At 40.7% G+C, this 230,686-nt stretch carries 207 protein-coding genes and 1 pseudogene (1 of these 208 cut by a window edge); 109 read left to right on the top strand and 99 right to left on the bottom strand.

Annotation, left to right across the window (positions count from 1 at the left end; all coding sequences use genetic code 11):
* Nucleotides 1–194, top strand: partial view of an endo-1,4-beta-xylanase gene (locus BM161_RS01035; RefSeq protein WP_074929824.1) — the end only. It extends 967 nt beyond the left edge of the window; only the last 194 of its 1,161 coding nucleotides appear in the window; the start codon falls outside the window, past its left edge; the stop codon is at nt 192–194.
* A gap of 30 nt (nt 195–224) precedes the next feature.
* On the opposite strand, the gene BM161_RS01030 is transcribed toward BM161_RS01035, so the two are convergent.
* Entirely contained in the window at nt 225–1,130 is a 906-nt protein-coding gene (locus tag BM161_RS01030) for an ORF6N domain-containing protein (protein WP_083425620.1), read from the bottom strand.
* Nucleotides 1,131–1,404: 274 nt separating this feature from the next.
* Here BM161_RS01030 and mscL point away from each other — a divergent pair, with 274 nt between their 5' ends.
* The gene (gene mscL / locus BM161_RS01025; RefSeq protein WP_074929822.1) at nt 1,405–1,824 is read left to right on the top strand and encodes a large-conductance mechanosensitive channel protein MscL; all 420 of its coding nucleotides are present in this window, start codon (nt 1,405–1,407) and stop codon (nt 1,822–1,824) included.
* Between the two features lie 57 nt (nt 1,825–1,881).
* On the opposite strand, the gene BM161_RS01020 is transcribed toward mscL, so the two are convergent.
* Nucleotides 1,882–2,682, bottom strand: coding sequence for an SDR family NAD(P)-dependent oxidoreductase (locus BM161_RS01020; protein WP_074929821.1), 801 nt, complete (start codon nt 2,680–2,682; stop codon nt 1,882–1,884).
* 305 nt (nt 2,683–2,987) lie between these two features.
* Here BM161_RS01020 and BM161_RS01015 point away from each other — a divergent pair, with 305 nt between their 5' ends.
* Nucleotides 2,988–3,707, top strand: coding sequence for an acyl-[acyl-carrier-protein] thioesterase (locus tag BM161_RS01015; protein WP_074929819.1), 720 nt, complete (start codon nt 2,988–2,990; stop codon nt 3,705–3,707).
* A gap of 118 nt (nt 3,708–3,825) precedes the next feature.
* Here the strand turns inward: BM161_RS01015 and BM161_RS01010 are convergent, their stop codons facing one another.
* Entirely contained in the window at nt 3,826–5,181 is a 1,356-nt protein-coding gene (locus tag BM161_RS01010) for an MATE family efflux transporter (protein WP_074929818.1), read from the bottom strand.
* A 72-nt stretch (nt 5,182–5,253) separates the two neighbouring features.
* Here BM161_RS01010 and BM161_RS01005 point away from each other — a divergent pair, with 72 nt between their 5' ends.
* Together BM161_RS01005 and BM161_RS01000 are read left to right on the top strand one after the other, a co-directional pair.
* Complete coding sequence (locus BM161_RS01005) at nt 5,254–5,952, top strand: histidine phosphatase family protein (RefSeq protein WP_074929816.1); 699 nt, start codon at nt 5,254–5,256, stop codon at nt 5,950–5,952.
* 42 nt (nt 5,953–5,994) lie between these two features.
* Nucleotides 5,995–7,884: a M3 family oligoendopeptidase gene (locus BM161_RS01000; protein ID WP_074929814.1), complete on the top strand. Its 1,890-nt coding sequence runs from the start codon at nt 5,995–5,997 to the stop codon at nt 7,882–7,884.
* A gap of 296 nt (nt 7,885–8,180) precedes the next feature.
* Here the strand turns inward: BM161_RS01000 and xylB are convergent, their stop codons facing one another.
* Nucleotides 8,181–9,665 carry a xylulokinase gene (gene xylB, locus BM161_RS00995; protein ID WP_074929813.1) on the bottom strand — a complete coding sequence of 495 codons (1,485 nt, stop codon included), beginning with the start codon at nt 9,663–9,665 and terminating at the stop codon, nt 8,181–8,183.
* 248 nt (nt 9,666–9,913) lie between these two features.
* On the opposite strand from xylB, the gene BM161_RS00990 reads away from it, so the two are divergent.
* A complete protein-coding gene (locus tag BM161_RS00990) occupies nt 9,914–10,507 on the top strand; it encodes a nucleoside/nucleotide kinase family protein (protein WP_074929811.1) in 594 nt (197 codons plus the stop codon).
* Here the strand turns inward: BM161_RS00990 and BM161_RS00985 are convergent.
* Nucleotides 10,434–11,810 carry an MATE family efflux transporter gene (locus BM161_RS00985; RefSeq protein ID WP_218150233.1) on the bottom strand — a complete coding sequence of 459 codons (1,377 nt, stop codon included), beginning with the start codon at nt 11,808–11,810 and terminating at the stop codon, nt 10,434–10,436. The two genes, BM161_RS00990 and BM161_RS00985, sit on opposite strands and share 74 nt — an antisense overlap.
* A gap of 134 nt (nt 11,811–11,944) precedes the next feature.
* Here BM161_RS00985 and BM161_RS00980 point away from each other — a divergent pair, with 134 nt between their 5' ends.
* The 4 genes from BM161_RS00980 (at nt 11,945) to proC (ending at nt 15,581) form a co-directional block, all read left to right on the top strand.
* Nucleotides 11,945–12,466, top strand: coding sequence for a hypothetical protein (locus BM161_RS00980; protein WP_074929810.1), 522 nt, complete (start codon nt 11,945–11,947; stop codon nt 12,464–12,466).
* 134 nt (nt 12,467–12,600) lie between these two features.
* The gene (locus BM161_RS00975) at nt 12,601–13,890 is read left to right on the top strand and encodes a glutamate-5-semialdehyde dehydrogenase (RefSeq protein WP_074929808.1); all 1,290 of its coding nucleotides are present in this window, start codon (nt 12,601–12,603) and stop codon (nt 13,888–13,890) included.
* Between the two features lie 91 nt (nt 13,891–13,981).
* Entirely contained in the window at nt 13,982–14,779 is a 798-nt protein-coding gene (gene proB / locus BM161_RS00970; protein WP_074929805.1) for a glutamate 5-kinase, read from the top strand.
* Nucleotides 14,780–14,792: 13 nt separating this feature from the next.
* Nucleotides 14,793–15,581 (top strand): pyrroline-5-carboxylate reductase, encoded by a 789-nt coding sequence (gene proC, locus BM161_RS00965; protein ID WP_074929804.1) that lies wholly within the window; start codon nt 14,793–14,795, stop codon nt 15,579–15,581.
* A 42-nt stretch (nt 15,582–15,623) separates the two neighbouring features.
* Here proC and BM161_RS00960 read toward each other — a convergent pair whose 3' ends face one another.
* The 4 genes from BM161_RS00960 to BM161_RS00945 all read right to left on the bottom strand — a co-directional run bounded on the left by BM161_RS00960 (nt 15,624) and on the right by BM161_RS00945 (nt 21,617).
* On the bottom strand, nt 15,624–16,445 hold the full coding sequence (locus BM161_RS00960) for a YdcF family protein (protein ID WP_074929802.1): 822 nt from the start codon (nt 16,443–16,445) through the stop codon (nt 15,624–15,626).
* 80 nt (nt 16,446–16,525) lie between these two features.
* A complete protein-coding gene (locus BM161_RS00955; RefSeq protein WP_074929801.1) occupies nt 16,526–18,910 on the bottom strand; it encodes an ATP-dependent RNA helicase in 2,385 nt (794 codons plus the stop codon).
* A 3-nt stretch (nt 18,911–18,913) separates the two neighbouring features.
* Complete coding sequence (locus tag BM161_RS00950) at nt 18,914–20,083, bottom strand: PP2C family protein-serine/threonine phosphatase (protein ID WP_074929799.1); 1,170 nt, start codon at nt 20,081–20,083, stop codon at nt 18,914–18,916.
* A 211-nt stretch (nt 20,084–20,294) separates the two neighbouring features.
* Nucleotides 20,295–21,617 (bottom strand): DUF763 domain-containing protein, encoded by a 1,323-nt coding sequence (locus BM161_RS00945; protein ID WP_074929798.1) that lies wholly within the window; start codon nt 21,615–21,617, stop codon nt 20,295–20,297.
* A 66-nt stretch (nt 21,618–21,683) separates the two neighbouring features.
* On the opposite strand from BM161_RS00945, the gene BM161_RS00940 reads away from it, so the two are divergent.
* Entirely contained in the window at nt 21,684–22,595 is a 912-nt protein-coding gene (locus BM161_RS00940; protein ID WP_074929797.1) for an SMP-30/gluconolactonase/LRE family protein, read from the top strand.
* On the opposite strand, the gene BM161_RS00935 is transcribed toward BM161_RS00940, so the two are convergent.
* Genes BM161_RS00935 through BM161_RS00920 form a run of 4 tightly spaced genes read right to left on the bottom strand, consistent with a single transcriptional unit; the run spans nt 22,592 to nt 24,776 of the window.
* Nucleotides 22,592–22,936 carry an MGMT family protein gene (locus BM161_RS00935; protein WP_074929796.1) on the bottom strand — a complete coding sequence of 115 codons (345 nt, stop codon included), beginning with the start codon at nt 22,934–22,936 and terminating at the stop codon, nt 22,592–22,594. The genes BM161_RS00940 and BM161_RS00935 overlap by 4 nt on opposite strands.
* Before the next feature lie 14 nt (nt 22,937–22,950).
* Nucleotides 22,951–23,313: an arsenate reductase family protein gene (locus BM161_RS00930; RefSeq protein WP_074929794.1), complete on the bottom strand. Its 363-nt coding sequence runs from the start codon at nt 23,311–23,313 to the stop codon at nt 22,951–22,953.
* Nucleotides 23,288–23,866, bottom strand: coding sequence for a DNA-deoxyinosine glycosylase (locus BM161_RS00925; RefSeq protein WP_074929792.1), 579 nt, complete (start codon nt 23,864–23,866; stop codon nt 23,288–23,290). Before BM161_RS00925 ends, BM161_RS00930 begins: the two co-directional genes overlap by 26 nt.
* Nucleotides 23,856–24,776 (bottom strand): fructosamine kinase family protein, encoded by a 921-nt coding sequence (locus BM161_RS00920; protein ID WP_074929790.1) that lies wholly within the window; start codon nt 24,774–24,776, stop codon nt 23,856–23,858. Before BM161_RS00920 ends, BM161_RS00925 begins: the two co-directional genes overlap by 11 nt.
* An 88-nt stretch (nt 24,777–24,864) precedes the next feature.
* Between BM161_RS00920 and BM161_RS00915 the strand changes: the two genes are divergently transcribed.
* The 7 genes from BM161_RS00915 to metF all read left to right on the top strand — a co-directional run bounded on the left by BM161_RS00915 (nt 24,865) and on the right by metF (nt 32,552).
* Entirely contained in the window at nt 24,865–25,803 is a 939-nt protein-coding gene (locus BM161_RS00915) for a helix-turn-helix transcriptional regulator (RefSeq protein WP_074930247.1), read from the top strand.
* A gap of 75 nt (nt 25,804–25,878) precedes the next feature.
* Entirely contained in the window at nt 25,879–26,811 is a 933-nt protein-coding gene (locus BM161_RS00905) for a DUF3781 domain-containing protein (RefSeq protein WP_083425616.1), read from the top strand.
* A 1-nt stretch (nt 26,812) separates the two neighbouring features.
* Nucleotides 26,813–27,361 carry a ClbS/DfsB family four-helix bundle protein gene (locus tag BM161_RS00900; RefSeq protein ID WP_074929788.1) on the top strand — a complete coding sequence of 183 codons (549 nt, stop codon included), beginning with the start codon at nt 26,813–26,815 and terminating at the stop codon, nt 27,359–27,361.
* 1 nt (nt 27,362) lies between these two features.
* Nucleotides 27,363–28,247, top strand: coding sequence for an SPL family radical SAM protein (locus BM161_RS00895; protein WP_074929787.1), 885 nt, complete (start codon nt 27,363–27,365; stop codon nt 28,245–28,247).
* 53 nt (nt 28,248–28,300) lie between these two features.
* Entirely contained in the window at nt 28,301–29,947 is a 1,647-nt protein-coding gene (gene cls / locus BM161_RS00890) for a cardiolipin synthase (protein ID WP_074929785.1), read from the top strand.
* A 91-nt stretch (nt 29,948–30,038) separates the two neighbouring features.
* Nucleotides 30,039–31,436: a sodium-dependent transporter gene (locus BM161_RS00885; RefSeq protein WP_074929784.1), complete on the top strand. Its 1,398-nt coding sequence runs from the start codon at nt 30,039–30,041 to the stop codon at nt 31,434–31,436.
* 216 nt (nt 31,437–31,652) lie between these two features.
* Nucleotides 31,653–32,552, top strand: a complete 900-nt coding sequence (gene metF / locus BM161_RS00880) for a methylenetetrahydrofolate reductase [NAD(P)H] (protein WP_074929782.1) — start codon at nt 31,653–31,655, stop codon at nt 32,550–32,552.
* 104 nt (nt 32,553–32,656) lie between these two features.
* Here metF and BM161_RS00875 read toward each other — a convergent pair whose 3' ends face one another.
* The 11 genes from BM161_RS00875 to dnaA all read right to left on the bottom strand — a co-directional run bounded on the left by BM161_RS00875 (nt 32,657) and on the right by dnaA (nt 42,382).
* Nucleotides 32,657–33,697: a peptidylprolyl isomerase gene (locus BM161_RS00875; protein ID WP_074929781.1), complete on the bottom strand. Its 1,041-nt coding sequence runs from the start codon at nt 33,695–33,697 to the stop codon at nt 32,657–32,659.
* A 10-nt stretch (nt 33,698–33,707) separates the two neighbouring features.
* Nucleotides 33,708–34,520, bottom strand: a complete 813-nt coding sequence (locus BM161_RS00870) for a DUF6675 family protein (RefSeq protein ID WP_074929779.1) — start codon at nt 34,518–34,520, stop codon at nt 33,708–33,710.
* Nucleotides 34,520–35,221: an RNA-binding cell elongation regulator Jag/EloR gene (jag, locus tag BM161_RS00865; protein ID WP_074929777.1), complete on the bottom strand. Its 702-nt coding sequence runs from the start codon at nt 35,219–35,221 to the stop codon at nt 34,520–34,522. Before jag ends, BM161_RS00870 begins: the two co-directional genes overlap by 1 nt.
* Before the next feature lie 44 nt (nt 35,222–35,265).
* Nucleotides 35,266–37,080: a membrane protein insertase YidC gene (gene yidC / locus BM161_RS00860; protein WP_074929776.1), complete on the bottom strand. Its 1,815-nt coding sequence runs from the start codon at nt 37,078–37,080 to the stop codon at nt 35,266–35,268.
* A 12-nt stretch (nt 37,081–37,092) separates the two neighbouring features.
* A complete protein-coding gene (gene yidD, locus BM161_RS00855) occupies nt 37,093–37,350 on the bottom strand; it encodes a membrane protein insertion efficiency factor YidD (RefSeq protein WP_083425615.1) in 258 nt (85 codons plus the stop codon).
* 4 nt (nt 37,351–37,354) lie between these two features.
* Nucleotides 37,355–37,717 (bottom strand): ribonuclease P protein component, encoded by a 363-nt coding sequence (rnpA, locus tag BM161_RS00850; protein ID WP_074929775.1) that lies wholly within the window; start codon nt 37,715–37,717, stop codon nt 37,355–37,357.
* A 10-nt stretch (nt 37,718–37,727) separates the two neighbouring features.
* Nucleotides 37,728–37,883, bottom strand: a complete 156-nt coding sequence (gene rpmH, locus BM161_RS00845) for a 50S ribosomal protein L34 (RefSeq protein WP_022932870.1) — start codon at nt 37,881–37,883, stop codon at nt 37,728–37,730.
* 90 nt (nt 37,884–37,973) lie between these two features.
* Nucleotides 37,974–38,510: a DciA family protein gene (locus BM161_RS00840; protein ID WP_074929774.1), complete on the bottom strand. Its 537-nt coding sequence runs from the start codon at nt 38,508–38,510 to the stop codon at nt 37,974–37,976.
* Entirely contained in the window at nt 38,503–39,603 is a 1,101-nt protein-coding gene (gene recF, locus BM161_RS00835) for a DNA replication/repair protein RecF (protein WP_074929773.1), read from the bottom strand. The genes BM161_RS00840 and recF overlap by 8 nt, the downstream gene beginning before the upstream one ends.
* A gap of 1 nt (nt 39,604) precedes the next feature.
* Entirely contained in the window at nt 39,605–40,726 is a 1,122-nt protein-coding gene (gene dnaN / locus BM161_RS00830) for a DNA polymerase III subunit beta (protein WP_074929771.1), read from the bottom strand.
* A 231-nt stretch (nt 40,727–40,957) separates the two neighbouring features.
* Nucleotides 40,958–42,382 carry a chromosomal replication initiator protein DnaA gene (gene dnaA, locus BM161_RS00825; protein ID WP_074929770.1) on the bottom strand — a complete coding sequence of 475 codons (1,425 nt, stop codon included), beginning with the start codon at nt 42,380–42,382 and terminating at the stop codon, nt 40,958–40,960.
* A 183-nt stretch (nt 42,383–42,565) separates the two neighbouring features.
* Between dnaA and gyrB the strand changes: the two genes are divergently transcribed.
* Together gyrB and gyrA are read left to right on the top strand one after the other, a co-directional pair.
* The gene (gene gyrB / locus BM161_RS00820; protein ID WP_074929768.1) at nt 42,566–44,491 is read left to right on the top strand and encodes a DNA topoisomerase (ATP-hydrolyzing) subunit B; all 1,926 of its coding nucleotides are present in this window, start codon (nt 42,566–42,568) and stop codon (nt 44,489–44,491) included.
* 43 nt (nt 44,492–44,534) lie between these two features.
* The gene (gyrA, locus tag BM161_RS00815) at nt 44,535–47,051 is read left to right on the top strand and encodes a DNA topoisomerase (ATP-hydrolyzing) subunit A (protein WP_074929767.1); all 2,517 of its coding nucleotides are present in this window, start codon (nt 44,535–44,537) and stop codon (nt 47,049–47,051) included.
* A gap of 1,227 nt (nt 47,052–48,278) precedes the next feature.
* Here the strand turns inward: gyrA and BM161_RS00810 are convergent.
* Both BM161_RS00810 and BM161_RS00805 read right to left on the bottom strand, forming a co-directional pair.
* Complete coding sequence (locus BM161_RS00810; RefSeq protein WP_074929765.1) at nt 48,279–48,773, bottom strand: GNAT family N-acetyltransferase; 495 nt, start codon at nt 48,771–48,773, stop codon at nt 48,279–48,281.
* The gene (locus tag BM161_RS00805; protein WP_218150232.1) at nt 48,760–50,316 is read right to left on the bottom strand and encodes a glycoside hydrolase family 43 protein; all 1,557 of its coding nucleotides are present in this window, start codon (nt 50,314–50,316) and stop codon (nt 48,760–48,762) included. The genes BM161_RS00810 and BM161_RS00805 overlap by 14 nt, the downstream gene beginning before the upstream one ends.
* A 184-nt stretch (nt 50,317–50,500) precedes the next feature.
* Here BM161_RS00805 and BM161_RS00800 point away from each other — a divergent pair, with 184 nt between their 5' ends.
* Nucleotides 50,501–51,628: a S41 family peptidase gene (locus BM161_RS00800; protein ID WP_074929763.1), complete on the top strand. Its 1,128-nt coding sequence runs from the start codon at nt 50,501–50,503 to the stop codon at nt 51,626–51,628.
* Nucleotide 51,629: 1 nt separating this feature from the next.
* On the opposite strand, the gene BM161_RS00795 is transcribed toward BM161_RS00800, so the two are convergent.
* From BM161_RS00795 to BM161_RS00775, 5 genes are all read right to left on the bottom strand, one after another.
* Nucleotides 51,630–52,277 (bottom strand): HAD family hydrolase, encoded by a 648-nt coding sequence (locus BM161_RS00795; RefSeq protein ID WP_074930240.1) that lies wholly within the window; start codon nt 52,275–52,277, stop codon nt 51,630–51,632.
* A gap of 47 nt (nt 52,278–52,324) precedes the next feature.
* Nucleotides 52,325–53,233 (bottom strand): carbohydrate kinase family protein, encoded by a 909-nt coding sequence (locus tag BM161_RS00790; RefSeq protein ID WP_074929761.1) that lies wholly within the window; start codon nt 53,231–53,233, stop codon nt 52,325–52,327.
* 17 nt (nt 53,234–53,250) lie between these two features.
* The gene (locus tag BM161_RS00785; RefSeq protein WP_074929759.1) at nt 53,251–53,559 is read right to left on the bottom strand and encodes an AzlD domain-containing protein; all 309 of its coding nucleotides are present in this window, start codon (nt 53,557–53,559) and stop codon (nt 53,251–53,253) included.
* Nucleotides 53,559–54,260, bottom strand: coding sequence for an AzlC family ABC transporter permease (locus BM161_RS00780; protein ID WP_074929758.1), 702 nt, complete (start codon nt 54,258–54,260; stop codon nt 53,559–53,561). The genes BM161_RS00785 and BM161_RS00780 overlap by 1 nt, the downstream gene beginning before the upstream one ends.
* An 86-nt stretch (nt 54,261–54,346) precedes the next feature.
* On the bottom strand, nt 54,347–55,267 hold the full coding sequence (locus BM161_RS00775) for a DHH family phosphoesterase (protein ID WP_074930238.1): 921 nt from the start codon (nt 55,265–55,267) through the stop codon (nt 54,347–54,349).
* A gap of 121 nt (nt 55,268–55,388) precedes the next feature.
* On the opposite strand from BM161_RS00775, the gene mnmA reads away from it, so the two are divergent.
* Nucleotides 55,389–56,567 carry a tRNA 2-thiouridine(34) synthase MnmA gene (mnmA, locus tag BM161_RS00770; RefSeq protein WP_074929757.1) on the top strand — a complete coding sequence of 393 codons (1,179 nt, stop codon included), beginning with the start codon at nt 55,389–55,391 and terminating at the stop codon, nt 56,565–56,567.
* Here the strand turns inward: mnmA and BM161_RS00765 are convergent.
* Genes BM161_RS00765 through BM161_RS00755 form a run of 3 tightly spaced genes read right to left on the bottom strand, consistent with a single transcriptional unit; the run spans nt 56,557 to nt 58,772 of the window.
* Complete coding sequence (locus BM161_RS00765; RefSeq protein ID WP_083425614.1) at nt 56,557–57,339, bottom strand: amidohydrolase family protein; 783 nt, start codon at nt 57,337–57,339, stop codon at nt 56,557–56,559. The two genes, mnmA and BM161_RS00765, sit on opposite strands and share 11 nt — an antisense overlap.
* A gap of 40 nt (nt 57,340–57,379) precedes the next feature.
* Nucleotides 57,380–58,285 carry a hypothetical protein gene (locus tag BM161_RS00760; RefSeq protein ID WP_074929753.1) on the bottom strand — a complete coding sequence of 302 codons (906 nt, stop codon included), beginning with the start codon at nt 58,283–58,285 and terminating at the stop codon, nt 57,380–57,382.
* Nucleotides 58,278–58,772: a deoxycytidylate deaminase gene (locus BM161_RS00755; protein ID WP_074929752.1), complete on the bottom strand. Its 495-nt coding sequence runs from the start codon at nt 58,770–58,772 to the stop codon at nt 58,278–58,280. Before BM161_RS00755 ends, BM161_RS00760 begins: the two co-directional genes overlap by 8 nt.
* Nucleotides 58,773–58,898: 126 nt before the next feature.
* Between BM161_RS00755 and BM161_RS00750 the strand changes: the two genes are divergently transcribed.
* On the top strand, nt 58,899–59,273 hold the full coding sequence (locus tag BM161_RS00750; RefSeq protein WP_074929750.1) for a desulfoferrodoxin family protein: 375 nt from the start codon (nt 58,899–58,901) through the stop codon (nt 59,271–59,273).
* A gap of 1 nt (nt 59,274) precedes the next feature.
* On the opposite strand, the gene BM161_RS00745 is transcribed toward BM161_RS00750, so the two are convergent.
* The 5 genes from BM161_RS00745 to BM161_RS00725 are packed head-to-tail and all read right to left on the bottom strand — an operon-like array spanning nt 59,275 to nt 70,691.
* Nucleotides 59,275–61,530, bottom strand: coding sequence for a transglycosylase domain-containing protein (locus BM161_RS00745; RefSeq protein WP_083425613.1), 2,256 nt, complete (start codon nt 61,528–61,530; stop codon nt 59,275–59,277).
* Nucleotides 61,531–61,534: 4 nt separating this feature from the next.
* On the bottom strand, nt 61,535–67,720 hold the full coding sequence (locus BM161_RS00740) for an alpha-2-macroglobulin family protein (protein WP_074929749.1): 6,186 nt from the start codon (nt 67,718–67,720) through the stop codon (nt 61,535–61,537).
* Nucleotides 67,721–67,753: 33 nt separating this feature from the next.
* Complete coding sequence (locus BM161_RS00735) at nt 67,754–69,178, bottom strand: diguanylate cyclase (RefSeq protein WP_074929748.1); 1,425 nt, start codon at nt 69,176–69,178, stop codon at nt 67,754–67,756.
* 45 nt (nt 69,179–69,223) lie between these two features.
* The gene (locus BM161_RS00730) at nt 69,224–69,745 is read right to left on the bottom strand and encodes a hypothetical protein (protein WP_074929746.1); all 522 of its coding nucleotides are present in this window, start codon (nt 69,743–69,745) and stop codon (nt 69,224–69,226) included.
* Between the two features lie 13 nt (nt 69,746–69,758).
* Nucleotides 69,759–70,691, bottom strand: coding sequence for a DUF2156 domain-containing protein (locus BM161_RS00725; RefSeq protein WP_074929744.1), 933 nt, complete (start codon nt 70,689–70,691; stop codon nt 69,759–69,761).
* Nucleotides 70,692–70,968: 277 nt separating this feature from the next.
* Here BM161_RS00725 and BM161_RS00720 point away from each other — a divergent pair, with 277 nt between their 5' ends.
* Nucleotides 70,969–72,141, top strand: coding sequence for a type III PLP-dependent enzyme (locus BM161_RS00720; RefSeq protein ID WP_074929742.1), 1,173 nt, complete (start codon nt 70,969–70,971; stop codon nt 72,139–72,141).
* A 6-nt stretch (nt 72,142–72,147) separates the two neighbouring features.
* On the top strand, nt 72,148–72,834 hold the full coding sequence (locus tag BM161_RS00715) for an epoxyqueuosine reductase QueH (RefSeq protein WP_074929740.1): 687 nt from the start codon (nt 72,148–72,150) through the stop codon (nt 72,832–72,834).
* A 1-nt stretch (nt 72,835) separates the two neighbouring features.
* Here the strand turns inward: BM161_RS00715 and BM161_RS00710 are convergent, their stop codons facing one another.
* The 4 genes from BM161_RS00710 to BM161_RS00695 all read right to left on the bottom strand — a co-directional run bounded on the left by BM161_RS00710 (nt 72,836) and on the right by BM161_RS00695 (nt 78,807).
* On the bottom strand, nt 72,836–73,675 hold the full coding sequence (locus BM161_RS00710) for a PDDEXK nuclease domain-containing protein (RefSeq protein ID WP_218150231.1): 840 nt from the start codon (nt 73,673–73,675) through the stop codon (nt 72,836–72,838).
* 303 nt (nt 73,676–73,978) lie between these two features.
* Nucleotides 73,979–74,281, bottom strand: coding sequence for a hypothetical protein (locus BM161_RS00705; RefSeq protein WP_074929738.1), 303 nt, complete (start codon nt 74,279–74,281; stop codon nt 73,979–73,981).
* A complete protein-coding gene (locus tag BM161_RS00700) occupies nt 74,278–77,559 on the bottom strand; it encodes an FtsK/SpoIIIE family DNA translocase (RefSeq protein WP_074929736.1) in 3,282 nt (1,093 codons plus the stop codon). The genes BM161_RS00705 and BM161_RS00700 overlap by 4 nt, the downstream gene beginning before the upstream one ends.
* Before the next feature lie 69 nt (nt 77,560–77,628).
* Nucleotides 77,629–78,807, bottom strand: a complete 1,179-nt coding sequence (locus tag BM161_RS00695; protein ID WP_074929734.1) for an endo-1,4-beta-xylanase — start codon at nt 78,805–78,807, stop codon at nt 77,629–77,631.
* A gap of 195 nt (nt 78,808–79,002) precedes the next feature.
* On the opposite strand from BM161_RS00695, the gene BM161_RS00690 reads away from it, so the two are divergent.
* From BM161_RS00690 to BM161_RS00640, 11 genes are all read left to right on the top strand, one after another.
* Nucleotides 79,003–79,197 carry a hypothetical protein gene (locus BM161_RS00690; protein WP_074929732.1) on the top strand — a complete coding sequence of 65 codons (195 nt, stop codon included), beginning with the start codon at nt 79,003–79,005 and terminating at the stop codon, nt 79,195–79,197.
* A 2-nt stretch (nt 79,198–79,199) separates the two neighbouring features.
* Complete coding sequence (locus BM161_RS00685; protein ID WP_074929731.1) at nt 79,200–79,412, top strand: hypothetical protein; 213 nt, start codon at nt 79,200–79,202, stop codon at nt 79,410–79,412.
* A 110-nt stretch (nt 79,413–79,522) separates the two neighbouring features.
* A complete protein-coding gene (locus tag BM161_RS00680; protein ID WP_177206181.1) occupies nt 79,523–80,482 on the top strand; it encodes a GGDEF domain-containing protein in 960 nt (319 codons plus the stop codon).
* A gap of 154 nt (nt 80,483–80,636) precedes the next feature.
* A complete protein-coding gene (locus BM161_RS00675) occupies nt 80,637–82,685 on the top strand; it encodes a beta-1,3-glucanase family protein (RefSeq protein WP_074929727.1) in 2,049 nt (682 codons plus the stop codon).
* Nucleotides 82,686–82,801: 116 nt separating this feature from the next.
* Nucleotides 82,802–84,877: a glycosyl hydrolase family 18 protein gene (locus BM161_RS00670; protein WP_074929726.1), complete on the top strand. Its 2,076-nt coding sequence runs from the start codon at nt 82,802–82,804 to the stop codon at nt 84,875–84,877.
* Between the two features lie 15 nt (nt 84,878–84,892).
* Nucleotides 84,893–87,733 carry a glycosyl hydrolase family 18 protein gene (locus BM161_RS00665; RefSeq protein WP_074929724.1) on the top strand — a complete coding sequence of 947 codons (2,841 nt, stop codon included), beginning with the start codon at nt 84,893–84,895 and terminating at the stop codon, nt 87,731–87,733.
* A 128-nt stretch (nt 87,734–87,861) separates the two neighbouring features.
* Complete coding sequence (locus BM161_RS00660) at nt 87,862–88,860, top strand: 2-hydroxyacid dehydrogenase (protein ID WP_074929722.1); 999 nt, start codon at nt 87,862–87,864, stop codon at nt 88,858–88,860.
* Nucleotides 88,861–88,935: 75 nt separating this feature from the next.
* A complete protein-coding gene (locus BM161_RS00655) occupies nt 88,936–89,154 on the top strand; it encodes a hypothetical protein (RefSeq protein ID WP_074929721.1) in 219 nt (72 codons plus the stop codon).
* Between the two features lie 116 nt (nt 89,155–89,270).
* On the top strand, nt 89,271–89,540 hold the full coding sequence (locus tag BM161_RS00650) for a DUF7724 family protein (RefSeq protein WP_244882598.1): 270 nt from the start codon (nt 89,271–89,273) through the stop codon (nt 89,538–89,540).
* Nucleotides 89,533–89,772 (top strand): DUF7723 family protein, encoded by a 240-nt coding sequence (locus BM161_RS00645; protein ID WP_074929718.1) that lies wholly within the window; start codon nt 89,533–89,535, stop codon nt 89,770–89,772. The genes BM161_RS00650 and BM161_RS00645 overlap by 8 nt, the downstream gene beginning before the upstream one ends.
* Nucleotides 89,765–90,043: a DUF4160 domain-containing protein gene (locus tag BM161_RS00640; protein WP_074929716.1), complete on the top strand. Its 279-nt coding sequence runs from the start codon at nt 89,765–89,767 to the stop codon at nt 90,041–90,043. The genes BM161_RS00645 and BM161_RS00640 overlap by 8 nt, the downstream gene beginning before the upstream one ends.
* A gap of 121 nt (nt 90,044–90,164) precedes the next feature.
* Here the strand turns inward: BM161_RS00640 and BM161_RS00635 are convergent, their stop codons facing one another.
* Nucleotides 90,165–90,512 (bottom strand): helix-turn-helix domain-containing protein, encoded by a 348-nt coding sequence (locus tag BM161_RS00635; protein ID WP_074929714.1) that lies wholly within the window; start codon nt 90,510–90,512, stop codon nt 90,165–90,167.
* A 157-nt stretch (nt 90,513–90,669) separates the two neighbouring features.
* On the opposite strand from BM161_RS00635, the gene BM161_RS00630 reads away from it, so the two are divergent.
* The 4 genes from BM161_RS00630 (at nt 90,670) to BM161_RS00615 (ending at nt 93,231) form a co-directional block, all read left to right on the top strand.
* On the top strand, nt 90,670–91,572 hold the full coding sequence (locus tag BM161_RS00630; protein WP_074929713.1) for an FRG domain-containing protein: 903 nt from the start codon (nt 90,670–90,672) through the stop codon (nt 91,570–91,572).
* A 110-nt stretch (nt 91,573–91,682) separates the two neighbouring features.
* Nucleotides 91,683–92,042, top strand: a complete 360-nt coding sequence (locus tag BM161_RS14305; RefSeq protein WP_177206180.1) for a hypothetical protein — start codon at nt 91,683–91,685, stop codon at nt 92,040–92,042.
* The gene (locus BM161_RS00620; RefSeq protein ID WP_074929709.1) at nt 92,017–92,763 is read left to right on the top strand and encodes a lipocalin family protein; all 747 of its coding nucleotides are present in this window, start codon (nt 92,017–92,019) and stop codon (nt 92,761–92,763) included. Before BM161_RS14305 ends, BM161_RS00620 begins: the two co-directional genes overlap by 26 nt.
* A gap of 24 nt (nt 92,764–92,787) precedes the next feature.
* Entirely contained in the window at nt 92,788–93,231 is a 444-nt protein-coding gene (locus BM161_RS00615) for a hypothetical protein (protein WP_074929707.1), read from the top strand.
* A gap of 93 nt (nt 93,232–93,324) precedes the next feature.
* Here the strand turns inward: BM161_RS00615 and pheT are convergent, their stop codons facing one another.
* Nucleotides 93,325–95,646 carry a phenylalanine--tRNA ligase subunit beta gene (gene pheT, locus BM161_RS00610; RefSeq protein ID WP_074929705.1) on the bottom strand — a complete coding sequence of 774 codons (2,322 nt, stop codon included), beginning with the start codon at nt 95,644–95,646 and terminating at the stop codon, nt 93,325–93,327.
* 838 nt (nt 95,647–96,484) lie between these two features.
* Between pheT and BM161_RS00605 the strand changes: the two genes are divergently transcribed.
* The 3 genes from BM161_RS00605 to BM161_RS00595 are packed head-to-tail and all read left to right on the top strand — an operon-like array spanning nt 96,485 to nt 98,890.
* Nucleotides 96,485–97,321 (top strand): PDDEXK family nuclease, encoded by an 837-nt coding sequence (locus tag BM161_RS00605; RefSeq protein WP_074929703.1) that lies wholly within the window; start codon nt 96,485–96,487, stop codon nt 97,319–97,321.
* Nucleotides 97,318–97,707: a NusG domain II-containing protein gene (locus BM161_RS00600; RefSeq protein WP_083425612.1), complete on the top strand. Its 390-nt coding sequence runs from the start codon at nt 97,318–97,320 to the stop codon at nt 97,705–97,707. Before BM161_RS00605 ends, BM161_RS00600 begins: the two co-directional genes overlap by 4 nt.
* Complete coding sequence (locus BM161_RS00595; RefSeq protein ID WP_074929701.1) at nt 97,691–98,890, top strand: Gx transporter family protein; 1,200 nt, start codon at nt 97,691–97,693, stop codon at nt 98,888–98,890. Before BM161_RS00600 ends, BM161_RS00595 begins: the two co-directional genes overlap by 17 nt.
* Here the strand turns inward: BM161_RS00595 and BM161_RS00590 are convergent.
* The 6 genes from BM161_RS00590 to amrA all read right to left on the bottom strand — a co-directional run bounded on the left by BM161_RS00590 (nt 98,844) and on the right by amrA (nt 106,601).
* Nucleotides 98,844–99,944: an FAD:protein FMN transferase gene (locus BM161_RS00590; protein WP_177206179.1), complete on the bottom strand. Its 1,101-nt coding sequence runs from the start codon at nt 99,942–99,944 to the stop codon at nt 98,844–98,846. The genes BM161_RS00595 and BM161_RS00590 overlap by 47 nt on opposite strands.
* A gap of 1 nt (nt 99,945) precedes the next feature.
* A complete protein-coding gene (locus tag BM161_RS00585) occupies nt 99,946–101,676 on the bottom strand; it encodes an ABC transporter ATP-binding protein (RefSeq protein ID WP_074930230.1) in 1,731 nt (576 codons plus the stop codon).
* A 19-nt stretch (nt 101,677–101,695) separates the two neighbouring features.
* Complete coding sequence (locus tag BM161_RS00580) at nt 101,696–102,292, bottom strand: 5' nucleotidase, NT5C type (protein WP_074929700.1); 597 nt, start codon at nt 102,290–102,292, stop codon at nt 101,696–101,698.
* Between the two features lie 22 nt (nt 102,293–102,314).
* On the bottom strand, nt 102,315–103,898 hold the full coding sequence (locus tag BM161_RS00575; RefSeq protein WP_074929698.1) for an ATP-binding cassette domain-containing protein: 1,584 nt from the start codon (nt 103,896–103,898) through the stop codon (nt 102,315–102,317).
* Between the two features lie 448 nt (nt 103,899–104,346).
* Complete coding sequence (gene amrS, locus BM161_RS00570; RefSeq protein ID WP_074929696.1) at nt 104,347–105,195, bottom strand: AmmeMemoRadiSam system radical SAM enzyme; 849 nt, start codon at nt 105,193–105,195, stop codon at nt 104,347–104,349.
* 20 nt (nt 105,196–105,215) lie between these two features.
* Nucleotides 105,216–106,601, bottom strand: coding sequence for an AmmeMemoRadiSam system protein A (gene amrA, locus BM161_RS00565; protein WP_074929694.1), 1,386 nt, complete (start codon nt 106,599–106,601; stop codon nt 105,216–105,218).
* Nucleotides 106,602–106,700: 99 nt separating this feature from the next.
* On the opposite strand from amrA, the gene BM161_RS00560 reads away from it, so the two are divergent.
* A complete protein-coding gene (locus BM161_RS00560; protein WP_218150230.1) occupies nt 106,701–108,149 on the top strand; it encodes an MBL fold metallo-hydrolase in 1,449 nt (482 codons plus the stop codon).
* Nucleotides 108,150–108,174: 25 nt separating this feature from the next.
* Here BM161_RS00560 and BM161_RS00555 read toward each other — a convergent pair whose 3' ends face one another.
* Nucleotides 108,175–109,005, bottom strand: a complete 831-nt coding sequence (locus tag BM161_RS00555; RefSeq protein ID WP_074929691.1) for an exodeoxyribonuclease III — start codon at nt 109,003–109,005, stop codon at nt 108,175–108,177.
* A 302-nt stretch (nt 109,006–109,307) separates the two neighbouring features.
* Between BM161_RS00555 and BM161_RS00550 the strand changes: the two genes are divergently transcribed.
* Nucleotides 109,308–110,213, top strand: a complete 906-nt coding sequence (locus tag BM161_RS00550) for an ORF6N domain-containing protein (protein WP_074929689.1) — start codon at nt 109,308–109,310, stop codon at nt 110,211–110,213.
* Between the two features lie 241 nt (nt 110,214–110,454).
* Here the strand turns inward: BM161_RS00550 and carB are convergent, their stop codons facing one another.
* The 3 genes from carB to BM161_RS00535 all read right to left on the bottom strand — a co-directional run bounded on the left by carB (nt 110,455) and on the right by BM161_RS00535 (nt 115,838).
* Complete coding sequence (carB, locus tag BM161_RS00545) at nt 110,455–113,706, bottom strand: carbamoyl-phosphate synthase large subunit (protein WP_244882596.1); 3,252 nt, start codon at nt 113,704–113,706, stop codon at nt 110,455–110,457.
* A gap of 398 nt (nt 113,707–114,104) precedes the next feature.
* Nucleotides 114,105–114,569: a GAF domain-containing protein gene (locus tag BM161_RS00540; RefSeq protein WP_074929686.1), complete on the bottom strand. Its 465-nt coding sequence runs from the start codon at nt 114,567–114,569 to the stop codon at nt 114,105–114,107.
* 24 nt (nt 114,570–114,593) lie between these two features.
* The gene (locus BM161_RS00535; protein ID WP_074929684.1) at nt 114,594–115,838 is read right to left on the bottom strand and encodes a lipase family protein; all 1,245 of its coding nucleotides are present in this window, start codon (nt 115,836–115,838) and stop codon (nt 114,594–114,596) included.
* A gap of 138 nt (nt 115,839–115,976) precedes the next feature.
* On the opposite strand from BM161_RS00535, the gene BM161_RS14300 reads away from it, so the two are divergent.
* Both BM161_RS14300 and BM161_RS00530 read left to right on the top strand, forming a co-directional pair.
* Complete coding sequence (locus tag BM161_RS14300; protein ID WP_177206178.1) at nt 115,977–116,129, top strand: hypothetical protein; 153 nt, start codon at nt 115,977–115,979, stop codon at nt 116,127–116,129.
* A 200-nt stretch (nt 116,130–116,329) separates the two neighbouring features.
* Complete coding sequence (locus BM161_RS00530) at nt 116,330–117,220, top strand: AfsR/SARP family transcriptional regulator (RefSeq protein ID WP_143090471.1); 891 nt, start codon at nt 116,330–116,332, stop codon at nt 117,218–117,220.
* 3 nt (nt 117,221–117,223) lie between these two features.
* Here BM161_RS00530 and BM161_RS00525 read toward each other — a convergent pair whose 3' ends face one another.
* Nucleotides 117,224–117,811, bottom strand: coding sequence for a hypothetical protein (locus tag BM161_RS00525; protein WP_074929680.1), 588 nt, complete (start codon nt 117,809–117,811; stop codon nt 117,224–117,226).
* 398 nt (nt 117,812–118,209) lie between these two features.
* Here BM161_RS00525 and BM161_RS00520 point away from each other — a divergent pair, with 398 nt between their 5' ends.
* The 3 genes from BM161_RS00520 to BM161_RS00510 all read left to right on the top strand — a co-directional run bounded on the left by BM161_RS00520 (nt 118,210) and on the right by BM161_RS00510 (nt 121,081).
* On the top strand, nt 118,210–118,692 hold the full coding sequence (locus tag BM161_RS00520; RefSeq protein ID WP_218150229.1) for a MarR family winged helix-turn-helix transcriptional regulator: 483 nt from the start codon (nt 118,210–118,212) through the stop codon (nt 118,690–118,692).
* Between the two features lie 69 nt (nt 118,693–118,761).
* Nucleotides 118,762–120,168: a GGDEF domain-containing protein gene (locus tag BM161_RS00515; RefSeq protein ID WP_074929679.1), complete on the top strand. Its 1,407-nt coding sequence runs from the start codon at nt 118,762–118,764 to the stop codon at nt 120,166–120,168.
* Nucleotides 120,169–120,175: 7 nt separating this feature from the next.
* Nucleotides 120,176–121,081 (top strand): M15 family metallopeptidase, encoded by a 906-nt coding sequence (locus BM161_RS00510; RefSeq protein WP_074929678.1) that lies wholly within the window; start codon nt 120,176–120,178, stop codon nt 121,079–121,081.
* A gap of 104 nt (nt 121,082–121,185) precedes the next feature.
* Here the strand turns inward: BM161_RS00510 and BM161_RS00505 are convergent, their stop codons facing one another.
* On the bottom strand, nt 121,186–122,466 hold the full coding sequence (locus BM161_RS00505) for a DUF2130 domain-containing protein (protein ID WP_074929676.1): 1,281 nt from the start codon (nt 122,464–122,466) through the stop codon (nt 121,186–121,188).
* Between the two features lie 32 nt (nt 122,467–122,498).
* On the opposite strand from BM161_RS00505, the gene BM161_RS00500 reads away from it, so the two are divergent.
* The 3 genes from BM161_RS00500 (at nt 122,499) to BM161_RS00490 (ending at nt 125,917) form a co-directional block, all read left to right on the top strand.
* A complete protein-coding gene (locus tag BM161_RS00500; RefSeq protein ID WP_143090470.1) occupies nt 122,499–122,906 on the top strand; it encodes a hypothetical protein in 408 nt (135 codons plus the stop codon).
* A gap of 83 nt (nt 122,907–122,989) precedes the next feature.
* On the top strand, nt 122,990–124,228 hold the full coding sequence (locus BM161_RS00495) for an SGNH/GDSL hydrolase family protein (protein ID WP_074929673.1): 1,239 nt from the start codon (nt 122,990–122,992) through the stop codon (nt 124,226–124,228).
* Nucleotides 124,229–124,342: 114 nt separating this feature from the next.
* Complete coding sequence (locus BM161_RS00490) at nt 124,343–125,917, top strand: HAL/PAL/TAL family ammonia-lyase (protein WP_074929671.1); 1,575 nt, start codon at nt 124,343–124,345, stop codon at nt 125,915–125,917.
* Here BM161_RS00490 and BM161_RS00485 read toward each other — a convergent pair whose 3' ends face one another.
* The 4 genes from BM161_RS00485 to BM161_RS00470 all read right to left on the bottom strand — a co-directional run bounded on the left by BM161_RS00485 (nt 125,918) and on the right by BM161_RS00470 (nt 134,471).
* Complete coding sequence (locus tag BM161_RS00485) at nt 125,918–127,813, bottom strand: EAL domain-containing protein (RefSeq protein ID WP_074929670.1); 1,896 nt, start codon at nt 127,811–127,813, stop codon at nt 125,918–125,920.
* A 93-nt stretch (nt 127,814–127,906) separates the two neighbouring features.
* On the bottom strand, nt 127,907–129,391 hold the full coding sequence (locus BM161_RS00480; RefSeq protein WP_074929668.1) for a family 16 glycosylhydrolase: 1,485 nt from the start codon (nt 129,389–129,391) through the stop codon (nt 127,907–127,909).
* Nucleotides 129,392–129,429: 38 nt separating this feature from the next.
* Nucleotides 129,430–130,902: a glycoside hydrolase family 30 protein gene (locus BM161_RS00475; protein WP_074929667.1), complete on the bottom strand. Its 1,473-nt coding sequence runs from the start codon at nt 130,900–130,902 to the stop codon at nt 129,430–129,432.
* 191 nt (nt 130,903–131,093) lie between these two features.
* Entirely contained in the window at nt 131,094–134,471 is a 3,378-nt protein-coding gene (locus BM161_RS00470) for a hypothetical protein (RefSeq protein ID WP_074929665.1), read from the bottom strand.
* Nucleotides 134,472–134,744: 273 nt separating this feature from the next.
* Here BM161_RS00470 and BM161_RS00465 point away from each other — a divergent pair, with 273 nt between their 5' ends.
* From BM161_RS00465 to fabG, 24 genes are all read left to right on the top strand, one after another.
* Entirely contained in the window at nt 134,745–135,716 is a 972-nt protein-coding gene (locus tag BM161_RS00465) for an ABC transporter permease (protein ID WP_074929663.1), read from the top strand.
* Between the two features lie 12 nt (nt 135,717–135,728).
* Nucleotides 135,729–136,613 carry a carbohydrate ABC transporter permease gene (locus BM161_RS00460; RefSeq protein ID WP_074929662.1) on the top strand — a complete coding sequence of 295 codons (885 nt, stop codon included), beginning with the start codon at nt 135,729–135,731 and terminating at the stop codon, nt 136,611–136,613.
* A gap of 30 nt (nt 136,614–136,643) precedes the next feature.
* Nucleotides 136,644–138,278, top strand: a complete 1,635-nt coding sequence (locus BM161_RS00455) for an extracellular solute-binding protein (RefSeq protein WP_074929660.1) — start codon at nt 136,644–136,646, stop codon at nt 138,276–138,278.
* 82 nt (nt 138,279–138,360) lie between these two features.
* Nucleotides 138,361–140,166: a sensor histidine kinase gene (locus BM161_RS00450; RefSeq protein ID WP_074929659.1), complete on the top strand. Its 1,806-nt coding sequence runs from the start codon at nt 138,361–138,363 to the stop codon at nt 140,164–140,166.
* Complete coding sequence (locus BM161_RS00445; protein ID WP_074929658.1) at nt 140,163–141,629, top strand: response regulator; 1,467 nt, start codon at nt 140,163–140,165, stop codon at nt 141,627–141,629. The genes BM161_RS00450 and BM161_RS00445 overlap by 4 nt, the downstream gene beginning before the upstream one ends.
* Before the next feature lie 18 nt (nt 141,630–141,647).
* Nucleotides 141,648–142,379, top strand: a complete 732-nt coding sequence (locus BM161_RS00440; RefSeq protein ID WP_074929656.1) for a DUF2400 domain-containing protein — start codon at nt 141,648–141,650, stop codon at nt 142,377–142,379.
* A gap of 7 nt (nt 142,380–142,386) precedes the next feature.
* A complete protein-coding gene (locus BM161_RS00435) occupies nt 142,387–143,175 on the top strand; it encodes an alpha/beta hydrolase (protein WP_074930226.1) in 789 nt (262 codons plus the stop codon).
* Between the two features lie 116 nt (nt 143,176–143,291).
* A complete protein-coding gene (locus BM161_RS00430; protein ID WP_074929655.1) occupies nt 143,292–144,734 on the top strand; it encodes a class I SAM-dependent DNA methyltransferase in 1,443 nt (480 codons plus the stop codon).
* A 147-nt stretch (nt 144,735–144,881) separates the two neighbouring features.
* Entirely contained in the window at nt 144,882–146,066 is a 1,185-nt protein-coding gene (locus BM161_RS00425; RefSeq protein WP_074929653.1) for a restriction endonuclease subunit S, read from the top strand.
* A complete protein-coding gene (locus tag BM161_RS00420) occupies nt 146,066–146,494 on the top strand; it encodes a hypothetical protein (protein ID WP_074929651.1) in 429 nt (142 codons plus the stop codon). The genes BM161_RS00425 and BM161_RS00420 overlap by 1 nt, the downstream gene beginning before the upstream one ends.
* Before the next feature lie 80 nt (nt 146,495–146,574).
* Nucleotides 146,575–147,060 (top strand): hypothetical protein, encoded by a 486-nt coding sequence (locus tag BM161_RS00415; RefSeq protein WP_074929650.1) that lies wholly within the window; start codon nt 146,575–146,577, stop codon nt 147,058–147,060.
* Nucleotides 147,053–147,571: a hypothetical protein gene (locus tag BM161_RS00410; protein WP_074929648.1), complete on the top strand. Its 519-nt coding sequence runs from the start codon at nt 147,053–147,055 to the stop codon at nt 147,569–147,571. The genes BM161_RS00415 and BM161_RS00410 overlap by 8 nt, the downstream gene beginning before the upstream one ends.
* Nucleotides 147,572–147,707: 136 nt before the next feature.
* A complete protein-coding gene (locus BM161_RS00405; protein ID WP_074929647.1) occupies nt 147,708–148,961 on the top strand; it encodes an ATP-binding protein in 1,254 nt (417 codons plus the stop codon).
* Nucleotides 148,958–151,408 (top strand): EcoAI/FtnUII family type I restriction enzme subunit R, encoded by a 2,451-nt coding sequence (hsdR, locus tag BM161_RS00400; protein WP_074929646.1) that lies wholly within the window; start codon nt 148,958–148,960, stop codon nt 151,406–151,408. The genes BM161_RS00405 and hsdR overlap by 4 nt, the downstream gene beginning before the upstream one ends.
* Nucleotides 151,409–151,617: 209 nt before the next feature.
* A complete protein-coding gene (locus tag BM161_RS00395) occupies nt 151,618–152,385 on the top strand; it encodes a type III pantothenate kinase (protein ID WP_074929645.1) in 768 nt (255 codons plus the stop codon).
* A gap of 118 nt (nt 152,386–152,503) precedes the next feature.
* Nucleotides 152,504–153,115: an ECF transporter S component gene (locus BM161_RS00390; protein ID WP_074929644.1), complete on the top strand. Its 612-nt coding sequence runs from the start codon at nt 152,504–152,506 to the stop codon at nt 153,113–153,115.
* Between the two features lie 23 nt (nt 153,116–153,138).
* A complete protein-coding gene (locus BM161_RS00385; protein ID WP_074929643.1) occupies nt 153,139–154,584 on the top strand; it encodes an NAD-binding protein in 1,446 nt (481 codons plus the stop codon).
* A gap of 45 nt (nt 154,585–154,629) precedes the next feature.
* Complete coding sequence (locus BM161_RS00380; protein WP_074929642.1) at nt 154,630–156,075, top strand: TrkH family potassium uptake protein; 1,446 nt, start codon at nt 154,630–154,632, stop codon at nt 156,073–156,075.
* Between the two features lie 3 nt (nt 156,076–156,078).
* Nucleotides 156,079–156,744: a DUF3261 domain-containing protein gene (locus BM161_RS00375; protein ID WP_074929641.1), complete on the top strand. Its 666-nt coding sequence runs from the start codon at nt 156,079–156,081 to the stop codon at nt 156,742–156,744.
* Nucleotides 156,745–156,746: 2 nt separating this feature from the next.
* Nucleotides 156,747–157,985 (top strand): beta-ketoacyl synthase N-terminal-like domain-containing protein, encoded by a 1,239-nt coding sequence (locus BM161_RS00370; RefSeq protein ID WP_074929640.1) that lies wholly within the window; start codon nt 156,747–156,749, stop codon nt 157,983–157,985.
* A 10-nt stretch (nt 157,986–157,995) separates the two neighbouring features.
* Nucleotides 157,996–158,490, top strand: a complete 495-nt coding sequence (locus BM161_RS00365) for a hotdog family protein (RefSeq protein WP_083425609.1) — start codon at nt 157,996–157,998, stop codon at nt 158,488–158,490.
* 25 nt (nt 158,491–158,515) lie between these two features.
* Complete coding sequence (locus BM161_RS00360; RefSeq protein ID WP_074929638.1) at nt 158,516–160,834, top strand: glycoside hydrolase family 3 C-terminal domain-containing protein; 2,319 nt, start codon at nt 158,516–158,518, stop codon at nt 160,832–160,834.
* A gap of 23 nt (nt 160,835–160,857) precedes the next feature.
* Nucleotides 160,858–162,291 (top strand): glycoside-pentoside-hexuronide (GPH):cation symporter, encoded by a 1,434-nt coding sequence (locus BM161_RS00355; RefSeq protein WP_074929637.1) that lies wholly within the window; start codon nt 160,858–160,860, stop codon nt 162,289–162,291.
* Between the two features lie 114 nt (nt 162,292–162,405).
* The gene (gene fabG / locus BM161_RS00350) at nt 162,406–163,158 is read left to right on the top strand and encodes a 3-oxoacyl-ACP reductase FabG (protein WP_074929636.1); all 753 of its coding nucleotides are present in this window, start codon (nt 162,406–162,408) and stop codon (nt 163,156–163,158) included.
* A gap of 116 nt (nt 163,159–163,274) precedes the next feature.
* On the opposite strand, the gene BM161_RS00345 is transcribed toward fabG, so the two are convergent.
* Complete coding sequence (locus BM161_RS00345; protein ID WP_074929635.1) at nt 163,275–164,234, bottom strand: D-2-hydroxyacid dehydrogenase; 960 nt, start codon at nt 164,232–164,234, stop codon at nt 163,275–163,277.
* 127 nt (nt 164,235–164,361) lie between these two features.
* On the opposite strand from BM161_RS00345, the gene BM161_RS00340 reads away from it, so the two are divergent.
* Together BM161_RS00340 and BM161_RS00335 are read left to right on the top strand one after the other, a co-directional pair.
* Nucleotides 164,362–166,011 carry a sigma-70 family RNA polymerase sigma factor gene (locus tag BM161_RS00340; RefSeq protein WP_074929634.1) on the top strand — a complete coding sequence of 550 codons (1,650 nt, stop codon included), beginning with the start codon at nt 164,362–164,364 and terminating at the stop codon, nt 166,009–166,011.
* An 83-nt stretch (nt 166,012–166,094) separates the two neighbouring features.
* Nucleotides 166,095–167,270: a hypothetical protein gene (locus BM161_RS00335; RefSeq protein WP_074929633.1), complete on the top strand. Its 1,176-nt coding sequence runs from the start codon at nt 166,095–166,097 to the stop codon at nt 167,268–167,270.
* A gap of 21 nt (nt 167,271–167,291) precedes the next feature.
* Here BM161_RS00335 and BM161_RS00330 read toward each other — a convergent pair whose 3' ends face one another.
* Entirely contained in the window at nt 167,292–167,819 is a 528-nt protein-coding gene (locus tag BM161_RS00330; RefSeq protein WP_074929632.1) for a DUF3267 domain-containing protein, read from the bottom strand.
* Nucleotides 167,820–167,886: 67 nt separating this feature from the next.
* Here BM161_RS00330 and BM161_RS00325 point away from each other — a divergent pair, with 67 nt between their 5' ends.
* Genes BM161_RS00325 through BM161_RS00310 form a run of 4 tightly spaced genes read left to right on the top strand, consistent with a single transcriptional unit; the run spans nt 167,887 to nt 171,100 of the window.
* On the top strand, nt 167,887–168,591 hold the full coding sequence (locus BM161_RS00325; RefSeq protein WP_074929631.1) for a DNA alkylation repair protein: 705 nt from the start codon (nt 167,887–167,889) through the stop codon (nt 168,589–168,591).
* 44 nt (nt 168,592–168,635) lie between these two features.
* A complete protein-coding gene (locus tag BM161_RS00320) occupies nt 168,636–169,427 on the top strand; it encodes a class I SAM-dependent methyltransferase (protein WP_074929630.1) in 792 nt (263 codons plus the stop codon).
* Between the two features lie 8 nt (nt 169,428–169,435).
* Nucleotides 169,436–170,044: a GNAT family N-acetyltransferase gene (locus tag BM161_RS00315; protein ID WP_074929629.1), complete on the top strand. Its 609-nt coding sequence runs from the start codon at nt 169,436–169,438 to the stop codon at nt 170,042–170,044.
* A gap of 18 nt (nt 170,045–170,062) precedes the next feature.
* Nucleotides 170,063–171,100, top strand: coding sequence for a histidine phosphatase family protein (locus BM161_RS00310; RefSeq protein WP_074929628.1), 1,038 nt, complete (start codon nt 170,063–170,065; stop codon nt 171,098–171,100).
* A gap of 11 nt (nt 171,101–171,111) precedes the next feature.
* Here the strand turns inward: BM161_RS00310 and BM161_RS00305 are convergent, their stop codons facing one another.
* Entirely contained in the window at nt 171,112–171,615 is a 504-nt protein-coding gene (locus tag BM161_RS00305) for a hypothetical protein (protein WP_074929627.1), read from the bottom strand.
* A 138-nt stretch (nt 171,616–171,753) separates the two neighbouring features.
* On the opposite strand from BM161_RS00305, the gene BM161_RS00300 reads away from it, so the two are divergent.
* The 7 genes from BM161_RS00300 to BM161_RS00270 all read left to right on the top strand — a co-directional run bounded on the left by BM161_RS00300 (nt 171,754) and on the right by BM161_RS00270 (nt 176,911).
* Nucleotides 171,754–172,119 (top strand): CD3324 family protein, encoded by a 366-nt coding sequence (locus BM161_RS00300; RefSeq protein WP_074929626.1) that lies wholly within the window; start codon nt 171,754–171,756, stop codon nt 172,117–172,119.
* 34 nt (nt 172,120–172,153) lie between these two features.
* A complete protein-coding gene (locus BM161_RS00295) occupies nt 172,154–172,357 on the top strand; it encodes a ParB/Srx family N-terminal domain-containing protein (protein WP_074929625.1) in 204 nt (67 codons plus the stop codon).
* Between the two features lie 155 nt (nt 172,358–172,512).
* Nucleotides 172,513–173,016, top strand: a complete 504-nt coding sequence (locus tag BM161_RS00290; protein ID WP_074929624.1) for an AAA family ATPase — start codon at nt 172,513–172,515, stop codon at nt 173,014–173,016.
* 98 nt (nt 173,017–173,114) lie between these two features.
* Complete coding sequence (locus BM161_RS00285) at nt 173,115–173,873, top strand: helix-turn-helix domain-containing protein (RefSeq protein WP_083425608.1); 759 nt, start codon at nt 173,115–173,117, stop codon at nt 173,871–173,873.
* On the top strand, nt 173,873–174,667 hold the full coding sequence (locus tag BM161_RS00280; RefSeq protein ID WP_074929623.1) for a class I SAM-dependent methyltransferase: 795 nt from the start codon (nt 173,873–173,875) through the stop codon (nt 174,665–174,667). Before BM161_RS00285 ends, BM161_RS00280 begins: the two co-directional genes overlap by 1 nt.
* Before the next feature lie 352 nt (nt 174,668–175,019).
* Complete coding sequence (locus BM161_RS00275; RefSeq protein WP_074929622.1) at nt 175,020–175,889, top strand: hypothetical protein; 870 nt, start codon at nt 175,020–175,022, stop codon at nt 175,887–175,889.
* Between the two features lie 44 nt (nt 175,890–175,933).
* Nucleotides 175,934–176,911: a phosphotransferase enzyme family protein gene (locus BM161_RS00270; RefSeq protein WP_074929621.1), complete on the top strand. Its 978-nt coding sequence runs from the start codon at nt 175,934–175,936 to the stop codon at nt 176,909–176,911.
* A 4-nt stretch (nt 176,912–176,915) separates the two neighbouring features.
* Here the strand turns inward: BM161_RS00270 and BM161_RS00265 are convergent, their stop codons facing one another.
* Nucleotides 176,916–177,893, bottom strand: coding sequence for a serine hydrolase domain-containing protein (locus BM161_RS00265; protein WP_074929620.1), 978 nt, complete (start codon nt 177,891–177,893; stop codon nt 176,916–176,918).
* 118 nt (nt 177,894–178,011) lie between these two features.
* On the opposite strand from BM161_RS00265, the gene BM161_RS00260 reads away from it, so the two are divergent.
* A complete protein-coding gene (locus BM161_RS00260) occupies nt 178,012–180,132 on the top strand; it encodes an adenylate/guanylate cyclase domain-containing protein (RefSeq protein ID WP_177206177.1) in 2,121 nt (706 codons plus the stop codon).
* 18 nt (nt 180,133–180,150) lie between these two features.
* Here BM161_RS00260 and BM161_RS00255 read toward each other — a convergent pair whose 3' ends face one another.
* On the bottom strand, nt 180,151–180,567 hold the full coding sequence (locus BM161_RS00255) for a hypothetical protein (protein ID WP_074929618.1): 417 nt from the start codon (nt 180,565–180,567) through the stop codon (nt 180,151–180,153).
* A gap of 55 nt (nt 180,568–180,622) precedes the next feature.
* The gene (locus BM161_RS00250) at nt 180,623–181,096 is read right to left on the bottom strand and encodes a MerR family transcriptional regulator (protein ID WP_074929617.1); all 474 of its coding nucleotides are present in this window, start codon (nt 181,094–181,096) and stop codon (nt 180,623–180,625) included.
* 83 nt (nt 181,097–181,179) lie between these two features.
* Between BM161_RS00250 and BM161_RS00245 the strand changes: the two genes are divergently transcribed.
* From BM161_RS00245 to BM161_RS00235, 3 genes are read left to right on the top strand one after another with little or no spacing between them, the layout of a single operon-like run.
* Nucleotides 181,180–182,112: an ABC transporter transmembrane domain-containing protein gene (locus BM161_RS00245; RefSeq protein WP_074929616.1), complete on the top strand. Its 933-nt coding sequence runs from the start codon at nt 181,180–181,182 to the stop codon at nt 182,110–182,112.
* The gene (locus BM161_RS00240; protein ID WP_074929615.1) at nt 182,109–182,711 is read left to right on the top strand and encodes an ATP-binding cassette domain-containing protein; all 603 of its coding nucleotides are present in this window, start codon (nt 182,109–182,111) and stop codon (nt 182,709–182,711) included. Before BM161_RS00245 ends, BM161_RS00240 begins: the two co-directional genes overlap by 4 nt.
* Entirely contained in the window at nt 182,705–183,631 is a 927-nt protein-coding gene (locus BM161_RS00235; RefSeq protein WP_074929614.1) for an ABC transporter transmembrane domain-containing protein, read from the top strand. Before BM161_RS00240 ends, BM161_RS00235 begins: the two co-directional genes overlap by 7 nt.
* A gap of 85 nt (nt 183,632–183,716) precedes the next feature.
* Here BM161_RS00235 and BM161_RS00230 read toward each other — a convergent pair whose 3' ends face one another.
* From BM161_RS00230 to BM161_RS00175, 12 genes are all read right to left on the bottom strand, one after another.
* Nucleotides 183,717–184,502: a class I SAM-dependent methyltransferase gene (locus BM161_RS00230; protein WP_074929613.1), complete on the bottom strand. Its 786-nt coding sequence runs from the start codon at nt 184,500–184,502 to the stop codon at nt 183,717–183,719.
* Nucleotides 184,499–185,197, bottom strand: coding sequence for an amidohydrolase family protein (locus tag BM161_RS00225; RefSeq protein WP_074929612.1), 699 nt, complete (start codon nt 185,195–185,197; stop codon nt 184,499–184,501). The genes BM161_RS00230 and BM161_RS00225 overlap by 4 nt, the downstream gene beginning before the upstream one ends.
* Nucleotides 185,187–185,999 carry a GNAT family N-acetyltransferase gene (locus BM161_RS00220; protein WP_074929611.1) on the bottom strand — a complete coding sequence of 271 codons (813 nt, stop codon included), beginning with the start codon at nt 185,997–185,999 and terminating at the stop codon, nt 185,187–185,189. The genes BM161_RS00225 and BM161_RS00220 overlap by 11 nt, the downstream gene beginning before the upstream one ends.
* 8 nt (nt 186,000–186,007) lie before the next feature.
* Nucleotides 186,008–186,724, bottom strand: coding sequence for an SAM-dependent methyltransferase (locus tag BM161_RS00215; RefSeq protein WP_074929610.1), 717 nt, complete (start codon nt 186,722–186,724; stop codon nt 186,008–186,010).
* Nucleotides 186,721–187,560, bottom strand: coding sequence for a class I SAM-dependent methyltransferase (locus BM161_RS00210; protein ID WP_074929609.1), 840 nt, complete (start codon nt 187,558–187,560; stop codon nt 186,721–186,723). Before BM161_RS00210 ends, BM161_RS00215 begins: the two co-directional genes overlap by 4 nt.
* Before the next feature lie 4 nt (nt 187,561–187,564).
* Nucleotides 187,565–187,996, bottom strand: a complete 432-nt coding sequence (locus tag BM161_RS00205) for a hypothetical protein (protein WP_074929608.1) — start codon at nt 187,994–187,996, stop codon at nt 187,565–187,567.
* Between the two features lie 89 nt (nt 187,997–188,085).
* Nucleotides 188,086–188,634 carry a GNAT family N-acetyltransferase gene (locus BM161_RS00200; protein WP_074929607.1) on the bottom strand — a complete coding sequence of 183 codons (549 nt, stop codon included), beginning with the start codon at nt 188,632–188,634 and terminating at the stop codon, nt 188,086–188,088.
* Nucleotides 188,619–189,137, bottom strand: a complete 519-nt coding sequence (locus BM161_RS00195; RefSeq protein WP_074929606.1) for a hypothetical protein — start codon at nt 189,135–189,137, stop codon at nt 188,619–188,621. Before BM161_RS00195 ends, BM161_RS00200 begins: the two co-directional genes overlap by 16 nt.
* Nucleotides 189,134–189,811: an MBL fold metallo-hydrolase gene (locus BM161_RS00190; RefSeq protein WP_074929605.1), complete on the bottom strand. Its 678-nt coding sequence runs from the start codon at nt 189,809–189,811 to the stop codon at nt 189,134–189,136. The genes BM161_RS00195 and BM161_RS00190 overlap by 4 nt, the downstream gene beginning before the upstream one ends.
* A gap of 36 nt (nt 189,812–189,847) precedes the next feature.
* Nucleotides 189,848–190,288: a GNAT family N-acetyltransferase gene (locus BM161_RS00185; RefSeq protein ID WP_074929604.1), complete on the bottom strand. Its 441-nt coding sequence runs from the start codon at nt 190,286–190,288 to the stop codon at nt 189,848–189,850.
* A gap of 13 nt (nt 190,289–190,301) precedes the next feature.
* A complete protein-coding gene (gene rsgA, locus BM161_RS00180) occupies nt 190,302–191,339 on the bottom strand; it encodes a ribosome small subunit-dependent GTPase A (protein ID WP_177206176.1) in 1,038 nt (345 codons plus the stop codon).
* 309 nt (nt 191,340–191,648) lie between these two features.
* Nucleotides 191,649–193,076, bottom strand: coding sequence for a GGDEF domain-containing protein (locus tag BM161_RS00175; RefSeq protein WP_074929602.1), 1,428 nt, complete (start codon nt 193,074–193,076; stop codon nt 191,649–191,651).
* A 133-nt stretch (nt 193,077–193,209) separates the two neighbouring features.
* Here BM161_RS00175 and BM161_RS00170 point away from each other — a divergent pair, with 133 nt between their 5' ends.
* On the top strand, nt 193,210–195,078 hold the full coding sequence (locus BM161_RS00170; RefSeq protein WP_074929601.1) for a methyl-accepting chemotaxis protein: 1,869 nt from the start codon (nt 193,210–193,212) through the stop codon (nt 195,076–195,078).
* Nucleotides 195,079–195,403: 325 nt separating this feature from the next.
* Nucleotides 195,404–196,672 carry a beta-ketoacyl-ACP synthase gene (locus BM161_RS00165; RefSeq protein WP_074929600.1) on the top strand — a complete coding sequence of 423 codons (1,269 nt, stop codon included), beginning with the start codon at nt 195,404–195,406 and terminating at the stop codon, nt 196,670–196,672.
* A 106-nt stretch (nt 196,673–196,778) separates the two neighbouring features.
* Here BM161_RS00165 and BM161_RS00160 read toward each other — a convergent pair whose 3' ends face one another.
* Complete coding sequence (locus BM161_RS00160) at nt 196,779–197,882, bottom strand: GGDEF domain-containing protein (RefSeq protein ID WP_074929599.1); 1,104 nt, start codon at nt 197,880–197,882, stop codon at nt 196,779–196,781.
* Between the two features lie 98 nt (nt 197,883–197,980).
* Here BM161_RS00160 and BM161_RS00155 point away from each other — a divergent pair, with 98 nt between their 5' ends.
* On the top strand, nt 197,981–199,462 hold the full coding sequence (locus BM161_RS00155) for a DUF1846 domain-containing protein (RefSeq protein WP_074929598.1): 1,482 nt from the start codon (nt 197,981–197,983) through the stop codon (nt 199,460–199,462).
* Nucleotides 199,463–199,549: 87 nt separating this feature from the next.
* On the opposite strand, the gene BM161_RS00150 is transcribed toward BM161_RS00155, so the two are convergent.
* From BM161_RS00150 to BM161_RS00135, 4 genes are all read right to left on the bottom strand, one after another.
* Nucleotides 199,550–199,891, bottom strand: coding sequence for a PqqD family protein (locus tag BM161_RS00150; protein WP_074929597.1), 342 nt, complete (start codon nt 199,889–199,891; stop codon nt 199,550–199,552).
* Between the two features lie 13 nt (nt 199,892–199,904).
* Nucleotides 199,905–201,785, bottom strand: coding sequence for an OPT family oligopeptide transporter (locus BM161_RS00145; protein WP_074929596.1), 1,881 nt, complete (start codon nt 201,783–201,785; stop codon nt 199,905–199,907).
* 160 nt (nt 201,786–201,945) lie between these two features.
* Nucleotides 201,946–202,608, bottom strand: a complete 663-nt coding sequence (locus BM161_RS00140) for a YczE/YyaS/YitT family protein (protein WP_143090468.1) — start codon at nt 202,606–202,608, stop codon at nt 201,946–201,948.
* Nucleotides 202,609–202,714: 106 nt separating this feature from the next.
* Entirely contained in the window at nt 202,715–205,759 is a 3,045-nt protein-coding gene (locus BM161_RS00135; RefSeq protein ID WP_074929594.1) for an adenylate/guanylate cyclase domain-containing protein, read from the bottom strand.
* A gap of 125 nt (nt 205,760–205,884) precedes the next feature.
* Here BM161_RS00135 and BM161_RS00130 point away from each other — a divergent pair, with 125 nt between their 5' ends.
* Nucleotides 205,885–206,970: a 6-phosphofructokinase gene (locus BM161_RS00130; RefSeq protein WP_074929593.1), complete on the top strand. Its 1,086-nt coding sequence runs from the start codon at nt 205,885–205,887 to the stop codon at nt 206,968–206,970.
* Between the two features lie 13 nt (nt 206,971–206,983).
* On the top strand, nt 206,984–207,889 hold the full coding sequence (locus BM161_RS00125) for an alpha-hydroxy-acid oxidizing protein (protein WP_244882590.1): 906 nt from the start codon (nt 206,984–206,986) through the stop codon (nt 207,887–207,889).
* A 15-nt stretch (nt 207,890–207,904) separates the two neighbouring features.
* Here the strand turns inward: BM161_RS00125 and BM161_RS00120 are convergent, their stop codons facing one another.
* Entirely contained in the window at nt 207,905–208,681 is a 777-nt protein-coding gene (locus BM161_RS00120; protein ID WP_074929592.1) for a helix-turn-helix transcriptional regulator, read from the bottom strand.
* 176 nt (nt 208,682–208,857) lie between these two features.
* Here BM161_RS00120 and BM161_RS00115 point away from each other — a divergent pair, with 176 nt between their 5' ends.
* From BM161_RS00115 to BM161_RS00105, 3 genes are read left to right on the top strand one after another with little or no spacing between them, the layout of a single operon-like run.
* Nucleotides 208,858–209,211, top strand: coding sequence for a GntR family transcriptional regulator (locus BM161_RS00115; RefSeq protein WP_074929591.1), 354 nt, complete (start codon nt 208,858–208,860; stop codon nt 209,209–209,211).
* Between the two features lie 9 nt (nt 209,212–209,220).
* Nucleotides 209,221–209,919, top strand: coding sequence for an ABC transporter ATP-binding protein (locus BM161_RS00110; RefSeq protein WP_074929590.1), 699 nt, complete (start codon nt 209,221–209,223; stop codon nt 209,917–209,919).
* Between the two features lie 2 nt (nt 209,920–209,921).
* Nucleotides 209,922–210,749, top strand: coding sequence for a hypothetical protein (locus BM161_RS00105; protein WP_074929589.1), 828 nt, complete (start codon nt 209,922–209,924; stop codon nt 210,747–210,749).
* A gap of 78 nt (nt 210,750–210,827) precedes the next feature.
* On the opposite strand, the gene BM161_RS00100 is transcribed toward BM161_RS00105, so the two are convergent.
* The 7 genes from BM161_RS00100 to BM161_RS00075 all read right to left on the bottom strand — a co-directional run bounded on the left by BM161_RS00100 (nt 210,828) and on the right by BM161_RS00075 (nt 218,332).
* Complete coding sequence (locus BM161_RS00100; RefSeq protein ID WP_074929588.1) at nt 210,828–211,763, bottom strand: GNAT family N-acetyltransferase; 936 nt, start codon at nt 211,761–211,763, stop codon at nt 210,828–210,830.
* Entirely contained in the window at nt 211,760–211,891 is a 132-nt protein-coding gene (locus BM161_RS14495; RefSeq protein ID WP_244882587.1) for a T-complex 10 C-terminal domain-containing protein, read from the bottom strand. Before BM161_RS14495 ends, BM161_RS00100 begins: the two co-directional genes overlap by 4 nt.
* An 88-nt stretch (nt 211,892–211,979) precedes the next feature.
* The gene (locus tag BM161_RS00095) at nt 211,980–213,341 is read right to left on the bottom strand and encodes a PFL family protein (RefSeq protein WP_074929587.1); all 1,362 of its coding nucleotides are present in this window, start codon (nt 213,339–213,341) and stop codon (nt 211,980–211,982) included.
* A gap of 244 nt (nt 213,342–213,585) precedes the next feature.
* The gene (locus BM161_RS00090; protein WP_074929586.1) at nt 213,586–214,173 is read right to left on the bottom strand and encodes a hypothetical protein; all 588 of its coding nucleotides are present in this window, start codon (nt 214,171–214,173) and stop codon (nt 213,586–213,588) included.
* A 145-nt stretch (nt 214,174–214,318) separates the two neighbouring features.
* Nucleotides 214,319–215,401, bottom strand: coding sequence for a glycosyl hydrolase family 18 protein (locus BM161_RS00085; protein WP_074929585.1), 1,083 nt, complete (start codon nt 215,399–215,401; stop codon nt 214,319–214,321).
* A 46-nt stretch (nt 215,402–215,447) separates the two neighbouring features.
* Nucleotides 215,448–217,097, bottom strand: coding sequence for an ATP-binding cassette domain-containing protein (locus BM161_RS00080; RefSeq protein WP_074929584.1), 1,650 nt, complete (start codon nt 217,095–217,097; stop codon nt 215,448–215,450).
* A 23-nt stretch (nt 217,098–217,120) separates the two neighbouring features.
* A complete protein-coding gene (locus BM161_RS00075) occupies nt 217,121–218,332 on the bottom strand; it encodes a GNAT family N-acetyltransferase (RefSeq protein ID WP_074929583.1) in 1,212 nt (403 codons plus the stop codon).
* Nucleotides 218,333–218,373: 41 nt separating this feature from the next.
* Between BM161_RS00075 and BM161_RS00070 the strand changes: the two genes are divergently transcribed.
* From BM161_RS00070 to BM161_RS00050, 5 genes are all read left to right on the top strand, one after another.
* Entirely contained in the window at nt 218,374–218,724 is a 351-nt protein-coding gene (locus tag BM161_RS00070; protein WP_342351351.1) for a type IIL restriction-modification enzyme MmeI, read from the top strand.
* A gap of 439 nt (nt 218,725–219,163) precedes the next feature.
* Nucleotides 219,164–219,661 carry a YchJ family protein gene (locus BM161_RS00065; RefSeq protein ID WP_074929581.1) on the top strand — a complete coding sequence of 166 codons (498 nt, stop codon included), beginning with the start codon at nt 219,164–219,166 and terminating at the stop codon, nt 219,659–219,661.
* Nucleotides 219,662–219,665: 4 nt separating this feature from the next.
* Nucleotides 219,666–220,475, top strand: coding sequence for a 23S rRNA (guanosine(2251)-2'-O)-methyltransferase RlmB (gene rlmB, locus BM161_RS00060; RefSeq protein ID WP_074929580.1), 810 nt, complete (start codon nt 219,666–219,668; stop codon nt 220,473–220,475).
* A 43-nt stretch (nt 220,476–220,518) separates the two neighbouring features.
* Nucleotides 220,519–221,421, top strand: coding sequence for a PAQR family membrane homeostasis protein TrhA (gene trhA, locus BM161_RS00055; RefSeq protein WP_074929579.1), 903 nt, complete (start codon nt 220,519–220,521; stop codon nt 221,419–221,421).
* A gap of 38 nt (nt 221,422–221,459) precedes the next feature.
* On the top strand, nt 221,460–222,305 hold the full coding sequence (locus tag BM161_RS00050; protein ID WP_074929578.1) for a CPBP family intramembrane glutamic endopeptidase: 846 nt from the start codon (nt 221,460–221,462) through the stop codon (nt 222,303–222,305).
* On the opposite strand, the gene BM161_RS00045 is transcribed toward BM161_RS00050, so the two are convergent.
* A complete protein-coding gene (locus BM161_RS00045) occupies nt 222,302–223,327 on the bottom strand; it encodes a threonine aldolase family protein (RefSeq protein ID WP_074929577.1) in 1,026 nt (341 codons plus the stop codon). The genes BM161_RS00050 and BM161_RS00045 overlap by 4 nt on opposite strands.
* Nucleotides 223,328–223,559: 232 nt before the next feature.
* On the opposite strand from BM161_RS00045, the gene BM161_RS00040 reads away from it, so the two are divergent.
* Nucleotides 223,560–224,753, top strand: a complete 1,194-nt coding sequence (locus BM161_RS00040) for an MFS transporter (protein ID WP_074929576.1) — start codon at nt 223,560–223,562, stop codon at nt 224,751–224,753.
* Here the strand turns inward: BM161_RS00040 and BM161_RS00035 are convergent.
* The 6 genes from BM161_RS00035 to BM161_RS00010 form a co-directional block, all read right to left on the bottom strand.
* A complete protein-coding gene (locus BM161_RS00035; RefSeq protein WP_074929575.1) occupies nt 224,750–227,314 on the bottom strand; it encodes a heavy metal translocating P-type ATPase in 2,565 nt (854 codons plus the stop codon). The two genes, BM161_RS00040 and BM161_RS00035, sit on opposite strands and share 4 nt — an antisense overlap.
* Nucleotides 227,315–227,324: 10 nt before the next feature.
* Nucleotides 227,325–227,639: a metal-sensing transcriptional repressor gene (locus BM161_RS00030; protein WP_074929574.1), complete on the bottom strand. Its 315-nt coding sequence runs from the start codon at nt 227,637–227,639 to the stop codon at nt 227,325–227,327.
* Between the two features lie 100 nt (nt 227,640–227,739).
* The gene (locus BM161_RS00025) at nt 227,740–228,645 is read right to left on the bottom strand and encodes a hypothetical protein (protein ID WP_074929573.1); all 906 of its coding nucleotides are present in this window, start codon (nt 228,643–228,645) and stop codon (nt 227,740–227,742) included.
* 21 nt (nt 228,646–228,666) lie between these two features.
* Complete coding sequence (locus BM161_RS00020) at nt 228,667–229,572, bottom strand: tetratricopeptide repeat protein (RefSeq protein WP_074929572.1); 906 nt, start codon at nt 229,570–229,572, stop codon at nt 228,667–228,669.
* A gap of 110 nt (nt 229,573–229,682) precedes the next feature.
* Entirely contained in the window at nt 229,683–230,018 is a 336-nt protein-coding gene (locus BM161_RS00015) for a type II toxin-antitoxin system RelE/ParE family toxin (RefSeq protein WP_074929571.1), read from the bottom strand.
* Nucleotides 230,008–230,292, bottom strand: a complete 285-nt coding sequence (locus tag BM161_RS00010) for a type II toxin-antitoxin system Phd/YefM family antitoxin (RefSeq protein WP_074929570.1) — start codon at nt 230,290–230,292, stop codon at nt 230,008–230,010. The genes BM161_RS00015 and BM161_RS00010 overlap by 11 nt, the downstream gene beginning before the upstream one ends.
* A gap of 184 nt (nt 230,293–230,476) precedes the next feature.
* Between BM161_RS00010 and BM161_RS00005 the strand changes: the two are divergent.
* Nucleotides 230,477–230,686: pseudogene (locus BM161_RS00005) on the top strand (IS110 family transposase); the annotation flags it as partial.

Here is a 230,686-nt window from a genome sequence, read left to right as displayed (position 1 = left end):
GCTACGAAGAAATCTTCGAGTGCTTCAAAAAAGAGGCCAAAGCCGGCATCCTCAAAGACGTTGTCCTCTGGGGCATCACCGACCGCATGAGCTGGAAAAACGGCTTCCCAGTCCCAGGCCGCACCGACGCTCCTCTCCTCTTCGACGGCGAAGGAAAACCAAAGGTTGCCTTTGACAGATTGTGTAAAGACTAAATATATGAGGAGGCCTCGCCTCCTCTTTTTTTATAGGTTCTGCAAAATCGCCGGGATAATCGAAGCATCCAAAATCTCAAAAGCAAAACATTTCTTTCCTAAATCCTTCAGGCTTGCACCAATATGATAAAGAATCTTGTTATCAATAATCATAAAGCGGTCATGCATTTTTGTTGTATAGTTCAAAGTTAGTTTCGGATATTGGACATTAAAGTTCTGAATATCCTGTGCTGTAAGCTTTGTCTTCGGATCAGTATAAATCGTAACGTTTACTCCCTTCTGCCTTTTTGCAAGCCGTTGAAGAACCGACAAATCAACATAACCGTCAATTAAAACTATTTCCTTCTTAGCAGCCTGAATAAATGATTCAAACTTTGCATAAGCATCAAAAATCTGTCCCTGAAAGAAAATACCCTGAGTGTCCTTTACATTGTACTTATCCATTAGTGTAAAGAGCTGGTCAATTTTCTTGTCAGATTCATTAAGGTGTATATCGGTTTCAATCTGATGATGTCGTATAGATTTTAGTTCAGCAAAGATTTCTGAATTACTCTGAACAAAATGCCGCATGGAAACGAAAGCCTTCATTATTTGTATACTAACCTGAACCGCAGTATCACTTTTAAGAACAGCCGAAAGCATTGCACAACCTTGTTCTGTGAATACATATGGAAGTTTTCTTGTACCACCTTCTTGTCCTGAAAAAATATTATTCCGTGATGTCACAAATTGTGACTTCACGGAATCTATTTCTTCTCGTGAAAGTTGAAACATAAACTCTTGTGGAAACCGTTGAATATTACGTTTTACAGCTTGATTCAAGACTTTTGTTTCCACACCATAGAGTTCCGCAATATCGCGGTCAATCATGACCTGCACGCCGCGAATAACAAAGATTTTCTTTTCGATTTGTAAATTTGAAATTTCGTTTTCCATACCATCCATCCGTGAGAAAATGATTTTCAGCGCCAGTCCAACTTCAGACCTGAATTGTGGTAAAATAAAACGAAGATAAAATAGATATACAATAATAACCGCACATACTAATAAATGCTAATTAATTGTTGGAAGTTGTCTTCTGTGCAGCAGATTTTACATTTATAATTTAATGAATATTTATTCAGATGGCAAATAGTTTATATGCGTTTTTCTATTATATCTTTAAAAACCTATCCTTTAGTCATATAATTAAAACAAGAGGTAAAATTATATGGCAAACATAAAAGACGGCCTTAGTGCTGCAACAAAAGAATTAAGTGCATTCAAAAAGTTTATTTCACGCGGAAACGTAATTGATATGGCAGTCGGTGTAATCATCGGCGGCGCCTTCGGTAAAATCGTAACCAGTCTTGTAAACGACATTATCATGCCGCTCATCGGCCTTGCTTTGGGCAAAATCGACTTTGCAAGCCTTATGTTCAAAATCGGCGAAACCGAAATAAAATACGGTGCCTTCATTCAGACAGTCGTAGACTTCCTGATTGTCGCTTTCTGTATTTTCGTTGTAATCCAGATTTTCGAAAAATTTAAAAAGAAGGAAGCCGAAAAACCAGAAGAACCACCTGCAATCGTTAAATCTGATGAAGCCATTCTCCTTGAAGAAATCCGAGATTTGTTAAAGAATAAATAAATTGATTTTCCTGCAATACTGCAATTTGATGTCGCAAATTGCGACTTCAAGTTACAGTTATTTCAAATATTTTCTTACAGAATTAGCCCAGACGCGCACTGAAAAGCCTGTTGGGTAGTGACGCTGAAGCCAGGAAACGTAGCGTACAGCAAAACGGTAAATTGAAAGAGGTTTTCCGCGGCGAGCATCGCGAATGGCTTTAGCGGCTACTTTATCTGCAGTTACAAGGAATGGAAACTTTACCATGTGGCCATTCAGAGTATCCGGTAAAAGTGCGGTTTTTATCCAGCCAGGACAAATTGTTGTTACGATAATGCCTGTATCACGAAGTTCTTCCCTGAGTGCGCGGCTATAACTGTAAACAAAGGCTTTGGTAGCCGCATAAAGATTAATATAAGGAAGCGGAGAGAAGGCAGACTGAGACGCCACATTTACAAGATGATCTCCTGCCTTCATATATGGAATACAAATGTTGCAGATTGCAGCCATTGCCGTACAATGAGTAGTAATGCTTGTAGCGAGCTCTGACGTAGAAAAATCTTTTGAAGGCCCAAAGCGACCAGCCCCTGCATTATTTATGAGCCAGCTGATTTCCACAGCGGAATCCCCACCCTCAGACACAAGTCGTCCAGAAAGAATATCAAAAGCCTTGGAATCAGACAAATCCATCTGAAGGGGAATGATTTTTGAACCGGCCGCACCGTTACCGTCAGCCTGGCCAAACTCAGTCTTCAAACCTTCCAGCTTTGCGACATTGCGACCAATTGCCCAGACCTCATCAACTTCATTAATAATCTGTCGAACAAACTCTTTTCCAAGCCCGCCCGACGCACCTGTAATTACTGCAATTCTCTTCATATTTTTATTGTTTCCTTATTTTATTGATTTGTAAAGTTTTTTCCTTTTTTGAATATCAATATCAGCAACAGTGAAATCACTATCATTACAGCTGTTGTGATTGAGCTTGCGAAGTAACTGCCAGAATTTTTTCATAAACTTCTCTCCTTTCAAGGTGTCAATATTTTAACACCTGAGCAGCTGATTTTTATTACAGTAGTTATTCTGACATTTTCCGCTTGAAATGTCATTTTCAATTAGTTATAGTGATACATAGGTGGTTGAGCTTGTCGAAACCACTATACTGCATTTTAGGAGACAAAAAAGTGATTATCGACTTTGAATATCAGCCTTTGCTGGAAGATTACAAAAAGAACGGCGACATGCTGCTCGGTTCTATTCTTAAGATTCTTGAAAACTCAGGAAACAAACATTCAGACGCAGCCGGAGATGCAATTCTCGAAGGCTCAAGCAACGGAAAGGCCTGGGTCCTTACAGACTGGCTGATTGATATAATCACCTATCCTAAATATGGCGACAAGATTGTTGCCCGTACCTGGTCTGAGCCTGTAAATCATCCTTTAATCTGTACACGTGACTTTGAAATGTACTGCAATGGGGAACTGGCAGTAAAAGGAACCACAAAATGGATTCTGCTCGACCTTACAACTAACCGCCCTGTAAAAATCACTCAGGAAATAATAGACAAATATCAGCCGGAAGATAAGCACACTTACGAGGACACAAAACTCCCTAAGCTTGTTGCGCTGGAGGCTTTCTCTCGCGAAACTCCGATTGCTATCCGCCGTCTGGACATTGACTTTAACGACCACGTTCATAATCTGACATATCTTGATTACGCTCTTGAAGCACTGCCGGAAGAAGTTTTTGCAAACCGCAATTTTAAGAAACTGCGTATCAGTTATAAGATGGCAGTAAAGGCGGGGGAAGAAATTGTCTGCAAGTATGCAGAAGTTGATTCACGCCATATCTGTTGTATTTACGGAAAGTCTGGGGATTTGCGTACACAGATTGAATTTGACTGATAGAACGCCGGGGGCGTTGCGGGGGTGTCCCCCGCAGAAGGGGTAGCGGACAAGACGGTGGTTGAGCCTGTCGAAACTACCGTCTTGGGAGCGAGGGGGAGACTTCCCCCTCTTTTTTTTACAAATTCTTAATTTCTTTATTATACGCGATTCTATAACCAATCACACTGGCAATGAGCGACGCACCTTCGGCGATGATGAACGACCACCAGATGTTGTTTACGTCGCCAGTAAGAGAAAGAAGGTATGCGGCTGGAAGAAGCACGATAATCTGACGAACAAACGAAACTATCATACTCATGAGACCTTTACCGAGGGCCTGGAACACCGAAATGAAGGTGATACAAAGTCCTGCTACCGGGAAGTGAATTGCGATGCGGCGGAGGGCTGGAATACCAATTGCGTACATCTCTTCTGAAGCGTTGAACATTGCGAGGAGCTGGCGTGGGAAGAACTCAAAAATCAGAAGGCCGACAATCATGATTGCTACTGCGGCGATGGCACATAGTCTGATTGCTTTTGTAATTCTGTCCTTATGTTTTGCGCCGTAGTTGTAGGCTACGATTGGAACGATACCGTTGTTGAGTCCGAATACCGGCATGAAGATAAAACTCTGAAGCTTAAAGTAAACTCCGTAAACGGCAACGGCTGTCATTGTGAAGGCACCGAGAATCAGGTTGATGAGGTATGTCAAAATTGAACCGATTGAGCCGAGGAGGATTGATGGAACGCCTACTTTGTAGATGTCGGCGATGATGCGGCCATCTGGACGGAAGCCCTTTGCCTTAAATGTAATTTCCTTATTTTTTGTAAGATTCAAAGTGAGGGAAATTCCAAAGCCTACAATCTGACCAAGTACTGTTGCCCAGGCTGCTCCGGCAATTCCGAGTTTTGGGAAACCGCAGAGTCCGAAAATCAAAAGAGGGTCAAAAATGATGTTTGTGATTGCTCCGGAAAGCTGTGAAATCATTGAAAGTACTGTGCGGCCTGTTGACTGAAGAAGGCGTTCAAAAAGGATTGCGCCATAAAGTCCAACTGAAACTATCATACAGATTGACAGATACTGTACGCCGTACTCAATTATTTCCGGGTCTGTTGTCTGGCTTTCGAAATAAAAGCGTGGAACAAAAACTCCGAGCACGATAAATACTACGCAGGTAATTGCATAAAGGAAGATTCCGTTGAGCGCTGTGTTGCTTACGGCTTTGGAATCCTGCTGGCCGAGACGCATTGAAAGAAGTGCATTTACACCAACGCCTGTACCAACTGCAGTTGAAATCATAAGGTTCTGGATAGGGAATGCAAGAGATACTGCTGTGAGAGCATTCTCCGAAATCTGCGCTACGAAAATACTGTCTACAATGTTGTAGAGCGCCTGAACCAGCATTGAAATCATCATCGGAAGCGAAATCTGAATCAAAAGCTTACCGAGGGGCATTGTGCCCATTTTGTTTTCTGTATTATTCTCAATCATAGTGTGACTATTTAACAGAATATGTCAAAAAATATCAAGATATGGTATAATATAGATAAAAGGATTAAAAAAATGAAAATTGTACTTGTACGTCACGGGGACCCGGATTACGAAAAAGACTGCCTTACCGAGCTTGGCCACAAACAGGCCGCTGTTGCTGCTCAACGTTTATTAAAAGAAGATATTGATGAGATTTACACTTCTCCGCACGGCCGTGCCCGCCAGACTGCCGCCTATTTTTCTGAGGCTTCCGGCATAAAGCAGGTTACTGTTCTGGATTTTATCCGTGAGATTCGTTTTGGTACTGAAGAAGCCTTGTACGATAACAGATGGAATCCCTGGCTTGGTGTTGATGCTCTTATAAAAGAAGGAAAAGATTTACAGTCTCCGGCTTGGCGCGAGTATCCTGTTTTTAAGGATAATCTTGCTACTGTTGATGCTGATGATATTGGTGAAAAAACTGATGAGTGGCTTAAAGGGCTGGGATATGTTCGTGAGGGGTTGTACTATAGAAACGTACGTGAAGCTGCTGGGAGTGCCACGGGGGCCGACGCCAAAGAAAAGACGATTGCAATTTTCTGTCACGGCGGTGCAAGTGCGGCTTTTATGGCCCGCGTTTTGAACCAGCAGTTCCCTTATCTGTGCGGCGCTCTTATGCAATTTCCTCACACTACAATTACAGTTTTGAAGTTTAATGATAAGCCGGGCTCTCTTTCCCTGCCAATTATCGAACTTTTGAATGACAGCCGCCATTTGAAGGATGTGAAGTAATTACCCTTTCCTAACTTTTCCAAAAGAATTATAATTCGCCACATGAGTGAAACAAAAATACCTAGATGGAATCTGGATAGCATTTTCCCTTCCATCAAAACAGATGAATACAAAAAGGCGCTTGCTGATTATTCTGCAAGCATGGATGATTTTGAAAAGTTACTGACCGAAGCTGCCGCATGCAAAGACGGCAGCGCTCCGGCAAATTTTGATTTCGGCAAGTGGCTCGCAGCCTGCCTCGAACAGCGCAATAAAATCGCAGCTTCTTCACAGACTCTCGGTGCTTATGCCTACATCATTTATTCTGTTGATACAACCAATACCGAATATCTGAATAATCTTTCTAAAATAGAAGAAATGGGCCTTCGCGTAGATCAGCTTGAACTTAAGTTTAAGGCCGCCCTCGTTTCTCACAAAGAAGAACTCCCGGACTTTTACAAAGCTCATCCTGAGTACGAAGAATACAAATTCCTGATTCAGGAAGCAATTGATGAAACTTCGCACCAGATGTCTGCCGAAGAAGAAAACCTGGCCGGTGAACTTCAGAGAACTGGTGGCGATGCATGGGCACGTCTTCAGGAACAGATTATCAGTACTGCAAAAGATGCAGAAACCGGCAAAACCTTTAATGAACTTCGTAATGCTGCCTGGTGCGATGACCCTCAGCTTCGTAAAGAATCTCATCTTAAGGAAGTTGCACTTCTTAAACAGAATGAAGTTGCAATTGCCGCAGCCCTTAATAATCTCAAGGGTGAAACTGTTGCCCTCAACAAACGCCGCAACTGGAACGAAGGAATTGACCGCGCTCTTGCTTCAAGCCGCATGAGCCGCGCAACTCTGGATGCCCTTATCGGCGCAATTGAGGAAAGCCTTCCTATGTGGCGTCGCTATTTTATCGCAAAGGCAAAATATCTTCGCGCACACAATCTCACTGCAAGCGAAACAGCCGGAACCAGCGGTAAAGATGAAGGTCTTGCATTTTATGATTTGTTTGCACCAATGGCGGCGAAGGGACAGGAAGCTCCGAATTCTTCGGCATCCTCGGCCCCAGCCGCTTCAGATTCCCTCTTGAGCAAAAAGTGGTCTTTCGATGAAGCCCGCGATTATATAGTAGAGCGTTACAATTCTTTCAGTCCTGATATGGGAGCTTTTGCTAAACAGGCTTTTGATTCAGGCTGGATTGATGCAGAAGTTCGCGAAGGAAAAGTTGGTGGTGCTTATGATGAAGACTTCCCTAAGGGACATCAGAGCCGTATTCTCTCAAACTTTTCTGGTGAATTTGGCGACCTCATAACTCTCGCACACGAGCTTGGTCACGCTTATCACTTCTCATGCCTCAAAGGAAAGCCTGCAGTTTTCTTCCGCTATCCAATGACTCTGGCAGAAACCGCTTCTACTTTTGCAGAAACAATTGTAAAGAAGGATATCATTTCTAAATGCAGCGACGCAGATCTTCTTCAGATTCTGGATATTGATTTGCAGGATGCAAGTCAGGTTCTCGTTGATATTCTGAGCCGCTTCTATTTTGAACGCAGCGTATTCGAAAAGCGCAGCCAGGGCGAACTTTCCGCTTCTGATTTCTGCGACCTCATGCGCGACGCTCAGGAAAAATCATACGGCTGCGGACTTTCAAGCGAGCGCCACGAATACATGTGGGCTGTAAAATCCCACTACTATTCAACCGACCTCGACTTCTACAACTTCCCGTACGCTTTCGGCCAGTTGTTTGCCGCAGGCCTGTATTCGCGCTACAAAAAAGAAGGCCCGGCCTTCGTAAAAATCTACGCAGATTTACTGTCACACACCGGCAGCATGTCATGCGAAGACCTCTGCAAGCAGGCCGGTTTCGACATCACAACCCGCGACTTCTGGCGCGACGGCATTCATATGTACGCCGCCGAAGTTGAAAAGTTCGTGAAACTGGCGGAATAAACGGAGTTCCCAATGTCGGCCGGTCCGTCGCAAAACAACCGGCCGACATTCAATAAAAAAGCCTGTGCACGGCGGAATCCCGCCATACACAGGCCGATATATGTAATCACCCCGGAGCTTTGCTTACGACAGGTCAAGGCACGCTCACGCTCAAGGCCTTGACTCTGTCGTTTGTCGGGTTTCCCAAAATGGTAAACCCGACATCGACGGGATGTAAGTTCAAGCCGACTGGCAAAATACCAGACAGCATGAAATCTTAATAATTGTGGTTTCGACAAGCTCAACCACCGTTGGAGTTACACGTAAAGTGGTGCAACCTGATCCAAAACCTTGTTGTACTCAGCGTATGCCTTATCATAAGCTGCAACATTTTCTGGAATAGGATCTGCACTCTTTGAAGTATCAAGAGTGATGTGCTCAGCACAAAGCTCAGCGATATCACACTTACCATTCTGATTCTTAAGACACCACAAAGCCTGAACAGCACCACCAAGAGCAGCTGCTTCGTCCAAAGCTGGAACGCGGATTGGAAGATTCATAATATCAGCAGCAATCTGGCGCCAGAGTGGAGATTTAGAACCACCACCAATCAGGCGGATTTCCTTAGGCTGGAAACCAAGCTTGCGGAATGCATCCAAACCACCACGCATAGCAAATACAGCAGATTCAAGCGAAGCACGGGCAATATTTGCGCGGTTAGTATTAGCCGAAGTGAGGCCTGTAATACTTGCACGTCCATTTGGCAAGTTAGGTGTACGCTCACCATTGAAGAATGGCATTACAAGAACACCCTCAGATCCGCAAGGAGCCTTAGCAGCTTCAGCATCAAGATCCTTAACATCAAGCTGGAAAAGACCGCGAACAAACTCAGTTGCAACAGTACAGTTCATTGTACAAAGAAGTGGGAGCCATCCGCCTGTGCTTGAACAGAATCCCGAAAGACCATTTGCAGGGTCGTTAATTGGCTTATCAGAATATCCGTAAAGAGTACCAGAAGTACCCATAGACATTGTAAGGAATCCGTCAGCAACAGTACCAGTTCCAACAGCACCCATCATGTTGTCTCCACCACCAGCAGAAACAGGAATACCAGCAGGAATACCATAAGCGGCAGCTGCTTCAGCGCTAACCTTTCCGGCAGGAGCACTTGGCTCAATCAGCTTAGGAAGAAGACCAAGAAGTTTTGGATCGATAATATCACAAATCTTCTTAGACCAGCAGCGGTTTGCAGAATCAAACAAAGCAGTACCAGAAGCATCACCGTACTCCATAACGTACTCGCCTGTGAGCTTCCAGTTCAAATAGTCGTGTGGAAGCATAATATATTTGAGAGCGGCAAAAGCCTCAGGCTTGTTGTCTTTGAGCCAGAGAATCTTTGGAGCAGTAAAACCTGGCAACATCAGGTTACCAAGAAGCTTTACAACCTTTTTGTCGCCGCCTGCTTTCTTAGTGATGTAAGCACACTGTTCAGTAGTTGCAGTATCGCACCAGAGCTTAATGTTATACAAAGCCTTTCCGTCCTTGTCGAGCGGAACAAAACCATGCTGCTGACCAGAAACACCAATAGCTTCGATAGTCTTCTTGTTCTCAGCAGAAAGCTTTCCAAAACAAACCTCAAGTCCCTTGTCGAACCATTCAGCCTTCTGCTCACGAGTTCCGTCTGCCTCCGAAATCAACTCCATCGGACAGCTAGCCTTTTCGATAATCTCTTTCTTCTCGTAGTCGTAAATTACAACCTTCATACTCTGTGTACCAAGGTCAATTCCTGCAACAGTTTTCATTTATATACTCCTATTCTTTTGGTGGTTCCCCTCGCTTCGCTCGGGTCGGCTGTTCCACCCTTCGCTAGCGCTCACCGTCCTCGCTCTGGTGGTTTCGACAAGCTCAACCACCGCCGCTGCGGTCGGCTGCTTCGCAGGGGTTCCATAGCCTAACCTATTGTACATTATAACACGATAAATCCACTCTTTCTACGGCAACCGGTTGCTTTTTAAACATTTCAATATTATGCTAAATCTCGAGGTGAAAAATGATTATTCTGATTGGCGGCTCAAGCCACGTTGGTAAAACTTTAATTGCGCAGAAACTTTTGGAACGAATACACTTTCCGTACGTGAGTCTGGATCATCTGAAAATGGGATTTATTCGCAGTGGTCGCACAGAACTAACCGTGGAAGACGATTACAAGATGCGCTATTTCCTCTGGCCGTTCGTTGCAGAGATGATTAAGACTGCAATTGAAAATGATCAGAATATGATTTTGGAAGGCTGCTATATTCCTGGCGAATGGAAAGAGTCTTTTACACCGGAATATCTTTCAAAAATCTACTGTACCTTTATTACGATGGACGAGGCTTATCTTCGCGCTAATTTTGATAAAGTGGCAGGAAAAGCAAGCGTAATTGAAAAACGTCTCGACGACAATCCTGACCTCGAGCGCCTCATTATCTGCAGCCAGGAGTTTAAGAAAGACTGTGAAAAATTCGATATCCCTAATCTGGAAATAACTGCCGGCACCACTTACGATGCTGACGCATTTGCCGACAGAATTATGACTGAGGCTGGTCTTTCGCAAGACGATCAAGCTTGCGGAACATGTGAATCAGATATGGAATGGCTGTAACTGCACTAAAAATGTCTGCAACCAGCTGGGTTATTTCTACACCAAAAAGGCCGAGCACATTCGGTAAAATCAAAACGGCAGGAATAAAATAAATACCGTTACGGTTCATAGAAAGGAAGGTTGCAGCCTTAATGTGTCGTGTAGACTGCATCAGCATATTTGTTCCGACAATCACCGGCAGGAACGGAATGAACGCAATCTGCCAGCGCAAAGCCACAACACCAATCGCAACCGCAGCCTCATCCTTTATAAAGCTCTGCATAATCTGATTTGCAAAAATGAAAATCACAATACCAAAAGAAGTCATAATTGCAACACCGGCTTTCACCATAAAAAAGTACGCCGCCTTCACGCGGTCGTAACGCTTTGCACCATAGTTATAACCGCTAACCGGACTAAATCCCTGACCAATACCAATCATAAGAGAGCCGACAAACCAGACAATTTTTCCGCAAATTGCCATAGCCGCAACAGCAGCATCACCATATTTTATGGCTGCCGTATTCAAAAGAATTGTCGCAACACTCGAAAGTCCCTGACGTGCAAGTGAAGGCAAACCTGTAGTAATTGTCTTTCCAAGAATCTGACCAGTAGGCTTGTAGAATTTTATGTTCATGCGGCAAACTGCTTTACCACGCAAAAACCAGCTCAGCAAAATCAAAAAGGAAATAGACTGACTCACTAAAGTCGCAATTGCAGCTCCGCTGATTCCAAGACCAAGCCCGTAAATAAACAGAGGGTCCAGCGCAATATTTATAAGACCACCGCTGGTCAAAGCAATCATAGAAAAGAAGGCTTTACCCTCGGAACGCAGAACATTGTTCAAAACAAACGAAGCACACATGATTGGAGCGCCCCAGAAAATATAGCGGGCATAGGCATGTGCATAAGGCAGAATAGTTTCCGATGCACCAACAAGACTCAAAAACTGATTCGAAAAAATATTTCCAAAAATTGTAATCAGAGCACCAATTCCAAGCGCCGTGAAAAATGCTGTAGATGCAATATAGTTTGCCTCATCATTACGTTTCTGGCCGAGCCTTACCGAAACAAGACTTCCGCCGCCCATACCAAGCGTAAAACCGCACGCCTGAATAATCGACATAACAGGAAAAACAATTCCAACTGCCGCACTTGCCTGTGTATTTATATGCGAAACAAAGAAGGTATCTGCCATGTTATACACGGAAGTTACCAGCATAGAAATGACAGTCGGTATTGCAAGCCCGGTAATCAGCTTAGACACCGGTGTATTAACCATCTTGTTGTACTGCTCTTCTGCCGTTAAATTCTGGGGTCTCAAGAATATCTCCTTAAATCAATTTCTATATTCTACTATGATTTATTTGATTTGACGAATTCTTTTCGAACTGACAAAACGTTTCACCACCAACCGCAAACTTGACCAACACTGAATAAATCTTTAATATCTACAGTATGACTAAACAGGCCGACATACTTACAGAATTTTTAGACTCAAAGACTATTGATTCGCTTTCTAACTTCCTTAATAAAGAAAAAGGATACGAATCGTCTGCCGATACAATTGCCGCTGCGTTTGGTTCAGGAAAGGGTTTTTCAAAAATGAAAGAAGATGCTGCTGAAAAGTTAGTATCAAGCTTCAAAAATAATCTTACCCTTCTTGTACAGAAAACATGGGTGGAAAAATCGGACATTGCCTTAAAGGATCAGCTGCTTTATCAGCTTGATGTTTTTATGAGCAATAATTCCTGGAAAGACAATTACGTTCTCTTCTTACAGTTGATTAATCAGGCAGTATTCCTGATGTTCGGACAGAAACCGGACACTCCTGATTTTGCAGAATACACTCTCCGCATTGACCCAGAATTTGGTATTTTCTGGTGGTACATTTCAAACCTTCCTCCCAAAACTGAATGGTCAGAAGAAAAGTGCCGGTTAGCTATTCTGCTCGGAATGTATTTCCTTGCGAATTACTAATTTTTGAATTTAGCAGACCGGAGCTTAGGTAAGTTCCGGTCTTTTTTTTTACAAAACCGCGGTGATTGAGCCTGTCGAAATCACCAGAACAAGATCCCCGGATCAAGCCCGAGGATGACACAACGAGGAACCCTATGGACCTGAAAAAAACAACCAATTCCCTGCGTGCTGCCAGTCAGAAGCTTGCCCTTCAGAATGCCAGCGAAAAAAATGCCGCACTTGTTGCAGTAGCCGAAGCCCTGGACAAAAACCGTGCTTCGATTATTGCTGCTAACGACGCAGATGTAAAAGCTGCCCGTGCTGCCGGCATTTCCGAATCTATCATTGACCGTCTTATGCTCAACGATAAGAGAATTGACGGCATTATCGACAGTCTTCGCATTGTGATTAGTCAGACAGACCCCGTTGGCGAAGAGGTTGCAGGCTGGAAAACTCCCAATGGAATGACAATCCGTCAGGTTCGTGTACCGCTCGGGGTTGTGGCAATTATTTACGAAAGCCGTCCTAACGTTACTGTAGACGCCTTCAGTCTCGCTTATAAGAGCGGAAATGCTATTTTGCTTCGTGGTTCATCTTCTGCCTATAATTCAAATAAAGAGATTGTAAGAGTGATTAAGGCAGCGCTGGATGGAGTTGCCGGCGGTGTTTCTGATGCAATTGAACTGGTTGAAGTACGCGAACACGACCATAGTGATGTTGATGAGATTTTGAATGCCGTTGGTATGATTGATGTATGTCTTCCACGCGGCGGTAAAAAGCTGATAGAGAACGTTGTTCGTAATGCCAAGGTTCCGGTTATTGAAACTGGAAGTGGTGTTTGTCATCTTTATGTTGATGAATTTGGTGATTTGGATATGGCTTGTAAAATTGCTGAGAATGCAAAGATTCAGCGTCCAAGCGTTTGCAACGCTATTGAGTGCATTGTTGTACACAGTAAAGTTGCTGCCGAATTTCTTCCAAAACTGGAAGAAACTTTTGCCGGCCGCGTAAAACTTCACGCAGATGAACGTTCTTTTGAAATCTTAAAACCAGCGGTGGTTGAGTGCTCGCGAAGCGAGTGTATCGAAACCACCCTCGTTCCAGCTACCGATGCCGACTTTGGCAACGAATACCTGGACTACGAATGCTGTATCAAGGTTGTTGATTCAATTGAAGAAGCAATCAGCTACATCAATTCGCACAATACAAAGCACAGTGAAAGCATTATTTCTGAGAGCCGCGCAAACACAAGACTCTTCCAGTCTATGATTGACGCCAGCTGCGTTTACGTAAATGCCAGCACCCGCTTTACAGACGGCGGCGAGTTCGGCTTCGGCGCAGAACTCGGAATCAGCACCCAGAAGCTGCACGCCCGCGGACCTATGGGAATTAAAGTATTAACAACCACCAAGTATCTGATAGATGGTGAAGGACAAATAAGATAGACCGTCATTGCGAGCAAAGCGAAGCAATCCATTTATTAGATTGCCACGTCGCTAACGCTCCTCGCAATGACGACGGAAAGGAAAAACGAAAATGAGTAAAATAAACGAAAGCCTAAAAAAAGCTAGAAAAATAGTTATAAAAATCGGCTCGAACACTCTGGCAAAAGAAGACGGAACTCAGAACACTCTGTTCATGGAAGAATTTGCCGCTCAGTGTGCCGAGCTTATCAAACAGGGAAAACAGATTATCCTGGTTTCTTCGGGAGCTCAGGTTGCCGGTGTTTCTACAACAAAAGAATGGGCCCGCAAAAAGGACGTTCACTACCGCCAGGCCCTGTGCGCAATTGGTCAGGTAGAGCTTATGCATCAGTGGCGCAAGGCCTTCCAGAAGCAAGACCTTCATATCGGTCAGCTCTTACTCACAAAGGATGATTTTAAGAACGAACACCGCTCTTTGAATATCCGCAATACATTGTTTACTCTGGTTGACGAAGGCGTTGTACCCATCATCAACGAAAACGACAGTGTAAGCTTTGATGAAATTAAGATTGGTGATAACGATAACCTGAGTGCACTCACAGCAATTTTGTGGTCAGCAGACCTCTTGATTCTCTTCAGTGACATCGACGGCGTTTACTCAGATAATCCAAAGACAAATCCAGAGGCTAAGTTGATTGAGAGTGTTGAGTCGATTCCAGAACTCAGAAAATCAATTAAGATTGGAGATACAAACGCTTTTGGTACCGGCGGTATGGAAACAAAGATTCAGGCTGCAGAGAAGGTAACCGAGTATGGAATTGAGATGCTGCTTGCTAATGGCGGCAAAGAAAAGGCACTCACCGGACTTTTAGAAGAAAACGCAAAGGGAACTTTGTTCTCGGCTGAATAGGAGGATAGAAAAAATGAAAATCGGATGTATTGGAACTGGTGCTATGGGCGGTGCAATTATGCGCGCTGTTTGCAAAAAATATGATGTGAACCAGATTAAGGTTACTGATAAAAATGTTGAGATGGGCAAGGCTTTTGCAGCTGAGACTGGAGCTACCTTTGTTGAGAACAACACTGATGTGCTCGACTGCGACTATGTTTTCCTTGCTGTAAAGCCGCAGTTCCTTGGTGATGTTTTTGCTGAAATTGCCGGAAAGATTTCTAACAAGACTGTTGTGATTTCTATGGCTGCCGGTGTAAAAATTGAAAAACTCGAAAACTGGGCTCCTAAGGCTCGCTTTATCCGCATGATGCCAAACGTTTGTGCACAGATTGGCGAAGCTATGACAGCTGTTACTTACAAAGACAATATTACTGAAGCAGAAGCTAATACTGCAATTGAGATTTTGAGCAGTGCCGGTAAGGTTGAAGTTGTTCCTGAAAAACTGATGGACTGCGTAACTGCAGTTAGTGGTTCAGGTCCTGCTTTTGTATTTATGTTTATTGAAGCTTTGGCTGATGCGGCTGTTCGCTGTGGAATGCCACGTGCTCAGGCATATACTTATGCTGCACAGACTGTTTACGGTTCTGCCGGAATGGTTTTGGAAAGCGGAAAGCACCCTGCAATTCTTAAGGACATGGTTTGTTCACCAGCCGGAACTACAATCGAAGGCGTAGCAGCCCTCGAAAAAAATAACTTCCGCAACGCAGTAATCGAAGCAGTTACTGCGGCTTGCAACAGATCTATCGCACTTGGTAAATAGTTATAGACAACCGGTGGTTGAGCCTGTCGAAACTACCGGTTGTTAGTTATTAATCCTTCTCGGTTCCCCAGTCAATAAAATTCTAAGATTCAACTTTACGTATGCACAGATTTCGCGTACGTAACTGTGTGGAACGTAAATTGCCGGGCAGGCAGAGCCAATCCCTTTAATATTTTTAAAGCCCATGCGGCGGGCAAGACGTTCGCTGCGGCGCAGATGATAACGGCTAGTAACAACTGCCGTCGGCATATCTAAAACTTCCTGAATACTTACCCCTCTATATTCTGCAAGCATTTTACAACTAAACTGGAAATTCTGAATTGTATCTTTTGCCTGATCTTCAACTAAGATTCGTTCAGGCGCTACACCTTTGTTCACAAGCTGATTCTTAAGTTCAGGAGCTTCTGCAAACGGCAGCCATTTTAATGTTCCGCCAGTCACAACACAAATGGTTTCCGGATGCTGATTTAGATATTCGGCAGCCTTTTCAACACGATCCATAACAGGCTTAGGAAGATTTCCGTCCTTATCAATTCCGCCGCCAAGAAGAATCACATTCTCTGCAGTTTCTTTTACCGAAACCATCACAGGATTCAAAATAAAAATCAGATTGATAATAGCTATTGCAAATCCAACAGTAAACAAACTGACGAACGTTATTTTAATCCACTTCTTCCAGATGCTCCAGAAAGAATGTCCTGTTTTAATTCTATAGATTCCAAGGAAAATCAGATAAGCACCCAGAGCCGTCCAGATGTGAGTGAAAGAAACCACAATGTCCCAGAAGGTTCCGGGATTCATAAAGGTAATGATGAAATCATAAGATATGCTGATAAGCCCTAGAAAGATTAAAAAAATATTCATAAATAAAATCCTTTATCAGATCCCGAAACAAGTTCGGGATGACGTCATGCTGACCCTGAAACGAATTCAGGGTTCAGCATCTATTCCTTCTCCACTACGCGGAAATCCCAGTTGTGCTTCGGATATCTTCCCTTCATCTCCTTGCAGATTTCAACCCAGGCACCGGTCCAGAAATGCTCAAGATCTTCGGTAACCTGAAGCGGGCGGCTGGCCGGTGAAAGCAGACGCAGCAAAACTTTCTTTCCGCAGATTTGTGGAGTAGTAAAACAACCAAAAATACGCTGAATTATGATTTCTATAATCGGACGGATTTCTGCCTGTTTTTCGTATTTTACTTTAACGCGGCGGCCGTTTTCAAGCACAAGCTGTTCTGGCACCAGGCGGTCAATTTCTGAACCATTCAGATACCAGTAAAGGGCATCATAAACAATTTGAGAAGTTAATGATGCAGCTCCGCTCAAGAACGGAACAAGCCATTCACGGGCATTTTCTGCATTTAACTCAGGAACTTCTCCTGCATTCTGCTGTTTAATAAACTCAGCCCTGAGCAAAAGGCTTTCTATGCGGGCATCCTTTGGAAGACAATCCAGCCCTTTTTCTGAGATTTCTGTAACCCAGGCTTCTGCAAAATCCTCTGGTCTGGTTGGAACTTTTTTAGAAGAGAGCACAATTTCGCCATAACATTTCTGTTCAAACTTCTGCAAAGAGCCATGAGCAAATGAACAGATTTCACGAATTTCGCAATGTTTTTCCAGAAACTCACCGATTTCGGCCTCCGGCAATTCAGCAAATTCAAAAATCACTGCATCCGAGTTCTTTGCCAAAACTTCAGGCGCAACAATCCACAGCGGCGCATTAGAAGCATACAGTCGCGCCTGCCGTCCCCCGGCAAATTTATATTCCGCCGGCTCAATCCCCGGCGCACTAGTCCTCATCGCGAGCCGGTCCGGGTACCCGCACAATATTAAGAATTCCGCCCCACCCTCACTACAATATTTACACGCACCGAGGCGGCGTTCCAAATCCCCAATGAACCGGTTCTGCAAATCCCGCGACGAACCTGAATATGTACTGAACTTCAATAATAGTTCGCGCCCCTCATCACTCAGCCGACCCTTCCCATTATCAAAAACCTCGAGCGCAATACTGCCCAGTCGCGGATGCACACCCAGAGTCAGCGCAGCCTTTCCCTTAGCTGTAAGGTGTCCATCATCACGAATCAAACCCAACTGACGCAAAAGCGCACTGCTGGTCTTCCACGCCGCCTTAGAAGGACTGTCCAGCCAGTCAATTCCTTCCACGCTGTAAACGCCACGTTCACTGCACTCAAGCACAACCGGAACAAGGTCTGTTCTCAAAATTTCCGGAGCCAGTTCCTTTACACGAGGGTCATGTTCATCCCAAAGGCGGATACAGGTTCCTTCACAAATACGACCCGCACGTCCCTTTCGCTGCTCAGCAGAAAATTCACTTTCAACTTCTGTAGAAAGTTTTTCCATGCCGATATTCAAATCCATGCGGTTTATGCGGGCAAGCCCCGAATCAATAACAGTTGTAACACCGGGAACAGTAAGCGAAGTTTCCGCAATCGCAGAAGACAAAATTACACGACGCTTGGCACTCTCTCCTTCCCGCGGTGGTTTAATAACCCGCTTCTGCTCTTCAAGAGAAACGCTCGAATGAAGCACACAAAGCTCGGTGTCGCTGTCTGCATCAAAATCACCAGTCTCAAGCAGAGCTTCCTGCGCCTTACGAATATCAGCAATTCCCGGAAGAAAAACTAGGATATTTCCTTCACGTGATGCCCTCAGCGCCTCCCTAACAGCCACCACCACAGACTTTTCCGGCTCATACATCACCCTCACGGGAAACTGCCGCCCAGGCACAGAAAATACCGGAACCTCAGCCAGTGTCTTCACCTCGCCACCCTCGGCCGATCCGCCAAGATATCTCTGCAGCCTCCCCGTATCAATCGTAGCCGACATAATCACAACAAAAAGGTCATCGCGAAGCTGCATCGCCTCTTTCAAAAACGCCAGCGCTAAATCTGTATTTACCGACCTCTCATGAAACTCATCCAGCACAACAACATTGTAATCTTCCAGCGCCGGATCACTTTGAAGCTGACGAACCAGAATTGCTTCAGTCACAACCTCAAGTCTTGTATCACGAGTAATCTTACTTTCAAGATGGATTTTATAACCAACAGGATTTCCGCCTTCACCACAACTTGCCAGTTCGCCCAATCGGTTTGCAACACCAAGCACCGCAATTCGTCGAGGTTCAGTCATCAGAATTTTTCCAGAGAAATTCTGCAGCAATGCCAGCGGCAGCACCGTAGATTTTCCGGCAGCCGTCTCTGCAGTTAAAATCAAAAAGCGGGAAGAAGAATTTTTGAGTGCATCACAAATCTGTTCAAGATATGGTGTAATTGGAAATTGAGACAGTTCTTTAGAATTTAACATTTTTTACTTTTTCAAAACAATGATAGTAAGGTCATCATTCTGCTCACGATTACCACAGAAAGAATAAATACTGTTTGCAATAAAACTTACCTGTTCAGCCGCAGTTTTTTCAATATTTAATTTTGCAGCTTCCAGCAGACGTTCTTTACCAAAATATTCATCCTGTTCGTTTTTAATATCAATAACACCATCAGAAAAAAGAATCAGTTCATCACCATCTTCAAAATCATAAAACAGCGATTCATAATAAACAGGGAAATCTGCAATTCCAATAACACCCACAGAGCGCTCTGCAAGTTTTACATAACTACACTCACCGGTCTTTTTCTTGTAAAGAATCGGTGCCGGGTGACCTGCATCAACAAGTTCAATTTTATTTTCATAAAGACGAACAAGAATACCTGTCAGATAATTCTGAATATCTCCCTTCTCTTCAATTACGCGGTCATTAATTCTATTGAGGATTTCCCAAAGCTCTTCATCATTCTGTTTATAAAATTCCTGATGAATAATATTCTTAACGAGCATTGTAACAAGACCAGAAGAAATACCGTGGCCCGAAACATCAAATACTCCAAGACCATCCAGTTTTTCGCCAGACTTATAAAAGTCAAAGAGGTCACCAGAAACTCCAACCATTGCACGGCTGAAATATGCAACCTCATATTTTTTAATATCATCAATTTCCTGTCTGAAAAAATTCTGCTGAATGACTGCCGCCATCTTAATTTCATTTTCCAGAGAGTCACTATGATTTTTCAGATAGTATTCAATTCTGTAAACAACACGTGTATAAATCAAAACCACAAAAAGGATGATGAAAACTGTAATCGTAATATTCATACAGCGAATACCAAACAAAGTTCTGGCAGCTACCTGAGCATGTGCCTCAATAGTTCTGCAAGAAAAATAAATATAAAGCACAGAACTTACTACGGTAATCGGCAATGCATATCGCTTTTTGTTTTCAAAAATAAGGAAGGGCAAAAGTCCCATTAACAAAATAAACGAGTGGAAACTGCTGTAAGAGCCCAGAAAATAATCCGCCAAAATCTGATGAACTATAACTTCCAGCAATGCAATATTGTAAACAAAAACATAGGACTTAAGCTTTGGAACTCGAATTAAAATGATTGTAAAAACGGTAATACTGATGAAGTTGTAATAGAACATCGGCTTTATGTTTATTACATAGAAAAAAAGGCAAATGGAAATATGATACAAAAGCGAACAAAAAGCTACAAAAATAGAAACCAGTCGTGCCCGTTGATAGGACGATGTGAGACCATTTAAACTATTTTTTACTCTCTTCTTAAAATCCATTTCAATCATTATATAATGTTTTTTTATTTTTTTAAAACGTTTTATTTTCTATAGTATAAATCTATACAGTTTTGCCATCCCACTCTTTTGAGTGTTCCCGTTCAAATTGAATTGCCGCATCAAAATCTACATCGGGAGCACAGTTCTGTTCCACATTCATCGCAACAGTATGCAGCCTTCGAATACAGTCAGATTTATCTTTATAACCAAGCTTTGATTTTTCAATACTGTCCCTAAGAATACGAATAGACTCATCGTAAATCTTCAGCGGTACCGGGAACGGGTGTCCGTCTTTTCCGCCATGTGCAAAACTGAATCTGGCCGGGTCTGTAAAGCGACTCGGAGTTCCATAAATAACTTCGCTCACCAGCGCCAGTGACTGCAGAGTTCTCGGTCCAAGCCCCGGAGTAAGTAGAAGTTCCTCAAAGTCCTTTGGCTGCGAGTTATAAGCCGTAGCCAGAACTCCACCAAGCCTTTTAAGATCAACATCCTGCTCCCTTACTTCGTGATGAGTAGGCATAACTATCGAACGTTCGTTAGTCATCTCTGGAAATAATTCCAGTTGGATGGGGGAAGTCTCCCCCTCGCTCGCACTTCGTTGCTCGCTACCCCTTCTAACGGGGGACACCCCCGTAACGCCCCCGCCCTGTAAAAGGATTATTTCACTTGCCGGCTTTTCAATCTGCAGAATTTCATTAATCATTCTTTCCGGCTCTTCACGACTCATCTCAAGAATAGAGCTGCGGGCCTTGTCTGCTTTTGAATCTGTGAGGTTTAAAATTTTACCTTTATTATCCCCAACTACTCCACTATGTGGTTCTTCAACAAACGAACGTAAGTTAGTTGAACACCAGTGATATCTTCGGGCTTTCTTTTCTGCAGTATTCATGCCCTGCTGAACAACAGCCCAGCTTCCATTTCGTGTTAAAACGAAATTATGCTGATAAAGCTGAAATCCATCCTGCACCGCATTATTGTCCACTTTTGCTACAAGCTTACTGTTGCGGACCAGTGCGTCTCCATCAAGCCCTTCTGCATCTGCAATACCTAAAAGTTCATCAGGTGTCATCCGTGAATATTTACCACGGCCACCACAAACATAAATTCCAAGCTCTTTTGCTCTCGGGTTCAAGCCACGTTTAAGCGCATACATTACACTCGTTGTAATTCCCGAGCTGTGCCAGTCCATTCCCATCACAGCGCCAAACGACTGAAACCATAAAGGATCACTAAGGCGAACAAGTACCTCTTCAGGCCCAAAGTTTTCAACAAGGGATTCTGTTATAAGAGTTCCTAAAACCATCATGCGGTCGGCAAGCCAACGAGGCACCGTACCCGTATGAAGAGGCAAATCTGCATGTCCGCTATTTCTTATTCCAGCCATTTTCCCAAACCCGGTTTTATTATATCATGAACAATAAAGGACCGCCAACGGCCGCCAGGAGGTAATATGAAAACTTATAACGCTCAAGTTTTTTCTAAGGAAAAATATCTTTTAGGAGAATCTCCATTTTATGATCCACGTACAAAAACAATTTCCTGGGTCGACATTATGGACAAAAAATTTTTCACTCAGGGACCAGACGGAATTCGAAAAACCTTCTGTTTTAATCAGGCAATTGGTTCAGCCGTTCCAACTGTAAAAGAAAACTGTTATCTTATTGCAGGAACTGACGGTCTTTATCTTCAAGACACCGGAATTGAAGGCTCAGAAAATCCAGCGCCAAAACTTATCAAAAATCTAAAAGACTATTACGAATCATATCAGCGTTCAAACGATGCCAAGGCTGATCCTGCAGGCCGACTCTTCTTCGGCTCATCTGTAGACGATGATATTCACGAAGCAAGTGGAAATCTTTTCTGCCTTGATAGTCTTAAAGACAACGAAATCACCTGTCTCCAGCCAAATACAAAAATCTCAAATGGAATGGCCTGGAGTGCTGATAGAAAAAAATTTTATTTTTCCGACACCTTACAATACGCAGTCTTTTCGTATGATTACGATTTGAAAACCGGCGAAATCTCCAACCGCCAGATCCTCTTCAAACCCGAAGAAAACAATGGCCTCACCGACGGCATGTGCATTGACTCCCAGGATAATCTCTGGGTAGCCTTCTGGGGTGGCAGCCGTATAGAACAACGCAGCACAAAAGACGGCTCTCTTTTAGCTGTAATAAATGTAGATGCAAAGAACGTTACATCCTGCTGTTTTATCGGTGACAATCTCGATACTCTCTTCATCACCACTTCAGGAAATGAACAGACAGGTGAACATGACGGCTGTTTATTTACCTGCAAGGTTGATGTTAAAGGTTGCAGCTGTGATTACTTTAAATTGGTCCTTCGGAGAACAATTCATTAATTATTATCAAGTTCAGCTTTTATTACTTCAAAATCTTCTTCAGTAATATTGTGTTTTTCCATATCGACGTGGCCATCTACAAAGGTGATACCTTCTGCTTCGAGTTTTTCGCGTTGTGCATCTGGCCCACCAAATGAAAAGCTTCCAGAACAGAAGCCCTTAGCATTTACCACACGATGACACGGAGTTATCTGATTACTTGGATTTTCGTGAAGGGCATTTCCAACATAGCGGCGAAGATTACAGTTTCCTGCAAGGGCGGCAATTTGAGAATAGGATGCAACTTTTCCTCGTGGAATCAAACGCACTGCCGCGTAGATGGTTTCTTTAAGGTCAGACATATCTTATTCAGGAACTAAACGTTCCTGCTTTCCCAAATCTTCTGCTGCATACCAACTGTAGCCGCAGTTTTACCATTACGACATACAGGCTGCTTCATCAGCTTTGCCTGATTTTCAAAAAGTTTTGATTCTTTTTCGCTCTCGTCCAGATAAGCGATGCTGGCATAATCTTTAGCTTTATTATCAATCAATAAATCAATTGCATCAGCACGCGTACCCGCTTCTCTTGCGAGTGCAGAAACTACAGAGTCGAACTCGCCTGGAGACATTTCCTTTTCTTTAAGATCTACAAACTGAAAGTCGATGCGGCGTTCCTTAAAAAATCGCTGAGCCGCCTTTGTATCAAAAGATTTATTTGTTCCGAATATCTGAATCATATCTGGAATGATAACATATTTTCTGATACTTCGCCACAAGCCTTTCCATGCTCCACGCGGCATTAGCAGGACTTGTACTCGGAAGACATTCGCAGGTCAGACCAAAACTCTCTTCATATTGTGCTGCGCAAAATTTTTTCCACAAATTAAAAGAAGTTTTTCCTGTACAAAAGACATGTCGGATTTTTGATTTTTCAAACAGTTCAGTAAAATCATTTGGCTTTGCATTTTTTATGCTGGAATCTGCAGCACCTTGAATATCACAGGAAGCAAGCACATCCCAAAGAGCAAGATTGTGGCGAAGTAAAAAGTCTCGTCGTTCTGCGATTGCCGCAAGTCGGTCGGACGCATTATTCGGGATTTTCAGTGCTTCGCCAAAAATTTCTGGAACCACCTTCCAGAATCTGTTCTGCGGATGCATGTAGAAAAATCCGGCATTACGGCTTGCAGGAGACGGCATTGTCCCAAGTATAAGAACTCGGCTTTCTTCATTCCATACCGGTTCTATTTCATGCAAAATTGTTTCTCTGATGTTTTCTTTTTTATCCGACATATTCTGCAACAATGCTCAAAACAGGTCCAAGATAAGTCGGACCAAAAAGATTCAGATGATTCAAAAGCTGATATAGATTGTAAAGGTCACGGCGGTTTTCATACTCTGGCTGCAGAGGATTTGCTTCACGATATGCTTCGTAGAACTCTGGCGGAAAACCACCGAAAAGCTCTGTCATTGCTAAATCTGCTTCCGCGTGTCCTACGTAAGTGGCAGGGTCAATCAGCATTGCTTTTCCCTCTGGACCACACATTACATTACCGCTCCAGAGATCTCCATGAAGCAGACTTGGCTTTTCCGGTTCAACTAAAAACTCTTCCAGATGATCCAACAGTTTAGTAACTAACTTACGGTCGTTAGTCTCAAAATAAGAATCCGCTGCCTTAAACTGTGGAGCAAGTCTGTTATCACGGAAGAAAGAAATCCAGCTGTCACAAGGTGTATTACACTGTGGCCGTGCGCCTATAAAATTATCCTGGAAAAATCCGAACTTACCGTTACCCTCAAAATAAATGGAAGTATCTGCTTTATGCATTTTCGCAAGATTCCGTGCCAGCTCCTGCCAGTAATTCTTCTGTTGCTTTCCGCCTTTTATAAACTTGAGTAAAAGAAAGCTATAACCTACATCCTCTCCATCATCAGTTCCCGTACATAAAATTTCTGGTGTACCTATTGCTCCAGTTTTTTCGATCGCAGTAAGACCTGCCGCCTCTGCTGTAAAAAAGGCCGCATTCTGTTTTGCGTTTGCCTTCATAAAAATATGCTTTCCGTTTGTAAGTGTTAGACCATAGGCCTTATTTATGTCGCCTCCGGAAAGTCTGTCTGTTTCTGCAATAGCAACTGAATTACCAAAAAGTGCAACAAGTGCACCAGCAAGAGAATTATAATTTGGTGGAAGTGTAATATTCATAAACCCATGATAGACATAAAATCGTGTGATGTCGAGTAGTATTAAATATGACATTGCGATGTCATATTTTCAGATGTATAATTTCTTTATGCAGATAGATCAGCTTTTCGAATTTGTTTATATCCTCATTGATAAAAAACAGTCCACCGCCAGTGAAATGGCTAAACGATTTGGAGTTTCTACCCGAACCATTTATCGCTGGATAGACGCACTTTCGGTTTCCGGAGTTCCTGTTTATTCCCTTAAAGGCCGTGGCGGCGGAATTGCCATCTCAGAAAAATACGCTCTTGATAAACGAATCCTTTCTGAAGAAGAACGTCTTGCTATTGTTTCAAGTGTAAAAGCCTTTAACAGTCTGACGGGAAACCCGTCTTCTGCAGTTAATGCAAATTTAAAAGCAGCCGAAAAAATTTCAGGTCTGGTTACCACTGATACAGACTGGCTCGAAGTTGATTTCTCTCCCTGGAGTCCTGAAGGCAGCGAAGTTCGAAAACTCTTTGGAACTCTTCGCGAATGTATTCTTAAAAAACGTCAGGTCTCTTTTGAATATTTTCGTGGAGATGGAAAAACTGAACATCGTCTTGTTCATCCATGGAAACTGGTTTACAAAGGTCAAGCCTGGTATTTACAGGGCTGGTGTACGACACGACAAGCCGAAAGATTTTTCAAACTTTCCAGAATGAGAAATATTTCAATGACTGGACGTACTGCTACAGTAACCCGCTTTTCTGTTCCAGCTGTTAATCCATACTTTGAAAATCAAAGACCTAAGCCTAAAATGATTAACATAAAAGCAAAGGTTTCCAATAATAAAATCTCATATCTGCTTGATACCTTTATTTGTTCTGAAGTAGTACCAAACAAAGACGGAAGTATTACAGCCAGCTTCACTGTTCCAGATGAAGACTGGCTTCAGGATCTGCTTCTAGGCTTTGGACCAGATCTCAAAATTCTTTCACCAAAATCAGTTCGTGAAAGAATTATTAAACTTGCCAATGACGTGCTTAATAATTACATAACTCGATAGCATATCATAAATGAAAAAAATAATATTTTTAAATATGACACGCCATTGTCATATTTAAAGTCTTATAATAAAACCATGATGAATGCTGCAAACTGTCCATTATTAGATAATCTCAGCAAGGTTCACACTACTCCTATGGGAGCAGACCGTATCAGAAAAAATCTTTCTCTCGATGATAATGTTTCAGATGTAGTCGATTTTTGTAAGCAAAAGATTTCTTACCCTGACTGTAAAATTACCCGCCAAGGCAAAAACTGGTACTGCGAAATTGATGGTATCTGCATCACCGTGAATGCTTACAGTTATACTATAATCACAGCGCACCCACACCCAGTGGTTGGGTGCCCGCGAAGCGGGTGTATCGAAACCACAAGCACGAAACGCCCACCTTTCGACGAAATCAAATCCTTCGCAGAATTTTCCAGATACTACTGGTACCGCGAAGAACTCCAGGCCATCTGTAAATCTCTCAAGATCGATGCCTCAGGCATGAAGGCTGAGCTCAATCACAACATAGAACAGTACTTCAAGGGAACTATCATTGCTCCAAAGAAAGCTGTGCCCACCATACCACGTTCTTCTACAAACCAAAACTATCAGTCGTTAGTTCTCACTCCACAAACAAACCTTATTGAATGTGGTTTTTGTTTTAATCAACGTTTCCGCGATTTTTTCTCTCAACAGACTGGAATCGATAATTTCAAATTCAACGTCGATATGGTAGCCACCGTTCGTAAAGTAAAGGAAACCAACGATATCTCTTTCACCCTAGGTGACCTCCTCGACATTTTTTACGGCACTAAAACTTACGCAAAATACGACAAAGTCTCTCTACAATGGAACAAGTTCGTTCACGACTTCTGTACTGACCCTGCCACCACTCACTTTAAAAATAAACTCAAAACCGCTTCAATCCTCTGGAAAGAAGTTCGTACTTCTACCAGAGAAAAAATATACAAAACTGAACTTCTAAAAGAATTCAGTGATATAATTAATCAGGAGATGTAATATGCCAAGACCAAAAACTAAAGACGACCTGCTCACCGCAGCAAAAGAAAATTACGACAAACTTATCAAGCTCATTGAAGGAATGTCTGAAAAAGAACTTAATACACCATTTGATTTTTCAGGCGAACCAAGCAAAAAAGAAGCTCACTGGAGCCGCGACAAAAATGTCCGCGATGTTTTGATCCATCTTTATGAATGGCATCAGCTTATGCTCAAATTTCCGAAAAACAATAAAGACATCACTGACAAAAAATCAGCAATTGCCTTCCTCCCATCAGAATATTCGTGGAAAACTTATGGCGCAATGAATGTAATGTTCTGGAATAATCATCAGAAAACAAGTCTGGAAGAAGCTAGAAAGTTGCTCGATAAAAGCCATGACGATGTAATAAATCTGATAGAGAGTTATTCAAATGAAGAACTTTTTATCCCAAAGTATTTTGCATGGACAGGAAACGCAGCGCTGGGAGATTATTGTGTCAGCACAACCTCAAGCCACTACGACTGGGCTATAAAAAAAATCAAAGCTCATATTAAGAATTGTAAATAACATGCACTTCGTGAACGCAAAAACAATTCTTACTCCTCACAGTATGAACATCTATCGTGGATGCTCCCACGGTTGCATCTATTGTGATTCACGAAGTAAATGTTATCAGTTTACTCATGACTTTGAAGACATAGAAGTAAAACAAAACGCACCCGAGCTTCTCGAAGCCGCTCTCAAAAAAAAGCGAAAGCGCTGCATGATAGGTACCGGCTCTATGTGCGATCCTTACATCCCTTTAGAAAAAGAACTCCAGCTTACACGCCGCTGCCTCGAAATCATAGACCATTATAATTTTGGTGCAACACTTATTACTAAGTCAGATCTTGTACTTCGCGACTTCGACATTCTTACTCACATAAATCAAAAAACAAAGGCTGTAGTTCAAATGACACTCACCACCGCAGACGACACTCTCTGTAAAAAAATTGAACCCAATGTCTGTCCAACAAGCCGACGCTTCGAAGTTCTTCAGGCCTGTCACGAAGCCGGCATTCCAACTGTTGTCTGGTTCAGCCCGCTTCTCCCATTCATAAACGACACAAAAGAAAATATCGAAGGCATTGTAGACCTTTGTGCCCGAGCCGGAGTTCACGCCATCATCTGCTTTGGAATTGGGCTCACTTTGCGAGAAGGTAACCGCGAATATTTTTATGCCGCCTTGGACCGTAATTTTCCATCACTTTCTGCTGATCAGATTTCTCTCAAGCAACGCTACATAAAAACTTTCGGTTACAATTACATGGTAAACAGTCCGAACAGTCACGCCCTTATGTCTTATCTCTCACAACTCTGTAAACGCAACAACATCATGCTAGGTACTGATTCTGTTTTCAAATGGATAGAAGAGTTTCCAGACAAAGACCCTCTTCAACCAGAATTATTTTAATAACAAAGGTATGAATGACAAAATTGACTAATCAGTTTATTATTTAATTGATTATGAAAAAGCATTCTAAAAAAACAAATTATGAAATCATCAAAGACAAAAAGCGTTTCAAAATCTTTCATAAGAACGTTTACAGCCGTCTCATAATCAACTTCCTGTTCATCGCCATTCAAATCTTCCTTCTGGCCTTTTTCATTTTCCGACTCGAAAAATACCTCGAAGTCTATTTTGGAATTTCCCTCGCCCTCACAGCAGGCTTTATGATTTTCATAGTGAACAAAAAAGGACGCAACGAGTTCAAGCTCGCTTGGATCGTTCCAATGATTTTCGTTCCTTTGTTCAGTATTGCTGCCTATCTTATGTATCATACAAACCGCGGTTCTCGCCGCCACTCAAAACGCCTGAACCTTCTCCGCGAGCAAACCGAAATACTTCTGCCAGCAAGCATTCCCACTTCACTCAGTGAACAGAAAAAATTAATACGCGAGTTCTCTAAAAATCCATCTGCAGATTTAATCTACTACCTCACAAATAATTTTTTCTTTCCGTACAAAAACTGTAATACAACTTATTATCCCAATGGCGAAACTTTTTTCCCAGACCTGCTGGAAGAAATAAAAAACGCTCAGAAATTTATTTTTCTTGAGTTTTTTATAATCAATGTAGACAGCTCGTGGAACGAGATTTTGAAAGCACTACAGGAGCGTCATAAAAATGGTGTTGAGATCCGCATACTATGTGACGGTCTCGGCTCCCCTGTAGCTTCCACTTCGTTCTATCAGAAATATCTTAAATCTAAAGGGGTTGAATCCCGCGTTTTTCTCCCTATCATTCCAATTGTTTCAACACACCTCAATAACCGTGACCACCGTAAAATCGTAATCATCGACGGCAAGATAGCTTTCACCGGCGGACTCAATCTTGCAAACGAATATTTCAATCGTGGTAAAAACCGATTTGCATATTGGAAAGACAATGCCGTAAAAATTCAGGGCACCGCAGTCCACACCTTTATGCAGCTCTTCCTTCAAAACTGGAATCTCTATTCAAAAACCCCGGAAGATTTTTCACCATATCTTCCGGACCTCACCGCACTGCAGGACTTCGGCCAACACCAGGATGTCGAAACTCAGCCAGCCCATACCCAAAATTCAGGCATCACAATCCCTTACGGCGACGACTTTTTCAACAACAAAGACATCGCAGAAAATATTTATCTATACATCATAAATAATGCAAAAAAATATCTGAACATCACAACTCCTTATATCCTCATAGATAACCAGTTACAGGAAGCCCTCTTCTTTGCCGCAGCCCGTGGAGTTGAAGTTTCTATTATTGTTCCATCAATTCCTGATCATCTTCTGACCTTCTGTATTGGAAAAACCTATCTCGAATCTTTTGTTGATAACGGAATAAAAGTTTATCTCTACAACAAAGGTTTTATCCATTCTAAAATGTTCATCGCTGACAACCATATCGCAACCATTGGTTCAGTGAATCTCGACTACAGAAGCCTCTATCATCATTTTGAAAACGGAGTTGTCTTTATAGACTCCCCAGTGGTACACGATGCAAAAGCAGATTTTGATGAAACCCTCAAAGACTGTACTCACATGCAGAAAGGCGATTACAAAAAGATTCCTTTTTATCAGAGAGCACTCGGCCGCCTTTTCCGCATCTTCGCACCACTGTTTTAAGACTTCCTTCAATAACAATCTCTTCTAATGACGCACACCCCTTTTTTATGTTAAAATATTTTCCGTAAAAAAATTTTTTAGAGGTTTATTTATGGAAACTCAAACAAAACAGCGCAACTCGTTTACCAGTTCAATCGGGTTCGTTCTTGCCGCAGCTGGTAGTGCCGTAGGTCTCGGAAACATCTGGCGCTTCCCATATCTCGCTGCAAAAGATGGCGGTGGACTCTTCCTCGTAGTCTATCTCGCTCTCGCTCTTACATTCGGTTTTGCACTTCTCATTACAGAAGTTGCAATTGGTAGAAAGACACAGGAAAGTCCTCTTACTGCTTATTCAAAAATCAGTAAGAAATGGGGCTTCCTCGGAATCTTCTCTTTCGTAGTACCATTCATCATTTATCCTTACTACTGTGTAATCGGTGGCTGGGTAATGAAGTATATGTTCAGCTATCTTGCTTTCCAGGGCCAGGTTGCAGTTGAAGACGGATTCTTTACAGGCTTTATCACTTCTCAGTGGCAGCCGATTTTCTACTGTGCTCTTTTTGCAATTCTCTGTTTTATTATCGTTTATAAGGGAGTTGAGCATGGTATCGAGCGTTACTCAAAAATCCTCATGCCTATTCTTTTTGTAATCGTTGTATTCATTGCCTTCTATGCTTTGTTCATCAAACATACAGATGCAAACGGTGTAACACGCACAGGTCTTCAGGGTGCAGCAATTTACTTCATTCCAAATTTTGAAGGACTCACATTCAAAGGTTTCCTTACAGTTTGTCTTGATGCTATGGGACAGCTCTTCTACTCACTCTCAATTGCTATGGGTATTATGATTGCTTACGGCTCTTACATGAAGAAGGATGAAAACCTCAACAAGTCTGTAAACCAGATTGAAATCTTCGATACCGGTGTTGCAATTCTCGCTGGTATGATGATTATTCCAGCCGTATTTGTTTTCAGCGGAAAAGAAGGTATGTCTGCTGGTCCAGGACTTATGTTCATCACTCTTCCAAAGGTATTCAACTCTCTCGGTAAGTTTGGTGATTTCATTGGTTTGATTTTCTTTGTAATGGTAATGTTCGCAGCTCTTACTTCTGCAGTTTCTATTCTCGAAGCAATCACTTCTTCTATGATGGATAAGTTCAAGTGGAGCCGCCGCCGTTCAGCATTCATTATGGCCGTAAGCACATTTGTTGTTTCAATCATCGTTTGTCTTGGATACAACGTATTCTACTTCGACCTCAAACTTCCAAACGGCAGTGTTGGTCAGATTCTCGACATCCTCGACTACGCAAGTAACAACGTTCTCATGCCAATCATTGGTCTTCTTACTTGTATCCTTATCGGTTGGGTTGCTAAGCCACAGACAACAATTGATGAAATTACCCTCAATGGTGAAAAGTTCGGTCGCAAGACTCTCTACATTGTAATGATTAAGTTCGTTGCACCAATCCTTCTTTTCATCATCCTCCTCAAGGGTATCGGTATTCTTTAATTTATCCAGGAGGTTCCCACAACAACGGCTTCGCCGCTGTTGTGGTCGCGCTTTCCGCCATTCCGCGCTAAGCGCTCCAGCCTCCTCGCACCGGTGGTTTCGACAAACTCAACCACCGGTACTGCGGTGGCCGCCTTCGGCGTGGCTCCAATCGCTAACCCATTCTAAAATCACTTCTATCTTTACCACATCCCCGTTTCTGTTTATAATAACAACATGATTTTTGAATCTGATCTCACAAAGAAAACAATCTTCTCATTCGAAGTATTCCCACCAAAAAAGACAATGCCCATCGATACAATTTATTCTACCCTTGATGAGCTTAAAGGTCTTTCACCAGATTTTATCTCAGTAACCTTTGGCGCCGGCGGAAGTGAAAACTGCAACAACTCTGTAGAAATTGCAAGGCATATAAAAGATGTCTGTCAGGTACAGTCAGTTATACATATGCCTTGTCTTAATATGACAAAGCAGGATGCCCAGTATGTTCTTGAACAATTCCAGCAGGCAGGAATCGAAAATATTCTTGCCCTTCGCGGAGATCGAGTTGAAGGCAAAGAACCTTCTGGAGATTTCCATCACGCCAGTGACTTAATTCAGTTTATTAAGGATTTTGATGAAAAACGCACAGACGGAAAATACTTTAAGATTTTTGGTGCCTGCTATCCTGAGCTTCACCCTCAGTCAAAAAATGTTTATGAAGACATTGATTATCTTAAACAGAAGGTTGATGCTGGAGCAAGCCATTTGCTCTCACAGCTTTTCTTCGATAACGACCAGTTCTACCGCTTCCTCGAACGCTGCCAGATAAAAGGAATTAATGTTCCGATTGAAGCTGGTATCATGCCGGCAACAAATAAGAAATCTATTGAACGAATGGTAAGCATGACAAACGCCGTGCTTCCTAAAAAGTTTACAGATATGATGGACCGCTACGGAGATCATCCGGAAGCTATCCGCGACGCCGGAATCGCTTACGCCATTGATCAGATTATAGACCTCGTTACTCACGGCGTACAGGGTATTCACCTTTACACAATGAATAACCCTCTTGTGGCTCGCAAGATTTACGAAGCAACAAAAAGCCTTTTCGACGTCCCACCAATTTTAAAATAGATTGCTTCGCTACGCTCGCAATGACAAAAAAAATCGCTCCCCACAAGACCTTTACGTGTCATTGCGAGGAGCGAACGTAGTGAGCGACGCGGCAATCTATTGCCTTACTTAACTAATTTCACATCAAAACAGATATAAGAATCACCAGGAATACCAGCCTGTGGAACACCGTAGCTTCCATAAGCGAGCTCAGGTGGAATTACCATCTTTCTTGTTTCACCGTATTTCATTTCCTGAACCATTTCATCAAAACCAGGAATCATCTGACCACCAGCTGTAGTAAATTCAATTGGTTCATGTCCCTGTGGGTGGAATTCTTTTGAAGCATCAAAAAGCTGACCATCTGGAAGGTATCCTTTGTACTCAACAGTAACTTTCTTTCCCTTTCCACAAACCGGGCCGCTTCCCTGCTTAATAATCTGATAGTAAATACCACTCTTAGATTTTTCACAGCCTTCAATTACCTTTGCAATTGTTTTCTTAGCCATTTCTTCTTTGAAAGAAGCAGCCTTCTTAGCACCCTCAGCCTTAAGAGCGTCAAAGCTTGCCTGAGTTACCTTGAAAGCTTCTGCATCTTTACCCTGGCGAACAATTGTCAAAGACTTAATGGAATCGCCCTGAGCCACAGCATTTACAACATCCTGTCCTGCAAGAACCTCACCAAAAATTGTGTGTTTGTAGTTGAGCCAGTCTGTTGGAACGTGTGTAATGAAGAACTGGCTTCCGTTTGTATTAGTACCAGAGTTAGCCATAGCAAGCTTACCAGGCTTATCAAAAATATAACCTTCAACAAATTCATCAGCAAACTTATATCCAGGACCGCCAGTACCATTACCCTTTGGATCACCACCCTGAATCATAAAGTTTTCAATTACACGGTGGAATTTCAAACCATCATAAAATGGCTTTCCTTTTGCTGCATCAAGAGTTCCCTCTGCAAGACCAACAAAGTTTGCAACTGTCATTGGTGTTTCTTTGTAAAAAAGATTAAGAACAATTGTTCCCTTTTCTGTTTCAAGAACGGCAAAAACGCCTTCCTTTCCTTTCAATGCTTCCATGTTTTTCCCCTTAGAACCTGCGGCTGTGCAAGATGCTAATGTAAAGATTGCCATAAGTCCTGCAATAATAGTTTTTTTGATTTTCATTTTTTCCCTCTTAGAATTGAGTTGTAAACCATTTATAAACTGCGTCCATTCTCGAAGACATTGAATCAGTAATCTGACCCTTAATGCCTGGGAACTTTACGCTGTCCAAATCTGTGTTCAGATAAAGCAAAAGATCATCACCACAATCAATTACAAGAATGTTGATAATCATCTTTCCAGGATAAATTGCCTTGAATGGGCCAATTCCCATCTTATCCAGAATGCTGAAATTGCAAAGCAATGTATCATCTTTCTGGAAGTATGAAAGCTTATAAGTATTCACACCAAAGCTGTTATCATCCTGAAGACAGTAAGAAACCTGTCCGTCTGCATTTCCTGTATTCTGATCTGCAATCTTTGTTTTATCGTATGGTCCGGCAATCATATATGTCTTTTCATACAGAACACATTCCTTATTCTTTGTAGAAGAGAAATAAGTCATACCCTGCATTTTAGAGATTGAGCGGACAACCTTTGAAACATCATCAATTGTGATTGAGCTTTTTCCAGAGCTTCCTTTTGCAAGAAGCTCTTTTTTACTCAGAAGATAAAGTCCTTCGTAAGTGTAAGGATAGTTCTTTGGATCCTTAGAAATCATACTGCCATTGATTTTGCTGCTATAAACAGATTCTGGCAGAAGACGGAAACCAGTAGAACCATCATCACGGTATTCTGATACAATCCCGTTTTTTACGAGTGCATCATAATACTTAGCACCTACAAGTTCTTTTGCCTTTGCGTTTTCACCTGCAAAACAAGTTCCTGCAAATGCAGCACCGGCAAAAAGAACAAGACTTACCTTCTTAATAAGATTTAATGCCATTAGCGAATTCCTTTGTAAAGAACGCGAACCTGCTTGAATACGCCCTCACCTTCACTCTTTGTTTCAACATCTGGGATATCGTTCAAAGTTGTGTGAATGAGACGTCTCTCAAACGGATTCATTGGTTCAAGCAGAATAGAGTTGTGCGAAAGGCGAACCTTATCTGCTGTTGTATATGCGAGGCGAACAAGAGTTTCCTCACGGCGAATTCTGTAGTTTTCTGTATCAAGAATTACGCGAACTTCTTCGTGACCAAGGCGGCCAGCGTAGATGTTTGCAAGAAGCTGAAGAGCATCAAGGTTCTTACCCTTACGACCAATAAGGATTGAAGAATAAGAAGAATCAAGGCGAATTCCAAGCTTCTTTTCTTCGCGGTAAGAAACTTCAACCTTTACATCATAACCCATCTTTTCAACCATAGTTTTGATGAATTCAATAAGTTTCTGTTCAAATTCACCCTGTGGAAGAGGATCTGCAACAAGGCGTGAGTGCTTTTCTTCTGAAGCGTCTCCACTCCAGCCTGCACTACCATCATTATCATCAAGTGTATGAACTCTGATTTTTACGTAACCCTTTTTGAAAATTGAGTTTTTCTGTGTTTCAAGAATCTCAACATCAAACTGATCACGTTCAAGTCCAAGCTCATTTACTGCAACTTCAATAGCTTCTTTTTCAGTTTTTCCTTCAAACTCGTAAGTCATTTTATTTATCTCCTGTATGTGTCATCCCGAACTTGATTCGGGATCTATTTTCTTTTAGCCTTAGGTGGCAATGTCTTCTGTACTTTTGCGGCAGGTTTTCCTGCTTCTTTTTCAGCACGCTTTTCTTTCATCATCTTATTGATGATAAGCTGCTGGAAAATCTGAAGTACGTTACTTGTAAGCCAGTAAAGAAGAAGTCCAGACGGTGCATTGTAGAACATAAAGAAGAACATCAATGGCATACCGTACATCATAAACTTCATTGTAGCCTGACTCTGACCTGGAGCTGTTGTCTGACCATACTGTGTGATCTTACCAGATAACAACTGAGTACCCACATAGATTACAGGTAAAAGACGAAGCTGGTTACCAAGTAAAGGAATATTGAAATTGAAAGTCTTTACAACATCACCTGTAGAAAGGTCTGGAATCCAGTGTGGAATAAACATAGCACCACGGAATTCGAAGTAGTTGTTAAAGAGGTTATACATAGCAAAAAGAATAAGGAACTGGAACAGCATTGGGAGACATCCGCTTGCAGGGTTATATCCAGCCTGCTGATAAAGCTTAGAAGTTTCCTGCTGAAGCTTCTGCTGATCACCCTTATATTTTTCCTGAAGAGCCTGCATCTTTGGCTGAAGTTCCTGCATCTTAAGAGAACCAAGAGACTGTTTCTTAGAAAGTGGGAACATAATTACCTTAAGAATAAGAGTCATTATGATGATTGAAACACCCCAGTTATGGAAAAGCTTATTCAGCATCTCAAGAACTACCTTAAGAATCTTTTCCAGCCAGTTGAGCCAGCCACTTGTCTGTAATGCCTGAGTTACTTTCTTACCACCAAGGTTCCAGCCATTGTTTTCTGCAATATTATAGCGCTTAAGATCCTTATCATTACGAGGACCAAAGTACATATAGTAAGTATCAGAAATATCTGAACCTGAGAAAGCAGCACGCTCAATAAATGCCTGAGCATTTGCATAATTATTTACTTCAACCTGTGAAGAATATTTACTTGTGTTGATTTTTTCTGGTGCAGAAGGAATCATAAGTTCAACAAAGTATTTTCCGGCAATTCCGGCCCAGATAAGATCTTTGTCATATTCCTTGAACTGACCATTGCTAAGCATAATCTTCTTATATTTGTTGCCGTTGAAAGTAATAAACTCACGGCGTTCATAACGATTCTGCTTTGGATTAAAGTGTGGTCCAATCTGTGGAGAAGTTCTGATTGTGTAAGAAGTTCCGCCAAGATCAAGTCCGTTTGAATCTGCAGTATGAATAAGAACATCCAGCTTGAAAACATACTCGCCGTCCATAAAAGAATAAACTTTGCGCATTGTTGTTTTCTTACCGTTTACATTCATTGTTTTTGTAAAGGTGATTGTCTTACCATCTGTTTCTGTATTGAAGATTTCGTCGATGATTTTTTCTTCTGCTTTTCCAAAAGAAATGGCACAGGTTCTGTTTTTGCTGTTTACGTTATCTGACAGCTGAACAAAGTCGTTTGTATCCATATCTTTATGGTCAAGAAGCTTATAGCTGATGATGTCTCCACCCTTATTTGTGAAAACAGCTTCTACTTTATCTGTTGTAATAGTATATTTCTGTTCAACAAGAGCAGGCTGATCTTCTGATTCTTCATCATAATCAGCAGCGATTGAAAGTTCGCTAACTTCTGCTGAATCATCAAGAGAGAACTCCTGTGGTTCTGCAGTTTCTTCTGTTGTTGTCTGTGCATTTGCCTGCTTTCCAAAGCCCATCATATTAAGACCAGGGAAGAATTTAGGCAAAATCAGATAAGAACCAATAATAACAAGTGTTGAGAGGACAATTGCCCATATAGTATTTTTATCCATATTTTAAAAACCTCACGGTACAGGGTCATAGCCGCCTTCGTGAAATGGATTGCATTTGAGAACTCGTTTAATCGAAAGTAAAAGGCCCTTACCAGGACCGTATTTTTTTATTGCTTCAAGGGCATATGCAGAACAAGTGGGAGTAAATCTGCAGTTTTTCCCCAGCAATGGTGAAATACAAATTTGATAAGCACGAATTAGAAAACAGAAAAGTTTTGTGAAAAATTTACTTATGGCTCCGCCTGCAATGACGGCCAGTTTTTTCAACATAGCCTTATTCCTGAATTAATCCTGCCTTTTGACACAATAAACGAATTTGATCACATCGCGAGTGGAACGAATCATTTCCGGGATATATTAAGAATAACATGTCATACCCGGTGTTCAGATGTGATTTTAGTAATCGATAGACTTCACGGCTGTACCTTTTTGATAAGTTCCTTTCGACCGCGTTACCGTAGCCGCGCATCAAAGGAAAACCGACTCGATTCATTCCAAGGCCGTTCTCTAAATAGAAAAGCTTTGCTCCCGGAATACTTATCTTTTTTCCGTTTTTAAACAGCTTTTTAAAATCAGCGGGATTCTTTATCCGCTCGTCACGTTTAAAAAATCCCGTTTTTATCAAGTCTGTTTCCATCCCTAAAAAATTAGTACTTCTTCTTTTCGTCAGAAACTGAGAGCTTTGCGCGACCCTTAGCACGTCTTCTAGCAAGTACCTTGCGTCCGCCTTTAGTTGCCATACGAGCTCTGAATCCAAATTTTCTGTTGCGCTTTACTTTGCTTGGTTGATATGTTCTTTTCATGGAACGTACTCCTTATATATATTATTTTAAAGATTTCCTATTAAAGTTATCTTAATATCGAAATACAAAAATAGTAATAAAATATATCATTTATTCTTGCGATAGGTCAAGCATGCTGTTTCTTATACTGTCAAATTTGGCAAGAAGCTCTGGAGGCAGCTCAGAAGTAGTTTTTTTCTCTTTATCATACTTTTTAAGCTCCTTTTCCTGCTTTGCAAGACGAGCCTCCATTTCATTGCGTTCTTTCTTCACCTGACTTTCATAGCTTTCACTCAGGCTAACCTTTTCGCCGGCCACTCTAAAAGCAAGTGTGCTTATCTTCAAATTCGGCAGATTCATCTTAAGACCATTAATAATAAATTTCTGATACATCTTAAGATACTGTATCCAGCCGGGATGATCTGTCTCTACAAGAAGAACTCCATTCTTTAAATCAATGACTCTCGTATTTCCGGCAAGGCGCTCTCCAATTGGAATTCTCTTTTCACTATCTTCGGATTCAAATCTATTTGAGCGCACACCGGAAACAACTTTTTTCCAGACGCTGCAAATTTCATTTGCATCTGAGGTTCCAATATTTGCGGCCTGAAGCATCATGTCGGCGGCGGAAATTATCTGATTATTCATACCATTCACCCTGCTTTATTTTATACACTTTTGTTGTGTCATGCATATAGCGTTCATATGGTTCGCCCGGTAAAAAAGTACAGAAGAGCTGGTCATACTCGGGAAGCATTGCTGTTAGTTTTGCTCTCTTGTCAGGATCAAGTTCCAGAAGAACATCGTCCATCAAAAGTACCGGCCGAAGGCCGGTCGCGCGGGTATAATAAATTGACTGCGCAACTCTTAACAAAAGTGAAATTAAACGACACTGCCCTGTCGACGCAGTCGGAATAAAAAGATGATGATCTTTAACAAAATCAATTCTATCACGGTGCGGGCCGGAAAGTGTTGTTTCTAAGTTCTTATCTCTATCTCTTTGTGTGAGAAGCAAATTTAAAATATCCTGCGAAGCAGGAAAAATTTTTTCGCCATCAAGATCCTGTTCTTTCCAGGATGGATGATAGTTAATTGACACTCCTTCAATTCCACTTATCTCTTCAAAAACTTTTCCAAAAATCTGATTAAAAAGAAAAATTGCTTTCTTACGTTTTTCCTGAATTATCAGACCATAATATGCAAGCTGGTTATCAAAAGCATCCAGCATATCATACTGTTTATTTTTTAAAATCTGATTACGACTCTTTAAAACTTTTTTGTAATTTCTTAAATCGTCAATATAAGTTGAATCATATAAAGTGAGCGACTGATCAATAAAAAATCTTCGAGCTTCAGGTTCGCCTGTTGCAAAGCGCAGATCATCATGACAAAAAAGAATGCACGGAATTGTATTGATAAGTTCTTTTCTGTCCTGAATTTTTTTTCCGTTTTTTTCAATTCGTTTTTTATTATTTTCAAAAATTACAGAGACGCGCTGAATATCGTCTTCGCCTTTTTTGAACATTGAATTTACACTGAAATCTTTTTCACCTTTTTTTACAATCTGTCCATCAACATGAGTTCTGAAAGAAATTCCATAAGAGGCATAATAAAGCGATTCAAGAATATTACTTTTACCCTGCCCGTTTTCACCAACAAAATAGACCTCTCTGTTCGAAAGGTCTATCTTGTCATTTTTCAGATTGCGAAAATTATAAAAAGTCTGATAAAGAAATGGCATCCTAGTAATTCATTGGCATAATTACGTGGATGTAATCTCCGCCAGTTTCACTGCGCATAATTACAGCCTTAGTAATATTTGCATCACCATCAACATCATTGATATTAAAATCAAAAACAACATTTTCTGAATCAATAACCTTGAGTGGTTCTGTTACATAAGTGAAGTTCAATGCCATAGAAATTTCCTGACCATCGTAGCGGCAAGGAATCTCTTCATCTGCAGAACCGATATCAGAATCTGGAGAAATCAATTTAAGAACACCAGAAGAAATCTTGAAAATAATTCTGCTTACTTTTTTATCAACCATGATTGTTGTACGTTTAAGAGCTGCATCAAGATCAGCCTTATTTACCATGAATGACATTGTAAGATTTTCTGGAATTACCTTTTGGTAGTTAGGGAACTGTCCTTCAATAAGAACAGAAGAGAATTCAAGATTTCCAAATTTAACAAAGATAGATTTGTCTACAACTGCAATCTGAATGTTTCCTTCATCAGGAGCATTCTTCAAAATACAAGAAAGAATTTTAGTAGGAATAATTGCAGGCTGGAAATCAGGAACACTGAAACCAGTTTTGTTATCGCAAGAAAGACGACGTCCATCAGTTGCAACCATTGTAAGTGTCTCACCATTTTTGATGAAGTAAACACCAGTCATGAAGTAACGGTTACGGTCATCAGAAACAGCAAAGATTGTTTCCTTAATCATCTCTTTGAAATCTTTAGAAGGAATCTCAAAGAATGGAACATTATCACTTGTGCCAGACTCAGGGAACTTATCGCTTGCCTGACTCTTAAGCTGGAATTTAACACGTTTAGTAATTGGTTTAATTGTTACACCAATATCTTCCTGAATAAACTCAATTTCTCCAGATGGTAAAGAAGAAAGAATGCTCATGAACTTGTCGCAGAAAATTGTTGTACGACCCTGTTCCTGAATATCAACAGGAATTACAGTTGTAAACTTAACTGTTGAATCTGTAGCCTTAATAGTAAGTGAATTATTTTCGGCTATTATAAGAATATTTGAAAGAATAGAAACAGGACTTTTATTGGTAATAATTTCCTGCGCAATTGAAATTTCTTTAATCATTGCGTCTCTGTCAAATGTAAATTTCATTTTTATTCTCCTTACACACTTTGTATATTAATTATTATATTTTTTAAATTTAGTAATAATAATAATAAGGTATGTGTATACTGTGGGAAACTCATTTAATTCTTTGTATTTACTTGAATTAAATTGTTAATAAGCATTGTGGGTTTATTAACTATTTATCCACATATCCACATTCTAATTAATATTTTTCAAATTATCCACTTTAAAGAGGCAATTTATCAACATTTTTTACTATTTCTTGTATTCCTTAATTTCCCTCATATAAAGCTGGATCTTAGATTCCAGTGTTGAATCAATCTTAACCTGTTCAGCAACCTTTCTATAAGCTGTCATAATTGTTGAATGATCTTTACCACCGAATTCATTACCAAGTTCTGTATAAGCCATTTCAGTAAGTTCACGTGCAATATAAATTGCAATCTGACGTGGAACTACAAATTTTTTATCACGCTTTTTACTCTTCAAATCAGCAACAGAAATCTGGAAATTTTCTGCGATTACTTTTTGAATGATATCAAGCGAAATATTTTCAGTTGAATTAGAATTGATAATATCTCTCAACTGATTTTTTACAATATCAAGATTTAATTTTTTACCAATAAGCTCTTCGTATCCAAGAACTTTATCCAGAGCAGATTCAAGCTCACGAACGTTAGTTTCTACATTCTTAGCAATATAATCTATGATTTCTGGTTCAAGAGTTCTGTGCTGAAGTTCAATTTTTTTCTGAAGAATTGCATAACGGGTTTCATAGTTTGGTGGCTGAAGATCGATACACATTCCGCTTGAAATACGGCTTACAAGTCTTTCGGCCATAGTTTTAATTTCACGGATAGGTCGGTCACAGGTAAATACCATCTGAGCTTTTTTCTGTGAAAGAGCATCAAAGGTAAGATACAATTCTTCCTGAGTAGATTCTTTTCCCTGAAGGAAGTGAATATCATCAAGTAAAAGAACATCAAGATTTCTGTATTTATTTTTGAAAGCCTTTTCTGTTTTTTCTTTAAGAGAAAGAATAAACTCATTTGTAAAGCTTTCTGCAGATACGTAACATATCTTTAATTTTTCAGTGTTGTTATTATTGATATAATTTCCAATAGCCTGCATAAGGTGAGTTTTTCCAAGACCGGAACCACCATAAAAAAGAATCGGATTGAATTTTTTACCTGGTTCGTTTGCAACTGCTATAGCTGCGTTATATGCAAATCTACTGTTATCACCTGGAATAAAAGTATCAAAAGTATATTCTTCATCAAGTAACTGATGTTTTTTAAAACTTGCTTTTTTAGGCTCACTTGCTTCTGGAGCTTTAGTTTCTTTTACAGGTTTTTCTTCTGTAACTTCGTTTGATTCTGTTTTATCTGATTTTTCTGATTCTATATTTTCTTCTTTTACAACAATAACATTTAATTTAATGTCATTCTGATCTGTGATTTCTTTAAGCTTTTTAAGAACAATGTCAAAATGTCCTCTTTTCTGCATTGACTGGAGGAGAAAATTATTAGCAACGGACACAGTAATAGTATCAATAGTATCCTCAACGTACTTCATGTTAAACCAAAGCTTAAATTCGTCTCCTTTGTTTTCTGATTTATATTTATCATGGAGTACTTTCATTGTGTACTCCCAAGCTTCTTTATAATTATTTTCTGACATTCTTTTATTATCCTAGAGTTACTGATTTTCTTCAAGTATTTTGTAATTTTTCTCAAACTAACCTTGGTTAGTTACAAGCTTTATTGAATTTAAAGGAAAAATTTTGTAAAATTAACTACTTTAATATATTTACTTATATATTAGACATTTATTTCGAAAAAAATCATAAAAAAGGATATAAATATGTCAGCTGATTACGGTGCAAGTAACATCCAGGTTCTTAAAGGACTCGAAGCAGTTCGTAAAAGACCTGGTATGTATATTGGTTCAACGGGTCCGAGGGGACTTCATCACCTTGTTTATGAAACAGTAGATAACTCAATCGATGAAGCAATGGCAGGCTTTTGTGATACTGTTGTTGTAGCACTCGAAAGAGACGATATTTGCCGCGTTGAAGATAATGGACGTGGTATTCCTGTTGATATTCACCCTACAGAAAAAATCTCTGCTCTTGAACTTGTACTTACACGTCTTCATGCCGGTGGTAAGTTTGATAAAGGTTCATATAAGGTTTCCGGCGGTTTGCATGGTGTAGGTGTATCCTGCGTTAATGCTCTTTCAGACTGGATGGAAGCAACTGTTAAACGTGATGGTCATGTTTATCAGCAGAAATATGAACGTGGTGTTCCAAAAACCAAAGTAGAAGTTATTGGTGATATTCCAGAAAATGAACACGGAACAACAATCCGCTGGAAGGCTGATAAAACAATCTTTACAGAAACAACAACTTATGATTATGACGTACTTCGTGATCGTCTTCGCGAACTTGCATTTCTTAACAGTGGTGTTGTAATTATTTTCCGCGATGAAAGACTTGAAAATCCTAAAGAAGAGGTTTTGAAGTTTGAAGGCGGTATTAATGAATTCGTAAAAGAAATAGATGAAGGTAAGGCTGTAGTTCCAGCTGAACCAATTTATATCAAAGAGGAAAAGGATGATGTAATCACAGAAATCTCTATGCATTATAATTCCTCATACTCTGAAAACGTACGAACGTTCGTTAACGACATTAATACTCGTGATGGTGGAACACACCTTGAAGGTTTCCGCAGCGCCGTTCGTTTTACATTAAACAAATTCTTTGAAGCAAATGAAAAGCTTAAGAAAAATCTTGATAAAGATGAAAAGCTTACATACGAAGATTTGAGCAGCGGTCTTACTGCAGTAATTTCCATGAAAGTTCCAGAGCCTGAGTTTGAAGGTCAGACAAAGGAAAAACTTGGTAATACAGAAGTCCGCACAATTGTAGATCAAATTGTAAAAGAAAAACTCACTATATATTTTGAACAGAATCCTCAGGTTCTAGAAGCTATTCTTAAAAAGGCTATCGATGAAGCTAAGGCACGTATTGCTGCCCGCAAGGCAAAAGACAATATGCGTAAAAAGACAATGAGTGACGGCTTTGGTCTTCCAGAAAAATTGTCTGACTGTTCAATGAAAAATCCTGAACTCTGCGAAGTATACATAGTCGAGGGAGACTCTGCGGGTGGTTCTGCCAAGAAGGGTAGAGACCCTAAGACACAGGCTATTCTTCCTCTCTGGGGAAAGATGCTTAACGTTGAAAAAGTTCGTCCTGAAAAAGTAATGAACAACGATAAGCTTGAACCTGTAATTGCTTCTCTTGGTGCAGGCTTTGGAAAAGATTTTAATATCGACAAACTCCGCTATCATAAAATCATCATCATGGCCGATGCCGATGTCGACGGTTCACATATCCGCACATTGCTTTTGACTTTCTTCTTCCGCTACATGCCGAAGCTGATTGAAAACGGTTATGTATATCTTGCTATGCCTCCGCTGTTCAAAGTTCAGCTTGGTAAGAAAGATCCAGTTTATTGTTACAGTGATGCAGAACGCGATGCTGCTCTGGATGCTCTTGGCGACCAGCGTGATAAAGCCGATGTTCAGCGTTACAAGGGTCTTGGTGAAATGGATGGTAAACAGCTCTGGGAAACAACAATGGATCCTGCACACCGTAAGATGCGAGTTGTAACAATTCCAGATGCAATGGCAGCCGATAGAATTTTCAGCGTATGTATGGGTGAAGAAGTAGAGCCACGCCGCCGCTTCATTGAAGAGAACTCAAGCTATGCTAATTTGGATATCTAATCTAAAAACTAACTAACGATAATTAGTAAAAAGGAAATAAACAATGGAAGAGATCAAAACAGCCGAAGGTGGCTCTCTCATTAAAATCCCAATTGAGGACGAAGTTAAGCAGGCATACATTGACTACTCAATGTCTGTAATTGTACAGCGTGCTTTGCCAGATGTTCGTGATGGTCTTAAGCCTGTTCATAGACGTATCATGTATGCTATGGATACACTTCATCTTGCGAGCGGTGGAAAGACAAAAAAATGTGCTACCATCGTTGGTGAAGTTTTGGGACACTACCATCCACATGGAGATGCTTCTGTATATGATGCACTCGTTCGTCTTGGACAGGATTTTGCTCAGCGTTATACAACAGTAACTCCACAGGGAAACTTCGGTACAATCGCCGGTGACCCTCCAGCTGCTTACCGATATACTGAGGCTAAGATGTCAAAGATCACCGAAGAGATGACAAGCGACATCAACAAGAACACTGTAGATATGGTTCGCAACTTTGATGATACCTGCGATGAACCTGCAGTTCTTCCTTCTAAATTTCCATTCCTGCTTTGTAACGGTACAACAGGTATTGCCGTTGGTATGGCTACAAACATGCCGACACATAACCTTCGTGAAGTAGCAGACGCAATCTGTGCCTACATTGATAACAATGAGATTTCTGTTGAAGAGCTCATGCATCATATAAAGGGTCCGGACTTCCCAACCGGAGGTATTATTTACGGTACAGCCGGAATCAAAAAAGCATATACAACAGGACGCGGTAAAATTGTTATCCGTTCTAAGTTCACAATTGAAACTGATAAGCGTGGTAAGGAATCAATCGTATTTACAGAAGTTCCTTACGGCGTAAATACAACAAACATTATCCGTCGTATCAAAGAGCTTGTTCGCGATAAGCAGATTGATGGTGTTGTAAATGCAAATGATGAATCTTCAGATCGTTCAGGTATGCGTCTTGTAGTTGATCTTAAAAAAGGCGCAATTACAAAGATCGTTCTGAACCAGCTTTTTGCTAAAACAGATTTACAGTCTAACTTTGGTGTAATCAATCTTGCACTTGTTCCACAGGTAAAAGAAGGAGCTCCACGTTATGATGAGCCTGGCATGCTTACATTGCCACCAACTTATCTTAAGCCGGAAGTTCTTACACTCAAGCAGCTTATCCAGCACTTTGTAAATCACCGCGACGAAGTTATTACACGCCGTACAATTTATGATTTAAAAGTTGCTAAGCACCGAATGCATATTTTGGAAGCTCTGATTACTGCTATCAATAACATTGATGAAGTTATTCAGATTATCAAGAGCTCTGAAAATACAGAAGATGCAAAACTTAAACTCGAAAAGAGATTCAACTTTGATGATGAGCAGGCACAGGCAATTGTTGATATGCAACTCAAGCGCCTCACACACTTGCTCATCGAAGATCTCCAGAAAGAGATTAAAGAACTTCAGGCACTCATTGATTACCTCGAAGGACTTCTTGCAGACCACAACAAGATTCTTGGTCTTATCAAAGATGAGACTCGCAGCCTTGCAGAAAAGTATGGTGATGACCGCCGTACAGAAATCGTAGCAAGCGAAGTTGAACAGATCAACGTTGAAGACATGATTAAAGATGAGGACATGGTTGTAATGATTTCCCGTATGGGTTACATCAAACGTGTTCCAGCTGATAAATACAAAAAGCAGGGTAGGGGAGGAACCGGAAGTAACGGTACCAACCTTCTTGATGACGACTACGTTAATCAGTTGTTCATCGGTTCTACAAAGGAACACCTGTTATTCATAACTAACCTTGGCCGTGCTTACTGGATGAAGATTCATGAGATTCCGGAAAGTGAAAAGGCTGCCCGTGGTGCTCATATCAAGGGACTTCTCCAGGTTGGACCAGATGAGGAAATTACAACAGTAGTTTCACTCAAAGAATTTTCAGACGACCTCTACCTCTTTATGACAACTGCTCAGGGTGTTGTAAAGAAGGTTCGCTCTACAGAGTTCCAGAACGCAAAGACACGCGGTATCATCGGAATTAAGCTTAATGATAACGACAAGCTGATTAGTGCAATTCCTACAACTGGTGATTGTGAAGTTATGTTGATTTCCCGCCGTGGTAAAGCTCTTCGTATTACAGAAGATTCAGTTCGTCTTATGGGACGTGCAAGCTGTGGTATTAAGGGAATGAAGCTTTCTGAAGGCGATGAAATTGCTGCAGCCGTAAAAGTTGAAAAAGATGCAAACATGATTTTACTGACAGAGAAGGGTGTAGGAAAGAGAATTTCTTTCGACCTGTATTCAGTTCATGGACGTGGAACAGGCGGACAGAGAATCTTTGGAAACACAGAATCTAAAGGTGAAATCATCGGCGCTATCAACGTTAAAGATAAAGATGAAGTTGTCTGCATGACAAGCCAGGGTAAGACACTGCGCTTTAAGGCTACAGACATTAAGGAACAGGGAACAGGAGCTTCTGGTGTAAACGTAGTTCGTGTTACTGAACCAGACTTTATCGTTGGACTTGATAAAGTTCAGGACAAAGACGACAACGAGTAATATTTCTCCTAACTAACGAAAGGAAGTTTTAACAACTAACAATCGTTAGTTAGAAAAACAAATTTAATTATTGACAAAATAATTTTTTTGTTTAATAATATTTGTAAAGGGTATGAGCTATTAATAAAAGTTTTTAGTTCTAGGGTGATAATATATATGCATCAGGCAGAAGGCTGACCGGTTATATACGGTCAGCCTTTTTGTTTCACGTGAAAAAATCCAGTTACAAAGTTATCCACATTATCAACAAGTTATCCACATTTTGAATTATTGTGGATAACTCTGTGGATTTGGTGGAAAAGTTTCATGTGAAACAATTTGCATATTAATGATTACTTCGATTCCGCTCAGTAATCATTAAACTGAAATCCTCGATCCCTGAGTGGAGTCAAAGGGATATTGTTTGTGCTTAAGAAATGTTTCATGTGAAACAAAGACAATCCAAATATAGAAAATCCATACAATCAAAAATCAGAGTAGGGTAGGGGAGTGGTGTTTAGTGTTTCACGTGGAACATGAAAAAGCAGATCTGAGTATTGTTTAATTAATAATAATTCTGGATGTTTCATGTGAAACATTAATACAAATTATGGTTGCTGAGCGAAGTCGAAGCAATCTTTAGATGATCTTAAGAAGATCCCTTCGAATCTGCTTAAGTATCCCGAGATCATAATGTTTCATGTGAAACAGTAGTATTCTAAATCAAACTCAATTATGAAAATCTAAAGTTGAAATATATTAGTGTAGAGGAATAGTGTGTTTCACGTGGAACATTCTTCTTACATAAATATGAATCGTTTATGTTCCACGTGAAACATAAACGATTACTACGGATGCTGAGCGTTGTCTAAGCAACAGTTTATTTATAAATACTAGATCCCTTCGACTCTGTTCATGGATCCGTGGGTCATAAATGTTTCATGTGAAACATTGTATGTGAAAATCAATTAACGGTCGTTCGGTAGGTTTAAAAACTAATAAACGTTCGTTTTCATTTAAAATTAATGAATGTTCGGTTGTTTAAAATTAAAATCAATATTAATTAGAGCTTTTTAGCATATATATAGATTTAGGTTGGAAAAGATAATATATCCTCAGATATTCTTCTAGATATTCGCTGTTTTTTAATATTTCAAGGGTTTTATAAGGTTTCTATGAAATTATGCATATCTACAGATATTTCATTGGAAGATACGCATATATTGCTCAATTCTATTAATATACTGCTTACAGCTTCTTTTCCCGGAGTTCAAACCGGCCTTTTCGCCAGTCTGCGTATCCTGTAATGGAATATCCGGCTTTATCATATAATTTTATGGAATATGGGTTTTGAGTAAAGCAATCCAGGCGTATAGAATCATATCCTTCAGATTTACTGAGATTTTCAATATATTCCAGGGTTTTTGCTGCAATTCCCTGGTTCTGGAACAAAGGGTTTACACATAATCTGTGAATTACATTAAATCGGCTATCAGGATACTTCCAGCAGCCGTTTTTGTATTCTTCATCACATTCTTCGCTTAAAACAAAGCAAACTGCAATTTTATTATCTGTTTTGCCAATATACATCTTATTTTTTGTAATATCTTCTTTCAGAATGTCTTTATCCGGATATATTTCATCCCACTGGTGAATATTATCCTTTTCCATGGCAATTATGGCATTTTGATATAAAGAATATATTTCTTCGAGATTATTGATATTTGCTTTAGAGTAATTCAAGTTTAAACTCCTTAAATGTTGCTTTTCCTCCTGCTTTTTCTGTTGAATAACAGAATAATGCAAATCTTACACCAACAAATTGATCCAGAGTATAGCGAAGCTTTACAGGTTCTCCAAAATTAACATATTCACCACTTTCATTATCAAAATAGCTGAATTGCACATTCTCTTTTGTATGTTCCAGATTAAATGTTGCTTTTAGAGTTATTTCAGAAGTACTTATTTCTTTTTCTGAGATTATTACAGGTTTTTCTGTATCATATACTCCCATACTCCATGGAGTGTATGGAATCTTGTGTTCTGCTGTAATAAGCAGGAGTTTTCCATCTTTTTTAGTAATTCCGATAAATCCATATTCACCTTCAAGAGCACATAAGCCTGTAATATCTCCTTCGTTGATTTCTGAGGCGTTTACAGTTACTTTTCCGCTGCAGTGTTCTGTAAAAGTTCTTTGAGTGAGAGTATTTGAAGCTTGAACTACATTTATACAGGTTTTATCAGTTTTTACTGTGAATGTAGATGAATTTACGCTTGTGAGATTTTTATCTGGAATATGATTCCACTGCCATGCGGGATTTGTAAAGTCATTGCTATAAAGTGGTTTATATTCGTAATCCGGGCGATTATCTGGAACTGATATCTGTTTTGGTGCAAATCCGGCAGCTCCAAAGATTGGGAAATCATCTACAAACTTTACAGGAACTAATACTGGAATTCTTCCTAATGCTCCGTGATCCTGGAAGACTATTGAATACCAGTTTCCATTATTTGCCTGAACAATTCCACCCTGAGCTGTTCCGCTGTTCCATCCTGCAAGGTCTGAGCATAAAACATCTTTTCCGGTATATGGCCCGTCAATTTTGTCTGAAACAAAGCAGGCTTGTGTACGCATCTTCCCTTTTGGCATGTGGATAAAGAAGATGTAGTATTTTCCGTTTATTTTATAAATATGGCTTCCTTCATAGCCTAATATTACATTTTCGGGATTATCCTGAATAATAACCTTATTTATTCCTCCATCCTTTGGTCCAGAGAGATCTGGCTCCATTTCTGTAAGATGAATGTTCATATTACCGCTTACACAGTAAACTCTTCCATCATCATCAAAAAGAAGAGACATATCATGGAAAAAGCCTTTTATCTCAGATTTAATCCATGGTCCTTCGATTTCGTCTGCTGTGTATAAATATGTTTTATGAGTATCGTTTGCGACAAAAGTGATATAGAATTTACCGTTATGATGACGAAGACAGGCAGCCCACATACCCTTTCCATAAACACCTTTATTGTCTTTGAGAGTCTGTCCTGGAGTTGGTTCAAGTTCGTCAAATACGTATGCTGCATGTTCCCAGTTTACAAGATTATATGAACGCAGAATTACGCAGCCTGGCATAAAGTGCATTGTTGTGCTTACCATGTAATAGGTGTCGTCTACAAGGATGATATCTGGATCCGGGAAATCGGCTGGGATTATATAAGAGGAAGCAGTTTTCATAACCTGACTTTCGTTAGTTTGGCTGGTTGTATTTTTTTCCATATTCATTTTTCTATTCCTTACGAATGGTAGTATTGCTAACAGAATAATTCCGACTGTTGTAATTAACAATCGGTAGTTTCGGCTAAAAAGTTTCATGTTTCTATATTTAGAATACAGTTAAATAAAATGCTTGTAAACTTACTAACGGTAGTTTATTATTAAGATACATAATTTATCTTAGGAGGATATTATGATAAGAAAAAGTTTGGTAGCAATTTTGCTGATGTTGGGCTCATTTGTTTTTGCAAATGACTGGAATGTTCAGGAAGTACCTTATGAAAATTATGTTTATTATCTGGTAACAGATGCGCCGGAAAAATATAACAATCTGATTGGTACTATGGTTTTTGCATGGCAATCTCGTTCGAGTTATAGAAATTTATATGAATCATCTTGTAAAGATGGAATTATAAAATTTCTTAATAAAGAAGATTTTAGTATTGAAATTGATCCAAATAATGGGATAGATTCAGCATTTCTATCTGTATCATTTATGGAAAAATATTTTCCTGAATTATTTAATATAAATATTCCAGTCACAAAAACTGATCTTGAATTTATTTGGGACAGTCTAAGTTCAAAATATGCAGGTTTTTCTGAAATGAAGAAAAAAGGATTTAATAAAAAACAATTTTATAAGATTAATAACACAAAGGATTTAAAAACATTATTAGATAAATATATAGAAGACTGCCATTTTCAGCTTAATGTAAGGGAGTTTTCATATAATCAGAATACTGCTTATGATGAAGGTAGTAAAAAAAGTAAAGATCCTGCAAATATATATTTTGAAAAAGAGACTTCAAATTCTTATTACGTAAGATTTACAGGTTGTGGAGTAGAAAATGATTTGTACAATAAAAATCTGCAGAAGGTTGCTCTAAAGGCTGTAAATAAAGATTTTATTATTCTTGATTCAAGATCCAATCAAGGTGGTTCAGATTTTCCACAGATTCTCTTGAGAAAAGATTTGAATAACCTTAAATATAAGGGAACTGTAATTGTACTGCAGGATAACTGGAGTTTTAGTTCTGGTGAGGTATGGCATATTTTTGGTGTGAATGGTCTAAAATTTAAGCGCCTGCTTGTAGGAACACATTCTGGTGGAATGCAGAATTATGGAAACTGTCAGGTTTATTCTAATGTAAATAAGGATGTGGTACTTTATTTTGGTTATTCAAATTTCAGAAAAAATCTTCCGTCTAACTATCTTGGTGATGGTAAAGGTTATGAACCTGATGTCTGGGCAACTACAGAAACAATGGCTTCTGTGCTCACAGATCTTGGAGTAGATGTAACTGGTATTGAGTTTAAATAATTTACTGAAGACAGATTTTGTCTAATCGTGAAACATTTTCTGCTATAAAGTCGGCTCCGGCTGTTTCGAGTTCTTCGCGGCTTCCATAACCAAAAAGAACTCCACAGGATTTGAGGCCGACTTTTTTTGCACCCAGAATATCGTGCTTGCGGTCACCAATCATCAAGATTTTTGATTTATCAGATATTTGATTTCTTTCAATTGCAAATTCAATTACTTCATCTTTTTTTGTACGTGTTTGATCTTTGAGGCTACCACAGACATTTTCAAAGTATTGTGAAAGTCCAAAGTGTTCAATAATGCGGATGGAAAAATCTTCCGGTTTAGAAGTTGCAACAACCAGTTTTTTATCATTTTGCTTGAGTGTGGAAAGCAGCTCGGGAATTCCAGGATAAACTGAATTCTCAAACAAGCCTTTTTCTGCAAAGTATTCTCTGTACTTTTTTATTGCATCTGGTATTTTATCATCTTCAAAATGAAGCAGATTCTTAAACGAGTCTTGTAGTGGCGGACCTATAAAAGTGCATAAAGTTTCATACGAGGGTATTTCGCGTCCAAAGTATTTAAGAGCATATTTAAATGAGTTTGTAATTCCAGGGGCAGGATCAGTAAGAGTTCCGTCGAGATCGAAGAAGAGATAGTCGAACATAGAAATATTATAGCCGGTGGTTTCGACAAGCTCAACCACCGCAGCAATTAGTATTGCTCCAGGAAGCTTTTAGAAAGTTTGCTGCTTACTGTATCGCGTGTTAGAAGTGTTTCTTTGGCACAGGTAAGGCCATAGTGAATACAGCGTTTTACAGGATCTCCTTCAAGGAAGCCCATTAAAAAGCCTGAGGCAAATGCGTCACCTGCACCAATTGTATCTACAATCTGTGAAGGGGTGTATGGTGGTTCATTCCAGGTTTCGTTGCCGATTCTTACCATTACGCCCTGTTCTCCAAAGGTAATGATAAAGTTTTTATATCCTAAGGCCTGAAATTTATCTGCAGTGGTGAGGTCTGGAAGTACTGAAGATTCTCCAAGAATTGCAGCTGCCTCATACTCATTACAGCCAAAAAGGTCAATTAATGGTGCATATTGCATTGTTTTTCGCGCAATATCTGGAGCTGTTGCGTTCTGGAATACAAAGATTTCTGGATGTGTTTTTTTGTAGTTGTAAAAGCCAGCAAGAGTTTCATCAGAAAGATTTGAATCCATAACAAAGGCAGAAATATCATTATCTTTAATTACCTTTTCTACCTGTTCATCAAATGTAATTTCTTTAAGAATTTGTGTTGAGTAAACACAGGTTGCGCTCTTTCCACGGCTTGCCATTACAGAAAAAAGGGCAGTTTTGCGTTCTTTACTTTCACCAAGCAGAGTTGTATTTACGCCTTCTTCCTCAAGGCCACCACGCAAATATTCACCAAAAATGTCTTTTCCAACTACAGAATGAATGAAAGTATTTAAGCCAAGATGTTTAAGATTGATTGCCATTCCACGGCCAACTCCACCAGGAACTAGCTCGATAGAACCTTCGCGGTAAGCTTCTGTATCATCAACTTCTGCAGAATAAGCTTTAATATCAACGGAAACATTTCCTGAACACAAAATATTCTTCATAAAAACCTCAGTAAAGATTATACAAGAAAAAACTCAGAAACGAAAACTACAGCACAACATGCACAGGCAACAGGGAATAATCCGGCTCCAAAGTATGAAAGCAGGATTCCGACAACAAGTGCAATGATTCCAGCAATTGGAGATTGTGTTGCTTCTACAATAGCAGGGAAAGTCATTACTGCAAGTGTGATGTATGGAACGTAGTATAAGAATGATTTTATAAATCTGTTTTTTATCGGTTTACGGATAAGGGTAAGAGGCAGTACACGAATGAGGTATGAGACAAAGAATGCTGTGAAGATTGATAAGTATATATAGAGATTCATTATTGTTCCTCTGAAATTGGTTTAACCAAAGCAACTATAGTTGCAATTACAACTGTAAGAATGATAGTTCTTGTACCGCTGGATAGTTGACTAACGTACGGTAGTTTTGTGCATGCATAGCTTGCAGCAAAACTCACTAATACAGAAATCATAATTACAAGATTCTTTTTTGCTGGTGGAACAATGATGGCAAGGAACATACCATAGAGTGCTACAGAGAGTGCACTTACAACACGGGCAGGTAAAAAGTTTCCGGCAATAATACCGAGAGAAGTTCCAATGCTCCACAGAGGTATTGCTACAAAAATTGCGCCGTAATTATAAACAGGATTTATATAGCTTGGTCTTGCGATAGTAATTCCAAAGATTTCATCTGTAACTCCAAATCCAACTAGGAATCTGTGAATGAGGGGAGTTTTAGGATCAAAGCGCTGGGTAAGGGCAGTGCTCATAAGAAGGTAGCGGGCATTTACAACAAGTGTAATTATTGCAATTTCAAGAAAAGAAGCAGCTTGCTGAATAGAAGTGAAAAGTGCATATTCACCAGCAGAGGCAACACAGAAGAAGCTTGCAATGAATCCCTGAATTGGAGTTAGACCGGCATTACGAGCAACGATTCCAAGTGAAAAGGCTACGGCAAAATAACCAAGACCAATAGGCACACCGTCGCGCATTCCTTCGAGAAAAACTTTATTTTTCATATTCCCACCCAAAAAAGAAAAACGGTGGTTTCGACCTTTGACTTAGTTCAGGTTCCGATACCACCGTTTATTATTTTATCAGATTGTTAGGCGTTTGCCAAACCCTTAAGCTCAGCTAACATCTTAGGAAGATCTGATTCCATGTTCTCATTTGAGAACTGGCAGGTTCCTACCTTTTCGTGTCCGCCGCCGCCGTATTTCAGCATAAGGCTTCCAACGTTTACTTTGCTTGTTTTATTTAAGATGCTGTAGCCAACTGCTGCAGAACAGCCCTGACCACCGCGTCCGCTTACAATCCAGGCAGAAATATTCTGATCAGGATACATACTGTAAATCATAAAGCGGTTTCCAGTATAGATTGGATCAACACCACGGAGGTCTGAAATAATCAGATTACCTTCTACAGTTGTATGAGCTTTTACCATTTCTTTGAACTTTTCTGTCTGTTCATTATAAACTTCAATACGCTCTTTTACATCTGGCATTGCAAGAATTTCTTCCGTTGATTTGTCGCGGCAGGCAACCATCAGTTTTTCCATCAGCTGGTAATTTGAAACTGTGAATTCACGCCAGCGTCCAAGACCTGTACGTGGGTCCATTAAAAATCCTACAAGAATCCAGCCCTGTGGGTTCTGAATTTCGTCTATTGTAAGATTTCCTGAATCAACCTTATCAACGGCTACCATGAGATCATCAAAGTTAGGGAATTTTTCTTTTCCGCCATAATATTCATAAATAATACGAGCACAAGAAGGAGTAATGCGACTTTCTCCCTTATATTTTCCTTCGAGCTGATTTCGTTCAAATTCACTAGAGTGATGGTCAAACCAAAGACCACAACCTTCTACAAATGGAACATTAGCAAGACAGTCGTTGCTGTCGATTGGAACGAGCCCGTCCTGTAAATCTTTTGGATGCGCAAACTTCCAGTGATCAATTATACCTGCCTCAAGCAGCAAGGCGCCACAGGCAAGTCCGTCAAAATCTGAACGAGTTACAAGTCTCATACCCATATAATCTATCCCCTTAATTTTTTGTTAATAGTTAATATATTTTAACATTGAATTCTCAAAAAAGATATTTTTAAATTTACTTTTATATTATTTAACCTTGTGATATAGTAGGTATATGATTTACGAAATGCAGGAAATGCCTAAAGCAGGCGATACAGTTGTTGTTGGAATGTCTGGTGGTGTAGATTCTACACTTACCGCTCTTTTACTTTTACAGAAAGGTTGTAAAGTTATTGGTGCAACTATGTCGCTTTGGGATGGTAGTCTTCCTGAAATTCACACAGGCACAAAAACCCGTGAAGCCTGCTTTGGCCCGGGTGAAGAAGAAAATATTGAGGAATGTAAGCGTTTCTGCGAGGTTCATGGAATTGAGTATCATGTTATTGATGTAAAGGAAACTTATAAACAGGAAATCCTTGAATATTTTAAGAGTGAATACAGAAGTGGTCGTACACCAAATCCGTGTATCCGCTGTAATATGCTGATTAAATTTGGAGCTCTTCTTACTGGAATTGAAAAGCTTGGAATTAAATATGATTATTTCTGTACCGGTCATTATGCAAAAATTGTTAGACCAGAAACAGGGCTTTTTGGATCTGATAAGCGTCCTTGCATGATTGCTGGTGCGGAAGATGTTTCTAAAGATCAGACATACTTTTTGTACAGAATTCCTTCAGAAACCCTTGAAAAAGTGCGTTTTCCTCTTGCTGTAATGAAAAAAACTGATGTTTTTGCTCTGGCGAAAGAGGCTAATCTTGAAGCAGCAAATCGCGAAGAAAGCCAGGATTTTATTGGTGAAGAGTATTTTGATGTACTGTTTGCCGATAAACCTTCTGTTCCAGGCGATATTATTGATCTGGACGGCCACGTTCTTGGTAAGCACCGTGGAATTGAGCATTACACTGTAGGACAACGCCGCGGACTTGGAGTTGCGGTAAATTATCCGGTTTATGTTCACTCAATTGATGCAAAGAATAATGTTGTAGTGCTTGCTCCAAACGAAGCTCTTAATTCTAATGCTCTTATAGCTGATGATTTTGTATGGCCTGCAGGGGTAGAACCATCAGAAGGTTTTGACGCTATGGTAAAAATCAGACTGGCTAGTAAGCCGGCTGCGGCCCATATTGAGAAATATATTTGTGATGATGAGGAAGCGGTTAAATATCGCGGACAGCCATGGAAGATTACTTTTGCTGAGCCTCAGAGAGCGGTTGCGCCGGGACAGTCTGCCGTGCTGTATAAAGACGGTGTGATTGTTGGCGGCGGCGTGATTTTTAAAGCCTTTACAGTTTAAGTAATTTTTCTGCGTTTTTGTGGAAAATCATTTCGCGTTCTTCTTCCGTCAAATCAAGACGGTTGAAGCGCTCAAGTTCTCCTTCGTGATCCCACATTGGGAAATCAGAAGCAAACAAGAACTTTTCTACACCGTGTTTGCGAATCATTTCATTTGCTTTTTCAACTGGCAGCCATTCAAGTGTACTTGAGGTGTCAAAATAAACATCTTCACCAGCAAGATATTCCATTGATTTATCCCATTCAGTATAACCACCAAAATGCGCTGCAATCAAAGTGAGCTTAGGGTGTTTTTTATGAAGATTTAAGATGCGCTGCGGACCAGAAAAATCATAACGCTTATCACCTGCATGCATAATCAGCGGCAATTCAAGATCTGTCATAATATCATATACAGAATCCATGCGTGCAGCATCAATCTGGAACTTTTGAAAATCGGAATGAAGTTTTATACCACGAAGGCCTGCGGCTTTAATTCTATGAAGTTCTGCTTCATAATTATCATAATCCGGGTGCATGGTTCCAAAGCCAATAAACTCCGGATGCTCTTCACATTGTTCAATAATAAAATTATTTGAAGGTTCTACCTGCATTGGTTTTGTGGCTACCGGTAAAACAACATATTTTGAAACACCGATTTTTGAACCACTTTCAAGAAGTTCTTCAGGGCTTCCATGATACTGCATAGGGTAGTTATAAAAATCGCCGACACTTTTAGATGCTTTTTCAGCAATTTTGGCAGGATAAATGTGACAGTGGAAATCGATAATCATAATGCCAAAAGAATACAGTTTTAGTAAAATTTAGTCAAATTTAATTATTTAAGTATTCCTTAAATTCCGGATACTTTTCAACAAAGGCACGAGCGGCTTCCGGATAGTTGTCCCAGTTTGAATAAAAGAGTGGAACAATGCCCGGGATTAAAGAGATGTCTGTAACGTTTAAATATTCATATTTAATATCATTTTCATCGAAAAACTCTGTAACGCTATCAACATTATTATAAAGAACGTAGCCCACAAAAGTTGAACACACAAAATTATTTAAGATTTCATCATCATTGTCTAAATCAACTTTCTTATTGTTTGCATCTGAAGGATAGACAACTGAACCAAACTGTTTATGATCTTTTGGTGTAAAGAATTTTCTTTTAATACTGAAAAGAGCTATTTTAAAGTTTAAACTTGAAGCGTAATTAATATCAGTACTTTGAACATATTTTGTTACGAAGTCTTTTGTTTTTTGATATTCTTCTTCAGAAACTTTGAGTGCATAAGTAATCTGCTCAGATTTTGTAGGATCGCAGTTTTTCATGTACTTATTGTTCTGAGGTAAGGCACATTCTTCTTCTGCAAGCTGATATTCGCCACCAAGTGTAAGTCCGTAGTAATTATCATCCAGAGTGAAATTCATTGAAGCATGACTTAAATCTGGAACATCTTCAGTTTTAGTGAGTGAAATTCCGTTTTTAAGAATGTTTGCAATATAAAGTGGATTTTTATAAGCAGGATTATAAAGACGGAAAAAAATGTATTTGTAAGTTCCTTCAATTTCAGGAAAAACAATATCATGAGCCAGAATAAAATGAGTATCTTCGGGAGCACCCGGCTCAAAAGAATCTTTTACAAGAGAGCGGGTTGTTTTACAGCTCTGAAAAGAAAATGCTAGGAGGAAAATAAAAATGAGAAAGAGTTTATTAGTGGAAACAGTCTTAGACATTGATTTCCAGCTTTTTTCCTGTCGGCTGGTACTGATAGTAGCGTACACCAGCGGCATTCATTAATTTTTTAGATGCTTCTACAGATGGAGTTCCATCATATTTATTTTCTGCATAAACTACAGTTTTAATTCCGCTCTGAATAATAGCTTTTGCACATTCATTGCAAGGGAAAAGTGTAACATAGATTTTGCAGCCTTCAAGTGAACCGCCGCGATAGTTTAAGATTGCGTTGAGTTCACTGTGAGTTACGTATGCATATTTTGTTTCGAGAGTATCGCCTTCACGCGCCCAAGGGAATTCGTCATCTGAACAGCCACGAGGAAAACCATTGTATCCCATAGAAAGAATTTTATTGTCCTGACCTACAATGCAGGCACCAACCTGTGAGTTTGGATCCTTAGAACGGAAGCTTGCAAGTTTTGCAACTCCCATAAAGTATTCGTCCCAGGAAATATAATCTGCGCGTTTTGGAATTTTATTATTCATGGCGTGTTCCTCGTTTTTTTTCTATTATGTCAAAAATTTACAAAACGTACAATAATATTCAATTAATTTGACAAAACGGAATTCTGAAGGTAACCTTAAATTTAAGTATTTTTCAGGAGGAAAAAAATGGAAGTTAAATTTTTTTATTGCAAACATTGCGGTAAGATCATTGTAGTAGTTAAGGATTCAGGTGTACCAACAGTTTGTTGTGGTGAAGATATGATTGAAATGATTCCAGGTACAACTGATGCTGCTGTTGAAAAACATGTTCCAGTAGTAAATGTTGAAGGAAATAAAGTTTCTGTAAGTGTGGGTTCTGTAACACACCCTATGCTGCCTGAACATTTTATTGAATGGATTCTTCTTGTAACTGATAAGGGAATTCAGAAAAAGCAGTTTAAGCCAGGTGATGAACCAAAGGCAGAGTTTGCATTGCTTGATGGCGAGAAAGTTGTTACAGCTTACGAGTTCTGTAATCTTCATAAGCTGTGGAAATGCTAGGTTATTTTACAGTAAAACTGATTTCATTTGATTCTGTTCCGCAGATGATACGACAGGTATGATTGCCGCGTTCAACAGGAAGAGAAAAGATAAAAGGGCGTTCCAGATTCTGGAACGCTTTTTTTTCGTCATAATAAACATCCAGCGTTGGTTCAGAACCGCCGATTACTTCAAAAGGAATAGCCTGCGTTTGTTCGTTGAGACTGCTGTAGAAAAACAGAGCGTTATCTTTTGGTGTGATAAATGAAAGCTTGGACTGTGAATATTCTACAAGACCAGAAACTTTCCTCATTCTAAACCACTGCTGATATTCCGGTGGATAAATAACCTGAACTTCATTATCGATTAAAGTATGCCAGTTACAGGTTGATAATTGAGTGTCATCTTTGATATATTCGGTAACTACCGAACGGCAGTTTTCTCCAGCCTTCATTCCAGAAACTGAACAGATTCTTTCTTTGTGCCAATGCTCTGGTTCAGGGAAAGAAAGCTCTGCGGGGTCACGGCCACCTTCGAGTTTATCCAAAACATTTTTTGCTACCCAGGCAGGAAGCGAAGAACCGGTTTTTCCCATTACTGTGTTTCCAGAAAAGTTTCCCATCCATACTCCGATTGTAAAATTCTTTGTAGCTCCAAGAGCAACAATATCCTGATACTGATTTGAAGTTCCGGTTTTAAAAATTGAAGGATAGTCTGTCTGGAAGGTTTGTGTGTATCCAAAACCAAGAGAGCGTGCTGTCTTGTCTGAAAGTATTGAACAGAGGAGACGGGCAGTGTCTGAGGAGTAAATTTGTTTTGATTCTTTTGGAGAGTTTGTTTTTGTGTATTGAAGTGGGAGAAAAACGCCGTCTCGTACGAATACACTGAAGGCGGGAACTAATTCATAAAGTGAAACTTCACCGGCTCCAAGTGCCAGACCTAAATCTGCTTTTATTCCGGAATCATTTTTTTTAAGTGAGTCGAAACCAAGCTGATAAAGTTTTTCAAGATATGCTGGAACACCGATTTTATTAAGTGTATCAACGGCAGGAACATTTAAGCTTGAAGCGAGAGCAATTCGCATTCGAACCGGACCATTGAATCTGTTATTAAAATTTTCTGGAATGTAAAGTTTGTCATTGCCGAATTGTGAAGGTACATCGGCAAGGACGGTAGAAGGTTCGAGAATATTGTTTTCAATTCCGAGGGCGTAGAGAAACGGCTTCATAGAACTTCCTGGCTGGTTTGTAACGAGAACGCCGTCAATCTGTCCGCTGTTTTCATTGTCAAAAAAATCTCCATTACCAAGCCAGGTAATTACAGAGCCGTCTGAGTTATTCAGAAGTAGGAGAGAGCCGTTTGTAATTCTTGAGCCCTGGGCCTGTTCAAGGGCTTCGCGCAAAAAGCTTTCAGCGAGTTCGGAGATTTCTAAATCTATAGTTGTGTAAAGTTCGTAAGGAAGTGGCTTATTATTTTTTTGATATTCAGAAGTTATGTAATTAACAAAGTGAGGAAGGTTATACGGATATTTATAATAACGTGCGTTTGCGGCTGCACGGCCCGCCTGCTCACTTATATCCTGAAAACGTTTCTTATGCTCTACAGGATTATAATAAGTTGGATTTCTTGGAATGTAGGAAAGAATCTCAATCTGACCAGAGGAAAGATTCTTCAGGTCGCTGCCAAAATAGGTACGTGCAGCAGAAGTTATTCCGTAAGAGTTTGACCCGAAATAAATTGAATTAAGATAGAGTTCAAGAATTTTCTGTTTACTTAATTTTGCTTCAATGCGGTAAGAATAAAAAACATCTTTAAGCTTTCGTTTAATAGTATGAGATTTATCTGGATTGATAGACTTTGCTATCTGCATGGTGATAGTTGAGCCACCTCGTACAATTTTATCTGCGCGGCGGTTCTGAGTTATAGCTCTAAGAATTGCAAGCCAGTCTACACCGTGGTGAAAATAAAAGCGTTTGTCTTCCTGATTAATAAAAGCCTTTTGTAATTTTTTTGGAATTTGTTTTATTGGAGTAAATTCACGACGGCCGCCTCCGCTCAACGCAGTGACCTGCACCAGCTTGCCGCGGCGGTCGTAAATCCTGCAGCTGTATTCCTGCGCCATAAATTCACTGAGCTCAGGAAATGGCAGCAGGCGAAAGACCACCGGAAATAAAAAGAGAAAGGCAAGAATGAGTAGTGTAACTCTGGCAGCAGGTCCCGGCTTACGCCAGTGAACCTGCAACCAGTTACGAAGTTTTTTAATTGTCTGTTTATTCACGTTGTTACTTAATTATAAAGAGATATCCGTCGCTGCGTCCGAAAACTTCCGGCTCATACATACATTCACTCTGTACTGGAGGTGTCGGGTAAACACCGCGACGTGCAGCACGGAATGTAAAGTCAAAGAAGTATCTGCCGGAGTGCATTTCGTCCCAGAAGAACTGAACCTCGTTGTCGGTAATATTCTTGTGACTCATTGAACTGCGCCAGCTGCGGGTGTAATTACTCTGAGCAGCCGAACCGTTTGTTACAAGAGTAGAGTCGAGAATTTCAGCGCCAGAAGGAATTGGCGCACGAACGGCAACGTATTCTCTTGTACGGTTTGTTTCAATAAAGACCTTAGCCTTATAAATCTTTCCGCTTTCAAGGGTGAGATCACAGGTATCTTTTGCAACGTTTATAACTTCACCAGTATCAAAGTCTGTGATTTCATAAGTAATCTTAATACCTTCATCACGGGCAGCCTGAGCTTCATCTGGAAGGGCGTATTTCATTTCAACAGTGTAGAACAGATAACCTTCTCCATTCTTTTCGAATACGAGAGGAATTGCCTTGTCTTTTGAAAGTGAAGAAACAAACTCATCTTCAAACGGAAGTGAGAGAGTCTTTGGCTTTGCCGCTACTCCATTGAAGTTTTCATTCATAAGTTGTTTGCCGTTGAGCGAAGCACTTGCAGTATAATTTGTAGCATCAAGATTTCGCTTCTGAATGTAGATGTAGAATGAGTCGAGAACAGCGGCAGTGGTAATAGTATTCTGCCAGCGTCCCTTAGACTGTTTTGCAAGCAGAGTATAAATGAGTCTGTCTACCATTTCATCTTTTGGATTCACAGAAACAAAGGCAGAAAGAATTGCTGCATACTGTACAGTTTCATTCTGATACCAGAACCAGTATCCGCTTCTAGCTTTCTTAGAAAGAGTAACGCTTCTCTGGGCAGGCTGCAGGTAAGAACGAATCTTTCCATTGATTACAGTTGCCTTTTCAAGGTCTGCCTGTGAACCAGAAGTTGAGTAAGCTAACGAAAGGTAGGCAGCAGCATCAAGAGTGAGTTCATCAACTTTAGAGTAAAGCTCGCTTTGAATCTTAGAAAGAGAATTATCTTTGAGCATACTGAATACGTAGCAGGCAAAGGCTCTGTCGTAATCATAGTAATTTGAATTAGACTCACTATTATATTTTTTAACTCTGGATGCAACATAATTCTTAAGAGTATTGATATTAATAGGAATATCTTCCGGCTGGTATCCGCGGCTCATAGCAAGCGCATAGATATAAAGAATTCTCAGGCTCACATAATCCGAAGAGTGAATAGACTCCGGCCAGTAACCAAAGCCTCCGTCTGAGTGCTGATAGTCCTTCCACTTCTTTGTGTATGAAGTAACGCAGTCTTTGATATTTACAACCTTTGAGTCGAGCCCAAAAATATCAATGTACTTATCAAAACTAACTAACGGTAGTATGCGAGAACTCTGCTGTTCAAGACAGCCGTAAGGATATTCAAAGAGGTAATTTACTGAACCACCAAGAACGCCAAGACGTGTTGCATCAAGAGTAAAGGTAAGATCTCCGCGTCCTTCTTTAGCAAAGCCTGGAATTATCAAAGATTCTTTTGAAGTTCCCTTCTTTTCATCTGAAATGGTTCCGGTCATAGTAACTGTTTCATAAACAAAAGTCTTTTCGATTCTTATTGGTGAAATCAGTCTTTCATTCAAAACATCAGACTTAATTGTGTAAACAAGATTTACCGTTCCTTCTGTCTGCGCTGCAACATCAAAGTAAACAACGCTGGACTGTCCCGAAGCAACATAAACTGTGTGAGAGCTTTCTCCGTCAACAAAGCCTTTTCCAGGAATTGTCTTACGGCCTTCAAGTTTGTCCTGTTCTGTGTCCTGTGTTGGAGAAAGAACTTCAAGGCTTACAGTAACTTTCTGTCCGTCTTTTCCAAGGTTAGAAATGAGAACACCACATTCTGCAGTATCGCGTTCACGCAGACGTCGAGGCTGTACCTGCTGAATGTTTATAGGATTCTGAACTTTTATTTCTTCTTCCTGAAGAGCAAACAAATCATCTTTTACACCAAAGGCAGTAATGCGGTAAGTTGTAAGACTGTCTGGCATTTTAAAGGTAACTGTTGCTTCTCCATTTTTATCTGTAATGAGTACAGGCTCAAAGAAGGCAGTAGGTCTAAAGTCTTTTCGCTCATCTTCCTTTTCTTCATCAGAGTCGCCACCTTTAAGATTTTTTACACTGTAGGTTACAGGATCCATCAGGTAAGCACGTGAATCTCCACCAAAGGCACGAAGAGGGAAGTTACTTCTGTTGTAGAAGAAATCAATTGGATTTGGAACATGATAGTTGATAAGGTCAAGAACTCCGCGGTCTACAGCCATTGCAGTAAGCTCTGCACCTGCATAAGGTTTGCCGCCCTTTGTAGCTGTGAACTTAATTGTAGCTGTATCACCAGGTTTGTAACTTGGCTTATCACATTCAACCTTAACTGAGAAAGAACGTACATAAGGATTTACAAGAATTGGAGTAACTCCGTAATATCCCTTTGGCTTATCAAGATCAGGCTCACCATAATTATGAGTTGGGGCACCATGACGTTCTGAATAAGAAGATACAGAAACATAAACTACAGGCACATAATTTCCTGCAACTGGAATTTCAATTACTTCTGCACCGTTTTCAAAGTGACGAACTTCTTCTGTGAAAATACCTTCACGTTCAACTGTAATCAGATAGTCTCCGGAAGGAAGAGGGCTTTCCAGAAGAACTCTTGCAACTTCACCTGGATTGTACTGAGATTTATCTGGAGTAAGATTGAGAGAATTTGAATTGTACTGATCGAACCAGCTTGAGCCGCTTCCTGTTACGTAGAACTCGCTCTTGCTGAGAACTTTATTTCCACGGCTGTCTTTACCGGTAATTGTGAGAGTGTACCAGCCGGAAACTTTTGGAGTAATTGGCAGAATTCCGTTTACGAGAGCTTTAAGATCTCCCGTTGCGTCTTCTACGTCTGAACGTTCATAGCGTGTATAAATTGTGTCATCTACACTCTGTTCATGAACCATTGTCCAGACTTCGTGAGAAAGAGAATATTCAAGTGAAGAAATCTTAAGAGGAACTTCACTTTCTGCCATGAGCTTTCCATCTGGATTTACAAGAATATATGGAATTTCAATTTTTTCGTTTGCCTTTGCAAAGCCTTTGAGATTGCGGCCTTTTGCAATTCCAACGTAGAACTGAGCCGGGTGAACAAAAATATCATTCTGCGCTGCAATACGCTGATTAGAAATATCTGTTACTGCGGACTCAACATGATAAACGTAAGGCGCACCGTCTGTGATTTTTTCTGATTCACAAGAGATAGATGCAGTTCCGTCTACGCCAAGCACGCCAGTATCGTTTGTGTAAATATTTCTGTCTGGGTAGATTCCTGTGTAGAAGGTGTATCCCTTTGCAGCAGGCTCAGAAGTTTTGAAAGTTGTTGGAGACTTATACCATGAAACTTCATAGCTTGCTCCGCTGAGAGTTCCGCCTGCAAGATAGTCTGCAGAAAGTTCTGCGGTAAGTTTGTCGCCGCCAAAGTAAGAGATTTCTGGTACTGTAATTGAAGATTCAAATTTTACGCGTTCAAAATCTGCAACGGTAAAACGAATAGAAGCGCTTTCATTTGAATTGCCATTGCGTTTGTAAATGAGATTATAATATCCGCGGTCGAGATTGTCCGGGAGTTTGAAGGAACCATAGAAGCCGCCTGAATCAGAAACTTTTCCTTCAATTGGTGTTATGATTTCTTGAGAATCCCACCAGGCACCTTTTGCTGTAATTGTGTAATCACACTTATGAGGAGTAAAGGTTCCAAGGAGCTGGTCGCGGTCAATTCCTCGGAAAGTAACTGTTTCGCCCGGCTTATAAATTCCACGGTCTACGAACATAAAGGTTCGCTGTTCTGCCTTTCGTGCTCTTTTGTAAGAAGCGGTAGTTACACCTTCTCGCCAGGAGTTATGAGAAGCTGGTGAAAAAGCACATTTGTCTTTTCCGTTTACAACATAAACACAAAGATTATTTTCATTCTGAATTCTGTTAATTGTGTTTTCATCAAAATTAATTACCGCAAGACCATTATTATCTGTGTGGCCTTTAGCAAGCATTTTGTCATAAGTTGACTCATTGCCATATACGAAAATTTCTTTTGGATGATAACTTCCGTCTCTCCATTCCTGATGATCATTAAGATTATGAACAATATAAACTTCTGCATTTTCAACAGGCTTACCGGTAGAAAGACTACGTACCATTACAACAGCTTTATTAATTGCAAGGCGTGCTGTGATACCTAAGTCTGTAACCTGAACAACACCGTTCATTGTAGACTTGTCTGTTTCGTAGCGTTCACGCCAGTAATTATAGCTTTTGTAATTTGCTGTACTTTCATAACGTACAAAACCAAAGCCATCATCAAGATAAGGTTCAAGATCAAGTTCCTGGAAGTTTCTTTGATTTTTTGTTCCAAGATCCAGCTCATAAAAATTTGAATCATTTTTATTAAATGCATATTGTCCGTCTCCAACAGGCCTGTCAGTTTTCTGTAAAGCATAAGAGCCGGAAAGTAGATTCTGATGTCCGAAAAGCATTTTATGAGGGAACTGTGCTTCAAGAATTGTTGTTCCGTAATTCTGATATCTTACATAAGCTTTTTCGCTAGGTGTTTTAAAATTATAAGTGAGCTTTGATGATGCTAAGATTTGGCCATATTTATCTTTAAGATTTTTTCCAAAAACAATTTTATGCGACTGACTATAATCAAAAGGAAGATTGCAAAGTTTTACAGTTCTACCATTTATAATAAGATTTTCTTTTGTGATTTTTTTGCCGTCATCATAAGTGATATTTTCTACAAGAGAATCTGCATCCGGTACCTGCGTAAATTCAATGCGCAATGGCCATGAAGCTTTTGCAGATGAATACTCTGTCATTTCACCAACATCATCAATACTGAAAGGATGCAGAGTTCTATAGTTGTCACCCTTTGCATTTTTATTTACAACGTCGATATTGGCATTATGAGGAACTGTACTTTTGATTGTTCCCAGATAAGTATTTGTGCGGCCAGTATCTTCATCATATTCTGCATGATTTGACCACATGTGGAAGATATCTTTATAAACCGCTTCAAAGTCACATTCAGCTTGAGTTCCATCTACAAGTACAAAAAGGTTATTTTTGATTGTATCAACTGTAGTAGTGTAATTTGTTCGAATTATAAAACGGTTTTCGTAAGGAGGGAGTGCACCTGTGTTCCAGTTGTAGGCACAGTCACTGTCTTTAATATAACCACCCCAGATATTTATTACTTCTAAATCTTCTGCTTTAGTTTTAAAAATTGTCTCGCCTGTGAGTTTTTTTCCGTCTGAAGATTTAAGGTTAGGTGTAACTTTAATTGTGTACTGAACGGTTGGGTCTGCCGGAATATCAGATTCAAAGCTCAGGTGTTTTGTTCCGTACCAGCGGAAAGCTCCCGGTAATGGAGGTTCAATTGTCATTACATCAGAAGTAGTCTGTGGTTTATCTAGAGCTTTTAGAGAGCGGGCAGGGCGAGAGAAAATTACATAGAAGGTTGGATGATTTTCTCCAGCAACAATTTTCTGCTGAGGGCCCCAGTCTTCAACAAAAAAATCTACTGAGTCGTTTGAGTCGTCAGAATCTTCAAGTTTATCTTCTGGTTTATATTCCTGGAGTGCGGCTTTTTTGGTTACGTATTTTGTAACGTAATCTGAAAGTTTTCTGATTCCCGGAATATGAGATTCACTACTGTCATCTTTCGCAGCTTCTTTTTTCTTAGAGCCTTTTGAATTATTTGCTGAATCTGCAAAAACTGAATCAGGATATTCAGGTGTGTAATCCAGAGCAAAGAACTGATTTACCGAATCAAAGCTGACATAATCATTTCCATCTGTTTCGAGATGAAGGGGATTACGTTCCTTGTACTCTGGTGCTTCTTCAGAATAGGAATCTGCATTGAAGGGAGTTCCTTTATAGCCTTCACCAGAACTGGCAACCTTTGAAATGGAAACCTTTTTGGTTTCTGTATTACCTGGAAGTTCTGCATTAGACTTTTTACAACTACCGAACGTTAGTATACAGCTAACTGCAGCCAGAAAAATGAGACGTGATTTCTTCATATAGAACCTCTGAGTGTTATATATTTGTGTGATTTATTCTGTTTCAAGATCTTCGAATTCAGAAATATTAAAACTCTTAATCTGTGCCTTATCTTCATACATTGCTTTATCTGCATAGGCAATAAGCTCTTCAACACCCTTTCCATTTGTTGGATAAACGGCAAGGCCTACAGCTGCAGAAATATCAGCAAGTACATGGGCAGAAAGTTTTGCCGGAACATTGAGAACAGCTTTTAAACGTTCTACAGTATTTGCATAATCTGTTCCAGTATTTTTTCCACGGAAGATGATAATAAATTCATCGCCACCAAAGCGGGCAACAATATCTTCCGGACGCACTGATTCAAGAAGACGCTTTGCAACTTTAGCAAGAGCGGTGTCTCCAACAGTGTGTCCGTACTGATCGTTAATCTGTTTAAAATTATTCATATCAATGAAACACACAGCAACCTGACTTCCATTACGGTTTGCATAATCAATTTCTTTTTTGAGTGTAAAGATTGCTGTCTGTTTTGTGTAAAGCCCTGTAAGCTGATCTAAAGTTGCAAGCTGTGCAAGGCGGATATTGCTCTGTTTAAGTTTTAAGAAAAGCAAAGTAAGAATTGTAAAGGCACAAATCAAAAGAAGTGACAAGGTTCCTAAAACAATTACAAGATGAAGATTTACCCAAAAACCTTTAGGTGCTACAGCAAGCTCCCAGTGAGCATTTGGCATATCAATTTTGCTTGTGACAGGATGACGCATTTTATCGAGGTCGACACCATAAATATGAGTGCGGTTTCCTGTAACATCACTTATCTTATAAATTGAATATTCATAATTACGGCCGTCGATTGCAGAAAGATTTACAGTTTCAATAATTTTCTGAATGCGGACAACTACATTTACAAAGCCCCAGAATTCTGTGCGCTGGTCATCCTTAAAAACTGGAAGGCGGCCAATAAAACCTTCACCGCCCTGTAAAAGCGGATACGGTCCGCCAATTGTAAGAACGCCGCTGGCCTTTGTGCGGAAGGCTTCATCAGCACGTTTTTCATCTTCAAAAAGATTGTGGCCAAGAACGTTTTCATTTCCTTCGAGAGGATAAACAGAAGAAACAATTCCATTTGGAGCAAGCTGAACACAATCAGCGGCAGGGAAGTCTGGAAGAACTTTTGCAGCAACAGAATCAAAATTTTGCTGATTTGCTTCTCCAAGCATTACAAGTGAAGCAATAACTCCGTTCAGCTGGAAAGTGTGATTACAGTTTCTTTCAATTTCGGAGGTACATAAAACAGCGATATTTTTTGCTTCAAGTTTTCGTGAGCGGACAGAGCCAAACGATTCATAAATACTTATATCTGTGAAAATGATGAGCAGAACAATAAAAACCACAACAACAAAAAACAGATCTTTTTTCATAAGGCGGCTTAAGGTTGAAGTGTCATACGTTTTTGATTCTGAAGAATTAGCTTCCATAAACAAATATTATAGTCCAGAATTCAGAATTTTCCTAATTCTTTCTTAAAACACGATATTTGAGAGAAATGGAGTTTCTTCTTTGATTATGTCGGGATTTTTTTCAGCGTAGTCGAGAATCTGCTGGCCAAGGCCTGAGGCGGCAAGTTGTTTTACCTGTTCAAGCGGCACTTTGTTGATGGCGGGGCAGGTTGGGGTGAGGGCTACTTTTAACTGGCTGTGTGGGTTACTGCCGGTGTGGTCGCTTAGGCGTATAGCGCGGAGCGGCCAGATTTTGCAGTCAAAAGGTTTGAGGTCTGGTGGGAGGGCGCAGCCACGGTTTGGGTCGAGGAAAGGGCAAAGAGCTTCTTCCTCTGGGTCTTGTGTTTTATAGGCATCTGAAATATCAAAGGTGTAGGATTTACCGCTTGGGCCGGCTGTACGGAACTTTGCGTTTGGGAAAAGTTCGCTCAGGCGTTCCATTGTGGCTTTGTCGAAAATCGGAGTTTCCCAGAGGCTTTGGCGGCGGAAGCTGCAGCAGAATTTACAGGTGGCGCAGGTTGATTTTGCGAGGATAGGTGTAAGCATGTGAGGCCTCCAGTTATTTTACTTTACCATAGAATTTTTCTAAAATCATCTCGGGCTTATATGAAAGCTTTGCTTTACGAAGGCCTTCTACGCCCATATCTTCTTCGCGGTTGAGGTAAAGAAAGCCTTCACAGCGCTTTGAAAACTGCTGGTTGATCACTGCGTAAGCCCCGTTCTTTTCGTATTCACCGAAGGTTTTTTCATAAATGACGTCGAGAACATCCGGAGAAATTGGGCTGGCAAGCGTCATGGCGGCAGGTTCGCTGTTAATGTAGAGAACGCCGCCGCGGAGATTTAGGAGTTCGCGGTTCTGGAGAGCCTGTTCAATGCTTTCGTGTTCAAGGCGAAGTACTTCTTTTGATTCGCCCTGGTTTTCTTCGTACCAGCTTTGAGAGACTTTCAGAATGTCTTGTGCGATGTCGTTTTCCGGAAAGCTTTTGAATTCCCAGTTTGTACCATAGGTACGGTTGAATCGGGAAATATGATTGCGCTTTTTCTGATATTGAGAGCCCGGAAGGTCGGCCAATTTTTCGCGAAGGTAAATATAATCACAGTCGTCGCGGTTGGTTTTCCAGTTTATTGTGCGGTTAGGAAAATGACGAGCCAATGTTTCGTTTATAAGGGTTTTCTGATCGCTTGTAAGCAGACAGAAGGCTGCCGGACGGTTCTGCTGACGGGCATCATCAAAAATGTGTTCCAGAGCAGTTTTAAGCCAGTTGTCAGGGGAATTTTCCGCATTTGTAAGATTTTTCATGGGGATTGGAAAGCCATAGCCTGTACGGTTTTCATCACCATAATAATAGCGGAAAAGGATATCTTTATGGATTTTGAGCTCGGTATTGTACTTTTCCTGCAGCAAAAAGAGATTTGCCACTGAGGTGTCGCTGCCGAACAATTTTGATGTATCGAGGTTGCTGTTTAGGTATTCAAAATCCTGAAAATTCATATTTAAAAGTTAACGATATTGTATCACAAAAACAAGTTATAAAAAAATATTATAATTGTACAAAATCATATTTTTTACGATTAAAAAGGAGGATTTTGGGAGATTTTTTCCTTGAAAACATTTTTTTAGAAATTTTTAAAAAAATGATGACTCTCTTAATGTTTTTTGCTATTATTCACCGAACGTTGAAATAAACTAAGTTCCTTAGACATAGGCAGCGTGACGGCGTTGACCGTGTATTTTTCATTTATTACAATTTTAGAAAAGGTGGTAATGGATGTTTAATCGTAAAGACTATGTCAGCGATAAGGACTGGCAGCGTTTTCTCGACTTTTCAAAAGATTTGGAAACCCCAAACATCGTAATCAATCTCAACACAATCAAGCAGAACTACATCAGGCTTAGAGATTCATTCCCTTATGCGCGTATTTATTACGCTATGAAATCAAACCCAGGCGAGCCGGTTCTTGAAATGCTTGCAGAAATGGGCTCAAATTTTGATATTGCTTCACGCTACGAGCTGGACATGATTTCAAAATTTAATGTTTCGCCAGACAGACTTTCTTATGGAAACACAATCAAAAAGGCAAAGGACATTAAATACTTCTACGATAAGGGCGTTCGCATGTTTGCGACCGACAGTAAGGATGACCTTAAGGCTATTGCCGAGAATGCTCCTGGTTCACGCATTTACGTACGTATTCTTGTAGAAAATTCTGTCAGTGCAGACTGGCCTCTTTCCCGCAAATTCGGCTGCCATCCGGATATGGCTTATGATTTGCTCGTTCTCGCCCGTGACCTCGGACTCACTCCTTATGGAATCAGCTTCCACGTAGGTAGTCAGCAGCGCGATATTGGTCAGTGGAACGATGCTATTGCAAAGGTAAAGTATCTCTTTACTTCCCTCGAAGAAGAAGAAGGTATCCGCCTTTCTATGATTAACATGGGTGGCGGTTTCCCTGCAAGTTACATCGAACCTACTAACACTCTTGCTGAATATGCTTCTGAAATTACTCGTTATATTCAGGAAGACTTTGGTGATGATATTCCAGAAATCATTCTTGAACCTGGCCGTTCCCTTGTTGGAGACAGCGGTATTTTAACATCGGAAGTTATTTTAACTTCGCGCAAAAATAATACTGCTCTTGCACGCTGGGTTTATGTTGATGCAGGTAAGTTCAACGGTCTCATTGAAACTCTGGATGAATCTATCAAATATCCTGTTGTTACAGACCACGACAAGCCGGGTGAAAAGGAAGGCATTGTAATTATTGCCGGCCCAACCTGTGATAGTATGGATATTATGTACGAAGATGCAAAATATAAGCTTCCAATTTCTTTGAAGGCCGGCGACAAGCTCTACTGGCTTTCAACTGGTGCTTATACTTCTACATATGCGTCTGTAGCGTTTAACGGGTTCCCACCGATTAAAACGTATTTTATGAAATAAGGCAAAATGCAGCAGAAGGCAAATTATCAGAAACAATTGGATGAACTTCTGAAAGAGCTGGAGGGTTCGGCCGCAAAGCCGAGCCTTCTGCTTCATGCCTGCTGCGGGCCGTGTTCTTCTTACGTTCTTGAATACCTTTCTAAATATTTTCAGATTACAGTTTTGTATTATAACCCGAATATCTATCCCCAGGCGGAGTACGAAAGGAGGCTTGCGGAGTTGAAAAAGCTCTATGAAGTTTTTCCGCCTGCACTGAATACTGGAGTGAAGGTCGTTGAGTGCGAATATGAGCCTGAGCAGTTTTATTCAGCTGTGGGAGTGCACGACCAGCCGGAGCTTGCAAGCGAACCCGAAAAAGGCGAGCGCTGCCGACGTTGTTATAAATTCCGCCTGCAGAGAGCTTACGAATACGCTACTTCAAATCATTTTGATTATTTCTGCACTTCACTTTCTATTAGTCCTTTTAAGGATGCAGTGAAAATTAATGAGCTTGGTCTTGAGATTGAAAGTCAACATCTGGCCAACATTGGTGCCGTGACTACCGAGACCTCAGAAAAATCTCCAAAATGGCTCATCTCAGATTTCAAAAAAAAGGGAGGCTTCAAGCGAAGCCTCGAACTCAGCGAAGAATACGGCATGTACCGCCAGACCTACTGCGGCTGTGTTTATTCGATGAAGAATAAAAAAGACTAAATCAAGTTTTTACTATTTTTTTTACATCTTCTATTTCTTTTATAAGATCTTCTTTTGAAGGTAAGCAGAATTGATATTTGCTTGCAAGAATTGTTTTATTATCTTCTGGTAAAGTCATTTTTACTACTGTATCGTTTTTGTTTGTACAAAGAAGAATTCCAATAGTTTTATTTTCATCTGGCAACTTAACTATTCGATCATAATAGTTTACATACATCTGAAGTTGTCCTAAATCTTGATGTGTTAATTTTTCAGTTTTTATTTCTATCAGAACAAAACATTTTAATAGTCGATTGTAGAAAACCAGATCTATAAAAAATTCATCATCTTCTATCAAAATACGTTTTTGTCTTGAATCAAAGAAAAAGCCTTTTCCTATTTCAAGCATAAAATCTTTAATATGAGAAATAATTGTTCCCTCCAAATCTTTTTCGTAATATGAAGGATTTTTCTCAAGTCCCAGAAATTCTAAAACCATAGGATCTTTTATTATTTCTTTAGGACTTTGAGGAATGCGTTCTTTTCTAGCTACAGCAAGAACAGACTCTTTGTCATTACTAAGTAGAAGTCGTTCATAAAGTTGACTATTTATTTGGCGTTCTGTTTCACGAGCTGTCCAGCCATTATTAACAGATTCAAGTTCGTAGTATTCTCTTTTATCAGGATCTGAAATTGAAATAAGTAGTTTATATTGTTGCCAATTTAATTGCGTCCGCACTGCAGACGCAATTGGATAAATACGAAAAAATTGTCTTGCCAAGATTCCAGTACATTTGAACACGGCAAAAATCAACACTTCGAACTGCATTTGATTGAGCAGTTTCAATAATTTTTCTGGCATCTTCTAGAAGTTTTTTTGAGTTAAAAGAATTTAATCTGTTAAAAGATTTTTCCATACCATACCTCAAGAGTCGTTTGATTTTTCAGCGCCAGTCCAACATCAGGCCTGAATTATGGTAAAGAAAAATAAAAGAAACTAAGTGTAGATATAACCGTACATACTAAAAAATATTGATTAGTTGTTGGATATGATCTTCTGTACAGCAGGCTTTACGTTTTAAATATAATTAAAGAAATAAGGAAAATCAACATAAAATAGGAAAACTAATGCGTCCTTATTTCCAGATAACTAGATTTTGTATCTTTACTTATACATCACCAGAAGCACAGAAACTGCAGCCAGTACAAAGATCATATAAACGAGAACAAGTGGTGATGCAATTTGAGGGAAACTGATGAGCATGAAAGCAAGGACGAGAGTTAATGCTCCCAATCCTAATGCTACGTAACCGCTGCTCTTTGCGCGAAGCTGGTTTTTGCGCTGGGTCTCTGGAGATTTGTCTGCTGTAGCTTCGTTGAGCTTATCTAAATATCGTGGTAAGAGAAAATATACGCCGGCGGCGCAGAAAGCGATACCGGCGATAAAAGAAAGAATCACTAAAATCATGGAATATGAATTACCTCGCGAGGTTTAGAACCGTTTGCAGGGCCTACGATTCCGCGCTCTTCCATTTCTTCTACGAGGCGGGCTGCACGGTTGTAGCCGATCTTGAGACGGCGCTGAATATAGCTTGCGCTGGCTTTTCCACTCTGAACAACAATTTCGAGAGCCTGATCGTACAATGGATCATCGTCGCTCATTGGTTCGCCAAACAGGTCGCGTGCTCCTTCTTCATCATCATCTTCAACAAAAATCTCTTCGTCGATGTAGTCTGGCTCACCGTAATCTTTTACAGCTGTAACTACATTTTCTACTTCCTGGTCACTTACGAAAGTTCCCTGGATTCGGATTGGAGCAGGATCAACGGCAGAAGCATAAAGCATATCACCACGGCCAAGAAGCTTTTCTGCACCAACTGTATCAATGATGATGTTAGAGTCTGTACGAGAAGCAACCATGAAGGCAATACGTGTTGGAATGTTAGCCTTGATAAGACCTGTGATTACGTTTACAGAAGGACGCTGTGTTGCAAGAACAAGGTGAATACCTACGGCACGGCTCATTGCTGTAAGGCGTGCTACGATGTTTTCAAGCTCTTTACCGCTTGTTGCCATAAGGTCTGCAAACTCATCAATGATGACAACAATATAAGGCAGTTTTTCTGTACAGATTTTCTGCTCTTTGATTTTTGTATTGTAATTAGAAATATCGCGTACACCCATGCTGTCGAGGAGGGCATAACGGCGTTCCATTTCGCACAGACACCACTGAAGTGCCTGGAGTGCCTTCTTTGGCTCTGTAATAACTGGAGTAAGAAGATGTGGAATATTGTTGTAAAGCTTGAGCTCGACAACTTTAGGGTCTACGAGAATCATCTTTACATCTTCAAAGCTTCTCTTATACAAAATAGAAAGAATCAGCGAGTTTACACAAACAGACTTACCAGAACCTGTAGCACCGGCAATCAGCATATGTGGTGTTTTAACAAGGTCAATGAGCTGAGCTTTTCCAAGAATGTCTTTTCCAAGTACAACTGGTACGGCCATCTTCTTCCATTCAGGAAGATCCATTTCTATGATTTCACGGAAGCCTACAACTGAGCGGTTGCGGTTTGGAACTTCAATACCAACAGCCTGCTTTCCAGGAATTGGGGCAACAATACGTACTGACTGAGCCGCAAGGCTGAGTGCAATGTTATCCTGCAAAGCAACAATCTTACTGAGCTTTACGCCGGGAGCCGGCAGAATTTCGAACATTGTAACTACAGGGCCTTTTTTGATTCCTGTGATGTCAGCTTCAATATTAAATTCAGCGAGTGTCTGCTTGAGGTTCAAAGAAGCCTGTTTTGTTGCATCATCAATAATCCAGTACTGATCATCTTTATATGCTGTAAGCAAATCTGAAGGAATTACATAAGCACCTTTCTTTGTGGCACGATGTGTCTTTGGAGGATTTGCGGGAATCTCTTTTGTATGAGGTGTGTTTTCTTTCTGCTGAGCATTGAAGAAATCTGAAAGTTCATCTTTTGTGAGGTTATTTGCAGAAGCCGGATTTTTAGCAGGCATTGTTTTTCTGATGTCTGCATCCATGTCGGCAAATACACTTGCGGCTGCGGTTGAGATATTTACTTCTTCTTGAGCTTCTTCCTGCTGGGCAAGCTGAGAGAAGATTTGAGAGTTAGCGCCATCTGTTTCTGTTGTGGTTTCGACAGGCTCAACCACCGTATTCACTTTTTTTTCGGCCTGATATGGGTCTTCGATGTTTGGAGAGGTTTTCTTTGCATCTACATTTTCAAAATAATTGTAGAGATTTTCTTTTGTTGCAATTTTAGGACCATCTTCATCATCTGCAAAATATTCTCCTACCGACTGATAGTTTTTCTTTTCTACAGTCTCTGCTTCCTGTTTAGTAAGAATTGCAGGTTTCTGATTTATAGCTGGTTCTTCAATATCAAAATTTGGGAAAGGAAGAGTTTCGTCTTCTACGTAATCATCTTCTTCAACTTCAGGCTCTTCTTTTGATTCATAAACAGCTTCATCCTGAAGTTGAATTCTTGTAGGATACTTTGGTTTTTCAGTTATCGGCTGAACTGGAGTTTTTTTTTCAGCCTCCTGAACAGGTTCCGGGTCATCGTTGATTACGATTTTATGAGGATAAAGAGGATTTTCTACAACTGAATCAATGTAGCGTGTTGCAGCGTATGGATCATTATTGTCACCAGTTTTTGCGGTGGTTTCGACAGGCTCAACCACCGGAGTTTTAGATTCAGCCACAGGAGCATCATCCTTTGGAGGGAACTCTAAAGCCGGGTCGTTTTCATCAAAATCTGCATCATACTCTGGAGGAAGATTTTTTGGCTGAGGTGGAAGTCCTGGCCATTCAAGTTCATCAGCTGGAGTTGTAAGTGCGTTAAATTCTTCCTGTGTGAGCATTGAACCCTGTGCAGCTGGTTCTTTATTAGCCTCAGTTGTTGCTTCAACAGTTGGCTCTTCTACAGAAGTTTCTTCTTCAACTTCCTCTTCATATGGTTCAACATCATCAAGAATTTCATCAAAAATTGTAGGCTTTTTAGCTACAGGTTCTTCTTCTTCGTCATCATCATCTTTCTTAAACTTCTTCTTGAGCTTATCAAACAATGATTCCTTAGGCATTTTGATTTTTGAAAGCTTTGTGAATTCTGGAAGATCTGTTTCGCTTTCAATTGTTTCATCTGAATCTGCAGATTCTGTATCACTGATTTCTGCAATTTCTTCTGTTTCTGAAATATCTTCAACATCAGAAAGAATTTCATCTGCCATTGAAGAAGCTTTTTTAGCTGGCTTTCTCTTAAGATTTTTAAAGCCACCGTTATTAAGGCGGTCTGCAATAATTCCTGTTCCAAGGAATTCAATTACAACGAGCATAGCGCCGGTAACAAGGGCAATAAGAATTTTTACGATAGCAAATGGAGAGTGATCTACTTTAACAATTGAGCGGATAATGCTTTCTGTTACAACACATGTAAAAAATGGAATAAGTGCTGTAAGAAGGCGGAGAGTTTTGCGGGCTGTCCACTTAGAAGCAAAACAAGAAAGTCCTGAAACAAGCAGGAAAGCAGGTATGAGAATGCTGCAGAAACCGTATACTGAATACAGCATGTCTCCGAGTAAGTAAATAATATTGTTATGTCCTGGACCTGTAACGCCATAATCCAGTGGCAGAAGAATCAAACTGATTGTAAAAAGGGCCGCCAGCGCAAGCAAAACGACTCCGGTTATGATACTAGACTTATTAGATGCTCTCATAGTTCCATTATCGGAAAAATAAAAAAAGATTTTAGAGAATTTATTCCCAATAAATGGAATATGAAATTTCTAAGTCAGCTGTACATCTCCGCCTTTTTTGAGCTCGAAAACAGCTTTATGGCTGCCATCAGCAGTAATTTCGTATTTTCCTTTGTAGCCTTCAACTGTGATAAAGCCGTTTGCATCGGTTGTTGCGTCCAGTTCAGTGTGCCATTCTTCTTTGATAAGATGATGAAGGGCATTGTATGATGGTTTTAGGCTGCCGTCTTTACGGATTACGCCGCTTGGTGCATTGAGCCAGGCTCCGTCGCCAAAATCCCAGTTTGTAATTGCTGTAACAAGAGGATGATTTTCAAACAGGTTTCGGTACATTTTTGAAAGGTCTTCGGCCTGTTTCTGCTCGAGTTCTGGGGTTGCATCATCATCATTATAATGGGCATCTTGAAGGTCTGTGATTTCCGGCGCAACAAGCGGACCGGCAACAATTGTATTTTCTGTAAAATGAATTGGAAGTCCAAAGTGTTCAAAGCGGGCAAGTATTTCTTCTGTTTTTTCAAGAGACCATACTCCCTGATGCTGATGTGACTGAAGTCCAATAGTTTTGATTGGTGCTCCGGCATCAAGACAATCTGTAATGAGCTGCTCATATTTTTCTGACATATTAAAATCATTAATAAGGAAAATACCATCAGGATTTGTTTCCTGAGCTGCATCAAAAACCTTCTTTACAAGTCCAACACGGCCATATTCCTTACAGATTCTGGTGATGGCGTTATCATACTTATCATAAACCGGCATGATTACAACTTCATTGATGACATCCCACATATCGATTACGCCCTTGAAGTTGCCTACATCGCGGTGAATGCGTTCGAGCTGCTTTTTAAGGATTGTCTCATTATCGTAATTCATAAGCCATGGAACACAGCCTGTATGCCAGCAGAGCGGATGTCCTTTTACAGTTACGTCCTTGCTCTTAAGGAATTTTGCTGCGGCCATAAGCTGTTCTGTGTGAGGTTTTCCTTCTTCGGGTTCATAACCGCCCCAGTAGAAAGGAAGAGTTCCATAGTTGAAAAGTCCAAGCCATTTGTTCATGCGGTCGTCGGTACAAGACTTAAGTGATTCAAAAGCACCGCATCCGAATAGAAATTCATGATTTATCTGATTGATATGAACCTTTGTGTTAGCTGCAGGTTTTCCGTCTGCTCCAAGAATTCTGATTTTTGCAGAAGCTTTTCTATGAGACATAGTGAATTTGTCCTCCTGATAAGGCCGCCGGCCTGTTCTAACTTATATATGGTATAAGTTTACTACAGAAATCTTGAATTTATATAATTTGTGTGTAAAAAAATTGTAAAAAAAAATCTACTAAAATTATAGAGAAGATTTCAATCTTTTACGAAGGTCCATGTTATAATTCGAAGTAAGGAGTATAAAACTGCAATGTTCTATAAAAACTTCAAAACAGTAACTTATTGTGTAGCTGGATGGCAAACGCTCAAGTCTCTGTATGTAAAAGAGAACCCACGCGCAGCTTCGGCCGGCTCGGAGACCTCCGCAAATACAGAGAATTGCGAATCTGTTTTCTACGGCCGCGTAACTCCGGGAGAGTTTGACTTTTTCGAAATTAAGGAATAATTATGGATAAGAAGAATCTTGTTAAACGCATTTTAATGTCTCTGTTCGGCGTAATCATTTGCGCCATCAGTGTTGGTATTTTCAAAATAGCTGCGCTCTTCCTTCTTTCAGGAGGTGCTGCCCGAGCCATCATCACAATTGCAGGAGTTGGTACAATCATAACAGCATTCACATTGCTTTCGCGGGTTTCTTCTATTAGTACAAAAAAATTTTGATAATTCTATAGAAACTGTGTTAAAATATTATTTAGGGAGTTTCTATGTGCGAAAAATTTATTGAAATTCTGTCAAAAAAGAAAACGTGGATTTTTTTAATAATGTGCCTTATGGTACATATACTTAATTCTGTCATTTTTTTCTTTGTGGGATTAATTCCACTTTCAATGTTAAATATTTTAAGCACAATTTTTTATTCAGTTGTAATAGTAAGCTATAAAGAAGATAAAGATTTTTACATTATTTTCACTTATTTCGAAATCAGCACTTTTTCATTAATCAGCGAATTATTTTCCGGCGGTTCATTCTTCTACATTTTTTATGTTATAGGAATGATTTCTTCGGTTTATTATCTTCTTCCTCCAAAAAAACGCATGAAGCAGATTTTTCAGGGAGTTGGAATAGTTTATGCAATTGCCATTTATTTTGTTCACATCAAAGAAATTTGTTTTTTCCCGGAATTCCTTCCAGCTGTAAATCTTTGTAAGCATGAAATTGGACTCTTAAATCTTTGTATTACACTTTTCACTCTATTCTACATTTCAAATCTTTATTTCTTTGAGATGAATGCAGCTAATGAAAAGCTTTCTTATTGCAGTGATCATGACTTAATGACAGGTCTTTTTAACCGCCGCTTCTTTGAGCATATCATGGAGCGCAATAAGACTGAGAACGAAAACAAATATACAATTGCAATTTTTGATATTGATGATTTTAAAAAAGTAAATGACACCTATGGCCATCAGGCTGGTGATGAAGTTTTAAAAATTGTAAGTAAAACAATAGAAGAATGTTCAAATGATGAGTTTGTAACTGTAAGATGGGGTGGAGAAGAGTTTGTACTCTACATGCCTCGAACAGATGAAATTACAGCTTACGAACATCTTGAGTATCTTCGTAAAAGAATTGCCAATACAGAAATAGAATTTGATGATAAAAAAATCAAAGTAACTGTAACTGTTGGTATGTGTACAGGAACAAATCTTACTGATTATGAGCTTGTGATTCGTACTGCAGATGACAGACTCTATTACGGAAAACGTAACGGCAAAAACTGCGTAATCAAATAAATTTTCTCCCTCAAACAGAAATAAATAGGTAGTTACCGAAATTTTTGCGAATTGACGGCACAAAAATTCAATGAGAGCATAATAGTAATTTAAAGCTAAATGTTTTCGGAGGAACATAGTTTAAATTAAAAACTATATAAAAACAGAGGTTTTTATGAAAAAAGCAAGAATTGCTATTTGTGCGGGAGTGGCTGCCTTAGCCTTGAGCTTAGGTGGATGTTCAAACTTGTTGGGCGATGTTTCAACTGAAAGTGCTGTTTTATCTTCAAGAAGCGTAACTGTAAATGAATCACTTTCAATTGATTCTTCAATCGCTACTCCTTTTGGTCTTGTGGCAGATGTCAGCGAGAACAATCTTATTCGACTTGCATGGGGTTGCCCATCGGTTAAGCCGGACAAATGGTTTATTTATCTTGATGGTCAAAAAGTGGATGAAACTTCAATCTTAAAGCAGGTTGAAATCGAAAGTTATTCTGGAAATCATGTTGTTGCAGTAGCAGCTGTTAAGAACGGAAGACGTTCAGAAGCAGAAGGAATCGAAGTTACTGTAAAGGGAACACCAGCACCTGTAGGAAACAACTCTGGTCTTGTTTCTGGTTCAACTTATAAAATTATTGCAAAGTGTTCAGGAAAAGCCTTGGACAACGATAACTGGCAGACAGCACCAGGAACCAACATTCATCAGTGGGGCTATGGTGACAATCAGGCAAACCAGCAGTGGATCTTGCGCCAGAATTCTGACGGTACATGGAAAATCTTAAATGCATATTCAAAGCTTGCTCTTGATGCTGCAAACTGGGGAACAACTGATGGTACAAACGTTATTCAGTGGACAGACCTCAATAACAGAAATCAGGACTGGTTTATCACTAAAGAAGGTTCTTACTACAAAATCATAAATGCTTATTCTAATCTTGCTCTTGATGTTAGCGCTGCTTCTGCAGAAGATGGTGCTAACGTTCAGACATGGACTTGGAATGGTACAGATGCTCAGCTTTGGGAACTTACTAATCTTTCTAATAGTAGCGGAGATCCTGTAAATCCAGAACCACAGCCTCAGCCACAGCCAGGTGACAGAGGTATTCCAGTTGATACAAACGATGTTCTTGTACCACTTAAGCAGGGAATGAAGATTACTTATCAGTTCCAGAACCATACACGCGGAAAATTTTCTGATAATCAGATTTACATCTACATCATCTGTATGAATCAGAACAATGTATGGTGTTATGCACGTCCAGACGGAGCTCTTATTCCAATCGGTTCTTCAGACTCTTCTGCATGGCAGTACACTCTTGCTGATGTAAAGAATACTGGTTTCCAGATTCCTCTCTCATATTCAGGACGTATTTACTACTCTTACGGTAAGCCTCTTGTAATGTGGGGAAATGGTAACGGTGTAGTTCTTCCTTCTTTGAGCAATCCTTCAGATGCTAACTACGAAACATATTTTGACTGGCTTGAGTATACAGTAAATGATAACGGTTTCTGGGTTAACACCACTCAGGTAGATCAGCTTGGTTTCCCTGTTCTTATGAATGTTTATGACAAAGATGGTCGTGTTCAGCAGACTGGTATTTCAACAAAACGTGAAGTTATCTGGGAATACTTCAAGAAAGAAATGCCTGCTGAGTTCAAGACTCTTGCAAGTGAATACAGAATATTTGCTCCATGTAAGGGTGCATTTGATAACAGAACTGGCGGTGCTTACGGTAATTACTTTAATGATTACGTTACACAGACCTGGAACACAATTGCTTCTAAGAGCCAGACTGTAACTCATCCACAGGGTAAGTTTATTCTTACTGGTGACGGAACAAATCTTTACTTCCGTTGTATAGAAGCTTATGGTGCAATTGCAGCTGCAGGACAGACTTATGTAATCCGCGGTAAGCCAACAACAAGCGAAGTATTCGAAGGCTACGGAGTTCTTGCTTCTGGAAATCCTATGGAACTTGCTCTTGAAGCTTGGATCTGTGCAGCTCTTAACCGCCATGTAGCTCACATGGAACCAGATGCATACTGGAACAATGCTGCAGCATATTACAATGCCGGCCCATGTAACTACTATTCAAAGTTCTGGCATGATCACAGCGAACGCGGCGGACTCGCATACGGTTTCTGCTACGACGATGTAAATGACCAGAGTGCTACTACATTCACAACAAATGCTCGTGGTGTAGTTGTAAGATTGGGATTCTAAAATATCAATTTATAAAATCTGATAACCGTCTGATGAAAATCAGGCGGTTTTTTCTATGCCAAAAACCCGGTTAGTACAAAGAAAGAACAAACATTAAAAAAATATAAGGAGGTCTTATGAAAAAGACAAAAACTATTCTGGCTGCAATGGCCATGGCGTTGGCCTTTACAAGTTGTAAAGGGATTGTGAGCTCGGACCTTTCAGAAGGTTCAAGATCTGCAAGAGCTGCGGCATCAGCATCCAGTTCTAAGAGGGTTGTTGGTTACTTCTGTGAATGGGGAATCTATGGTGCGCATGATAACTATTATGCGACATCTATTCCTGCAAACAAATTAACCCACATTAATTATGCATTCGTTGGTCTGGATCCTTCTTCGCAGGCGGTTCAGATTTTTGATCCATGGGCAACTACAGATATTGTATACCCTGGAGACAAATGGGATACACAGTACAAAGGTAACTTAGGACAGTTACGTAAACTTAAAGAAGAGTATCCTCATCTTAAGGTTTTGATTTCCGTTGGAGGATGGACAAAATCTAATGGCTTCCATGCCGCTGCTGCTAATGCAACTACACGTGCACGTGCTGCAGAAAATCTTAAAAACTTTGTTGTTCAGTATGGTCTTGATGGTGTTGATATTGACTGGGAATATCCTGGTGTAAATCGTCCGAAAGATCCAAATGATGAATACGACCTTGGAGCTCCTGGTGGAATTGAAGATAAAGAAAATTTCACTTTATTCTTAAAGGCTATCCGCGAAGCTCTGGATGCTCAGGGACGCAAAGATGGTAAAAAATATGAACTTACAGCCGCTATTGGTGTAGGTTATGACAAAATCGCTGTAACAAATCCTGGTGACTATTGTAAATATCTGGATGCATTGAATCTTATGACTTACGATATGCACGGTGCATTTGAAAGCAATACAGGACATCAGGCTCCGCTTTATGCAAACATGAACTGCGGCATTTATTCAGATGATGTTAGAGAAAAGTATAACATTGACTGGGCTGTTAAAAAGTTCATTTCGGAAGGTGTTCCTGCAAGTAAAATTGTTGTAGGTCTTCCTTTCTATAGCCGTGGCTGGAACAATGTTTCTGGCGGTCTTGATTTTGATGGTGATGGCATTGGAGACGGTATGTTTGGTACTGGTGGTTCAACTTTGTCTGGAAAATGGGGCGTTGGTGGACAGAGCCCATATTTTGCAGTTAAGGCATTGGAAAATACACCGGGCTGGGTAAAGTATCGTGATGAAGTAAGTAAGGCTTGCTGGTTGTACAACCGTGGAGCAAGAGAGCTTTATACTTATGATGATCAGCTTACAATCAAAACAAAGTGTGACTATATCAATGAGCTTGGTCTTGGCGGAGCTATGTACTGGGAGCTCGATGGTGATGACTGGAAAAACGGTTATGACCTTGTAAATATTGTTCATGAATCAATTTTGAACGGAGTTGATTTTGGAACAGATATTAATCCTGGTGACAACGGCGGAAATAATCCTGGAAATGATAATCCTGGAACTAATCCGGGAAATGACAATCCGGGAACTAACCCTGGTACAAATCCTGGAAATGATAACCCAGGAACTAACCCTGGTACAAATCCGGGTACAGAAGTTCCTCCAAGTTCTAAGGCAACTGGCCTTCCTGGAACTCCTTCTCTGGAGCAGACTTCTTGGAATGGAGAAGCTTCTTTCGGATTAAGAATGAATATGTGGTGGGGAAACAATGGTACTGTAGCAGAGCTTTATGAAAACGGCGAAAAAATTGCTTCGGTAACTTTTGATGATAATTCACCTAGTGCACAGTCTTATACTTTCAATGTTTCAGGCAAGGCAAATGGAACTTATGCATATCAGGTAAAGCTTATTAACAGCTTTGGAACAAGTGTTTCTGGAACTGTAAATTATACAGTAACAAAGGGAAGCGCTTCTTCTGAACCTGTAAATCCACAGCCTGAACCAGAACCTGAGCCAGAGCCAGAACCTCAGCCGGGAGATCAGGGTGGTGATCAGCCAGGAAACAATCAGCCTCCAGCTGGTGGTAACACATGGGCAGTAATGGGAACTTATACTGCAGGACAGGTTGTTTCTTACAATGGCGCAAACTATTCATGTCTTGTAACACACGTTGCATATTCAGAAACATGGAATCCAGCAGATACTCCAGCTTTGTGGAGCAGAATCTAAAAAAGAAGGGATATAATGAAAAAATTTCAAAAAATAATTGGTGCCGGACTTTTGGCTTTTGGCATGGTTTTTGCAGGCTGTTCCAATGCTGTAACTGATATACAGAATTCACGAACACTCAGCTCACGTGCGGCATATTCTTCAATTGCACCATGGGCGGCAGGCACATACTACAACATTGGAGATAAGGTATCTTACAAGGGCCTGGTTTATCAGTGCCGCCTGGCTCATACAGCTTTAGACGGCTGGCAGCCTGACGGCGTTCCTGCTCTCTGGTTGGAAATTGGGGTTGCAGAGGACGAACCTGTTTTGCCTCCAGATAATCCTCCGGCAGAAGATGAAAATCCTGGAAATGATAATGAAGATGAAACTGTAATCACTGTTCCGGGTCTTCCAAAGCATATTCTTACAGGGTACTGGCAGAATTTTAATAATGGTGCAAAAGTACTTCGTATCAGTGAAGTTCCAGAAACTTATAATCTGATTGTAGTTTCTTTTGCTGATGCAACAAGAAATCCTGGTGAAGTAACATTTAATCTTGATACTTCTTTGGGTTTTTCTGAAGCACAGTTCATTCAGGATATTAAAACTGTTCAGGCACGCGGCCAGCATGTTATTATTTCGGTTGGTGGTGAAACTGGTAATGTTACAATTGCAAGTGATGCAGATGCAAATCGTTTTGCAACTTCTGTAACAAACCTTATGCGCAAATATGGCTTTGAAGGTGTAGATATCGACCTGGAGCATGGTATTCAGGCTCGATATATCGAAAAAGCTCTTCGCGCTATTCCAAAGGGTTCTATCATCACCTTTGCTCCTCAGACTCTGGATATGCAGGGTACTGGTCAGGAATATTTTAAGCTTGCTCTGGCAATCAAAGATATTTTGACTGTTAATAACACACAGTATTACAATTCGGGTACTATGTGCGGTTATGATGGAAAAGTTTATGCTCAGGGTGGAGAAGACTTTTTGACAGCTCTTGCAACAATTCAGCTTGAAAACGGCCTGCGCGCGGATCAGGTAGGCCTTGGACTTCCTGCAAGTACAAGAGGTGCCGGCAGCGGATATGTTGACCCTCAGATTGTTGTAAACGCACTGGATACTCTGGCTTATGGAACAAAGCATGGTTCTTATGTGCCTCCTCATAAGTATCCAAATATTCGTGGTGCCATGACCTGGTCTATTAACTGGGATGCTTCAAACGGCTGGAACTTCTCTAAGGTTGTTGGTGCAAAACTCAAGGCTATGAACGAGGCTGACGGCGGCTATGATAATGGAAACGGCACAATCGTAATTCCTGGAGATGATGATTCAGGAGATGACGATACAGGCGACACTCCTGGTGATGATTCTGGAAACGAGCCTCCACATGAGGAAGAGCCTTCAACTGACAATCCTGGAAATCAGAATCCTGGCAGTGAAACTCCTTCAACAGAGGTTCCTGCAAGTCCAAAGGCAACAGGACTTCCTGGAACACCTTTCATTGAGCAGTCTACATGGAACGGTGAGGCAAGTTTTGGAATTAAAATGAATATGTGGTGGGGCAATAATGGAACTCTTGCTCAGTTGTATGAAAACGGAAACTTAATTGCTTCTCAAACTTTCACTGATAATTCACCAAATGCTCAAAGCTATGTATTCAATATTTTAAATAAGGCTAATGGTACTTACGCTTATCAGGTAAAGCTTTCTAACAGCTTTGGTACAGCAGCATCGAATACTGTTAATTACACAGTAACAAAAGGTTCTGCTTCTACAACTCCAGTAGTTACACCTCAGCCACAGCCTGAACCAGAGCCAGAGCCTCAGCCGGGACAGGACGAGGAACCTCCGGTTATTAATCCTGGTACTGGAAGCGGAGACCCTGTAATCAACAAGAGCCTTCCTAAACGCATTATGAGCGGCTACTGGCATACCTGGGACGGTGGCTGTCCTTACATCCGCCTTGCTGACGTAGATTCTTCATGGGATGTAATTAATGTTTCTTTTGCGGAACCGGTTACTCCAGGAAGCGGAAATGGCCGCATGAAGTTTGGGGTTGCAGGGGACGTAAATCAGTTCAAGGCAGACATTAAAACTCTTCAGGCAAAGGGTAAGAAAATCGTTCTTTCAATCGGCGGTTATGAAGGATATTTCTATCTTGAAAATTCTTCAGCTGTAAACACTTTCGTTAATGATATCAAAGGCTTTATTAACGAATATGGATTTGATGGAATTGATATTGACCTTGAGCAGTCTTCGGTTGCAATGAACAGTGGTGCAGATCCTGATTTTGCAAACCCTAAAACTCCAAGAATCGTAAATATGATTAATGCAATCCGTCAGATTTGTGATTCTTATGGAGATGACTTCATTCTTTCATGGGCTCCGGAAACCTTCTATATGCAGCTTGGTCATACATATTACGGTGGAATAAACGGATATGTTGATTCACGTGCCGGTGGATATATTCCTATGATTCACGCTTTGAGAGACAGAACTACTTATGTTCAGGTGCAGCTCTATAATTCGGCAGCAGTTCAGGGAAATGATGGCAAATGGTATTCAATGGGAGATGAACCTTCTCTGGTAGAGATGTGCGAAATGTTGATAGACGGTTTCTATCTTAATGGTGGAAATCAGTACTTCTTCCCGGGACTTAGAGCAGATCAGGTTGTAATTGCTGTACCATGTTCACAGGGTGCTGCAGGTTCAGGACAGGTTTCTAATACACAGCTTCAGGGGGCCTTCAGAACTCTTGAAGCAAAGTATCCTGGAATGAGAGGATTCATGACATGGTCTATTAACTGGGATGCGCTCCAGAACAATAACAGTTTTGGACGCCAGAATAGAGCATTCTTGAATAACTATTAATCTGATTAAAAGAGATTAGATAGTAAGGCCAGTCCGGGATTTACGGGCTGGCCTTTTTTAGTATTCTGAATTTGACGATTTACGCTTTCCCGTGTTAACTTATTTATAGAGCAGAGGAGGCTGACAATATGAAAGTAGCATTTTTTGATACACGTTCTTATGACAAGGCATCGTTTACAAAGGCCAATACAGACGGTGGCTTTAATTATGAAATAGATTTCCGTGATTTTAAGCTTAATGAAAATACTGCTTTGACCGCGCAGGGTTATGACGTAGTCTGTGTTTTTGTAAATGACGTGGTGAATGCAGACGTAATTGCTGAACTGAAAAAGTGCGGTGTAAAACTGATTGCTCTGCGTTGTGCAGGTTTTAATAATGTTGATTTAAAGGCGGCCAGTGCGGCAGGAATAAAAGTTGTAAGAGTTCCGGCTTATTCACCGTACGCGGTTGCTGAGCATGGGGCGGCCTTGCTTTTGTCGCTTACCCGTCATATTCCTCAGGCTTATCTTAGAACAAAAACTGCAAATTTCAATATTGATGGACTTACAGGCCGTGATTTGCACGGGCTTACCGGTGGTATCCTGGGGACGGGAAAAATCGGTCAGATAATGGCTGGAATCCTGAAAGGTTTTGGAATGAAGATTATTGCTTATGATCCGTATCCAAATGAAAAGTGGGCAAACGAGACTGGAGCAACCTACGTGAGCAAGGATGAAATCTTCCAGCAGAGTGATGTTTTGAGCCTTCACTGTCCTCTCACCGAAGAAACAAAGCATATCGTAAATCACGACACAATGAAGATGATGAAGCATGATGCCGTGATTATAAATACGGGCCGTGGTGCCTTGATAGACTCGAAGGCGCTTGTTCACGCGTTGAAGCACGGTCACATCGGCGGAATCGGTATGGACGTTTATGAAGAGGAAAGCAAATACTTCTTCAGCGACTGGTCTACAGATATCATGACAGACGATGTTCTGGCCCGACTTTTGACATTCCCGAACGTAATTATTACAGGCCACCAGGCTTTCCTTACAACTAATGCGCTGAAAAATCTGGCAGATACAACGCTCGAAAATATCCGGGCTTTTGCGGCAGGCGAAGAACTGGTGAATGAAGTGAAATAACTAATCACCGGTGGTTGAGCTTGTCGAAACCACCTTGTCATCCTGAACTTGTTTCAGGATTTTCAGGAGGAATCTATGAAGCTGGAAATCAAATTCAAAAACGGCCAGACCGAAATCAAAGAGGTCTCAAAAATTGATTTACAGAATAAGAACCCCTGCGTAAACTGCCGTAAAGACGGCGGCTGCTATGACCACGGCTGTTTCATGCCCGAAGACTGGGGAGACTTCCTGGTGTCTACGGATCATTCAATTCGGGTACAGGATATTGAAATGATTAGGGTGATTCAGTTGTAGAATTCTTTGAATTGTGGCAATAAAATAATCAAAGGGGGCGAATTCGATTCCTTTATTATTTCGTTAATGCATTTTATTAGTGGTAAATACGTAACAATTGAATTATAATGCTTATAATGAACACTGCGGTTTTAAGTAGTTTTGATAAATATACAACCTTCTCATTTGGCGGAAAAACGCTGACTTTCCGAACTTGTAATGGTTTGGAAAGATATACAAAAGTTTTACAGTGGGATGATGGTTACATTGAAGTCATGGCTAAGTATAAACACAAAGATGAAGAAATCGAAGAATATATAGACCTTATTCCTGTACTTGAAGGTCTATATATGGATAAAGAAAAATTCCTTGCACCTATCAAAGAGGTAAAAATCGAATATGCCTGAAAAAGAACTTCAGAAAATTGCAGAAAATGCAAAAATCATCGTAAATGGATACGCTTTTTCAAAACGAGATGATGGATTTATAAGCATCTTAAATCTTGATCATCCTGATTGTGCAATGGTAATTAGTAAAGAATTGGAAATTATCGAAACTAACATGGATGAAATTGAACAGGGAATTGTTCTTTCTTTGGCAAAACGAAACTTAGCTTTCCTAGAGGATGACAATGCCTAAATATCTACGTGATAAAATTGCAAATCATTATTTATATTTTACGTCGCAATGTATTGTTGAAGCCATGCATGTTCATGCCAGTGATAAAAAACTGACTGAAAAAGATTCAGCTAAATTTTTTGTAAGAGCAGATGGTTCTTCTGTAATGCAAAAACGTGGAGATCTTACAGATAAAGAAATAACTACAATCCAAAAGTTTATTCAAGCAAATTACATTGATATGTATAAAACATGGAAGGACTTTGGCGGTGGAGATTATTTTAATAAGTAATTATAAGGTGGTCAAATTTGACTACTTTAAATGTACCGAAATCAGTACATTAAAAAACGAACCGCTGATTTGAGGATTGAGCAAGTCCAATAGCTTTATCAGGTTCTGGAAATTTGAATTTTTATTTTTCCGGAGGAAGATTTCTTATCATTTCTAAAACTGCATTTCTTGTTGTTTCATCTAATAAATCTAATTTTTTTACAAATGAACGATACTTGAGAAACTGTTGGATTTCTTTATCTAAAATATCATTTTGAGTAGATTTTGAACGAGGTTTTCCTGTTATTAGATATTCTAAATCTAAATTTAATACCTTTGAGATTTTTAAGGCAGTATCAGCAGATGGTACATTTCCGTTTTTTATTCCTTTACTGATATTTGAAACATCAAAGTTAGCTTCTGAAGCTAGTTTTTTTCGGTCGATATTCCTGTATTCCAGTTCGTAATCAATACGTTCCCAAAAGTTCATATTTATATGATTATGGAATATTCCAATTTGAAAAACTGTTTTATGGACATATTCAAAACATGTTGTTATAATTGAAAATATCCAAAAGTGTTGATTTTGTATGAAAATTATCATTTACGACAATATTTGATAGTAATTATATAACGGAAGAGAGTTAATGGAAGAACCAATTAAAGAAATCTGCAATGTTGCAGATGCTTTAGATATTGAAAAGTACTATATTTCTCAAATAAAAAACGAAACTGATTATTCAACTTTTTTCCGTGGTGAAAATAACATATTAACAAATAACAAGGAAAGAACAGAGTCAACAGCAAGCTTATTCAGAGAGGATGTGACTAACTATAAGAATGAATCAAATTATATAGAAAATATAATTTCAGGAAAAGATTCTAGAAGCTTTGAAACTTTGCCGGATTATATGTCCAAGATTGCTAAGATACAACACTATGGTGGTAGAACCAGGCTTCTGGATTTTTCAGAATGTTTTTGGATAGCTTTATTCTTTGCTTGCTATTCCTCTGATGATAATACAAAAAATTCTGATGGTTTGATTTACCATTTTAAAACTGATTGTTTAGACTTTACAACTTCAGATAAAGATAATTATAGAAAGAAAATACTTGAAGATTATATTCGTTATAGTGGTAATACATTTACTGAATTTAATGAATGGATAAAAGTAGAAGAAAATCAATATCAAAAAACAGCTGAAGAAATACAGCAATTAATCTCAAAACATCATTTTATAAAAATAATTCCTTCTTCAGTTCGGATGAAAAATCAAAAAGGACTTTTCTTGTGGATGGGAGAAACAAAGTTTTCAGATAATCCAATTTTATTAGATGGAATAAAATCAAAGCCAAGTGGAATAACAATACATTACGGCCGCGGTCAGAATTATCAGGGAAAAGTTGGTTATGTAAAAGTTAAATCTTCGGTAAAAAAAGACATATTGAATTATCTGCAAAAAGAACATGGTATTGATGAGGAATTTATTTTTGCGGAAGAAGGCTTTGATAAAAATCTAGAAGATTATATCAGGAGTTTTAAAATCTAAAGATGTACAATCTGCAACGCAGAAATGAAATTTTTTGTCTTTTTCTCAGTATTATAAGTCTTTTTATAGGTGGCAGTATCTATCTTTTTTATCGTAGTCATACTTTAATTATGTTTTCATGGCTTAGGTTTTTAAATTTAGAAAAATATTTTACTCAAAATACATTCAATTCAAACTCCACATTTTTATCTTTTTGTGTTTATTCATTACCGAACGGCTTATGGTCTTTTTCTGCAATACTTCTTTTTGGAATTGTATGGAAAAATTCTATAAGGCATTTTTTGTTTTTTTCTATTGTATTTACTCTAGTAAATCTATTATTCGAGTTTCTTCAATTATTCAATGTTATTCCTGGTACATTTGATTTTATTGATATTCTGGTGTTATTGATTTCTCTTTTAGCAGGAATCTTTGCATATAAACAATTATTAAAGGGGGATTCTTATGAATCTAAAAAAACATTGTGGTAAGCATGTGCTTACAATCGTTATTTTTGGAGTTTTTGCTTTCTTAGCTGGCGGATCTACATATGATGCACAGGGAAAAACAATAAAAGCTTTTAAAGAAGGTGATTATAACAAAGTTAAAAAAATAGGAGAAGGTTCGTCGGATATAAAAAAACCTACAACAATGAGTGATGCCGAAGCTTGTTGGTATTTAGGGGAAGTCTGGTTTATGGAGGGAGATGAAGAAAAAGCTTTAGATTATAAAATTAAAGCATATAATACAATTATAGGTGACTATTTCAAAAATGAATCTGTTCAAAAGAATAATCCTGATTTCTATAATAGAATGATAAACGATTCTCAAATTAAAAAGATTTTGGCTAAACAAGAAAAAGAAAAGCAAGAAAAAGCAGCTGCAGAAGCAAAAAAAGGAATAGTTGGTACCTGGTCATTCTATACAATAAATAAAGATGGAAAGAGTTATAGTAAGAGCAATCTAAAAAGATATCCGCAACAAGTTGTTTTCAAAGAAAACGGAACCGGATACGTTAATACTCCAACTTATCCAGATGGAGCTGATGATCATAGTAATTTTACATGGAGTTATCAAAATGGAGAATTAACAACTTCACTAACTGCTATGAGAGTAGGAATGAATGAAGAAGGATATGTATGGTGTAACTGTAGTGCAATAACAAAGAACATGGGACTTGAAAGAGTCTTCGTTTTCTTTAAGAAGAATTAATGTGATTTGTAAAAATAGAAGCATATGAATATCAAAACTAGAATAATTGCTGTTTTTATAATCATTATAGGGATATTTGTATCCTCATGTGATAAAAAATCTGTAAAATCTACTGAGGATACAAAAATTCAAAATAATGAGATTGAAAGATTAATTAATCAGTATAAAGGTCGCTGGCATTGTATTAGTTCAGATGCTTTTCAGGAAATAATAGATATGGGACTTGTTCTGGAATTAGGAATCTACGTAGATGGTCGGATGAAGATTTCTGCTGTTGTGGGAACTGAAGAAGAATTACTTAATACTGGAACTTGGACTTTATCTCCTGAAATGGATAAATTGAATTTTGTAATACCCGATCAAGAATATGGTGGTTCAATTTATGGTTCATTAACTATAAAAGATGATTCTCTTTATTATGTTCTTGATGATTCACCTGATGAAAAGAGTATTTTCAAAAGATATTAAACTAATTAAAACGAACAGACCGCTCGAAGATTTCGGGCGGTCTGTTCGTTTATAGATCCCGAAACAAGTTCGGGATGACGTTGATTTTGAAGTTTAGCAAACTTCGCAGTTATCAGCTTTGTTTGTTGTAACTGGCTTTCCAGCAGCAGTTGCTTTCTGGCCTGCGATTGTGAAGCACTTGCCACTTACGCGGTATTCGATTTTGCAGAAGTGGTCGATGTCGATTTTGGCTGGCTTTTCACCATTGTATTCGGCACCTTCAATCTGGATGATGGTTCCTGGAGCTGCCCATGGAGCAGTGAGGAGTTCAACCTTTTCTTTTCCGTCTTCTGTGTAGTCGCATGCGAGAAGCATACCGCGGCTTTCTACGCCCTTCATCTTACGTGGAGCGAGGTTAGCAGCGATGATTACGTGCTGGCCGAGAAGTTCATCTTCTGTGAGGTATGGGCGGAGGCCGCTCTGAATAATGCGTTCTGTGCCTGTACCGTCATCCAAAGTTTCGATATAGAGCTTGTCGCCCTGTGGGTTTGTTTCAACCTTTGTGATTTTTGCTACGCGGAGCTCAATGTGCTCGTTGAAGTATTTTACAGGGTTTGTTTCAGCTTCTGATTTCTGATTGTTGTTTGCTGGAGCTTCGGTGGTTGAGCCTGTCGAAACCACCTTCTTGTCCTTTGCCTTTTCAGCTTCAGTTTTAGTATCAGCTGTAGCCATCAAAGTTTCGAGGTCGAGTTCTCCGGCTGCACAAGGAACTGTGATTCCCCAGTTCTCAAGAACCTGTGGGTGAACTTCACCAAATACACCAGCTGGCTGACCATCAACAATCAGCTGAGCCTGGCGGCCAGGAATAAAGCGTGGATCTTCGCTTTCAACTACCTTGTACTCGTGGTCAAGGAAGTAAACGAGGCTTGATACCTCAGATGCTAAAGTATTGAAGTTAGCATTGCTAGCAGCTGTAAGGAAGCCGAGGTGCTGGCGTGTAATTGTTCCAGTGTTTTCATCTTCCTTAAGATATGCAACCTTACCGATTTCGAAAATCTTGTGAGGGTACATAGCGTTTGCAGAACCAGCTTCGGCACGGCAAAGAGAAGAAAGGATTTCTGGACGAATGAACTGATAGTTTTCACTCATAGGGTTAGCAATTTCGATAACTTTAGAACCATCAATCAGCATATTATCAATATAGTCTTTCTTAGAACCAACATAGTTGAAAATCATTTCCTGATAGCCAAGACCAACCATCAAAGTCTTTGCTTTGCGGCTGAACTCAGTAAGTGGAAGAAGACGACCAACTGTGAAGTCCTGTGGAGTACGTGGCTCAAATGCGGCAACGTTGCAGCCAATCATAACATCTTCAATAATATCAACTTCGTGGAGGAAGTCGTTGCGGTAAGGAGCTGGGCTCAAAGTGATTTCTTCACCTTTAACTTCAACTGTGCTTCCCATGCGTGTAAGAGCATCAACAACCTTGTTCATATCAAAGTCGCTTCCAAGAAGCTTGTTGATTGCACCAAGAGTTGTCTTTGTAGTTGGCTGGAAGTAGTAAGGAACCATGATGTCCTTTCCAAGACCAGTGTCATAAGGATGCTTTACCAGGATAGGTTTGATTTCATATCCCTGATCAGCAAAATCACATGCAACGATATTTGCCGAAAGGATGAGGTTTTCAATATTATCACCAGTGAGCTCAACCATAAGATCCTTATCGCCAACCTGAACAGCACCAAGAGTTGCAGAGTTGATGATTGGAGCCATAGAAAGAACTTCGTCCTTAGCATCGCTCAAGAGTGGGAACTTTTTCATATCAGCCAAAATCCAGCCGAAGTCTTTTCCCTTTGGATGGTCAGTAAGAATCTGGCTGCAAGTCATAGGAGCGTCGCAAGCAAGTGGAACAAACGAAGTCTTGTCTGGATCAACAGCGTGATACTTAACAGGGAACTTAATCTGGTCAACGCGGTAAACGCCCATAGAAATAGACTTGCGCTTGCGTCCAAAGTTCCATGCCAGTTTTTCCTGAGTCTGGATGATGTCCTTAAGCATAGGATCATCAATTGCCTTACCGGTAATCATAAATGCAACCATGTAAGGACGGATATCTTTAAGCTCAGGATCAACTTCAACAATACGACCTTCGTAGTCGCTGTTTCCGTGGTTTGACATGAGCTTCATATAGTCAACAGTTTTTCCGCCTTCGTGAAGTTTAATCTGGCGGGCAACACCGTTTGTAGACCAGAGGTCCGGACGGTTAGTATCATTCAATTCGATTTTTACAACGCGCTCGTTTTCAGGCTGGCTCATATCCGGCTTTTCGTCCAGTTCAGCCTTAGCGCAAGGAAGTACGTCTTCCAAAGCATCATAAGTGTATTTTTTTCCGATAGCATCAAAAAACAGTTTTTCGTTACATTCGATTTTAGGCATTTTTTTCCTCTGATTCGGGCACAGTAAGCCCATAATTTTAATGCTCTATTATAGAAAATTTTGGCGATATATTCAATTAATAGGGGGTTCGCGCTGCTGGCTCCGAGTTCAAGGCTTCCGCATTATAAAGATTTACGAATATTTTGGCGCGAAGGAGCGGAGTTGCGTGGCAAAATGACTTTGTGTGTGGCTGCCGCGTGAGCGGCAGGTAATATAGTTACTTTACCACACACAACGTCAAGCGCATTATTGCGCGTTTTTGACCTGCAAATACGCGACTGGGAGCCAAAGGGCACGTTTCAGTTCTTTATAATGCGGAAGCCCTGGCTCGGTGTTGCTTTGACGGCATTGTCCCATCGCTAACCCGGCGTGAAATTAGTAAAATTGTGTGAAAATACATATAAAAACGCATTTTCATTAAAATTATATGTATTTTTATGTCTAAATAAGACGATTTTCGCAGAATTCTTAGGATTTTGGGCTTGTTTTAACGAAAAATCTACTCAAAACAGAGAAAATTTTCAGTTTTACAACCTGAATTCCGGTTTTAATACATATAAAACAGAGTTTTTCGTTGAATTATATGTATTTTCATGAGAAAATGAGTTGTTTGGGGTTCTTAAGGGGTGAATCCACGGGGAAATATTATTGGAATTTCGGGAACTTGAATAAATACACAGAAGTGCACCCCTTAGGCGGGTGGGACAGTCAGGCATAGCCTGCCTGTGCGCATTTTTATTGGAGAATCCTAAAACGGCCCGCTGTCGCAGCCCGTTTTTTAATGGATTTTCAATAAGAGCGGGGATGGGATCCTCCCTCTTTTACTAAAAAGGAAAAAATGGGAAAGAAAATTGAAGAAATGACGCCGCTTCATCAGCTTATGGAGCTTCTTGGTGAGCGGACAAACGATTTGCTGGATTTTATAAAAAATAAAGAGCATGCGCTGAAGAAAGCTCCCGAGGGATCCGTGCGAATTGTTCGATGTGGAAAGTCGCTGCAATTTTATAAGAAGTCGGGGCCAGGCGATTATCAGGGAAAATATATGCCGCGCGAGGAAGATGCACTGGCACGACGGCTTGTGCAAAAAGATTACGATGAGCGTGCGCTGGAAAAAGCAAGACGGGAGTTGCGGCTCATACAGAGCTTCCAGACCTCTCTGCAGAAAAACTCTGTGGATACAGTTTACGAGGCGCTGGACGAAAACCGAAAATCGCTGGTGACGCCGGCGACACTGACCAACGCGCAATACGCCGAACTCTGGCAAAATGTAAGTTACCGTAAAAAGAAAATCGATGAGGCGGGGCAGAAGCTGATCACCGAAAATGGCGAGACTGTGCGCTCCAAGTCCGAGGTGATAATTGCGAATGCGCTGAAATCTCACGACGTGCCGTACCGTTACGAGTACCCTTTGGTTCTCGAAGTTGCGGACGAAGACCTCCGCGAGTTCCATCCGGATTTTTATTGCCTCAATTTGCGCACGCGGCAGGAATATGCGTGGGAGCATTTTGGAATGATGGATGATGCAGAGTATGCGGAGCGCGCTGTTCAAAAGATGTCGCTATATTCGGCCAACGGATATTTCCCGGGAAAGAATCTGATTATTACGATGGAAAGCAAAAGCGCGCCTTTGAGTTCTCAGGAAATCAATAGAATTATAAACGAGTATTTGAAATGAAAAAAAATATAATGCCACGATTTAAGCCATTAGATATTCTCATAATTTTTCTCGTAGTTGCTGGTGGCGTTTTTTTTACTGTGCGCGGTGCCGTGCGTAAAGGCTCGCGGGTGAGCGTGAATGCGAACGGCGTGCACTACGAATATTCGGCAACCGCAAACGGTGTGTACAAGGTAGCCGGTGAACTTGGCGAAACAACTTTCGAAATTAAAGATGGCCGTGTACGGATAATTGATTCACCGTGTCCCAATAAAACCTGCGTGGCACAGGGCTGGCATAATCCGCTGGTGTGCCTTCCTAACAAAGTGATGATTACAGTTGAAGGTGATGGCGGAGCAGGCGCCGGCGTAGAACAGGGAGGCGAGTTTGATGCAATCAGTGAATAATCTTCAGTCCGGGGTCTACTCAGATTTCGGCGCAGACACCCGCCATCAGATTGCGCGCCTGACAGCTCTCACTTTAGTGTTATCGTATGCGGAGCTGCTGGTGCCGCGCGTTATTCCGTTTTTCCGACTTGGGCTTGGAAATGCCGCCCTGCTTATGGGGCTTGGGCTTATGTTTCCAGTCTTTATGCTTTTGAGTGTGATTAAGTCTGTGGCTGCAAATCTGATGGCCGGAACTCTTTTCTCGCCGTTTTTTCTTGTGTCGCTTGCGCAGAGTTTGGCGAGTGCGCTGGTGATGTTTGTGCTGGGAAGAGTGGCGCGAGTTCCGCGCGAGTCTCCGGGGCATACAGTGTCTCTCGAAAACTCAGAGGTCCGCCACAATCTTTTTTCCCTCTACGGTATTTCCGTGGCAGGTTCCGCCGTGAGCGCCCTCGTTCAGATTTCTTTGAGCTCTCTCTACCTGGGCCAGGGTACCTGGAGCCTTCTCGGTCCCATGCTGCTGTTCAATGCGGTTAGCGGTGTGATTACGGCGTGGCTGGCGGAGATGTTAGGAGGGGGAAGTCTCCCCCTCGCTTCAAAGACGGTAGTTTCGACCCCTTCGACAGGCTCAGGGACCGCAACCACCGTCTTTTCCGCTACCCCCTCTGCGGGGACACCCCGCAACGCCCCGGACTCTTCCGGCTCACACACTGCTCACCGTCCACGCAATATCCTCCGCCTGGCAATAATCCTAGCCGCGGCCGCCTCGGTGTTCTTCATAAAAAACACCGCCATTCTTTGCGGACTTCTCCTCCTTTCTTTCCTCGCCCAAAAATTCGCTGGTCGGAAAATCCTGCTCCTGCCGCATCTCTCACTCTGGCTGTTCGTACTGGTAACTTCCGTGCTCGTCCCAAACGGCCGCGTCCTTTTCTCAATCGCAGGATTTTCAATCACCGGGGGTGCCCTCCTCACCGGCTTACAAAAAGCACTCCGCCTTTCTACAGTGAGTGCACTCAGCCAGTGCGCTGTTACAATTCAGCCGAAGGAAAATACAATCCTCGCTCTTTCATTGAATTATTACAAACTAATGCTCGATAGTTTACAAAATACACAAGGTTCAATAATTACAAAATTGAAGGCGGCCTTCGGTATGTGTATGTTTACTCAACAACCTGAATCGAGTCAAAATCAAAACGAAGAGAAATAGAATTTTTAAGCGGCGCAGAATAAACTACGCCCTTATCTTTAGTAAGAATTATAAAATCAAAATCGCCGTCACGACTGCGCCAGAACTCAATAGCCTTATCCAGCCCCATAACAAAAAGCGAAGTACTCAGAGCGTCGCCGTAAATTCCCTGGCGGCAAATTATCGTTACACTCTCGAGTTCATTCTCAACCGGCCGGCCCGTAGTTCCATCAAAGATATGAATATACTTTTTACCATCTTCACCAGTGAAGAATCTTTCATAACCGCCGCTGGTAATCATACAGGCATCGCGAAGCTTCACAGCAGCAACCGGATCACCGCCCCACGGGTTTTTAATTCCCACAGTCCAGTCACTTCCATCAGGCTTTGAGCCAAACACCTGAATGTTGCCGCCAAAATCAAGAAGGGCAGACTTTACGCCATTTTCTTTCAGAAGTCTGATTGCACAGTCTCCGGCGTAGCCTTTGCCGATGGCGCCAAAATCCAGCTGCATGCCGGCAGGGCAGGTAAGAATAGAGGCGGTGGACTGGTCTGCTTTATCGTGATCAGCTTGCAAAATGGAATCCAGAGGAGTTGCAGATTGTAGTTTTTCAGAAATCTCTATTTTCGAAAAATCAGTATATTTTAAAAGACTGAGGATTTTTTCTTCAGACGGAACTTTATAATCTCCTGTCGTAAATCCCCATTCTCTAATTATTGGATAGAGGGCGGGATTAAACGAGCCTTCTGTCATTTCATAAAATCTCAGACTTTTCTGAATCAAATATGTTGTCTCAGGCATAACAGGAATCTTTGAGAATCCATCGGTTTCTGCCTTTGAAGTATTTATTCTATAAACATCGCTTCCCTCAATCGTCGTAGAAAGAATTCCTTCCAACCGTTCAACTTCTTTCTGTACCTGAAGGTTTGCCGCCTTCGCAGAACGGCCATACGACCTCACCGTCATATAAGTGTTCATTGCAGTAAAAGAAGTAGTTTCCATTTTCTGCGAACATGAAGTTGCAATGAGACAGCTAAAAATCAGACAAGAAGCAAGCACCGGAGTTTTTTTCATTCTATTCTTCCTGAACAGTTCGCAGTTTGTAATACTCACCCTGCTTTGCCATAAGCTCGTCGTGAGTTCCCTGTTCGGCAATTCCGTGGTCAGTAACGACAGCAATCTTGTCGGCATTTTTGATTGTGGAAAGGCGGTGCGCAATTACGAGGGTTGTGCGGCCTTTTGCAAGTTCATCAAAAGAATGCTGAATCTTAATTTCAGTTGCGGTGTCGAGAGCGGAGGTGGCCTCGTCGAGAATCAGAATCGGCGGGTTCTTAAGGAAGCATCTTGCAATTGAAACACGCTGCTTCTGGCCGCCGCTCAGCTTAATGCCGCGCTCACCGACAACAGAGTCGTAACCGTTCGGCATCTTCATAATGTCGTCGTGGATTTCTGCGCGGCGGGCTGCCTGCTCAATTTCGGCGTCAGTGGCGTTCGGTTTTCCGTAAGCAATATTTTCGCGGATGGTGCCGGCGAACAAAAATACATCCTGCTGCACAATTCCAATCTGGGCGCGGAGAGATGATTTTTTGATTCGCTTGATGTCGATTCCATCGAGACTGATTTCGCCGCCGGTAATTTCGTAAAAGCGTGGAATCAGATTACAGATCGTAGACTTACCGCCGCCGCTGGCTCCAACGAGGGCAAACTTTTCACCTGCGCGGATGTCGAGATTTACGCCCGAGAGAATCGGAAAATCAGAAGTATATGAAAATGAAACATTCTTAAAACTGATGTTTCCACGAGCCGAGAGAATTTCAACTGCATCCGGTGCGTCTTCCGGCTCAGGTTCAGTACGCATAATTTCTAGGAAGCGGTTGAAGCCTGCCATTCCGGTTACAAACTGTTCAACAAAATTGTTCAGTTTTTTTACAGGAGCAACAAAGCCAGCAACAAAAAGATTTGCGGCTACGAGGTCTGGCAGAGTCATTTTTCCTTTCATGATAAAGTATCCGCCCACAGCAAGTACAGTAAGAGAAAGCAGATTATTGCAGAACTCAATATTTGTAAAAAAGTTTGCCATGTACTTAAAACGCATCTGCTTTGCATCGCTGTACTGCTTGTTGTAAACCGCAAAACGTCCGCGTTCAAACTCTTCATTATTAAAGCCCTTAGTTACGCGGATTCCAGAAATACTGGATTCAAGTCCGGCGTTTACTTCAGCAGTTGTCTCCTTAACTTTTACAGAAGCCTTAGAAAGATTTCTTCGTGAAACAATTCCAATGGCAATCATAATCGGAAGCACAACAATAACTACCAGCGCAAGTTCCCAGCGGATATGAAGCATCATGATGAAGGCACCAATCAGATTCAAAATTGCAACGGTAAAATCTTCAGGGCCGTGATGTGCGAGCTCGGTAATTTCAAAAAGATCAGTTGTTGCACGCGACATAATTTTTCCGGTGCGGTGTGTATCATAAAAACTGAACGGAAGTTTTTCGAGGTGATCAAAAACATCCCGTCTCATATCTTGTTCAACGCGGTTTCCAAAAACGTGGCCCCAATAAGCAACAAACCAGTTACAGCCTTTATGAATACAGAAGCCCGCAAGCAGCACAGCAACCAGCGTCAGAAAAAGCCTGAGCTCGTGATTCGGAATCAGAGTGTTCAACGCATAGCGTGAGAACATCGGGAAGGCAACATCAATGGCCGCCATAAAAACTGCACACGCCATATCTGCGGCGAACAGATGCCAGTGAGGTTTGTAGTAAGCAAAAAAAATCTTAAGCGGGTGTTTTGAGAAATCCATAAAATAAAAAGTAGCTCCGTTAGTTAATACAATTATCAATCATCTTCCAGTCAAAACAGCGTTTAAAGTTTTGGCCGGGAAAATCACAATCCTGGTTCCACGGGCGGTCAACGACCATAACCTTCAGGTCAGGAAGATGATTAAAAAATTTAAAGGCCGCAGGTGAATCTTCTACGGCATAATCAAAATGCATTTTATAGTAGTCTTCAAGTTCAAGACTGAAAGTGCTTCCCTTAATAAAATTGTCGCGTCCATATTTATTCAGACAGTATAAATTAACGCGTTCCAGTCCATGTTCGTTCAGCCATTGACGAGAAGCTTCATAAGTACTGAAAGGGCGGCCGGTAATTATTTTTACATCGTGGCCTTTATCAAGCCAGCTGTTAATTGTTTTGATTGCGCCGGGTGTTTCCTCATAAGACAGGAGAACTTCGTTTGTGTGGCCTTGAATCATCATTTCTTCGTACTGCTCATCGGTTAATGAAAAAGACTTCTGAAGATCAAAATATTTAATCTTCTCGTAAGGAACATCTATTCCAAAAAGCTCAGCGGCAAGTTTCGAAAAATAGCGCGCCGTTTCGCAGAGGCAATCATCAAAATCAACATAAATATTCATACTTGTATTATATCAGATAAAACTAGTTTGATAAGACCGATAATCTTCCTGAAGTTGGCGAAGTGCGTTCGGCGGTTAGCGAGGCATTTGTGATTTTTGCGAGAAAGGCTTTGTCGTGGCTTACAACAATCATTGCACAGTCCAGAGAGGCGAGGGCAGATTCAAGAGCGAGGACGCTGGTGATGTCCATGTGGTTTGTCGGTTCATCTAGGATTAATAGGGAGAGAGGTCTCTGCACGGCCAGCGCAATCATAAGTTTGCGGAGTTCTCCGGGACTCACCTGTTGCTCGCCGCTACCGCCGCCTGCCGAGTTCTCTGCACTCAGCCGAGTCGGCTCGCTCCCGAGTCTATAAAGCGTTGAGAGCACTTCACCACGTTCGTTTTCTTCCAGCTCGGCGAATTCTTCAAAAATCTGCTCACGTACCTCATAACTGATTTCCTGCGGCAGGTACAGCAGCTCGCCTTGACGACCAGCCGCCTCCAGAAGTCCAATCACGTGATTTACAAAAAGCGTTTTACCGGCTCCGTTTTGTCCTGTTAACGCAAACTTTGTACCGCGTTTAATTTCCAGATGTGGAATCTGCAGTGTATAACTTCCCGCCTGAATCTGAGTGTCTTCAATGATAATTGGTTTTGAATAATCTGTGTTTTCAACAGAAAAACCTTCCTTGCGGCGCAGAGCTTTTTTGATGCTGTCGCGTTCGGCTTCTGTCTGACGGATTTGAGTTTCAAGCCGGGCCTTGGCATCGCCGGTGGTGCGGTCTTTTCCACTTATACGGGCAATGTCTTGTTTTAGTTTTGCATCGTGGTCTTTTGCAGAAATTGTCTTTTTGGAGAGTCGTGCTTTTGATTTTTGATTTTCGGCTTCGAGACGGGCACTGCGCTGTTTTTCTGAAGAGGCCTTTGAGTTTAGCCTTTCCCAGTTTCCGCGGGATTGTTCCTGTCCGCTTTGTCGAAGTTCCAGAGCTTTTGTGAGTCCGCAAGGATAGGTGTCGCAGGCAATACAGTCACGGCCGCCAGCAAAGGATTGAGCTTCGTTATAAAGATAAATCGTCCGGTTGCAAAGGGAATCAGCAAAACCTCGGTCATGGCTTACCATAATGCCGATGCCATGAAAATCACCGAGAGCGTCTGAAATCATTTTTGTAGTTTCTGAATCAAGATGATTTGTTGGTTCATCGAGCAGAAGAACGGACGGCTGTTCAGCAAGCGCACAGGCAATCTGAATGCGTTTTTTCTCACCGCCCGAAAGTGTGTCGTAACGTTCGAGCATTTCTTCGGTCACACAAAGCCGCGAGAAAAATCTTCGAACCTCGTTATCATCAGACCAGAAAGCGGTGTAAAGATTTTCCGGAATCTCGGCGGTTTCCTGAGGACAGTAAAATACACCGCTGGTGCTCGCGTTGCCACCCACACCGTTGCATAAAATCTTCCCGCCGTCCGGCTCAATTATCCCTGCAATCAGCTTGAGCAGCGTACTTTTACCACAGCCATTGCTTCCCGCAACGCAAGTCCAGCCATCAAAAAATTGAAGGGAGAAATCTTCAAAAAGAGTTGAATTAGAAGAAGAATAAGAAAAATTAAGATTAGAAATTTGAATTGACATTAAAGGCCTCCTGAATCAGAAGCCGTTGCAGCAAAACACGACCCGAGCGACAGCACCGTCAGAATAAAATACAAATGTAAAACCGCAATCGACTTCCATAATGAAATTTCTTTTGAGAAAAAAACTGGAAATCAGTTACGTATTTACATTGGGCCTTGTCTCCTGAAAGTGAATGTAATTTTATTGTATAGGATGAGCGAAAGATTTGTCAAATGATTTGAAAAGAGGAAAAAAGTTTAAAAATACATATAAAACGAAAAAAGAACTGAAATTATATGTAATTTAGGGGGATTAAAACGCGTAAAAAATGAATTTTTGGGGATTAAAGGTGGAATTTGAGTGAAAAATGATTAACAAAGATGAAAAATCTGGTATTTTCAAACAAAAATCTGGATTTTTTACATATAATTTGCGATTTTATGTGAAATTATATGTATTTTTGTAAAATTCACACATTTCCAGGGAAAACAAATTCCAGATTTTCTTTAGCAACATCCACAAGGCGCATTATTGTATTGACTGGGGTTGGGTCGCGGTCTGTGAGTTTGAAGGTCGGGAAAAATCTTGTGATGTGAAGCGGTATTTTTTTATTCAGCTGATTTTCGAGGCCGGCTACCCAGGCGGTGAGTTCTCGCATTTCTTCTTCGCTGTCGTTCTCGTTCGGGATAATTAGGGTTGTGAGTTCTACGTGGCAGGAAGCGGCAGCGGTCTGGATAAAGTCTTTTACCATCTGGAAATCTCCGTCGAGGAAGTCTTTGTAAAAACGATTGGTGAAGGCCTTGAGGTCTATATTCATTGCGTTGATGTATGGGGATATTTCGTTGAGAACTTTGAGAGTCGCAGTTCCATTTGTTACAAGAACATTTTGCATGCCGGCTTCTTTGGAAAGCTTTGCTGTGTCGCGGACAAACTCATAACCAATGAGAGGTTCGTTGTATGTGAAGGCTAGACCGATGTTGCCGCGTGGGCGAAGGTCCAGTGCGGCTTTTACGATTTCTTCGGGTTCATAGTATTCTGCCTTGTCCTTATATTCAAACACTTTTTGCGACCACGAAATACTAAAGTTTTGACAGAAGGGGCAGCGTAGATTGCAGCCGTATGAGCCGAGGGACAAAATTTGTGAGCCCGGATGAAACATGCTAAGCGGTTTTTTTTCTATGGGGTCAAGGGCGATGGATGTGAGACGGCCGTAATTTCCAGCAACAATTTTTCCCTCTCTGCAAGTACGAGCGCCGCAAAAGCCTGTTGAGCCTTCTTCAATTTTACAATGTCTGAAGCATACATCACAAACTGCCATACAAAACTCTCCGTGCACGGCTAATAATGTCGCACAACCTCAAAGCGGAACAAATCAACTTTTTCATCAGGAGCAATTCCGCCTTTTCTTCTTGCAATTGAAATCTGCTGTTCAACTGTATCTACGCCGTCGAGGTCTGGAAGCAGGAGCCCACGCTTGTAACCGCTCTGCACGATGACTCCGTATTTTTTGACGTCAAGCTCCGCCGGGGAACTGATTTTTTCAGCCTCGCCCAGAACATCAACATTTATATCAAGATATTTTAGTTCATCTTCTGTCACCGGCTGGAAGCGCGGATCTTTTGAAACTGCGCTCACAGCATTTTCAATTATTTCCAGTGCGAGATTTTTCTGTGTAGATGCGATGGTGCCGATGCAGCCACGAAGCGCACCAAACTTGTGGATAGATACAAAAGCGCCAGCACGGACATTCAAAAGTTCTGGAGCAACATCCTCCGGCAGAGGCAACACTTCCCCATTCTTAACATAATATTCCGCAGAGGCGCGGGCCAGCTTCACATAAGCATCTGACTTTTTACTTTTTTCTATCAACTCATTTTCAACCAGCTTTAATCTCGCATCAAGAAAATGCCTGCCGTCATCATCACCCTTTGGAATAAACGAACAGATTCCATAACCAACGCCAGTCACATCTTCGTGAGAATATTGAGTCGCTTCAACAGCCTTACCATCCAGCGTACCCGCCATAATCACAAAGGACTTATGTCCGCACTCTGCCGCCTTCTCGCAGAAGTTTTCATCAAAATCAAAAAGCTCTCCAAAGCGGCCGCCCGAACAAACGTCCATAATGCGCTTATCATAAACAGGTCCTTCTTCAGCAAAACCGTATGGTCCGTAATCCTGCAGCTTATGAGACAAATCTCCGCTTGCAACATAAACAATCCGGCGGCCCAGCGACTCAACCGCATTCTTAATCATCATGCCATATTCATAATGCTTTAAAAGGTCGTAGCCCGAAAGCCCCATGCGAACAAGCTTGAAGTCCTTATATTTTTTCGTAATAAACCAGAGAGGAACCATAGTGCCGTGATCAAGCTCTGGCCTTTTTTCACCAAGCGTTCCGGCAGGAAAGTGCGACGTTTCGGCCAGTGTACAAATCTTCTTCACAAGCTCTTCATCATAATCAACATCAAACCTAACCTGCGGTGCACCAAAATCAGCAAAGGAACCAGTTGCCCCCGCCCCCGGCGAAATATGAAAATAATCAGAATACATCACGCTGTGAGGGCTCGAAATAATTATGGTCTCCGGCTTGAGTGCCGCAATTTCATCAGCCACCTTCTCATAAGCCTTAATCGTTTTCTCAACTTGATTTTCGCTTCCCCGTCCAACCTCCGGCACAATCATCGGCGGATGCGGCACCATAAAAGCAGCAACAATCGACATGCGGAACCTCCTGACTTTTAAATCATTCTGTTTCTATTCTATCATAACCTTTCAAAAAACGAATATACTTTTATTTTGCCAGATGATAAAATGCTCGCAATGAAAACGAAGAAAACCTACATCACAACAATGCCGCATCACATCGGTGCTTTTTTGAAGGCCAGCGAATGTCTCGCAAAACTGAATATCAACATCACTCGCGTCAGCTACAATAAAGCAATTGATTCACACACGCTTTTTATTGATGCCGAGGGTGAGGAAGAAAATCTTCGCAAGGCTGACGAGCAGCTTACGGCCATCGGTTACCTTCAGACTCCTAAAACCGAAAAGAGCATTGTTCTGCTGGAGTTTATGCTTCAGGATAAGCCTGGCAGTGTTACAGATGTTCTTCGCGTAATTAATGATTATCAGCTTAATATTTCATATATCAGTTCGCAGGAAAACGGTACGGATTTTCAGGCTTTCAAAATGGGCCTTTATGTTGAAGATGAAAAACACTTCGAGGCTTTTATTGCTGAAGTGAAAAAACTTTGCCCGGTCCGCGTGCTCGATTATAATCATTCAGAAAAATTTTACGACAACAGCATTTTCTACCAGTCGTTCGTTTCGGAGCTTGTGTCGTGTATCGGGCTTTCGGAAGATAAGCGTGACAGCCTTCTCGTAAACACAAATCTTGTTATGCAGATGCTGGATGAAAAGGGATTGTCACCATATAAGACTTTTGAAAGTATCAGCAGATTTGCGCACCTTCTGGCAGCCTGCCGCGGCGACGCTTTTTCTCCGCGCATTTCCCATCACAAAATCACAGATAATTCCGAAATAATTTTGATTGAGCCGCCGTGCGGAAGTAACACTGCAATTCTGAAAAGCCAGGGCGAGGTTTTGTTTATCGATACAGGCTATGCCCTCTACCGCGAAGAAATGGAAAAACTTTTCCGCTCACTTCTGCCGGATTATGACACAATGAAAAAACGCGTCTATATCACTCATGCAGATGTGGACCACTGTGGCCTTCTTCCTCTTTTTGATGAAATATATGCAAGTGAAGATTCAAAGGAATGTCTTGCGCTTGAAGCAAAAGGTGCGGACGCCTATCGTGAGCAGAATCCACTTCACAAGCCGTACATCAATATTTGCAAGGCACTCACGCTGTATAATCCGCCGACTCCAGAAAAGGTAAAAGCGCTCTGGCCGTCCCCAGCAGAAATCAAAGAGCCGCTTGAGCAGACCGGTTTCTTTGATGTGGGCGAAATGCATTTTGAAGTTTATCAGGCAAAGGGCGGTCATCTGAAAGGTGAGACCGTGCTTATAGATTATGTGCACCACATTGTCTTCTCCGGCGACATCTACATTAACATGCACGGGCTCACAAAAGAGCAGGCGACTTACAACCAGTACGCGCCGGTTCTCATGACCTCTGTAGACACAGACCCTGCATTGTGCGCCCAGGAACGTGTCGCAATTCTACAGCGTCTTGGTCAGGGCAACTGGCAAATCTTCGGCGCCCACGGAATGAAAAAAGATTACAGCCTGCAGCAGGCGGAGTAGTTTGCCTGCCAACTGCTGCCAGAAATTAGCCGATATCAATTTCCAGAAGAATAGGGGTGTGATCCTGACGCGGACCTGAATCTATCATCTCTGATTTTTTGATCCGGTCTTTGATGCGGTCGCTCACGAGGAAGTAATCAATACGCCAGCCCGAGTTGTTTATCTTGCTGGTTTTGATTCTCTGACCCCACCAGGAATAGATGTCTTTTACATCTCCGTGTAGGTGGCGGAAGCTGTCTGTAAAGCCACGTGCAAGGAGCTTGGTGAAGCCCTCGCGTTCTTCGTCAGTAAAGCCTGCTGAAAAATGATTGGAGGCCGGGTTTGCAAGGTCAATTTCTTTATGGGCAACGTTGAAGTCGCCGCAGGCAATAACCGGCTTTTTAGCATCGAGGCTAGCGAGATAATCAGCATAAAGAGCGTCCCACTGCTGGCGTTCAGCAAGACGCTTAAGGCCGTCGCCGGAGTTTGGAGTATAAACGTTGACAAAATAAAAGGCGCCGAAGTCGAGAGAGAGAAGGCGACCCTCATCATCCATTGTATCTGGAGCGTCAAGGCGTGTCACTTCACGGCTGGCAGCAAGTCCTTCCTTATACAAAATCATAGTGCCTGCATAACCTTTTTTTGCAGGAGGCACAGAAGAAAGCCATTCAATTTTATATCCCGGAAAATAGCCGGCCAGCAACTCCAGGTGCTTCTCCGAAGGCCCTTCCGCCGGCAGCTTAGTCTCCTGAATTGCAATTACATCAGCATTGTAGCTGCCAAGCTTTTTCAATACAGCCTGCGAGAGTAGTGCCCTATCGGAAGTAGAAGTCAGCGCCGCATTAATTGAATCTATGTTCCATGAAATAAAAGTCATTTTTTGCTCCTGTTTTCAATATATACGATTTCGTAGAAAAATTCAGCAGGTGGTGGGAAGAGAGAGCTCCCCGAAAAATTATTGTCAATTAAATCAAATTTTATTATATTTAAATTGTAAAGCCTGCTGCACAGAAGAATGTATCCAGTAACTAAATTAGAATTATGAGTATGTGCAGTTATATGATTGCCGTGTTTACGCGGTAATGACACATTTATTTTATCTTCGTTTTTTCTTTACCACAATTCAGGCCTGGAGCTGGACTGGCGCTGAACAATCAATTTTCTCATGAGGTATGTGGTATGGAAAATGAAATTTCAATTTTAGAAGAAAACTCTATTCGTTCAAAGATTCATGTTATTCGCGGGCAGCAGGTGATGCTGGATTTTGATCTTGCTCAGATTTATGGGTATGAAACGAAACGATTTAACGAGCAAGTAAAAAATAATATTGAACGGTTTGATGATGATTTTATGTTCAGATTAACCGAAGAAGAAGTTCACGAACTTTCAAGGTCGAAAATTTCGACCTTGAACAACGGTCGGGGTAGTAACATAAAATATGCCCCTAAAGCCTTCACCGAGCAGGGAATCTACATGCTTATGACCGTCCTCAAAGGTGACCTTGCAGTTACTCAAAGCAAAATGCTTATTCGAACATTCAAAGAGATGAAGCATTTTATTCAGAATAATTCACATATTTTTGCAGAACTAGATAACATAAAGAATCATCTTCTTGAATCAGATATACACCACAAGGAAACGGATAAAAAGATTAAAGAACTCTTTTCCCTTATGGATAAATACAACATCAAAGAATTCCAAGGAATTTTCTTTCAAGGGCAGATTTTTGATGCATATGCAAAGTTCGAAAGCTTTTTGGCAGCCTCAAAGAAAGAAATTATCCTGATTGATAATTATGTAGATTTGTCGATTCTTCAGCGTCTTGCAAAAAAGAAGAAAGGCGTCAACGTAACAATATACACCGATCCAAAAACAAAACTCACTAGTCAAGATGTACAGACTTTCAACGCTCAATATCCAACACTTACTTTGAACTTCACAACAAAGACACACGACAGATTTTTGATTATTGATAACACAACAATTTATCACATTGGAGCATCATTAAAAGATTTAGGTAAAAAGTGTTTTTGTTTTGATGTGCTGGATTCTGGTTATATTCCGTTGATTTTGAAGAACATATAAGGAGTAATTGGAAGTCACAATTTGTGACTTCCAATTTAACAAGTAATCAAAACTTGAAGTGCAAAATTTTCACCTCAAGATAGAAAGTATTAAGATAGTTCAAGGTCAAAAATTTTGACCTTGAACATTTGTTAAAATGTGAAAATAGGAATTACTATAAAAAAACGCCAGCCCCAACCGAAGTCAGAACTGGCGTTCGAAAGATTCCCGGGTCAAGCCCGAGGATGACAATTATTGATGTTTATTTAATCAAGCTGTGGTATTCCTGAAGGCTCTTTACTCCACCTTCACCACCATTACCGTTCTTTACACTCTCAATACCCTTAACAGCAGCGAGTGCACCGGCAATTGTTGTGATGTAGCTTACCTTGTACTTGAGACAAGCCTTGCGGATTGTCTTGCGGTCTTCGGCGTAGTTGCGCTTTGCTTTTGGTGTGTTGATTACAAGACAAACTTCCTTGTTCATAATCATATCTACTACGTCTGGGCGACCGGCGCCAATCTTGTTTACAACGTCGCACTTAATTCCGTTTGCGTTGTAGAAGTCTGCGGTTCCCTGTGTTCCAACCAGTGTGAAGCCGAGGTTTTTCAAAGTCTTTCCGATTTCGAGAACCTGATCTTTCTGTCCTTCCTTGTTGCTGAGGGAAATAAGAACCTTCTTGTTTTCCCAGGCAGCTGGTGCGTGTGGAAGTTCTGAACCTGCAGCTTCCTGTGACTTGTAGAATGCCAGAGGGAAGTTCTCAGCAAGGCCAAGAACTTCACCAGTAGAACGCATTTCAGGTCCGAGAATTGGGTCAACTCCAGGGAAGCGTGCCCATGGAAGAACAGCTTCTTTTGCTCCGTAGTAAGGGATCTTCTTGTCTTTGAGGCCGAGGCTTTCCAAAGATTCACCAAGCATCATTCTTGTTGCAAGGCGGGCCATCTGAGTGTCACAAACCTTTGATACAAGAGGAACTGTACGAGAAGCACGTGGGTTTGCTTCGATTACATAAACCTTTCCATTTTCAATTGCGTACTGCATGTTCATCAAACCGCAAACGTGAAGGCTTTCTGCAATCTTCTTTGTATATTCTTTGATTGTTGCAAGGTTATCAGCTGGAATCGAAACTGGTGGAATTACACAAGCTGAGTCACCCGAGTGAATACCGGCAAGCTCAACGTGCTCCATAACAGCAGGGATGTAAACATGTGTTGAATCAGCCAAAGCATCAGCTTCGCATTCAAGAGCATTCTTCAAGAAACGGTCAATCAAAAGTGGGCGGTCAGGAGTTACACCAACAGCCTTTTCAACGTATTCCTTCAAAGTAGCTTCGTCATAAATTACTTCCATACCGCGTCCACCCAAAACAAAGCTTGGACGAATCATGATAGGGTAACCGATCTTATCTGCGCAAGCCTTAGCCTCGTTGAAGTCAATTGCCATTCCGCTTTCTGGCATTGGGATTTCCAATTTTTCCATCATGTGGCGGAAGAGGTCGCGGTCTTCGGCGATGTCAATTGAGTCGATGCTTGTACCAAGAATATTTACGCCGTTTTCCTGAAGCTCGCGGGCAATGTTAAGTGGAGTCTGTCCACCAAACTGTACGATAACTCCGAAAGGCTTTTCTTTTTCGTAAATCTGAAGAACATCTTCAGTTGTAACTGGCTCGAAGTAAAGCTTATCAGAAGTATCATAGTCAGTAGAAACAGTTTCTGGGTTACAGTTTACGATGATTGTCTCGTAGCCGAGTTCTTTCAACTGCATAGCCGCATGACAGCAGCAGTAGTCAAACTCAATACCCTGACCAATTCTGTTTGGACCACCGCCCAAAATCATAATCTTCTTCTTGTTGTCTGTTGCAACAGAAGTGTCTTTTTCTGCATTGTAAGTTGAGTAGTAGTAGCAGGCATTTTCAACACCGCTTACCGGAACGCGGAGCCATGCTTCTTTAATACCAAGCTCGTTGCGTCTCTTGCGGATATCTTTTTCAGCAACCTTCAAAATCTTTGACAAATACTTGTCGCTGAAGCCGTCTTTCTTAGCCTGAATAAGAAGCTTATCTTCCGGAACACGGTCAGGATTCTTAAGCATTTCCTCTTCCAAATCAACCAGCTCTTTCATCTGCTGCAGGAAGAACTCTTTAACGTATGTAATTTCAGAAAGCTTAGCCAAAGGAACACCCTTACGAATTGCCTCATAAAGCTGGAAGTAGCGCTCGCTCGAAGCAGTCTTAAGCATTTCGCAAAGTTCGTCAGCACTCTTCTTATTAAAGTCCTTAGCAAAACCAAGACCTGAGCGGCCGTTTTCAAGACCACGAATAGCCTTCTGGAAAGTTTCCTTAAAGTTCTTACCGATGGCCATAACTTCACCAACGGCCTTCATAGAAGTTCCAAGTTCATCCTTTGTACCGCGGAACTTTTCAAATGCCCAGCGAGCAAACTTAAGAACAACGTAGTCTCCATCAGGAGCGCCGCCCAAAGTATACTTTTCAAGAGTACCATCACGCCAGTAAGGAATCTCGTCGAGAGTCAAACCACTGGCAAGTTTTGCAGAAATCAGCGCGATAGGGAAGCCGGTAGCCTTAGAAGCCAAAGCAGAAGAACGAGAAGTACGTGGGTTAATCTCAATAATAACAACACGGCCAGTCTTAGGATTGTGAGCAAACTGAACGTTAGTACCACCGATAACACCGATGTTTTCAACAATCTTGAATGCCATTTCCTGAAGCTTCTTTTCCAGATCCTTGTCAATCGTCATGAAAGGAGCGGCACAGAAAGAGTCACCGGTATGAACGCCAACCGCATCAATATTTTCAATAGTACAGATTGCAACCATCTGATTCTTAGAGTCGCGGACAACTTCAACTTCAAGCTCTTCCCAACCAAGAATAGACTCTTCAATCAAACACTGGTGAGTCATAGAAAGATCAAGACCGTTAGCAACAATAGTGCGCAGCTCTTCAACATTGTAGCAGAAACCGCCGCCCTGACCGCCCATAGTATAAGCAGGGCGAACAACCAGAGGGAAGCCGATTTCTTCAGCAATCTTTTCAGCACCTTCAACAGTGTGACAGATTCCCGAGCGAGGAGTGTCGATTCCAAGCGACTTCATAGTCTCCTTGAAAATCTCACGGTCCTCACCGCGCTCAATAGCATCAAGGTTTACACCAATTACTTTTACACCGTATTTATCAAGAACGCCGGCCTTGTTCAGCTCCATAGCCATATTCAAACCTGTCTGACCACCAAGGTTTGGCAAAAGTGCATCAGGACGTTCCTTTTCAATAATCTGAGAAAGACGCTCAACGTTCAGCGGCTCAATGTAAGTAGCGTCCGCCATAACCGGGTCAGTCATAATAGTAGCCGGGTTAGAGTTTACAAGTACAATCTTGTAGCCAAGTTCGCGCAAAGCCTTACAAGCCTGAGTTCCCGAATAGTCAAACTCACAAGCCTGACCAATAACAATCGGGCCCGAACCAATAATCAAAACCTTTTTGATGTCTGTTCTCTTCATAATCTATATAACTCCTATAAAAAACTGTTTTAGCGGTGGTTGAGCCTGTCGAAACCACCATTAGGAGGGGGAAGTCTCCCCCTGCGCTCCAGCCTCCTCGGTCGCTCGCCTTCGGCTCGCTCCCTGCGGTGGCTTCCGCTACCCTCTCTGCGGGGGACACCCCCGTAACGCCCCCGTATTACACCGTAAGCGAAAAAAAAGGCGGAATTCAAAAGAATTCCGCCTTAGAAATCACCAAATAAAAATAGTATGAACAGTGGTTTTAGTTTTGAGAATTATCATGTCAAAACACGCTTCAGTTTTCATACTGAGAGTAAATAATATCAAAAAACCGCAACTTATTCTAGTAGTATTTAAAAACTTTAAGCAGATTAAAGTAAATCCACATAGTCCTTAAATTAATTCCATTCACATGCCGCTTCAAGAATTCGTGCAAATTCTTCCAGGCCAGTGCGATCTTCTTCGGTAAATCTGCCAACACTCGGGCTGTCAATGTCGAGCACACCAACAATTCTGCCATCCGCATCATGCAGCGGAACAACAATTTCCGAATTCGAGGCGGCGTCACACGCAATATGCCCCGCAAACTGGTGAACATCCTTTATCAGCTGAGTTTTATTTTCCGCAACAGCCGTGCCGCAAACACCTTTGCCTACCGGAATGCGAATACATGCCGGCTTTCCCTGGAACGGGCCGAGCAGCAGATATCCCTCAGCTTCCATAGTATAAAAACCCGCCCAGTTAATATCTTCAAGCGCGTGCCAGAGAAGGGCCGCCGCATTTGCCATATTCGGAACAGCGTGACTCTCTCCCTCTGTAATTCCTTTAAGATTCAGACACAGTTCGTCGTATTTTGTTTTCATCTCTTTATTCCATTAATACAATTTTTATTGCAACAAACTTGTTGCCTGAGATTGTACTGCTAATAAAAATGGCGTAATACCAGCTACATGATAACTGTAGTTTGAGGCAGGAGTTGTTTCATCAATATCAACTTTGAAGGTAGAATCACCAAGCCCCTTTTCCTTCAGAAAAGCCTCAAGCGCTTCTGTTGTTTCAACAGGAACAGTTTCATCTTTTTTATGATGATAGAGATAAATACTTTCATCGGTAGCAGGAGTCCAGTCGTATAAGATTGAATCCTTCTTAAAAGCTGCCATCAGTTTTTTTGTGATCTCAGAATCCTTGTCGAGTACTGCATCAGTAAAAATATCATCCTTATTTAAGTTGCCTAAATATGAATTAATTTGACCACTGTCATATTTTTTACTATCAAACCATTTATCAAAATCATTAATAATTTTATCTGTAAACAGTTGATTTAGTTGAAAACCAAGTTCTTCATAATATTTATTGTATGAATAAAGCACATCAATTATCGCACTAGGCATAATTACATTAGATTGTGTAAGGAACGTTTCATAAAACACTCCAAGATCATAAGGGCCCGCACCTGCAAAGGTTTTTGTAATTTTTATTTCCGGATACTTTTGTGTAACAAGCTTAAGAACAGCCATTGTTGTTTGACCGCCCTGAGAATAACCCATATTAAAAAGCTTAGTGCCATAATCAGAATAACCTAATTCAGGAAGAAGTTTTTTTGCCGCTATAAGTGCATCCACGCTAGCCTGAGCATTTGCGGCACCAATACAGTATGCCTGATGTTCTTTCTCTGTACAGCCAAAGCCATAATAATCTGGAGAAATTGTAATAACCGGGAAAAAGGCAGCAATCATTTTCTGTTCCCCTAAATCGCTTCTCGAAGGGCACTCTGTTGCCTTGTTGATTGTCGCATGATTATAAAGAACCAGTCCCTTCGCAGGATTATCAGCTGTAATCGCAGGACTTACAGAAATAACTGCTGAAAGCATTATATCATTGCCATATGGATCTTTCGAAGGATAAATTATCGTGTAAGCGTTCATTGTAGAAGTTTTTTTAGTTCTTACAACTCTGGCTTCAGACAGTTCATAGCCTTCAATAAATTCTGCAATAAACTCTTCATCGCTTATTTCAGGAACTTCAGGTGAAGGACTTTCATCAGGTGCAGAATTATTCTTGCAGGCTAAAACAAACAAACACAAAAATGTATTGAGAAATAATACAGAAAAAAGAAATCTGGTTTTCTTCATGGGGACTCCTTAGTTTAATAACTGATTTAATTCTATCACGAATACTGTTTTTCAAAAATAAAAAAAGTGCCCGAAACCGTGAGGGGCTTCGGGCAGGAACTTAAAACTATAAACGAATGATAAAGGAGGTTTTCGTTTATGCAAACTTTTATAAATAACTCTCTCTCCGACTTCCGCAAGTCTATGTATTACCAGGGTCATTCTGGTGGAAACACTCTCAACAAGTTTAGTCGTTATGCTAATTTTATAAGCGAAAAAGCACAGAATCAGCACACAAAAAACAAAATTTGAGCACCAAATCAGCACAAATTTGTGGAATTTTGAATAACCCATGTTATAATTTAGGCATGATTTTCAAAAATGTAATAGAAAAATATAAAAGCCGATATTTCATTTCCAACATTGATTTGGCCGACATGGGTGAATCAAATCGAATTATAGTCCATATTGCAAGTATTATTCTGTTTTGTTTTTCGCTATTCTTTTTATCCTTGTATACAATTCTATTTTATAAAGAATTACCTAAGCACAGTCATTCTTTAATCTATTATGCAGTTTATGCGATTCTCTGTATTTACACGTTCTTTGCAACTAAACAGAAGAAAGATATAGATCGTGCAAAAGTTTACATAAGAAGTGCTGTTCCATTGTATGTGATGATGTATGTGATTTTCGGTCAGGCAGTTTATACATTTTTAGATGGATTATACTTCAATGGATTTATCACAGCCTGTATTACGGCCATCATCGTTCTTGCGGTTTGTTCTTTTTCACCAATACTTTTTCTGCTGGGTTTGACAATTACAATCGGATGTATGGCACCTGGCCTGTACACAGCTTTTGGAGTTTCCGGATTAGCCAACTCAGTGATAATGGCAGTGCTGATGTTCTGGCTTGCCCTTTACAAACGCCGCATCGAAAAAAATCATATTCAGTTTCTTAAAAAACAGAAGCAGAGTCTTGAGGTTAAAACCTTTGGTAATTTCACATTGATTTACGAAAACAAGGTTGTAAAGTTTTCACGTTCTAAGAGTGATGAGCTTTTAGGTTATCTGATTTATAAAAAGGGTAGTTCGGTAAAAACAAAGGAGCTGCTTACAGTTCTTTATGGTGATCATGCAGATTCAGCGCGCTACGGAAGCAGCCTGCGAAATCTTATTGTTGATATAAAGCATACTCTGGGTGATCTGGAAATTCAGAACTTTTTCATTGCTGAATATAATAACTTCCGAATTAATCCGGAAGTTATTAAGTGCGATTATTATGATTTTCTTGCCGGCGATTCACCAGCCATAAAAAGCTTTGCCGGCGAGTTTATGAGCCAGTTCAGCTGGGCCGAAGAAACCGCCGCCTTCCTCGAACAGAAGGCGCTCAAAAAATAACGGTTATTCCGAAACTTCAGAAACCTCATCATCATCTGAATCAGAAACAGACTCAGGTTCAGTCTCTTCTACGGCCGGAGCTTCAACTTCTTCAACAGGAGTCTTAATTGAATAGCCGCTGTCTGCCTTTACTTTTACAGCAAGACCAGAAACATAAGTTTTTACAATTGTAGTTTTGTAGCTGTTTTCAACCTTAGTTTCAGACTTAAAACAGATGATAGCATCGGCACCATTAAACTTAGCTGTCTGAATCATCTTATATTCAGCAAGAGCAGCAGAACGCTCAAACACGTTCATCTTGATAGTTGCGCGTTTTCCAATAAATCCGTACTCGCCGCTATCATTACCAAATTTTACATTAATATTCTGTGGTTCATAAGCAAATTCATTGCTGATAAGCTTTGAATATTCCTCGTTTGTCATAGAAAGATTGCTTGCTCCAGAAACCTCACCCAAAACAATATAGCGTCCAGAATCTAAATCTCCCGACTCAATAACCGGAAACTCGCTAAAACTGTTAAACTGATTTGAAGCACAAGAAGCAAAAAGCAGACAAACTGCCCCCGCCAATGCCAAAACGATTTTTTTCATTTAAAACCCCCAATAAAAAATCACTTAATTAATAATATTACAATTTGTTAGTGAAAACAAGATAATAATCCTCTTCCAGAGATTTAAGCCTGCAAAACTAAAATATTTTGATTTTTGCAGGCTAGAATTTTGATTAAAAAGAGTTTTTTTTGTTCTTCTAGCCTGCAAAAATGAAATATTGAAGTTTTTACAGGCCGCAAACTCGATAAAAACCTCGTTTGCCATGATTTTTGGCCTACAAAAAACCTGAATTTCCGAATTTTGCAGGCTTAACTAATTAAAAGTACACTTTCTATTCTGCATTCCGCACTACGCGGAAGCCGAGATCTTCTTCACGATATGACAAATTCACATGAATCACACTTGCAAAAATTAATTTAATTGTATACAATTAAATTATGGACGAAATGGAATTAGAAAAAATGGGTTTTAATCCGCTGGCTTTGGATAACCAGCTCTGCTTTGCGCTTTATGTTTGCTCAAAGGAAATTATCAGAAAATATACTCCTCTGCTTGAGCCACTGGGACTCACTTATACTGCATATATCACTTTGCTTTGTCTCTGGGAAAAAGATAATGTTCCGGTAAAAGAGCTTGGTTCACGCCTCTTCCTGGATTCAGGAACTCTTACTCCTCTTCTTAAGAAAATGGAAGCTCAGGGCCTTGTAACACGTACTCGTGGTGGTAAGGACGAAAGAACTGTATTCATTCAGCTTACAAAAGAGGGCGCAGAAATGAAGAAAAAATGTGCTCACGTTCCTCAGGAAATGATGTGTCAGAATATCCTTGATATGGAAAAAGCAGGTCCTTTACTTGCTACTTTACATCAGATTATGGAAACAATGTCTGATAAAGAGAAGGCTGAAAAAGAAGACAAATAAAAGGAAGAAATTTGAAAATAACCGTCTATCATGTTAAAATCTATTGATATTCAATTCGGGGATTAATTAATGGATTTTCAAAAATTCGTAGATGGTTTTCATACAATGACATGTGTAATGTCAGTTGAAAAACTTCCTAACGGTAAATGGGGCAAAATCAGAATAGTAGCTGGTAATAAGGCATATGTTGATTCTATTGAAAATATGCCTGACATGCCTGCTGCCCTGTCTAAAAAATTCATTCCTAATAGCGAATATCAAAATTATTTCCCGCAAGATCAGAACTTTGAATTGTTCTGTTATAATAGTGCGGTCTTAAAAAAGCCAACACATTCCTACGTTCATCCAGACCGCTTTGATTTCTGGTTCAATCTTTTTTCCCTCCCGCTCGATGCTGATGATGGCAACCTCTGCTATTGTACTTACACTCAGGAAGTTACTCATGAAGCAGACAGTTCTAAAATGTCCAACGTTTCTCAGAATACAGCCGCCGAGGTTTTGAATACCTGTATTAAACTTCGGGGTGCTTCAGACTTGCGTACTGCAATGAATGAAGTTATTAAAGATATCCGCGAGATTTGTGGCGCAGCCTATTGTGGAATTCTTACAGTTGAAGATTTAGCTCAGAGTTGCAGCCTTCTTGCAGAATCGGTTTCTTCAGATTTTGTTGAATATGATCCAAACTGGTACACTCCCGATTTTTATCTGATTGCAAAAACCTGGGATTCTGTTATCGACGGAAGCAACTGTATTATTCTTGAAGATGAACAGGATCTTCTTATTTTGAAAGAAAAAAATCAGATATGGTATAATTCACTGGTTGATGCTCATGTGCACAGTATTGTTTTATTCCCATTGAAGTCTGGCTTTGACAGACTCGGTTATATCTGGGCAACAAATTTTGATACAGCAAAAACAATGCACATTAAAGAAACTCTTGAACTTACAACCTTCTTTATTGCTTCAGAAATTTCCAGCTATCAGATGTTTGATAAATTCAGAATCCTCAGTACGGTAGACCTGCTCACCGGGGTTCTGAACCGAAACGAAATGAACAACCGTGTAATGCAGCTTAGTTCAGATTCCCGCGAGGGACGAAAAAATATTGGTATTGTGTTTGCAGATTTGAATGGTCTTAAGCGAATGAATGATAATCACGGACATTCTGCCGGAGACCAGATGATTAAGCAGGCTGCATTGATTTTGAAAGAAGTTTTTCCGAACCAGGAAATTTACCGTGCCGGCGGCGACGAGTTTATGGTGCTTCTTCGTGACACAACAATTGAGCAGCTTCACGACTATGCAAAACAGATAAAGGAAAAATCAAGTCAGAAAGAATCTATTAGTTTTGCTGTGGGTGTTTGTCTTGAAGAAGACAGCCGGCAGATATATACTGCCATGAAACTTGCTGACGTCAATATGTACGAAGACAAGAAAAAATACTACGAGCAGTTTCCAGAGCAAAAAAGAAATTAGACAATAGATGAAAAAGCTTCTACTTACTTTTGTTTTTACATTACTACTTTTTCCACTTACCGCACAGGACCGCCCGAATCAGGGAATTGGAAATCTTAAATATTTTGAACGCGCTTATCCGGATATCACTTTTACAAGACACTATGATGTTGTGTCTGCAGAGTGGATGGTTGAGGTAAAAGTTCCGGATACTCCTGGCAACAAAGACGGCCAAGGTAAGACTTATGAATTTTACTGGGCAAACGGCAGCATGCTTCCGGCCTCAGAACTTGCGAATAAAGAAAATTACTGGTCGCTCCTTTACAATTATGATAAGGAACTTTTTGATCCTGCAAATTATACAGAATCTGAGCGTGAGCGTATTAAGGAATTTGGTTCTGCAGAAAGCCGTAAAAATGGCGCGGGCACTCCTATGTTTTTCTTTGATGCAATTTATGATTCAGGCAGCCGCCGTTCACTTGAGCAGCATATTGTAAGATTAAGCTTTCTTGGAAACCGTACTAATGTTCACGAAAGAATGAAGGAGCCTTTGCGCAAGGTTGAAGAAAAAATTTTGGAGCTTGCAAAAACTTCTCCAGAGGTAAAGACTTTTCTTGATAACATAAAATCTAACGATGCCTACCAGTGGCGCATTATTGCCGGCACAAACAGAAAATCTTTTCATAGTCTTGGAATTGCAATTGATGTGCTGCCAAAGTTTCAGGGTGGAAAACAGATTTTCTGGAGCTGGGCAAAAGACAAATATCCTGATACCTGGATGCTCGTGCCGCTGAAAAACCGCTGGATGCCGCCAGAATCAGTTATTAAGATTTTTGAAGAAGAAGGTTTTATCTGGGGCGGTAAGTGGATTATCTACGACAATATGCACTTTGAGTACCACCCCGAACTGATAGAATTTAATTTCCGGAGATGAGAAAGGTGGTTTCGATACACTCGCTTCGCGAGCACTCAACCACCGTGCTTGCGAGTACCTAACCACCGGTGGTTGAGTAGCCCGAAGGGCGTATCGAAACCACATTATTGTAATTCGTCGAACTTCTTTTTCATCGTCGGATTATTTCTGGTCAGCTTTTTGATTGTCAGATCTTCAAGCTTGTTGTTTGCAAGACGCAGATTGTTGTCCGACTTCTCAAACAAATCCTTAATCTTCTGAAGCGTTTTGATTGCCTTATCAATTTCATCGATGGCAGAAGAATGCTGTCTCATTGCAAGATCAACATTGTTCAGGAATTTATCTTTGAACAGATTAAGGTCGCTTTCAAAGTTTGTGATATCAATATTCTGATTTCGAATCTGAGCAATTTCTCTTTTGTACTCAAGGCTGTTAAGAGCAGCATTGCGCAGGATTGTAATTATCTGAATAAAGAACTGCGGGCGAATTACATACATCTTAGGGTACTTGTAAGAAACATCTACAATGCCGGTGTTATAATAATCATTATCTTCTTCGAGCATGGAAACAAGAACCGCGTACTCGCATTTTTTTTCGTTACGGTCTTTGTCGAGCTCCTTAAAAAAGTCTTCATTTTTTTTCTTTGTTGCAGTTGTATCTGCCTGGTTTTTCATTTCAAACATGATGGAAATGAATTCAATTTTATCTTCGTCGTCGCCACTAAAGTCGCGGAAAATAAAGTCGCCTTTACTGCCGCTTGAAGAAGAAACTTCGTTGTCCTTTTCAAAGTAGGCATTCTGAAAACCAATGGCGCGGTTCTTGTTGAACTCTGCAAGGCAGAACTGTTCCAGGTCTTCACCAATCTGCTTGGTAGATTCCTTGGCCTTAAAATCTTTGTAGAAGGCAATAGTTTCATCCTTTGCTTTGAGCTGTACATCATACTGCTGTTTAAGATTTGTTTCGCGGAGCTGTGCTTCTGATTTTTCAATTTGAAGTTTGCTCTGGAGGTCTTTAATCTGACTGTCTTTATCCTGCAAAGCAGTTTTGATTTCCAGTTCAGTTTTAGATTTATTTGCTTCAATTGCACTGCGAAGCTGAGTAATTTCCTGTTCTTTTTGAGAGAGGGCAATTTTGAGTTCGGCAGCAGATTTGTCCTTCATATTGTTGAGCTCGTTGCTCTGAGCTGCAAGTTGATTTTTGAGTTTTGCAATTTCATCGTCTTTTGCAGAATTAGCTTTGGTAACGGCAAGATCTACTGCCATCTTTTTTTCATTATCCATTGCAGATTTCTGACGCTGCAGTTCATCATTAAACTCGCGTGTACGAACCTGCTTTACAATTTCTGCATAACCTGCTTCATCAATCTGAAAAACTTCACCACATTTAGGACATTTTATTTCTTGCATTTTTTGACCTCTGAATTTATTATAGCATAATTATGAATAACGATAAACGAAGAAGATTCGACTGGTCTACTGTTTTAATGCTGATTGCCCTCATTGTTCTTATGACGAGCGGTTATTATGTTTCAAGAAAAAAGATTCGTATTAAAGAAGCAGCTTCTCTGCCATTTTATGAAATAGATATGAGCCAGATTGCAGACGGTGAATACGAAGGAAAAACCTACACAAGTTTTTTACATCTTCAGTTAAAAGTTATCGTAGAAAATCATAAGCTTAAAGATATTAAGGTTATAGAAAACAAAGGTTATGATGCAGATACTGCTCTTCCAATTCTAAAAAAAATGATAGAAGAAAATTCAGTTATTGTTCCGGCAATAAAGGGCTCGGAGATTGGAAGTCTTGTTTATATCAGTTGTGTGAGCTCGGCACTTAATGGTGAATAATAAAAATAGAATATAAAGATTAAGAAATTCAACTTATTCTAAATATGCAGACCTCGTGGTAATTTTCTACCACGAGGTTTTTTATGAAAATCAAAAAAGCATTTTTAGGAGTGATGTTGGGTATTATGAGCGTTGCAAGTGTACAGGCAAATCCATTTAATCTGAGTGATTCTGTTTATCATTCAATGATAGAAAATACAATTGTAAGTACAGGCACTAATGCACGAATGAAAAAGGTTCTTGCAAAGATGAGAGCCGGAGAAAATGTAAAGATTGCCATTATTGGTGGTTCTGTAACAGAGGGCGCAGGTCCTGCAAATTTTACAGACGGTTATGCGTATCAGTTTTACAGAGCGCTTAAAGCAAAGTATGCACCGGGCAACGGAAACAATGTTTCATTCAATAACGCCGGTCTTAGCGGAACAGGCTCTCTTGTTGGAATTGTTCGCTATGAGCAGGATGTAGTTGAGGTTTGCGGAGGAAATCCAGACCTTCTTATTGTTGAGTTTGCCGTTAATGATAATGGTGATGTTTTGTGCCAGAGAAGCTTTGAAGCAATAATCAGAAAGGCAATGCTTGCAAATCCTGATTGTGCGGTTATTGCTCTTTATGCAGTTGCAACTTACGGAAATACTTCTGTTCAGAAAAAGCCTGTTGCAGATCATTATTCGCTTCCACAAATCAATATGATGGAAGTTGTAAACAAAGCAATCGCAGATAAGGTATTTACACAACAGCAGTATTATACAGATTACGCGCATCCAACTTTTGAAGGACATCAGTTTATGTGCGACTGTCTTATGACTCTTGTTGATAAGATGGATAAGGCTGCAAAAGATTCTGAACAGCATGTTCCGGCTTCTTGTTTTAAAGAGCCTTCGCTTTACGGCTTAAAAAGAATTTTACCAAACGGCACAGATGCAAATGTAAAAATTGAGTGTGGAGATTTTAAAGAAACAGACCGTAAAACTCAGACACTCAAAAAAACAAATGCTTCTGATTTCCCAGAGAACTGGAAAAAGAATCTTCATATGAAATCAGAAAACCTTCCGTTCAAAATGGAGCTCACCTGTAAGAGCCTGATTTTTATTTACAAGGTTCAGGCAAGCGGCGATGCAGAAAAATTTGGTAAGGCAGAAGTTTATGTTGATGATAAACTTGTTGCAACTTATGATGGCGGAAAAGCTGGCGGCTGGAACAACTGCGAACCAAATATCATTATTGATGAGCGCACTGCTGCAAAGCATACCGTAATTGTGAAAATGGCACCGGGTTCAGAAAAGCTTGGATTCACAATTGTTGCAATGGGATATTCTATATAAAAAAACGTTTTAACTTATGAAAGGCCGGAATTAATTCCGGCTTTTTTATTGTTACTTATTATAGAAATGATTATAATACTTCCTATTATAATCATTATTTTAAGGGTTTAAAAAATGAAAACTGTTTGTGGAAATGAATTAACAATTGAAGACGTTTGTGACGTTGCACTTCGCGGCGAAGAAGTAAAGTTGCCGGAAGACAAAGCATTCTGGGAGAGAATTGAAAAGAGCAGAAAGTTTCTTGAAGACTATATTGCTACTGGTGTTCCAACTTATGGTGTAACAACTGATTTTGGTGACAGCTGTCACAATCAGATTTCTGTTGAAAAAGCAGGAGAACTCCAGAGAGTAATTTGTACATATCATGGAATTGGACTTGGTCCAAAGTTTGATCATGAAACAGGTCGTGCAGTTGTTCTTGCCCGCCTTAACGGAAATGTAAAGGGTGGTCACTCAGCTATCCGCCCACAGCTTGCCCGCATGATGGTAACTCTTCTTAATAAGGATATCATTCCAGTAATTCCTCAGCTTGGTTCTGTGGGAGCTTCTGGTGACCTTACACCGCTCAGTTACCTTGGCGCAGTTATTATGGGACAGCGTGAAGTTTACTATAAGGGTAAGGTTGTTCCAACAATGGAAGCTTTCAAGGCAGAAGGAATTGAGCCTCTTCCAATTGAAGCAAAGGAAGGTCTTGCAATTATGAACGGTACATCAGTTATGACAGCCGTTGCTTCTCTTGCATGGAAAAAGGCAGAACGCCTTGCAAAAATCTCAGACTTCCTTACAGCAGTAACTTCAGAAATCACACGCGGAAAAGATACTCCGTTTGTTGCAAAAGTAAGCGAAATCAAAAATCATAAGGGACAGTGTGAATCTGCTGCTTATGTTTATAACATCATTAAAGATTCAAAACGTGTTTGGCGCTACGAGGACTTCCTTCAGAATCAGATTGAAAAGATGGAAGGAAAAGGTTTTGTTGCTCAGACAAATAAAATCCAGGACCGCTACTCAATCCGCTGCGCTCCTCAGATTACAGGTGTTTACCGCGATACACTCCGTTTTGCACGTGATCTCATTACAGAAGAGTTGAACTCTGCTAACGATAACCCACTTGTTGATATTGATGCAGAGCGTCTTTACAACACAGGTAACTTCTATGGTGGACATATCTGTGCAGCCTGCGACTACATGAGAACTGCTCTTGCAAACATTGCTGACCTTTCAGACAAGCAGGCAGAAGTTATCATCGATGGAAAGTTCAACGGACTTACAGAAAACCTTATTCCATATACACCAGCTGATCATCCACGTGCTGGTCTTCGCCTTGGCTTTAAGGCAGCTCAGATTACAATCTCAGCTATTCGTGGTGAAGTAGCAACTTACTGTTTCCCAGTATCACTTACAAGTGCTCCAACAGAAGCTTTGAATCAGGATAAGGTTTCTATGGGTACAATTTCTGCACGCAAATGGGCAGAACAGATTGAACTCGTATTCCTTCAGTTTGCAACACATCTTCTTGCTGCAATGCAGGCAGTTGACCTTGCCGGTAAAGAGGATTTTGCTCCATTCACAAAGAAGGTTCACGACGAAGTTCGTAAGATGAGCGCCTTTGTTGAAGATGACCGCGAGCTTGATAAGGAAGCAACAGCTGTTGCTGAATGGCTCAAGACAACAGAACTGTTTGCTTAATTAATTCTTGCCGTAGATTCCTGCAAATTCATCTGCAGGAATTGGCTTAGAGAATACAAAGCCCTGGAGGTAATCACAGCCGATGTCGCTCATGGCATCGGCGATCTCCTGGGTTTCAATTCCTTCTGCTGTTACAGTAAAGCCCATCTGCTTAATAGTCTGTACCAGCGTTGGAAGAATCTTATCTTTTTCCTTAAAGAAATCCCACACAAATTCCATGTCGAGTTTTACATTGATGAACGGACACTTTTTCATTCGTGCAATATTTGAATAACCGCGGCCGTAATCATCAAGAACAAATACAAAACCAGAAGCCTTCATTTTGCACATCTGAGACTCAAGCAAATCAAAATCAATCATAGACTCTTCTGTAATTTCCAGATGAATAAACTCTGGAGGAATGTCGTATTTCTTAAGAATTGCTGTAAAGCGTTTGTCTAAGTCGCGGCGCAAAAACTGAATAGGCGAAAGGTTTACGTTGATCCACGAAAGGCCCATGGCTTTAAGGTCGTGAGATTTTATAAACTGGCAGGTCTTTTCAAACATTTGTTCACCAAGCTCGTTTATGCGGCCGTTCTTTTCTGCAATCGGAATGAACTGAGGAGGCGGTATATAGTCTCCGTTCTGGTCACGCAGACGGGCAAGTGATTCTGCTCCTGTAAGCTTGCGGGTTTTTGCATCAATAACCGGCTGTAGAAAAAGCTCAACAGAATTCTGTTCAACAGCAATTTCTACGGCACGCTTAATGTGCATGTTCATTTCATTTTTAGCAATGTCATCAAAATCAATATATTGATGTGCCGGCCTAGCTGGATCAAGTTCTGCAAGAGTTGTAAGCAGAGTATTAAAAAGAACGCTTCTGTCGCAGGCAAGAAGTTCCGGTTTTACCTGAGTAAAGGCTATTTCAAGAAGCATATCAATATCATCATCAGTTTTCCATGGAGCTTCAAAACGCTGCATAATATAGGCGCGGATAAGGTCTGCCTCTTCAAGATTTTTTCCGAGCAAAACAAAGCGTCCGTCATGAAGATAAAATGGCAAAAGCTTAGGGAAGGTTTTCTTAAGATAGTCCCCGATAAGAGAAAGACCTTTGTCAGTCTGTGTATAACTGTAGATTTCGCGGAGTTCACTGTAGTTGTGAATTGTAAAACCAAGAATCAGGGGGTGACGGTCTGGTTTAATTTCCCTTAAAAGAATTAAAAGTGCTTTTTTGTTGAAGGCACCACTTTTTTCTTCAATAAACAAAGTAGGATTTTCAAATGAAAGATAAATTACAATAATTGTGATGAGCGTAAAGAAGTTCATCAGCAGATGTGTTGGAAAAAGAATTCGCATACTATAGCCTGCAAGCAAAACTATATTATGCGCAAGGATAGGAACAAATTCTCCACGGGTAAGCCTTTTACGATTAACAACTGTATAGAAAAGACAGAGGGCAATGTAGTAATAGGCGAACACATAAATAAGATTATACAAAGGACCCTGGCTGTATTCTCCTGTCTCAGAAATGCAGAAAATAGAATCAACAAAAAGATTTGATAGAACAACAAGATTCATTGCAATGAACGGAAGCAGATAAAAAATTATACGTCGTTTTGTAAAACGAAGATCTTTTGCAAGAATTATATTTGTGAACATTGTAAAGCACATAACGCGCTGAACAAAAAGAATAAAGTAAATTGTATTGGTAAGTCTGTAAATAAATGGAGAAACATTATCAAGATATTCAAGAGAAGCGGCGCAGACTACATCAAAGAAAAGAGTTGCAACATCAATAATTAAAATAAAGAGGAATGATTTGTGAAGTCTAATTGGCAGGCGTGGCTGTGTAAAATAAAAAACGAGAAAAGTGGTGATGATAACAAGTTCAGGAATTACTAAGTCGTAGTTCCACATGATAAACCTCCCTCATAAAGGTATTACTACTATTATGAAGGAGGCTTCTGAATTTAGCAATAAATATTTGTTAGATTGCTTTTTATAATCTGATTATAATTCTTCCTGAGTTACACTTACATTTCCAATCCAGACATCATTTGTGTCTAAACCAAGATTGAATTCAAGGCGTGCTGTAAGGTCAGTGTCATTTTCCATTGTAAAGAAATATGAGTAGTGCTGAACTTCTGTTGTGAGTTCAGGGTAGTACTCTGGAGAATAAACTGCCCAGCCGTTGTCTGCATCACCACCAAGCTTAATTGCAATCTTGCGTGCAGCGCTTGCTTTTGCATCAAACTGAATCTTGTAAGAATAGCCCTTAGCAACTGGAAGGTGCTGAATCAGCTGAACTGAATAATTCTGATTTCCAGGATTTGTGATTTTTACACGACGTCCTTCACCTTCTGCAGAAGAAACTGCTTTTCCACCGAAATCTGAAAGTGCGAGGAAATACCATGCGCGCTCTTTTACATCCATATTTTCGTTAGAAGACATTCCTTCATTCTTTCCTTCTACAATTGCCTTCTGCATCTGAGAATCAAAGATGAAGTTGCGGCCATCTGAAGTTTCAAAGCTCTTGAACTTGTCTTCGTCGCGCTGTGGTGTAGGGCGTTTTACGTTTGTAGCATAAGGCTCATCCTTATCATAAACACGGACCCAGTCTACGAGCATCTGTGCTGGAAGCTGATAATCTTCTGGAGCAACTCCACCGTCGTAGTTTCCGCCAATAGCAAAGTTCAAAAGAATATAGAAAGGTTTATCAAATGGAGCAGGGTAGGCATATGGTTCAGATTGGCCGGCACCAAGTGACCACCACTGTGAAGTTTCATAATAAACATTGTCATCTACAAGCCAGCGAAGAACGCCTGGTTCCCATTCGAGAGAATAAACATGATAGTCTGCAATTGTCTGGCTGTCTGGGAATTTGTACATAGAACCTGTGTATTTGTTTCCTGGCCAAGGCTGACCAAAGTGTACAGTTCCGTAAACACGGTTTGGAAGACGTCCTTTTGCTTCAAGAATATCAATTTCTCCGGAAGAAGCCCAAACACCATAATCTGTTGTAGAAGGTAAAAGCCAGAATGCAGGCCAGAAACCGTTACCCTTTGGCATTTTGATTCTTGCTTCAATGCGGCCGTATGTCTTTGTAAAGAGTTCTGTTCCATCATCTTTTACAGTACGAAGACGTGCAGAAGTGTAAGCCATTCCTTCGAAGTTTTCTTTGCGTGCTTCGAGAACAAGGTTACCATCTTTTACAGATGCGTTTTCTTTGCGGTAATACTGGAGCTCGTTGTTTCCCCAACCTTCAAGACCATACTGGCTTCCAGTACCAATCTGGAAATCCCATTTTGTAGTGTCTACCTCTTTACCACTGAACTCATCATTCCATACAAGGTGCCAGCCCTTTGGAGCCTGTACCTTAGACGACTTTGATTTTGTGCTGCCGTTTTTAATTTCGTTGCAGCCCATGAAAATGATACTTGCAACCAGCGCACCAGCCACAGTTCCCAGAATAATGTTTCTCGAATAGTGTTTCATTATACTTTATACTCCTTTATTAAAGTTGATATACAAGTCTAATTGTCTTTAAGTACCCAGGTTTGAATTGCACGAGGAGGGCACTTAAGGTAAAGAGGCGCTGCAGAATTGTTGTCTGTTTCAGCTGCGGCAGTGCGAGCCTTTTCCCAGTTACGGATGTCGGCAGACTGAACTTTGCCGGCTGCTTCAATTTTGAATTCAAAAACAAGGTCGGCTTCGGTTCTGTTTGTAACAACCAGAATAATTGTTCCGTCTGGATTTCTGAAAGCAACAGTTTCTGCTTCATCTCTAAGATGTCCGCTTACAGTTGCAGGAGTCATCCATGAGAAGAAGTCTGAACTGATTCGTTCTGCACCAGGTTTTATAAAACGGCTAAAGTGGCCAATGTAGTAGAAAGAGCTCTGGAAGTGAATTGTGCCTTCTTTTTCATCTGCAAGAATTGGAGCATCACAATAATTTCCAACATGATTTGGACCACCCTTCATATCAAGAACAATGTTCCAGTCAATCCACTTTGTACAGCCGCTTCTAAGGTCGTTGATGATGTTGTGGGCATAACGCTCACCGGTAAACCATGCACCATTGCGTGGACCGCCTTCAATACAACCTTCTGTAAAAATCAAATCAATGTCAGGATACTTTTCTGAAATTGTTTTGATGTTGTCGTACTGGTCGCCTGAGTACCAGTGGAAGGCAAGACCTGCAACATATTTTGAAGCACCAGGAACCTTGAGAGATTCTTCAAGACGTTCAAGGGCAAGGTCGCGGTTATGATCCCAGATGTAAATTTTTACTTCGCCAAGGCCTGCTTTTTCGAGGGCAGGGCCAAGATAGTTAGCGGCAAACTCGCCTTCTTCAGTTGCAGAGTATTCACACGAATCCCAAGACTGAACTGCAGCCGGCTCATTCTGTATTGTGACAAAGCTGATTTTAATATCGCGCTCTGCCATCTTCTTAATAAAAGTCACAAAATACTGAGCCCATAATTCCCGATAGCTTTCGAGGAGGTGTCCGCCATGGTTCATGTCACCGTTATCTTTCATCCATAATGGAGGAGACCATGGACTCATCAGAAATTGAACGTTACTACCAGCGTTCTTTGCAGCATTCTGAACTTCCACAGCCAATGGAGAAATATATTTGTCGGTGCGTTCCATTGAAAAAGACTTGAGTGTTTCATCTTTCTCTGGAACACAGGCCCAGTTATCAAGAGAAAAGTCACAGGAATTCATATGGATGCGGGCAAAACGGTAAGCATTACCTGTAGTTGGATTGTAGTAGGCTTCTATAGCCTGTTTGCGAATAAGAGACGGGAGACGCGAAAGAACATATCCTGAAGACTCTGTAAGAGCACCACCAAAGCCATAAAACTTCTGATGTGTTTCTTCAGGTTTGAGAGTAAGCGTAGTTGGAATCCATCCGCCACCAGCATAGACTCTGTCATCCGGAGAGAGTTCCCAAATGCGTTCTGCCGTATCTTTGGCAGTTTCATAAAGTTTTTCGATCTTCATGCCTTGAGTATAAACTTGGAATGTTAAATGTGTAAGTTTGATAATTTTCTAAAAGGTGTAATATTTTCGGGTGTATCAGATTTTGTTTGACAAAAAGTGTAAAATTTGTCAATGAACGTTGGATTTTGCTTAAAAAAGGCATCCAAAATTGTTTCGGGATGCCTTTTTCTTTTTATTGATTATGGATCTAATTAGAGTGCAACTTCTACTTCAATACTCTTAATCTTGCCGTTGCGGGCAAAGAGATCTGCAGTTTCTGCTGCAGTGAGAATTGTTCCGTTGCGGCGCTCACCATTAATTGTAATTGCTGAACTATCGTTAGTTAGTTTGTATGTTACAGGTGTGCCACACCAAGTGAAGCAGAGAGTTCCATCCTTGAAGAATTCTGACTTTTTCAGAATCTTTGGAGCAAAACAAGCACTACCGTTTACAATATCTACACCGAGCTCGCCCCAGCGGGTAAGCACTTCTTCTTTTACCTGACCAGTCATACCAGGCTGCTTTGCGCCCTGAAGGAACGGAGTGTGAGAGTAAGGATCCGCTGGGAATGCACCGTACACTTCGGCCTCCTTGTTGAACCCAATACCAGCGCGCACTTCGTAGTAAGCGTCGCAGAGCTCTCTAACCACGTCGGCCGAAGCTCCCTTATTGATTGCAGCTATAGTGTTCTCCTGAGCGGCCAGAAGCAGCTTAGAAACCATGTGCCAGTAAATACTTCCCAGTCCTTCGTAAGCATAGAAAGTTCCACTACGTCCCGTAAAGCTCTGGTGATTGAAAGTCTTTTCGTAAAGGGCTTCAAGAGCAGCAAGCTCTTTTGCCTTAGGCTTTTTATCAGCAGGGAGATTTGCGCAGAACTCACGCAGGAAGCGTACATTGCGGAACTCCCCGTTAAAGTGATACTTGCCGTTGCAATCTGCGTAAAGGATAGAACCTTCATTCTTCGCAATTACGCCGCGAAGCTCTTCAACATCTACACTCTTAACAATGTTTTTTGCTTCGAATGCAGCGAGTTCCTTGTTAGGGTAGAGCATATAAGAATTCTGGCGTGGCTCATACATACGGCTCTTGCGGAGTGCCTTGAGAACTCCAAGAGCAGCCTTTGGTTCAAGTACGCCGCTTGAAAGAACAGCAACCTGTCCTTCGAGCATTTCCTGAAGATATTCAATTTCCATTTTTGTGTTTGAAATCTTCATTGTGTTATATGCGTGGTAAAGACCATCTGAGCGGTGGTTCAATTCAATTGTTACCTTAATGTGTTCAAGAATTGAATTGAGAGTAGCAATAATTTCTGCTTTCTTTACAGTTTTTTCTGTAGTGCCGTAGCCCTTCTTATAAAGAGAGTTTCTTTCCTTTTCGAAAATCTTTCCTTCTGCATCTGTAAAGTTCTTGCGGAGGCTTGCTGTTGTAGCAGCTTTTTTAGCAGAAGTTTCAGCATAAAGTTTTCCGAGTTCTTTAAAGCAGTCTGCAACTGCAGCAGGAAGTGTAAACTTATCTGCATCAGAATCTTCAAAAATTGTAACAAGGAATTTTACAAAGCGGTGCAGGTAATAAAGAGTTACCATTGAAAGTCCGTAACCTGCAAGAGCGTTGTTTGCATCGTTCCATTCTGGGCGCTGAGTGTTTAACCAGATTCCGCCGCCAGGAACAAAGTTTGCCATCTTGGCAATTACAACCTGAAGAAGTTTTGTAGCAAGAGTTACCATTGCAACATCACCTTCACCAGCAACTCCTGATGCAGTTACAAGCTTTGCATCTGAGCCGGCTTTTGCAGCGCAGGCTTTGAGTGTTGAGCTAAGGTTATAGTCGAAGGCAATTGTATTTCTTGGATCTTCAACAATGTCTTTGTAAGATTTAATTCTGTAAGGAACATTTGAGCTTGCGTAAATCTTTTCGCCAAGTTCGCTTACAAGCTGTGCCTTATTGAGCTTTGCATAAACTTCAAGAAGCTTTTGAAGATAGATTACCTGGTGATCTCCCCAGTAACCAATCTGTGCCCAAGGATTATCAGGCTCTGGAACTTCCCAGTCAATTCCTTCGCGGGAAATGCGGTAAGGGTTAAAGCCTTCAATTGTCATTGCGTTAAGGAACTTAGCTGTCATGTTCTTAATGTACTGTGGATAAGACCATGCAAGAGCTTCCCAGTTCTGGAAGATGTCGCGCCAGTTTCCTTCGTAATTCAAAATAGGATTTCCGTCATTGTCGCGCAGGTGAATATTAAAGCGGTTCCATGGACGGCTTGGGTCACCGTGGCGGCGGCTGAAGGTGAGCGGCATGTATTCATAGAAGAGGCGTGAGAGCTGTGGGTTCATTGTTTTCTGAACAGCAGCTTCGAGTTCGCCGTAATTTACAAAGCCGTCTTTATCTGCACAGGCTGCGGCTGCGTTAGTTGTTTTTTCTGCAAGCTTAACAAGTGCCTTATTTCTCTGACCAACAAATTTAACAAAATCTGCAAGGCTGATTTTTCCGTTGTTTGCAAAGAAACCACCACGCATAATATTGAACATAACGTTCTCTGAGTGATGTACGCAGGTCATTGTTTCTGCTGTTTCCTGGAAACCATCTGCTTCTGCAATGTAAGTTTCCATAAGTTTCTTTCCGGCATCAATATCTGCAATGAGTGCAGCTGTAAGTACCTTGCGGTCTTTAAGGTCTTTTTTGAGGAGGGCGATCTTTGATGCATCAAGACGTGTATCAAATACCTGGTACCATGATGAGCGGTCTTTGAGTGAAGAAGAAGGATCTGTTGGCTGGAGAGTAACTGAATGGCAGATATATGCTGCAGGTCTCTTACCCTTTACAACATCAACAATTTCAACTTTTCCTTTTTCTGCAAACTGTTCCGGAGCATCTGGAGCAAGCAGCAAATCATCGTCTGTATTGAACCAGCTTACATTTGCAAAAAGTCCTTCGCTTGGTTCAGCCTTATCTGTAACAATAGAAGATACTGCAAAGAGTGCAAGCTTTGAATCAGCATCTAAATCTGTTTTTTTGTAAGCATCCAGAAGTACGCTGTTGTTGTTCTGGAAATCTGCTGTAACACAAGCTGGAAGAATATTGCGGCAGCCGTCAAGAACTTTTACAGAAATAGCCTTATCAGAAAGATTTGAAATTACGCTTTTCTTTACAAGTCCGAATTTTGGAGAGGAGGTCCATCCGTAGCGGAAAGAAAGGTTAAGTTCATCATTAATCTCTTCAAACCATACTTCTGTTCCTGCCGCATTTTTATAGATGTTACGGCGGATATTCTTTTCAGCAGCACGGCGGATAGCAGGACTTGCTCCGAGTGTTGCAAATGGTTCCCAAACTGTATCACCGGCAATTACTGCTGTGTATGAACCTGTGTAAGATTTTGCATCACTAACTTTGTCTGCTGTGTAATATGGAAAAACTGCATGATCACAATCAATTCTTCCGGCTGTAACTCCGCCCTGTGACCAGCAGAAGTTCCAGATATCAGAAGCACTTGTGATTGTCATAAAGAAATCATCCATGCAGTCATAATTCTCAATTTTGTAAAACTGACCGTTTTCACCAGGCAGAGTTGTAAAGCTGCCTTTTACCTTTTTCATTAAAAACCTCCTGAGGTGGTTTCGACAGGCTCAACCACCGCTACAAATAAAATCCGCAGACTGAACTCACTAAGCGGGCCACAAGGTTCAGTCTGCAGGTTTATAAAAAAAACTTCTTACTACCCCTAAACTAAAGCAAGAAATCAGGGAAATCAACACTAAAATTCGTTAAAACACCCTTAAAACCGAAATATTTCCACCTTTCTGAAATTTCTCAAACTTTTCATATAGAATAAGTGAGTCTATACTCCAAAATGTAAGCGAGGTACTGTCATGAAACAGAAAAACAATGATTTGCCACTGATTCCAAAGAAAAGCTTCTGGGTCAGATTGCGCGAAGAAAAATATCTTCAGGTAATGGCACTTCTTGGAATTGTGTGGATGTTGATTTTTAACTACATCCCAATGTACGGAATTTTAATTGCTTTCAAGAAAAACTTTTTTATTACAACTCCTTTGTTCAGCAAGAAATTTTTTACAACACCATGGGCAACTAACGGTGGTTTCCAGCATTTTATTAACTTCTTCAAAGATGAAGAGTTCTTCAATGTTATGGCAAACACACTTGGAATCAGTATTCTTAAACTGGTTTTCAACTTTACCCTTCCAATCATTTTTGCGCTTCTTCTTAATGAAGTTCGCAACATGAGATTTAAGAAAGCCGTTCAGACTATTACTTACATGCCACACTTCCTTTCTTGGGTTGTGCTCGGTGGTATTCTTACTACATGGCTTGGTGATGGTGGTCTTTTCAATGAGATCCTTATTAATATGGGTGTTCTTAAAGAAAGTGTAGCTTTCCTTGCATACCCTAAATACTTCTGGGCTATTACAGTTATTTCTGATTTGTGGAAGGAACTTGGATGGTCTGCAATCATCTACCTTGCTGCAATTGCAGGTATTGATCAGGAAATGTATGAGGCTGCTAAGGTTGACGGTGCAAGCCGCTGGAAGCAGATCTGGACAATTACACTTCCTTCAATCGCTCCTACTGTAACAATCATGTTCATCCTTGCAGTTGGTGGACTTTTGAATACTAACTTTGATCAGATTCTGGTATTGAACAATCCTTTGAATGCACCACGCAGTAACGTACTTGATATCTACGTATATCAGACTGCTATGCGCGGTATGAGATATTCATACGCTTCGGCAATCGGTTTGTTTAAGTCGGTTGTTGCTTTCATCCTGCTGTTCATTGCTAACCAGGTAACTAAGAAGTTGAACGACACATCGTTGTTCTAATGGAGGAAAAAAATGGCACATTCAAGATTAAATAGAGTAACAACAGGTGACATTATTATCGGGGCCATTATGGTACTGCTCTGCTTCATTGCAGTGTATCCAGTTTGGTATACAATCATCATTTCTTTCAATGATGCAAATGATGCTCTCCGTGGTGGAATCTATTTGTGGCCTAGAAAGTTCAGTCTTCAGAGCTACAAAACAGTTTTCCAGGATAGCACAATCATCAGAGCTTTTATGATTACAATTCTTAGAACTCTGATTGGTACAGTAACAAGCGTTTTCTTTACTGCTATGGTTGGATACGCTTTCTCTAAGAAACACATTATGGGTAATAAGATTTACACCATCATCGGAACAATCACAATGTTCTTTGGTGGCGGACTTATTCCTTACTTCATTACGTTGAAGAACCTTGGTCTTTACGACAACTTCCTGGTTTACATCATTCCTGGTTTGTTCAACTTTTATAACATGATAATCTTCATGTCTTTCTTCCGTGGTCTTCCTGCAGGTCTTGAAGAGTCTGCTAAACTCGACGGTGCAAACGACATGGTGATTTTTATAAAAATTATACTCCCTTTATCTATGCCGGTAATTGCAACAATTGCGTTGTTCAACGGAGTAGGTCACTGGAATGATTACTTTGCAGGTGTTATGTACATCAACAAAGCAGAATTGCAGCCGATTCAAACCTACCTCTATCGTGTTGTAGCCAGTGCATCTGCTTCGAAAGCAGTTGTTGCAATGCCTGCCGGCATTTCTGCTCAGCAGGTAAGCTCACAGTCGGTAAGACTTGCAACCATGGTTGTTACAACCTTCCCGATCATGTGTGTATATCCATTCCTTCAGAAGTACTTCGTAAAGGGAATGTTGATCGGTTCTATTAAAGGTTAATTTGGATAATATTTATAGGAGGAAATAAATATGAAAAAATTCAAGGTAGTAGCATTAGGTTTTGCTATGGTTGCTGCAATGTCACTCGTTGGCTGCAGCAAGAAAGAAGCTGCTTCAACTACTGGTACAAAAGCATCTGCTGAAGTTCCAGGTTGGAAAGCAAATGCTGATAAGCCAATCAAATTTGACTGGTACATTAACTTCAGCTGGTTTGCTCGCCATTGGGGTGACTCAAAAGTTTCTAAGTACATCACTCAGAAGACTGGTGTAGATGTAAACTTCATCGTTCCTGCAGGAAACGAAGCAGAAAAATTGAATGCTATGATCGCTGGTGACGCTCTTCCAGATCTCATTACTTTGGGATGGTGGGAAGGTCAGATTCCTATGATGATCGATGCTGATCTTATTTACTCACTCGACGAACTTGCAGACAAGTATGATCCATACTTCTGGAAGGTTACAGACCCTGTAAAGGTAGGCTGGTATCGTCAGGCTAATGGACATATCTACGGATATCCAAATGCATCTTATACTTCAACAGACTATGAGAAGTATAAGGGAAAACTTACTTCAAATGAAACTTTCCTTGTTCGTAAAGATATGTACGAAGCAATCGGAAGCCCAGACATGACAACTCCAGAGGGATTCCTCAACGCACTCCGCGCTGCAAAGGCAAAGTTCCCAACTGTAAACGGACAGTCACTTATCCCATTCGGAACAAACGAATTCGGTGATACAGGTTGTTCACAGCTCCAGGGCTACCTTGCACACTTCCTTGCAATTGCTCCAGAAAAAGATGGTAAATTCGTAAATGCTGACCTCGGTCTTACAGATGATCCAGAGTACATTCGCTGGATGAAGATGTTCCGCCAGGCTCACGAAGAAGGTCTCTTTGCTACAGACGTATTCGTAGACAAGAGAAGCCAGATTGAAGAGAAAGCAGCTCAGGGTCGCTACTTCTGTCTCCTTTACCAGAACTGGGATATGCAGGCTCCACAGAACGCTCTTTATGCACGTGATCCAAACTCTATCTACATTGCAGTAGATGGTCCAAAGAACACAAAGGGTGATGATCCAGTTCTCGCTGGTGGTGGTATTGCAGGTTGGACAGTAACTTTGATTTCAAAGAACTGTAAAGATCCAGAACGTGCTATTCAGTTCCTTTCTTACCTCATCTCTGAAGAAGGTCAGATGGATACAAACTTCGGTATCGAAGGTGAAACATACACAATCGAAAACGGAATTCCAAAGCTCACACCAGAAGTTGCTGAACTTGATAAGACAGATAAGAACAAGCAGGAAACAGACATTGGTGTTCAGTATACATACTGGATGTTGATGGATACAGCTTGGCAGGCACAGTTTGGTTCAGACTATGCTCCTTCACTTGCACAGCCACAGCTCTGGACACGTCCATACGTACACTCATATGCAGCATACGATGGTCTTACACTTCCAGTTGGATCAGACGAACAGCTTATCTACGAAGATATCCAGCGCCGCTGGGGTAAGGTTCTTCCACAGATGATCCGTGCTAGCTCAGAAGCTGAGTTCGACAAGATCGTTGCTGACTTCAATCAGTACAAGAAAGACAAGGGAATCGATAAGGTTATCGATGCTCAGTCTAAACTGATGAATGAAAACAAGAAGAAACTTGGTATGTAATTAATGATTGCCCGTGGTTACGGCACACGGGCAGATTTATGGGAATTCGACAATACGAGGTTTATCATATAAAATGATTAGGATGAACTTTTCACAAAAATTAGTTTTTGCCTATACCTGTATTGTTGTAATTCCCCTTTTTATTATAGTAGTTGTTGCAATGGGACTCATCCGCCGTTCCCGAGTTGAAGAACTGGAAGCAAACAGTGAAGGTCTTTTGCAGGAAAACTACGAGTTAGTTCAAAAAAATATTGAAACCTTCAGCCGTTTTGAGCAGCTGGTAAACAGTAACGGTAGGCTCACACTTTTTTTTACAATTCCTGAACGCAGCGATGAAGAAGAAATTATCGATACAATGATTTCTGAAGCTGCAATGCTTGAACGCACAATCGAAACAGTTCCAAATATTTACGGTTTAAGAATCTTTTCAGACAATCCAAATGTTCCAGAGCGCTGGCCGATTTTTATGAATTCTTCGCGCACAAATGTTGCCACTCTTAATAAATGGGAATTCAATTACACAGCAGATTATCTTGGAAACCTTGGTTCCTTAAAATACGAATCAGTTTGTACAACAAGAAGACTGGAAAAAAATTTCCATCCCATTGGTTATGTTCAGATTGCAATGAAAACCAGTGATTTTTTTCCATTCCTCTTTAAGAAAATTAATGAATATAATGATGATTATGCTTTCCGCGAAGTTTTGAATAAACAAACAAATAAAATTGAACTCATTCCAATCACCAATGAAATTATTGAACGCTCAAGAGCTCCTTTTTCCCAGGGGCTTTATGATGAGTTTTATAAAACAGTTTATCGACGTACACAGGGCGAGCTTGCTAAAGGCGGCAAAGTAATTTTACGCGATAAGAATTCTATTCGCTATTCAAGCTGGATTCGTGTTCCAGAAATGAATATTATCTTACTTCATACCTGTTCAGCACAACAGATTCAACGAAGTCTTTTATTAATCCAGGTTGTAATTCTTTTAGGTCTTACCCTTACAGTTTTCCTTTTGTATTTCCTCGTACGCTATCTTACATCGCGTCTTATGGGCCGTGTTTATAATTTGATTGGCGGAATGAAGCAGGTTCAGTCTGGAAATCTGAATGCCATTGTTGAAGTAACAGGAACCGATGAAGTAACAGAAGCACAGCAAACCTTTAATATCATGACCGAACAGCTGCGCTCACAGATTGATGAAATCAAAAAAGAACAGCAGCTGATTGCCGACACAGAAATGAAGGCAATGCAGAATCAGATAAATGCGCACTTCCTTTATAATGCGCTAGAGACAATAAAAATGCAGGCAGTTATTGCCGGCGAAACTGATGTTGAAGAAAGTATAAATGTTCTTGGAAAGCTTATGCATTACTGTCTGCGCTGGAGAGTGCACACCGTTAAGCTTGAAGAAGAAGTTGATTATATCCGCTCGTATATTTATCTTCTCAATATCAGAAATGATTATGTGATTTCTCTTGAGACAGAGATTCAGCCGGAATGGAAAACAATCGCAATTCCAAAAATGAGTCTTCAGCCTCTTGTAGAAAACGCTTTTAATTATGCAATTGAACCACTCGGAAAAGATGCCGTAATCCGAGTGTATACAGAAAATGGCGAACAGGAAGACCGCATCTGGCTTTGTGTCCGCGATTTTGGAAAAGGAATTAATAAAGAAAAACAGGAAGAGCTTGCTGCTTATCTCGCGGATGATAATTACGAAAGAGATTCAACTGGCAGCATTGGTTTGAAGAACATTCAGCAGCGACTGACAATGTTCTGTGGAAAAGACTACAGACTCGTTATTGAGTCCACCGAGGGTGAAGGTACTTTGATTAAGATTCCCGTTCCCCGAAATTACCTCGATGATTCAGGAGCACAGAAATGATAACAATCGTACTTGCGGATGATGAAAAACTTATTCGCGCAGGACTTAAAAAAATACTTACAGATTCTCTGGATATTCCAATTGAAATAATTGAAGCAAAAAATGGTGAAGAAGCGCTTGAACTTTGCCGCGATAGAAATCCAGAAATTCTCATTACAGATATCCGCATGCCGGTTATGGACGGCGTTGAGCTGATGAAAAATATTTCTGTAATGGAAGAAAAGCAGAAGCCTGCAATTATTGTCTTGAGTGGTTATGATGATTTTTCTTATGCAAAGGCTGCAATTCAAAGTGGAGCACTCAGTTATATTTTAAAGCCTGTTGATAAAAAGGAACTTATAACAGCAGTGAATTCTGCAATTATGGATTCGCTCAAAGAAGAAAAAGAAAAGAATGAACAGAAGTTCCGCCAGATTATTGAAAAGGGTCGCCTTGATGATGTTTCGGGACTTCCGGAAATCACAATTAAAAATGGACTTCGCTGTATTGTAATTTATGGAAAAAATCCTATTCAGGCACTCGAAACAGTTATGCAGGGCAGAACTTATTACGTTGTTGAACAGACAAAAAGTTATGTTCTCATCGTTTATCCTTTTGATGGTAACGAAGTTAGTTATGACCCGAGCTATCTGGATACTTACATAGTTGGAATTTCAGGTCCGGCAGATGATTATTCAATGCTGCGTACAATGAGACGTCAGGCGCGTACAGCGGCAATGCAGTCTTTCTTTAATGCAGAGACTGGTGAGATTTACGAAAAGCAGAGAAAGGGTGGTCTTTATTACTGGGAAAATGATCAGCACATAAATGATTTTACTACGCTTGATGAAACTTACGAAAAGATGATCAGTCATTGTGATTTGGCAAGTCCTGATGAAACTCAGAAGGATGTTGAAAATCTTTTTGACTGTTTTAAGAATAACGCAAAACTGAATTCAGAAACTCTGTGTTATTTATATAGAAAAATCACATCAAATATGTTTTCAAGATATCCGGGTTATACAGATTCAGACATGTACTTGCATATCAAAAGCATCATGATTGAAAATATTTTTGAGTATGCAAATCTTCCTGAATGGCAGAGCAGTGTACTTGATTATGCAGTTTATCTTGCTGCCCTTTTGAAGCAGGACACAAAGGAGTCTCCATATATTACAGAGGCTCTGGCATTTATAAAAACTCACTTTAAGAAAAACATAAACATGGCAATGGTTGCAAATCAGGTTTCGGTAAATTACACCTGGTTTTCTGAAAAGTTTAAGGAGCACACCGGCGTAAACTTTAACGAATACCTTAAGCGTCTTAGAATTGAGGAGGCTAAAAAGCTTCTGGAAAAAGGCTGCTACAAAGTTTACGAAGTTGCCGAACGTTGTGGTTTTTCTGATGTTAAATACTTTATGAAGATATTCCGTGAAGAAACAGGTATGTCTCCAACTGAGTGGAGCAACAAGCATATTTCGTGATATTATTCCTGTGATTATATGACCGGGGAACTTAAGAAAAAATTAGTTGCGCTTGCAGATAAATACGAGGTGCCGTCTTTCACAGAGGCAGATCCGTCGCAGTTTTTGAGATGGTATAAGCCCGAAGAAGGTTGCGGCACTGTTGCCGACGTTGAAGTGGCTTCGTTCATTGCGGCCATGCTCGCGTTTGGGAACAGGAAACAGTTTATTCCTAAGATTCGCTGTGTGCTGGAAACTGCCGACCGTTCGTTAGGAAGTGTGACGGAGTGGCTGAAGGCCGGCGCGTATGCTGGGGATTTTCCGAAGGGCGTGGCTAAGTTCTACAGATTTTATTCCTATGATGATATGCAGGTGTTCTTTGGGGAACTGGCTGACGTCTTAAAACAGTATGGCACTCTCGGAGAATATTTTAAGAATAGAGAGCTCGCCACAATTTTTCCTAAATCCTCCATCGTTCCGAAGGGGCGCAGCTCCGCCAACAAACGCATCCACATGTTCCTCCGCTGGATGGTGCGCCGCGGCTCGCTTGTAGATCTCGGCTTGTGGGAATGGGCAGACCCTGCCTCGCTAATTATTCCACTGGACGTCCACGTTATGCAGGAGGCGGCAAAACTCGGCCTTATTCCAGAAACCGCCGGCGCCACCCGCAAAACCGCCGAACTCCTCACAACCGCCCTCTCCGAAGCTTTCCCCGGCGACCCATGCCGTGGGGACTTTGCCCTATTTGGTTTGGGAGTAGATGTGTTATAATACACATATGGCAGATTTAACAATACGTTTTTATTCCGACGTCCTCAAACGGGACGTTTCATTTTTAATGCAGATTCCAAACGATATCCGCCGCGACTGGCCTCGCGAAGACCTCAAGCGCGATGGAAAACCAATGAAGACACTTTTCCTTCTTCATGGTTACAGCGGAGCAGCATTCAATTGGGTTCCAGGAAACCTCGCTGAACAGTACAACTTTGCAGTTGTAATTCCAAGCGGTGAAAATTCATTTTGGATTGACGGACCTGCAACAGGCAGACAGTTTGCAACCTTCCTTGGAGTTGAACTTCTTGAATACATCCGCAAAACCTTCCACCTTGCAATGACTCCGGAAGATACATATCTTATGGGCTTTTCAATGGGCGGCTTTGGCGCAATTCACACTGGCTTTGCATACCCGGAAAAATTCGGAAAACTCATCGCACTTTCTTCAGCACTCATTCACAACGAAGTTGCAAATATGAAAGAAGGCGAGGGTAATCCTGTAGCAAACTACGACTACTACAGAATGTGTTTCGGCGACCCTGCCAAGCTCAAAGAAAGCGACAACAATCCAGAATATCTGATGAAAAAGCAGCTTGCCGCCGGCAAAAAGCTCCCTGAAATCTGGATGGCCTGCGGTACCGAAGACTTCCTTCTCGAACCAAACCGAGCCTTCCACAAGTTCCTCGAAGAACAGGGCGTAAAACACACCTACAGCGAAGGCCCAGGCATCCACGACATGAAGTTCTGGCAGGAATGGGCCAGCAAGTTTATTCCGGAGATGTTTAAGGATTAAGGGATAATGGTGAAAAGGAATTGTTCACGCAATTCCTTTTTTTATTTAACACCTTTCCCTACTCAAAATTACCTTTTATTGTTACAATAATTAAAACAAAAAACAAGGATCTCCAAATGAACTACGAACAAATCTTCAAAAATATAGACGACATACTCTGGAAGGAAGCAGGCTGTTCAAACGAACTTGATTATGTAGAACAGACAAGCTGGATTCTCTTCTTAAAATATCTTGATGACCTTGAAGACGAACGTAGCGACGAAATGGAACTTCAGGGAAAAGAATATAAACGTATTATCAAAAAAGAATACCGCTGGAATTCCTGGGCCTGTCCAAAAACTTCAAAAGGCGAAATAGATCACAAAAACGCCATGACAGGAGACGACCTTACAGACTTTGTAAACCTCAAGCTTTTCCCATATCTCAAAGAATTCAAAAACACAGCTACAACCCCAGATACACTCGAATACAAAATTGGAGAAATCTTCAGCGAACTCAAAAACAAAATAGTTTCCGGCTACAATATGCGTGAAATCTTAAACTACGCAGACGGCCTGCATTTCCAGACAGCAACAGACAAACACGAAATGAGCCACCTCTACGAAAGTAAGATTCACAAAATGGGTAATGCTGGCCGTAACGGTGGCGAATATTACACACCACGACCGCTCATCAGAACAATCGTAAAAGTTGTAGAACCAAAAATCGGAGACACAATTTACGATGGAGCCTGTGGTAGTGCCGGCTTCCTTTGCGAAGCATTTAATTATCTGAACGAAAAAGCAAAGACCGTAGAACAGAAGCAGACACTTCAGAAATCAACTTTCTACGGAAAAGAGAAAAAAGGACTGGCTTACATCATCGGAATTATGAACATGATTTTCCATGGAGTAGAAGCTCCGAATATCATGCACACAAATACCCTTGCAGAAGATTTGAGCCAGATTCAGCAGAAAGACAGAAAAGACATCATACTTGCAAATCCTCCTTTTGGTGGAAAAGAGCGAAGCGAAATACAGCAGAACTTCCCGATTAAAACCGGCGAAACCGCATATCTTTTTATGGAGCATTTTATCAAGATGCTTAAGGCAGGCGGTCGTGCAGGTGTTGTAATCAAGAACACATTCCTTAGTAACACAGATAACGCAAGCATAGCACTCCGCCGTGAACTTCTGGAAAGCTGTAATCTTCATACAATCCTCGACTGTCCGAGCGGAGTATTCACAGGTGCAGGTGTTAAGACAGTTGTTCTCTTTTTTGAAAAAGGAAAGCCGACAGAAAAAGTGTGGTACTACCAGCTCAACCTCGACCGCAACCTTGGTAAAACAAATCCGCTCAACGAAGATGACCTTGCAGATTTTGTTGCCCTCCAGAAAACAAAGGCCGACAGCCCGAACAGCTGGAGTCTCGATGTAAAAGATTTGAATCCCGACACTCTCGATTTAAGCGTAAAGAACCCGAACAAAAAAGAAGAAAAGACCTTACGCGAACCGTCCGAAATCATTGCAGAAATGCAGGAACTGAATAAACAGAGTGCAGAGATTTTGAAGAGCTTGTAGGGGAAAGCCTTCCCCTCGCTCCAAACCTGCGGTTTTCCGCTACCCCTTCTCCTAGGGGCACAGCCCCTAAAACCCGGTAGCGCGCAGGCGGGCAAAACTGCCACACGGATTTAGAATTGCTAACGCAATTCCAAAAATGAGGAAATAATGAAGAAAGATTGGACAATAAAAAAACTTGGTGAATTAAGCACTGAAAAAATGTCCTATGGAACTAGTGCTCCGTCATGTGATTATGATGGTCTTGTTAGATATATCAGAATTACAGACATAAATGATGATGGGACTTTAAATGAAGATTATGTTTCACCTAAGTCTTATGAAGAAAAACATGTTTTAAAAGATGGAGATATTGTTTTTGCTAGGACAGGCGCAACAGTAGGAAAAACATATTGCTATCATTCTTCAAATGAAAAATATGTTTATGCTGGATATTTAATTCGATTACGTCCAGATAAAACAATAGTCAATCCTGATTATCTTTATTACACAACAAAGTCAAAGGAATATCTTGATTTTATAAAAAACTCGCAAGCTGTTGCAGCACAGCCGAACGTAAATGCAGAAAAATATAGTAATTTTGAAATACCTCTTCCTCCACTAGAAGAACAGAAACGAATTGTTGCCGTGCTGGACAAAAAGTTTGCACAGATAGAAACACTTAAAACCGCCGCCGAAAAAAACTTACAGAATACCAAACAACTTTTCCAGTCAGAACTAGAAAAAGCATTCAGCAATACATCTTGGGAAAAGAAAAGATTAGGTGATTTATGTGAATCTTTTGAATATGGAACATCAAAGAAATCTTCACCAAATGGTAAAGTTCCTGTATTGAGAATGGGAAATATTCAGAATCGAGAATTAGACTTTACAGATTTAGTATATACAAATGATGAAATAGAAATTGAAAAATTTATGCTTCATAAAGGAGATGTTTTATTTAACAGGACTAACAGTCCTGAATGGGTTGGAAAAACAGCGGTCTTTAATGAAGATTTTCCAGCCATCTTTGCAGGTTATATTATTCGAATAAATTATGACAGAAAAAGAATTGATCCATATTTTCTTAATTACTGGCTTAATTCTGATTCAACAATGAAATATGGTTTTTCAATTATGACCTCAAGTGTTCATCAGGCAAATATAAGTGGTTCAAAATTAGCAGAATACTTATTTCCACTTCCACCTCTAGAAGAACAAAAGCACATCGTAGTACATCTCGATTCCCTCAGCGAAAAAGTTCACCAACTGAAAGAAATCTACACAAAGCAGCTCGCCGACTGCGACGAACTAAAACAATCCCTCCTACAAAAAGCCTTCGAAGGAGAATTATAATGAGCGAACAATTATCTGAAGAAGATTTGAAAATCATAAAAGAGAATCTTATAAAATCACTTTACGAACAGGATTGTGTAAAGATTGATGTTCAGGATAATTGCCCAGATTATTTAAAGCCTTATGCAGATATAAATCCATTCTCAGAAGATGTAGAAGAACAGATTGAACAGAGAATGAGTATTATTCATCCAGAAGCTATTCAAAGACATCCAGCATGGATTCTGCCTCTTATTGATAAAGGTCTTGTAGACGAAGATGGAAAGACAGTAATTGCAAAGAGTCTTGGAGATGTTGCTGCTGAATTGATGGATAATGGAATTACAGTTACGAATGTAATGTTGCAACGATTTCTGAATGGTAAAACAGGGAAAGTATATTCTGATTCAAGCATAAATCAAGCTATAGTTTACGCAAATACAAAATAAAATTTATACAAAATTTATACATTACTTTTTAATATGACAAAATTATATTTGTGGCATCCCATATAAAGGAGGTCACGAATATGAGTGACAACAACTGGGAAACTCAACCCAGAAAAAAGAATGGCGAGTTTACATTCAGACATGGTCGCGGAATTGCACAGCAAGCTATTGAGAAAACTATAATAAAACTAAAAGATGATGAAATCAGAAATTTTACTAGAGGTGGCAGTTATGGATATCTACGAAAGTTTACTGCTGGCAATAAAAAATATGAAATTCATCACATGCCTTCAGCGAGTGCTTCTCCATTGTCTCGATGGAAAGGTCCTTGTATAATTATGACTAAGGAAGATCATGAGCAGACAAGCAGTTATAAAAGAACAAAGGCTGCAAAAAAATATAGACGCTGCCAGGCAAAATTAATTTCTGAAGGAGAATTCCTACAGGCGGAATCTATGGATATTAAGAACATCAGACGGAAATTTGGTGATAGATATGATAAATCAATAATTGAAAAACTTGCTTATGAAGCAGAATTAGAAAAGGAGGGTATTATAAATGGCTAAAATAGATATCATTTTATTAGAAAGTGCTAATGGAGTAAAGTTTGGTTCTGATGCGGATGCTATCCATAAAGTTTTTGGAGATGATTTTAAAAATTACAAAGACAAGAAGCTCACAGATTCAGATAATGAGTTTTTACTAAAAGTTGCGAAAAAAATGTCAGAAATCTCTGGTAAACCTGTTTCTAATTATACAAAATATCTTACTGAAGAGAACGAGTTTGATAATGACCCATGTGACTATTATCCGTTTTGCATGATTGATTATGATGACAATAATAAGTTTATTGCTATTGAAATTTACTCAGGCAAAAAAACAAACTTAATTGTTAATGGTATTGATTGTTCAGATTTTAATATAGAAACTCTAAAATCTTTGGCAGATGATTTTGTATGGGATAAAGAAGAGACCTCCTGGACAAGCCTTAAAAAGGAAATCTGCATATATTGCCCGGAAGATGATAAAACAGTTGAATGTGTTCTCTTCGGCTGCCCAGGCTATTATGAAGAATAAAAATTCCCCAAATTTTGCGATATGCACAAAAAATCAACTTATTCATCTTTGATTTAAAAAAACAAGATTTTTACAGACTTTTTAACTTACATGTTAAAAAGTTGACAATCCAATTTTTTGGATATAAACTATCGGTATGATAGACTTTCGCGATACTCCACTTTATAAAGAAGACTCTTATTTTCGCAAGGAATATGTTGAAAAACTCCTTTCCTGGCAGGATCAGCATGTCATTAAAGTTATTACGGGAGTAAGACGTTCCGGAAAGTCAGTTATCCTAAAGGAAGTTTGCAAAGAGATTTCAAAATCTGCATCAGAAAATCAAATTTCATTTTTTAATTTTGAAATGCTCGAAAATGAAGATATTACGGATTATCATAAATTGCATTCTGTTCTGAAAGAGCGCATTCAGGAAGGTAAAATGAATTATATCTTTCTGGATGAAATACAGCTTGTTGAAAAGTTTGAAAAGGTTGTAGATTCTCTTTTTATACTTCCGAATGTTGATATTTATCTTACCGGTTCAAATGCTTCAATGCTTTCCAGCGAAATTGCAACCCTTTTGAGTGGCCGCTACATAGAAATAAATATTCTGCCATTTTCGTTTATTGAATTTCAGACAGCATATAAAGAAAAGTTTTCTCAAGATAGTTTTGATTTGCCAACATTATATACAAAATATATTACATTTGGTGGTTTCCCTTATCTTCATAATATCTATGAAAAAAATGATGCTATTAGAGAATATATTGCAGGTTTGTATTCAACAATTGTTTTGAAAGATATTCAGCAGCGTAAAAAAATTGCAGACACAATCCTTCTGGAAAAGATTGTAAAGTTTGCCCTCGTTCATACTGGAAATCTGCTTTCTCCAAAAAAAATCTGTGACACATTTGTTTCAAATGGTAGAAAAACTTCATCAGCAACAATAGACAATTGCCTTTCTGCATTATGTGAAACTTATCTTTTTTATAAACTTAACCGCTATGACATTCGGGGAAAAGAAACTTTAAAAACTCTGGAAAAATATTATGCCGTAGATATGGGCCTTCGCTTCTTTATGCTTGGTGCAAGAGGTGGCGATGAAGGTCATATTCTTGAGAATATTGTATTTCTCGAATTATTACGACGCGGTTACGAATTGTCTGTTGGAAAAATAGATGATATGGAAATTGATTTTATAGCACAAAAAGAAGGTGCCCTTAATTACATTCAGGTTTCACTTTCTGTACGTGATGAAGTAACATTAAAAAGAGAATTAAGACCACTGCTTGCTGTAAAAGACAACTTTCCAAAAACTTTGATAACATTGGATAATGCACCGGTTATATATCATGATGGAATCAAACAGATTTATGCTCTTGATTTCTTAAACGGAGAATCATTATGAACGAAAGCGACACAAGGTTAAAGAAAATAGATCCTGCTCTTCGTAATGCCGGTTGGGGCGTTGTAGATGGAAGTGATATCTTTACTGAGCAGCGTGCTTATGAGGTTGCTCCAGGTCGTATTGTTCGTAAGGCAAAAAGAAATCCAGATAAAATTGACTACCTGCTTACATACAAAGGTGTAAAGATTGGAATTGTAGAAGCCAAGAGTGATGAAAAAGATGTAAGTGCCGGTGTAGAGCAGGCTAAGAAATATGCTGCTGCAATGAATATACGCTGGACATATTCTACAAACGGCGACCAGATTTGGGCTATTGATATGCAGGCCAAGAAAGGTGATTTTACAGAAGGCCTTGTAGACAGCTTCCCAACTCCAGATGAATTATGGGCTAAAACCTTCCCAGAAAAAAATGACTGGCGCGATAAGTTCTATCTTGAACCTTTTAATCGTGATGGCGGAAAGCAGCCTCGCTACTATCAGGAAAATGCAGTTAATGCTGTTCTTGATGCAATCAGTAAAAAGACAGACCGTATTCTTTTAACTCTTGCAACAGGAACTGGTAAAACTTATATTGCATTTCAAATCTGCTGGAAGCTTATGCAGACCAAGTGGAATACACTTCAGAATGGAAGACTTCCACGAATACTCTTTTTAGCAGACAGAAACATTCTTGCAAACCAGGCTTTTAATGCTTTTGGTGCTTTTGATCAGAATGCGCTTGCCCGTATTACTCCGAAAGAAATTCGTAAAAATAGCGGTAAGGTTCCAATGGGAGCCAGCATTTATTTTACGATTTTCCAGACAATGCTTTGTGGTACAGAAGATGCAATTGATAAATCTGAAAATACGGTGGTTGAGCCTGTCGAAACTACCGAATACTACAAACAATATCCGGAAGATTTCTTTGATTTTATCATCATTGATGAATGTCACCGTGGTGGTGCTAATGATGAAAGTGAATGGAGAAAATTGCTAGAATATTTTAAGCCTGCTTATCAGTTAGGTCTAACTGCAACTCCACGCCGTCAGATTAATGCAGATACTTATTCATATTTTGGTGAACCGGTTTATGTTTATTCTCTTAGACAGGGAATTGAAGATGGATATCTTACTCCATATCGTGTAAAAATCTGCCAGAACAAAATCCTTGATGAATACCAGTATGACCCTGATGATAAAATTATTCAGGGAGAAGAATTACTCGATAAGGATAAAACTTATACAGAAAAAGATTTCTACAAGGGCGATATAAAAATCCGTCAGAGAGACGAGGACCGTGTAGCAGAGTTTATTGAGCAGATTGAACCTAATGAAAAAACAATTGTTTTCTGTGCAACTCAGAATCATGCCATGCAGGTACGCGACATGATAAACAAATATTCAAAAGCACCGAATCCTTTTTACTGTGTTCGTGTTACTGCCGACGATGGTGAAGAAGGAGAGGAGCAGCTTAGAAAGTTCCAGGATAATGAAAAAACAATTCCGACAATTCTGACAACTTCTCAAAAGCTTTCAACTGGTGTTGATGCACAGAATGTTCGTAATATTGTTTTAATGCGTCCGGTTCCGAATATGATTGAGTTCAAACAGATTATTGGACGAGGAACACGACTTTTTGATGATAAATATTATTTTACAATTTATGACTTTGTAGGTGCATCAGAAAACTTTTATGATCCTGAATGGGATGGAGAACCTGTTTGTCCTAAGTGTGGAGAATGGCCGTGTGTTTGTGCTCAGCGTCCACCTAAACCACCAAAGCCTCCGAAGGTTTGTCCTGTATGTGGATGTTCGCCATGTCAGTGTATTCCAAAGCCTTGTCCTATTTGTGGCAATCTTCCTTGTACTTGTCCTAAGCTTCCAAAGGATGTTATTGAAATTGAACTTTCACCAGAAAGAAAAGCAAAGGTAAAGAAAGATTTCCGTTGGGAAGAACGCTTTATGTTTGATGGCGAATTAATCACTCTTGAAGAGTTTGTAAAAATCCTCTTTGGAAAATTACCTGCTTTCTTTAAGGATGATGAAGACCTTCATACACAGTGGCAGAATCCGGAAACAAGAGAAGCATTGCTTAGTCAGCTTGAACGCGAAGGATTCCCTATTGAAAAAATCAGAATGGTACAAAGTCTCTTAAGCATGGACAAGTGTGACCTTCTGGATGTTCTTGAATATCTTGCTTATAACACAACTCCAATTGAACGAGTTCAGCGAGTTGCTCTTGTGCGTGCTGATATTATGGCCGCTCTTAATGCTAAGCAGACAGAGTTTGTAAACTTCGTTTTGCAGCAGTATATTCAGCAAGGTTATGGCGAGCTTTCAATGGAAAATCTTCCAGAATTAATCAAACTGAAGTATGGAACAATAAACGACGCGAAAGCAGAGCTGGGATCTTTAGGAGAAATCAGCAAGGTGTTTATTGGCTTCCAGAAGAATCTGTATTCAGCTTAATCGACAAATTTGACATAACGTGTCAAAATCACTATTCTACAAAGCGAAGACTGTTACCGGGTTTCCGGAATGGATCTTCGCTTTTTTTATTGCCCGGCGAGGGTTTACTCACATTTTTAAGACTTGATCCAAGGAGGACAGGTACTATGACTCATCAAACTTAAGGCATTCCCTGCCATATCGGTGAATTCTTTTAACAGGGGGAATGTATGATTCTTACAATCGATGTTGGAAATACTTCTACAGCCTGCGGGCTTTTTGAGGACGATGAATGCGTTCTCAGATTCCGTCGTGCTACAGATATTAATTCTAGTTCAGATGAAATCGGGATTTTCCTGCGTTCGGCTTTGCGCGAAAACGGCTATGATTGGCAGAAGATTCAAAAGATTGGCTGCTGCTCTGTTGTGCCTGCGGTAAATCATTCGCTTTCCAGAGCCTGTGTAAAATATCTTGGACATGAACCGCTGTTTATTCAGGCTGGAATAAAAACTGGTCTCAAGCTGCGCTATTCAAATCCTAAAGAAATTGGTGCAGACCTTATTGCAGCGGCAATGGGTGCGGTTGCTGAATATCCGGATAAGAATCTGATTATCATAGATATGGGAACTGCAATTACTGCGGAACTTGTGTCTAAGAATAAAGAGTTTCTTGGTGGCATAATTATGCCGGGGCTTAAGATTTCCGTTGATGCTCTTGCGGGCGGAACTGCAAATCTGACCTCAGTTGAAATTATGAAACCTGAGCACGTTTACGGAAGTTCTACCACTGAAGCTATTCAGGCCGGACTTTATTATGGCACTGCCGGTGCTGTAAAAGAATTCTGTTATTTATTCAAAAAAAATGTCTTCCATGGAGAAGACACAGTTATTATCGGAACTGGTGGTTTTGCAAGAAGTTTTGAAGATTACAAGCTTTTTGATGAAATCATACCAGGGCTCGTACTGGCCGGCGTTAAGAAGGCGCTGGAACTCAACTAATTTTATATTAACCGTCATTGCGAGGAACGAAGTGACGTGGCAATCCAGATTTTTGAGAGCTCGTTATGTGGATTGCTTCGCCTGCGGCTCGCAATGACGAGAACAAAAGGAAATAATTATGACAAACACAAACTCAACACTTTCACTCAACAAAAAACTTACACTTACAGGTGCTTTCAGCGCACTTGTTATCGTACTTGGAATCACAAAGCTTGGCTTTATCACACTTGGCCCTGCTGCTTCAATCACAATTCTTCACATTCCTGTAATTTTGATTTGTATGCTCGCAGGCCTTCCAGAAGGACTTTTCGTTGGCCTCGTATTCGGTAGTCTTTCTTTGATTCAGGCTGCAATGAGCCCAAGCGGAGCTCTCGATCCATTCTTTGTAAATCCTCTTATTTCTGTTCTTCCACGTATGCTGATTGCTGTAATCGCATGGGGACTTTGGAAGGCTTTGAATCTTATTCCTCACATGCCAAAAACAGTTTCTGCCGGAATCACAGGCTTTATCACAACTGTAGCACACACTCTCCTCGTTCTTGGAAGCCTTTACGTTTTCAAGGGAGCTGATGTTCGTGAAGCTCTTGGTGGAATGGGATATTTTGCACTCGTAGGTGCGTGCGGATTCAACGCTATCCTCGAAGCAATTGCCGCAACAATTTTCTGTGTAGCAGTTTATGCCGGACTGTTCATTGCAGGAAAAAAAGGTTCTAAGTTGTCGCAGGAGTAAAAAACGTAGTATAATAGATAACTATGAGAATAGTTATCGTGGGAGCTGGCTTCACTGGAATCCAGCTCGCAAAACTCTTAATTAATGAAAAAAATCAGGTTGCCGTTGTAGATAACGACGAGAACACAATCCGTCATGCTTCTAATCAGCTGGATTGTACAGTTATGTGTGCAGACGGCAACAATCTTGAAACCCTCGAAACACTTGGCATTGCCAAGGCCGATGCGCTTGTCTGCGTAACCTCTTCCGATGAAGTTAATATGATTACCTGCTCTCTTGTAGATGCGGTGTATCCAGATATCTTAAAAATTGCCCGTGTGCGTAATTACGCTTATTACGTAAATACCGCCAAGGCAGAAAAAAAGCATTCAAATACTTTTGCCGGTAAGCATCGTCCGCTTTATGGTATAAACTATATGATTCACCCAGACGTTGAGGCTGCTGATGCAATTGTTCAGGCTGTTGAAAATGGCGCGGTTGGTAATGTAATTACTTTTGATAATACTGACTTTGAGATTGCCCGCATTACAATTACTGCTGGCAGCGAGTTTGACGGTGCACTTCTTAAAGAACTTCGTTCTAAAACTGATATTAAATTCCTTGTTTCATATATCGAGAAAAACGGCGAGACAATGCTCCCGAGCGGCGACACTAAACTTGAAGCCGACACAATAATCGGAGTGCTTGTTTCAAAGGACAATATTTCTGAAGTTATGAAGCTGTGCGGCGGCGAGCAGAAAGAGCTCCGTAAGGTTGCCTTGATTGGTGCCGGACGCATTGGAACTATTGTTGCTGAAAAGCTGATGGGCGGGGCTCAGAAGGCTTCTGGTATTGCCCGCCTGTTCACGAGCATTAAGGCTAAACGCAATTTTGATTTTGTGATTATCGACAGCAATGATGAGCTCACGAAAGCCGCCTCGGAAAAGTTCCCGGAGGCGCGGGTTATGAGGGCGGATGCAACTGATGAAACCTTCCTCCGTGATGAAGGAATCGTAAACTTTGACCTTGCCATCTGTACAACTCACAACCACGAAATGAATATGGTGCTTGCCGCTTATCTGGAATCACTTGGTGTAAAGCAGACTGTGAGCCTTGTAGGAAGTTCTGCCTTTGCCGAGATTTCACGCAAGCTTGGAATTGATGTTCCGGTTCCTCTTCGCGACGCTGTTGTAGACTCTATCATGAGTCACCTCCGCGGAAAGTCTGTCAAAGAAATTCATACTGTAACTAACGGTCAACTCGAAATCGTAGAATGTGAGGTTGCTTCAGATTCAAAAGCGAGCGGAAAGGAGCTAAAAGAAATCTCTAACCCTGGAAGCTACCTTGTTCTGATGGACAAAAAATCTGGAGTTGATCAGTATCAGATTGCAACTGGAACAACACGCATTGCTGCAGGCGACCACATTGTATTGATTACCGTGGCCGAGAACAGCAAGAAGGTATTAGCATTTTTTGGCAGCAGTGAATGACGGTGGTTGAGCCTGTCGAAACTACCGCAGAATTCTGAGGTTTATATGTTCGTCATATCATTATTAAAAATATCATCCATCCTCCTTTCAATCGTTGGCGTGCTTTTTGCAATTCCACTAGGTGTTGCTTTTTATTACGGCGAAAGTCAGGTTTATCTTTCTTTTATAATTCCAATGGCCGTAAGCTTTGTGTTTGTGGCTGCTGTTAATTTTCCAACCCGGCACAGAAAAATCACAATGAATACCCGCCAAACATTTTTGATTGTTGCGCTTTCCTGGGTAGTTGTAAGTTTGATGGGTGCAATTCCGCTTTATGCCAGCGGCAGTATTCCCCGCTTTGTTGATGCCCTTTTTGAAAGTGTCAGCGGTTTTTCTACAACAGGTTCTACAATCTTAAGTGAAATCGAGACTCTCCCAAAATCAATCAATATGCTGCGTTGTCTTACTCACTGGATTGGCGGTATGGGAATTGTAACTCTTACTGTTGCGCTTTTGCCTCTGCTTGGTGTGGGTGGCTTTCAGCTGATTAAGGCAGAAACTACCGGCCCTGAAAAAGGAAAGGTAACTGCCAGAATTACAACTACTGCAAAAATCCTCTGGCTTATTTATCTTGGTTTTACTGTTGCAGAAACGATTGCCCTTAAGATTGCGGGTATGACTTTTAGTGATGCACTTTCTCACGCCTTTGCAACTTTGGGTACCGGCGGTTTTTCTACACGCAACACTTCGATTGGCGCTTATAACTCTGTAGCCATTGATGTAATCATTATGATTTTTATGTTCCTTTCGGGAATCAACTTCAGTTTGTACTTCTACATCATCACAAGAAAATTCAGCGACATTGGAACTAACTCAGAATTTAAAGCTTACCTTATTATCATCTTTGCTTTGATTGCTGCGGTTACTGTTTCTCTTATCGGTTACTACGGAAGCTTTGGAAGTTCTCTCCGCTATTCTTCATTCCAGGTTATCTCTCTGATGACGACAACCGGATTCTCTACTGCAGACTTTATGGACTGGCCGGCTGTTACTCAGTTCCTTCTTTTTGTAACATTCTTTATTGGTGGCTGTTCTGGCTCTACTTCGGGTGGTGTTAAGGTTATCCGCTGGCTGGTTCTTGGCAAACAGGTTCAGAACGAAACCCGAAAGATGCTTCACCCTCACGGCGTTTTTGCAATCAGATTGAATGGACGCCCTGGCCGAAAAGATATTGTATTTAATGTTGCAGCCTTTATGGTAGTTTATTTTGGTCTTGTTGCCATTACAACTTTTGTTGGTTGTCTTGGTAAGCTTGATGTCTGGTCTGCCTTTACGGGTGCTCTCAGTATGGTAGGAAATATTGGTCCGGGTTATGCTATGCTTGGTCCTTCTCAAAACTTTGGGTTCCTTCCAGATTTTGTAAAATACTGGTATAGTTTTGCAATGCTCGCAGGACGTCTTGAACTTTATACGATGATCATTTTCTTCCTGCCAGTTTATTGGGAAAAATAAAATATGATTAAAAAAATGCCTGCGGTGGTTGAGTCTGTCGAAACCACCATTAAAAGATCTCTGTGTTTTCTCTGCATCCTTGTAATTTCTCTTTTTATGATTTCGTGTAAATCAACAGAAGTGTCTAAATCATCAAAAAAAATAACTGCAAAAGGGCTCCGTCCAATCTACGTTACAAATACAAAAAAGGTAGAGCTCCTGCTGCCAGAATATGCCTTGGGAACTTATGACGGCATTCAGCTGCTTGAAGGAACTTTTGGTGATACAAGCTTTACGCTTCTTTCTTACACTCAGATTGATGCAACTGGAATAAGCCTTTCTTTAATGAATGATTTTGGTTCTGATATGGGAAATGTTTTTTATGATGGAAATAACGTTGTTTTTGATTCAGCTTATTTTCCAAAAGCATTACCGGGTGAATACATAATTTGTGATATTCAGAATGCGTTTTATGATAAAGAATATTTGCGTATGAATTATGAATCTGTTGGGTTGAGTTTTGAAGTCTGGAATGGAACAGGATATAATCCAACAACGAATGTGATTGAGACTCGCCTTATTCGTGACGGTAAAAAACTTATTGAAGAAATTACGATTTTAGAGAATACTGTCACAATCAAAAATCATCTTCGTGGATATGAATATAAACTAACAAAAATTGAGGAATAAATATGGATCTGTATCTTTCAAAGCCAGGCGTAATGAGCTGCGCAGGAAACAACATTGATGAACTGTGGCAGTCTGTAACTGGCGGAAATCAGAGAGGGATTAAAAAGGTAACAGCCTGTAACGGTGAAGAATATTTTGCGGCTCGTATTGATGACGCAATTTTAAAGCCAAGTACTTCCCGTTATGAAATGAAAATCATGCGTATTGAAAATACGGCGCTTGAACAGATTAAAGCTGATGTTAAGGCTGCAGTTTCTAAATACGGTGCAGAGCGTGTTGCTGTTTGTGTTGGCTCTTGTGATAACGGAACTGAGTTTTCGCTTGCGGGCCACAGAAAATATTTTGCAGAAGAAAAGTTCCCTGCAGATTACTCGCTTGAGATTCAGGGTGCAGATTATGTAGCAACTTTTGTTGCAGAAAAATTTGGATTGCGCGGGCCGGTAAATACTTTTTCAACAGCATGTTCTTCGAGCGCGGGTGCAATTATAAAGGCTGCTGAAATGATTAAGGGCGGCATTGTTGATGCAGCTGTGGTCGGTGGAATTGATATTGCTTCTGATACAACGCTGATTGGTTTTAGTGCACTTGAAGCCGTATCAAGTGAAATTACTAATCCGTTCAGCAAAAACAGACACGGAATCACTTTGGGAGATGGTGCTGCCTTTTTTGTTATGACGAAGGAGCCTCTTTCGGTGGTTGAGTGCCCGCAAGGTGGGCGTATCGAAACCACTAGTACCACCACCGTACGCCTCCTCGGCTGGGGCGAAAGTGCCGATGCCTACCACATGACATCCCCAGATCCAAGTGGAGCCGGTGCAGAAAAAGCAATCCGCCGTGCTCTTGAAAACTCTGGTGTAGCGGCTACAAACGTTGGCTACATCAATCTTCATGGAACAGGAACAAAGTTCAATGACAGCATGGAATCAATTGCTGTGGACAAGGTTTTTGGAGCTGATGGAATTAAGGTTCCTGTTTCAACAACAAAGCCAGTTACAGGGCATACTCTTGGTGCGGCTGCTGCTCTTGAGGCGGCAATCTGCTGGAAGGCCCTTGTAGAAAATAATGGAAAAAATAATATTACATTGCCGGTTCAGGTTTGGGATGGCGAACGCGATGAAGAACTTCCAGAAATCAATATTGTGGACAGTAAATCAGAAGCAGTGAAGGGCGACTTGAAAATCTGCCTTTCTAATTCGTTTGCCTTTGGTGGCGCTAATGCCTGCCTGGTACTTGGAGTATAGGAGAATAATAATGAAAGAAATCCAGCAACTTATCGAACACGACGAGCTTATCAACTATCTTCCTCACAAAGGAAAAATGTTTTTGCTCTCACGCGTAACTCAGCACGATGTAAACAATCATACAATTACAAGTGAGTATGACATCACAGAAAACTGTATTTTCTATGAACCGGAATTTGACGGAGTTCCAAGCTGGGCCGGCTTTGAATTTATGGCTCAGTGTATTTCAGCTCTCACTGGAATCACAAATACAATCAAGGGTCGGACTCCGCTTCCTGGTTTTATTTTGAGCGTTATGGAATTTAAGGCAGAGGTTGGCTATCTCAGAAACAACACAACAATTCAGATGAAGGCAGTAGAAGATTTCCGCGATGAAGAAAATCATGTTTACCGCTACATCTGCGAATTGTACGCAAACAAGAACGACGAAAAGCCGGTTGTAACAACAAAGGTTTCTGTAATGGAAACTGAAGATGCAGAGGCTCTTTTCGGTGACAACGCATAAACACGACATAAATTAGGAGGATACGATGGTTCAGTTAACTGATGAAGAAAAAATGCGCCTTTTCAACGGCGTTGGCAGTTGGAACAGTTATGACGCTGGAGGTAAGGTTCGCTCGTTTACAATGAGTGATGGTCCGCATGGACTTCGTAAGCAGGATGCTATTGAGGAAACTGAGCATTATGCGGATTTGAACCGCAGTCGTATTGCTACCTGTTTCCCAACTTCAAGCTGTATGGCAGCCAGCTGGGATAAATCACTTTTGAGTGAACTTGGAAAAACTATTGCAGAAGAAGCTCAGTGTCAGGAAGTTGATGTTGTGCTTGGCCCGGGAACAAACATTAAGCGTTCTCCTTTGTGCGGCCGTAACTTTGAATATTTTTCAGAAGACCCATATCTTGCCGGAACTCTTGCGGCTGAATATATCAACGGAATGCAGGCACTGGGAATTGGAACTTCACTCAAACACTTTACCTGTAACAATCAGGAAAAGCGTCGCCAGACTTCAAACTCAATTGTAAACGAAAAAACTCTTTCAGAGATTTACCTTCGTCCTTTTGAGATTGCAGTTCGCAAGGCTCAGCCGGCCAGCATTATGGTTTCGTACAATAAGGTAAACGGCGACTATGCGGCTGCCAGCAAGTTTCTTCTTACAGAAGTTCTCAGAAAAAAATGGGGCTTTAAGGGAATTGTAATTTCTGACTGGGGTGCATGTATCGGCGCTCCAAATTGTCTTAAGGCCGGAATGTCTCTTGCCATGCCGGATTCAAACGGTTACTTTTCTCATCAGCTTGAAAAAGTTTATAAGGATGATGCTGAGGTTCGCGCTAAGCTTGATGAAGCAAATGCTCTTGTAATTGAAGCGGCTAATAAATGGACTGGCGGACATCAGCAGAAGGCTGATAATTCTAAAATTGATTTTAAGGCACATCATAATGCAGCTCTTCGTTTTGCAACAAATGCGGCTGTACTTCTTAAAAACGACGGCGTTCTTCCACTTGCAGAAAAATCAAAAATCACAGTAATTGGTGCAATGGCTGCTACTATGAAATTTCAGGGTGGCGGTTCAAGTCATATTTCAACAGCTCCTTATCCTAATGCACTGGATAGTCTTAAAGCACTTGGTTATGAAATTGATTTTGCAGAAGGCTACACAGGTGAAATGGGAGACACAAGTGAGCGAGGTTATGCACAGGCTCTTGAGCTTGCTAAAAAAGCTGCCAGCGAAAAACGACCTGTACTTTTCTTCTGTGGTCTTACAGAAGAGTTTGAAGGCGAAGGTTTTGACCGTGATAATATTGCATTGCCACAGGTTCAGACAAAACTCCTCGACCAGATTATTGCTCTTGGTGCAGATGTAATTGCTGTAACTTTCAGCGGTGCTCCTATCGATATTTATTTCGCAGATAAGGTTTGTGCCGTTCTTCATATGTATCTTTGTGGTGAAGCCTGTGGTGAGGCTTGTGCTGAATTGCTCAGTGGCCGTGTAAATCCATCTGGAAAAATTGCCGAGACTTTCCCATTCTCAGAAAAAGATACTCCTTGTTACGGAAACTTTGCCGGCGAAGAAGACAACATTGAATATAAAGAAGGCTCTTATGTAGGCTACCGCTACTACGAAGCAAAGAATGTTCCTGTTCGCTACGAGTTTGGTTTTGGTTTAAGCTACACAACTTTTGAATATTCAAATCTCAAAGTTGATGTTGCAAAGCGCGAAGTTTCTTTTGATTTGAAAAATACAGGTTCTGTAAAAGGTGCAGAAGCTTCTCAGGTTTATATCCAGAAGGAAGGTTCTGATTACCCTGAGCTCCGTGGTTTTGAAAAAACAATGCTTGAGCCAGGCGAGACAAAACGCGTAACAGTTACCCTCGATGAAAATGCATTTACAACTTACGACACATCAGCTCACAACTTTGTTGCTGATGCTGGCGAATATACAATCAAGGTTGGAATGTCTGTAAGAAAGATTGTTCTTGAGCAGAAGGTTAGTGTTAGTGCAGAACAGGCTGCTGCTGGCTTGTCTGAGCTTGCAGCTTACACTCCAGATCTTCCTCTTTACGAAAGTTTCTTTACAAATACTTTCTACGAGCAGCATCACAAAGGAACCTTTACTACTGCCGACAATCTTGGCGACATGGCAAAGGAAAGTTTTGGTGTAAGAGTTATTTTGAAAATCATCAATATGATTATTCTTTTCTCTATGCGTGGAAAATCAAAGAACGATCCTTCTGTAAAAATTGTTCTTAGTGCAATTGCAGAAAATCCTCTTGAAAGTTTAATCAGCATAACAAACGGAATCTTTACGGAAAAGCTGATGGAAAAAACAGTGCGTCTGGCAAACCGATAATAAAAAAAAGCGGGGAGTTCAAAATGGAGAAACTGGATAACAGAACTAAATGGTCTTATTCAATTGGGGCTACCGGCCGCGACGCTGCCTACGCTCTTGTGAGTATGTATCTGATGACTTACATTCAGTACACAATGAAGCTGACGGTTGCGCAGTTCGGCGTGATTTCGGCAATCATTGTAATCTGTCTTATCTGGGATGCCATTAACGATCCGCTCATGGGTATCATAATTGAAAACTGCCACTTCAAAGCCGGAAAGTATAAGCCGTGGATTCTTGCGGGCTCGGTTTTGAACGCGGCAGTAATTCTTGCTCTGTTTACAATCCGGCCGGAAGGCTGGGGCTTTGTAGCCTTCTTTGGTATCAGTTATCTGTTGTGGGGAATGACCTACACGATGAATGATATTGCGTATTGGGGAATGCTGCCTTCTCTTTCGAGTGATGCAGGCGAGCGAAATATTCTTGTTACGCTGATGAGCATTTTTATCTGCATCGGTCAGTTTAGTGTTGCGGGAATTGTTCCTACAGTGATTGCGGGAAACGCGGTGAATGCTTACAGAGTTACGGCTCTCATTGTTGCACTGTGTTTTATCGGCTTCCAGCTGATTACCGTTCTTGGTGTGCGAGAGCGGCATCACGAAGCTGCAGAGCACTCAGACTCACTCTCCCTCAAAGACATGTTCAAGATTTTTACCAGAAACGATCAGCTTATTCCTGCGGGAATTGCGTCGCTGCTTTTTAATATCGGAACAAATCTTCTTTTGATGTTTGGCATGAACTTCTTCTATTTTGAGTTCGGCTATTCCGAGGGTGGAAATCTTGTGTTCCTGTTTACGGTTATGTATGGACTTGGAACTCTGCTTTCTCAGATTGCTTTTCCGCTTTTTACAAAAGGCATGACCCGCCGCCAAATTCTCCGCTTAATCACAATTGTGATTGGTGCGGGTTATCTGATTCTTTTGCTTACCGGTTATGTGCTTCCAAAGAGCCGTATCCTCATCAATATTTCGGGCTTTGTGATTTTCTTCTGTCAGGGGCTTTTTAATCTTGTACTTCTGGTTATGCTGAATAATACGATTGAGTATGATGAATATAAATTCCACGAGAGACACGATTCGATTATTTCTACCGTTCGTTCGTTTTCTGCAAAGCTTTCAACTGCCATTAATCAGGGAATTGTAAATCTTGTTCTGATTATCAGCGGCATTTATGCAATCAGTCAGAGTGTGAGTGCGCTTGAGGTGAAGGCCAGAACCGGAGAAATGACTTCGCAGGAAGTTTTGACTCTGGCAGATCAGTATATTTCTGGTGCGACCGGCGGACAGCTTTTTGTTCTGCGTCTTGGAATCACTCTGATTCCTTTTATTGCGCTTGTTGCGGCATGGCTGATTCTTGAGAAGAAGTATAAAATTGATGAAAAGGAATATGAGAGAATCTGTTCTGAATTAAAGAAATAAATTGAATGATAATAGATTGTTAATAGAATGATATGATGGGTGACAAAATCTGTCAAAAATGTCATAATAAGATGATTAAAACGGCCGGACAGGCCTTTAACAGGAGTAAACAAAATGGAAAACGTTAATGCTGATAAGAAAGTTCTCGTAACTGGTGCCAGCGGTGGAATTGGCCGCGCAATCGCTGTTGAGGCTGCTAAGGCCGGATATTATGTAATCTGTCACTACAATGGAAGTCAGGGCAAAGCTGAAGAAACTCTTGCTCAGATTCAGGCTGCCGGTGGACAGGGCGAACTGATTCAGTTTGATGTTTCAAACCGCGAAGACTGTAAGGCTAAGCTCAGCGAATTGACAGCTAAGCACGGAGTTCTTTGGGGAATCGTAAATAACGCTGGTGTAACCCGCGATAATACATTTGTTGCTATGAGTGGCGAAGACTGGGACAAGGTTATTCACACAAACCTCGACAGCTTCTACAATGTAATCAACCCACTTCTTATGCCAATGGCAAGCCGCAAAAACAAGCGCGGCGGACGTATCATCACAATTTCTTCTGTAAGTGGATGTGATGGAAACCGTGGTCAGACAAACTACTCTGCTTCTAAGGCTGGTATCATCGGTGCTACAAAGGCTTTGGCTGTTGAACTTGCAGGCCGTGGAATTACTTGTAACGCAATTGCACCAGGTGTAATCGAAACTGATATGACAAAGGCTATCCGCCCAGAAGTATACGACATCATCATGCAGACAATCCCAATGGGACGTGCAGGTAAACCAGAAGAAATCGCTGCAGCTGCCGTATTCCTCTTGAGCGAGGGCGCTGCTTATATTACACGTCAGTGTATTGAGATTGATGGTGGTATGTAACTAAAATAGCAGAAGCGTTAAAAAAAATTGTACGACAGTGCAATTTTTTAGCTTCTACGAAAGAATGTTTCGCCACGATCGAGCGACCTTTATTTAAGATAAGGGTCGCTTTTTTTTTAATACCCCAGCTTCTTATCCACAAGATAACGAAGCTCTTTTCCTTCCGTAAAGTTTTTCAAATCTTCAAGGAACATCTGCACGTTTTTGTCTTTCGTATACGGCAGTGTCATGTTGCCGGCTACGTGTGGTGTAATTACAAGCTTCTTTGTTTTCCAAAGGCGGTTGCCTTTCGGCAGCGGTTCTGTCTGGAATACGTCGAGGGCAGCTCCGGCAAGGTGTCCTGAGTCCAGAGCATCGGCAAGGGCTTCTTCATCAATTGCAGAACCTCGGCCAACGTTCACAATGTATGCTCCCTCTGGCAAAAGTGCCAGACGTTTACGCGAAAGAATTCCGCGGGTCTCTGGAGTGGCAGGCAGGCTCATTGCAAGTAAATCAGTTTCAGGGAGTACAGAGTCGAGTTCGCTTACAGGAAGTACTTTATCATAAACTTGTGCGCTGCTTTTTCCGCTGCGACAAACTCCAATAAAACTTGCCGGCTCAAAGGCTTTGGCGCGGTTAGCAAAGGTAGTTCCAATGTCGCCTGTACCAAGAACTGTGATGCGGCAGTCTTTGAGAGAACGCTGTGCTCTTGGTTTAAGCCACTGGCCGCCGCGGGTTTCTTCGAGGAACTCGTCCAGTCTTCTCATCATCACAAGAGAAACTGCAATCATGTGTTCGGCAATTGAAACACCATAAGCACCGGCTGCGTTTGTAAGCAGACAGTCCTCGTTTGCAAAATAGCCCGGCACCATCAGCGAGTCCACACCGGCCCAAGGAACACAAAGCCATTTGAGAGTTTTACTTGTCTTTACGATTGAAGGCGCAAAACCGTAAATAATATCTGCATCATAATTTGTCTGAGGGATTTCAGCTTCAGCAGTATAAAAGAAAACTTCGTGGCCAAGGCTTTCAGCAGAAGTTTTTATAAGGTCCAGATGCTTTTGTTCAAGCATGTTGTTGATTACTAAGATTTTCATAACATCAGTATATCAGATACGAAAAAAAATAATTGTATGAATATCTGATTTTTTACCCAACAAAATTGCAGTTTTATCGACTATAATAGTGTAATCGATTACATAGTTTAAAAATGTGGAGCTTGCGGTGAACAACGTAATTACAGATGATTTGATGGAAAAGACTTTTCTTTTTTGCTGGAAGAAGATTTCAGATAAGGAAGAGGCTCAGGACCTTGCACAGGAAATCATTATTGATGCCATGCTGGTTTTGCGAAGCGGAAAAAAGATTGAAAACTTTTACGGTCTTTTCTGGCAGATTGCGCATAACAAGGTTGTTGATTTTTACAGGAAAAAACGTCCGGTGAAAATCAGTCTAGATGATATGGAAAACAGCCTTCTTGGTTTTGATAAGTCAATCGGTGACTACATCAAACAGGAAGAACTGGACCTGCTTTCTAAATCTATGACAAGGCTTGCGTATATTCACAGAGATATACTTGTGCGCTTCTACATCAAAAATCAAAGTGTAAAAGAAATTGCCAGTGCGCTTGAGCTCCCTACGGGTACAGTAACAAGCCGGTTATCTGATGCCCGAAAAAATCTTAAGGAGAAATATGAAACTATGGAAAATCGAAATGAAAAATCTGAAAAGAAAAGTAAGATTGTTGATTTTGAACTTGAGTTTTATGGGGATTCACTACAGGCCTGGATGGCAATTTCGTCTCTTATAGACAGGCAGATTTTATTTGCCTGCCGTGAAGAAAGTCAGACGATGAGCCAGCTTGCGGCCCGGCTTGAAATCCCCCAGCTCTTTCTGGAAGACAGCATTCAAAAACTTGTGCGTGCGAATGTTCTCTTAGAAGAAAAGAAAGGAAAGTATCTTACAGATTTTACAATCTTCCCAAAGTCTGTAATCCGTAAAGCCGGAGAAATTGATCGCGAAGTAAATGCTAAGCTGAAAGTCACTGAACGCTTTTTTGAGATTCTCACAGGTATGAAGCAGGAGATTCTCAAAGAAGATTTCTACGGAAATGATTTTGACTGGGAATATCTTCTGCCATATTTTATCATCCGTTCAGACCGAGAGTTTGGAATGAAAACTGGTGGTGAATATCTTCGTGAAAAATACGGTAAGGGACTTCCAGACAGATTCTGGCGAAACTTTTATCTGACTGGTCAGTATGAGGATGAACCGGAGAAGGCAGAAAAACTTGCTGCGCCGCTGATTGGCCCCGGCTACAATTTTGAGATTTACAATATTCCGCAGTATGGCCACATTGAAGTTCATAATACAATCAACACAATGAATTATGTAAAAGACGGCCAGTCTTACAGTCTGGATATGGACCGCCTTAACTGGCTGAACTTTAGCAATGTGGGAATCTATCTTGAGCTTATCAAAAATCCAAAAAAGACTCTCACCGAAAAAGAAGAAGTTCTTGTCGCAGATATGATGAATAATGGTGTGCTCGAAAAAACATCAGAAGGCTACAAAGGAAATATTCCTGTCATCAGTTTTGCGCTTGTAGATAAGTGGTGCAAAATCTGGCACGAAAAATTCAAAGAGCTTTCGATTGAATATTGTGATGCCCTTTACAAGGCTGAGGAAAAAGTTGTACTGCCTTATATCCGGCATGATCTTTTGTGGGCTTCATTCTGGCATGTTATTCCGATTGGAGACAGAAAGAGTCTGGATTCCATGTTGATGCAGTATGCAATTGATAATGACATGGTTCGTTTTGCAGAAGGCAAGAATGCGTCATGTGCAGCCATGGTCTTGCTTACAGATGTGTAAGGCCGCTGGCGGCCGGTGTTAGATAGCAGAACGTTAAAAAAATTGCGAAAGCAATTTTTAGTTCTACCATAAGGAGATTAGAAATGAAAAAGATAGATAAACAGCTTTCATATGCGCCTGCAGAATTCAGGGTGTCATATTGCGGATGGGCTTCCCCAGCAATGCGCGAGATGCACGGCATTTTCAGACAACAGCTTGCCTTGCTTTGTTATGATGAAGCTAAATCTGTAGAGGAGCTTTCTGAGGCACTTCAGTCTCCACGCGAATATATTCAGGATGCGGTAGATTCTTTTTGCAATGTAAAGATGATGAAGAAGATAGACGGAAAATATCTTACGCTTTTTCCGATGCTGCATCTTAAGAAAAATTATGAAGCCGGACTTTTGTGCTACAACTTTTGTGAGGAGCATGAGATTCCAAAGAAAATCAACGACCTGCTTTTTTCTTTGAAGGATAAAATTGCTGCCCTGGATTTCTACGGAAATGATTTTGATCTTTCATACTTAAACTGGTTTTTGTACACCGTGACCGACAACTGTATGATTTCAGAATTCCGTTCTTATTATTCTGAAAAAACTGATGAAGTCATAATGAGTAATAGTGACTGGCGGACTCACAATTATGATTTTTCACTTTGCGCATCTTATAATTATGCTGATGAAAATATTGAAGATGATCATCTGGAAAGACGATTGACTCAGACATCAACTTATTATCAGCATTTAGGTAACTATCGATATAACAATGTTTTTGATTTAAAACCTTTTCCGTGCAGCTTTGAAGAAAATGCACTTGGAATGGGAACATCGGATATGGGCAGAAATAAATATCTTACTTCCGGCAATATCGATTTTTATCTGAATCTTGTAAAAGGAATAAACCGTGAGTTTACAGAGGAAGAGAAAAAGTGTCTTGAAGATTTTGAAAAGCATGGAGTTGTGGAAAAACGTGGCGACAGCTACAAGCCGATGATTCCTGTTTTCACAGAAGAAGTTTTTTCTGAACTTGAAAAAATCATCACCAGAGCAGTAATTCCTATCGTAAAAGAAATTGCACAGGCAACTGACAAAGCAATGGAAGAGATTATGCTTCCTGAGATGCGGGGTGTAAAAGAGAGAATAGATCAGTTATATGTTTTCTGGCTCTGTAGTTTTTTGAGTCCACGACAGGAACTGTACTGGTACGGCATGAATGTTGAAGGCCTCGAAATCCCGAAGGATTACAAGGCCTCTGCAGCAGCGTTGTATATCATAAAATAAATCACCGGGAAACTGGCAGACTCAGCATTTATAATAGCCCCGGTAAAAAATTGCATTACGGGGCTTAAATAAAATTAATATAGAATTGATGATGTCTGAGCTTGCCATTACTGCATTAATCCAGGCAACGTATAAAATATATGGACTAAGTGCGCCTGAATAAAAAAATCTTGTGATTAGCGGAATGCCTGAAAGCACGAGAAAGGGAAGAGTCATAAAAATCCAGAACCGACCTTTTGACATTTCTGCATCTGAGTGAAGCCAGAAATATAATCCTGAATGAGTCAGATAAATATTTCCGATTCTGAAAGCAACGAGAATGTGCAGAAGTTCATGAATCAGAAATACAGGAAGTATCATTGCAATTCTGATAGGAAAACGAATATCGTTCATTGGTGTTGTAAGACAACAGACTGGGATAACAAGAAGAAACATTAATGTGTATGCAAACCACATATAGTGTTTTCGAAACCAGTCGCCTTTAATAAACGGTTTGTAGATGTTTGTATCAATTGGTGTGTCAGGAAGTTCTTTTACCCATTTAATCATTTTTTACTCCTCAATTAATTATAACATGGTTTTTGAGGATTTGTATTTCTGATGTTATAATATTTTTATGACTATAAAAGATTTGCAGAAGCTGCTGTTTGAGTATGAAGATAAAAAGTATGGTGATTTTGGTGCGAAACTGATTCCAGGATTTCCTCGGGAAAAGTTTATCGGGATTCGTGCACCTGAATATAAAAATATTTTAAAGCGGATTAAGGGCGATGAAGTGATTCCGGTTTTTCTTTCAACTCTGCCGCATACCTATCACGAAGAAAACTGTCTGCATGTTGCCTTGATAAATAAGATAAAAGATTTTGATGAATGTGTTGCGGCTCTCGAAAAGTTCATACCTTATATTGATAATTGGGCTGTAAATGATGGAGTGAACCCTGTGTGTTTTAAAAAGCATAGGGACGAACTAATCGGGCTTGTTCAAAAATGGATTTCGTCTGAAGCAACTTATACCCGCCGCTGTGGTATGAAGATTTTGATGGCAAATTATCTTGATGAAGATTTTAAGCCTGAATATCTGGATTTGCCGGCGGACTTACGTTCTGATGAATATTATGTGAATATGATGACAGCCTGGCTCTTCGCTGAAGCTCTGGTAAAACAGTGGGATACTTCTGTGAAATATATTGAAGGTCACAAACTTGATGACTGGACTCATAACAAGACAATTCAAAAAGCATGCGAAAGCTTTAGAGTTCCAAACGAAAGAAAAGAGTATCTTCGTTCGCTGCGGGTAATTACAACAATAAGAAGTCTGTGATATATTAAACGTATTAAAATAGTGATTCCAATCGAGTGGGAAATATGGAAATCAAAGATAAGCGCATTGATGACGGAAAGGCTTTTGACTGGGGAAAGACTTCAAAAGAATATGCAAAGTTTCGCGACATTTACCCGGAAGAGTTTTACAGAAAAGTTGTAGACCGCGGCCTTTGTGTTAACGGTCAGAAAGTTCTGGATCTTGGAACGGGTACTGGTGTTATTCCGCGCAATATGTATAAATATGGCGCACAGTGGACCGGCACAGATATTTCTCCTGAGCAGATTGAGCAGGCAAAAATACTCGCGGCTGAAGGCAACATGAAAATTGATTTTATTGCCAGTGCAACTGAGCAGCTTGATTTTCCGAAAGAAAGTTTTGATGTAATTACAGCGTGCCAGTGCTTCTGGTATTTTGATCATGAAAAAGTGATGCCGGTTCTTGCGGACCTTCTTAAGCCAAATGGAAAACTTGTAATCTTGTATATGGCATGGCTTCCTTTTGAAGATAAGATTGCAGGTAAGAGCGAAGAGATGATTTTAAAGTACAGTCCAAAATGGTCTGGCTGTGGTGCGCAGCGTCATGAAAACTGGGTACCAGATGTTGCCTATAAATATTTTGATAAACTTGAACATGAAGAGTTCGACCTTATGGTTCCGTTTACAAAAGAAAGCTGGCACGGCCGTGTAAGAGCAAGCAGGGGAATTGGTGCTTCTCTTAATCCGGAAGAACTTGCCCGCTGGGATGCAGAACACCGTGCCCTCCTCGATGAAATTGCTCCGGAAAAGTTTGATATTCTGCACTACGGAGCAATCACAGTTTTGCAGAAAAAATAGGAGACATTGTGCAACTCGAACCTTTTAATTTTGAAAACATTCCTCTTCTTGTTGATGTTGTTGAGCCGTTATGGTGCCCGTCTGTGGGGAGCTCGGAGTTCAAACGTTTTAATGTTGAATATATAGTAAGAAATAATATCTGGGAAAATGATTATAGATTTCAGCTGATGGGTGGAAGCGAGGTCGAAGGCGCGGGCGCGAGAGGCGGGATATTGTCGGCGGCGTTCTTTGCGCGGAAGGGAGATAAGTGCAGTGTAGAAGAATGGTTTGCCCGCGAGTCTCAGCGCTTTCCGGAAGAGTGGCTCACGGCCTCTGCAATGAGCAAAACTTTCCTGACTCTCATGGACGAGCGAACCCTCAGCCTCATGAATGATGATGACATAAAACTTTCGCTTTTTATAAGCCGGAAGCCTGGGGCTGGTTCTCAGATTCTCGACCAGGCCTGTAATCATCTTCGCGATGAGGGCTGGAAAAATCTTTACCTTTGGACAGACTGTGAATGCAACTGGCAGTGGTATTTTAATCACGGCTTTACGCTTGTGAAGGAAGATATATACGAACCGTTCAACAGTGAGGACGAAGATTACAAAACATATATTTTTAAGCGCAAACTGTAATTAAAAAAGGAGACCACAATGACAAAAGTTTATTTTATCAGACATGCGGAACCGAATTATTCAAATCATGATGATTTATTACGTGAGCTTACACCAAAGGGAATGGAAGATAGAAAAATTGTTACGGAATATCTGAGCAATAAAAAGATTGATGTTGTACTTTCAAGCCCGTATAAAAGAGCTGTGATGACGCTTGAAGATTTTGCCGGCAAGTATGGATTCAAAATTGAAACTATTAATGATTTTCATGAAAGAGTTGTTGGTAATGAATGGATAGATAATTTTTTCGAGTTTTCAAAAAATCAGTGGGCAGACTTTGATTATAAACTTGAAGGTGGAGAATGCCTTCGCGAAGTTCAGGCACGTAATATTGCTGCTTTAAAGGAAGTGCTGAAAAAGTACGAAGGCAAGAATATTGCGATTGGAACTCATGGAACTGCTCTTAGTACAATCATCAATTATTATGATAAATCATTTGGATATTCTGATTTCGAAAAAGTCATAAATGTTATGCCTTGGATTGTTGCTTTTGAGTTTAATGGTGAAAAATGTTTAAGCATAAAGAATATGAAAAAACCGGAACTTTGGGATGCATATAATTCTAATTATGAAAAAATAGAAGGGGTCACTCTGGTTCGTGATGAAGAGGAATATTTCCCAGAGGATACATATCATCTTGTGTGTGAGGTTCTCGTGCGTCATGTGGACGGAACATATCTTTTGATGAAACGTGATCCCACAAAGCCGCTTTATCCGAATATGTGGGAGGCGACAGCAGGTGGCTCAGCGCTGAAAGGGGAAACGGATGTAGAAGGTGCGCTCCGTGAGCTTCGTGAAGAAACCGATATCGTTGCAGATAAACTTGAATTCCTAAGTAAAGACATTGGCGGGCATTGCTGGCATGTAAGATTTTTATGTGTAACTGATTGCGACAAAAATTCGATTAAGCTGCAGGAAGGCGAAACCTGCGATTTTAAGTGGGTATCTGCCGCCGGAGTTCTTGCTATGACAGAATCTGAACTTGTCGGCTGGCAGATGAAAAAGTTTATAAACTAACGAAAGATAGTTTATTCTACCTCTTTTGATTTCAGATAAACCGTGTAACTTACTTCAGCATCTTTGAAATCTGAGGTAGTTACGAGGTAATTGCCGTCACCTGGCAGACCTTTTTTGAGGAGTACCTTATCGTAAGAGATTTCGCCAGGTGCCACACCCGAAACTTTTATCGTTCCTTCAAAGGTTCCGTTCTGCGCCATGTTTGAATGTGTGAGGATTTCACCATCAAAAGTCCAGCCTTCTTCATCACAATAATTTGTATAGCGCAGAGTTACAACAGCGCCCAAACCTTTAAGTTTTACATCATAAAAAACGGAACCGGAAATATTTCCATATACAGTTTCTGTTCCCATTTTTTCAAGAGAACCGGGCTTGTTCATATAAGTAAGTCTTTTTTGAGTTTCATTGAATTTCTTGAAAAAAGTTAGGGCATAGTCATAAGGACTCTGAGAAGGTTCTGCAAAGACAGCTCCAAAAATCAAAAAGCTGAATATAAGTGTAATCAATTTTTTCATATAAATTATTATACTTCATATCCGGTGAAAATTGTGTAAAAAAACTTTTATAATTAAACTCGATATATAAACGGGAACGGGGTTAGTATAGAATCTCTTTTGTAAGGTGCAGGTTGTGACCGGCACAATGAGGATGGTATGAAGTACAGAAATGCACAGGACATTTTTCCGGAAGATCTCTTAAAACAGATTCAGCGATATGTTTCTGGAGAGACAATTTATATTCCGGCCGGAAATGGAAAAAGATCCTGGGGCGAAACTTCGGGTTATCAGCAGTTTATTCGTGAAAGAAACGCTGCTATTAAAGCGGACTTTGAAGCGGGACAAACGATTGATGACCTTATGGAAAAATACTGTCTTTCTTATGATTCGATTAAAAGAATCGTTTACAGCAAGAAGGAGGTTTCTATGTTAAAGTACAGTGCAACTTTGGAATCGGCAAAAGCATATGCAGAAGAAAAAATGCGACAGATATTATTTCAGTCCGGCTCTTGTGCCACTTAATTTGCTTAAGAGATGCTCAGGCCCGGAACCAGAGATGAAGTATCGTGTTGATCAGGGCTGGTGGGATCATAAGCTTGGTGAGTTGAAAAAGACAATCGAAGCAACCCCTGACTTTGTGAATAAATGCGCACCGATGTTTGTTGAATACACAGGCGGCGAGTTTGTTTTGAATGACGGCAATCATCGTCTTCAAGCCTACAAAGACCTTGGTTATGAAAAAGCCTGGGTTCTTTTCTAGATTACAGAAGAAGACGAATATCAGGACTTTTTGAAAAAGTACGGCGAGTATGTAAAAGACTGCGTTGTAATTAGAAAGTAAACATACGGTGGTTGAGCCTGCGGTCCCTGAGCCTGGTCGAAGGGTCGAAACCATCATTTGATGGAGATTAAATTATGAAAATTATATGTGTAACCGGTGCCTGCGGTGTCGGAAAATCTACGATGCGCGACTTTGTGGGCGAACGTCTCGACGAGAAGCTCTTTGCCTGCATCGATACTGATGAATGCGGAATCAACTGGCATGATTATGCGAACACCGACCATCCGGAAGGATACGCAAATGCTTATCTTGCTGAGGCTGTTCGTCGTGCGGCAGGACGTACTCTCGTGCTTTTCGGCTGTACAAATCCGATGGATTATATCACCAAAAATACAATTCCAGACGAGGTTGAAGCAACTTACTTTGTAACTCTGGTTGCAGATGATGAAGTGATTCGGGAGCGCCTGCTTGCCCGCCCGGCTGAGCGTGGTTTTAATGAAGGCAATATTCCGCCTCACATTGAATACAACCGATGGTTCCGCCGCAACCGTGGCAAGTTTCCGCTGCAGTTGGATACCGGAAAACTGAGCCAGGAAGAAACTGCAGACAGGATTGCAGAGTTTGCAAAGCATCTGTAAACTGAATTGTAAATGTAACTGATAAAAACAATTGCAACATTCTACGTTACAAAAATTCCTCAAAAAGCATATATCAGTTGGTAGATTTGACGCATATCATGTGTAATAATAAAGCTACCAGCTGGAAAGGAATGCTTATGAACTTAGGAAATAATATCTGCTTTTTGAGAAAAAAGAAAAAGCTCACACAGGAACAGTTTGCGGAAATGATGGAAGTAACCCGCCAGACGGTGTCTCGTTGGGAAACTGATGAGGTTGTGCCGGAACTGGACAGACTTTCGCAAATGTGTTCGATTTTTTCCTGCTCTTTGGACGACCTTGTTCGAAAAGATTTGACATCCAAAGACGAAGTGTACTCGCCGGTGGAAATCAGAAAGCTGCCGGCTTTCAGAATGGCCCGCTATGTAATGATTTCTCCATTACCTGAGCAGGATGTTATAAACTATATGATGGCTTGGGGCAAAACAAGCGGACTTCTTGCAGCCTGCTCGGACGCTAAACTTCTTGGCTGGGATTTCCCGTTCGTCTCTCAGGAACAGCAGATGCGGTTCGGACTCCACGGTTATGTTGCGGCCTATGTACTCCCAGATGGTTTTGAAACAAACTGCCCGGGTGTGGAATATGCCACAAACAGCGAAGCAGAATATGCGGTAATCACTGTGACAGATCCACATGCACGTTCGTTTGAAAGAATCCCAGGCGGCTATCAGCGAATTATGGAATATCTTCAGGCTGGCAGCTTCAAAGAAAAATTCCCGGAAAACATCATCCCGTGTTTTGAATATGAATATGATAAAGACGGCGTTCATTACATGGATATTTTTATTTATACAGATAGTGTCGTAAGGGGAAAATAATGAGTTATTCAAATACAAACGAACATTTATACAATGACATCGCTCTATGGGAAAAAACTGATGGACGGGATTTGTTTCTGGAAATGCCGATGGCACCGGAAGTAAAGGACGCTCCCACAGTTCTTGATTTCGGTTATGGCTTTGGCGAAAATCTTTTTGCTTTGAGTAACGCTTATCCCAATGGAAAAATCTATGGAATTGATTGCAGTCCTGTTTGTCAGAAAGAAGTTGGTGAAAAGATTGCAGCGCGGGGGATTAAAAATATCACCTTAATAAACAAAGAAGTTCACAATCTGCAGGATTTTGAAAATGACTCTCTGGATTTAGTTTTGTTGTATGATGCACTTCACGGCGGCGACGGTAAAGGCAAGTACATGCTTTTTGAAGAATCTCATCGAGTTCTCAAAACTGGCGGCTGTCTTTCCATTCTGCCTGTGCACTTGAGCAACTGGCGCGACCGTGAAGGAAAGAAGAAAACTTATTCCTTCAAAATGATAAAAGATGAAATTGAATCCTTTGGTTTTGAATACGCTGGCACCTGCAGCCAGAAAGGTGTTCACTGGGAAAAGTGTCATACGTTGTATTACATCAAAAAAGGAATCATAACCTTTAATATACTTGAGCGAGTTGATGTAATGAATTTTAAGAAAAAAAATAATTATAATAATCGGCTATTTACAGAATTTACCTACAAAACAGTCGGTTTTAGTGATTTTGTAGGTAAATTTTTATCGAACTGTAGTGTTGATTCAATAAAAATACCTACAAAAATGGCAAAATTGTCAGTTTTGTAGGTATTATTTTAAAAAATTTATAGAAATCGATTTGATTTTGTGTTTTTTTTACCTACAAAAAAAGAAAATTTAACATTTTTGTAGGTAAAATCAGAAACTGCCCCATAACAAAATCCATTTATTTACCTACAAAATACATGAAAACCCTAATTTTGTAGGTATTTTTCTTTATCTCGAATATACTTTTACTTACTTGGCTGACAAAATTGAGCAATTTTTGACAAGAGCTTTTTTGAGGTATGATATATAATTATTAAAGGATAAGCTAAAAAATTGCTTCCGCAATTTTTCTTAACGCTTTCCAATCTATCACCGGCCGCCTACCGGGCGGCCTTCCTCAGGAGGCAAGAATATGGAAGACTCTATCTTAAACTGGTTATTGGAAGATTCAAACCCGGAGGTAAAACTCCGAACTCTTAAGGAATATCTGAAGCTTGCAGACAGTGATGAAAAAGTTATCGAATGCAAAAAGCAGCTTCTCGAAAGTAAGACCTACGCGCGCGCTTTAAGCAGACTTCACAAAACAAAGAACTGGGATAAGTACGATGCTATTCTTGCCTTTGCTGAATGGGGACTTACCCGTGCCGATATTGGTAAAGATATTGATGACGAAGTTTTTGGTCTGATTGAAGCTACCGGTTTTAAGATGCTTTGCGGTGAACCTCTTCTCCTGCGAAATCTTGTAAAGCTTGGTTATTATGATGAAGAAATTGTCCGCAACGAAATCAGCACACAGCTTGCGCTCATTCAGGAAGATGGTGGCTTCCGCTGTATCAGCACAAACAAAAAAATCAATGATCCAAAAAAGCCTCACAAAAGCTGCATAAAATATACAATCGAATTTCTTATGCTTGTTGCCGAGCTTCATCTACAGGGAATCAAAACCGAATGTGAAGAAGCCCTCGTTCATTATTTTACAAAGCGCAATATTTTCTACCGCACCGACGACATGAAGACTCCGGTATTCGATGTTATGCTTGGAACCTTCTACACTCCGGATCCAATCAAAATCGGCGCGCAGAATATTGTTTATGCCCTCAAGGCTCTTGGCTGTCTTCTTGATTCAGAAGCAATGAAGGAAGGTATCAGAGTTTTGAATCAGCATAAGCTTGAAAATGGCAGATATGTTTTGACTGATTCAAAAAGTGTTCCCGCATTCAAAGTCGGCGATGTAGGTGTAGAAAATAAATGGATTACACTTTATGCTTATATGACGATGTAAGAAAAGAAGACTACTGGCTGATGGAACTGGTGCTGTAGAATTTAATGACGAAAGATTTTAGTAAGGCAGTAAATTTATTTTCTCTCAAAGATTTCGATTTCCAAGAAGTAGAGGGGCACGAGGGCGGACGTAATCAGATTTTAATTTTCAGTAAGAATGATGAAAAAAAGTTTGTGCTGAGAATTTCTTCAACTGGTGACAGAACTGAAAAGGACTATCTTGCAGAAACAGAGTTTGTGCATTATCTGGCGGAAAACGGTGCTCCTGTTGCTGATGTAATTCCGAGTGTAAACGGCAAACTTGTTGAAGTTGTCGATAATGGAGAGGAACCGATTTTCATCTCACTTTTTGAATATGCGAAAGGAATGCTTTTGTGTGATAACGGATATCGTTACCGAGAAGGCGCGCCGCTTGAAGAATACTTTTACAACACAGGAAAAACTCTCGGCAAAATCCATGAGCTCTCAAAACACTTTGAACCAACAGTAGATCACCGTCGTCCAGACTATTTTGATAAATACAATATGGAATATATAAACAGACTGATTCCAAATACTTATTCAGATTTGAAAAAAGCAATTGCCGCCCGTCTCGAAAAGTTTCAAAAACTACCGACTGATAGTCAAAATTACGGTCTAATTCACTTCGACTACAGCGACGGCAACTATCACATCGACATGACAAACGGCAATATCACAGTTTTTGATTTTGATAACTGTATGTACTGCTGGTATATGTTCGACCTTGCAAATCTCTATCTTCACGGCGAAGGATGGTTCCGCTACGAAAGTGACCCCGAAAAACGAGACGCCGGTATGAAACATTATTTCGACACAATCCTGGAAGGCTACAAATCTGAAACCACAATTTCTGATGAATTCCTGAATCAACTCCCGTTTTTTATAGACATGGTCTTAATAGAAAATATTGTCGACGAATTCGAATGTACCGCCCGTGAAGGAGAAGTTGTAGACTTCGAAGATATTGAAGATGCCGCAACTCATCTGATAAAAACCGTATAATAATTTACAACCTCGGCTCAATCTCCCGCTGAATAAAATCCACGCGATCAAAAATCGTAGGCTTAAAATACGAAGCCACCGCAACAACAATCTTCTTCTCCGGATTAATGTAAATCACATTGCCGCTGTTCCCGATGGCTGCATAGATTCCCTTTTTGCGGCTGATGATCCACCATAGGTATCCATAATCCATTCCGCGGAAATGCTTTCCTTCAACAGTGCGAGGCTCTGTCATCTCCCGAATCCACTTAGACGACACAATCTGCTGCCCGCCAAACATCCCCTTGTTCAAACACAACATCCCAATCTTCGCCATGTCGCTGGCTGACAGACACAGGCCATACCCTGGAGTCCCAAGATTCTGACGGTCACTAAACCACACAGCCTTTTTCGGAGTCTTCTCAATAGTAAACTGTTTATGCTCCTCGGCAGACTTAGCAATATAAACCTCATGCGCAGGAATCCCCAGCGGCCCGAACAAAAGCTTATTCGCATAGTCCACCGTAATCATGCTAGTCGCCTTATAAAGAATCCCAGACAAAATATGAATGCAAACCGAAGAATAACGGAACTCCCCTGTCATCCCCTGACGCCCGCCAAGAAAATCCAGAGAAGTGTAAGTCCAGTTTTCACTCGAGCAAACCTTAGACCATGGGTCGCCCTTACCTTTATACGGAGCCCTCATCGTAAGCAGATCTTTAATCGTCACCTCATAAATAGTCTTCTCACCGCGCTTCACCATATATTCCGGAAAATAATCCAGCACCTTATCGTCTACACTTTTAATCTGCCCTTTATCAATCGCAATGCCAATCAGCAGTGCAAAAACACTCTTAGTCACCGACATTATATGCGCGCAGTCGTCCACTTTGTAGCCGTTCCAGCAGTCCGAGTAAACTTCTTTGCCGCCCTTGTACGCTACCACTTGGCAGATGTTCGGCTGCTCCGTTTCAATCAGTTTGTGTAGTTCGTCTTTGTTCATAATCACTCCCTTTTCTGGAGTATCTATTTTGATTTTTAATTAGTCAATATTGATTTTTAAGCTTTTCATACACGATTTTTTGACAAACCACTCTTTATAACATAAAATTATTATGGATATGAGTGATACAATTAGAACAGTTAGTATTGTGATGCTTTCGGGACTGAGCTTTTTCTGTTTACAGGCTGGCGTATTTTTGTTTTCTGGGCATAAGTTTAAGAATAATAGCCGTAGAACGCTTATTTTATTGCAGTTTATAACGGCGTTATTGCTTGGCTGTGATGCGCTTGCATACGTTTTTCGTGGCAGCGTCAGCGGAATTGGATTCTATATAGTTCGAATAAGTAACTTTCTGGTTTTTGCATTAAATTACTTTTCAACTTTTTTCTTCTGTTTTTATTCTGCAGAGTTTATAAAATCTGATGTCCTTGATTTTAAGGTTCTTTTTAAACCTCGTTCTTCTATAAGAGATGGAGTTCCTGTGCATCTTTATATTGTTTTTTATATTTGTCTGATCGGAATTATCCTAACTATCGTTAGTCAGTTTACAAATCTATATTATTATTTTGATGAAGCAAATAATTATCACAGAAGCAGTTTGTATCCAGTAAGTATTGTGCTTGGACTTTCTCCAGGACTCATTACCTGGGCAATGCTTTTCCAGTCTAAAAAAGTTCTTCAGAAAAATGTTCTGATTTCGCTTACCATCTATCCGCTTTTTCCTATTGTCGGAATTGTTTTAGCTCTGCTGGTTTATGGAATCTCATGGATTGATATCGGTTACGGTATTGGGGCGCTGCATCTTTTTTATTCTTCAATCAAATTGATGGAACTTGAATTTTATTCTGGTAAAGAAACTGGTCCCCGTTTAAGTCCAAACTATAAGCAGGGAACTGTAATTCCAGAAATGAAAAAACGAATTGCAAGAAGCCATGTATGGCAGGTTATCTGTGTAGTTGCCGGCGGAGTTCTTGCAATGCTCATAATTGTTTCTATTACTGGTGTAGTTATGCCAGAGAAGACTATTGTTATAGATCAGCCTTATCAAGAGAACGACAAATCAAAACCTGTCTGTGTAACTTTTATGCGCGATGCTGAAAAGTTCTGGAATGATGATAATGACTTTACCAGACTCGGCGCTCAGTACAACGGAATTATTTACAACAATATGAAGGCTACAGCAATTATCGACTGGACCTTTACAATAGATGTCTGTGATGACTGTGCAATTGATCCGGGACCATGGAATGGTACTTTCTCTATTGAAGATAAACTAATGACCGTTCGTAAGCCGCATGATGAAGACGATGAAAATATTCATGGCGCGAATTATTATCAGGTAAGTGCACTTAAGACTTTGGGATTTGGCTGTATCATGTACACTCCAGCGGAGTTTGATCCTATGCAGTCTAAAATAACTTTCACCTATGACAGTCTTCTTATGCCGATGTCAAATATCTCCTTTGATATCGTTTTGATTCTGGTTGCAGTACTTTTTATTGTTTCGATTACTATTGTTTTCACAGAAGGAAAAATTATCCGAATTGAAGAAGAAAACAGAAAGCTTGAAGATACTGTAAAAGAACGTACAAAGGAACTTCAGGAAGAAAAGAATCGTTCTGAAGAGCTTCTCTTGAACATCCTTCCAGAGGAAGTTGCAAAACGTCTTGCAATGGATAAGAACGCAAGAATTGCTGATAAGATAGACAATGCTTCTGTTCTCTTTGCGGACATCGTTGGCTTCACAAAAATCACAAGTACTCTTGATGCTGATACAATTGTCGGTGCTCTGAATGCCCTTTATTCAAGAATTGATTTACGTGCTAAACGAGAAGGCATTGAGAAAATAAAAACAATTGGTGACTCGTACATGGCAGCTGCCGGCCTCTTTGGAAATGAGCCTGCGGAAAAGAATGCGCTTGCCATCGTTAATTTTGCGCGCGGTATGCTTCAGGATATTGAAGACTTTAATACAACAAGCAATGTAAAACTCTTTATGAGAATTGGTGTGAATAGCGGAAATCTTATTGCCGGCGTTATCGGAAAAACAAAGTTCGTTTATGATATTTGGGGAGACACAGTAAACGTTGCGAGCCGTATGGAAAGCTCAGGCGAAACTTCAAAGATTCATGTTTCAGAAAATACAATGGCGCTTCTGAAAGGTGCTGTTCCTGCAACAGCACCTGTCGAGATGGAAATCAAAGGCAAGGGCATGATGAAAACTTATTTCTTAAGTTAGCTGATTGCAGGCATAAAACTAATCTGAGCCGGAGAGTTCGCTTATTGTAATGCAGACATCCGGCTTTTGATTTTTAACTGCGATTTGAAAATCATCTTCGTAAATAACTTCGCCGGGGAGTTCCGTGCACTTTGAGATATAAAGTTTAAGACCGTACTTTTTTGCCATTGCACGGTAGAAGGTCATCTGGCGGTAAATGTCGTTGCCCTGAGGAGTGTCCTTAAACCAGGTGGTTGCGTGGTCGGGATTTCCCTGCTCGTAAAAGGGTGGCACCGGCAGAACCTTTTCAAAATATTCGCGGTTCTTCCAATATTCAGCGGTCTCTTCTTCGGTGAGAGTTTTTGCATCAACGAGCTTTCCGATTGCGGTAAACAAGCCTCGTGGCTGCTGTGTGATGTAAGCGATGTCTGCAGTGTGGATTCTGTAATAAGTCATTTTTTAATTATAAATTATCTGGTTATTTTCTCAATAAAAATGTTCTTTAATTTTCTTAAACCCAAATTGCGTCACTCAAAACTTTTGAAGCTTTGAGTTCTTCCACACAAACCGCATTGAGTAAGAACCAGGCGCGTTCATCTTCGGTCATTTCTGAAATTTCTTTGCCTTCAATTTTGCGTGAGAGGTTTTGTTCGATATTTTCTATGGCGTCGATTTTACTCTGTATCTCGCTTTTCTTCTGTTCCCATTCAACTTTCTTAGAATAAAGAGAATCAAGAAAGCCCTTTGATTTTATGCCGCCTTCCATAATTTTTTTGATTTCGTTAAGTGAAAAGCCAAGTTCCTGCAGCTCTACAAGTACGTTGAGTTTTTTTACCTGGTCGGCAGAGTAATAACGATAACCGGTTTGTGGGTCAATCTTGTAAGGAACTAAAATACCTTTTTTTTCGTACAGACGCAGAGCCTTTGGGGTTGTTCCAAAAAAGTCTGCAAGTTCACTTATTTTTAATAATTCATCTTTTTCCATTTTTTACTTGACTCTGTCCCTGGGGTAAGGTTTAGCGTTTTGTTATGAACATTATAACACGCACATTTTATAAAGTGAAGTTTATGATTTTTCTGACTTTTGCAGTTGATATAATTTTTCTTGCGGTTACGCTTGTCTGGAATAAATATCTTGCAAATCTGATTGATCTTGTAACTGCGGGGAATGCTGGAATGGACGGAGCAGGCAACTCATCTATTCATGGAATGCTTGTAGAACTTCTGATTATTCTTGCCGCCTTCATTTTTATGAGCGGAGCAAATGCATTTATTTCCGGAGTAACTACAGCCAGAATAAATTATGAGCTAAGACAAAATTATATCGAAAGTATTGCGCGTAATAGTGTTTCGTTTATGAGATCAAAAGAGAGGGCTGTGAGCGGTGGTGAAATGACTTCTGTATTATTAAATGAGTTTAACGCAGTTAGTGTTTTTATTTCCGAAAATCTGTTTTTCATCTTTGATAGTTTTATAAAATTTCTTGGTACCTTCGGGTGGTTTATTTTTTTGAATCCGTTTCTTGCGTTTTCTTCAAACCTGCCTGTCTTTCTGATTATTCTTTATGTGTCTTTTTCGAGTAAGATTTTGAAGAATTATACAATCAAAGCAAATGAAGAAAATGCAAAACTGAATGGCGTTACAGAAAGTCTGATGTCGCTTTTCCCGGTAATCAGATTGTATCAGGCACAAAAATTCATACTGACAAATTACACGAACAGACTTGAGGCATGGGAAAAACTGAACATCTCCATGGAAAAAAAGAAAGCACTTTTGATGTCAATTTCTGCAGTGATGACATGCATACCCTTGCTGCTTTTAGTTTTGATTGGCGGCAATCTGGTTATCAAAGACAAGATGACAGTGGGCAAACTTTATATTTTTATAAATCTTTCGGGGAACGTTTCTGGCATTCTGATGAACATGCCGTCCTTTATAATGCAGTTCCGAATCTTTGCAGGGAACCTTCAGAAAATCAACAGAGCAGGAGAAGACCAATGATTCAAATCGAAAATCTTACATATTCTTATGATCAAAAAACTGTACTTAAAAATCTGAACCTTACAATTCCTGATAGAATGAAAATCGGAATAATCGGTGAGAGCGGTTCCGGTAAGACAACTTTAATCAAACTGATTTCCGGCCTTTACGAAGTTCAGCAGGGACAAATTATTGCAGAGGGAAAAATGTCTGTGGTGATGCAGGGGAACAAACTCTTTCCATTTACCATCAGAGAGAATATCACCTGCGGCCATGAAATCTCAGAAAATCAGATTTGGGAAGCGGTTAGAATTGCTCAGCTTGAAGAATGGGTAAAATCTATCCCAGATGGTATAGATACTTTTACAGGCGTACGTGGGGATAATGTTTCTGGCGGACAGGCACAAAGAATCTGCATTGCAAGAGCAATTGCACAGAATCCTCAGATTTTGATTTTAGATGAAGCAACCTCAGCTCTGGACATGGAAACTTCAGCCCATCTTATTGAGGCTCTGCAGAACTGGTGGAAAGAGCGTACAGTAATTTCCATTGCGCATAGAAAAGAAGCTCTTGATTTCTGCGACAAAATTTACCGGCTGGAGGAAGGCGTTTTATGCTGAAAAAAATTGAAATCAAAAAACAGTATTTGCAGCTGCTTGCTTTACGACTTCCTTTCGAGGCCGTCCGAAATCTCATAAATGCGCTTTTCCTAAAACAGGCTTTTGAAGCAATCGAGGGGTTGGATTTTGTGAGGCTTGGTGTTGTGTGCGGACTTTTTCTGGTGGCAAATTTATTGCTGTTCACTTATAACGGAACCGTGTGGCGTTTTTTTGCAGCTTTTTATGCAGGGCTTCAAAAGAAATTAAAGTTGTATATTTTCAATAAGCTTCTTGCAAAACCAATCGAAGAGATTGATAAACTTGCTTCAGGCGATGTCCTTTTGCGGATAAATCAGGATGCACAGATGACCGCCGCAATTTATGGCGAGCCCTGGAATCTTGTGTTTCTTGTGAATGGAATTGCAAATCTTATTTTGTCTGCAATCTTATTCTGCGTTTTTGATTTGAAATTATTTCTGATTGTGCTTGCTTTTGTGATTCCTCATATTCTGATTATAACCTGGATTGTCTCGCCGCTCTTGAAGTCCGTTCAGAATAAAATACAAAAAGCTTCCGCAGAATTAACCGACATGTATGAGTCTTTCGTAAATCTGGCCGATACAGTTTTTCTGTATGACTGTTCTGATTTTTTTCTGAAGAAAATAAAAATCAAAAATCTGGAATTAAAACTGCTCTTCATAAAAAAGGCTTTATACAAAGCGATTGAGCATGCTGTTATGCCGCTCTTTGGAATAATGGGATATCTTGTTCTCATGTTCCTTGGAGCAGAGAAAATCAATGCAGGAATAATTACACTCGGCTCTCTGCTTTATGCGTTTCAGCTCCGTGGCGGTGTTATTATGGCAGCAAACATGATTGCTACCAGCATTACGACAATTTCTGTAAATAAAGCGGGATTAAAGAGATTGGAAGAGTTGTGAAGATTTCTTCCTTATCAGCTTCAAAATACAGAAGTAATCTTATCTGGATTCTGTAAGTCCGGACTGTTTTGCGAAGTCCAGCATATTAGTCCTTCCTGCAGCAGAACATGCCGTATTCTTTTGGAACTGACAAAACGCCTTCGACCATCTGCTTTGTAAGAAGGTCATGAATTTCTTTTTTCGGTACGGTGCTCAGTGTAGTCATACTGGAAAGTGAATAAATGTATTCAACCAGATCATCAATTTCTGTTACAGCGAGTGAATCTTCGTAGTTCAATCTTTGGACATTAGAAAAGAAGGGGGCAAGAAGTTCTTTTCCATTTTGAAGTGTGAAGTTTTTATTTACATTATCTTCAACACCATAAGCGCCTAAAGTTTTGGAAAGATATTCTATAATTCCGTGTTCTCCAAAAGTTGCGCAGTAAAAAGCGCTGCCTGTTTTTAGAACTCTGCAAACTTCCGAAAGTCCGCGAGCCATATCCGGCACATGATAAAGCATCATATTTGCAATTACTACATCAAAACTTTCGTCTTCAAAAGGAATATCCTGAATATCAATTATCTGATATTCAACATTGGCATTGGACCCGATATTGGTCTTTGCGTTTTCAAGCATTCCTTCAGAAAAATCAGAAAGCACAAGTTTAGAACAGGTTTTTATCAAATCCTCATGACCTTTCCACATATCGCCTGTACCGCAGCCGAGCTCCAGCACCTTCATGCCCTCTGTAATTTTATAATTCGAAAAAATCCAGTTTCCAAACCCCATCTTATTTGTTGAATATTTCTGATGAATTGAAATGCGCGTATTTAAATTGCTCGCGTTGGCATACTGTTCTTTTACATTTTTTTGATTATTGATTGTACTCATTTTTCTATCCTGTTTGATATTCCCCAGCAGCGGATTTCATCCAAACCAAGAGTTTCGATTGCTTCTTCAATTTCTTCTGCTGTGCCGGTTTCTCCAACATGCATGCGTTTTAGAACGCCGTATTTTTCTGCAATTCTGTACAACGGGATATAATCAGAAAAAGGTTTATAGCCTTCACCGCAGCAGACATCAATTGATTTGAAATATCCAGAGCTGAAATACTCTTCTGCCTTCGCAAGTTTTGATTCTATATCTGCATAAGATTGATAAGCAAGTTCCGGCTCATACACCGCATCCGGACAATATTTTTTATGCAGCGAATCATAATAATCACAAAAGTTTTTCAAGCTGCCGTAATCTTCAATATCGGTTTCAGAAAAGCTTGGCGCAAAACGTGCAAGGTGATTTCTTTCTGCTTCGGCAAAACAACCTTCGCGACGATAATCAGTCTGATTGCTGTCGTGGGCGCGGCAATAATCTCTGATATTATTTACATACCAGTCCTGCATTCCCAAAAGCCCGTCAAAAACTGCAGGCGGTTTTGCAAAGGTGTGATTCATTTTTTCAGAAAGCCACTCAACACGGCAGCCACGTCCCAGATGATTATGAACATCGCTCTTTGGAATTGAAAGCAGAGTTTGAGTATCATGATTTTTTAGTGCGTTTATAAAATCGCTTGAAAATTTATCTGTCATAGTTTTGTTGATGTGATCTCTGGCTGCATGATTTATCTATATTATTATCGGATTCATTAGTTTGCGGGAAGAAAATGAAATTGTATTTCAACGGATTTATAAATCCAAGTTTTTCTGAAAGTTTCATTGATGCAAGGTTTTCAACATCGCAAGCCCAGATAGGTTTTAGGCCTCTTTTCTCAACTTCTTCCAGAGTTTTGATACAGACTGCAAATGCAAAACCTTTGCGCTGTTTATCATCATCAGTGATAATTCCAAGTTCTGTATATCCGCGGGCAGTAAAGGTTGCTTCGCTTTCACTACAGATTTCGCCATTTTCGATTGCATAAAATCCGAAAGCAATTTTCAGGAAGTTCTCTTTTGAACCGTAAACACGCTCATGAAATTCCTTCCACGGAACCTTTTTGTATAATTCGCTGTCGAATGGTTTTATTTCAACGTCTCTAGGTTTCTGCTCAATAGCTTTTCTTTGAGTATATTCGTGTCGAGGAATCACAGTTCCCAATTCTGCCAGCGGAAACTTTGAATCTCTCTCAGGAGTCCAGACTACCTGAATCCATGCGTGTTTAATTATTTCTCGTAAGGTCTCTTCAATCCATTCAAAATCTGCGGCGTCACTAATATAAACCCAGCTCATATCAAGCTGACAGATTGCTTTAGTCGGCGCATTAATATCATCAACAAAAGTCTTACCCGGCAATATTCCATCAAAATAACACCACAGCGCAGAAGTGTTCGGCTGCCTGTTTTTGAACAGCGGAAAAATCAAAGCTTTCTTTTCTTCAGGTAACTGGGTAAGCATAAGCCCTCCTATTTTTTTCTAACGTAAATCAGTATAAAGTTCAAGATTTCATCTAATCCTTTGCTCAAGAATTCCTTGTCACGGATGCCGAACTCGTGTCCGGAGTCGAACCATTCCTGCCAGGCAATGTCATAGCAGTCTGCTTCTTTTACGGAGATTTCACAGGAGCTGCCGCATTCTTTTTTGAGGAGATTTCCCCACCAGGCAACAGTTTTGAATAACTGTGAATCATCACCTTCGGCCCAGGTTTCAAAAATAGTATTGAGTTCGCCCTCTGGTTCTTTTTTCAAACCCGGAATTGCAATCATCACACAGCCGCCTTTTTTGACAAAGGGCAAAATCTTTTCGCCAAACACGCCTTCCTTGCAGCCAAAGTAATGATATGAATCAACACTCACAATAGCATCAAAATAGTCGTTCGCAAAAGGCATGTCCATCGCGTCACCGTGGATTGGAATGATTTTATCTTCAAGTTTGTTTTCCTTTATGCGCTTATAGTTTTCTGTTGCAGCAATCCAAAGGTCTAAAGCATAAACAGTCTTTGCATTTGTTTCATTTGCAAGAAACATCGAAGTCAAAGCGTAGCCGCAGCCCAGATCCAGTGTCCTGTCAAAAACTGCATCGGCAGGTTTTCGCTGAATAAGCTCATCCAGCAACCTGAACGAGTTTGGTCCCATAAGATAATCTTTTGTGAAATATTTTCTGTAGTTTTCAATGTTACTCATTTTTTTACTCCTACATACATTGCATGTCCGCACATTTCGATTATTGATTTGTCCCCGGCAGTTGAATCAATCAGCTCGAGGATTTTTGAAAAGACGTTTTTGTTTTTGAATTTGAAAATCACATCTTCTTTTTCGTAGCCAAAGCCACGGATGGAACGAAGCAATTGTTTTTCAAAGCCGTTTGCAGCAAAGAGAGTTTCAATTTCTTCAGAGGCAGGGTAGTAGCCTTCCTGAAAGCCGTTGCTCGAAAGATTCTTGAACTTGCCGGAATCAAAGCATTCTTCCAAAGTATCGATGCTAACCTGATCCGGGCTCCAGCAGAATCTTTGAACGAGTGCAATGCTGCCTGACAAATGAGGAATAAAGCTTGCAAAAACTTTTCCGCCGGTTTTGAGAACGCGCCGGATTTCGCTCACACATTTCTCGCGCTCATCTTTTTCTATAAGATGATAAAGTGGGCCAAAGAGCAGGACTACATCAAACGAGTTATCTTTATAACAGCTAAGGTCAGTCGCATTCACCTGATCGCAGGCAATCAGATTTTCAACCTTATCTTCTTCTTTCTGCTTTTTTGCCTGTTCCAGTAAAGTCTCTGAAAGATCTGCAAGTGTGACCTTATATCCCTTCTTAGCAAGAGGAAAAGAATAAACTCCAGCACCACCGCCAAGGTCGAGAACTGAGACCTCAGTCGCGTCACCATCACCCAACGCCGGAAGATTCTTCTCCAGAATTCTCATAGTCATCAAAAACTCGAGTTTTCCGCTGTTGTCATTCCGGAGTCTGTTCTTTTCATCAAAATGTTTATAATAGTTTTTTACTTTTTCAAAATCAGTCATAGCATTACCACACTGCTTTTTCGCCGGTTACCTTTTCGCCAAGCCAGCTTGCATTGTATTCAACAAAGCATTTTGTGTACGGCAAATCCTTGTATTTCTCCTGGCGTTTGAGAATCGGATAAATCACGCTTCCCCAGCCAACAGAAATCACGCCAACAATTGCGTACAAAGGTCCAAGCACCAGCGACTGAATTGTGTGTCCATACTCGTGAACTCTCGCGCCAGTAAAATAATCACCTTCGTTATTCGGAACGAAAATGAATGGTCCGAGACTCAAGCCTGCCCAACGGTCATTCCATTGTGTCTGAATTGCACCTCTATAAAACTTATGAGGCTTATTGATATGGATTAAGAAGAAAAACAACCCGATGATTGTCTGTCCCAATCCCCATGTGCACTGAATTAAAAGATATAAAAAATATAAAATACGTTTCATACTTTTACTATAAGTTACGATTGCTGAATCCGCAATGTGCAAGAAGCCAAGATGCAAAAACTAAAGGGTGAAATGCACATTACAGCCACTTACTTTCTATTCTCCCATTCTTCCCGAGTAATAAGACACGTGAACTCGCCCGAAGTGATTCCGGTTTTCGGATAAGTTCGGGTTCCCTTGTCATCAACTAAAGTCATACCGATTTTTTTCATTACGCCAAAGGAAGCTGCATTTTTACAGTCGCATTGTGCATACACTTTGTTGATTGAAAGGTTTGTAAATGCGAAATCAAGGAGTGCTGCGGCCGCTTCAGATGCGAAGCCCTGATTGCGGTAATTCTTGTTGATTATCCAGCCGAGGGTAGCGTAGGAATGATCTTCACTATGGCTGAGATCTGCATCGCAGCCACCGATTATTTTGCCTTCATAAACAATTACAAACTCATAATCCAGCTGGTCCGGAGAGTCCCAGTCTGCAGCATTTCGTTTTACAAACTCTGCAGTTTCTTCAAAACTATCGTTCGGCAGCCAGAACATCATTGTGATTTCCTTGTCACCGGCATATTCATGAATCTCTTTTTCATCTCCAAGCTGAACCGGGCGCAAGGTAAGCCTTTTTGTTTCTATTCCTTTTTCCATATTGTCCAGTGATATCCTTTTTCATAACCAATTTTCTTATAGAACTCATCATCCCCACCAGTCATGTGGGTAGCCCCCAGAGGCTTGAGCGTGTGGTAATGCTTTGTGAGAGCTGCCGCAGCAAGTCCACGCTTTGCCGCCGCATCCTTTAAGAACTGCTGACCATCTGAAAAAACAAACTGCTGCTCACCATTAAAATGAGGCATAGTTGTAACGGCATATTCAATGAGCTCGTCGGCCAGAAATTCATACCCCTTGCGAACATTGAAATAAATATCTGTCACCGGTGCCTCGTAATAAGCAAAAGCAACAACCTTATCGCCATCGAACCAGAAGCGGTCCAAAAAAGAATATGACGAATCCATCCAGGTTGCAGTGAGTGCATATTCAAAAAACGGTGCCGGCCGTCCACTGTCATTTTTCCAGTCATAAGTTTCTACAAGAAAATCCCACACGAGATTTATATCTGATAATAATTGAAATTGTTTTGTTGTGATATTCATTTATATAACTCCTCCAGTGAATCCTCTGTTGGAACAGGTACCCAATGCCCCTCCATGCAAGTCTCCGGATTCAGCATCTTAATTTTAGCTCCGAGTTTTTGGCAGAGGTCCATATCTTTAATCCCCGTCATAAAGTCGTCACCGGTAGAATCTCCAAGGAAAAGCACTTTGTCGTCTTCAATATAAACAAGTGTTGAATCCTCTGTATGTGGCGACTCGCTTTCCACAATGCGAACTCTGCAGCCTCCAAGATCAAAAGTCATCTCGCCGGAAAAGAGAATGTCTGCCGGCTTCACAATCACTTCCTTGCCACCAGCATATTCCTTCCTGATGCTCTCATGAATTGCAAGAAACTCGGCCGGACCGTTGGTTTCAATTTTCGACTTCCATTCCAGAAGATGACCATTGGTCTTTTCGTTTGCAATACACAAACCATTCACCGCATGTATACCAAAGGTGTGATCCCAATGCCAGTGAGTAATAACCGTGAGCGACGGCAACGGCAAACCTTCAGTCTCCAGCAGTGAATAAAATTCTTTTACATGATTGTCAGAATGCCCTGCGTCTATTGCAAGGCTCCAGTTATCGCCCTTTACATAGCCCAGATTCGGGCGATCTCTTTCAGATTCATAAGGCATGAACCAGATATGTTCAGATAGTTTTTTAAGTTCCATTTTTTATCTCCATTATGACAGCATGACGCAGTTTATCTAAAATCTTTTTGCCATTGGTCTTGTGGTTTGTTCTTCACTAAAACCATTCTTCTTATAAAAATTGTAGGCCGGTGCATTTGAATCTGTCAAAAGGAAAATCTGCTTGATTCCCATCTCTTTAATTGCCTTTTCAATTTCAGCAATAAAAAAGCTTCCAGCCCCAGCTCCCTGACGTTCAGTTTTTACGCAGAATTCGTTGATGATATATTCAGTTCCAGAATACCAGTGCTTTACATAGCCCAAAGAAATTCCAATCAATTCGTCATCATCAAACAAGCCGTAGGTCAAAGAGTAGCCCTGACCAACAAGATCGTTAATATACATATCCAGCTGATTTGTATCTGACCAGTCGTCATACCAGGGTGCTTTTGTAAATACACTGGTAAATACATCAGTAATATTTTTTTTGTCTTCTATACTTAGTTTTTTTACTGTCATTTTAAACTCCTTATCATAAATCCCAGCCCTTGTAACGATTCTTCTGATACTCCCTTGTAAACTTTGCAATCTGCATCATCTTTGCTTTGCCCCATTCGTTTTCCTGATGAAGCTGCTGATAAGTCACCCACCGTTCTTCACTCAGAGTTCCATCAGCGAGCGCCGCGAGTACAGCACAGCCTGGCTCATTTGTATGCGAGCAGTCATTAAACTTACACTGATCAAACAGCTCAACTACATCAGAAAAAGTTTCATCAATTCCGTCTTCCATGTCGAGCACACCGATTTCGCGAAGTCCTGGGGTGTCCATAATCCACACTCCGCAGTCAAGTTTAACTAACTGTCGGTAGGTTGTGGTATGGCGTCCCTTGCCGTCTGAATCGCGGATGTGATTTACTTTCATAACGTCATCGCCATTCAGAGTATTCAGAAGGGTAGACTTACCAACTCCCGAAGAGCCTACAAGAGCAATGGTCTTATCCTGCTGCAGGTACGGCTTAAGATTTTCAATGCCAAAACCAGTATGCGAACTGATGGCAACTACATCAGCCTTATCACAGATTGCTTTTGTGATTTCGACTTTGAGTTCAACATCATCACACAAATCAGCCTTAGACAAAACCACAACGGGCTTTGCTCCAGTCTGCAGCGTAATAGAAACAAATCGGGCAATTCTGTTTTCATTGTAATTCTGGTTCAGCGAAGTAACGATGAATACATAATCAAAATTAGCAACGATAGTTTCTTCCAGAAGATTTTTTACAAAGGCTTCAGCATGGCCGCTACGGTTTGGGCGTTTGAACACGGTGTTACGAGGAAGCACTTCATCAATCAGTGCGTCACCATATTCATTTGTAATAACCTTTACATAGTCACCGACAACGGGCGGCTCTAGTCCAAGATTGTAAAATTTTCCTTTGAGTTTTCCGAGCAATTCTTTGTTTGCGTCGGCCACTACATAATTGCCATCAACCTCAGTACATGGCAAAAGTGTAAACTGATTTTTTTGCACGCATGATACGCGAGCGGTAATAATATTATTTGTTTTCAATTTGATTTCCTAAAATGCAAGAGTTAATAAAGAGAGTCATGTAGATGCTGAAACAAGTTCAGCATGACGTCATCCCGAACTTGTTTCGGGATCTCTTTATCCAGTACAGCTCCGCTTTTAGGCAAAAATGTGGGAATGACGTAACGTCTTACATTATGCAATAACAGCGGAGGTCGAAGAGTTAGCAATATCAAAACAAATCATAAGTCTTTCTCAACCTCCTTTTGTGCGACCTTAACGGCCAGATTTCATATTAAGTATATTTCCAACTTATCAAAAACTTTTTTGTTAATCAAGTTGTTTTTTTTTTTATGCTTCTTCGGCCAATAGTTCAGAAAGATAGAAAAGAATAGCGCACTCGTTTTCCTGCCAGATGCGAAGGCTTCGTTTTACGGCACAAACAAGATAGCCTTTTGTAGTTTTGCCTTTTCTGATTCTGGAAATCAAAACAGTTTCAAAGCCGTTTGAAGTAAGGCTCTTGTAGAAAATCGGTGAACGTTTTTTAATCAGATCGAGGGTGCTTTCAGAAAATAAATCTTCTTCCATTACGTCAGGTAAATCTGATGCATCTGCACAAAATGATTTATCCAGAACTGCACGCATTTTTCCATCATCAGTTACATAAAACAGGTCGTGAATCTGAAGAACATCATTAAGCTGTGGAAGGGCTTTGAGCAGTTTTTTTTCAAAACCTTTTTCATTTTCAATATCCTGCTTGAGTTTATGCATGCTTGTAAAAATGCCGTTGTTTGCAATTTTTCGGATTTCAATATCCTTATGTTTTGCTTCGTTGTAAATAGTGAAGCAGTTGCGGCCCTTGTTTTTACCAAGGTAGAGCATTTTATCAATCAGACTGAACAAATCATTAAAATCTTTTGAATCTTCCGGGAAAGAAGCACAACCGGCAGTTCCAGTAACAAATGCGGCACCATTTCCAAAATAAACTTCTTTACGCAGCACATTTGAACTGCCGTACAAATCTTCAAAGAACTGAACCTTATCTTCTTTTGTGATGTGCTTAAGGTCTATAAACAAAATCTCATCGCCACCGAATCTACCTGCAAGACCATAGCCATCTGTAAATTCAACCAGACCTTTTGTGATAGAAGTGAGAACCTTGTCGCCCGCTGTGTGGCCGTAGGTGTCATTTATAAACTTAAAATTATCAAGATCTATGATTGTGAAGGTGAACGGTGTGTTTTCTGCTATCAGGGACTGAACAAATCTTATGACGTAGGCGCGAGTCAAAAGACCGGTGAGTGGGTCTAAGATTTCTGCCAGGCTGATTTCATCAATTATTTTATCAAAGAATTTATATTTTCTGAGGTCTTCAATTGTGTAAAGAACCTGTGAACCATCGTTTTTATTTCTGCGGCGAACTACATCAGTAATATCAACAAAGCTACCTACAAGACCAACAATTTCATTTCCAATAGAAAGCGGGCGTTTAGAAGCAATAATGTCGCGTTCTTCACCACGGATTATGCATTTACCCTGAACCTTGTAAGTACTCTTTCCAGCAAGGACAGCAAGTTCGTCCTGCTTGTAAGGTTCAGGGTCTGTATGCCAGCCCATATCCTCATCATTTTTTCCAATAAGAACATCTGCTGACTCAAAACCGTAATAATCAAGAAAAGCCTGATTTACACCAATAAATCGTCTGTCTTTATCTTTCCAGAAAACACAATCCTGGGAAGTGTTGATAATGCTGTCGAAAATATCGCCGGTCATTTTCATAAAAACTGTATCCTGAATAACTCTCCGTATAACAAATAATTATAAATGATGAATGACAGAAAAATTTATAATATAGAATTATTAAATTGTAAATCTGAATATGTATGTTATACTTGTAAGGTACGAGGTGTTTATGAGTATTTATGCAATCTTTATGATTTTTTTCGGTCTATCGACTGTAATTGGTGTACCTTTACTTTCATCTTTTCAGGTAACACAGATTAAAGGTTCTACCTATGCAGACTGGGTATCTGGTTTAGCAGCAACATTGCTTCCGGCTTTTGGTGTGTTTTTAATTGTTGCTTTGATTGCCCGTAGAGTAATGAAGCCGCTCATTGAATCAATTAAAATTGCAGAAAAACGAGAGCTTACCCGAGAACAAAGATATGAGGCAAGTAAGTGTCTTAAACGTCTTAAGGTTGTAACTGTAACTTCTCTTATGGCAGGTTATCCAATTGGAAACGGTACAACAATTATTATTAAAACCATGTCAGGAAAGGTAAACTATAATTTAACTGATATTGGAATTATCATGGTTTTGATTTTCCTGTATGCTTTTATTGCAATTGATTATTGTATTACCTGTTTTGAAGCAGTAGCAACAAATGAACTTTCAAAGCTTAGAATTCATACGACAGACGGAATTAAAACAGGTTCATTTTCTAAAACCATGTCGCGAATTCTTCTTACAATTATCATAACCTGTGCATGGCATGTATTTTGTAGTGGTTACAGTGCAATCCGTCATGGATGGCCAATGCCTTTATTCCTTAAAAAAGCTTCAATTGGCTTCCTTTATGGTTTTCTTTTTACAGTGCCTCTTTATCTTATGGTTTTCCGTTCTCTTGGAGTTCGTTTTACTGAAACAATCAATCAGATTGCAATTTTGCGCGAAAAGGGAGACCTTGTATCCCGATTGAATATCAGTACCTTTGATGACTTTGGTGTTGTAATGACTGAAATGAATAAGCTTATGGACTTCCTTAAGTTTTCTATGTCTACACTTAAGCTTGAAAATACCAAAGTTGATGTTGATGCCTCTGATTTGCTTTCGGTTACAGAAAATTCTTTCAGTGGAATTACACAGATTGTTTCGACCTTCGAAAATATGAGTAAACAGAATGATCAGCAGGAGCAGCTGCTTGAACAGGCAAAAACTAATATCGAAAAACTTAATGAAAAAGCTGCAACTGTAAATGAAATTATGGGAAATCAGGCTACAGCAGAAAAGCAGAATGCTCAGGCTGTTGAAGAAATGGTTTCTAACCTTTCAGAAATTACCGACCTCATTGAAAAGGCTCAGGTGCTTTCTCAGGAGCTTACTGCAGAATCTTCTACAGGTAGAACTGAAGTTGGAAAGAGTAAGGTTGTAATTAATGAGATTTCTGAAAAGTCTAAGAAGATGAGTGATGTAATTAAGGTAATCGATACAATTGCAAACCAGACAAACCTTCTTGCTATGAATGCTGCAATTGAGGCGTCACATGCGGGCGAAGCCGGAAAAGGTTTTGCGGTTGTTGCAGGAGAAATCAGAAAACTTTCAGAAGACACCCAGAAGTCTGCACGGGACATCAATACAATTATCAGCGAAATCATTGCTGTTATTGAAACTGGTGAAAAGAGCATGACAGATACTCAGAATGCTTTTGGTAAAATCAGTGAAAAGATTAACGTTCAGTCTGAAGCCGTTGGTGAGATTTCTAAATCAATCGTTCTTCAGTCTGATAAGGCAAATAACGTTCTTGCAAATACAAGTGAAATTACAACTAAGATTTCTGAAGTAAACGAGCTGATTAAGGCTCAGACTCAGTATACTCAGGAAATCAATAATGGTATTGAAGATATTGTAAATCTTGCAGCGGTTGTAAACAGCGCTATGACAGAATCAAATATCGTTGTTAAGGACTTCCAGAAGTCCTTTATGACAGTAAAAGAAAAGGCTGAAGAAAACAAAGAGTCTGTACAGCGCATTACAAACGAGCTGGATAAATTTGTAATCTAGGTGACATAGTTTCCGCATTATAAAGTATTTGCGCAAAATCTGGCGCGAAGGAGCGGATTTGCGGGGCAAAAAGACTTTATTTGTAGCTGCCGCGAGAGCGGCAGGTCTAATAGTTTCTATACTACAAATAACGTCTAGCGCATTATTGCGCGTTTTTGACCTGCAAATACGTGACTGGGAGCCAAAGTATACTTTTATTTCTTTATAATGCGGAAGCCATGTCTCATAAACCCACGCCTCAGTTGTCTTTTCTTCTGTTTTCGAGTATTCTTGCCTTATTAGTTGAAATATAACGGTCCTTTAAGGTCCTGTTCAGGAGAATCACATGGAATTCACAAAACCTAATGGAAAACGCCGCGTTGTTGTTACTGGTGGCGGTATGGTTTCGGCACTTGGCCGCGATTGGGAAACTGCTTATGCAAATTTGAAAACCTGTAAAAATAAAATCCGCTATATGCCGGAATGGGAACGCTACACAAAGATGAACACTCGTCTTGCTTGTCCTTTTGATGAGCCTCTTCCAACTTTCCCACGCAAAAAGGTTCGTGGAATGGGCCGTGTTGCTTTGCTCGGTCTTCTTTCTACACACGATGCTTTGCAGATGGCTGGTCTTCTTGCAGAAGACGGTGATGATGTAATTGAAGAGCTTAAGAACGGACGCACTGGTATTGCATACGGAACTTGTATGGGAAGTATGGATGCTATCGGCGACCTTGCAAAAATGGTTGAAACTGGTGACTCAAGCCACCTTAACAGCCAGACATACATTAAAGCTATGCCACAGACAAACGCTTGTAACATGAGCGTTTACTGGCAGATTCGCGGCCGTGTAATCATTACTGATACAGCTTGTACTTCTGGTTCACAGTCTATCGGTTACGGTTACGAAGCAATTGAAGATGGACGCCAGGAAATTATGATTTGTGGTGGTGCTGAAGAGCTTTCTGCTCCAGACGCTGCAATTTTCGATACACTTGGTGCTACATCTTGTTTGAACAAGAATCCTGAAGCTACACCAAAATGCTTTGATAAAGACCGCGATGGTCTTGTAATTGGTGAAGGTGCAGGTACTTTGATTTTGGAAGACCTCGAGCACGCTGTAAAACGCGGTGCTAAGATTTACTGTGAAATCGCAGGCTTTGCTACAAACATGGACGGTTCACACATCACTTCACCTAACAGCGAAACTCAGGCAAAGTGTCTTGAGATGGCAATTGAAGATGCTGGAATTTCAAAAGATCAGATTGCTTACGTAAACGCTCACGGAACTGCAACTCCACACGGAGACATTTCTGAAACACAGGCTGTTTACAAGGCATTTGGCCGTGCAGTACCAATTTCTTCTACAAAATCATACATTGGACACATTCTTGGTGCCTGTGGTTGTGTAGAAAGCTGGCTTACAATCAACATGATGAACGAAGGCTGGTTCCATCCAAATGTAAACCTTGTAAATATTGATCCGGAATGTGCTCCACTCGACTACATCCAGGGCGAAGGCCGCAACATTGACGCAGAATACGTTATGGCTAACAACTTCGCTTTCGGTGGTGTAAATACATCATTGATTTTCAAGAAATGGAACAATCAGTAGGCTGTAAATAAATAAGCTTATAAAAAAGAAAGACCGGTGGTTCCGGTCCCTGAGCGGAGTCGAAGGGACCAAAGCCACCGGTTTTTTTATGTCCTTTTAGGTTCGATTAAAAACTACCAATTACCTGATTTTTGCCGTTTTCCTTTGCCTGATAAAGCTTTTCGTCGGCGCGGTTAATCAGTTTGTGCAGATCTTTAGATGAAGTTACAATGCCATGGGTATATCCACCACTGAAGTGGAACTGATCCTGTGTACATTCTCTTGCAATCTTAAGTTTTTCAAGGAAGAGTTCCTCTTTAATTTCCGGAAGAACAATAAGATATTCATCACCACCATAACGGTAGCAGTGGGTTTTTCCAAAATGATTCTGCATAATTGCGGCAAATCTCTTTAAAAGCTCATCACCATAATTATGTCCGTTTGTATCATTGAAAGACTTAAAATCATCAATATCTGTAAGCATAACAATAAATGGAGCATTTAGATTAGGGTTATTAGATTCTTCAAAGTCCATATTAAGTGCTGTACGGTTTTTAAGCTTTGTAAGGAAGTCATAGCGGGAAGAATTACGAAGCTGTTCTGCAAGGGTATGATTTACAACATTATTCTTTGCAATCTTTAAGAATTGCTGGTAATGAGCAAGGTTCACAAGGATAAAGAACATCATTATTACAGGGTAATTTACTCTTGTTGCAGAAGAAATTCCGTGTGTCATGTCCATCAAATAATAAAATATTCCAAACGAAACTGTTATCGTAATAATTGCCAGATATGGCTTAACCATAAACAGACAGGCAACAAATAATTCCATAGTTATAAAAACCAGAATCTGTTCACCGTTATTATAGTCTTTAAGAGAAATGATAGTTCCAAAAGCAAGAGTGGAAATAAAGAAGATTGTAATACAGGTATTTAATGTAAAGCGTTTAAAGGTATCTTTCTTAATTTTATGATAGATAGAATAGAAAAAAAGTTGTGCCGAAGCCAGACATAAAACTCCATAGAGAGTTCTATAAAAAAGATTGTTTGCAGATGGAGCACGTCCGCTTTTGAAAGCATAAAGAATTGTGTTAATAAAGAGGCTTAATTCAATAACCATTACAATAAATGAGGCAGGGCATGCAATACTGAGATTCGCGCTGTCTAGAAAGTACTGTACATCGGGATGTAACTGGTCAAGGCCAAGGATTTTTTTAATTTTTGAAATCATAAACTTCCCTTCCATTCTAAATTTACCCTACATCTCAAAAGGTGTCAACAAATAAATCGTTGTGAAAAAATAACAAATGCATTATAATTTAATCCCGTATGAAAAACGGATTTGATAACGATAAGTATCTTAAGATTCAATCAGAACACATTAAAGAAAGGATCGCCAAATTTGGCGATAAGCTCTATCTGGAATTCGGTGGAAAGCTTTTTGATGATTACCACGCTTCCCGAGTTCTCCCAGGTTTCCAGCCGGACAGTAAACTTCGCATGCTTATGCAGCTGGCCGACGTTGCGGAAATCGTAATTGTAATCAGTGCAGTTGATATTGAAAAGAACAAGGTTCGTGGTGACCTCGGAATCACTTACGATAAGGACGTTTTGCGCCTTCGCGATGAGTTCCAGAACCGTGGTCTTATGGTAGAAAGCGTTGTAATTACCCATTACACAGGCCAGGAAGCAGCAAAAGCCTTCCGCAACAAGCTCAAGAAGATGGGAATTAAGGCTTATTTCCACTACACAATCCCTGGTTATCCTTCTAATGTTGCCCTCATCGACAGTGATGAAGGTTACGGAAAGAACGATTATATTGAAACAACCCGTCCACTCGTAGTAATTACTGCTCCAGGACCTGGAAGTGGAAAAATGGCTACCTGCCTTTCACAGCTTTACCATGAAAACAAACGCGGAATTAAAGCCGGATACGCTAAGTTTGAAACTTTCCCAATCTGGAACCTTCCGCTTAAGCATCCTGTAAACCTTGCCTACGAAGCTGCAACGGCAGACCTCAACGACGTAAACATGATTGACCCATGGCACCTTGAGGCTTACGGCAAGACAACAGTAAACTACAACCGCGATATCGAAATCTTCCCGGTACTGGATGCAATTTTCAAAGGTATTTACGGCGATAACCCATACAAGTCTCCAACAGACATGGGTGTTAATATGGCCGGCTATTGTATTTTTGATGATGATGCCTGCTGCGAAGCAAGTAAGCAGGAAATTATCCGCCGCTATTATGAAACACTGAACCGCCTTGTAGAAGGCAATGCAGATGAATCAGAAGTTGATAAGATTGAGCTTTTGATGAAGCAGGCCGGCGTTACAACAGATGACCGCAAGGTTACAGTTGCTGCAAAAGAGCGTGCCGCTAAATCAAAGACTATCTGCGCTGCTATTGAACTTGCAGACGGTACAATTATTACTTCAGAAACTTCAGATTTGCTTGGAACTTCTGCCGCACTCATTTTGAATGCGACAAAGCATCTTGCAGGTCTTGATCACAAGCTTAAACTGATTCCAAAAGAGATGATAGAGCCAATTCAGAAGATGAAGGTAACTTATTTGAGCGGAAACAACCCTCGCCTTCATACAGACGAAGTACTTGTTGCTCTTGCAATGCTTTCTAAAACTGATGAGAACTGCCGTCTAGCTCTGGACCAGCTTCCAAATCTTCGCGGCTGCCAGGTTCACACAACAGTTATGCTTAGTGAAGTTGATAGAAAGATTTTCAAAAAGCTCGGCGTAGTCTTGACTTGCGAGCCGGTTAGTAAGAAGCAGAAACCTTTGATTGGATAAGCCTAATCGTCATTGCGAGGAGCCGTAAGGCGACGTGGCAATCTATTCGTATGGATTGCTTCGCTACGCTCGCAATGACGTTTTTTTTTAACGTTGTATAAACTTCCAGGTTTCCAGCGTGGTCAGAAACTGAACCAGGCGGTTCAGCATTTTATCTGTTTCAGCTGGAAAGGCTTCGTTCATTTTTGCAAGAAGGTCGTTTACACTTGCAGTGCCGTCCAGAGCCAGCCACAAGGTTGTTCCGTATTTATCCAGAGCAATGTGGCTTACCCTAGGGCGATGAAAAAACTTCTGGGCAAGGGAATTAAAAAATCCCTTGTTTTCCATATCAACTTCAACAAAGCCGTCTTCTTTGACGCGCCACTGAATCTCAGCATTTTTAGAAAATACTAAATCCATATAGTTTGCGGAAAGCTTTCGTTTTTTCATCGCAGCACCTCAGTTATTTCTTATATTTCTTTGTAGTGAAAAGCACAAAAGAAGCCAGCAGCAGAACAAAGAATACAAGACCGCCGAAGTTACCAAGAACTCCGCCAAGGTTAATTGTATCCAGCAGGCTCTTGCCGTTTGCAAGTGGAATAACTGCAAAGAGAGCAAGAAGAATACCAATAAGACCTTCACCGGCAATCATACCTGAACCGTAAAGAATGCCCTTTTCGGTAATCTTATTTCCTTCTTCACCCTTGCGGTCAAAGAATGCGCGCAAAAGTCCGCCCGCATAAATTGGAGCAGAAAGATGGATAGGAAGGTAAAGACCAATTGCAACTGGGAGAACAGGAATACCAATTACTTCAACAGCAATTGCAATTCCGGCACCTGTAAGAACAAGAGTCCAAGGAAGAGAACCGCCCATTACACCTTCTACAACAAGCTTCATCAAAGTAGCCTGAGGTGCAGGAAGTTCCTTTGAACCAAAGCCCCATGCAGCGTCGAGCAGGTACATAATTCCGCCAATAGCAAAGGCAGAAACTACAGCACCAATCAATTCACCAAGCTGCTGATTTTTTGGAGTAGCACCAACGATATAACCAGTTTTCAAATCCTGAGAAATATCACCAGCCATAGCAGCAATAATACAGATGATAGTTCCGATACAGATTGCAGAAGTCATTCCTGCAATACCTGTGTGGCCTGTTCCCTTAAGAAGAGCAGTTGCAATAATCAGTGTAGCAATAGCCATTCCAGATACAGGGTTGTTAGAAGAACCAACAAGACCAACCATACGGCTTGAAACTGTAGCAAAGAAGAATCCGAATACTACAATAATGAGAGCGCCAAGAAGTCCAACAGGAATAGCTGGAAGAATCCAGATTGCAAGAACAATAACGGCTGCAAGAATCAAAAGGAAGAGAGAAGGAAGATCGCGGTTTGTGCGTTCTTCTACAGCTTCCTTGTGACCAAAGCCGCGGATAGCCTTGTTGAATGTCTTAATGATTGTAGGCATTGATTTAATCAAACTGATGATACCACCAGTTGCGACAGCTCCGGCACCAATGTAGCGGATATAGCTGCTCCAGATTCCCCATGCACCAAGCTCACTGATTGGAGCAGAAGCAGGTGGAAGAATTGAAGAATCACCAAAGAAATAAATCAAAGGAATTGCTACGAACCAGCCCAAAATACCACCGGCCATCATGTAAGAAGAAATCTTCTTTCCACAGATGTAACCAACGCTTGCAAGGGCAGGAAGAACATCCATACCAAAACCAGTTCCAAGAGGTTTAATAGACCAGTCGATTTCTGATGGGAAAAGTTTGATTCCGTCTGCAATGAATTTGTAAGCAGCAGAAATTCCAAGACCAGAGAAAACAATCTTAGATTTTTCTCCACCTTCTTCGCCGGCAAGAAGAACTTCTGCACAGGCAGTTCCCTCAGGGAATGGCAGAACGCCATGCTCTTCTACAATAAGAGCTGAGCGGAGAGGAACCATGAAGATGAGTCCGAGAAGTGCCGCACACAGAGAAATGATTGCGATAACCCAGAATGAAGGTTTGTGAACAGCATCGCTTTCTGCAGCCCACATAAAGAGAGCTGGTAAAGTAAAGATTGCTCCAGCAGCAAGAGATTCACCTGCTGAACCAATTGTCTGCACCATGTTATTTTCCAAAATAGAATCGCGCTTCATAATGATGCGGATAATACCCATGGAAAGAACAGCAGCTGGAATAGAAGCTGAAACAGTCATTCCAACGCGCAGACCTAAATAAGCATTTGCCGCACCAAAAAGCACGGCAAGAATGATTCCCAGCGTGATAGAAACCGGAGTGATTTCCGGCATAATCTTATCTGCAGGGATAAAAGGTTTAAACGAGTTTTTTTCCATAACCTGACTAGTATATCAGAACGATAGGTTATTGTCATTGTTAGACAGATAATATGGTGATTGACAGAAAATACGGTGATTGACAGAAAATACGGTGATTGAGCCTGTCGAAATCACCGCAGATACCGGTAGTTTCGACAAGCTCAACCACCGGTAAATATTAGAGAATTTTCTTTAATGGTTTACCTACTAAACTGATAACCGGGCCAAGCAGCAGTGACATCAAAATAGAACCAACGATAGAGCCTTGAATACCCTCCGGGTTCAGTTTGCCGGCAATTACACCGACACCAACAGCAGCAAGGTCAAAGCAGATTCTGATAATTGCGAATGGAATCTTTGTCCACCAGCCGCTGAGGATATTTGGAATTGCGTCGTAAGGGGCAACGCCCATCTGGGCATTTATGTAAATTGAAGCAACCACAACAAAGCAGAGCAGGGTAGCAGCAAAAATCACTGCACGTACGGCAAAGCTTGCATCATAAATAAACTGGGCAAAGCCAATGTTTTTCCAGATCCAGCGGCAGAGGTCAATTACATAACCGATTAAAATCATATTGGCCAGAGTTCCAAAGCCAATCATTTCGGCACCAAAAATAAAAGTGAAAATCAGCATGAAGCCGTAAACCAGGACCTCGGTGTTGCCAAGGCCCCAGCCCAGGGTACTTGCAATGTTCAGATTCATGAAGCTTGCCGGGTCTGTTCCCCAGCCGATTTCTACAAGAATAGAAACGAATACGCCCATGAGAATTACGGCCGGCAACATAAAGGCCAGCCGTTTGCCGAAGTTCGGCACAATGAATTGTTTGAAGGTGAATTTCATAGTGGCGACAGTATATCATAAAAACAATGGATTGCCACGTCGCTACGCTCCTCGCAATGACGGCGTGTAATGTGTCATTGCGAGCGCAGCGAAGCAATCCATGTAATCATAAGAAATATGTCTTCATCATACCCTTACCCTTAACTTCAACATCAATGCCTTCGCTGTAAGCGTACTGATCGGAAGTCTGGAGGTAGGTGTTTTCTGTAACGTGAATCTTCATTGGTTCACCGGTACTTTCCATTCGGCTGGCAACGTTTACAGTATCGCCCCAAATGTCGTAGATGAACTTTGATTTTCCGATTACACCTGCAACAAGGTTTCCGGTATTGATTCCAAGTCGAATCTGAACCTTTACAGGCGAAGTCATATTAAAGCGGCGAACATCGTCCATCAAACCAATGGCAAAGCGAACCATACGCAGAGCACCGTCGTTGTTTACTTCATCAGTAAAGCCGGTGGCAGCCATGTAGGCATCTCCAATAGTTTTGATTTTTTCAATGCCTTCGCGCTTAGCACGTTCATCAAAAAGTGAAACCATCTTGTTCAGCATTGTTACAACTTCTTCGGCAGTCATACCGTCACTCATTTTTGTAAAGCCCACGATATCTGTAAACAAAACAGTAATGTTCGGGAACTTCTTAGCTATTGTGTGTCCCGGCTTATCAGTAAGCTCTTTGGCAACTTCTTCCGGAAGAATGTTCAAAAGCAGGCGTTCAGATTTTTCCTTTTCGAGCTTAAGGTCGTGAGTTCTCTCTTCAACCTTTTTCTCGAGCTCAATCTGATAGCGGCGCATAGACTGAATCTTGAGGAATACAATCAGAGTTGCAATGCCTACGATAAGTACACCAACAAGAATCTGGAACCAGAGCTGCTGCCAGATATAAGGCTGCTTTACGATGATGATAGGATCAGAAGGTTTACTTTTAATTTCATCTCCATTTTCAGACATTACCGTAAACTGGTAAGTGCCCGGCTTAAGGTTTGTGTAAGAAACGTTTCTGAGGCTAGACCATTCTGAATAGTTGTTTTCAAAGCCGCCGAGTCTGTAGCAGAAGCGCATCTGATCAGAAGAAATAAAGCTTAAGCCCGTAAACTTAATGCTCAAACGTTTTGCAGATGGAGGGAGAATGATTTTTTCTCCGTGGAAATCATACTTAACGTTATCAATAGAATATTCCTGAATTTCAATTTTTGGAGGAGTTTGATTTTTACCAGATTTTACAGGGTCGTAAATTGCAAAACCATCAATCAAAGTAAACCAGACGCGGCCAAGAGAGTCCTGAGTAGAAACCGAAGTTGAAGTAATACCGCCGGTATTAAGACCATCTGAACTTCCATAATATTTTGCGTTTACCTTTTTCTTTTTCCCGATAATTACATCTTCCATATCAGAAAGATTTACCGAGAAGATTCCTTTGTTGCTGGTCATCCATACAGTCTGAGTGTAATCAAGGATAAGCTGGAAAACACTGTCTGTACCAAGTCCATTGACAGAGTTCAGGTTTGCAAAGGTATCTGATTCTTCATTGTATTTTGAAATACCTGTACCGGTTGCAACCCAAAGTCCGCTGCCTTCAATTGGAGCAGTTTTGAAAATTACGTTTCCGGCAAGGCCGTTATCAGAAGTAAAGTGTTTGATAATCTGTTCATCTTTAAGAATATAAATACCGCCACCGTCTGTACCAACCCAGATTTGACCTTTAGGGTCTTCGTAAAGGCTCATAATAAATTCGTTATCAAAGCCTTCTTTACGGGTAAGGGAAGTAATGCTTCCATCTTTCTCGATGATGCTCAAGCCTTGAGTTGTTCCAACGTAGTATTTGCCTTCAGTGGTTTTAATCGCAACACGACACTTAAGACCGGCAAGACCATCATTCATAGTCCATACGGTAATTTTATTATCACGGGTTACGCGAACCTGGCTGATATCAGAATAAGAAGAAATGAGAAGCTCGCCGTCTGAAGTGAGTCCAACATGGCGGATACGTGCTCCCTTACACAATTCTGTAATTTCGTTTTCTACAAACTGGCTGTCTTTGTTGTAGCAGTAAAGTCCGTTGTCGGCACCAAGCCAGGTAACGGCACGTACAGGATCTTCACAGATTGCATTTACGGCAATTGGCATTGAGATTGTTCGGAACTTACCCTGACTCATTTTTTCAATACCGCCGCGGTTGTAAGCAATCCACATATTTCCTTCGCGGTCTTCAAAAATGTGGTTGATGTAGTCGTCGGCAAGTCCGTTGCGCTTGTCGTAGTAGGTGTACAATCCGTTGTGAAGAATTGTTATACCACAGTCTGATGCAAACCAGAAGTTTCCGGCAGTGTCCTGCAGAATTGAGTTTACAACAGTTCCCTCCTGATGGTCATGGCCAATGTCGAATACGGTTTCTTCTGTATCCTTAATTCGTACAGCGTAGTGAGGAGCAACACCAAACCAGAAAGCGCCACTCTTATCCTGGCTTACTTCGTTTACAGAAGGATTTTTGATTTTTGTGATTCCGACAAAGCGTTCAAGCTTTCTGGTTGAATAAACAAAAAGATCGTTTTCGATTGCGGTAGAAATCCAGATTCGGCCGGCAGTATCGCAGTAGAGTCGTGAAACCTGAATTGTATCCTGACCTAGCTCATGTAAACCTTCTGGAATTTTTACTTCGTTTTCCGGAGTAAGATAGCAGAGGCCCGAAGCGGTTCCAAACCAGATGTTGTTATTAAAATCTTCACAGATGGCGCGGATTGAGTTGTGAGGGAGACCATTATCTGTGGTGTATTTAGTAATTGAGCCGTCTGGCTTAAGGCAGGTTACGCCTTCGTCGTTATGACCAACCCAGAGGGAACCGTTAGAGTCCTGGAAAATGGCACGAACAGAGGCAAAATCATACTTAGGGTCAATGTTACGAGAAAAAGTAACAAACTCAACGCCGTCAAAGCGTACGAGACCTTCATAAGTTCCAACGTAGATGTATCCTTTCTGGTCCTGCATAATAGCAGTAATTGTCATACCAGGGAGTCCATCTGCAGTAGTCCAGTTTCGGCAAACAAAGTCGTTCAGGAAAGACTGATCAACTTTTCCCTCCGCTGCCGATTGTCCAAAGGCCGCAGTAAAGCAGCCGAGTAGTAAAGCAAGTAAAATAGCTGTTTTCTTCATAAGTTAACATTTTAACGCATTGTTATTAAAAAGCAAATTTTACATATGCTCCGGTTGCTGAGCAGAGTCGAAGCAAGAAAATAAATAGTTGTCCGTTCTGCTAAAAAAAGGTTATAATTATATTTATGAAAGCTTCTACAATTAAAACAGTCGGAATTCTCACTTCCGGCGGAGATGCGCCTGGCTTGAATGCTGCAATCCGGGCTTTGTGTATTTCCGGTAAAAATAATTACGGAATGAAGTTTATTGGTATTCGTAACGGATACCGCGGGCTCATAGACAATGACACTTTTAAGATGGACACAATTGATCTTGAGCCGCTCATTTCACAGGGAGGAACGATTCTTGGAACTTCAAGAGTTAAGCCTTTCAAAAATCCTGTACCGGATCCAAAAACGGGACTTCTTCCTGTAGAGGGAATTAAAGAAACTTTCAAAAAGAATAAGCTTGATGCGCTTGTCTGCCTTGGCGGAAACGGAACCAATACAACTGCTTCTCTGCTTTCTGAGGCGGGCTTTAATGTAATTGGAATGCCAAAGACAATTGATAATGATATTGTAGGAACTGACGAGACCTTTGGTTTTCATACCGCAATTGATGTTGCAACAAAGGGAATTGAAGCAATCCGTACAACAGCAAAAAGTCACAGCCGTGCAATGGTTGTAGAAATCATGGGCCACAAGGTTGGCTGGCTTGGTTTGTATGCAGGACTTGCCGGTCGTGCAGATGTAATTCTTCTGCCTGAAATTCCTTATGATATTAAAAAGATTGCAAAATACATGAAGGCTAAAAAAGCAAAAGGCCAGAATTATTTTATTATTGCCTGTTCAGAAGGTGCAATTGATTTGAACGAAGCGGCTCTCAGCAAAAAAGAGTTTAAGAAGGCCCGCGAGGCTATGCCACAGTCTGTAGGCTTTAGAGTTGCAAAAGAGATTGAAGCAGCCACCGGAATTGAAACAAGAACCAGCGTGCTTGGTTATTTACAACGCGGTGGAGATCCTGCTCCTTATGATATGATTCTTGCTACAAAGCTTGGTAATGCTGCTGCAGACTTCCTTGCCGAAAAGCGTTTTGGAAATCTTGTTGCCGTAAAGAACGGCGGCATTGTTGCAACTCCGCTTTCTGTTGTTGCGGGAAAAGTAAAAGAGATAACCGAAGATGAGCCTGTTCTTAAGACAGCAAGAGATTTAGGCATTTGTTTTGGCGACTAGTAAGGGGAACAAGGTGGGAACTGGTGATTTGAAATGCCATCGCTGTGCAATTTGCGACGGCTATGGATGTCCTGGAATGCTTCCGGGACTCGGTGGTGTTTTTGATGGAAAAAACTTTCAGCTGAACTGTGAAGGCTGGAAAGAACTTTATAATACAAAAAAAGAAGAAATCTCAAAAATTGAAGTAAAGCCTGAACTGCTGCGCTGTGGTCCTGTTACCGGCGCGGTAGAAAATATCGGCTATGCAAATGAATCAGATTTTTATTTACCATATCTCAAAAATGCAGCAAAGGCAGGGTTTGGGCTTTGCGTAGGCGACGGCTGCCCGGATGAAAAACTGAAGCTAGGAACGGCCGCAATTAAAGAGCTGGCAGAAAATACGGTGGTTTCGACAGACTCAACCACCGTAAAGGCCGCCTTCTTTCTCAAACCTTATCCCCAGGAACGTCTCTTTGAACGCATTGAGTGGGTACGTCCATATGCAAGTCATATTGGAATTGATATAGATTCTTACAACATTGTTACAATGAGAAATCTTGTAAACCTTGAGCGTAAGACTGCCGCCCAGCTGGAAGAGTTCCGTGAGCATACAAAACTTCCTTTTGTAATTAAGGGTGTTTTTACAGATGATGATATAGCTCTGGTTCGCGAGGTACGCCCAGACGTAGTGTACATTTCAAACCACGGCGGCCGCGTCGAAACCCGCATAGGCAGCACCGCAAACTTTCTTGCCGAACACGCGGCGGAGTTAAAAAAATATTGTCAGGAAATCTGGGTAGACGGCGGAATCCGTACCCGCGAAGATATACAGACAGCACTTTATTATGGTGCCGACCAAATAATAATGGCACGGCCATTAATCCGTGCCACTTATGATGATCATTTTGATGAAACTGTTCGAGAACTCCTCGGTGGTTGAGCTTGTCGAAACCACCTAAAACTTCACCTCGTAGCCGCTGTAGGTTGCCAGCAGACTGATTCGGTCATCAATTCCAACAATATTGAAAATCTGATGCATACGATTCTTAAGAGTTCCAACAGTTATTCCAGAATCGTTTGCAATTTCCTCATATCTTTTTTCATCAAGAATATCCTTAAGCCATTCTTTGTCGCGCTGAGTTAAATCCGGATACTGAGACAAATCCCAGATGCGTGCAGTTTTCTTTATGTGAACAAGACGCATGAAATTTGTAGTAAAGAAAAGTGTAACAAGAAGAACCAGAGAATAACCAAAAGAAGCAATATAGGAATTAACACAAGTTAAAGCGCCGTATCTTGCACTTGAGCCAATAAGAGCAAGATTAATAACTATTGAAGAAACAATTTTGATAACACGATGTCTCTTAAACCAGCCGGAATAAATAAGGCATGAAACTCCAAGAAGATATAAAGGCTGACCAATAGGATTTACAGCAAGTGTATCAACAACAATAATTTTAAATGAATATAAAAATGCAATCATTGAAAAAAAGACTATCTGTTCTGGAAGAAAAATCAAAACAATAAAAGCTATAAGACTTACAATATCAATAATAGCGATAGTCAAATCAGCTTCTAAGAAAGTTTTAAGGTTAGTAATTTCATGAACGTTAAGAGTTAAGTCGGTACGAAGGAAAAGCCGAAGGATGAAAAGAAGTTCAACTATAATTCCGTTCAGACAAAAAAAACGGATTAAGTTTTTTGCCGGTTTTGAATAAACAATTTTTCTCATGTTTTTAATTTCCTGTATTTTATTATTCTTAATTATAATAACGTAAATCTAAAAAAAATTCAAAAATTTTTCTTGACAGCAATTTTGTATTACTGTATTATGTGCTTAATACAGCGATGCAAGCGCAGCACCGCGTGTATCATATTCGGGTCTTTAAGACCAAAACAGGAGTTGTAATGGAATATCAGTTCACAAATGATAAACCGATTTATCTTCAGCTGATGGACTATTTCAAGGCGCAGATTATTTCCGGAGAGCTCCCGGAAGGAAGCCGGCTTGATTCAGTTAGAGACTTAGCAGTCAAGGCTCAGGTAAATCCAAATACAATGCAGAAAGCACTTTCCGAACTGGAGAGAATGGGATTGGTTCGTACCGAAAGAACTTCGGGACGTTTTATCACAGATGATAAGGAAATGATCAAAAACATGAAAAAGGAAGTTGCAGAAACCGAAATACAGGCTTTTCTTGAGCGTATGAAGGCTCTTGGTTTTGATAAATCAGAAGTTATCAAAATACTTGAAGAAGAATAGGAGATTGTGATGAATACAGTTTTGGAATGCAAAAATCTTAATAAACAATACGGCAAAAAAACTGCCCTTAAAAATATTGACCTTCAGATTCCTGCAGGTTCAATCGTAGGTCTTCTTGGACCAAACGGCAGTGGTAAAACAACACTGCTTAAACTTGCTGCCGGACTGCTTAAGCCTTCAAGCGGAGAAATTGTCTGCTGTGGTTACAAGCCTGGCGTAGAATCTAAAGAGCTTGTTGCTTATCAGCCAGATAAGGTTTACCTCAACGACTGGATGAACGTTGATCAGCTTATCAAAATGATGATGGATTTCTATCCTAATTTTAATAAAGACAAAGCACTTGATATGCTTAAACGTTTAAACATTGAACCTGGTGAACGCCTTAAGACAATGTCAAAAGGTACAAAAGAAAAGGTTCAGCTCATTCTTACAATGAGCCGCGATGTAAATCTTTACATTCTTGATGAACCAATTGGTGGTGTAGACCCTGCAGCTCGTGACTACATCCTGAATACAATCATCAATAACTACAAGGAAGATGCAACAGTAATTATTTCAACTCATTTGATTAATGATGTTGAGTCTGTTCTGAATCACATAATCTTCCTTAAGCAGGGAAATGTAGTTCGTCAGGGTGATGTGGATGATATTCGTGAAGAAACAGGAATGTCTATTGATGCACTTTTCAGAGAGGAGTTCAAGTGTTAACTATGGAAAATACAATGGAAAAGAAAAATAAGAAATTCAGAAATCCATTCCCGGCTGTTGGAAAGATTTTTAAGTACGAGATGATTTCAGCAGGAAGAATTATTCTTCCGGTTTATGCTCTGCTTCTTGTGCTTTCGCTCTTTATCGGAATCTTTGTAATGAGTTCTGATTTTGATTTTGATGGAAACGGCGCACTTGGAATTTTCAAGACTGCAATTGTAATTCTTACAACAATTCTTTTTGTTGTAATGATTGTAATCATCTTCAGCATTATTGAACGTCGTTATAAGAAAAGTATTCTTGGCGATGAAGGCTATCTGAACCTTACTTTGCCGGTTACTGTTGGAGAGCACCTCTGGGGCCGCTACCTTGCAGATATTGTATGGGCTTTATCTTATGCAGTTATTATGCTTCTTGCAGTGGCTTTGATTTTTATCCGTGGCTGGAATCAGCTTCCACAAGCCTTTTCAAAGTTTTTGCAATCATCTGCTGAGTTTAAGCTCCAGTATGGATATGGTTTCGGTTATATTTTCTGCTGCAGCTTTATAAACTGTCTGATCTTCTTTATGCTGATTTGTATCTTCATCTATATGACAGAAACAGTTATTCAGCTTATTGGAAAGCATAGAACACTGATGTCAATTCTTATATTTGTTGTAGTTTTCCTGCTTTTCCAGAATATTGCAGAATTAGTTTTCAAAGGCTATGAGGGAATGACTGATTTTAAGGCGGGCCTTTTATGGAGTATTTCACTTTACAATTTTGTATGGTGCGTAATACTTTCAGTGATTACAAGACTTGTTTTGATGTACAAGCTGAATCTTGAGTAAATAGATTGCCACGTCGCTGCGCTCCTCGCAATGACGTAAAAGTTTTGTCATTGCGAGCACGAAGTGCGAAGCAATCCATTAATAATACGCGATAGTGTATCGCCCGCATTCTTCAAAGCCGAGCTTTCGGTAGAGATTGAATGCGGGCGTATTTTTTTCTTTAACAAAAAGTACAGGCTTTCGGCCACCCTGAGTTGCGCGGTTACAGAGCGCTTGAACAAGTGCCCCTGCATAGCCGTTTCTGCGGTAGAGCGGGTGAGTGTAAACGCCACCAATTTGAACACAGTTAATTCCAATTGCGTTCGTGTTGGCTTTTGCTACTGGTTCTCCATCGCACAAGAGTGAAAAGCAAAGCTGATTTTTAAGAATCTGCCTCAGTGTGATGTCTACTTCGGCATCGGTAAGCTGGCGGCCAGGAACAGCAACTTCGTCTTTCATATAATCTTTCTGAAGTGGGTGCAGGAGCTCCAGGTCGTGCTCGGTGCAGCGGAAGATTTCTTCGCCATTTCCGGTGGTTGCGGTCCCTGAGCCTGTCGAAGGGGTCGAAACCACCTCTGGTGATGACCACCGCATCATCTTGTACGGATAGACTTGAGCGGGGTGATTGAGTTTATCGAAATTACCCTGCTCAAAGACTCCAATTAAGAACTCTGTGCCGCTTGTTTCTCCACTGATGCAGCGCACAGGCTTTTTCATAAGATATGGAAGATTTTCTATAAGTGCCTCCCGGTCAATTTTGTTGATGTCGGGAAGGCAGTGATAGATGGTTGAGTCGAGATTAAGGAGGCCTAATATATCATCAGCGGCGGTGGTTGAGTAGGCTGAAGGCCGTACGGTCCCTGAGCCCAGTCGAAGGGTCGAAACCATAGTTTCATCAGAGTCGATAATAAATACGAGCTTGTCAGATTTTCGTCGCACGAGAGAGGCCAGTGAAACACAGGTTTCTTCGTGGGGAATTATAAACTGCTGCGCCAGAAGAAAGTCTTCCGGCGTTTCAACAGGGATTAGATTCAATTAACGTGCTCCAAAGTTCCGTCGGGATAGAGAATTGTCTTTGAACCATCTGGGTGAGTTGTGGAAACTGAAGTGCAGGCTGCGAAGAGAATCAGGGAGAAAAGAATTAAAACAATAATTTTCTTCATAAATATCTCCTATTTTATAATATGGATTGCCACGTCGCCTGCGGCTCCTCGCAATGACGTCATTGCGAGCCGTAGGCGAAGCAATCCACTAATTACGGAAGCTGTGGATAGGGGCTGGAATACGGCCGCCACGGTTGATGAAATCTGCACAGCCGAACTTGCTTACTGGCATAACAGGACAGCCACCAAGGAGTCCACCGAACTCTACCCATTCGCCGGCTTTTTTGCCAGGAGCAGGGATAAGGCGGCAGGCAGTTGTTTTATTGTTTACCATACCGATTGCAAACTCATCTGCAAGAATACCAGAGATTGTAGTAGCAGGGGTATCACCAGGAATTGCAATCATATCAAGACCTACAGAACAAACAGTAGTCATTGCTTCAAGCTTTTCAAGGCAGATAGAACCGTTCTTTGCAGCTTCAATCATACCTTCGTCTTCTGAAACTGGAATGAAGGCACCCGAAAGACCACCAACGTTTGTAGAAGCCATAACACCGCCCTTCTTTACCATATCTGTAAGCATTGCGAGGGCAGCGGTAGTTCCCGGAGCACCACAACCATCAAGACCGATTTCTTCGAGGATGCGGGCAACAGAATCACCAACAGCAGGAGTAGGAGCGAGTGAAAGGTCAAGAATACCAAACTGAACACCAAGGCGTTTTGCGGCTTCGCTTCCAACAAGCTGACCCATACGGGTAATTTTAAATGCCATCTTTTTAATACCATCAGCGAGTACGTTGATTGGCTGACCTTTATATTCTTTTGCGGCTGCCAGGATAACTCCAGGACCAGATACACCAACGTTGATTACACAGTCAGCTTCTCCAGGACCATGGAAGGCACCAGCCATAAATGGGTTATCTTCTGGAGCATTACAGAATACAACGAGCTTTGCACAGCCGTTTACTTCGCAGTTTTTAGAAACCTCGGCAGTCTTTACAATTGTCTCACCCATGAGCTTAACGGCATCCATGTTGATACCAGATTTTGTTGAACCTACGTTTACAGAAGAACAAACAAAATCAGTTGTTGCAAGGGCTTCTGGAATTGAGTCGATGAGGATGCGGTCTGCAGGAGTAATACCTTTCTGAACCAGAGCTGAGAAACCACCGATAAAGTTTACGCCCAGCTCGTGGGCACAGCGGTCGAGGGTTTTAATATATGGAACGTAATTTTTTGCTTCGCTTGCGCCGGCAACCAGGGCAATTGGAGTTACGGAAATACGTTTATTAATGATTGGTACTCCGAATTCCTTTTCAATATCCTGACCAGTTTTTACAAGGTTCCCGGCTTTTTTCATCACCTTATCGTAGATTTTATCGCAGGCACGTTTGCTGTCTGAGTCGGCACAATCCAGAAGGGAAATACCCATTGTGATACAACGGATGTCCAGCTTCTGTCGCATAAACATATTTACAGTTTCCTGAATTTCTACTGGTGAAAAAATCATAATAAGCTCCTGATTTAAGGTGATTGTTAAGTATTTTAATGAAAACTGTTAATGGGGGCAAGGTAGGAAAAAGAGTTGTAAAACGGGGGCGTTGCGGGGGGTGTCCCCCGCAGAAGGGGTAGTGGACAAGACCGCAGAGGACGGTGGTTGCGGTCCCTGAGCCTGTCGAAGGGGTCGAAACTACCGTCCTCGAGGACTTGGGAACGAGGGGGAGACTTCCCCCTCCTACTCTTATATTAAAAACCTACGGTCTGTTAGGGCGTGATGGACGATTTGGTCTGTTTGGTCTTGAAGGTTTTACATAAACTGGGCGTGGAGGTGTAGTTACAGCATGGAAAACTCCGCCGATAATACTTCCTACAACAATTGCACCAAGGATGTCGTCTGCATCTACGTTGTCTTCTATTACTACTGTTTCAACTTTAACGTCGGTTGGTTTTTCAGCGTAATAGTCCTTTGGCACCTTCTGCTTTGCTTTTCCAACTACAGTATCATCATAATTGTCGATAAGTTTTGCACTGATGATATAGTTTGGACCGTCGGCTTCAATTTTACCTGTACAGATATAATCTGCATCATCTGACTTTGCTACTACTTCCAAGATGTCTGAGCAGTAGAGTGAAAACTGAACAGATTTAGAAATCTTTTTGCGTTCGTTGTTTCCCAGATCTGAAGTGAAAACCTTTACGGCTACTGTTGCGCCATCATCATCAAAATCTTTGAGAAGTTTTTCTACAAGCGAGTCAAAAGGATCTGAATTTGCTGAATCGGCAAATACGAAGCCTGCAGAGACTGTGAATAAAATCAATAAGATAGAAAGAATTCTTTTCATGTTATTCTCCTGGGAAAAGTAATATCATTTCCCTATTCATAGTATTATAACACATGAAAGAAGAAAAAGTGTCACTTTAAAATGGATTGCTTCGCACTATGTGCTCGCAATGACGTCATTGCGAGGAGCGTAGCGACGTTGCAATCTATTTAGTAATTTTGAACCAGTTCCAAACGGTGGGATCTTCCTGGCCTATTCGCCAGAAGCCCATTTTCTGGATGCCGGCTTCTTCGTAGAGTCGGGCGAGCTGGAGCACGGAGTAGGTGTCGTTAAAGTAGCCGGTGACGTCTACCTGTGCGGTGTATTTGAAGGTTGGAATATCATCTTCGTAAACAACTTCGGGCACCTTGTGTTCTGTCATGATACGGTTTGCTCCGCTGAAGTACCAGGCGCCGGCGGTGGTTTCACTTGCCCAGGTGCGGCCGTAAAAAGGGATTCCCATTATGAGTTTTTTTGGTGGAATTGCTTTTTGTGCGTATTCCATTACTTTGCGGCACCAGTCTACGGATGCTACAGCTCCGGGGCGGCTTGTTGACCAGTGTTCGTCGTAGGCCATTACAAAAACGCGATCGCAGTAGTTTGCGATTTCGGCATAAGGGTAAATGTCTTCGGAAAGCAGCTTAAAACGCGCTGGTACGCAGATTGAAAACCATTTTGCCTTGCCGAGCATATAGCGCAGGTCTGAACAGAAGCTGATGAAGTGTTTTCTGTCGCGGGCCGGTACAAGTTCAAAATCTATCTGAACGCCGTCGTATGGGGCGCCGGCTTTTACAATTGCTTTAAGAAGATTGTTTCTGACTTTGCTGCCTGGCTCAAGTATGAAATGTGTGAGTGATTTACTGTCGCAGGTGATTACAAGATGGCAGCGCGCACCTTTTGTGTTGATTCTTGAACGGTTTGGAACGCTTACAAGCTCGCCATAGCAGTTTATTTCTGCGGAAAAAAAGCAGACGTCGGTGAGTGGAATGGAATTGTCGTATTCGTCGAGGCGGCTCTGCATAACGTAGCCCCAGCTTTCGCGAAGTGGGACGGGAGAGCCGGTTGGTTCACGGAGTTCGTAGAGTGGAAGGAGTGGTTTTTCTTCTTCGGGCTCCAGAACGGAAGGTTCATCGCCTTTGAAGGCGTATTCTACATCTTCAGTGGGAACTTCAATATCAGCTTTTCCGCGGGCAGAACAAGCGCAGTAAAAAACTGAGAGGGCTAACAATAAGCTGATTGTCTTTTTCATAAGGAGATTATCGGCAGATTTTGAGTCGTTATTGCGGAAAATCTTGTTATAATTCTATTATCTGATACATCGGATCTTCATCAGGATGCAGCTCAAGGATATGCTTTTCGCACGGAAGCACCTCGGAAGGATCGTGGGTAACGTGCAGCATGGTTGTGGTGCCGCCGTTTCCGATAAGCTCCATCAGATGAAGAATTTTGGCGCGGTACTGTTCGTCCAGGCCGTGGCAAGGTTCATCCAGAATAAGGATTTCCGGAGTTTTTACAGCAGAGCGCAGAATAAGGATTGCTCTCTGTTCTCCATAGCTGAGTGAACCAAAGCTTTCTGATTCGCGGCCTTCAAAACCGCCGAGGGCCAGCCACTTTTTTGCAGTCGCAATTTCAAGGTCGGAAGGAGAGTCTCCATATAAACCGATGCTGTCGCGGAATCCGCTTATAATCACCGCCAGAAGCGAGGTTCCCCCAAGCATGCGGTATTCCACATGCATTCGGTAAGAAACAATACCAAGCCGTTTTTTTATATCCCAGATAGTTTCACCTGAGCCGCGGCGGTTTCCGAAAATCTTAATATCATTGCTGAAAACCTGCATATTGTCGCCGGTGATAAGTTCAAGGAAGGTCGTTTTTCCGCTGCCGTTAGGGCCGCGCACAAGCCAGTGCTCGCCGCGAACCAGCTTCCAGGTAAGGTGGCGGAGCACCTGATGGTCATCCCAGCCAACGTTTACGTCGTTCATTTCAACTAAGATATCTTCAAGAGGTGGTTTCGATACGGCCTCCGGCCTACTCAACCACCGTGATTCGACCTGGTGGTTGAGTGCCTGCGAAGCAGGTGTATCGAAACCACCGGCCTGAGTCAGCTTTTTAAATCCTTCTTTAAAATCATTTTTAGTTTTTTCTTCGCCAGCCGCAGCCTCTGCTTGGCGCTTCTTCAAAAGCGCTTCAAAACCAGCGCGTTCTCCGCAGTAAGAAACTTTCTTCTCCCGGAACTCCAGAACATGAGTAATCGCATCCGGAATCTCATGCCAGCGCTCCATTCCAAGAATGATGTGAGGGAAATTATTTGAATCAGAAGAAGCTGCTTTATTCAGCTGACGTTTTGCAATTGAATCAAAAAACTCCAGAAGGATTGTGCGGCTCTGAACATCGAGGCCCGCAAAAGGATCGCTCAAAAGCAGAAGCTGTTTCCCAGATACCAGGGCGCGGGCAAGCAGGGTGCGGCGAATCTCACCGGTAGACATATATTTGAGCCCGCGGTCCAGAATCTTTTCAATTCCGCAGAGTTTTATGGCAGGTTCGTTTTCAATTAAATTTATGGAGTCCGGCATTGGCATGCCTTTTTTTAGCTCCGGATAAAGTGCCTGTGCAATAAACACTCTTCCGGTACGGCCATGGTCCACACCGCCTTCAAGATAATCACTTTCATCATTTTCGCGCTCTTCCTGAATCAAGCGGGCTGCGCGTTCAAGAGAAACAGTCTCTGTAGAATCATAAAAAATATCAGAAAAAAGTCCGTCGGTATTAGGTGTAATTTTGATGCCCGTGTTCCCCGAAAGTGCGTTCAAAAAATCAGCTTTTCCGCTTCCGTTTGGACCTGTAACCAGCCACACTTCACCTGCCTTCATTTCCCAGCTCATGTTCTGTATAAGAATTGAACGGCTGTTTTCAATACGGCAATTTTCTATTTTAATCAAAGACATTGTTTTCTCCAGAAACAATTAAATTAGAAACTCTCAGTAACAAGAATAGTTTTTTCAGGAAAAACTGATTTCAGCATTTCTTCATTTGAGTTTATGGTAACATCGTTTCTTAAAGCGGCTTCATTAATATTCAGACAACCTGAAGAAAGCTGCCCTAAAGCGCGAACGTTAAGCTCAATGTCGAACTTACGACCGGTAGTTTCATCCTTACCATCCAGCACTTCAACACGGTCCGAAAGAACTCGGAAAACAGCATTATTATCTGCAATCATTTCATCTGTAAGCTTCATGGTGAAATCACAGTTTGCAGGCTTCTTAATTATATCAAGAAGTATTCTGGCATTCATAACCCTTACCATAAAATGCTGGCAGCTTCTTTTTCCGATTGAATAGGCATCAGGTGTTTTAATAAATCTCAAAAGGTCAATGCCGTTAGGTAGAGGAAGTTTGATTGTTCCATAGTCTGCGCTGAACTGGCCAAGGAAGCCAAGAATTGCGTAAAAACTTTCACGGCTTGTCCAGGCACATTCATTTACCTGAAGAATTGCTGCAGGATCATTTTTTATATCTGTGAAAATAATATAAGAAACAGGTTTCCCATTCTCCAAAATGAGGTAAGAGAATTTACGGTCAATAAAAGGTTTGTCATACTTTAATTTATTGAGCATCATCTCTTCATTTCTGACAGCAGCAAAATTGTATGCCGGAGCAAACTGATTATAAACAGAAAGAAAATCTGAAACAGAATCACCGGTATTCCATTTACGGATTGTAAAAGAACTGTCTGCAGAAACTACCTTACGATAGTTAGTTAAAGTAGCCGGTATAAAAGAATATTCATTCTGGAAGGTCACAACCTCATAGTCGAACTTACGGTAAAATTCATGATTAAATGGATACAGTGTAGAAATGACTTCGCCGTTCTTATAGGCTTCCGGAATCAGTGCATTAAAGATTTCACGGACAGCACCAGTGTTGCGGTATTCTGGAAGTGTAGCTACTCCGCCAATGCCGCCAGCCTTTACAGCTTTTCCATCAAAATAAAAATCATAATGATTATTGATGATTCGGGCCATTAGATGATTGTCGTCATCAAAGGCACCCCAGTCTTCATCGGTTGCCGAACTGTACTTTTCAACATCAGATTCCTGAAGTTCAATACGCTGATGAAAGCAGTAATTAAAAAGCAGATACGCATCGTAACGTTCTTTTCCTTCAAGTTTTCGGATTTCCATTTTTTACCTCAACATCATTATAAACGAATAATAATACTAAGATAAGAGGGGGAGGCCCCCTGCGCCCGCACTTCGTTGCGTGCTACCCCCTATGCGGGGCACATCCCCGCAACGCCCCTGCTAGACAATCTAATGTACACAATGCTTGGATGCGAACTGTTTGTGGTCGTATAAAAAGTGATTATCGATATTCAGCAAGTGTAGTGTACAATAATTTCCCATGGTGTAATCCTACAAAAGAACAAAAAGAAACAATTGAAGATGCTGCGCACGGTATACTTGATGCTCGTGCTGTAATGGCTGCATATGGTTTCAATACAAAAATGACAGAATCTGAATGTGTGGCAGAATTGTTCAAGATGTACGAAGAATTGACGAAAAAGAGCAATTAGCAAAAGTGGTAAAACTCTTTTTTTCGAGAATTTACATATAATTTAACAAATTTCTTCATTTTATATGTACGTTTGCTGGAAAATTCATAAAAAATGCAGTGAATTTCTTGAATTTTGAGGAAAATAAGGGCTGAAAGACGAAGAAAACAGCTGATTTTTAGCGATTTTTCGGAAAATGTACATATAATTTGAATTAAAATGCGTTTTTATATGTATTTTAACAGAATTTTGTGATATTACCGTGGATAAAGAGTGCGTTAGGGATTGTAGGGGCTGCCCTGAAAGGGCAGTTCCGAAGGAATGGAGCCGAATGGCGGAACCCCGGAAAGCCCGACCGCTGCCGGCGAAAGACGGCGGCGGGAACGCCCGTTTACCTGCTCAAAAACCGTAGCGGTGGCAATGCTTGTAGACCACTCACAAATTCATTAAAATAATTCTCATGAGTACTAATAACGAATTATGCCCATGTGGTTCGGGCAAGACATACAGCGAATGCTGTGAACCAATTATTAAAGGAAAAACAAAAGCTCCAAATGCCGAAGCATGTATGCGCGCACGCTACACTTCATACGTAAAGCACGAAATTGACTACATCATCAATTCTTGCGAAGAAGGCGAAGGAATTGGCGAAATTGACCGCCAGGCAACAGAAGACTGGAGCAAGCAGTCTCAGTGGAACGGACTTAAGATTCTCCGCACAGAAAATGGTGAAAAAGAAGACGAGCAGATTGTAGAATTCGAAGCAGATTATACACTTCATAACATGCACGACGTTCACCACGAAATCTCTCTTTTCAGAAAGGTTGGAGATGACTGGAAATATGTTGCTGGAAACGTAATTCCTACAACTGTAAAACGCGTAGGTGCAAAAGTTGGACGCAACGATCCATGTCCTTGCGGAAGTGGAAAGAAATATAAGCAGTGCTGCGGACGCTAGTTTTATGGTAATAACCGGATTTCATTCAATCGAAGAAAAACTCCGTGCCGCAAAGGGAAAAGGCGGTGACAAAGGTGCTGGTGCCGCCGCTGCCAATGCCGGGCTCAAGCTTTTTTACAGCAAGCCCGGTCCCCGCGTAAAGAAAATTCTTGCTGCTGCTAAAGAAGCCGGAATTACAGCTGTTCAGACCGACGACAAAAAGCTCGACGAAATGGTAAGCGGTCTGGACGAAAAACTCCGCGACCACCGCGGCCTTGTAATGGAAATTAAGGGCGGCGAAAAGCAGACAGCTAATATAGTAGATTTCGATTCCTGGGTAAAAACCCACAGTGCCGATTCCGACGACACAGCAAAACCTTGCACAGTAGTAATGCTCGACAGCATCACAGACCCTCACAACGTAGGCGCAATCATCCGTAGCTGCGACCAGTTTGGTGCATCCCTCGTAGTAATTCCAGAGCACAATAGTGCCAGCGATATTGCCGGCAACGAAGTAATTGGCCGTACAAGTGCCGGAGCAAGTGCCTGGGTACCAGTTACAATAGTAAACAACCTCGTACGTGCTGCAGAACAGCTTAAACAGGCCGGCTTCTGGATTTACGGAGCCGACGCAGGTGGAGAAAACTGCCGCAAAATCGACTTTGCCAAAAAATCTGTTATAATTATGGGTAGCGAAGGAACAGGAATTGCACAGCTCCTCGAAAAGCAGTGCGATACAATTGTTTCAATTCCAACCGGCGGAAAAATCGACAGCCTCAACGTTTCGGTAGCCGCAGGTGTACTTTTATACGAACTTTTTGCTCGACAAATTTGACAAAAAATGTCATACTGTTATAATATAAAAGTGAGGTAAAACTATGTCCAGACAAGACGAGATCGCAGAAAAAGCAGTAAGAAAATCAACACTTAAATCTCTTAAGACAAAAAAGCATTCAAGACTTAAGCAGCTTAAAAAAGATTATGAAAATGCCGTACAGCAGATTAACATTCAGTATGCAGAAGATCCTGAACGCCTTAAAGCAAAATATGCCGCTGCAGAATACGCAAAAAACGAACGTGCTAAAAAGCGTGCAGAAAAGCGCATTGCAAACGAAAAACGTCTTCTTGAACTTGCTAAAAAATCACGCCGTCTTTCAGTAGGCGAGGAAATTGGAAGTTCAATTGTACAGGGAATAGGTGTAGCACTCTTTATCGCTGCAACTGCTATTCTGGACACAATCGCTGTTGGTCAGCTCCAGAGCTGGGTAAATGTAACAACAGTGTTCTATTCACTTTTCGGTGCTTCAATGATTCTCATGTACCTGAGTTCAGTTCTTCAGCACGCACTTACAAACATCACAGCAAAGCAGGTATTCAACCGCATTTCACATGTTTTCTCATTCCTTATCATTGGATTTGGTTACAGTGCTTACACAATCACAAAGATTCAGGGAAACACAGGCTGGATTCTTTTCGGTATTGTATGGGGTCTCGTATTTATCGGAATCCTCTTCTATGCAATTGCCGGTGAAAAATACAACAAGCTGAATATTGCGCTTTACATACTCGCAGGCTTCTCTGGACTCTTTGTAGCAAAGAATCTTTTCGAAGTTCTTTCACCAAAAAGCTTCAGCATGCTCATCCTTGGCGCTGTATTCTATCTCGTAGGAATTATCTTCTACAACCTCAAGAAAATTAAGTTCATGCACCTTCTCAGCAACATCATCATGCTTTTCGGTAGTGTGTACATTTTCTTCTCGTTGTTCTTCCTCGGTGCATAAGCCTAACAAAGAATAACTAAGAATAGAAAAGAATATTTATGACAGAAAAGTTTTCTACCAAAAAGACCATTTTATTACTTATTGCTCCTTTCATTTTATATCTGATTGGAGCACTCTTAAGTCAAATTTGTACAGACCTTCTTTTTAAGTTTGTTTCAATAGAACAACAATATATTCGTACAAGCATCAAGCACATTTCAGATTTTGCTTTTGTATTTTTACTGCTCTGGCTTTGTATTTACAAAATGTTCCATCTGAAGTTTGATGATTTTGGAATTAACCTGCATTTTAAGTGGTGGAGTATTGTAGCCGCAATTTTGATTCCAGCTTACATGGTAGTTGTTTATCTGATTGTTGGAAACCTTACCGTAAATCACCACTCAACAGGTGAAACTGTATTACTCGTTATTAATTCACTTACCTTAGGTTTACAGTCCGGCTTTCTTGAAGAAATCCTTTTTCGTGGAATTTTCATGAAGACTCTGGAAAACAGATGGAATAAGACTGTTGCAATCATAGCACCTTCTTTATTCTTCAGCCTTGTACACATTCCAAGCATGTCATCATTCTCTGTGGTTGGAATTCTTGTTCTGATTGTTGCAGGTACCATGGTAGGTGTTATGTTTTCTATGGCAGCTTATAGAGGAAACTCAATTGCCAATAGTGCAATTATTCACGCCATCTGGAATTTCACATTGATTTCAAATATTTTTAATATTGTTCCAGAAGGCGCTGGTCTTACAAACTCAATCTTCACAATCACTCTGCCAACAAATAACATTTTTATTACAGGTGCAGAGTTTGGAATTGAGGCATCAATTTTCGCAATACTCGCTTATGTAGTAGTCAGCTTAATATTGATGCCTAAGAAGAAATCTGCCTAAAGTAATTTTTCTAGTTCGGCAATCTTTTCGCTTGTGGTTGCCCAGCTGGTTGCAAATCTTACTACGGTATGAGTCTCATCATATTTTTCCCAGAAGCTGAACTTCACATTTTTCTGAAGCTCTTTGAGCTTTTCGTTTTCAAGAATAACAAACTGCTGGTTAGTTGGTGAATCTATAAAGAACTTATAACCTTTTTTGATGAAGAGATTTTTAAGTTCTTCTGCACGCTCAATTGCATTGCGGCTGATTTCAAAATATAAATCATCAGTAAAAAGAGTATCAAACTGAATTGCTAAAAGACGGCCCTTTGCCAAAAGTGCTCCGTGCTTCTTAACCAGATGCTCAAAATGAAGAGGCATATTTTTCTTTGTGAAGACAACTGCTTCTCCGCATAGAGCGCCAACCTTTGTTCCGCCAATGTAAAAAACATCACAAAGCTCTGCAATATCAGTCATAGTTAAATCTGTCTGTTTGCTCATAAGACCGTAGCCAAGGCGGGCGCCATCAAGAAATAGCGGGATTTTATGTTTACGGCAGGTGGTAGAGATCTCGGTCAGTTCTTTTTTTGAATACAGAGTGCCATATTCTGTAGGGTGTGAAATATATACCATTCCCGGGAAAACCATATGTTCATGATTTCCGTCGTTGTAAAAATCTGTGATATAAGAATCAAGTTCTGCCGCATCAATCTTTCCGTTGTGGGCAGGGAGTGTTAAAACTTTTCGTCCGGTAAACTCAATTGCGCCGGCTTCGTGAACACTTATATGTCCGCTTTGTGTCGCAACCACGCCTTCATACTGATGAAGCATAGTATCAATTACAATCTGATTAGTCTGAGTACCGCCAGTCAAAAAAGCAATCTGAGCATCTGGCAGAGAACAGGCAGCGGCAATTTTTTCTCTTGCAGATTTTGTGTAAGCATCTGCCCCATAGCCGGAAAGGCATTCCATATTAGTTTTTGTCAGTGCTTCTAAAATCTTTGGATGCGCACCTTCAATATAATCACTTTCGAACGACAGCATTTTTCTATTTACCTCTTTTTTTTAAGATAGCATATGCGTCGGTATAGATTCTAGTAGCCTGAAAAAATTATCCCTGCAGGCTTTCTTCTTTTTTGAGTTTGAGTTTATTTTTGTACATTGCTTTGTCGGCGCGGTCAAATTTTATATAGTGTTTTTTTACAATAAAAAGTGATTTTCTATCTTCTTTTACGTTTTTAGTTGTGATATGTTAGAGTGTCTAAGGAGATTTTTCATGAACGACAACCCACAGAAATATAATAAGACTCTTCTTGCCTGCTATCTTGGCTTTATTACTCAGGCGATTACTGCAAATTTTACGCCGCTTCTTTTTTTGATGTTCAATAAAAGTTACGAAGTTTCACTTGGAAAAATTGCTCTTATTCCAGCTGTATTTTTTCTTACTCAGCTTGTTGTTGATATCATTTGTGCTCAGGTTGTGGATAAAATCGGCTACAGAAAATGCATCATAACTTCTTGTTTGTGTTCGGCTGCGGGTTTGCTTCTGCTTGCTTTCTTGCCGGATTTGTTTTCAGATCCGTTTGTTGGAATCATAATAAGTGTTGTTGTTTATGCAATTGGAAGCGGCCTTGTTGAAGTGCTTGGAAGTCCGATTGTTGAGGCTTGCCCGTTTGAGCACAAGGAAGCCGTTATGAGCCTTTTGCATTCGTTTTACTGCTGGGGCTCTGTGGGCGTAATTGTGATTTCTACACTCTTCTTTAAGTTTGCGGGAATTGAGAACTGGAAAATCCTTGCCTGCATCTGGGCAGTAATTCCACTTTACAATATTTATAATTTTGCAACTTGCCCGATTGAGCAGCCAAATGGCGGCGAAAAAGGAATGGGCCTTGTGGCACTGTTCAAGCTTCCGCTTTTCTGGGTGGCAGTTATTCTTATGATTTGTGCAGGTGCTTCTGAGCTTTCAATGGCACAGTGGGCTTCGGCTTTTGCGGAGTCTGCTTTGGGACTTTCAAAAAATATTGGTGATCTTGCAGGCCCTTGTCTCTTTGCAGTTGCGATGGGAACAGTTCGTGCAATCTTTGGAAAGTTTGGTCATAAATTGAATCTTATGCACTTTATGATTTTTTCTGGAGCCTTGTGTCTTGTAAGTTATCTGCTTGCTTCTCTTTCATCAGTTCCAATTCTCGGACTTTTGGGCTGTATATTTTGTGGCTTCTCAGTTGCAATTATGTGGCCGGGAACAATCAGTATCTGCTCTCCAAGAATTCCAAAAGGCGGCACCGCACTCTTTGCAATGCTCGCCATGTCTGGAGATTTAGGTGGAGCAGCCGGCCCTGCTATTGTTGGAAATATTTCACAGGTTTTCAGCAATAACCTTAAGGCGGGACTGCTCGCCGGAACCATTTTTCCTGTAGTTCTGATTGTGATGATTCTTCTGATTCCGGCTATTACAAAAAAGACTAGTTAGCAGTTGCCGCAGTATTCGTAGCCAGCTTCTTCTACGGCTGCTTTGATTGCTGCTTCATCTACAGCTTTTGAAGTTTCGATTGTTACAGTGCCTGATTCGTGTGAAGCTGTTGCAGATGTAATTCCATCGATTGCTTCAAGAGCTTTTTTTACGTGCATTTCGCAGTGTCCGCACATCATACCTTTTACATTGATTTTCATAGAGTTCTCCTCGAGTGTGGCTTTACCTGAAACCACCTCTGTATTTATAAGATTTCCCTTTACGGGATTTTTCACTGATTTATCGCGACTTGAGTCGTATGGTTTTACGAAGTTTAAGCGCAGAGCGTTTGTAACTACGCAGAAGCTTGAAAGTCCCATTGCCGCTGCTCCAAACATTGGATTTAAGCTCCAGCCGAAAGCTGCAACATAACAGCCGGCCGCAAGTGGAATTCCAATCACATTGTAGAAGAAGGCCCAGAAGAGATTTTCGTGGATGTTACGCAGTGTGCTTCGTGAGATGCGGATGGCGGCTGCGACGTCGAGCAGGCTGTTCTTCATCAGTACAACATCTGCAGCATCTATCGCAACATCTGTTCCAGCGCCAATTGCAATTCCAAGATCTGCGGTGGTGAGCGCAGGGGCGTCGTTGATTCCATCTCCTACCATCATAACTTTTCCGTTCTTCATAAGATTGCGGATTACTTCTTCTTTTCCGTCCGGTTTTACTGAAGCAATTACTTCGTCGACTCCGGCCTGGGCACCAATTGTTCGTGCTGTAGTTTCGTTGTCTCCTGTGAGCATTACAACGTGGAGTCCCATGTTCTTAAGCTGATTTATGGCAGCTGGGGAATCTTCTTTGATTGTATCTGCTACGGAAATTATGCCGAGAAGTTTGTTTTCCTTTGCGAAGAGAACTGGTGTTTTTCCCTGGGCAGAGAGTTCGGAAATTTTTTCCTTGAGAGGAGAGATGTCTACACCAGAGACCTTGACAATATATTCCGCATTACCACCGAAAACTGTTTCGCTATTTATGCGTGCCTTAAGTCCGTTTCCTGCTACAACTTCAAAGTCTGTTGTCTCTGATGTTGCAGCGCCTTTCTGGTTTGCATAAAGTGCAATGGCTTTTGAAATCGGGTGTTCGCTTTTTGCTTCGAGTGAACTTGCAGCAGAAACAAGTTCTGCCTCATTCACACCTTCTGCTGTAACAACATCAGTTACCTTCATAACGCCGGTTGTGATGGTGCCGGTTTTATCAAGTGCAATAATCTGAATTCGGCTAGCCTGTTCAAGCGAAGCAGAAGTTTTGAAAAGAATACCAGACTTAGCACCAATGCCGTTTCCAACCATAATTGCAACAGGTGTAGCAAGTCCAAGCGCACAAGGGCAGCTTATTACTAAAACAGAAACAGCGCGCGCAATTGCATAACCAAGGGTCTGACCTGCAATCAGCCAGGCTTCGAATGTCACAAGAGCAATTGTAATTACAACCGGAACAAACACGCCCGAAACCTTATCAGCAATTTTTGCAATTGGTGCTTTAGTTGCAGCGGCATCACTTACCATGCGGATAATTTCTGAAAGGGTAGTGTCTTCACCAACACGTGTTGCATGGCATACCATATAGCCTGATGTATTTATTGTTGCAGAAGATATTTTATCACCGGTCTGCTTTTCAACAGGAATACTTTCACCTGTCAAAGCAGATTCGTTTACGGCACTCTGGCCTTCGGTTACAATTCCGTCTACAGGAATCTTATCGCCAGGGCGTACAACGAACAGATCGCCGACTTTAACTGCCTCAACCGGTACTGTCTTTTCAACACCGTCTACGAGAAGTACAGCAGTTTCCGGCGCAAGATTCATCAAAGCCTTAAGCGCGTTGGTTGTCTTTCCCTTAGATTTTGCTTCGAGCAGTTTTCCAACAGTAATCAAAGTAAGAATCGTTGCAGCAGATTCAAAATAGAACTGATCCATATAGTAAGAAATCTGCGCCTGATCTGCCTGTAGCACAGCACTGGTCATTGCAAAAAGTGCGAACACGCTGTAGCCGAACGAAGCAGTTGCACCCAGAGCAATCAGAGTGTCCATATTCGGCGAGTGGTGAATCAGCCCCTTAAATCCGCTTATAAAAAACTTCTGATTTATCACCATAATAAGCGCAGAAATCAAAAGTTCATAAAGCCCCATTGCAACGTGGTTTCCATCTAGAAAAGGGGGAAGCGGCCAGTTCCACATCATGTGTCCCATTGAAACATACATCAGCGGAATCAAAAGAATTATAGATGCAATCAGGCGCTTTTTCATTTTTGGAGTTTCTGTGTCTTTTAGAGAGTCTGCTGCATTCTGCTTTCCAGACTTTTCGCCAGCAGAGTTCCGGCCAGTCACTTTTGTACTCGCTCCATATCCCGCTGCTTCAACAGCCTGAATAATAGCCTTAGCGGAAGCATCACCTTCTACGCCCATTGAATTAGTTAACAAACTTACCGCGCAGCTTTTTACTCCGGGCACAGCACTTACAGCTTTTTCAACCCGAGTCTGGCAGGCCGCACAGCTCATACCAGTTACATTAAATTGTTCCATAAAAGCCCCCTTATTTCATGAGCTTCTGAAGAGCAGTTACGAGTTCATCAATAACTTCATCATTTCCAGAACGGATATTTTCTGCAACACAAGTCTTCACATGATTTCCAAGTAAAACTTTATTGAAGCTGTTGAGTGCACTTGAGATTGCAGAAACCTGCATAAGAATATCTGTACAGTAAGCGCCGCTTTCGAGCATGCCTTCAACACCGCGAACCTGTCCTTCAATTCGTTTGAGGCGATTCATCAGATCTTTTTTTTCGGCCTCTTCTCGTTCCTTGTGTTTACCGGAACAGTGCGGACATTCACTTTCTTTGGTAGTCATATATATCCTCCGTTGTATACCCCTGTGGGGTATCAATCAATTGGGAGTATATACCCAGTGGGGGTATATGTCAATCTGAGAGGGGAATAATATTTTGTTTTTAAAAAAGATCGAGCATGGAATCCAGATAAACAGCTTCACGAACCTGAAGCTGATATTCCGGCTTAGTCATGTAATATAAAAGGAACTCAAGAATAATGGCACTGCCAAGACCACGGCCTTCAAGTTTAAAGTTTGTAAAACCCATTGGCAGGTAAGTTTCTAGAATATCTTTTGTGCCAATAAAGGCAGGATTTTTCATTGCAAGAGAAAAACGGTAACCGCCAGCTGCGTCCGGAGAAGTGCATTTGTGATCAGAAATTTCCTCTCCAAGATTTTTACGGCTTACATTTTCGTAGCACACTTTACGGTTTTTACAGCCAAAGTCGCAGCATTCATTACAGAGAAATTCAACTTTGTCTTTTTGAGTTTGAGAAAGAGATTTTAATCTGTCAAAAGTTTTGTTTAGCCGAAAGTCTGGAACTACAAAGCTAAACTCGGGGCGATTCAGTTCGGTTTCAAAAACATCAAAATCTGTAAGAACTTTTGTCGTAGAAGAAATAAGATAAAGCTCAGGATAATTTGTTTTTAGGTAATTTACCAGTAAATCAGAATGAACAATCACACCATGACGGCCGGCATTTTTTGCAAACTTTTTACAAAGCTCATTACACTTTTTGTATGCAAGGTGTTCTTCGCGAAGTAAAGAATTGCTGAACGTGAGTCTTGCAGAAATCCCAAATTCTTCTATAAGCGCAATTACATCTTCAACATCAGCATCACCAAAAGCAGCCCTGCCGCCGCCCCAAAGACAATCCGATGGAGCTCCATAAATCGAACCGATATCACACCAATCATAAAACCACTCTCGGTGTTCCCGGTACAAAGGCAGAAACAACTTGTACAGTTCGTAAAACTCAAAGAGGCCAGGAAGATGATAATGCGCGGTGGATTTTATATCAGTCATTATTTTTAATATGGCAAAAGTTTATTCATTAAAATAATTTTTGAGAATATTTTTTGCGTATTCACTTTCATCAGGATTTTCAGATTCTGACATTATTTTATAATATTTATATGCTGTCTCAGTATCTCCAAGATTATAGCAGATCCGTGCAAGGTTACCGAGCAATATCATATCAGATGGATCTAACTCATAGCCTTTCTGGAAATATTTTTTTGCTGACTCCAGATCATTTGTAAACATTGCGGCAATGCCTGCATCATTATATGCCCTTATATCATCAGGATATTGTTCCACATACAGAGCAGAGATTTCTTTCATCATTGGATATGTTGCAGGATTCTTTGTGTTATACCATTTCAAAATATATTCATGAATAGATGCCGCAAATCCAACTTGAGCAGATTTGATTGTTTCGTTATTCGACCATAACCATGAATCTTTGTATTTTTTATTCAGCTCCATGATATGTTTAATGACTTCGGCCTGCTTTTCGTATTCTGCAAGCATAAAGTAAAGCTGAGCTTTTCCAAAATGCATATCAAGGCGTTTTGGATTATAGGAAAGTCCTTTATCAATATATTCAAAAGCTTTGGCACATAAATCATCATCATATTCAATTACAGAATAAATATAGATTTTATCACCGTTCTCATTTTTGCCTTCCATGTATTGTCCATTAAAATTCGGTGGCAAGAATGATTCAACATGCATCTGTTCATTTCTCGCCTGCATAATGTACATATTGAAATAGCAGACATAAAGTTCCGGATCTTTCTTACTTTTCTTTTCCCACTTTCCCAGGAACTCTGTTGCTTCATCATATTTATCATCCTGCCAGAGGTTCCAGAATTGTTCTGAATTACTCTGTGCGAATAATGCAGACATTACGAATAATGCAATAATTGAAATCAGAAATCTTTTTTTCATTTTTCACCTCTTCGGAAACACCCCAGTGCGGGCGTCCGTGTAACTACGCGCTTAAACGCTTTTGCGACTTGACCCGACATTCGATTTGAAGGGCATGTTAGGTTTCGTCTCTATAAATATCGAGAAAGCTTCTCAATAATTATTTCTTCAAAATTTCTTCTTCCATCAATAACAGTAAGAATTACTACTTTATCTTTAGAAATTTTGTAAACAATTCTATAATAACCTTGTATCAATTCTCTGTATTGGGTAATACCTTGTCTTTCAAGTTCTGGAATAATTCTTCCGCTTTTTGGATGTTGTTGTAAAGACATTACATTTTCTTCAAATTCTGAAATTGTGGTCTCAACATAATCTTGTGAATACGAAGAATAATATTCTATTATTTCATTAAAATCATCTTGAGCAAATGGAGAAACTTCAACTTTTTTTATTTCATTTTCCACAATTATACTTCCTTCTTAAATTTGCAAAGACTTCAGAAGCAGGTTTGCATTCCCCATTTTGTATTGATTTCTCAGAAGCTTGTATAATTCTTAATAAGTTGAATGCATTCTTCATTTCCTGATATGATTCTACATCAATTAATACAGCTCTTGATTCTCCGTTTTGTGTAATGACTAAGGGTTCTTTTCTGTCATTAACAAAATTCATCATGTCTGCGGCATTTGTTTTCACATATGAAATGGGTTTTATGCATTCTTGAATATTAGTTATCATATTATATTCTCCAGTCCATTTATGATACTATATAAAGACTGATAAGACAAGAAAAAAGAAAGGCGAGCTTGACTGCGTGTCGGCTACGAAACTTTGAAAATCATTAAGGCCCCAGTTTTATCATGCTAAGATAGATAAGTCCATCAGGGCACAATATCCTAATTAATTCGACAGGGGGACCTTAATGAGATTCTATAAGAACCAGCATCAATTTTACATTGGAATCGACCTTCACGCAAGAACGATGTACATCTGTGTTATCAACAACATCGGGGAAACTGTATTCCACAAAAACATGGAATGTTCCAGAGATAATCTGGAGCTTGTGACCAATACTTTTGGAAAGGACATTGTTGTTGGAGTGGAATGCATTTTTACCTGGTACTGGGTTGCA

Origin of the sequence: Treponema bryantii, assembly GCF_900113965.1 — a bacterium.
Classification (GTDB): domain Bacteria; phylum Spirochaetota; class Spirochaetia; order Treponematales; family Treponemataceae; genus Treponema_D; species Treponema_D bryantii_A.
This window is presented reverse-complemented; position numbering and strand designations above follow the sequence as displayed.

Bases quoted from the DNA above. Each gene is read 5' to 3' on its own strand.
- BM161_RS00215 (WP_074929610.1), bottom strand. From the start codon at position 186,724: ATGAGTAACATTGAAAACTACAGAAAATATTTCACAAAAGATTATCTT.
- BM161_RS00075 (WP_074929583.1), bottom strand. From the start codon at position 218,332: ATGGAAATCCGAAAACTTGAAGGAAAAGAACGTTACGATGCGTATCTG.
- BM161_RS00795 (WP_074930240.1), bottom strand. From the start codon at position 52,277: ATGTTCGACTATCTCTTCTTCGATCTCGACGGAACTCTTACTGATCCT.
- BM161_RS00740 (WP_074929749.1), bottom strand. From the start codon at position 67,720: ATGAAGAAATCACGTCTCATTTTTCTGGCTGCAGTTAGCTGTATACTA.
- dnaN (WP_074929771.1), bottom strand. From the start codon at position 40,726: ATGAAATTTACATTTGACAGAGACGCAATGATTAAAGAAATTTCAATT.
- BM161_RS00155 (WP_074929598.1), top strand. From the start codon at position 197,981: ATGAAAAACGGATTTGATAACGATAAGTATCTTAAGATTCAATCAGAA.
- BM161_RS00645 (WP_074929718.1), top strand. From the start codon at position 89,533: ATGCCTGAAAAAGAACTTCAGAAAATTGCAGAAAATGCAAAAATCATC.
- BM161_RS00175 (WP_074929602.1), bottom strand. From the start codon at position 193,076: ATGAAAATGACCGGCGATATTTTCGACAGCATTATCAACACTTCCCAG.
- BM161_RS00065 (WP_074929581.1), top strand. From the start codon at position 219,164: ATGAGTACTAATAACGAATTATGCCCATGTGGTTCGGGCAAGACATAC.
- BM161_RS00785 (WP_074929759.1), bottom strand. From the start codon at position 53,559: ATGAATCTCTATATATACTTATCAATCTTCACAGCATTCTTTGTCTCA.
- BM161_RS00955 (WP_074929801.1), bottom strand. From the start codon at position 18,910: ATGTTAAATTCTAAAGAACTGTCTCAATTTCCAATTACACCATATCTT.
- BM161_RS01020 (WP_074929821.1), bottom strand. From the start codon at position 2,682: ATGAAGAGAATTGCAGTAATTACAGGTGCGTCGGGCGGGCTTGGAAAA.
- BM161_RS14300 (WP_177206178.1), top strand. From the start codon at position 115,977: ATGCAAACTTTTATAAATAACTCTCTCTCCGACTTCCGCAAGTCTATG.
- BM161_RS00635 (WP_074929714.1), bottom strand. From the start codon at position 90,512: ATGAACTTTTGGGAACGTATTGATTACGAACTGGAATACAGGAATATC.
- BM161_RS00345 (WP_074929635.1), bottom strand. From the start codon at position 164,234: ATGAAAATCTTAGTAATCAACAACATGCTTGAACAAAAGCATCTGGAC.
- BM161_RS00695 (WP_074929734.1), bottom strand. From the start codon at position 78,807: ATGTCTCATAGAAAAGCTTCTGCAAAAATCAGAATTCTTGGAGCAGAC.
- BM161_RS00240 (WP_074929615.1), top strand. From the start codon at position 182,109: ATGATTCAAATCGAAAATCTTACATATTCTTATGATCAAAAAACTGTA.
- BM161_RS00675 (WP_074929727.1), top strand. From the start codon at position 80,637: ATGAAAAAAGCAAGAATTGCTATTTGTGCGGGAGTGGCTGCCTTAGCC.
- trhA (WP_074929579.1), top strand. From the start codon at position 220,519: ATGTCCAGACAAGACGAGATCGCAGAAAAAGCAGTAAGAAAATCAACA.
- BM161_RS00425 (WP_074929653.1), top strand. From the start codon at position 144,882: ATGAAGAAAGATTGGACAATAAAAAAACTTGGTGAATTAAGCACTGAA.
- BM161_RS00330 (WP_074929632.1), bottom strand. From the start codon at position 167,819: ATGATTAAATGGGTAAAAGAACTTCCTGACACACCAATTGATACAAAC.
- BM161_RS00255 (WP_074929618.1), bottom strand. From the start codon at position 180,567: ATGACTTATTACAGAATCCACACTGCAGACATCGCTTACATCACACAG.
- BM161_RS00250 (WP_074929617.1), bottom strand. From the start codon at position 181,096: ATGGAAAAAGATGAATTATTAAAAATAAGTGAACTTGCAGACTTTTTT.
- BM161_RS00550 (WP_074929689.1), top strand. From the start codon at position 109,308: ATGGAAAATGAAATTTCAATTTTAGAAGAAAACTCTATTCGTTCAAAG.
- BM161_RS00805 (WP_218150232.1), bottom strand. From the start codon at position 50,316: ATGAATATGGAAAAAAATACAACCAGCCAAACTAACGAAAGTCAGGTT.
- BM161_RS01010 (WP_074929818.1), bottom strand. From the start codon at position 5,181: ATGATTGAGAATAATACAGAAAACAAAATGGGCACAATGCCCCTCGGT.
- BM161_RS00670 (WP_074929726.1), top strand. From the start codon at position 82,802: ATGAAAAAGACAAAAACTATTCTGGCTGCAATGGCCATGGCGTTGGCC.
- BM161_RS00790 (WP_074929761.1), bottom strand. From the start codon at position 53,233: ATGAAGAATATTTTGTGTTCAGGAAATGTTTCCGTTGATATTAAAGCT.
- BM161_RS00090 (WP_074929586.1), bottom strand. From the start codon at position 214,173: ATGAAAAGAATTCTTTCTATCTTATTGATTTTATTCACAGTCTCTGCA.
- BM161_RS00300 (WP_074929626.1), top strand. From the start codon at position 171,754: ATGAAGTACAGAAATGCACAGGACATTTTTCCGGAAGATCTCTTAAAA.
- BM161_RS00030 (WP_074929574.1), bottom strand. From the start codon at position 227,639: ATGACTACCAAAGAAAGTGAATGTCCGCACTGTTCCGGTAAACACAAG.
- BM161_RS00165 (WP_074929600.1), top strand. From the start codon at position 195,404: ATGGAATTCACAAAACCTAATGGAAAACGCCGCGTTGTTGTTACTGGT.
- BM161_RS00680 (WP_177206181.1), top strand. From the start codon at position 79,523: ATGGTACATATACTTAATTCTGTCATTTTTTTCTTTGTGGGATTAATT.
- BM161_RS00560 (WP_218150230.1), top strand. From the start codon at position 106,701: ATGAAAACGAAGAAAACCTACATCACAACAATGCCGCATCACATCGGT.
- BM161_RS00905 (WP_083425616.1), top strand. From the start codon at position 25,879: ATGATGAATGCTGCAAACTGTCCATTATTAGATAATCTCAGCAAGGTT.
- BM161_RS00575 (WP_074929698.1), bottom strand. From the start codon at position 103,898: ATGTCAATTCAAATTTCTAATCTTAATTTTTCTTATTCTTCTTCTAAT.
- BM161_RS00990 (WP_074929811.1), top strand. From the start codon at position 9,914: ATGATTATTCTGATTGGCGGCTCAAGCCACGTTGGTAAAACTTTAATT.
- fabG (WP_074929636.1), top strand. From the start codon at position 162,406: ATGGAAAACGTTAATGCTGATAAGAAAGTTCTCGTAACTGGTGCCAGC.
- BM161_RS00190 (WP_074929605.1), bottom strand. From the start codon at position 189,811: ATGGAACTTAAAAAACTATCTGAACATATCTGGTTCATGCCTTATGAA.
- BM161_RS00095 (WP_074929587.1), bottom strand. From the start codon at position 213,341: ATGATTTTTTCACCAGTAGAAATTCAGGAAACTGTAAATATGTTTATG.
- BM161_RS00205 (WP_074929608.1), bottom strand. From the start codon at position 187,996: ATGAAACGTATTTTATATTTTTTATATCTTTTAATTCAGTGCACATGG.
- rpmH (WP_022932870.1), bottom strand. From the start codon at position 37,883: ATGAAAAGAACATATCAACCAAGCAAAGTAAAGCGCAACAGAAAATTT.
- BM161_RS14305 (WP_177206180.1), top strand. From the start codon at position 91,683: ATGTTTTCATGGCTTAGGTTTTTAAATTTAGAAAAATATTTTACTCAA.
- BM161_RS00235 (WP_074929614.1), top strand. From the start codon at position 182,705: ATGCTGAAAAAAATTGAAATCAAAAAACAGTATTTGCAGCTGCTTGCT.
- BM161_RS00475 (WP_074929667.1), bottom strand. From the start codon at position 130,902: ATGAAGATCGAAAAACTTTATGAAACTGCCAAAGATACGGCAGAACGC.
- hsdR (WP_074929646.1), top strand. From the start codon at position 148,958: ATGAACGAAAGCGACACAAGGTTAAAGAAAATAGATCCTGCTCTTCGT.
- BM161_RS01000 (WP_074929814.1), top strand. From the start codon at position 5,995: ATGAGTGAAACAAAAATACCTAGATGGAATCTGGATAGCATTTTCCCT.
- rlmB (WP_074929580.1), top strand. From the start codon at position 219,666: ATGGTAATAACCGGATTTCATTCAATCGAAGAAAAACTCCGTGCCGCA.
- BM161_RS00210 (WP_074929609.1), bottom strand. From the start codon at position 187,560: ATGACTGATTTTGAAAAAGTAAAAAACTATTATAAACATTTTGATGAA.
- BM161_RS00160 (WP_074929599.1), bottom strand. From the start codon at position 197,882: ATGATTTCAAAAATTAAAAAAATCCTTGGCCTTGACCAGTTACATCCC.
- BM161_RS00365 (WP_083425609.1), top strand. From the start codon at position 157,996: ATGAAAGAAATCCAGCAACTTATCGAACACGACGAGCTTATCAACTAT.
- amrA (WP_074929694.1), bottom strand. From the start codon at position 106,601: ATGTCGATTGTTGCTGCTTTTATGGTGCCGCATCCGCCGATGATTGTG.
- BM161_RS00520 (WP_218150229.1), top strand. From the start codon at position 118,210: ATGGACGAAATGGAATTAGAAAAAATGGGTTTTAATCCGCTGGCTTTG.
- recF (WP_074929773.1), bottom strand. From the start codon at position 39,603: ATGCCATTTCTTTATCAGACTTTTTATAATTTTCGCAATCTGAAAAAT.
- BM161_RS00775 (WP_074930238.1), bottom strand. From the start codon at position 55,267: ATGAGACTTGTAACTCGTTCAGATTTTGACGGACTTGCCTGTGGCGCC.
- BM161_RS00450 (WP_074929659.1), top strand. From the start codon at position 138,361: ATGAACTTTTCACAAAAATTAGTTTTTGCCTATACCTGTATTGTTGTA.
- BM161_RS00935 (WP_074929796.1), bottom strand. From the start codon at position 22,936: ATGTCTGACCTTAAAGAAACCATCTACGCGGCAGTGCGTTTGATTCCA.
- BM161_RS00020 (WP_074929572.1), bottom strand. From the start codon at position 229,572: ATGAAAAAAAGATTTCTGATTTCAATTATTGCATTATTCGTAATGTCT.
- BM161_RS00640 (WP_074929716.1), top strand. From the start codon at position 89,765: ATGCCTAAATATCTACGTGATAAAATTGCAAATCATTATTTATATTTT.
- BM161_RS00960 (WP_074929802.1), bottom strand. From the start codon at position 16,445: ATGAATATTTTTTTAATCTTTCTAGGGCTTATCAGCATATCTTATGAT.
- BM161_RS00420 (WP_074929651.1), top strand. From the start codon at position 146,066: ATGAGCGAACAATTATCTGAAGAAGATTTGAAAATCATAAAAGAGAAT.
- BM161_RS00950 (WP_074929799.1), bottom strand. From the start codon at position 20,083: ATGTTCTATTACAACTTCATCAGTATTACCGTTTTTACAATCATTTTA.
- BM161_RS00465 (WP_074929663.1), top strand. From the start codon at position 134,745: ATGAAACAGAAAAACAATGATTTGCCACTGATTCCAAAGAAAAGCTTC.
- BM161_RS00730 (WP_074929746.1), bottom strand. From the start codon at position 69,745: ATGCTTACACCTATCCTCGCAAAATCAACCTGCGCCACCTGTAAATTC.
- BM161_RS00620 (WP_074929709.1), top strand. From the start codon at position 92,017: ATGAATCTAAAAAAACATTGTGGTAAGCATGTGCTTACAATCGTTATT.
- BM161_RS00885 (WP_074929784.1), top strand. From the start codon at position 30,039: ATGGAAACTCAAACAAAACAGCGCAACTCGTTTACCAGTTCAATCGGG.
- BM161_RS00325 (WP_074929631.1), top strand. From the start codon at position 167,887: ATGACTATAAAAGATTTGCAGAAGCTGCTGTTTGAGTATGAAGATAAA.
- BM161_RS00405 (WP_074929647.1), top strand. From the start codon at position 147,708: ATGATAGACTTTCGCGATACTCCACTTTATAAAGAAGACTCTTATTTT.
- BM161_RS00780 (WP_074929758.1), bottom strand. From the start codon at position 54,260: ATGAAAAATAAAGTTTTTCTCGAAGGAATGCGCGACGGTGTGCCTATT.
- BM161_RS00555 (WP_074929691.1), bottom strand. From the start codon at position 109,005: ATGACTTTTATTTCATGGAACATAGATTCAATTAATGCGGCGCTGACT.
- BM161_RS00025 (WP_074929573.1), bottom strand. From the start codon at position 228,645: ATGACTGATATAAAATCCACCGCGCATTATCATCTTCCTGGCCTCTTT.
- BM161_RS00460 (WP_074929662.1), top strand. From the start codon at position 135,729: ATGGCACATTCAAGATTAAATAGAGTAACAACAGGTGACATTATTATC.
- BM161_RS01030 (WP_083425620.1), bottom strand. From the start codon at position 1,130: ATGGAAAACGAAATTTCAAATTTACAAATCGAAAAGAAAATCTTTGTT.
- BM161_RS00415 (WP_074929650.1), top strand. From the start codon at position 146,575: ATGAGTGACAACAACTGGGAAACTCAACCCAGAAAAAAGAATGGCGAG.
- BM161_RS00650 (WP_244882598.1), top strand. From the start codon at position 89,271: ATGAACACTGCGGTTTTAAGTAGTTTTGATAAATATACAACCTTCTCA.
- proC (WP_074929804.1), top strand. From the start codon at position 14,793: ATGAAAATCGGATGTATTGGAACTGGTGCTATGGGCGGTGCAATTATG.
- mnmA (WP_074929757.1), top strand. From the start codon at position 55,389: ATGATTTACGAAATGCAGGAAATGCCTAAAGCAGGCGATACAGTTGTT.
- BM161_RS00140 (WP_143090468.1), bottom strand. From the start codon at position 202,608: ATGAAATTCACCTTCAAACAATTCATTGTGCCGAACTTCGGCAAACGG.
- BM161_RS00390 (WP_074929644.1), top strand. From the start codon at position 152,504: ATGACAAACACAAACTCAACACTTTCACTCAACAAAAAACTTACACTT.
- BM161_RS00335 (WP_074929633.1), top strand. From the start codon at position 166,095: ATGAAAAAGATAGATAAACAGCTTTCATATGCGCCTGCAGAATTCAGG.
- BM161_RS00870 (WP_074929779.1), bottom strand. From the start codon at position 34,520: ATGGCATTAAATCTTATTAAGAAGGTAAGTCTTGTTCTTTTTGCCGGT.
- carB (WP_244882596.1), bottom strand. From the start codon at position 113,706: ATGAAGAGAACAGACATCAAAAAGGTTTTGATTATTGGTTCGGGCCCG.
- BM161_RS00355 (WP_074929637.1), top strand. From the start codon at position 160,858: ATGGAGAAACTGGATAACAGAACTAAATGGTCTTATTCAATTGGGGCT.
- BM161_RS00690 (WP_074929732.1), top strand. From the start codon at position 79,003: ATGTTCTATAAAAACTTCAAAACAGTAACTTATTGTGTAGCTGGATGG.
- BM161_RS00200 (WP_074929607.1), bottom strand. From the start codon at position 188,634: ATGGAAAAAGGAATAGAAACAAAAAGGCTTACCTTGCGCCCGGTTCAG.
- BM161_RS00705 (WP_074929738.1), bottom strand. From the start codon at position 74,281: ATGATTTTAGTGATTCTTTCTTTTATCGCCGGTATCGCTTTCTGCGCC.
- BM161_RS00280 (WP_074929623.1), top strand. From the start codon at position 173,873: ATGAGTTATTCAAATACAAACGAACATTTATACAATGACATCGCTCTA.
- BM161_RS00225 (WP_074929612.1), bottom strand. From the start codon at position 185,197: ATGACAGATAAATTTTCAAGCGATTTTATAAACGCACTAAAAAATCAT.
- BM161_RS00630 (WP_074929713.1), top strand. From the start codon at position 90,670: ATGGAAGAACCAATTAAAGAAATCTGCAATGTTGCAGATGCTTTAGAT.
- BM161_RS00760 (WP_074929753.1), bottom strand. From the start codon at position 58,285: ATGTCTAAGACTGTTTCCACTAATAAACTCTTTCTCATTTTTATTTTC.
- gyrA (WP_074929767.1), top strand. From the start codon at position 44,535: ATGGAAGAGATCAAAACAGCCGAAGGTGGCTCTCTCATTAAAATCCCA.
- BM161_RS00145 (WP_074929596.1), bottom strand. From the start codon at position 201,785: ATGGAAAAAAACTCGTTTAAACCTTTTATCCCTGCAGATAAGATTATG.
- proB (WP_074929805.1), top strand. From the start codon at position 13,982: ATGAGTAAAATAAACGAAAGCCTAAAAAAAGCTAGAAAAATAGTTATA.
- BM161_RS00920 (WP_074929790.1), bottom strand. From the start codon at position 24,776: ATGAATATTACACTTCCACCAAATTATAATTCTCTTGCTGGTGCACTT.
- BM161_RS00170 (WP_074929601.1), top strand. From the start codon at position 193,210: ATGAGTATTTATGCAATCTTTATGATTTTTTTCGGTCTATCGACTGTA.
- BM161_RS00430 (WP_074929655.1), top strand. From the start codon at position 143,292: ATGAACTACGAACAAATCTTCAAAAATATAGACGACATACTCTGGAAG.
- BM161_RS00580 (WP_074929700.1), bottom strand. From the start codon at position 102,292: ATGAATATTTATGTTGATTTTGATGATTGCCTCTGCGAAACGGCGCGC.
- BM161_RS00975 (WP_074929808.1), top strand. From the start codon at position 12,601: ATGGACCTGAAAAAAACAACCAATTCCCTGCGTGCTGCCAGTCAGAAG.
- BM161_RS14495 (WP_244882587.1), bottom strand. From the start codon at position 211,891: ATGAAGAAAATTATTGTTTTAATTCTTTTCTCCCTGATTCTCTTCGCA.
- BM161_RS00665 (WP_074929724.1), top strand. From the start codon at position 84,893: ATGAAAAAATTTCAAAAAATAATTGGTGCCGGACTTTTGGCTTTTGGC.
- BM161_RS00720 (WP_074929742.1), top strand. From the start codon at position 70,969: ATGTTTAATCGTAAAGACTATGTCAGCGATAAGGACTGGCAGCGTTTT.
- BM161_RS00735 (WP_074929748.1), bottom strand. From the start codon at position 69,178: ATGGAAGCTAATTCTTCAGAATCAAAAACGTATGACACTTCAACCTTA.
- BM161_RS00515 (WP_074929679.1), top strand. From the start codon at position 118,762: ATGGATTTTCAAAAATTCGTAGATGGTTTTCATACAATGACATGTGTA.
- BM161_RS00130 (WP_074929593.1), top strand. From the start codon at position 205,885: ATGAAAGCTTCTACAATTAAAACAGTCGGAATTCTCACTTCCGGCGGA.
- BM161_RS00370 (WP_074929640.1), top strand. From the start codon at position 156,747: ATGGATCTGTATCTTTCAAAGCCAGGCGTAATGAGCTGCGCAGGAAAC.
- BM161_RS00120 (WP_074929592.1), bottom strand. From the start codon at position 208,681: ATGAGAAAAATTGTTTATTCAAAACCGGCAAAAAACTTAATCCGTTTT.
- BM161_RS00725 (WP_074929744.1), bottom strand. From the start codon at position 70,691: ATGAATTTTCAGGATTTTGAATACCTAAACAGCAACCTCGATACATCA.
- BM161_RS00260 (WP_177206177.1), top strand. From the start codon at position 178,012: ATGAGTGATACAATTAGAACAGTTAGTATTGTGATGCTTTCGGGACTG.
- BM161_RS00435 (WP_074930226.1), top strand. From the start codon at position 142,387: ATGGCAGATTTAACAATACGTTTTTATTCCGACGTCCTCAAACGGGAC.
- BM161_RS00700 (WP_074929736.1), bottom strand. From the start codon at position 77,559: ATGAGAGCATCTAATAAGTCTAGTATCATAACCGGAGTCGTTTTGCTT.
- BM161_RS00305 (WP_074929627.1), bottom strand. From the start codon at position 171,615: ATGAAAAAATTGATTACACTTATATTCAGCTTTTTGATTTTTGGAGCT.
- BM161_RS00615 (WP_074929707.1), top strand. From the start codon at position 92,788: ATGAATATCAAAACTAGAATAATTGCTGTTTTTATAATCATTATAGGG.
- BM161_RS00585 (WP_074930230.1), bottom strand. From the start codon at position 101,676: ATGGATTTCTCAAAACACCCGCTTAAGATTTTTTTTGCTTACTACAAA.
- BM161_RS00915 (WP_074930247.1), top strand. From the start codon at position 24,865: ATGCAGATAGATCAGCTTTTCGAATTTGTTTATATCCTCATTGATAAA.
- BM161_RS00655 (WP_074929721.1), top strand. From the start codon at position 88,936: ATGAAGCTGGAAATCAAATTCAAAAACGGCCAGACCGAAATCAAAGAG.
- BM161_RS00050 (WP_074929578.1), top strand. From the start codon at position 221,460: ATGACAGAAAAGTTTTCTACCAAAAAGACCATTTTATTACTTATTGCT.
- BM161_RS00505 (WP_074929676.1), bottom strand. From the start codon at position 122,466: ATGCAAGAAATAAAATGTCCTAAATGTGGTGAAGTTTTTCAGATTGAT.
- BM161_RS00980 (WP_074929810.1), top strand. From the start codon at position 11,945: ATGACTAAACAGGCCGACATACTTACAGAATTTTTAGACTCAAAGACT.
- BM161_RS00110 (WP_074929590.1), top strand. From the start codon at position 209,221: ATGAATACAGTTTTGGAATGCAAAAATCTTAATAAACAATACGGCAAA.
- yidC (WP_074929776.1), bottom strand. From the start codon at position 37,080: ATGGATAAAAATACTATATGGGCAATTGTCCTCTCAACACTTGTTATT.
- BM161_RS00485 (WP_074929670.1), bottom strand. From the start codon at position 127,813: ATGTGGAACTACGACTTAGTAATTCCTGAACTTGTTATCATCACCACT.
- BM161_RS00045 (WP_074929577.1), bottom strand. From the start codon at position 223,327: ATGCTGTCGTTCGAAAGTGATTATATTGAAGGTGCGCATCCAAAGATT.
- BM161_RS00380 (WP_074929642.1), top strand. From the start codon at position 154,630: ATGTTCGTCATATCATTATTAAAAATATCATCCATCCTCCTTTCAATC.
- BM161_RS00755 (WP_074929752.1), bottom strand. From the start codon at position 58,772: ATGAATAATAAAATTCCAAAACGCGCAGATTATATTTCCTGGGACGAA.
- yidD (WP_083425615.1), bottom strand. From the start codon at position 37,350: ATGTTGAAAAAACTGGCCGTCATTGCAGGCGGAGCCATAAGTAAATTT.
- BM161_RS00800 (WP_074929763.1), top strand. From the start codon at position 50,501: ATGATAAGAAAAAGTTTGGTAGCAATTTTGCTGATGTTGGGCTCATTT.
- BM161_RS00385 (WP_074929643.1), top strand. From the start codon at position 153,139: ATGAGAATAGTTATCGTGGGAGCTGGCTTCACTGGAATCCAGCTCGCA.
- BM161_RS00445 (WP_074929658.1), top strand. From the start codon at position 140,163: ATGATAACAATCGTACTTGCGGATGATGAAAAACTTATTCGCGCAGGA.
- BM161_RS00085 (WP_074929585.1), bottom strand. From the start codon at position 215,401: ATGAAAAAGACAATCAGCTTATTGTTAGCCCTCTCAGTTTTTTACTGC.
- BM161_RS00595 (WP_074929701.1), top strand. From the start codon at position 97,691: ATGCAATCAGTGAATAATCTTCAGTCCGGGGTCTACTCAGATTTCGGC.
- BM161_RS00105 (WP_074929589.1), top strand. From the start codon at position 209,922: ATGGAAAATACAATGGAAAAGAAAAATAAGAAATTCAGAAATCCATTC.
- BM161_RS00900 (WP_074929788.1), top strand. From the start codon at position 26,813: ATGCCAAGACCAAAAACTAAAGACGACCTGCTCACCGCAGCAAAAGAA.
- BM161_RS00930 (WP_074929794.1), bottom strand. From the start codon at position 23,313: ATGATTCAGATATTCGGAACAAATAAATCTTTTGATACAAAGGCGGCT.
- BM161_RS00440 (WP_074929656.1), top strand. From the start codon at position 141,648: ATGACCGGGGAACTTAAGAAAAAATTAGTTGCGCTTGCAGATAAATAC.
- metF (WP_074929782.1), top strand. From the start codon at position 31,653: ATGATTTTTGAATCTGATCTCACAAAGAAAACAATCTTCTCATTCGAA.
- BM161_RS00285 (WP_083425608.1), top strand. From the start codon at position 173,115: ATGTGTAATAATAAAGCTACCAGCTGGAAAGGAATGCTTATGAACTTA.
- BM161_RS00360 (WP_074929638.1), top strand. From the start codon at position 158,516: ATGGTTCAGTTAACTGATGAAGAAAAAATGCGCCTTTTCAACGGCGTT.
- BM161_RS00395 (WP_074929645.1), top strand. From the start codon at position 151,618: ATGATTCTTACAATCGATGTTGGAAATACTTCTACAGCCTGCGGGCTT.
- BM161_RS00195 (WP_074929606.1), bottom strand. From the start codon at position 189,137: ATGAATATCACAACAAAACAATTTCAATTATTATCAGATATAAATCTC.
- BM161_RS00605 (WP_074929703.1), top strand. From the start codon at position 96,485: ATGGGAAAGAAAATTGAAGAAATGACGCCGCTTCATCAGCTTATGGAG.
- BM161_RS00510 (WP_074929678.1), top strand. From the start codon at position 120,176: ATGAAAAAGCTTCTACTTACTTTTGTTTTTACATTACTACTTTTTCCA.
- BM161_RS00220 (WP_074929611.1), bottom strand. From the start codon at position 185,999: ATGCTTACCCAGTTACCTGAAGAAAAGAAAGCTTTGATTTTTCCGCTG.
- BM161_RS00470 (WP_074929665.1), bottom strand. From the start codon at position 134,471: ATGAAAAAGGTAAAAGGCAGCTTTACAACTCTGCCTGGTGAAAACGGT.
- BM161_RS01005 (WP_074929816.1), top strand. From the start codon at position 5,254: ATGAAAATTGTACTTGTACGTCACGGGGACCCGGATTACGAAAAAGAC.
- BM161_RS00265 (WP_074929620.1), bottom strand. From the start codon at position 177,893: ATGAACAAAGACGAACTACACAAACTGATTGAAACGGAGCAGCCGAAC.
- BM161_RS00660 (WP_074929722.1), top strand. From the start codon at position 87,862: ATGAAAGTAGCATTTTTTGATACACGTTCTTATGACAAGGCATCGTTT.
- BM161_RS00245 (WP_074929616.1), top strand. From the start codon at position 181,180: ATGATTTTTCTGACTTTTGCAGTTGATATAATTTTTCTTGCGGTTACG.
- dnaA (WP_074929770.1), bottom strand. From the start codon at position 42,382: ATGTCAGAAAATAATTATAAAGAAGCTTGGGAGTACACAATGAAAGTA.
- BM161_RS00010 (WP_074929570.1), bottom strand. From the start codon at position 230,292: ATGATAACTAATATTCAAGAATGCATAAAACCCATTTCATATGTGAAA.
- BM161_RS00150 (WP_074929597.1), bottom strand. From the start codon at position 199,891: ATGAAAAAACGAAAGCTTTCCGCAAACTATATGGATTTAGTATTTTCT.
- BM161_RS00500 (WP_143090470.1), top strand. From the start codon at position 122,499: ATGAATAACGATAAACGAAGAAGATTCGACTGGTCTACTGTTTTAATG.
- BM161_RS00940 (WP_074929797.1), top strand. From the start codon at position 21,684: ATGAAAACTTATAACGCTCAAGTTTTTTCTAAGGAAAAATATCTTTTA.
- BM161_RS00295 (WP_074929625.1), top strand. From the start codon at position 172,154: ATGAAGTATCGTGTTGATCAGGGCTGGTGGGATCATAAGCTTGGTGAG.
- BM161_RS00765 (WP_083425614.1), bottom strand. From the start codon at position 57,339: ATGATTATCGATTTCCACTGTCACATTTATCCTGCCAAAATTGCTGAA.
- BM161_RS00925 (WP_074929792.1), bottom strand. From the start codon at position 23,866: ATGTCGGATAAAAAAGAAAACATCAGAGAAACAATTTTGCATGAAATA.
- BM161_RS00040 (WP_074929576.1), top strand. From the start codon at position 223,560: ATGAACGACAACCCACAGAAATATAATAAGACTCTTCTTGCCTGCTAT.
- BM161_RS00540 (WP_074929686.1), bottom strand. From the start codon at position 114,569: ATGAAAACAAAATACGACGAACTGTGTCTGAATCTTAAAGGAATTACA.
- BM161_RS00290 (WP_074929624.1), top strand. From the start codon at position 172,513: ATGAAAATTATATGTGTAACCGGTGCCTGCGGTGTCGGAAAATCTACG.
- BM161_RS00590 (WP_177206179.1), bottom strand. From the start codon at position 99,944: ATGAAAAAAACTCCGGTGCTTGCTTCTTGTCTGATTTTTAGCTGTCTC.
- BM161_RS00275 (WP_074929622.1), top strand. From the start codon at position 175,020: ATGGAAGACTCTATCTTAAACTGGTTATTGGAAGATTCAAACCCGGAG.
- BM161_RS00895 (WP_074929787.1), top strand. From the start codon at position 27,363: ATGCACTTCGTGAACGCAAAAACAATTCTTACTCCTCACAGTATGAAC.
- BM161_RS00715 (WP_074929740.1), top strand. From the start codon at position 72,148: ATGCAGCAGAAGGCAAATTATCAGAAACAATTGGATGAACTTCTGAAA.
- BM161_RS00480 (WP_074929668.1), bottom strand. From the start codon at position 129,391: ATGAAACACTATTCGAGAAACATTATTCTGGGAACTGTGGCTGGTGCG.
- BM161_RS00525 (WP_074929680.1), bottom strand. From the start codon at position 117,811: ATGAAAAAAATCGTTTTGGCATTGGCGGGGGCAGTTTGTCTGCTTTTT.
- BM161_RS00115 (WP_074929591.1), top strand. From the start codon at position 208,858: ATGGAATATCAGTTCACAAATGATAAACCGATTTATCTTCAGCTGATG.
- BM161_RS00320 (WP_074929630.1), top strand. From the start codon at position 168,636: ATGGAAATCAAAGATAAGCGCATTGATGACGGAAAGGCTTTTGACTGG.
- amrS (WP_074929696.1), bottom strand. From the start codon at position 105,195: ATGGCAGTTTGTGATGTATGCTTCAGACATTGTAAAATTGAAGAAGGC.
- jag (WP_074929777.1), bottom strand. From the start codon at position 35,221: ATGACTTACGAGTTTGAAGGAAAAACTGAAAAAGAAGCTATTGAAGTT.
- BM161_RS00535 (WP_074929684.1), bottom strand. From the start codon at position 115,838: ATGAAGAAAACCAGATTTCTTTTTTCTGTATTATTTCTCAATACATTT.
- BM161_RS00135 (WP_074929594.1), bottom strand. From the start codon at position 205,759: ATGAAGAAAACAGCTATTTTACTTGCTTTACTACTCGGCTGCTTTACT.
- BM161_RS00490 (WP_074929671.1), top strand. From the start codon at position 124,343: ATGAAAACTGTTTGTGGAAATGAATTAACAATTGAAGACGTTTGTGAC.
- mscL (WP_074929822.1), top strand. From the start codon at position 1,405: ATGGCAAACATAAAAGACGGCCTTAGTGCTGCAACAAAAGAATTAAGT.
- BM161_RS00270 (WP_074929621.1), top strand. From the start codon at position 175,934: ATGACGAAAGATTTTAGTAAGGCAGTAAATTTATTTTCTCTCAAAGAT.
- BM161_RS00750 (WP_074929750.1), top strand. From the start codon at position 58,899: ATGGAAGTTAAATTTTTTTATTGCAAACATTGCGGTAAGATCATTGTA.
- BM161_RS00185 (WP_074929604.1), bottom strand. From the start codon at position 190,288: ATGACAGTAAAAAAACTAAGTATAGAAGACAAAAAAAATATTACTGAT.
- BM161_RS00375 (WP_074929641.1), top strand. From the start codon at position 156,079: ATGATTAAAAAAATGCCTGCGGTGGTTGAGTCTGTCGAAACCACCATT.
- BM161_RS00875 (WP_074929781.1), bottom strand. From the start codon at position 33,697: ATGAAAATCAAAAAAACTATTATTGCAGGACTTATGGCAATCTTTACA.
- BM161_RS00035 (WP_074929575.1), bottom strand. From the start codon at position 227,314: ATGGAACAATTTAATGTAACTGGTATGAGCTGTGCGGCCTGCCAGACT.
- BM161_RS00310 (WP_074929628.1), top strand. From the start codon at position 170,063: ATGACAAAAGTTTATTTTATCAGACATGCGGAACCGAATTATTCAAAT.
- BM161_RS00600 (WP_083425612.1), top strand. From the start codon at position 97,318: ATGAAAAAAAATATAATGCCACGATTTAAGCCATTAGATATTCTCATA.
- BM161_RS00685 (WP_074929731.1), top strand. From the start codon at position 79,200: ATGGATAAGAAGAATCTTGTTAAACGCATTTTAATGTCTCTGTTCGGC.
- BM161_RS00710 (WP_218150231.1), bottom strand. From the start codon at position 73,675: ATGCCAGAAAAATTATTGAAACTGCTCAATCAAATGCAGTTCGAAGTG.
- BM161_RS00945 (WP_074929798.1), bottom strand. From the start codon at position 21,617: ATGGCTGGAATAAGAAATAGCGGACATGCAGATTTGCCTCTTCATACG.
- cls (WP_074929785.1), top strand. From the start codon at position 28,301: ATGAAAAAGCATTCTAAAAAAACAAATTATGAAATCATCAAAGACAAA.
- pheT (WP_074929705.1), bottom strand. From the start codon at position 95,646: ATGCCTAAAATCGAATGTAACGAAAAACTGTTTTTTGATGCTATCGGA.
- BM161_RS00455 (WP_074929660.1), top strand. From the start codon at position 136,644: ATGAAAAAATTCAAGGTAGTAGCATTAGGTTTTGCTATGGTTGCTGCA.
- BM161_RS00840 (WP_074929774.1), bottom strand. From the start codon at position 38,510: ATGAATAATCAGATAATTTCCGCCGCCGACATGATGCTTCAGGCCGCA.
- xylB (WP_074929813.1), bottom strand. From the start codon at position 9,665: ATGAAAACTGTTGCAGGAATTGACCTTGGTACACAGAGTATGAAGGTT.
- rnpA (WP_074929775.1), bottom strand. From the start codon at position 37,717: ATGGAAACAGACTTGATAAAAACGGGATTTTTTAAACGTGACGAGCGG.
- gyrB (WP_074929768.1), top strand. From the start codon at position 42,566: ATGTCAGCTGATTACGGTGCAAGTAACATCCAGGTTCTTAAAGGACTC.
- BM161_RS00080 (WP_074929584.1), bottom strand. From the start codon at position 217,097: ATGTCTTTGATTAAAATAGAAAATTGCCGTATTGAAAACAGCCGTTCA.
- BM161_RS00230 (WP_074929613.1), bottom strand. From the start codon at position 184,502: ATGAGTACAATCAATAATCAAAAAAATGTAAAAGAACAGTATGCCAAC.
- BM161_RS00495 (WP_074929673.1), top strand. From the start codon at position 122,990: ATGAAAATCAAAAAAGCATTTTTAGGAGTGATGTTGGGTATTATGAGC.
- BM161_RS00410 (WP_074929648.1), top strand. From the start codon at position 147,053: ATGGCTAAAATAGATATCATTTTATTAGAAAGTGCTAATGGAGTAAAG.